Raw genomic sequence first — 230,686 nt, forward strand, 5'->3', positions numbered from 1 at the left:
AATATGCCCGGCTGAGCGCAGGGAGCAAGCTAGCTTATCGGCATTTAGTTGGCGTTAGCCGATCTACGGCAAGAACCACTGCACGATCAGCCAAAAGATGGCGACGGGCGTATTGGACTTCGGATCGTCAAATCGATCGACTCGCGGATCGCCATATAGCGCCGCTTCGACCCCGAGCACGATCGTGCTGCCGCCATGAAGGTCATCTTGCAGCACCACTTCATATTTCCGGTAGGTGGTCTCGCCAAACTCGGTTCCGGTTCGAGTGACGCTCAGCACGTGGCGCCCGACGCCTTCGTAGTCTCGCTTCAGTCGCGGAACGTCAGAAGCGGGGGAGTAATTGAGCCAAAGCAACCAGCCGCCAAAAAGCGCGACCCCGATCACGCCTGCGGTGACTACAGCAGTTACTGTAGGGTTCATGCTCGGACTGTCACTTCCTTGCCGATATCGGCGAGGCGGTCTTTCACATCACGGAGCGAGCGATCCTAGACCGCCGGCCGCAACCGGTAGTGACTCACGCCCCATTCCTCGCCGCCACGATGGCCGAACAGGCCGGCGGTGGCCAGGAAAAACAAGCGCCAGCGTTTGAACCAGACGCCGGCCTCGGCGTCGTAGACGCCGCGCAGGATCTGCATGATTTCAGCGCCGTGGGCGTCGAAGTTCGCCAGCCAGTCGAGGGCGGTGCGCTCGTAGTGGCGCCCGTTCCAGGTCCAGTCGGCCTCGACCTCGAACAGGTCGGGGAACCGCTTCATCAGCCCGTGGCTGGGCATGATGCCGCCGGTGAAGAAATAGCGGCCGATCCAGTCCGCCTCGTCGGTGTGGTCGAAGCGATAGGGCGTCGTGCGGTGGCTGAAGATATGGATGAACAGGCGCCCGTCCGGCTTCAGCCAGGTGCGCACCCGCTCCAGAAGGATGCGCCAGTTGCTCATGTGCTCGAACATTTCGACCGAAACCACGCGGTCGAAAGCCATTTCGGCCATGAAGTCGTTCATGTCGGCGGTGATTACGCGCAGGTTGTTGAGGCCAAGCTCGGCCGCCCGGGCCTCGATATGGCCGCGCTGGGAGCGGGAATTGGACACAGCGGTGATGCGGGCGCCCGGCAGGGTCTCGGCCATCCAGAGGCTCAGGGAGCCCCAGCCGCAGCCTAGCTCCAGAATTTCCTGCCCGTCCCTCAGATTGGCGTGGCGGCAGGTCTCCTCCAGCGCCATGACCTCGGCCTCAGCCAGGGTCTGGGCCGCGCCCGCGTAGAGACAGGATGAGTATTTTCGCCGAGGTCCCAGAACCCGCGCGAAAAACTCCGGCGGCAGCTCATAGTGCTGGGCGTTGGCGGCGTCGGCGTGCAGGGCCACCGGATGGTCGATCATCGCCTGGGCGAAGGCTTGTTCGGCCTCTGCAGGCTGGCCGCGCAATTGGCGTCGGGCATTGCCCACCAAGGCCCCGACCCCGAGCTTCAAGGCCGCATCCGGCAGGGGCGCGCGTTCGGCGAGATCGATGGTGGCTGAGAGCAGGCTCACGGCGACTCCAATGCGAACGATCGGTTGCAATGCGATCCTGGCATGACGGCGTAGGTTGAGGAACACCGCCGGCCCTGCCGCGTCTATTGCTACGGTCTGGCCGCAGGCCTGGATCAGTCCGCGGTCAGGGCCCGCTGCAGGGCTGCGAACTTGGCTTCGGTCTCTTGCAACTCGGCGGCCGGCTCGCTGTCGGCCACGATCCCGCCGCCGGCGCGGGCTTCGAAACGCCAGCCGCCCTCGGACTCGGTCAGGGCTACGGTGCGGATCAGCACGCTGGAATCCATCGAGCCGTCGAAACCCAAGAGCGCCATGGAGCCGAAGAATGGCCCCCGCGGCGGCTCCAGCCCCGCGATCACCCGCATGGCCTGGACCTTGGGCGCCCCGGTGATCGAGCCGGGCGGGAAGGCGGCGCGCAGGAGGTCGACCGCGGTCCGGCCCGCCGCCAGTTCGCCTTCCACGGCCGAGACAAGGTGATGCACGTTGGCGAAGGTCTCGACCTCGAACAGCTTCGGCGTCCTGACCGTGCCCGGCGCCGAGACCCGGGCGAGGTCGTTGCGCATCAGGTCGACGATCATCAGGTTCTCGGCCCGGTCCTTGGCCGAGGCGGCGAGTTCAGCGGCCAGGGCCGTGTCTTGCGCCGGCGTCGCGCCGCGGCGGATGGTGCCTTTGATCGGCCGGGTCTCCACCTTGAGGCTGCGGCCGTCCGCCGTCACCTGCACGAACCGCTCCGGCGAATTGGACACCAAGGCCAGGCCCGGCAGGCGCATATAGGCCGCGAAGGGCGCGGGGCTCTGGCCGATCAGCCGGGCCAGCAGATCGAACGGCCTGGAGCCCGCGGCCAGCCGGCCACGCCAGCGGCGGGCGATGTTGGCCTGGAAGATCTCACCCTGGGCGATGCGTTCCACGACCTCGGCCACGGCGGCTTGGTAGCGTTCGGGCGGTTCGCCCTCCATCTCGGCGGCGAGTGGGCCGGCGGCTGGCTGCGGCGCCGCCTGCGCCAGCCAGGCGGCCGCCTCCAAGGCGCGGGCTTCGGCCTTGGCGTCGTCGGCGCCTCGACCGATAGCGACGATCTGCTGCGCCTCGTGATCGAAGGCGAGGAGGGCGGGATAGCGGGCGCAGGCGAGGTCGGGCCAATCGCCCAGGCGTCCCAGGTCCAGTGGCTCCAGCCGATCGGCGAGGTCGTAGGCGCAGAGCGCCGCGACGCCGCCCTGGAAAGGCGGGCCGTCGGGAGCGGCCGGCAAGGGCTCGCCCAGAAGGCTCCGCAGGGCCTCGAACGGGTCGCGCCGATCGGTCGCACCCAGAATCAGAAACGCGTCGGGCGCGCGCGCCAGATAGCTCCAACGCCCGCGTGGGCCGCCGCCGCCGGATAGAAGGCCCAGGGCGAAGGGCTCGTCGGCGAAGGCGGCCAGCACGTCGGCCGGTTCCCGCCACGGCGCAGTGATGAAAAAATGGGCACGCATGGATGCGCCCTTAAACCCCCTCAATCAGCAATAAAAGATGATATGCGACATCGGCTTTGACATTTTTTTTCACCCAAAGTCGCATACGTGCATTCGCCTCCAAGCAGCGATCACAGACTGTCGTCCAAATCCGGGGCCCAAGTGACCTGAAGAGTCTCAAACTCTCGCGAGTTCGCGCGCCACGGCCTTGCATCCTTTGAGCTTTTACTGTTTCTACGCCGGCGCTCAGAATATCCGGCCGCCCTCGAACTTGCCAAAGGCGGACTGGCCGTCGACAAGCCATAAGGCGGTAGAGCGTGCGTCCCGGCGCGTCCGGCGGACGTTTCTTTTTCGAAAGGGTCGACCCGAATGGGTGAAGGATTGCAACAGGGTCTCTATGACCCGCGGAACGAACATGATGCGTGCGGCGTAGGTTTTGTGGCCAATATCAAAGGCCGCAAATCGCACGACATTATTCGCCGCGGACTGGAGATTCTGGTCAATCTGGACCATCGGGGCGCCGTGGGCGCCGACCCCTTGATGGGCGACGGCGCCGGTTGTTTGATCCAGATTCCGGATGCGCTGCTGCGTGATTGGGCAGGCAAGGCCAATGTCGTGCTGCCGCCGCCCGGCGACTACGCCGTGGCCATGTGCTTCCTGCCGCAGGATCCGGTGGCGCGCACCTTTGTCATCGGCCAGTTCGAGCACTTCATCGCGGTCGAGGGCCAGCACCTGATCGGCTGGCGCGACGTGCCGGTCGACACCACCGGCCTGGGCGCCAGCGTGCTGGAGCAGATGCCCCTGATCCGCCAGGCGATCATCGGCAAGGGCAAGCGGATCAAGGACCAGGACCATTTCGAGCGGAAGGTCCTGGCGATCCGTAAGCAGACCCAGAACCCGCTGGCGCAGCTGGCGAAGAAGCACAACCTGCCCGGCGTGACCGAGCTCTACATGCCGTCCTTCTCGACACGGACGGTGGTCTACAAGGGCCTCTTGCTCGCCGGCCAGGTCGGCACCTTCTACAAGGACCTGCAGGATCCCCTGTGCCAGTCGGCCCTGGCCATGGTGCACCAGCGCTTCTCCACCAACACCTTCCCGTCGTGGAAGCTGGCGCACCCGTACCGCTACATCGCCCACAACGGCGAGATCAACACGGTGCGGGGCAACGTCAACTGGATGAACGCGCGCCGGCGGACCATGGAATCGCCGCTGCTAGGCCCGGACCTCGACAAGATGTGGCCGCTGATCCCTCATGGGCAGTCGGACACCGCCTCGCTGGACAACGCGCTCGAACTGCTGGTCGCCGGCGGCTATCCGCTGGCCCAGGCGGTGATGATGCTGATCCCCGAGGCCTGGGCCGGCAACCCGCTGATGGACGAGAAGCGCCGCGCCTTCTACGAGTTCCACGCCGCCCTGATGGAGCCGTGGGACGGGCCGGCCGCGATCGCCTTCACCGACGGGCGCCAGATCGGCGCCACCCTGGACCGCAACGGCCTGCGCCCCGCGCGCTTTGTCGTCACCGACGACGAGCATGTGGTGATGGCCTCCGAGTCCGGCGTGCTGCCGATCCCGGAAGAGAACATCACCCGCAAGTGGCGCCTGCAGCCCGGCAAGATGCTGCTGATCGACCTGGAGCAGGGCCGCATCATCGAGGACGAGGAGATCAAGCGGGAAGCCGCCGAAACCGAGCCCTATGACGAGTGGCTGAAGCAGGCCCAGTTCAAGCTGGAAGAGCTGCCGGACCTGACCAACGCCGCTCCGCCGGAGCCGACCGAGGCTACGACCCTGCTCGATCGCCAGCAGGCCTTCGGCTACACCCAGGAGGACATCCAGTTCTTCCTGGAGCCGATGGCCGTCCAGGGCGACGATCCGGTGGGCTCGATGGGCCGCGACACGCCGATCGCGGTGCTGTCGAAGCGTCCGACCCTGCTCTACGAGTATTTCAAGCAGAACTTCGCCCAGGTCACCAACCCGCCGATCGACCCGATCCGCGAGGAACTGGTGATGTCGCTGGTGTCGATGATCGGGCCGCGGCCGAACCTGCTCAGCCGCGACGCGGGCACGCACAAGCGGCTGGAAGTCTCTCAGCCGGTGCTGACCAACGCCGACCTTGAAAAGATCCGGGCAATCTCGGAACTCCTGGACGGCGCCTTCCGCACCCAGACGCTCGACACCACTTGGTCGGCGTCCGAGGGCGAGATGGGCCTGCGCGCCGCGCTGGAGCGGCTCTGCAGCGCCGCCACCGAGGCGGTGCTGGCCGACAACAACATCCTGATCCTGTCGGACCGGGCGACCTCGGCGAACCGCATCCCGATCCCGGCGCTTCTGGCCACGGCGGCGGTGCACCACCACCTGATCCGTCAGGGCCTCAGAATGCAGACCGGCCTCGTCATCGAGACCGGCGAGGCGCGCGAGGTGCACCACTTCTGCGTCCTGGCCGGCTACGGCGCCGAGGCGATCAATCCCTACCTGGCGTTCGAGACCCTGGAGCAGATCCGCGTCCAGCAGAACCTGCCGCTGAAGCCCTATGAAGTTCAGAAGAACTACATCAAGGCGATCGGCAAGGGCGTGCTCAAGGTGATGTCCAAGATGGGCATCTCGACCTACCAGTCCTATTGCGGCGCCCAGATCTTCGACGCCGTGGGCCTGTCGAGCGAGTTCATCGAGAAGTACTTCACCGGCACTGCGACCACCATCGAGGGTTCCGGTCTGGCCGAGATCGCGGTCGAGACCGTGCGCCGGCACCGCGACGCCTATGGCGACGCGCCGATCTACCGCAACATGCTGGACGTGGGCGGCGCCTACGCCTACCGCATCCGCGGCGAGGAGCACGCCTGGACCCCGGCCTCGGTGTCCAACCTGCAGCACGCGGTGCGGGGCAATCAGCCGGACGCTTACAAGGCCTTCGCGGACTCGATCAACGAGCAGAGCCAGCGGCTGCTGACTATCCGTGGCCTGATGCGGCTGAAACCGGCCGACGCGCCGGTGTCGATCGACGAGGTCGAGCCGGCGGCCGAGATCGTCAAGCGGTTCGCGACCGGGGCGATGAGCTTCGGCTCGATCAGCCGCGAGGCGCACACCACGCTGGCCATCGCCATGAACCGCATCGGCGGTCGCTCCAACACCGGCGAAGGCGGCGAGGAGGCGGATCGCTTCAAGCCGCTGGCCAATGGCGATTCCATGCGCTCGGCGATCAAGCAGGTGGCCTCGGGGCGCTTCGGCGTCACCGCCGAGTACCTGGTCAACGCCGACGACATCCAGATCAAGATGGCCCAGGGCGCCAAGCCCGGCGAGGGCGGCCAACTGCCCGGCCACAAGGTCGACAAGAACATCGCCCGCGTACGCCATTCGACGCCGGGGGTCGGCCTGATCTCGCCGCCGCCGCACCACGACATCTATTCGATCGAGGATCTGGCCCAGCTGATCCACGACCTGAAGAACGTCAATCCGACCTCGCGGATCTCGGTCAAGCTGGTCTCGGAAGTGGGTGTGGGCACGGTCGCGGCGGGCGTCGCCAAGGCGCGCGCCGATCATGTGACCATCTCGGGCTTCGAGGGCGGCACGGGCGCCTCGCCCCTGACCTCGCTGACCCATGCCGGCTCGCCCTGGGAGATCGGCCTGGCCGAGACCCAGCAGACCCTGCTCCTCAACGGCCTCAGAGGCCGGATCGCGGTGCAGGCCGATGGCGGCCTGCGCACCGGCCGCGACGTTGCGGTGGCCGCGCTGCTGGGCGCCGACGAGTTCGGCTTTGCGACCGCACCTCTGATCGCGGCCGGCTGCATCATGATGCGCAAGTGCCACCTGAACACCTGCCCGGTGGGGGTGGCGACCCAGGACCCGGTGCTGCGCGCGCGCTTCACCGGCCAGCCCGAGCACGTCATCAACTACTTCTTCTTCGTCGCCGAAGAGCTGCGCCAGATCATGGCCGAGATGGGCTTCAAGACCGTCCGGGAGATGATCGGCCGGGTCGATCGGCTGGACGCCCGGCCGGCGGTCGATCACTGGAAGGCCAAGGGCGTCGACCTGTCCAAGCTGCTGTTCCAGGTCGATGTCGCCCCCACGATCAGCCGCTGGAACAGCGAGCGGCAGAACCACGGCCTGGAGCACGCCCTGGATCACCAGCTGATCGAGGCGGCCCAGCCGGCCCTGGAAAAGGGCCAGCCGGTGGTGATCGAGTCGCCGGTGCGCAACGTGAACCGCACGGTCGGGGCCATGCTGTCAGGCGAAGTGGCTCGCCGTTACGGCCATGTCGGCCTCGCCGACGGGACCATCGCGGTGCGCCTCAAGGGCGTGGCCGGCCAGAGCTTCGGCGCCTTCCTGGCCCATGGCGTCTCTTTGGAGCTCACCGGCGACGCCAACGACTATGTGGGCAAGGGCCTTTCGGGTGGCCGGGTGGTTGTGCGCCAGCCTGAGAGCGTCCAACGCGACCCGACCGCGAACATCATCGTCGGCAATACGGTGCTGTATGGCGCGATCGCGGGCGAGGCCTATTTCGAGGGCGTTGCAGGCGAGCGCTTCGCCGTGCGCAACTCCGGCGCCGTGGCGGTGGTCGAGGGCGTGGGCGACCACGGCTGCGAGTACATGACCGGGGGCGTGGTGGCGGTGCTGGGCGAGACCGGACGCAATTTCGCGGCCGGCATGTCGGGCGGCGTGGCCTATGTCTATGACCCGCATGGTCGCTTCGGCACCCTGTGCAACCTGGCCATGGTCGAACTCGAGCGGCTGGGCCCCACGGCGGCCAACGAGGCCGACGAAGGCGGGCGTCCGCGCCAGCGGGCCCTGGGCGCGCACGACAGCGGCATGGGCGACATGCTGCGCCACGACGGCGAGCGCCTGCGCATCCTGATCGAGCGGCACCTGCTGCACACCGGCAGCAAACGGGCGCGCGAGATTTTGGACAGCTGGGACACCTCGCTCGGCCTGTTCGTCAAGGTGATGCCGAAAGACTACCGGCGCGCCCTGATCGAGCTGGAGGCCGAACGCCTCAGGGCCAAGACCGTCGCCGCCGAGTAGCCTCGGCTGATGCTAAGCTGGGCCCCGCCTGGGACAGGCGGGGCCACCCCAGCAGACCTTCGATTGTCGGAGTTGAACCATGGGCAAGCCCACCGGCTTCCTGGAGATCGAGCGCCAAGACCGCGGCTATCAGAAGCCCGCAGAGCGCCTGAAGAACTGGAAGGAATTCGTCAAGCCGATGGCGCCGGCGGCCGTCAGCCAGCAGGCCGCGCGCTGCATGGATTGCGGCATTCCCTTCTGTCACAACGGCTGTCCGGTGAACAACCAGATCCCGGACTGGAACAACCTGGTCTATCGCGACCAGTGGCAGGTGGCGCTGGAAAACCTGCACACCACCAACAACTTCCCGGAGTTCACGGGCCGCATCTGCCCGGCGCCCTGCGAGGCGTCCTGCACTCTCAACATCGACGAGAATCCGGTCACCATCAAATCCATCGAGTGCGAGATCGTCGACCGCGGCTGGCGGGAAGGCTGGATCGCGCCGCTGGTTCCTGGCGCGAAGACCGGAAAGCGGGTCGCGGTGGTGGGCTCGGGGCCGGCGGGCCTGGCCTGCAGCCAGCAGCTGGCCCGCGCCGGCCACGAGGTGGTGCTGTTCGAGAAGAACGACCGCATCGGCGGGCTGCTGCGCTACGGCATCCCCGACTTCAAGATGGAGAAGCACCTGATCGATCGCCGCATCGAGCAGATGCAGGCCGAGGGGGTGGAGTTCCGCCCCGGGGTCGAGGTCGGCGTGGCGGTAAAGATCGACGAGTTGATGCGGGCCTTCGACGCGGTGGTTCTGTCAGGCGGGGCCGAGCAGCCGCGCGACCTGGACCTGCCGGAGCATGAGTTCGCGGGCATTCATTTCGCCATGGATTTCCTGACCCAGCAGAACAAGCGCGTGGCTGGGGACGACGAATGGAAGGCCGCGCCGGCCGGGGCGATCTCGGCCAAGGGCAAGCATGTGGTGGTGATCGGTGGCGGCGACACCGGCTCTGACTGCATCGGCACCTCGAACCGCCAGGGCGCCGCCTCGGTGACCCAGCTCGAGATTCTGCCCCAGCCGCCGGAGAAGGAGAACAAGGCCCTGACCTGGCCGGACTGGCCGCTGAAGCTTCGCACCTCGTCCTCGCAGGAAGAGGGCTGCGACCGCGACTTCGCCGTGCTGGCCAAGCGGGCGCTGGGTTCGGAGGGCCGGATCAACGCTCTGGAATGCGTGCGGGTCGAATGGACCAAGGCTGCCGATGGGCGCATGGCCATGGCCGAGGTCCCGGGCAGCGAATTCGAGCTCAAGGCCGACCTGGTGCTGCTCGCCATGGGCTTTTTGGGGCCGCGGCCCGAGCCCCTGCTGGCGCAGGCGGCTGTGGACCTCGATCCGCGCGGCAATGTGCGGGCGAACGTCAACGACTATCGCAGCTCGGTGCCGCGGATCTTCTCCTGCGGCGACATGCGCCGCGGCCAGTCGCTGGTGGTCTGGGCGATCCGCGAGGGCCGCCAGTGCGCCCGCTCGGTCGACGAGTTCCTGATGGGGACCAGCGACCTGCCGCGATAGGCCCGGTCTATTTCGGCGCCGCCGGCTTCTTGGCCGGCGGAAGCGGCGTGGTGGTGATCTTCTTGGTCGGCTGAGCCGCTGGCGCGCCAGGCTTGGCGGGCGGCGCGGCCGGCTTCGCCGCGGCCGCGGCGTGATGATGCGTGCGGCGGCGATGCGGCAGTTTCGGCAGGGGCGGCGGCGTGAACGGCTGAGCCACCGGCGTGCCCGGCGGATAGCCGACGTTCAGCTGGTCGAACAGAAACGCCAGTTCGTCGGTCTGCTGCTCGATCCGCTCGGCCTCCGCGCTGCCTATGCCGTGGCCCGAAGTGGCGCTGGTGCGCAGCAGCACCGGCAGGCCGGAGCCGGACTGGGCCTGCAGGATGGCGGCGAACTTGCGCGACTGCATCGGGTTGACCCGACCGTCATTGGCCCCGGCCATCAGCAGCACCGCCGGATAGCCGGTCCCCATCCTGACGTGCTGATAGGGCGAATAGGCGTAGAGCGCCTTGAACTGCTCGGGATCGGCGATCGAGCCGTATTCGCTGACGTTAAAGGCGCCGTTGGGGTCCTGCTCCAGCCGCAGCATGTCGTAGATGCCGACCGACGAGACCACGGCGTGGGCGAGGTCCGGCCGCTGGGTCAGGGTGGCGCCCATCAAGAGGCCGCCGTTGGAGCCGCCCATAATGGCCAGCTTGTCGTGGCTGGCGTAGCCGGCCTTCACCAGATAGTCGCCGGCGGCGGCGAAGTCGTTGAACACGTTCTGCTTGCGCGTCAGCATGCCGTCCTGATGCCAGCGCTCGCCGAACTCCGCCCCGCCGCGGATATTGGCCACGGCATAGACCCCGCCGGCGTCGAGCCAGATGCGGCGCATGGCGCCCAGGAAGGACGGGCTCTGGCTGAGGCCGAAGCCGCCATAGCCGTAGAGCAGCGCCGGGGCCTTGCCGTTCTGCGGCTGTCCCTTGCGCCGGATGATGCTCAACGGGACCTTGGTTCCGTCGGCCGAGGTCGCTTCGGCGCGGATCACCTCGATGTCGCTGAAGTCGATCGGGCTCGGGCCGGCCAGGCCCGCCTCAACCACCCGGCCGGTCGCCGGCGTCCAGCGCAGGAAGTAGCGGGGCCTCAGATAGGTCGAGACGTCGTACAGAACGTCGTGGTTCGCAAGAGGCTCGGCCTCGCCGTTGGCGGCCACCTCGGGCAGGGGCAGGGTGTAGAGCAGGCGGCCCTGGTGGTCGAACACGCGCAGGCGGTTCGGGCCGCCGATGATGTCGCGCACGATCAGGTGGCGGGCGTCGAGGGTCAGGTCCGGCCGGCCGAAGGCGGCGCCGTCGGTCAGGATGGCGGCGTCGCTCTCGGGCACGATCACCGGCGCCGTGGCGAGGCTTGCGCCCGGGCGCAAGGTCGAGACGCCACCCAGCTTGACCACCTTGCCGTTCAGCGCGCCGGCGCGGGAGACGGCGTAGAGCGCGTCATCCGGCCCGATTGTGGCGTAGACTATGCGGTCGGCGTAAGCCGAGACCTGCAGCGGCGGCTGGCCGGGCCGCAGCACATAGTGCGCCCACTGGCCGCCATCGCCGCGCTGCACCGAGGCCAGGGCCTCGCCTTGGGCATAGCGGTTGTCGAGGAACACCTCAGAGACCCGTTCCAGCCCGTCGCGAGCGCCGAGGGCCAGGGCGTCGCCCCGCCAATCGGCGCCCAGCAGGTGGAAATAGACCTGCATGTTGAAATGACGCTCGGCTGGCGGCGCCTCTTCGCCCGGATAGCGGGTGTACCAGAAGCCGCGGCCGTCGCGGGTCCAGGCCAGCGAGCCGCCGCCGGTCGGGTATTGCACGCGGGGTATCGGCTCGCCGGCCTCGGCGCCGGTGGCGGCGACATAGATGTGCAGGGTCCCGTCCTCGCTGCCGCCCTTGGACAACGAAACGGCCACATAACGCCCGTCCGGCGAGGCGACGAACCAGTCGATGGCGGTCAGGCCGGTGGGGTCGATCAAGTTGGGATCGAGCAGCGTGCGCCGGCTTGCTGGATCGGCGGCGGCGTTCAGCGTCACCAGCGAAGGCTGCTGGCGGGCCGGATCGTTGTAGAGGGCGAAGACATAAGAGCCGCGAGCCTGAAGATCGGACCAACTGGGCGAGGACGCGCCGATCAGGCGGGTCAATTCACGCTTGATCGGCTCGCGTGTCTTCAGCGCGTCCAGGGTAGCGCGGGTGCGGGCGTTCTCGGCGGCTGTCCAGTCGACAACCTGCTGGTCCTTGCCATCTTCCAGCCAGCGATAGGGATCGCTGACAGAGACCCCGTGATAGGTGTCGGTGACCGGGCGGACCGGGGTGTAGACGGCGACGGTGTCGGCAGGGTCGGCCAGGGCGGGGCCAGCGAACAGTGCGACGGCCAGGGTCAAGCGCAACAGTTTGCCGAGCACGCACGAACTCCAGGGCCAAGGCGACCCTTAGATTGCCGATCAATCGTGGCGCTTCAACGTCCGCAGTCGCAGTTTTCGCAGGACCCTGAGGCCTTGGCTGCGGGATTTGCCAGTGCGGGCCGTTTTCGAGGCCAGAACCGTCGCACGACCCAGACGGCGGCGACGGCGACGATCAGATAGGCGACGATGGCCTGGGCCATATGCTCAGCCCCCGCCGAGCGCCAGGGCGATATGATAGACGGCGAAGGCCGCCAAATAGGCCAGGGTGATCATGTAGGCGAACATGATTGTGGGCCACAGCCAGCTGTTGGTCTCGCGCTTGACCACGCCCAGGGTCGAGGCGCACTGCGGCGCGAAGATGTACCAGGCCAGGAAGGACAGGGCCGAGGCCATCGACCAATGGTGCGCGAGCATCGAACCGAGCACGCCGGTCGCATTCTCACCCCCGCCGACGGCATAGACCGTGGCCAGGGCGCCGACCGCGACCTCGCGCGCCGCCATGCCCGGGATCAGGGCCACGGCCATCTGCCAGGAGAAGCCCACGGGCTTCAGGACGGGCAGCATGGCGTGGCCGATCATGCCGGCCAGGCTGTAGTCGATCGCGGGGCCTGTCGCCCCGGGGGGCGGACCCGGGACCGACGACAGGAACCAGATCAGGACCATCATCGACAGGATGATGGTGCCGGCCCGCTGCAGGAAGATCTGGCCGCGCTGCAATACGTTGCGCGCCACATTCAGCGGGTCGGGCAGCTTGTAGGCCGGCAGCTCCATGATGAAGGGCTCGGCCACGCCGCGCCAAAAGATCTTGCGGATGACCACCGCCACCAGGAGCGCGCTGACGATGCCGGCGGCGTAGAGCCCGAACATGACGAGGCCCTGCAGACTGATCCAGCCCGCCAGCGTCCGGTTCGGAATGAAGGCCCCGATAATCAGGGTGTAGACCGGAATGCGCGCCGAACAGGTCATCAGGGGCGCGACCAGGATGGTGGTCAGCCGGTCCCGGCGATGGTCGATCACCCGGGTGGCCATGATGCCGGGAATGGCGCAGGCGAAGCTGGACAGCAGCGGGATGAAGGCCCGCCCGTGCAGGCCGGCGCCGCCCATGATCCGGTCCATCAGAAAAGCGGCCCGGGCCATGTAGCCGAAGTCTTCCAGAAGGATGATGAAGAAAAACAGGATCATGATCTGGGGCAGGAACTGCACCACATTGCCGACCCCGGCGATGATCCCGTCCACCAGCAGGCTCTCGAGCATACCGGGCGGCAGGAGATGCTGCACGAACACGCCAAGCTGGGCGAAACCGCCGCCGATCAGGTCCTTGGCCGGTTCGGCCCAGCTGAACACGGCCTGGAACATCAGGAACAGGATCGCCAGCAGGATCAGGATGCCGGCGACGGGGTGCAATAGCAGTCCGTCCAGCCGGCCGGTCCAGGTGTCCGGCCGCGCCGGCGGTTTGACACAGGCCTTAAGGATCGCCTCCGAGCGGCGGTGAGCATCGCGCAACTCGGCGGCGCTGGGCTCCTGCCAGACGGAGAGGGTCGTGGCCTGATGGCCGGTGGTTGTCAGGGCCTCGACCTTTTCCACCAGTTCGGCGATCCCGCGCCCGCGGGTGGCCACGGTGGTCACGATCGGCACGCCGAGTTCGGCCGACAGCTTGGCCAGGTCGATGTCCAGGCCCTGGCGCTGGGCGATGTCATACATGTTGAGCGCAAGCACGATCGGCAGGCCAACCTGAGTCAACTCCAGCACCAGGCGCAGGACCAGCCGAAGATTGGTGGCGTCGGCGACGCAGACGATGGCGTCGGGGCGCGCCTCACCCGCCAGGCGGCCCAGCACGGCGTCGCGGGTCACTTCCTCATCGGGGCTGCGGGCGCGCAGGGAATAGGTGCCGGGCAGGTCGAGGACGGCGATGCGCGCGCCACCCGGGGTGGTCAGCACCCCTTCCTTCCGCTCGACCGTGACGCCGGCGTAGTTGGCCACCTTCTGCCGGGAGCCGGTCAGGGCGTTGAACAGGGCGGTCTTGCCGGAATTGGGATTGCCGACCAGGGCGATCCGCGGCGGGGCGATGGCGGCGTCGGTCACGCCTTGGCCTCTGGTGTGGTGTCGATCCAGATGCCGCGGGCCTCGCGCCGGCGCAGGGCGATGCGCATATCGTCCAGGGCCACGGCGATGGGATCGCGGCCGATGAAGCCTTCGTGCAGCACGCGGATGCGCGCGCCTTCCACGAAGCCCATCTCCAGCAAACGCCGCTCCAGCTCTGCCGCGTCGATGGCGCCGTGCGCGTCTTCCTCGGCGGCCACCAGGGCGACCCTGCCCGCCAGACCGCGCCGCGCGTCGCTGAGCCGGACCAGGCTCAGCCGGGCCGGGTTGGCGTCGAGCGGGAGGATCAGGGGGCGCTGAGCGTTCAAAGGATGTTTCGCCATCAACAATCGAGAACGATTATCAATATCATCTAGGGTCCGGATAGGCCATAGGCCAGGAGCGACAATGCGAACAGGTCTCAGCTTCGCCGAGACAGCGCGCTGATCTGCATCAAGGCTGCGCAAGAAGCAAATATCGGCTTACGGCTCGCTGTCGGGCGCCGTGACCCGCAAATCGAGTTCAACCCGCCCATCCTGGGTAGGGGCGGCGGTCTTGGGGTCGAATTTCAGGCTCGGGGTCATGATCAGGGCGGTGGCGCCGACGCCAAGGCCAGCCGGCGTCTCCTTGACCACCCGGCAGTCGGCCAAGCGGTCGTCGCCGGTCCGGGCGCAGTCCAGCTTGGCGACCCCCGTCGCGCGGGCGGGCCTGGCGCCGGCCCTGGCGCGCGGTTCGATATTGAGCCGCCAGGCATGGTCGTCCACCAGATAGGTCCGGGCCATGCGCTGGACATCTTCGGCGCTGACATGCTGCAGGTCGGGAATGGTGGACCGCAGAACGTCAAGACGCCGCGCGTCTCGGCTGACGCCGGTCAGGGCGTTCAGCCAATAGCCGTTGTTCTGCTGCGCCTTGGCGAACAGCTCGACCCGCGGCTGGCGTGCGCGCTCGAGTTCGTCGGCCGAGATCGGGGTCTGGCGCAGGTCGGCGGCGATCTTGTCCAGCGTCTCGTAGAACAGGACGGCCTTGTCGGGCGGCGCCTCGGCATAGGCCAGGATATAGCCGTAACCGGGAAAAGTCTGGGAGGTCTCGAGATAGGTCTCGGCCTCGTAGGCGGCGCCGTCCTCGACCCGGAACTGGTTGAACAGCCGCGACTTGATGACCTGCTCCAGGATGCGCAGGTCGCGCGGGGTCTGCAGATCGCCGCGAGCGTCCGCCACCGGCCATCCCATCGCGAACAGGGCCTGGTCGTCGCGGCCGGCGTGGCGACGGACAAGGGGGGGCGCCGCGCTGTCGGGAAAGCGGACCAGCGTAGAGGCAGGCGGCGCGTCGGTCTCCTGGCGTGGCGGCAAGGCGCCGAACGTGGCGGCGACGGCGGCGATAACCCGGTCAACGGATGCGTCGCCGACGATTGTGACCTCGATCGGGCCGCCGCCAAGCAGGCCGGTCAACATCCGTTTCATTTCACCGGGCTGGGCGGTGGCCACATCGACCTGCGTAGGCGGCGCCCAGCGCGGATCGCCCGTGTGCAGCAGAAAGCCCAGCTGGCGCTGCATGACCCCGCCGGGTGAGGCGTTCTGGTTGTTGATTGTGGGTGCAGCCAGCTGGCGCACGCGCTCGAACGCCTCGGGCCGCATGCCCGGATCGATCAGGTAGGCGGTCAGCAGTTGGAGCTGAGTGTCCAGGTCCTGCTCACGAGTGACCCCGGACAATTCCGCATGGTCCTCGGCGACATTGAAGCCGACGGAATAGATGCGGCCAGCCAAAGCGCGCTGCATGGCGTCGAGGTCGAGCCGGCCGAGCCCGCCGGTGAGGAAGGCCCCCGAGTCCGCTGCCCAGCGCAGGCTGGAGCGGTCCATGGGCAGGTCCAGCAGGCCATGGCCGACGGCGACGCCGACCTGGACCTGGTCCGTGGCGAACTTCGTCGGCTTGATGGTCAAGTGGACGCCGTTCTTGAACACCACCTGCGTGACGTCGAGGTCGGCGATATGTCTTCGCTCGGCGACTTCGCCTGCGGTTCCAAATTGGGTGTATGGCCACACCGCCTTGGCCTGCTGCACGGGGGCGGCGAGGGGCTCGGAATCGATCCGGGCCCATTCGCTGCGCACAGCGCGCTCTCCGCCCTCGATCGCGGCCGGGCTGGAGATGAACACCAGGGGACCCGCGCCGGAAAAGGCGCTGCGGAGAGCCGCGGTGACGTCGGCGGCTGATAGGCCTTTGACGTCGGCGTTGAAGCGAGCCAGGCGCTCGACGGGGCCGAGGAACACCCGACCCTCGTCGACCGACCGCATGATCGCCTGGGCGAGAGAGGGCGAACTCAGAGTGTCGACGCCGGCGGCCAGGGTTTCGAGCCCGGCGCGCATCTGGCTCACCTGTAGATCGACCTCATCCTGAGTGACGCCATAGGTCATGGCCTGGCGGCGCACGGTGTCGGCGGCCTCCAGCGCGCTTTTCCAGCGGCGTGGAGAATCGTCGACCGCCAGTAAGGTCAGCCGGGCCGAGCGGCCTTGGTCATGGCTGGTCAGACCGGCGTCCATAAACGGCGGGGCCGCACCGTCGGAGAGCACTCGGAAACGGCGCCCAACGATGCCGAACGCGATGGTCTGCAGCGTTTCACGCCGCAGGTCAGCGCTCGTCAGCACGGGGCCGGCATAAGGGGCGACCCAGGCGACCTGGATCGAGCGCGACATCTTGCTGTCGACCACCACCTTGGCGTCCGGCCCTTGAGCGGCGGGCGCGCCGAGGTCGGGCTGGGGGCGGGCCGGAGCTGCCGCCTTCCAGTCGCCGAAATGGGCTTTGATGCGGGTCTCGACCGTCGTCGGGTCGATATCCCCGACCACGATCAGGGTTGCGCGTTCGGGACGATAGTATGCCCGGTAGAAGGCGCGGACCTGATCGGCGGAGGCATGGCTGACGATCTCGGTCTTTCCGATCGGCGCCCGCCTGGGCAGCAGCAGGCCCTGGTAGAAGAAGGCGCGCTGCTGCATCAGCGCCCGGAGATCGGGTGTGTCGCGCAGCCGCTCCTCCGACAGCACCGGGCCGCGCTCGGTCTCCAGGGCCTTGGGATCGATGGTCAGTTCGCTGGCCGTCTCGCGCATGCGCGCCAGGCCGAAGTCGAGCGTCTGGGGCCGGGCGTTAGGCAGTTCGATCAGATAGAAGGTCTGGGTTTCCTGAGTGTAGGCGCTGGCGTCGGCGCCGACCTGGACGCCAAGGCGCTGCAGGCTGGGCCAGACCTCGGCCTCGGGCACATGGGTCGAGCCACGGAAGCTCATATGCTCGAGCAGATGGGCGAGGCCCTGTTCGCTGTCGGCCTCGTTCAGCGAGCCGACGTCGAAGCGGAAGCGGATCGAGACCTGGCCCTTGGGGGTGGTGTTGCGCAGGATCGCGTAGCGCATGCCGTTGGCGAGGGCGCCGAAGCGGATCTGCGGATCGGCCGGCAGGTCGCTCTTCGCCTGCGGCCAGGCCGGCGCTGTGGCTGCGCGCGCCGCAGCAACCCCGCCGAAGAGGCCGAGGATCGCGCAGAAAGCGAGGAGCCGGCCAAGCCGCTCCAGGACGAAACGATGCAAACCAGATCCCCGAACAAGGACGCGGCGGCATCATCGGCCGCCGCGCCCCGTCGGGCAATCGCTATGGCGTCGCAGCGGTAGCCGGCGCCGGAGCGGGATGAGGAAAAGTGCGAAGCGGCTTTCCGCCCGCATCCCGCTCCAAACTTTGAGAATCGATCACGTTTTATGAAATCGGATCGATTCGATCCGATTTCATCGTGATCTAGCCTCAGCCGAGAATGCCGGGCAGGTCCAGGCCCTGCTCGCGGGCGCAGTCGATGGCGATCTGGTAGCCGGCGTCGGCGTGGCGCATGACGCCGGTGGCCGGGTCATTCCACAGCACCCGCTCGACGCGCTTGGCCGCGGCCTCGGTGCCGTCGCAGCAGATCACCATGCCGGAGTGCTGCGAGAAGCCCATGCCGACCCCGCCGCCATGATGCAGCGAGACCCAGGTGGCGCCCGAAGCGCAGTTGAGCAGGGCGTTCAGCAGCGGCCAGTCGGAAACGGCGTCCGAGCCGTCCATCATGGCCTCGGTCTCGCGGTTGGGCGAGGCGACCGAGCCGGAGTCGAGGTGGTCGCGGCCGATGACGATCGGGGCCTTCAGTTCGCCCCTGGCCACCATCTCGTTGAAGGCGAGTCCGAGGCGATGGCGGTCGCCGAGGCCCACCCAGCAGATCCGCGCCGGCAGGCCCTGGAAGTGGATCTTCTCCCGCGCCATGTCGAGCCAGTTGTGCAGGTGCTTGTTCCCGGGGGTCAGCTCCTTGACCTTCTGGTCGGTCCGATAGATGTCCTCCGGATCGCCGGACAAGGCCGCCCAGCGGAACGGGCCGATGCCGCGGCAGAACAGCGGGCGGATATAGGCCGGCACGAAGCCCGGGAAATCGAAGGCGTCGGCGACCCCTTCCTCAAGCGCCATCTGGCGGATGTTGTTGCCGTAGTCGACGGTGGGCACGCCCATCCTGTGGAAGTCGAGCATCGCCTTGACGTGCTCGGCCATGGACTTGCGCGAGGCGGTCTCGACCGCCTTGGGGTCGGTTTCGCGCAGGCGGGCCCACTGGTCCAGGCTCCAGCCCTTGGGCAGATAGCCGTTGATAGGGTCGTGGGCTGAGGTCTGGTCGGTGACCGCGTCCGGGCGCACGCCGCGGCGGACCAGTTCAGGGAAGATGTCGGCGGCGTTGCCCAGGAGGCCGACCGAGATCGCCTTCTTGGCCTTGCAGGCCTCGTCGATCATGGCCAGGGCCTCGTCGAGGGTCTGGGCCATGTGGTCGAGATAGCCGGTGCGCAGGCGCATCTCGATGCGCGAAGCTTGGCATTCCACGGCCAGGCACGAGGCGCCGGCCATCACCGCCGCCAGGGGCTGGGCGCCGCCCATGCCGCCGAGGCCCGCGGTCAGGATCCAGCGGCCGGCGAGGTCGCCGTTGTAGTGCTGGCGGCCCAGCTCCGCGAAGGTCTCGTAGGTGCCCTGAACGATGCCCTGGCTGCCGATGTAGATCCACGAGCCGGCGGTCATCTGGCCGTACATGGCCAGGCCCTTCTTATCCAGTTCGTTGAAATGGTCCCAGGTCGCCCAGCGCGGCACCAGGTTGGAATTGGCGATAAGGACCCGCGGCGCGTCGGCATGGGTGCGGAACACACCCACCGGCTTGCCGGACTGAACTAGCAGGGTCTGGTCGTCTTCCAGCCGCTTCAGGGTGGCGCAGATGGTGTCGAAGCTCTCCCAGTCGCGGGCGGCCCGGCCGATGCCGCCATAGACCACCAATTCCTCGGGGCGTTCGGCCACGTCAGGGTCCAGGTTGTTCATCAGCATGCGCAAGGGGGCTTCGGTCAGCCAGCTCTTGGTCTGCAGTTCGGCGCCGTGGGCGGCGCGGATCACGCGGGTATTGTCGAGGCGGGTCATTGTGGGCTCGCTTGGCGGTCAGGATTGGCGGGAACGGGCGAAGGACAGGCAGGCCTGAAGCACCTGAGTCAGGGCGGCGCGCATAGGGGCGGCGCGTTCCGGATCATAGGGCGTCGGCCAGTCGGCCTCAGTCGGCGGGGCCTGGGGGTCGACCATATAGCCGCGGCAGGCCAGCTCCATCTGGACAGCGTCCACGCCGGTCTCCGGGCGGCCGTAGTGGCGTGTGGTGTAGCCGCCCTTGAAGCGGCCGTTGGTGATGCGGGAAAAGCCGCTGTCGTCGCAGGCTTCCTCGACGGCGGTCGTCAGGGCGGCGTCGCAGCTGGCGCCGCTATTGGTTCCGATATTGAAGTTGGGCAGGGGACCGTCGAACAGGCGCGGGATCAGCGAGCGGATCGAGTGGGCTTCGTAGAGCACCACGACCGGGTGCTCGGCGCGCAGGCGGGCGATCTCGGCCGAGAGGGTGGCATGATAGGGATCGAACCAGGCTTGGCGACGGCGGGCGATCTCGGCTTCATCAGGCGCCTGGCCGTCCCGATAGAGCGGTTCGCCGTCGAAAGTGGTGGTGGGGCAAAGCTCGGTGGTCGCTTGGCCGGGATAGAGCGAGACGCCGCTGGGATCGCGGTTCACGTCGATCACCGTGCGCGAAATCGTTGTCCTGACCAGGGTCGCGCCGAGGCCGCCGGCGAAATCGTACAACCGGTCGATCCACCAGTCGGCGTCCTTTCGGCCCAGCCAGGGCGAGACGAGCTTTGCCTCGATCTCCGCCGGGATCTCGGTCCCGGTGTGCGGGAAGCTGACGATCAGCGGGGCGTCGCCCCGGGTGACCTGCAGCCAGTCGGGATGCGCGCTCATCAGGGGGTCAGCTCCGGCAAGGTCACGGCCGAGGCCGCCGCGATCACCCGGCCGTCGCGGACCATGGCCGTGGCCGCCTGCATGTCGGGATGCATGTGGCGATCGTCCTCCATGAAAGCGACCTCAGCGCGGAGGGCGGCGCGGACGGCTTCGAGGGGCGCGCTGGACTTGAGCGTGCGGTCCTTCTGCAGGTCGCAGCCCTGGGCGGCGACCAGGAGCTCGATGCCGACCACGGCGGAGGCGTTGTCGGCCATTTCCAGCAAGCGCCGGGCGCCGTGGGCGGCCATGGACACGTGGTCCTCCTGGTTGGCCGAGGTCGGGATGGAATCGACGCTGGCCGGATAGGCGCGCTGCTTGTTCTCCGAGACCAGGGCCGCGGCGGTGACCTGCGGGATCATGTAGCCGGAGTTGAGGCCGGGCTTGGGGGTCAGGAAGGCGGGCAGGCCGGACAGGGCCGGGTCTACCAGCATGGCGATGCGCCGCTCGGACAGGGAGCCGATCTCGCAGAGGGTGAGCGCGATCATGTCGGCGGCGAAAGCCACCGGCTCGGCGTGGAAGTTGCCGCCGGACAGGGCTTCGTCAGCCTCGGGGAAAATCAACGGATTGTCGGTGACGCCGTTGGCCTCGGTGGCCAGGGTGGCGGCGGCCTGGCGCAGCACGTCCAGGGCCGCGCCCATCACCTGCGGCTGGCAGCGCAGGCAATAGGGGTCCTGCACCCGATCATCGCCCTTCAGATGCGAGGCGCGGATCTGCGATCCGGCCATCAGCTCACGCAGGGCGCGGGCCGCATCGATCTGGCCCTTGTGCCGGCGCAGGGTGTGGATGCGCGGATCGAAGGGCGTGTCCGAGCCCCTGGCGGCTTCGGTGGACAGGGCGCCGGTGATCAGCGCGGAGCCGAACAGGCGCTCAGCCTCGAACAGGCCAGCCAGGGCGTTGGCGGTGGAGAACTGGGTGCCGTTCAGCAGGGCCAGGCCCTCCTTGGGGCCCAGGGTGACCGGCTCCAGGCCCGCGCCGGCCAGCGCCTCGGTGGCAGGCAGGCGGCGATCGCCAATCTGGATTTCGCCATGGCCGATCATGGTCGCCGCCATGTGCGACAGGGGCGCCAGATCACCCGAGGCGCCGACCGAGCCCTGGGCCGGTACGACGGGCGTCAGGCCCTTGGCCAGCATGGCTTCCAAAAGCCGCATGGTGGCCGGAGCCACGCCCGAGGCGCCCTGGGCCAGACTGCCGAGCTTCAGGGCCATCATCAGCCGGACGATCGGGGCGGGCGTGGCCGGGCCCGTTCCCGCGGCATGGGACAGGACGATGTTGCGCTGGAGCGTGGCGAGGTCCGCGTCGCCGATGCGCACGCTAGCCAGCTTCCCGAAGCCGGTGTTGATGCCATAGACCGGCTCTCCCTTGGCCAGGATACGGGTCACGGCGGCGGCGCTCTCGGCGATCACGGCGTTGGCGGCGGGGTCCAGCCGGACGCTTGCGCCGCGATAGATGGCGCGCCATTGCGCCAAGGAAACCTCGCCAGGGCGAAGGGTGATCTCGGTCAAGACAAAAGCTCCATTCAGCCTTGCGGCCAGACGATCGGAAACAGGGGGTGGTCCATGGGCGCGCCGGGCGGCAGCTCGGCCTCCAGGCCCGGGAAGTCCGGCGAGGTGGTCCAGGCGCGCGGAGCGTGGGTGATGTCGTCGCCCAGGAAGCGCACGGAAAAGACTCGGCGGCGGGCGTCGGCGCCGGCGGAATAGTGCAGGGTCAGCATGTGGAAGCAGACCACGTCCCCCGGCTGCAGCGGCCAGCCGAGGATGCGCCAGGCCGAGCGATCGGCCTCGATGTCGGGCAGGTCGGCCAGGCTGCCTTCCGGAAACCAGCGGGCCTGGTCGTCCATGAAGCTGCGCGGCATCAGCCAGGGGCCGAGGTGCGAGCCGGCGACGAACTGCAAGGTCGAGGCTTCGCTGACCGGATCGACCGGGATCCAGAAGCTGCAGTTCTGCCGGCCGTCGATGTTGTAGTAGGGCTGGTCCTGGTGCCACGGCGTCGGCTGGCGCGTGCCGGGCAGCTTGGTCAGCATGTGGTCGTGATAGAGGCGGGCCGAGTTGGATCCCATCAGGTCGGCTGCGATCTCGCCCAGGCGGGATTCGAAAATGAAGCGCCGGTAGGCGTCATTGTCCCGCCAGTTACAGAAATCCTCGACGAAATAGCCGGGATCGTCCGGGCGGCTGGCGACCTTGGCCCGTGGGCTAGGCTCGGCCAGGTTGGCGTCGATGCCCTCGCGCAGGAGGGCGATCAGGTCGGGCGGGATCACGCCCCTGAGGCAGACGGCGCCATCTCGGGCGAAATCTTCGGCAGGCGTGGTCACTGGCCCCTCCAGACACGGGTGTGAAGTGGGTTGAACCCCATCCGGTAGACCAGCTCGGCCGGCCGCTCGATGTCCCAAATGGCAAGATCGCAGGCCTTGCCGGCCTCCAGCGCGCCAGTCTCGGCCAGGAGGCCCAGGGCGCGGGCGGCTTCTCGGGTCACGCCGGCCAAGCACTCCTCGACGGTCATACGAAACAGGGTCGCGCCCATGTTCATGGTCAGCAGCAGGGAGGTCAGGGGCGAGGTGCCAGGGTTGCTGTCGGTGGCCAGGGCCATGGGCACGCCATGCCGCCGCAGGAGCGCGATCGGCGGCAGCCTGGTCTCGCGCACGAAGTAGTAGGCGCCCGGCAACATCACCGCGACGACGCCCGAAGCGGCCATGGCGGCGACCCCGGCCTCGTCGGTGTGCTCCAGATGGTCCGCCGAGAGGGCGCCGAATTTGGCCGCCAGGGCCGTGCCATGCAGGTTGGAGAGCTGGTCGGCGTGCAGCTTGACCGGCAGGCCGTGGGCGCGGGCGGCTTCGAACACCCGGCGGACCTGCTCTGGCGAAAAGGCGATGCCCTCGCAGAAGGCGTCGACGGCGTCGGCCAGGCCTTCGCGCGCGATGGCCGGCAGCATCTCGCTCGCGATCTTCTCGATATAGGCGTCCTTGTCGCCGGTGGCTTCGGCAGGCAGGGCGTGAGCGCCGAGGAACGTGGTGCGGATGGTGACCGGCCGGGCATCGCCCAGGCTGCGCGCGACCCTGAGCTGCTTGCGCTCGTGTTCGAGGGCCAGGCCGTAGCCGGACTTGACCTCGACCGTGGTGGCGCCCTCGGCGATCAGGGCGTCGAGGCGGGCGAGGGCGCTCGCGGCCAGCTCGGCCTCGCTGGCCGCACGCGTGGCCGCGACCGTGGAGACGATGCCGCCGCCGGCGCGGGCGATCTCTTCATACGAGGCGCCGGCCAGGCGCAGCTCGAACTCGTGCGCCCGGTCGCCGCCATAGACCAGATGGGTATGGCAGTCGATCAGGCCGGGGGTGATCCAGCGGCCGTCGCATTCGATGGTCTCGGCGGCGTCGATCGCAGGCGCTTCGGCCACTGGCCCCGCGTAAAGGATGCGGCCGCCCAAAGCGGCGACAAGGCCGTCCTCGACCACGCCGAGTCCCGGGCGATCCGCCGCCAGGGTCGCCAGTCTCGCGCCTTTCCAGAGTCGATCGCAGCGCATCCGCACCTCGTGATCCGATGGACTCATGCTGGGTCAAATCGCCAAATATGTCTAGACATAATATTCAAGTCTGGCACGATGGGCTCGAACAGAAGGAGACGCGCGTGACCGGCGCCTTGTGGTTCGAGACGGTGCTTCTGCCTGGCGGCTGGGCCGATCGGGTGCGGATGGCCGAGGCCGGCGGAAAGATCGCGGCGGTCGAAATCGGTGCTGAACCGCAGCAGGGCGACGAGCGCGTTCCGATCGGCCTGCCGGGCCTGCCCAACATCCACAGCCACGCCTTTCAGCGCGGCATGGCGGGTCTGGCCGAGGCGCGCGGGCATACCGACGACGATTTCTGGAGCTGGCGCGAGGTTATGTACCGCTTCGTCGACCGCCTGAACCCGGACGATGTGGAAGCCATCGCCGCCCAGGCCTTCGCCGAGATGCTCGAAGGCGGCTTCACCCGGGTGGGCGAGTTCCACTACCTGCACCACGACCTGGACGGCCACGCCTATGCCGACCCGGCCGAACTGTCCGCGCGGATCGCCGCGGCGGCCTCGGCCACGGGGATCGGCCTGACCCTGCTGCCGGTGTTTTATGCCCACAGCGGCTTCGGCGGCGCGCCGCCCAGCCACGGCCAGCGCCGCTTCATCAATGATCCGGATCGCTTTGCGAAGCTGGCTCAAGCGGCCAAGGCGGCCTGCGCCGGGCTGCCCGACGCTGTGGTGGGGGTCGCGCCGCATTCCCTGCGCGCCGTGACGCCGGATGAGCTGGCCTTGGTGTCTCAGGTCTTCCGCGATGCGCCGATGCATATCCACATCGCCGAGCAGGTGCGCGAGGTCGAGGATTGCCTGGCCTGGTCCGGCCGGCGGCCGGTGGCGTGGCTGCTGGACGAGGCCGGCGCCGACGCCCGCTGGTGCCTGGTGCACGCCACCCATGTGACAGAGGCCGAGACGGGGGCCCTGGCGCGGACCGGCGCTGTCGCCGGCATCTGTCCGGTGACCGAGGCCAATCTGGGCGACGGCGTGTTTCCGACCGATCGCTATCTGGCCGCCGGCGGGGCCTTCGCGGTCGGCAGCGACTCCAATATCCTGATCTCGGCCGCTGAGGAGCTTCGCACCCTGGAATATGCCCAAAGGCTGACGCGCAGAGCCCGTAACGTCCTGGCCGGCGGCGCGGGAACCTCGACGGGGCGGACCCTGTTCGACGGTGCGCTTGCGGGGGGCGCCCAGGCCCTGGGTGTCAGCGGGGAGGGGCTCGCCGTCGGTGCGCCGCTCGACGTTGTAAGTTTGAATGCAGAGAGCCCGTCGCTGATCGGCCGCAGGGGCGACGAGCTGCTGGATGCTTGGATCTTCGCCGCCCGGCCGGGCGCGGTCGACCGGGTCTGGCGTCGTGGCCGCAAGGTGGTCGAAGGCGGCCGGCACGTGGCGGCCGAGCCCATCGCCGCTCGCTATCGGCGGACCCTGGAAAAGGTGCTGGCGGATTGAACTCTGCAATCGACATCGCGGTGGGCGAGCGGGCGCTGCACCAGCGGATCACCGCCGATATCGAGGACAAGATCCGCTCGGGCGCCTGGCCGCCGGGCTTTCGCATCCCCTTCGAGCACGAACTGACCCAGCAGTATGGCTGCGCCCGCGCCACCGTGAACAAGGCGGTCTCCGCCTTGGCCTCCGCCGGGCTGATCGAGCGCCGCCGGCGCGCCGGCTCGTTCGTGGCCCGCCAGCACATCCAGTCGGCGGTGCTGGAGATCCTGGACATCGAGGCCGAGGTCACGCGCCGCGGCCAGGCTTATGGCTATGCCCTCCTGTCCAGCAACGTTCGCCGCATCGACCCGGCCGACAGCGACGAGTCGCGGCTGGGTGGGGGCCCGTGCCTGGAGATCCGCTGCCTGCATCTGGCCGACGGCCAGCCGCTGGCCCTGGAGCACCGGCTGCTGAGCCTGGATGTCGCGCCATCGGCGGCCGAGGTCGATTTCGCCAAGACCTCGCCCGGCGGCTGGCTCTTGCGCCACGTGCCCTGGACCGAGGCCGAGCATCGCATCTCGGCGGTCAACCCCGACCGCGCCGACGCGCGCCAGCTCAAAGTCCGCCCCTCCGACGCCTGCCTGTGCGTGCGCCGCTGGACCTGGCGGGTGGGCGAGGGTGTGACCTACGTGCGCCAGCTGTTCCCAGGCGACGCCTACGACCTCGTGGCCCGCTTCACGCCGGGAGCCGGCTAGGCGCGGAAGCTTGCGTGGTTGCCGCCGCCGCGGCCGGTCCCGCCGACCGCTTCGCGGTGCATCAATCGCCCGGGCCTGGCGCCCGTGTCCTCGCCTTCAGCCTGGATCACCTCGCCCTTGACCATGGTCATGACATAGCCGTCAGCCTTCTGCATCAGCCGCTCGGCCCCGCTGGGCAGGTCGTTGAGCATGCGGATCGGGCGATAGCCCAGGCGGTCGAAGTCGATCAGGTTGATGTCGGCGCGAAGCCCCGGCGCAATGCGCCCGCGGTCATTGATGCCGTAGAGCTTTGCGGCGTCCCAAGTCTGCTTGCGCACCATGTGCTCCAGCGTCAGGCGCGGGCCGCGGCTGCGGTCGCGCACCCAATGGGTCAGCAAGAAGGTCGGCGCTCCGGCGTCGCAGATGGTCGCCACATGGGCGCCGCCATCGCCGCCGCCCAGCACAGTGTATGGGCTGGCCAGGAGTTCGTAGGTCGGGTCCAGCGAGCCCTTGGCGTAGCCCATGATCGGCCGGTGCAGGAAGCCTTCGCCCTCGTTCTCCAAGAGAATGTCCAGGGCAACCTCGCGCGGGTCGCGCCCCTCGCGCTTGGCGATGGCCGAGATGGTGGTCGCGGGCTCCGGCTCGTAGTTGGGGTTGGTCCCCAGGGGATAGATGCCGTTCCACTGACTGAAGCCGCCCACGGCGCCCAGGATATTGTTCATGCCCTGGCCGGTCACGGCCGTGCGCAACGCCTCGTCGGTCTTCAGGCGGCGAACACGTTCCTCGTGCGGCAGGTCTGACAGGCTGAGCCAGGCTTCCGAATGAATGAAAGGGTGGTGGCGGCTTCGGAGGCAGACCACGATGCCGATCGAGCGGCAGAACACCTGGGGCGTCACCTGGGCGCCGCGCTCACGGCCCTCGATGCAGGCCTGCAACTGGTCGCGCCACCAGTTGGGCTGAACATGGTTTTGGCCGCACAGGAAGGTGATCGGGCAGCCCGTGGCGGCCGAGATCTGGTTCATCCAGGCCAGTTCGTGCGGCGGGGCGGTGATGTCCTCGCCCAGCAGCCCCGCGGTGACCGCCTCCATCACCCCGCCGCCGGTGTCGGTCAGGGCCCGGGCGAAGGCGGTCAGCTCCTCGACCGTGGCGTAGGTGCCGGGCACCGGCTCGCCGTCCGTGGCGCGGTGGATCACGGTTCGGGAAGTCGAAAAGCCGAAGGCGCCGGCCCGCTGGCCTTCGCGCACCAGGGCGGCCATGGCCTCGATGTCTTCCGGCGTCGCGGGCTCGTTCATGGCGCCGCGCTCGCCCATCACATAGGCGCGCAGGGCTCCGTGCGTGGTCTGGGCGCCCACATCGATGGCGAACGAGCGGGCGCGCAAGGCGTCGAGGTATTCCGGGAAGGTCTCCCATTCCCACTGGATGCCGTCGGACAGGGCCGTACCGGGAATGTCCTCGACGCCCTCCATCAGGCCGATCAGCCACTCGCGCCGATCCGGCTTGACCGGGGCGAAGCCGACGCCGCAATTGCCCATGATGGTGGTGGTGACGCCGTGCCAGAAGGACGGGGCAAGCTGGCTGTCCCAGGTGATCTGGCCGTCGTAGTGCGAGTGAATGTCCACCCAGCCGGGAGTCAGGAGCAGGCCGTCGGCGTTGATCGTTTCATGGGCGGCGGCCGAGATTTTGCCGACCTCGACGATCATGCCGTCGGCAATCGCCACATCGGCCGTGAACGGCTCGGCTCCCGTGCCGTCGACTACGGTGGCGGAGCGTATGATCCGATCGTACATGGCTGGCCTGAATCTTGCGTGGAGCGTAGGTCAAACTGTCGCCTTGTCTTGTTACGATAGACACAGGCTATAAAATTGAGGTTACCGCTTCGAGCGTGACGGCGCCAGAGGCGGTGGAGGGTGGACAAAGATAAATCGTTCGCCTTACGGCGGTGCGCATCAGTAAGTGGCGGCCGTGAGGTGGCAGTATTGTCAGTCGGTTGGCAAATATACTTAATGTGACACCGGTTACATCGGGTGGTTGGTATTGGCGTAGTTTGGCTTTGTCCGGTCTTCACTCCGCTCTTGGGTGGAACCGTAACTGGTTGTAGCTTGTTAGGGCAGTCGAGTGAGGCTGGGCAGGATTCGGTAGGGCTTTGCGGCCTTGGGTTCTCCCGTGAGAGTATGGGTTGAGAGTGAGACGGGCATGATTCCGATCGATCAGGTCTATGGCAAGCTGACCGATGTCTTCCGCGACGTGTTCGAGGACGACGAGCTCGAGCCCACGCCGGAAATGACCGCAGAGGACGTGGACGGGTGGACCAGCCTGGCGCACGTACGTCTCGTTTTGACCATCGAGGAAGCCTTCGGCATTCGCTTTTCGGCGGCTCAGGTCTCGTCCATGGCCAACGTGGGCGATCTCGCCACGACGATCCAGAAGAAGCTATCCTGACCCCAGCCACCGATGACGGGTGGCCCGGAACCGGACTATGAGCTTCACCGTTACGTTCACAGGGTTTGAGGGACGGGGGGATGATGGCTGACGATCTCTATCTGGGCTTGGCGTGGCTGCCGCCCGTAGAGGATTTTCGTGCAGCTTGCGCAGCCCTGCTGGATGGAGAGGGCGAGCAGGGCGCGGCCGTGCGTGGCCTGGCGCGCCGTCGTCTGAACGAGACCCAGCTGAACCGCCTGGCCAACACCATTTCGGCGCTGCGGGAGCAAGGCCGCTCGCTCGCGCCGCTGACCCCGTTCAAGCTGGGGATCGTCGGCAACGGCACGCTGGACCTGATCGGTCCGGCCCTGACGGCCAGCGCAGCTCGACACGGCCTGGATCTCAGCTACGTCACGGTTCCCTACGGTGCGGCGGTGCAGGAGGCTGTTTCCCCGGATTCGGCGCTGAATCGGGCGGGATGCGATGCGGTCTTGATCGCCCTTGACCATCGCGGCCTGCCGCTCCGGCCGAGCCAGGCCGATATCGACGGGGCCGAGCAATCGGTCGCCGACAGCGTCGCCCTCATCACAGCGATCCGTCAGGGCCTGCGCGCCGCCAGCGGCGCCCGGGCAATCGTCCAGACCCTGGCGGCTCCGCCGGAGGCCTTGTTCGGCAGCCTGGACCGCCAGGTCCCGGGCGCAATGCGCCGGCTGACGGACCGCTTCAACGAGGCGCTCGCGGCGAGCCTCGACGACGGCGATGTGCTGTTCGACGTGGCCGCCCTGGCCCAGACCGTGGGGCTGTCGACCTGGCATTCGCCGGTGCAGTGGAACATGGCCAAGCTGCCCTTCGCCGGCGCCTGCCTGCCGATCTACGCCGAGCACGCCGCGCGCCTGGCCGCCGCCATGCGCGGCAAGGGCGGGCGCTGCCTGATTCTCGACCTCGACAACACCTTGTGGGGCGGCGTCATCGGCGACGACGGGGTCGAGGGGATCGTGCTGGGCGAGGGGGACGCAACGGGCGAGGCCTTCCTCAGCGTGCAGCGCATGGCGCTCTCGCTGCGCGAGCGGGGCATCGTGCTGGCGGTCTCGTCCAAGAACGACGAGGCCAACGCCCGAAAGCCGTTCCGCGAGCATCCCGAGATGCTGCTGAAGGAAGACCATATCGCGGTGTTCCGCGCCAACTGGGACGACAAGGCAAGCAACATCCGCCAGATCGCCGAGGAGCTGAACCTGGGCCTGGACGCCATGGTGTTCCTGGACGACAACCCGGTCGAGCGCGGCCTGGTGCGCCGAGAATTGCCCCAGGTGATGGTTCCGGAACTGCCGGAAGACCCGGCGCTATACGCCCGCACCCTGGCCGCAGGCGGCTATTTCGAGGCGGTGACGGTTTCTGACGAGGACAGGAAGCGCGCCGAGTTCTACCAGACCAACGCCAAGCGAGCCCAGGCCAAGGTCGCGGCCACGGATATCGAGGGCTACCTCAAATCCTTAAACATGGAGATGACCGTCCAGCCGTTCGACCCGGTCGGGCGTGCGCGCATCGTCCAGCTGATCAACAAGTCCAACCAATTCAACCTGACCACCCGCCGCTACGACAACGCCGACATTGAAGCCTTCGAGCACGACTCCCAGGTCCTGACGCTGCAGGTCCGGCTCGCCGATATCTTCGGCGACAACGGCATGATCAGCGTGATCATCTGCCGTCCACGCGGCGCGGAGGTGTGGGAGATCGACACCTGGCTGATGAGCTGCCGAGTGCTGGGGCGCGGGGTCGAGCGGATGGTGCTGAACGAGATCCTGCTGCAGGCCCGCGAGCGGGGCGTCAAGACTCTGGTCGGGGTCTATCGGCCGACCGAACGCAACGGCATGGTCAAAGACCACTATCAGGGCCTCGGCTTCACTCAGCTTTCCGCCAGTGACAGCGGTGAGACCGAGTGGGTGCTGTCGGCCACCGCTGAAGTCCCGCTGGCCCCGATGACGGTGGTGCGGCAGGGCTTTCTCTCGGCGGCCGCCTGAACAGTCATGGATGTCCCGTCATTTCCGTTCCTGGCCTTCGCCGCGATCGGCGCGCTGGCCTACAACCTCTCCCGGGCCAGGTGGTGGCGGATATCGGTGCTGCTGGTTTGCAACCTGGCCTTTCTGGCCAGCTTCAGCCACCAGGTCACGGCCTTCATCCCCTATGCCGGCTTCGTGCTGCTGGGCTACGCCTTCGTCTTCGCCATTCAGAACGGCGCGCCGAAGCAGCTTCGACCCATAGCGATCCTCACCATCATCGGCCTGTTCTTCTGGCTGAAGAAGTACAGCTTCCTGCCCTCGGCGACCTATCTGACCTTTCCCTATCTGGCGATGGGGCTGTCCTATGTCTTCTTCCGCATCCTGCACCTGGTCATCGACGCGCATGACCAGGAGACCATCGGCCGGGTCGGGCCGCTCGCCTACCTGAACTACACCTTGAACTTTCACAGCATCGTTTCGGGACCGATCCAGCGCTACGAGGACTATGCGCGGATGACTGACGGCGAACCGGCGCCGCTGGACGTGGTCTCGGTCGGTATCGCCCTGGAGAGGATCGTACGCGGCCTGTTCAAGGTGATGGTGGTCTCGCACCTGCTGTCCATGGCGCAGAAGGCGGTGATGACCCAGCTGCTGTCGCCGGAGACGCTCCTGGAGCATATCCGCGACGGGGCGCTGATCACCGCGCTCTATCCGATCTATCTGTTCTTCAACTTCTCCGGCTACGTCGATTTCGTCATTGGGGTGGCGCGGTTCTTCCGCATCGAACTGCCGGAGAACTTCAATCTTCCATACTCGTCCGCCAGCTTCATCGAGTACTGGAGCCGGTGGCACATCACCCTGTCCAATTGGCTGAAGACCTATGTCTACAACCCGCTCCTGATGGTGCTGATGCGGCGGGTGCGCTCGAAGACCGTTGGCCCTTATCTCGGCGCCATATCGCTGTTCGTGACCTTCTTCCTGATTGGCGCCTGGCATGGTCGGACCTCGGAATTCATGGTCTTCGGCCTCCTCAACGGAGGCGGTGTCGCAGCCAACCAGGCCTATCGGATCTTCATGGCCGACCGGATGGGGCGCAAACCCTTCGCCCAGCTCGGCCGCAATCCGCTCTATATTTCGCTGTGCCGGGGCCTGACCTTTACCTGGGTCGGCGTCACCCTGCTGTGGTTCTGGTCCGACTGGGGCCTGCTCGCCCAGATGACCCGCGCGCTGGGGCCGGTCGGCGTGGTCGGCGCATTCCTCGCGATCTTTGTCTCGGCCACCCTGGTGCTGGAGGCGATGGTCCGAGGCCGCAAGGCGCTGCTCTCGATCGGACGGGCGGATGCGCCGGTGTTCACCTCGCGCTATTTGCGCACGGCCTGGGCGACGGCGCTGGTGGTGTTCGTGGTGGCGTTCCAGACGGTGATGGATTCCCCCGCGCCCGACATCGTCTATAAAGCTTTCTGAAGGGCGGGCGGGGGTGAAGACCGACGTGGATCCGGTTTCCGTCAGATCCGGCGCGCTGCCTGGGCGCGACTTGATCCTGTTGCCGTTGATCAGCCTGCTGACCATCGTGTTCCTCGTCGGCGCGGCCGAACTGGGGGCGCGCTGGGCCTGGCCTGAGGAGAAGGCGGATTCCTGCCTGGCCAAGCATGGCGAGCTGGGCTACCGCGCCCGGCCGAATTGCGTCTCGCGCACCAAGGCGGCGGAAGGGCCGTGGGTCGAGAACCGCTACAACGACTGCGGCCAGCTGTCGGCCAGGTCCTGCCATGCGCCCGCGAACGGCGCCCTGCGCATCGCCGCGGTCGGCTCCTCGATCGGATACACCTATCTCGTGCCCTGGAAGGATTCCTGGCAGGGGCTTATCGCCGAAAGCCTGGGCAAGGCCTGCGGGCGACCGATCGACTTCCAGAGCTTCGCCGGCCTCTACAACATGAACGAGGCGGCGATGCTGGCGCCTCAGGCCGCGGCGACCCATCCTGACGCGGCGGTGATGTTCATCGACGCCACCGACCTGTTCCAATCGCCGCCGCTGGACTTCGACCTGAACCTCGCGGCGCACAAGGACGTCGTCACCCCGCCGCCAGGCCACCTGCCGGGCTGGGAAGGGGTGAAGGACAATCTGCAGTTCAAGCGGCTGAAGGCCGACAGCCGCGCCGCCCTGATGGCCTCGCATTTCCTGTTCAAGAACGAGCGCACCTATCTCGACCTCTACCTGAAGAACGGGGACAAGGCCGATTTCCTGCGCCCGCCGCTGACCCCCGCCTGGCAGGCGCGGCTGAGGGTGCTGGACAAGGACCTGGGCTATATGGCTGACCAGCTGAAGGCCCAGAACGCACCCCTGCTCGTGGTGTTCGCCCCGCAGCAAGCCCAGGCCGAGATCGCCTCCGGCCTCGCCGCGCCAGGGACCGACGCCTATGCCCTCGACCGGGCGGTGCAGGCGATCGTCGAAAAGCACGGCGCCCGGTTCGTCGACGCCACGGCGCTGTTCAAGGGCGTCAAGGGCGTGGCGGCCTACTACTACCCGGTCGACGGCCATTTCAACGCCAAGGGCAATGCGCTCCTGGCCGGGGCGGTGCGCCAGGGCCTCGTCGGGGGACCTAAACCGCTCGTCACGGGTTGCGGCGGGGCGTAGCGGCTGGCGTTCGAAGCCAAAGCTGGGCTATCGATGCTGAAAATTTGCGCAGCCCTCGGGGAGACACGCGCCTTGTCCAGATCAATCCGCCTCATCGCCGCCGCCTTGACCTTCGCTATGGCTGCGGGCGCCGCCCAGGCCGCTCCGCGCGATCTCAAGGCCGGCGCGGTCGCCGCGTCCGACCAGTTCGGAGCCGCTGCGGCGCGAGAGGTGCTGAGGAAAGGCGGCAATGCGGTCGATGCGGCCGTGGCTACGGGCTTCGCCCTGTCGGTCACCTATCCCGAGGCCGGCAATATCGGGGGCGGGGGCTTCATGACCCTCTATGTCGACGGCAAGCCTTACTTCCTCGACTATCGCGAGACCGCGCCGGCGGCCGCCAGCGCCAACATGTATCTCGACGCCAAGGGCGAGGTGGTCCCCAACCTCAGCCTCACCGGCAACCTGGCGGCGGGTGTGCCGGGCACGGTCAAGGGCCTCTGGGAAGCCCATCACCGCTTCGGCAAGCTGAGCTGGGCCCAGGACCTGGCGCCGGCCATCCGCTTGGCCAGCCAGGGCTTCGCCCCCTCCAAGATCATGGTCGCGGTGCGCGACGGCGACCACAAGCAGTTCGAAGGCGAGACCAATTTCGCCACCTATTTCGGGAGCTTCAAGGCCGGCCAGGTGTTCCGCCAGCCCGAGTTGGCGGCCACCCTGCGTCGGATCGCCAAGGACGGCGACAAGGGCTTCTACGAGGGGCCTACGGCCGACCTGATCGTGGCCCAGATGGGGCGCGGCAAGGTCAAGGGCCTGATCACAAAGGATGACCTCAAGAGCTACAAGGTCGCCTGGCGCGAGCCGATCCAAGCCGAATGGCGCGGCTTCCACGTCATCACCGCACCGCCGCCCAGCTCAGGCGGGATCGCCCTCCTGCAACTCCTGGACATGAAGCAGGACGACAAGGCCCTGTTCAAAGGCGTGACCCTGAACTCGCCGCAGTACATGCATCTGGTCTCGGAGCTCGAAAAGCGGGTGTTCGCCGACCGGGCGGCCTATCTCGGCGACCCTGACTTCGTGAAGAACCCGGTCCAGGCCCTGATCGACCCCGCCTACGTTGCCCGTCGGGCGGCTGAGGTCGATCCGCAGAAGCCGTCGGCCCTGGCCGCCGTCAAGCCGGGCCTGGAAAAGCCGCAGACCACTCATTTCTCGATCGTCGACAAGTGGGGCAACGCGGTCTCGAACACCTATACGCTGAACGGCGACTACGGCGCGGGCGTGGTGGTCGAGGGCGCCGGCTTCCTGCTGAACGACGAGATGGACGACTTCTCATCCAAGCCGGGGGTGCCGAACCAGTTCGGGGTGGTGGGCTCGGACGCCAACGCCATCGGACCGAACAAGCGGCCGCTCAGCTCCATGACCCCGACCATCCTGACCAAGGATGGCAAGCTGGCCATGGTGATCGGCACGCCGGGCGGCTCGCGCATCTTCACCTCGGTGTTCCAGGTGCTGGCCGACGTCTATGACTACGATCTGCCTCTGCCCAAGGCCTTGGCCCAGCTGCGCTTCCACCATCAGCTGCTGCCCGAGAACACCATCTTCTCGGAACCTTACGCGCCGTTCGACGCCGGCCTGACCAAGGCCCTGGCCGAGCGCGGCTACAAGGTCGAGGACCAGGACTACAACGGCGATATCGAGGCGATCCGCATCGTCGGCGGCATGCCCCAGCCGGCCTCGGATCCCCGCCAGCGGGGCGTGTCGATGGTGGTGAAGTAAGGCCTATTCGAACTGGAAGTCGTAGATCGAGCCCAGGTCGAGAAGTTCAGTCAGCTGGTCCAGGGCTTCGAGGCTCTGGCGGTGCAGGGCTGGATCGCCCAGCATTTCGGGCGTGACCGCGTCGGGATAGGTCTTTTGGACCCAGGCCTCCAGAGCGGCCAGCTTGGCCTCGTCCAGCAGGAAGCGCTGATCGACGGCGGCGTGCTCCTCGGGCGTGACGGCGACGCGCAGGCGCAGGCAGGCTGGGCCGCCGCCGTTTCTCATGCTTTCGCGCACCTCGACCACATGGGCCTCGGCGATCGGGCCCCCCGAGGCCAGCAGGCGGTCGAGATAAGCCTTGGTCGAGGCGGTCTCCTGGGTCTCGGCCGGCAGGATCAGGGCCATCTTACCCGGTCGGCCCGGCAGGCTGACCAGCTGGCTGTTGAACAGGTAGGAGCGCACGGCGTCGGCCAGGGAAACCTCCTCAGCCGGGACCTCGACCAGCACTAGCTCTGGAAAGGCGCGGCGCAGGGCCGCGATAGTCCCGTCGCGGTCCTCGAAGGCCTGGGCATGGGCGAACAGGACGTGGCCATTGGCCACCGAGACCACGTCGTTGTGGAAGGCGCCGGCGTCGATCGCCTGGGCCGACTGCTGAACGAAGGCGGTGCGTTTCGGGGATAGACCGTGCACGCGAGCGATGCATTCCGAGGCGCGGCGGCGCTGGCGGGCCGGGAAGCCGCCCTCGGGCTTGTCGCCATAGACGAACAGTTCGACGCCGGCCTCGCCGTGGCTGCGGCACAGGCGGCCGTGATTGGCGGCGCCCTCGTCGCCGAGGTGCTGGCCGCCGGGCAGGGGATCGTGCACGGCGAAATGCTCTTCGTCGCCAAAGACCAGGCTCAGCTGCCGGTCGGTGAAGGTCGCCTCCAGGGAGCGGTGCAGGTTCGAGGCCAGGTTGGCCACGGTCAGATGCAGGCGGCCATCTTCGGTGTCGGCGCTGGGCGAGACGGTGGCGGCGTTGGCGGCCCACATAGAGGAGGCTGCGCAGGCGTTCTGGAACAGGGCCTGGTCGGTGCGGTAGGCGGCGGCGATGGCCAGTTCGGGCGAGCCCTTGAACCCCCAGGCATGCAGGGTCGGCAGGTGCGGGCGCTCCTGCGGCAGCAGGATGCCCTGCGGCAGGCCCAACTGCATCAGTCGGCGCATCTTGGAAAGACCCTGTAGCGCCGCCTGCTTCGGCCGGGCGACCTCGCCGGCGTTCTTCGCCGAGGCCAGGTTGCCGAGGCTCAGGCCGCCATAGTTGTGGGTCGGGCCGATCAGGCCGTCGAAATTGATCTCAACCGCTTCGGTCATGCGCGCAGGCCCTGGGTTATGTCGGCGCCGCCGAGGCCGGCCTGCTCGAGGCCCGCCACCGGATAGGCGCAATAGTCGGCCGCGTAGTAGGCGCTGGGCCGGTGGTTGCCGGAGAGGCCGATGCCGCCGAAGGGCGCCTTGCTGGAGGCGCCGGTCAGCGGCCGGTTCCAGTTGACGATGCCCGCCCGGGCCTCGGCCCAGAAGCGGCGGTAGAGGCTCTCGTCATCGCTGATCAGCCCGGCGGCCAGGCCATAGGCGGTGTGATTGGCCTCGGCGATGGCGGCGTCGAAGTCGCGAACGCGGACCAGTTGGAGCAAGGGGCCGAAATATTCTTCGTCCGGCCGGTCGGACACGTCGGTGACGTCGAGCAGGGCGGGAGTCAGGAACGGGCGCTCGGCGTCGGGCCGGGCCAGAGCGCGGATCGTGGGGGCGCCTTTGGCCGCCAGCTCGTCGGCAGCTCGCACGAGCCGATCTGCTGCGGCGTTGGCGATCACCGGGCCCATGAACGGCTGGGGCTCATCGAAGGGCGCGCCGACGATGATGCGGTCGATCAGGGCGGTCACGGCGTCCAGCATGGCGTCGCCCTGCGACCCGGTGGGGAGGATCAGGCGGCGGGCGCAGGTGCAGCGCTGGCCGGCGGAGAGGTAGGCGGATTGTACGATCAGCTGGGCGGCGGCGGCCGTGTCGGCGGCGTCCCAGACGATCAACGGATTGTCGCCGCCCATCTCCAGGGCCAGCATCTTGCCCGGCTGTCCGGCGAACTGGCGGTGCAGGGCGAGGCCGGTCGTGGCGCTGCCGGTGAAGAGCAGGCCGTTGAGGTCCGCATGGCCGGCGAGGGCGCGGCCGGTCTCGGCGGCGCCGACCACCACCTGCAGCACCCCCTCCGGCAGGCCGGCCTGGGCCCAGAGCTCGGCCATGTAGAGGCCCACGGCGGGGGTCAACTCGCTGGGCTTGAAGACGACCGCATTGCCGGCCAGCAGAGCCGGGACGATGTGGCCGTTGGGCAGGTGAGCCGGGAAATTGTAGGGACCCAGCACCGCCAGGACGCCATGCGGCTTGTGACGCAGGGCTTGGATCATGCCGCCAGCCTCCTGGGCGCTCTGGCCGGCGCGTTCGGCCTGGGCGGCGACCGAGATCTCGACCTTGCCGACCACCGAGGCGACCTCGGTCCTGGTCTCCCAGAACGGCTTGCCGGTCTCCTGGCTGATCAGTCGCGCCAGGGGTTCGGCGGCGGCCTTGACCCGCTCGGCATAGGTCCGGGCGATGGCGATGCGTTCGTCGAGGCTGGTCAGGGCCCAGGCCCCGGCGGCCTTGCGGGCGCGGGCCACGGCGGCGTCCACCTCAGCGGAGCCGGCGGACGGCCCAGACCAGAGCGTTTCGCCGGTGACAGGATTGATCGAGGCGATCTCAGAAAGCGACATGGCGGATCTCGTCTCCGGCATCGACGTGCAGGGCGTGGGCGAGCGATTTGGTCAGGCGGCAACCGCCGCCGGCGTCGAGGTGCAGTCGGCCGGTCGTGGCCCGAAAGTCGCCGCCGCGACCCGAGCTGATCAGGCTGAACGGGCTGTCGGCCGCTTCGTCCGCCTTGCCGCCGACGTCGGTGACGGTGGCGAGGCGGCTGTCCTTGACCGCCTTCAGCGTGTCGATATCGGCATGGACGGTTGGGCCCGCGTCGAAGATGTCGACATAGCCGTCGTCGCGGAAACCTTCTTCCATCAAGAGGCGATAGGCCGGCTCGCCCGCCGGATGGGTGCGTCCGATCACGGCCTGGGCCTCAGGCGGGAGGAGCTGGGTGTAGATCGGGTATTTCGGCATCAGGTCGGCGATGAACTGGTTGCCGGTGACGCTGTTCAGCCGGTCTGCTTCGTCGAAGGGCATGTCGAAGAAGTGGCGGCCGAGGGCGTCCCAGAAGGGCGACCTGCCGTGCTCGTCCTGATAGCCGCGCAGGTCGGCGACCACCCGTTCGGCGAAACGCTCGCGCATCTGGGCGATGAACAGGTAGCGGCTGCGGGCCAGCAGGCGTCCGGCCCCGCCCCGGCGCCAGGCGGCGTCGAGGAACAGGCCGCCGACCTCCGAGCAGCCGTCGAAGTCGTTGACCAGGTGCAGCACCTCGCTGCGCAAGGTCTTGCGCAGGCCCACGCTGGTCTGGCTGAGCCGGATCTTGCGATAGGAATAGAAGGGCCACTCGACCCCGATCTCACCGAACACGGTGGCCGTGCCGACGACCTTGCGACTGGCCAGGTCCTCCAGCACCAGGATGTAGGTGGCGCCGGCCTCGGGCGGGGTGCGGTCCTGGAAGCAGTCGTCCGAGCGCTCCAGGCGCTTGGCCAGGGCCTCGCGGTCGGGCGGCAGGTTGGTGAAGCCGCCGCCCGTTTGCAGGGCCAGGGCGTAGAGGGCGTCGAGGTCGGCGAGGCTTGCAGCGCGCACGCGGAAGGCGGATTCGGTCATGCGGCGGCTCCGATGCGGGGCGGGCAGGGGATGGTCCCGGCGGCGAGGCGCATAAGCAGCAGGGCCGAGAGCTGCGCCCGCTCGACCAGGCTTTCGGTGATCAGGAACTCGTCGCGGGAATGGATCAGGCCGCCGCGCACCCCCAGGGTGTCGACCACCGGCAGGCCGGCCTCGGCCAGGTTGTTGCCGTCGCAGCAGCCGCCGGTTGGCTTCCAACTGATGGGTTGGCCGAGTTGGGCGCCGCAGGCGGCCACGGCCTCGAAAAGGGCCTGGGTCGAGGCGTCGAGGGGCTTGGGCGGGCGGGTGAAGCGGCCGTTGAGTTCCAGGGTCAGGCGATGGTCGGCGCCCACGGCGGCGGCCAGACGGGCCAGTTCGGCCTCGACCCAGTGGCGATCCTCGTGCGTCGCCACCCGCGCCTCCAGGCGGCAGAGGGCCAGGTCCGGCACCACATTGGTCGGTCCGCCGCCTTCGATGCGGCCGACATTGATCGTCAGCCCCTCCCGCGCGCCGCTGAGGGCCGCGGCTCGGACGGCGAAGTCGGCGGCGGCCACCACGGCGTTGCGGCCCGAGGCGTGGTCGCGGCCGGCATGGGCCGATACGCCGCGGGCGACCAGGGTGAAGGCCGCGAGGCCCTTCCGGGCGCCGGCGAGGACGCCTTCGGGCGTGGTCGCCGGCTCGTAGACCAGGCCGACATGGGCGCGGGATGCGGCGTCTTGCAGAAGCGCGACGGAACCGATCGAGGAGACTTCCTCGTCGGAATTGATCACCACCTGATAGCCGAGCCGCTCGGCCCAGGGGCTCGCTTCCAGGGCCTTGAGGGCCTCCAGCATGACCTGGAGGCCACCCTTCATGTCGGCGACGCCCGGACCGTTGAGCACGCCCGGCTCGCGCCACGTCGCGGCTTGGAAGGCGTCGTCCTTGGGGAACACGGTGTCCATGTGGCCGGTCAGCAGCACCTGCACCGGGGCCTGGGTGCGGACGGAAAGGTGCAGGTTTCGGCCGCGGCGGATCGTGCGGACCTCGCCGGCGCCGTCGATGGTCTCGACCGGGACTGGGTCCAGCAGGGCTGGCTCGGCGCCCAAGGCGGAAAAGCTGGTCTTGAGGATGCCGGCCATGCGCTCCAGCCCGTCCAGATTGGCCGAGCCGGTGTTCATCGCCGACCAGTCGAGCACGGTCTCGGTCATGCGGCCTTGTGCGCCTTCCAGCGCCGAAAGCACGCTGCGCTCGGCGGCCGAAACGCCATCGCCAAAGAATTTTTCGCGTCCGGTCATGGGATGCTGCTATCGTCGCCCGCTCTCTTCCGCCTTGAAGCATCCTCCTTTTTGGGCCGCATGTCCGATCGAAGAACCGCCCTGCCGCGCAATGTGAACGCCCCGGCCCGCCACCAGGCCGCAGATTCTTTCGTGGACGATCGCGACCTGAAGATCCTGGCCCTTCTGCAGGCCCAGGGCCGTATCTCGAACCAGGATCTGGCGGGCGCGGTCAACCTCAGCCCCAGCGCGGCCCTGCAGCGGGTGCGGCGCCTGGAGGCCGCGGGCCTGATCCGGGGCTATCACGCCGAGATCGATGTGGAGCAACTGCGGCCGGTGCTGACGGTGTTCGCCGAGGTGACCCTGACCAGCCATTTCCCCGACGATTTCGCCCGTTTCGAGGCCGAACTGGCGGCGATCCCCGAGGTGGTCGCGGCGCACCAGATCAGCGGCGCCTACGACTACCTGCTGGAAGTAACCGTCAGCGATATCAACAGCTGGCGTCAGCTCGCCGACCAGCTCCTGGGCGCCGAACTGGGGGTGGCCAAGATCACCACCACGGTCAAGATGAAGACCGCCAAGCCGTTCCGGGGCTATCCGATCTGATGGGCAGGCTCTGGGACATCTCGCAGCCGATCCGGCCCGGTCTGCCGACCTGGCCGGGCGATACGCGCTTCCAGGCCGAGCGGACCTGGCGCATCGAGCCGGGCTGCCCGGTCAATGTCTCGCGTATCGTCCTTTCGACTCATACCGGCGCCCACGCCGACGCCCCCCTCCACTACGATCCCGATGGGGTGAGCGCCGAAGCGATGGACCTTGCGCGCTATATCGGCCCCTGCCGGCTGATCGACGCGCGCGGCGCGCGGGACGTGGTCCGATGGCGAGACGTGGAGGGCGCCATCGAAGGCGCGCCGCCGCGCGTCCTGTTTCGCACGTTCGAGGCTTTTCCCGTCGAGACCTGGACTTCGGACTTCACCGCCATCGACCCTGATCTGGTCGAAGCCCTGGCCGAGCAGGGCGTGGTGCTGATCGGGCTCGACTCGCCGTCGGTCGATCCGGAGGCCTCCAAGGACCTTTTGGCGCACAACGCCATCCGCCGGCGGGGGCTGTCGATCCTGGAGGGGTTGCTGCTCGATGAGCCGCCGCCGGGCGACTATGAGCTGATCGCCCTGCCGCTGCCGCTGGTCGGCCTTGACGCCTCCCCCGTACGGGCGGTCCTGCGGGAGCTGGGCTGAGCGCAGGCAAAGCCGGGCCGTCCACAGCATTTGCGCCCGGCAAGCAGGCTTCGCCGTGATTCGAACGAAATCGGGGACTAGACTGCCTGGCAAATGCGCAGAAAATGTCTGTGCTTGCTCTCGACCTGGCGGCGGACCGCCAAAGGAGGTCGCATGAGGTTTCCCCGGCGCAGCGCGAACGAGACGAACCGCCGCGCGTTCCAGACTGCGGCGACGCGACACATCCCCTGCGCCGGAATGGCACGTTTCGCTTCTATGATGAAAGCGCGAGGATGAAGAAAGCGAATCTGCTAGATTGAATGTCTGGAAGAATTCAAGGTGTTTGCGATCGGCTCAAATCGCGGTTGCGAACTGAAAAATAGGTCGTTGGGGTTCGGCCACACGAACACCCGCGGACTGATGTGTAGCGCCGGTGGTGGGCGCATTGGTTTCTTGTTGCGAAAACATGGCGGTGCTGTGTCCATGACCTCGGTCTGCACAAACAAAACGCAGTTTCGCAATTCGATACCCTTCGAAGAAGAAAGGGCGACTGGTTCCGCAATCCGGCGGGAGTAGGATTCTAATGTTTTCTCTGGCCCTGAACGGCTGAGCGAGGGAATAGCATGACCGACCAATCCGACGTCTTCGACCTCTACTCCTCCTTCTTTGAGAGCCGGAAGCAGACCGAGCTGTCGCTGCGCGACTATCTGAACCTGTGTCGCGAGACGCCGACGACCTACGCCAACGCCGCCGAGCGCATGATCGCCGCCATCGGCGAGCCCGAGGTGATCGACACCTCCACCGATCCGCGCCTCGGCCGGATCTTCATGAACCGCTCGATCAAGCGGTACCCGACCTTCTCCGACTTCTACGGCATGGAGGAGACGATCGAGCGCATTGTCGGCTTCTTCAAGCACGCCGCGCAGGGCCTCGAAGAGCGCAAGCAGATCCTCTACCTCCTCGGGCCCGTGGGCGGCGGCAAGTCGTCCCTGGCCGAGCGGCTGAAGACGCTGATGGAGCGCATGCCGGTCTACGTGCTCAAGGCCGGCGACCAGATCAGCCCGGTGTTTGAATCCCCCCTCGGCCTGTTCGATCCCGAGCGCCTTGGGCCAATGCTGGAAGAGCGCTACGGCATTCCGCGCCGCTATCTGACCGGGCTGATGTCGCCCTGGGCGGTGAAGCGGGTCGGCGAATTCGACGGAGACATCTCCAAGTTCACCGTGGTGCGGCTGATGCCCTCCAAGCTGAACCAGATCTGTGTGGCCAAGACCGAGCCCGGCGACGACAACAACCAGGACATTTCCTCCCTGGTCGGCAAGGTCGATATCCGCAAGCTGGAGTTCTTCGGCCAGAGCGACCCGGACGCCTATTCCTACTCCGGCGGCCTCAACCTCACGACCCAAGGCCTCTTGGAATTCGTCGAGATGTTCAAGGCGCCGATCAAGATCCTGCACCCGCTGCTGACGGCGACGCAGGAAGGCAACTATGTCGGCACCGAGAGCGTCGGCGCGATCCCCTTCCAGGGCATCGTGCTGGCCCACTCGAACGAGGCGGAATGGCAGAGCTTCCGCAACAACAAGAACAACGAGGCCATGATCGACCGCATCTGCGTGATCAACGTGCCCTACTGCCTGCGCACCAACGAAGAGTCGGCGATCTACAACAAGCTGCTTCAATCCAGCGATTTAAGCGAGGCGCCTTGCGCGCCGGCGACCCTGGAGATGCTGTCGCAGTTCTGCGTGCTGTCGCGCCTGAAGCCGCACGAGAACTCCAACCTGTTCTCCAAGATGCGGGTCTATAACGGCGAGAACCTCAAAGACGTGGACCCCAAGGCCAAGTCCATGCAGGAGTATCGCGACGTCGCCGGCGTCGACGAGGGCATGAACGGGGTCTCGACCCGCTTCGCCTTCAAGATCCTGGCCGAGACCTTCAACTTCGACAACGAGGAGGTCGCCGCCGACCCGGTGCACCTGATGTATGTGCTCGAGCAGTCGATCCGCCGAGCCCAGTACCCCGAGGCGGTCGAGAAGCAGTATATCGAGTTCATCAAGGGCGACCTGGCTCCGCGCTACGCCGAGTTCATCGGCAACGAAATCCAGAAGGCCTATCTGGAGAGCTACGGCGACTACGGCCAGAACCTGTTCGACCGCTACGTCGCCTATGCCGACGCCTGGGTCGAAGACCAGGACTTCAAGGACCCCGACACCGGCGAGCTGTTCGACCGCAAGATGCTCGATCAGGAGCTGTCCAAGATCGAGAAGCCCGCGGGGATCGCCAACCCCAAGGACTTCCGCAACGAGGTGGTCAAGTTCGCCCTGCGCGCCCGTGCGGCCAACAGCGGCAAGAACCCGTCCTGGACCTCGTACGAGAAGATCCGCGAGGTGATCGAGAAGCGGATGTTCACCCAGGTCGAGGACCTCTTGCCGGTGATCAGCTTCTCGACCAAGGGCGACAAGGAGACGGAAAAGAAGCACAATGACTTCGTCGCCCGGATGGTCGGCCGGGGCTACACCGCCCGCCAGACCCGCCGTCTGGTCGAGTGGTACATGCGCGTGGACAAGGCCGGATGAGGGCTTAGTCGATGAATGTCATTGATCGTCGACTGAATCCCAAGGGAAAGAGCCTACCGAACCGGCAGAGGTTCATCCGCCTGGCCAAGGAGACGATCAAGGAGGCGGTGGTCCGCTCGATCCGCGAACGCGCCCTGGGCGATGTGGAGAGCAAGGAGGTCGTCTCGATCCCGATGAAGCGGATCGCTGAGCCTCGGCTTCGGCACTCGTCCCAAGGCGGGGATCGCGACCAGGTGTTTCCCGGCAACAAGGAGTTCGTCCAGGGCGACACCCTGCCCAAGCCGAAATCCGGCCAGGGCGGGGGCGGCTCCAAGGGCTCGCCGGACGGGGAGGGGGAGGACGACTTCCGCTTCACCATCTCGTCGGAAGAGTACCTGAACATCCTGTTTGAAGAGCTGGAGCTGCCGGATCTGGCCAAGACCCAGCTGGCCGACTCCACGGCGATGAAGTTCGCCCGCGCCGGGCACAGTTCGTCGGGTTCGCCCACCAACCTCAATCTCGTGCGCACCATGCGCAACAGCCTGGCCCGCCGCATCTCCCTGGGCCGGCCGCGGCGCGAGGACGTGGAGGCGGTCGAGCGCGAGTTCGCCGAACTGGAGGCCAAGGAAGAGCGGACCAAGAAGGAGGAGGCGCGGTTCGCCGAGCTGACTGCGATCCGCGAGCGCCTGGCCGCGCGCAGCAAGCGCATCGCCTACATCGATCCGGTGGACCTTCGGTTCAACCGCTTTGAAGCCCGACCCTTGCCGACCGCCCAGGCGGTGATGTTCTGCCTGATGGACGTCTCCGGCTCGATGACCGAGGACATGAAGGACCTGGCCAAGCGGTTCTTCCTCCTGCTGCACATGTTCCTCAGCCGCAAGTACGAGCACGTGGAGATCGTGTTCATCCGTCACACCTCGGAGGCCAAGGAGGTGGATGAAGACACCTTCTTCCACAGCCGTGAGACCGGCGGCACGGTGGTCTCGACCGCCCTGGCCGAGATGAAGAGGGTGGTCGAGGATCGCTTCCCGCTGGACCAGTGGAACATCTATGCGGCCCAGGCTTCGGACGGCGACAACTATGCCAGCGACAGCCATACCTGCCTGGAGCTTCTGACCGGCGACATCCTGCCGATCTGTCAGTATTTCGCCTATGTCGAGGTCTATGACCGGCGCCAGGCCGAGATCTTCCACTCCAGCCTCAACGTCAGCGAGCTCTGGAAGGACTATCAGAGCGTCCAGGAAGCCCACCCGAACTTCGCCATGAAGCGGGTGTTCTCCAAGGCCGACGTGTTCCCCGTCTTCCACCAGCTGTTCGCCAAGAACCGCAAGGCGGCCTGAGCGCAGGGAGTGTTGGGTCGATGAGCAAGCTTCTGTACGATACCGGCGAGTGGAACTTCGACACCCTCAAGCGCACCTATGATGCGATCGAGGAGATCGCCATCGGCGAGATGGGGCTGGATCCCTATCCGAACCAGATCGAGATGATCAGTTCGGACCAGATGCTGGACGCCTATTCGTCGATCGGCATGCCGATCTTCTATAACCACTGGTCGTTCGGCAAACGCTTCGCCCGCGACGAAGCCATGTACCGCAAGGGCTATTCCGGTCTCGCCTACGAGATCGTGATCAATTCCAACCCCTGCATCTCGTACATCATGGAAGAGAACACCATGACCATGCAGACGCTGGTCATGGCCCACGCCGCCTTCGGTCACAACCACTTCTTCAAGAACAACTACCTGTTCAAGGAGCAGACCGACGCCAGCGGCATCCTCGACTATCTGAACTTCGCCAAGAGCTATGTGGCTCACTGCGAGGAGCGGCACGGCATTCCCGCCGTGGAGCGGATCCTGGACTGCGCCCACGCCCTGATGGATCAGGGGGTCAACCGCTATGGCCGCCGAGCGCGGCCGAGCCTGGCCGAGGAGAAGGCGCGGGCCGAGGCGCGGGCGGCGCACGAGGAAAGCAGCTTCAGCGACCTCTGGCGCACCCTGCCCAACGCCCAGAAGGATCGCAGGCGGGCGGGCGAGGGCAAGAAGGCCGAACCGCTGCAGGACATCCTCGGCCTGCCCGAGGAGAACTTGCTCTATTTCCTGGAGAAATTTTCGCCCCGGCTGAAGGACTGGGAGCGTGAGTTGCTGCGCATCGTGCGCAACATCGCCCAGTATTTCTTCCCGCAGCGCCAGACCAAGATGATGAACGAGGGCTGCGCGACCTACTGCCACTACAAGATCATGAACCGGCTGTTCGAAAAGGGGCTGATCAGCGAAGGCTCGATGCTGGAGTTTTTGACCAGCCACACGGCGGTGGTGTTCCAGCCGGACTTCGACGATCAGCGCTATTCCGGCATCAACCCCTACGCCCTCGGCTTCGAGATGATGTGCGACATCGAGCGCATCGTCACCGACCCGACCGAGGAGGATCGCCGGTACATGCCCGACATCGCCGGGACTGGCGACGCCATGGCGGTGTTGCGATCGGCCTGGGCCAATTTCCGCGACGACAGCTTCATCGCCCAGTATCTGAGCCCGCACCTGATGCGGAAGATGCGCATGTTCATGCTGCAGGACCTCGCCGCCGATCCAACCTACAAGGTCGCCGCCATCCATGACGAGCGCGGCTATCGCGAGGTGCGGCGGGCGCTGTCGCGGCAATACGATCCCGGCCTGCGCGATCCCAATATCCAGGTCACCGGCGCCGACCTGCCCGGCGACCGGCGGCTGACCCTGACCCACTTCATGCACAATGATGTGCCCCTGGCCGAGAACGACACCATGGCCGTGCTGGCCTATGTGGCGGACCTGTGGGGTTTCGACGTGGAACTGCGCGGCGTCGGTAAGGATGACGAGCAGCGCTATCGCTACGAGCACGTCAAGTCGGGACCTGCGCCAGCTCAGCCTGCGGAGCCGCTGGCGGCGTTGGTCTGAGCCTCTCTACTCCTCCAGCCACGCCCGCATGAATCGTTCGGCGATCTGGCCGGCCTCGTCGGGCGTGAAGGTGGTCGGGTCCAGGCAGAGCTCCAGCCACAGCCCGTCGATGGCGGCGCAGAGGCCGATGGCGGCGAGGCGGATGTCGAAGGTAGGCGACGAGCCCGCGCAGTCGAGCAGCAGGGCTTCGAGCCGGGCGCGATACTGGGCGTAGATCTCGCCGTGCAGCCGGCCGATCTCGGGCTGCAGGCGCACCAGGCTCCAGAAGGCGAGCCAGGTGGCGAGGACCGCGGGGTCCAGGATCGGTGGGCGGAAACTGGCCGTCAGATAGGCCCGCAGCCTGGCGCGCGGGTTCGGTCCAGCCGCCTCGACAGCCTCGTCCAGCGCGCTGCTGATGCGGACGCCCACGTCGTCGTAGGTGGCGGCGATCAGGTCGTCGACGCCCTCGAAATAGTGCCGCAGCAGGCCCGGCGAGACCCCCGCCGCGGCGCAGATCGTCCGCACCGAGGTCCCGGCCACTCCACGCTCGGCCAGGAGGCGGGCGGTGGCGGTGATCAGGTCCTGCCGGCGTACGTCGGCGGAGGCGCGGATGAACGGAGCGCGGCTCAAGGCGTTGGCGTCACCATCCTGCGGGCGGGCGGCGCAGCCGCGATTCCGGGATCAGGGCGCGCATCTTGCGGCCGAAGCTGCGCAGCGAGACCTCGGTTTCGCTCAAGGGACCGGGCTCGAAATTGCGCGAGGCCATGCCCTGCTGCACCCGCTCGACCAGCACCGTGTCCTCGGCGTTGACCTGGCGGTTGATGCGCCAGTTGAGGTAGCGCGCAGCCTTCATCTCGCGCCGGCTGTCGGGCAGGGCGTAGGCGATCTCGCGGATCAGGGTCTGGGTCGGCGAGATCGGGATGAACTGCATGAAGTCGACCTGGTCGGGATAGATGTCGAAGGCCACGTTCGGCCACATCTTGAAATAGGTCCAGAGCCGCTTGCGTTCGGGCGGCAGGTGCTCCACGTCCGGGAGGATCGCCTGGTAGGCGCGCTCGGAGGGATTGCCCGACGGCTCGTCCAGCAGTTGGCCCCACATCTTGTCGACCATCGGCCCCGCTTCCACGCCGTAGCCCTTGCCGAACAGGCGCGTCAGGCCGGGGTGGGCGACGACGATGTGCAGGCCGTCGGAATAGTTGTCGCCGATGTTCTTCCAGTTGACCGGGCGCGGGCGCAGGGTCACGCGGCCGAAGGGTTGCAACTCCTCGAAGCGGTAGGGCTCCAGTTCGTGGGCATAGGGCGCCATCATCTCGGCGACGCTGGGGCCGCCGCCTTCGAGCCGCACGAAGATGAAGCCCTTGAACACCTCCAGCTCGATCTCGGGCAGGCGGCGCTCGCCGATGCGCAGGTCCGGATAGGTCTCGCGCAGCGGCGCGCCGATCAGCCGGCCTTCCAGGTCGTAGGTCCAGGCGTGATAGGGGCAGACGATTCGCCCGCATTGGCCGCTGGAGCCGTCCAGAAGGCGGGCGGCGCGGTGCAGGCAGACATTGTTGAAGGCGCGCGGGGTCCCGTCCTTGCCGCGCACGACAACGATGCTTTCGCCGATGAAGTCGAAGGTGTGGTAGTCGCCGGCCTTGGGGATGTCGTTCAGGTGACAGACCACCTGCCAGGACGGGGCCAGCACCTTGTCTTTCTCGGCCTCGAAGAAGCGGGCGTTGGAATAGATCCAGCCTGGCAGGCCGCGGAATTCGTCCGGATCGGCGTTGGCGGCCTGGGGCGCGGCGAGGGCGGCGTCGGTCATGGCGGCGGTCTCCTCTCTCAGCGCCCTTGCAGGGCGAGGCTGATGGCGGTTCCGAGGTCCTTGTCGCGCAGGATCTCGCGGGCGGCGTTGCGGCCGGGATTGCCGGAGACGCCGCCGCCCGGATGAGTGCCGGCGCCGCACATGTAGAGGCCCTTGATCGGGGCCCGGTGGCTGGCATAGCCCAGCATCGGCCGGGCGGCCCACAGCTGATCAAGCGACATGTGGCCGTGCATGATGTCGCCGCCGATCAGGCCGAACTTCCGCTCCAGGTCCAGGGGCGAGAGGATCATGCGGCCCAGGACCGAGGCCTTGAAGTTGGGGGCCCAGTCGTTAACCGTGTCGATGATCAGGTCCGCGACCTCCTCGCGATGGTCGTCCCAGCTCTTGCCGTCGGGCAGCTCGGGCGCGAACTGCTGGCAGAACAGGCTGGCCACGTGCTGGCCGGGCGGGGCCAGGGTGTCGTCGAGGGTCGAGGGGATCAGCATCTCGACGATCGGCTTCTTCGACCAGCCGTAGGCCTTGGCGTCGCGATAGGCGGCGTCCATGTAGTCGAGGCTTGGCGCGATGACGATGCCGCTCTGGTGATGCTCGCCGACCTCCTTGCCCGGCAGGCAGGTGAAGCTGGGCAGCTCCGACAGGGCCACGTTCATACGGAAGGTGCCCGAGCCGTTGCGATAGCGGGCGATGCGCGAGCGGAACTCGGCCGGCAGGTCAGATGGCGCCACCAGACGGCTGTAGAGCAGGGACGGGTTGACGTTGGCCGAGACGATCGGCGCGGCGAAGGTGCGGCCGTCGACCAGCTCGACCCCGGCCGCCTTGCCGCCGCTGGTCAGCACCTGCTTGACCGGCGCGTCGGTCAGGATCTCGACGCCGAGGGCCTGGCAGGCCTTGGCCATGGCCTGGGTGATGGCGCCCATGCCGCCGACCGCGTGGCCCCAGGCGCCCTTCTTGCCGTTCACCTCGCCGAAGGTGTGGTGCAGCAGCACATAGGCCGAGCCGGGGGTGTCGGCGCTGGCGTAGTTGCCGACCACGGCGTCGAAGCCGAAGGCCGCCTTGACCGCGTCGCTCTCGAACCAGCCGTCGAGGAAGGCGCGGGCGCTTTCGGTGAAGAGGTCCAGAAGGTCGGTCTTGCGGCCCAGCGACAGACCGAGCATCCGGCCGCCCTGGCGCAAGCCGCGCAGCAGGCCCGGCAGACCGTCGGTGATGTTGGGCGGGGTCTCCTTGGCGAGGTCGCGCAGGATGTCGCCGATCTCGTCGAGGAGGTCGTAATAGGCGGGCAGGGCGTCGGCGTCGCGGTTGGAGAACTTGCGGAACTCTGCCTGGGTGCGCTCCAGGCCGCCACCGAGCTTCATGTAGCGGGTGTCGTCGATCGGCAGGAAGTTGGAGATCGGCCGCTCCAGGATCTTCAGGCCATGGCCATGCAGGTCCATGTCCTTGATCACCTGGGGATTGAGCAGACTGACCGTGTAGCTGGCCACCGAGTTCTTGAAACCCGGGTGGAACTCCTCGGTCACCGCCGCGCCGCCGACGACGCCGCGCGCCTCGCAGATCGTGACCTTCAGGCCCGCCTTGGCCAAATACCAGGCGCAGACGAGCCCGTTGTGGCCGCCGCCGACGATGACCACGTCGCGCTTTTCCGTTCCCGTCGCCATGCCGGCCCCTCCGTCTCGTTGTTATACGACTGTACAACAATGCGCCCCCTTGGCAAGCGGTAAGCGAGAACCAATCTCAACGGGTTGTGGAGGGCGTTGTCCGCTGTAGGGTGCGCCAGCAAAATCAAGGGAGGGCGCACATGGCCCGTAGACTGCTCCTCGCCGCGACCGCGGCTCTGGTCATCGGCGCGTCGGGCGCCGCCGCATTTGCGGCCGATGTCCCCGCCAACATCGCCGCCGCCGTCGCGGACGCCAGCCGCCCGGCCGACGACAAGGCGCGCGACGCCGACCGCAAGCCGGCCGAAATGCTGGCCTTCGCCGGGGTCAAGCCGGGCGATAAGGTGGTCGATTTCATCGCCGGCAAAGGCTACTTCACCAAGCTGTTCTCGGCGGCGGTGGGGCCGAAGGGCGTCGTCTACAAGTACGCGCCGACGGAGTTCGCCCAGTTCTCCAAGACGCCGCTGCCGGCCAACGGCGCGCCGGGCGACCCGGACCGCAAAAACGTGATCTTCCTGACCTCGCCGGCCAACAGCTTCACCACGCCCGAGCCGGTCGACATCGTCTGGACATCGCAGAACTATCACGACCTGCACGACAGCTTCGCCAAGCCGGCCGACCTGGCCCTGGTGAACAAGGCGATCTTCAACGCCCTGAAGCCGGGCGGGGTCTATGTGGTGCTCGACCACGCCGCCGCGCCAGGCTCGGGCCTTGCCGCCACCGAGACCCTGCACAGGATCGACCCCGCCGTGGTGAAGAGCGAGGTCGAGGCGGCGGGCTTCAAGTTCGAGGGCGAGAGCGACGTCCTGGCCAATCCGGCCGACGATCATACCAAGAAGGTGTTCGACCCCGCGATCCGCGGCAAGACCGATCAGTTCGTGTTCAAGTTCAGAAAGCCAGGCTAGGGCTTTGACCTGACGCGGTCATCGCCGGCTCATTGACGGCCGGCGATGACCATCTGCCTACCCTATTGCGGGGAGACCACCAGCACCTCGAAGGTTCCCGGAGTCGGCGCCGGACGCGAGCCCGGGGCCAGGGTGTACTTGGCGGTGGGCAGGTACAGCTTGCCGGTCTCGGGGTCGAGCGCGCCGGTTCGGGCGCCGGGCTGGGTCGTGACCTTGGCGACAACGGCGACGTCCTTTCGGCCCTTCACGGCGACCACGTCCAGCACGCCGTCCCGGCCGCAGGGGATGAAGGCCAGCTCACGTTTGGCGTCATAGATCACCGCGTCCGGACCCTTGCCGATGGCCAGGGTCGCGAGGTCGGCGCCGGTCTTGGCGTCGATCACCTTGGCCACGTTGTTGGCGCAGGCCGAAATCACCACGCCGGCCTTGTCGGCATAGGCCAGGCCCGTGGGCCCGTCGCATCCCTTCAGCGGATAGCGGCCCAGGACCTTGCGAGACTTGAGGTCCACGGCGACGAGTTCGTTCTTGTCTTCGACGTTCACGAACAGCTTGCCGCCGCCGACCGGGGCCATGAACTCAAGGCCGCCGCCGACGGCGATCGAACCTGTCGCCTTGCGCGTGGCCACGTCGATCAGGGTCAGGTCGCCGCTGGCGCCGTTGGCCACCACCGCCAGGCCCGTAGCCGGGTCCAGCACTGCGGCGTCCGGCTTCTTGCCGGTGGGAATATCGGCGATCGCCTTTCCAGTCGTGGCGTCGATCAGGTGGGCGCTATTCGAGGTGGAGTCGGTGACCAGCAGCTCGGCGCCGCCATTGACCACCAGGGGCTCATGGGTGCGGCCGGCGGCGGTGAGCTTGCCGGTCACGGCCTTGCTCTCGGCGTCGATGGCGGTGACGCCGTCGGCGCGGGCGACATAGACGCGGTGCTTGACCGGGTCGAAGCTGGCATAGTCGAAGCCGCCATCGGGAATGGAGATACGGTCGGTGACGGCGTAGCCCGGCGCGGCGTGGGCGACGGCGGCGAGACTGGTCGCGGCGAGGAGGCCGGCGGTCAGGGCGCCAAGGCGCGGGCTCGATTTCATTTCGCTTCCTCCTCGAGCGCTTCCCGCCAAGACGGGTCCGGTCCGGCGACCAGGAAGCGCACCATTGTTGAACACCCGCTTGAACCTGCGAGCGAGGCGGTCAGACTGCCGGACGAATCTGACGGCGCCCTGACACCATGCGAATCCTGCTGCTCGAAGACCACCAGGCGATGCGGAGCATGACCGCCGCCTATCTGACAGAACGCGGCTTCGTGGTCGACGCCGTGGGTACGATCGAGGCGGCGAAGGCGGCGCTGGACGGGGCGGCCTACGACGCCATGATCCTGGACCTGGGCTTGCCGGACGGGGAGGGGCTGAGCCTGCTGGGCGCGGCCGGTCGCGGGCGCACGCCGCCGCCGGCCCTGATCCTGACCGCCCGCGACAGCTTGGCCGATCGCATCGAGGGGCTGAACGCCGGGGCCGACGACTACATGGCCAAGCCGTTCGAGCTGGACGAACTGCATGCCCGGCTGAGGGCGATCCTGCGCCGGCCGGGCGTGCGGGCGCAGGTGGAGCTGGGCCTCGGCCGGCTGTCCTTCGACACCATTTCGCGGGAGGTCCGTATCGATGGCCGGCCGCTCGACCTGCGTCGGCGCGAAACCCTGGTGCTGGAAACCCTGTTGGCTGCGCGGGGACGGGTCGTGGTGCGGGACGTGCTGGAAGACCGGCTCTACGGCTATGACCAGGCGGTGACGCCCAATGCCCTGGAGGCGGCGGTCTCGCGGCTGAGGCGGGCGCTGGACGAGGCGGGCGCTGGCGTCCGGGTCGAAACCCGGCGGGGCATCGGCTACGCCTTGCGCGCCGAAACGGACCGCGCATGAGCGGGCTTAGGCTTCGCCTGCTGCTGGCCTTGCTTCTGGTCTGGGCGCTGGGAGCCCTGGCCATGACCGCTGAGCTGCGCCGCCAGGCGCGGCAGCCGGACGAGCTTTTGGAAGACGCCAGCCTGTCCACCCAGGCCAAGACCCTGATCGCCGCCATGACCTTCGACGCCCAGGGACGGCTGGTGTCGGTGCGCCTGCACAAGCCCTGGCGCAGAGCCTACGCCAGCGCCGGAGCGGCCTACTACACCGCCTTCGACCCGCAGGGGCATGTGGCGGCGGTTTCCCCCAACCTTGCCCAGCCTCTGGACCCGATCCCGCTCGCGCCCGGCGAGACCTTCACAGCCCTGCGCCTGGTCGGCCCGTATCAGGATCTGGCCGCCGGCGCCCGAGCGCCTCACGGCTACGTTCTGGTGGTGGCGCGCAGCAATCCGAGCAGGAGCGACCAGACCCAGATGCAGCGCTGGGTCGATTGGCTGCCCGGGGTGATGTTCGTGCTGTTCGCCAGCGCGGGGCTGATCGCTGTCTGGTTCGTGGCGGCCTGGAGCCTGAAGCCATTGTCCCTGGCCGCACATCAAGCTGCGCTGATCGGCCCGGACCGGCCCGAAGCGCGGCTGCCGGTCAAGGACCTGCCAACCGAAATCCGCCCCATGGCCGAGGCGGCCAACGAGGCCCTGGACCGGGTCGCGGCGGCCCTGGCCAACGAAAAGCGCTTCACCGCCGAGGCGGCCCATGCCCTGAGGACCCCTCTGGCGGTGCTTGATCTGAGGCTGCAGCGGGCGGAGCAGGGCGGGGCTGCGGACTGGGGTGCGATCCGGGGCGATCTCGGCGAGCTGTCGCGGCTGATCTCAGGGCTCCTGGCCCTTTCGCGGGCCGACCGGGGGCGACATCTGCGAGCCTCGGCGGAGGTCAACCTGAACCGCCTGATCCGAGAGGCCGCCGCCGCCTTCTCGCCGCGCCTCGAGGCCTTGGACCGCGCGATCGAGGTCGAGGCGCCGGATCAGCCGGTGATCGTGAGCGGCGACGCGGGCGAACTGCGTGAACTGGTCTTCGCCCTGATCGACAACGCCCTGAACCACGGGGTGGGCGCGGTGAGCCTGAGCCTCGCGGCCGAGGGCGGCTTTGCCTCGATGCGCGTCGCAGACCAGGGCTCCGGCGTACCGGCGGCGCAGCAGGAGGCCATGTTCGAGCGTTTTCACAAGGGCGAGGCGACATCGCCCGGCGCCGGCCTCGGCCTTGCCATAGTGCGGCAGATCGCCCGCAACCACGGGGGCGATGCGGTCTTCATCGCTCCGTCCACGGTGGAAGTGCGCCTGGCCGTGAACCCGCCGCCCGTCTGACCCCCGCCTGTCAGGCAGCGGTCAGCCTGGTGATCTACGGGAACATCACGAGGGAGATTTCGAGGGTGGTGCTTTGAGGTCGAAGGCAGGCTGGATGGCGCTGATCGCGGCGGGCGCATGCCTGGCCAGCTGCGCGACCTATCAGCCGGCGCCGCTGAAGGACGAGGCCGAGGCGGATCTGCGCCAACCCGATCTTTCGAGCGTCGCCGCCGAGGTCGCAAGCCATCCGCCGGCGCCGTTGAAGCCCGTGGTGATCGACCTTTCCCAACCCCTGACGCCGGAAGCCCTGGGCCTGATCGCAGTGGTCACCAACCCGGACCTGAAGGCGGCCCGCGCCAAGGCCAAGGTGGCCGACGCCCAGGTGTTCGACGCCGGGCTGCTGCCCGATCCCTCCATCACCCTGGGCGCCGACCAGCTGATCTCCGGCCCCGACACGACCAACGCCTTCACCGGCCAGGTGGCGGTGGAGCTGAACGCCCTGCGCGAGCGCGGGGTGTCGCTGAAGATCGCCCGACGCGCCCGCGACCAGGTGCGCTACGACCTGGCCTGGCAGGAATGGCAGACAGCGGGCCAAGCGCGGCTGCTGGCGGCGCGCATCGTGGGTCTTGGCCAGGCCCTGGCCCTCGACGAGCAGGCGCGCGACATCGCCCGCCAGACCCTGGCCCAGACCCTGGAGGCGGCGTCGCATGGCGACGTCAAGGCCGACGACATCGAGGCCCGCCGCATCGCCGCCGCCGAGGCGAATGACAAGGCGCTGCAGGCCGAGCGCGATTTCGGCGCGGCGCGGCAGGACCTGAACCGGCTCCTGGGCGTGCGCCCCGACACGGTGATCCGCATCTCTGCGCCCGCACCTGCTGAGGGGGCGCTGGACGCCGAGGCCCTGTTCGCCAAGGCCCGCGCCTCCCGGCTGGATCTGCGCGCGCTGGAGGCCGGTTACGACAGCCAGGAGGCGACCACCCGCAAGGCGGTCATGGACCAGTTCCCCAGCCTGCAACTGACCATCAGCCGGGCTCAGGACACCGCCAACAACCAGACCATCGGCCCACAGGTCAACTTCACCCTGCCGGTCTGGAACCGCAATGCGGGCGGGATCGCCATCGCCCGGGCGACACGCGAGCAGCTCCGCGCGGAATATGCGGCGCGCCTGTTCGCCACGCGGGCCGATATCGCCGATCTGGTGGAGGCCCTGAAGCTGGCGCGCCGTCAGCGCAGCGACATGGCCGCCCAGGTCGCGCCGCTGAAGACCATCGCCGCCGCGACCGAACAGGCCGTCGCGCGCGGTGACATCGCGAGGGCGACCGGCGACACGGCTCGTCAGAGCGTGGCCGACAAGGAACTGGCCCTCGCGGCCCTCGACCAATCCATCGCCGAGCAGACCGTGGCCCTTGAACTGGCCGTGGGCGCTCCCCTGACAGGCGACCAGAGCCGATGATGCGACGAACACCTCTGCTGGCCCTCCTGGCCCTGGCCGCCTGCTCCAAGGGCGAGGCCGACAAGGAGCCGACCCCGACCGCCCTGGTCACCACCGCCGTGGTCGCCAAGGCCTCGGTCGCCGACACCGTCACCGCCTATGGCGCAGCCGAGTTCAGTCCCAACGGCGAGCATAGCCTGACCGCGCCGGTCGAGGCGGTGGTGGACAAGGTGCTGGCGCCGCCAGGGACGCGCGTCACCGCCGGTCAGGCGGTGGTCGAGCTGAAGGCCAGCCCCACCAGCCAGCTCGACCTGAACAAGGCCAGGGCCGACGCCGACGCCGCCGCCAAGGCCTATGCCCGGGCCCAGCGGCTCAGGGCCGAGGGCCTGGACAGCGACGCCGACGTGGAGACCGCCAAGGCGACGGCGGAGGCTGCGGTGCAGAACGCCAAGTCCCTGGCGGCGCGGGGCGGCGCTGGCCTGGTGCTGCGCGCCCCGGCGGCCGGGGTGGTCGAACAACTGGCCCTGAGCGTCGGCGACCAGGCCGCCCAGGGCGCGACGGTGGCCAAGATCGGGACCCTGAGCAGCCTGCGCGTGCGCCTGGGCGTCGAACCTTCCGCCGCTGCGAACCTGCGTGCGGGCGCCGAGACGCAGCTCACACCTCTGGCGGGCGGTGAAGAACGGACTGCCAAGGTGGTCTCGGTGGACCCGCGCCTCGATGCGCAGACCAAGCTCGCCTCGGCCCTGGTCGAGGCCCCGGCCGGCGCCTTCGCCCCCGGTCAGCCGCTGAAGGGCGTGATCGCGCTTCGCCAGCAGGCGGGCGTGGTGGTGATCCCGCGCGCCGCGGTGCTGTACGACCAGGAACAGCCCTATGTGTTCGTCGAGCAGAAGTCGGCCGCGCACCGGCGCGATATCAAGCTGGGCGCCGAGAGCGGTGACGGCGTGGCGGTGCTGAACGGCCTCTCCGCCGGCGAGCGCATCGTGGTCGAGGGCGCTTCGGCGCTGGACGACGGCATGGCCGTCCGCGAAGGCAAGGCGGCCAAGCCCGCCGCGGACGACGACAAATGAAGGCCTGGCTCACCGGCCACGTGCGCTCTGTCGTCCTGGCCTTCATCCTTTTGACCGTCGCGGGGCTGGCGGCTGCGCTGAACCTGCCGGTCAGCCTGTTTCCGCATGTGGACTTCGCGCGGGTGGTGGTGTCGATCGACGCCGGCGACCGCGCGGCCGACCAGACCGAGATCCAGGTCACCCGGCCACTGGAGGAGGCCCTGCGGGGCGTGCCCGGGGTCAGCCATATCCGCTCCACCACCAGCCGCGGCGCGGCCGACATCGCCCTCAGCTTCGACTGGGGTCACGACATGGTGGCGGCCACCTTGCAGACCGAGGCGGCGGTCAATGCGGCCATGCCCGACCTGCCGCCTGGCGTGCGCTTCACGGTCAAGCGCATGGACCCGACCGTATTCCCGATCCTGGGCCTGGCGGTCAGTTCTCCAAGCCGCGATCCGGTCAAGGTGCGCCAGTTCGTCGACCTGCAGCTTCGCCCCCTGGTGGCCTCGGTCCCCGGCGTAGCGGCCGTCGACGTGCTGGGCGGCGGACAGGCGGAATACCAGGTGCTGATCGACCCGGCGCGGCTGCAGGCGCTGGGTCTTTCGGCCGACGACGTGGTCAAGGCGATCGCCGCCAACAACGTGGTCAATGCGGTCGGCAAGCTGGAGGATCGCCACCGGCTCTACCTGACCCTGGTGGACACGCGCCTTTCCAGCGCCGCCGACCTCGGCCAGATCGCCGTCAAGACCGGCGCCACGCCCGGCGCAGGGGTCGTGCCCCTGAGCGCCGTCGCCCAGATCCAGCTCGCCCCGGCGCCGATGTGGACCCGGATCACCGCCCAGGGGCGTGATGCAGTGCTGGTCAATATCCGCCAGAGCCCCGAGGCCGACAGCGTGGCCCTGGCCAAGGCCGTGCGGGCGCGTCTCGCCGAGCTCTCCAAGCACACTCCGTCCGACATCAATGTCGCCACCTTCTACGACCAGACCGAACTCGTCACCGGTGCGGCCGGCAGCGTGCGGGACGCGATCTTCCTGGGCGCGCTCCTGGCCGGGGCGGTGCTGTTCCTGTTCCTGCGCTCCTCGCGGCTCATGCTGATCACCGCGATCATGCTGCCGGCGGTGCTGGCCAGCGCGTGCCTGCTGCTGTTCGTGCTGCACATGAGCTTCAACATGATGACGCTCGGGGGTCTGGCCGCGGCTGTCGGCCTGGTGGTCGACGACGTGGTGGTGATGCTCGAGCACCTGATGCGCCGGCTGCAGGAGGCGCCGGAGGCCGAGGCCAAGAGCGGCATCCTAGCCGCCGCTGGCGAGATGGCCCGGCCGCTGATCGGCTCCAGCCTGTCGACCGTGGTGGTGTTTGCACCCCTGGCCTTCCTGACCGGGGTCACCGGCGGCTTCTTCAAGGCCCTGGCCGTGACCATGAGCGCGGCCCTGATCATCTCGCTGCTCTTCGCCCTGTTCGTGGCGCCTGTGCTGGCTCAGGCCTGGGTGCGCCGCCAGGACGTGGAGGCGGCCGACGCCGCCGACCGCATGACCCATCCGATCGCCGGCGGCTATCAACGGGCCATCGGCTGGACGCTGGGGCGGCCTTTGCTGGCGGTCGGCGTTATCGCGGCCATTTTCTTAGGGTTGGGCGGCCTGGCCTACAGCCAGCTCGGCACGGGCTTCATGCCCAAGATGGACGAGGGCGGCTTCGTCCTCGACTACAAGGCCAAGCCCGGCGCGGCGCTCAGCGACACCGACCGGCTGCTGCGCCAGGTTGAGGAGATCATCCGCTCGACCCCCGACGTGGACAGCTATTCCCGCCGCACCGGCGCCCAGCTGGGCGGGGGCCTGACCGAGGCCGACGAAGGCGACTTCTTCATCCACCTGAAGAAAGGCAAGCGCCGCGGGGTCGAGGAGGTGATGGCCGAGATCCGCCAGCGCGTTGGCGCCGAGGTCCCGGGCCTGGACGTCGAGATCGCCCAGCTGATGGAAGACCTGATCGGCGACCTGACCGCGGTGCCGCAGCCGATCGAGATCAAGCTGTTCGGCCCCAATCCCGACGCCCTGAAGACGGCGGCCAAGACCATCGCCCCGGCCATCGGCAAGATCGACGGCGTGGTCGAGGTCGTGGACGGCCTGCGGGTCGCCGGCGACGCCCTGGTGGTCAAGGTCAACCGTCCCGCAGCCGCGCTGGAGGGCCTGGATCCCGACGCCGTGTCGAAACAGCTCGAAGACCTCGTCGGCGGGCAGGTCGCGACCCAGGTGCAGAAGGGCGAGCTGCTCTATGGCGTGCGGGTCTGGACTGGCGCTTCGCTGAGGGACCGGGTCGGCGCCATCGCCAATCTGCGCCTTCATGCCCCCGATGGGCACGACCTGCCGCTGTCGCGCATCGCCACGGTAGTGGTCGAGCCCGGCCAGCAGCAGATCACCCGCGAGGACCTGCAGCCCTTCGTCGGCGTCACCGCGCGGCTCGAGCACCGCGACATGGGCTCGGCCATGGCCGAGGTGAAGAAGACCATCGCCGGCCTCGCCCTGCCGGCCGGGGTGCGCATCGAATATGGCGGCCTCTACGCCCAGCAGCAGAGTTCGTTCGTGGACCTGGCCGTGGTGTTCGCCGCCGCCCTGCTCCTGGTCTCGCTCCTGCTGCTCTACCTGTTCGAGCGCTGGCGGGTGGTCATCAGCGTCCTGGCGGTGGTGCTGATGGCGGCGGCGGCGGTGTTCGTCGGCCTTTGGGCCACAGGGACCGAGCTGAACATCTCAGCCCTGATGGGCCTGACCATGGTGGTGGGGATCATCACCGAGCTGGCCATCTTCTTTTTCGCCGAGGTCGAGCTGGACCAGCACGTGGACGCCAGCCACCTGACAACAGCGGGCCTGGCGCGGCTGAGGCCGATCCTGATGTCGGCTGTGATCGCGATCTTGGCCCTGTCGCCTCTGGCGCTGGGCCTCGGGCAAGGCTCGGCCATGCAGCGGCCCCTGGCCATCGCCATCATCTCCGGCCTCCTGGCCGGCGCGCCCCTGGTGCTGATGGTGCTGCCGGCCCTGTTCGAGGCGCTCAGTCGAAAACGAGCCTGATTGATCCGGGCGGGGTTTGGTGGCGTAGTCCGTTTCGCCATGGCCACGCTGCAACTGCTCGCCGAGAACCTTGGGGTCACCCTCGTCTGCTTCCTGATCCTCTGGCGGATCGGGGTGGCGATCCGCGACGTGACCTTTGTCGACAGCTGGTGGGCGTTCGGCATGGTGGTGCTGGCCTGGGCCAGCTTCTTCGAAACCGGGCCGGCGAGCCCGCGTAAGCTGGTGCTGGTCGCGCTCTGCACCGCCTGGGGCCTGAGGCTTGGAACCTATCTCCTGCTGCGCTGGCGCGGCCATGGGCCGGACCGGCGCTACAAGACCATGCTGGGCAAGGCCGAGGCCGAGCGAGGCTGGGGCTTCGCCAAGGCCTCGCTGCTCCTTGTGTTCGCTCTGCAGGCGCCGCTGCAGTTCGTGGTCTGCCTGCCGGTGCAGCTGGGCCAGCTCGATCCGGCGCCGGCGATGCTTGGGCCGCTGGGCTGGGCGGGCGCCGGGTTCGCGCTCATCGGCCTGATTTTCGAGAGCGTCGGCGACTGGCAGCTCAGCCGCTTCAAGGCCGACCCGACCAACCAGGGCAAGGTCATGGACCGGGGCCTCTGGCGCTACACCCGCCACCCCAACTATTTCGGGGACGCGTGCCTGTGGTGGGGCCTTTGGCTGATCGCCGCCGAGACTCGCGCCGGCCTCTGGGCCCTGCCAGGCCCGATCCTGATCACCTTCCTCCTAACCCGCTTCAGCGGCGTGCCCACGGTCGAAGGACGGATGCGCCGTAGCCGGCCCGACTATGAAGCCTATGTCCGCCGCACCTCCGGGTTCATTCCGTGGCCGCCAAAGAGACTTGTGGCGGAGCCCTGAGGTCGCTCACGGGAAATCACCGCACCGCGACGCCGTTCTCAACGAAAGCCCGGTCCGCCCAGCAGGAATGCGTTCCGCTACAGAGCTTGTGCGGCAGGGCGATGCGGCAGACGGGGCCATCCTCGATGCGGCGGGCGTCCAGCAGGATGCATTCGGAGCCGCCGGTATTCTCATCGGTCAGGAAGCTGACCAGATAGCCGTCGTCCTCTTGGGTGGACCCGATCCGCGGGACGAAGGGGGCTTCGCTGGCATAGACGCCTTCGGGCAGGTCGAACCGCCGGGTTTCGCCGGTCTTCAGGTCGTGCTTGACGAAGCCGGTGAACAGGAACCAGCCCGGCTTGCTCACGGTGGAATAGGCGTAGCGATAGGGGCGGCCGGCGAAGCGCTGGTTGAACATGCCGAACTCGACGATCTCGTCGCACAGCCGCTCTTCGCGGGTCCGGCCGATGGCGAGATCGAAGCGCCAGCGGTGCAGCTTGGGGCGGAAGCTGTGCTCGTCGAGATAGGCCATCATGTGCTCGAAGCCGGCGGGCGCGTCCTTGCGCGGGCGCGGCGTCGGCTCTTCCTGGAAATAGCCGTCCAGCACCACCTCGGTCCCATCCTCATAGGCGTTCAGCCAGTGCAGCACATAGGTCGGCTCGGCCTCGAACCAGCGCACCTCGCCGTCGCCGCGGCGCGGGACCAGGGCGAAGCGCGAGGGCAGGCCGGGATGCAGGCGCACGGCGTGGATGTTCCGCTGCAGGAGGTCTGCGTCCCAGAACACCGGCATATCGTTGAGGATCGCCCAGTTCTCGCTGAAGGCCATGTCATGCGGCAGGCGCGGGCCGGGCAGGGGGATCGGCTGGTAGCGGGCAAGGCGCCCCTCCCGGTCGACCACGCCGAAATGCAGGTGGGGGGCGTGCTTGGAATAGTTGAAGAACAGCAGTTCGCCCGTCGCCTCATCGACCTTGGTATGCGCCGAGACCCCGTCGAGCGGTCCCCAGGGGGCGACACCCAGGGTCTCCAGCGTGAACGGGTCGAGCTGATAGGCTTCGCCGCACTGGTAGAAGGTGGCGATGGCCTTGCCGGCGTGGACCACGATGTCGGTTGAGGCGTTGTCCTTCAGCGCGCCATGGGCGCCATAGCCGGGACGCTTGGCCAGGCTGGGCGGATCGGCGAGGCCGCCCCACAGCGAGCCTTCGGCCTCCTGTTCGGCCTGGAAACACCGTGTACGGACGAATCGATTGCGATAGCTGGCGCGACCGTTCTTGAAGCCGATCTGGTGAATCATCGCGTCGCCGTCGAAGGGGTGGTAGCGGCCGAGCGGCTGGTGGATCTGGTTTTCGGTGTTGCGCAGATAGACCCCGTCGATGTCGGCCGGGATCGCGCCTTGCAGCACCTCCAGGTCCTCGGCGTCGACCTCCTCGTGGAGCGGGGTCCAGGCGCCGTTGAGATAGGGATGGTTGCTGGGCTGCAGCGTGGTGCGGACCCTTGGCAAGCGGTCTAGCTTCATTGCGCTGTCTCCGGATCGGGGCCCGGAAGGGAGGTTAGGCCGGGCCGGCGGCGGCGCAAGGGCCTTGACGTCGGTGCGACGGATCATCGACGGTCCGGCCAAGCTCAAGGAGGCTCAATGGGCAAGTTCACGCCTAGTCGCTATACGGCCTTCGCCCTCTGCCTCGCCGGGGCGGTGCTGGGTTTTGCGGTCCTGCCCTGGTGGAGCAAGGGCGTCTATCTGGGGATCGCCGGCGCCGCCTTGAGCGTGCTGGGCGTGATCGACCTGATCCAGACCCGGCATTCGATCCAGCGCAACTATCCGGTGATCGGCCATATCCGCTGGATCGTCGAACTGGTGCGGCCGGAGCTGCGCCAATACCTGTTCGAGGCCGACCAAGAGGCTGCGCCCTTCACCCGCAGCCAACGCAGCCTGGTCTACGAGCGGGCCAAGGGGCTGCCGGCCGAGCAGCCCTTCGGCACCCTGCTGGAGGTCTATCGCAGCGGCTACGAGTTCATCGGCCATTCGACCTGCCCGGCGGCGCATGCGGACCCGGAAAGCTTTCGCGTGACCATCGGCGGCGAGCTGTGCGCCAAGCCCTATTCCGCCTCGCTGTTCAACATCTCGGCCATGAGCTTCGGCTCGCTGAGCGCCAACGCCATCCGCGCCCTGAATGCGGGGGCCAGGAAGGGCGGCTTCTATCACGACACCGGCGAGGGCAGCATCAGCCCCTATCATCGGGAGATGGGCGGGGACATCGTCTGGGAGGTGGCCAGCGGTTATTTCGGGTGCCGCACCGAGGACGGCCGCTTCGATCCGGAGAAGTTCCGCGCCCAGGCGACCACCGACCAGGTGAAGATGATCGAGATCAAGCTCAGCCAAGGGGCCAAGCCGGGTCACGGCGGCATCCTGCCCGCCAAGAAGGTCAGCCGGGAGATCTCCGAGACCCGCGGCGTGCCCATGGGCCGCGACTGCATCTCGCCGCCGCGCCACAGCGCCTTTTCCACGCCGCTGGAGATGATGGGCTTCATCGCCCAGCTGCGCGAGCTGTCCGGCGGCAAGCCAGTGGGTTTCAAGCTGTGCCTGGGCCACCCCTGGGAACTTATGGCCATCGTCAAGGCCATGCTGCAGACCGGCGTCCGACCGGACTTCATCGTCGTCGACGGCGGCGAGGGCGGCACCGGCGCCGCGCCGGAGGAGTTCAGCGACCATGTCGGCGCGCCGATGCGGGAAGGCCTGTTGTTCGTTCACAACACCCTGGTGGGCGCGGGCCTGCGCGGCCAGATCAAGATCGGCGCGGCCGGGCGGATCGTCAGCGCCTTTGACATCGCCTGCGTGCTGGCGATCGGCGCCGACTGGGCCAATGCGGCGCGGGGCTTCATGTTCGCCATCGGCTGCGTGCAGTCGCTGAGCTGCCACACCAACCACTGCCCGACCGGGGTGGCGACCCAGGACCCGGGGCGCCAGAAGGCGCTGGTGGTCACCGACAAGGCCGAGCGGGTCTACAACTTCCACCGCAACACCCTCAAAGCCCTGGCCGACATGCTGGCTGCGGCCGGGGTCGAGCGGCCGGAAAAGCTGGGGCCGCATCATCTGGTGCGCCGGGTCAGCGCCACCGAGGTCCGACAATTCGCCGATCTGCACACCTTCCTGCCGGCGCGGTCCCTGGTGGACGGCGCCTGTCAAGACAGCTTCTATCGCACCAACTGGGACCGGGCGTCGGCCGAGAGCTTCGACCCGGTGATGGCCTGAGCCCTGGCGCCGCAGGCCCGTCGGCCCAATATGCACGCAAACACAACAAGGGAAGGGCGCCCATGACCCTCGATCGACGCGGAATTCTTCTTGCCGGCGCAGCGCTCGCCGTGACGCCGGGCCTGGCCCTGGCGACGCCGGCCGATCCGATCCTGCACAAGGTGATCGAGACGGGGCCGCGGACCGATAAGGAAAAGGCTCGCGACAAATATCGCCACCCTGAGGAATCCCTGAATTTCTGGGGCTTGAGGCCCGGCCAGACTGTGATCGACGTCAATCCGGGCGGCGGCTGGTGGACCGACATCATCGCGCCCTTCCTGGCCCAGACCGGGGGCCACTACATCGCCGCCACCGCCGACCTGAACGATCCCAAGGTGAGCGAGGAGGACAAGCGCGAGCGGCGGTCCATCGAGGCCAAGTATGTGGCCAATCACGCGACCTTCGGCGACGTTGCGGTTGCGGGCTTTGGCCCGCATTCGGGAGCGTTGGCGCCGGCGGGCAGCGTCGACTTGGTGCTGGTCTCGCGCGAGACCCACAACTGGGTCGGGCCGTTCATCCAGAAGGCGTTCAAGGACTTCCACGCCGCCCTCAAGCCCGGCGGGGTGCTGGCCATCGAGGATCATCGTGCGCCAGAAGGCTCGGACCCGGCCAAGGGAAACGGCTACATCCCGGAAAGCTACGTCATCGACGAGGCCAAGAAGGCCGGCTTCAAGCTGGTCGCCCGCTCGGAGATCAACGCCAACCCCAAGGACACCAAGGACTATCCCTTCGGCGTCTGGACCCTGCCCCCGACCCGCCAATCGGCCCCGGACGGCAAGCCGCCGAACCCGAACTTCGACCACAGCAAGTACGACGCCATCGGCGAGAGCGACCGCATGACCCTGAAGTTCGAGAAGGTTGGCTGATCAAAAGCTTGGCGGGGTGCAGGCGCTGATGATGCGGCAGGGTTCTTCGCTGACGCATCGGAAGCGGTGGGGGCGGCGGCTGTCGAAATAGTAGGCCTCGCCGGGGCCGAGCACCCGCCGCTGATCGTCGACAGTGACCTCGATGCGGCCGGCGATCACCACCCCGCCTTCCTCGCCCTCGTGGGTCAGGGGTATGCGGCCGGTGTCGGCGCCCGGCTCGTAGCATTCGACCAGCATTTGCAGGGCGCGGCCGGAGAGGTTGCGGCCGACCTGGCGATAGGAGATCGACCCCTTGCCGATCTCCACCAGATCGCCGGCGCGGTAGAAGACCTGGCGGTCGCGGTCGGGCTCCAGGGCGAAGAAGTCGGCCAGGCCGATCGGCACCGCATCCAGGATCCGCTTCAGGGCCCCTACCGAGGGGTTGGTGCGGCCGGACTCGATCAACGAGACGGTGGAGTTGGTGATACCGGCCTTCTTCGCCAGCACCCGTTGGGACAGGCCCGCCCGTTCGCGCACATAGCGCAGCCGCTCGCCGACCTCGAACTCCACCCGCGCCTCCGACCCCGTGTTGTAGGTGTTGAATATATCGCAACACCTGGAAAATCGCCCGCGAAATTCAAGGCCTTGCAGACGCGAAGAAAACGCCTTGTGGCTGGCGGCGCATCGCGGTCTCCTTCACGCAACAGGAGACTTCCCCATGACCGCCTCGACCAACGCGCCCAAGCTCGATCGCTACTGGATGCCGTTCACCGCCAACCGGCAGTTCAAGGCCACCCCGCGCCTGCTCGCCGGAGCCGAGGGCATGTACTACACCAGCGACGATGGGCGTCGAATCCTGGACGGGACCGCGGGGCTTTGGTGCGTCAACGCCGGCCACGGTCGGCGCGAGATCGCCGACGCTGTGGGGCAGCAGCTGCGCGAGCTGGACTATGCGCCGTCGTTCCAGATGGGCCATCCGATCGCCTTCCGTTTCGCCGAGGAACTGGGCGATATCGCCCCGGGCGGGCTGGACCGGGTGTTCTTCACCAACTCCGGCTCTGAGTCGGTCGACACGGCGCTGAAGATCGCGCTCGCCTACCAGAAGGCCATCGGCCAGCCGGGGCGGACCCGGCTGATCGGTCGCGAGCGCGGCTATCATGGGGTCGGGTTCGGCGGGATCAGCGTCGGCGGCCTGGTCAACAATCGCCGCACCTTCGGGCCCCTGCTGCCTGGGACCGACCACCTGCGCCACACCCACGATCCTGCGAAGAACGCCTTCACCAAGGGCCTGCCGCAGCACGGCGCCGAACTGGCCGACGATCTGGAGCGGCTGGTGGCGCTGCACGGCGCCGACACCATCGCCGCGGTGATCGTCGAGCCGGTCGCGGGTTCGACCGGGGTTCTCCTGCCGCCGGTCGGCTATCTGGAGCGCCTGCGCGAGATCGCCACCCGCCACGGCATCCTGCTGATCTTCGACGAGGTGATCACCGGCTTCGGGCGCCTGGGGACGCCGTTCGCCACCGAATATTTCAGGGTCAAGCCGGACATCGTGACCACCGCCAAGGGCCTGACCAACGGCGCCATCCCCATGGGCGCGGTGTTCGCCAGCCGCGAGGTGCACGACGCCCTGGTGCAGGGGCCGGAGGGCATGATCGAGCTGTTCCACGGCTACACCTATTCCGGCCACCCGGCCGCCTGCGCCGCGGGCCTGGCGACCCTGGAGATCTATCGGCGCGAGGGCCTCCTGACCCGCGCCGCCAGCCTGGCCGCCCACTGGGAGGAGGCGGTGCATGGCCTGAAGAGCCTGCCCAACGTGATCGATATCCGCACCATCGGCCTTGTGGCCGGTGTAGAGCTGGCGCCGCGCGAAGGGGCGCCGGGCAAGCGCGGCTACGACGTGTTCGTCGACTGCTTCAACCATGGCCTGGGCGTTCGGGTCACCGGCGACATCATGGCCCTGTCGCCGCCCCTGATCGTCGAACCGGCTCAGATCGACGCCATGGTCAACATGCTGGGCGAGAGCATCGCGCGGGTGGCCTAGCTTCGCCCGGGGAAGCCGGTCTAAGCTCGGTTCCGCGACAGCGAGGGGCCGGGCTTGAAGAGCTTTAAGACCATCTACGACCGCGCCGCTGAGCGCAAAGGCGGCGAGGCGGTGCTGAAAAGCTTCCTGCCGCTGGAGAAAGCGCACGGGAATCCTGCGACTCTCACGGACGATCGGATCCTGGCGCAGATGACCCAGCGGATATTCTCCGCCGGCTTCGTCTGGAGCGTGATCGAGGCCAAGTGGCCGGGGTTCGAGGAGGCCTTCCTGGGCTTCGATCCGCCGGCCCTCCTGGGTCAGTTCGACGAGTTCTGGGAAAGGCTCTGCAGCGACAAGCGCATCGTACGCAATCCGCAGAAGATCATGTCGGTGCGTCATAACGCGGGTTTCGTCGTCGAGCTGGCGCGGCAGCACGGCTCGGCCGGCCGCTTCTTGGCCGAATGGCCGGCGGACGACCAGTTGGGCCTGTTGAAGGTGCTGGCGGATCGGGGATCGCGCCTTGGCGGGCGCACCGGCTTCTATTTCCTGCGCTTCGTCGGGCGCGACAGCTTCATTCCGTCCAAGGACGTGGTGGCGGCGCTGCGCGACGCCGGCCTCGACATCGCCGACGAACCGACGTCCAAAAAGGACATGGCCAAGGTCCAGGGCCAGTTCAACGCCTGGCATGACGAGACAGGGCTGCCCTTGACCCACATCTCACGCATCCTGGCGATGTCGATCGGCGACAACTATTCGCCGGAAACCCTGAGGGAGAGGGCTGGCCGCGATGAGTAGGGCGATCGCGGCGGCGGTCCGCGACTACCGTGAACTGGCGCGCCGGCGACTGCCGCACTTCCTGTTCGAATATATCGACGGCGGCGCCTATGACGAGATCACTCTGCGCCGCAACATCGAGGACCTGCAGGCCATCGCCCTGCGCCAACGGATTCTGTGCGACGTCTCGCGTATCGACCTGACGACCCGCCTGTTCGGCCAGGACATGGCCATGCCGATCGGGCTCGCGCCAGTGGGCCTGGCCGGCATGAACGCCCGCCGCGGCGAGGTGCAGGCGGCGCGGGCGGCCGAGGCGGCCAAGGTCCCGTTCTGCCTTTCGACCGTTTCGCTATGCGCCATGGACGAGGTGGCGGGGGCGCTGAAGCGGCCGTTCTGGTTCCAGCTCTACCTGATCAAGGACCGCGGCTTCGTGCGCGACATGCTGGCCAAGGCCAAGGCGCTGGGGTGTTCGGCCCTGGTGTTCACGGTCGACCTGCCGACGCCGGGCGCCCGCTATCGCGATGTGCGATCCGGCCTGACCGGCGCGCCCGGGCTGGCGGGGGAAGTTCGGCGGGCCTGGCAGATCGCGCACAAGCCGGGCTGGGCCTGGGACGTGGGCGTCAACGGCCGGCCGCATCAGCTGGGCAACATCGCCTCGGCCCTGGGGGCCAAGAGCAGCCTGCGCGATTTCCTGGGCTGGATCGGCCAGAACTTCGACGCCTCGGCCAATTGGCGCGACCTGGAACAGATTCGCCAAGCCTGGGATGGCCCGTTGATCGTCAAGGGAATCCTCGATCCTGGCGACGCCGTGCGGGCCGCAGATCTCGGAGCGGACGGGATCGTGGTCTCCAACCACGGCGGGCGGCAACTGGACGGGGTGCTCTCCAGCGCCCGGGCTTTGCCGCCAATCACCGAGGCGGTGGGCGGGCGGCTGACCATCCTGGCCGATGGCGGGGTGCGCTCGGGCCTCGATGTGGTTCGCCTCCTGGCCCTAGGCGCTCAGGGCGTCCTGATCGGCCGGGCCTGGGCCTATGCGCTGGCCGGAGCAGGGCAGGCCGGCGTATCCCATGTGCTGAGCCTGATGGCGGCCGAGATGCGCGTGGCCATGGCCCTGACCGGTGTGACCAAGATCAACGAGATTGACCGAAGCAGCCTGGCGGAGGGCTGATCCTCGCCTGGCGACCTATTGCTGCTGTTGCTGCTGTTGCTGCTGCTGAAGCTGCTGGTCGTAAAGCATGTCCTGGGTGCGCCGGCGTCGGTCGGCGGTGGTCAGCGACGGCCGGGTCAGCCGCATGTATTCGGGCTCGGCCATGGCGGCCCGGGCCCGCCTGACACTGACCGCGACCATCAGTTCGCTGTCGCAGTCGCCCTTGAACACTCCGCGCGAGGGCGGCACGTCGCCGTAGTCACGGCCGACGGCGACCGTCACGTGCCGCTCGCCGGCCACGACGTTGTTGGTGGGGTCGAAGCCGACCCAGCGCAGGGAGGGCAGGAACACCTCCACCCAAGCGTGGGTGGCGTCCGGGCTGGAGCGATCGCCGCCCTCCGATCGGTCGGTGAACAGGTAGCCGGAGACATAGCGCGCCGGCACGCCCCAGGCGCGGCAGACGGCGATCATGATGTGGGCGAAGTCCTGGCAGACGCCGCTGCCGGCCTCCAGCGCGTGATCGATGGGGCTGTCGGCGTCAGTGATCCCGGGCTCGTAATCGAAGGCCTCGTAGAGGGCGCGGCACAGGCCCTCTATCGCCGTCAGAGGGTCCTGGCCGCTTGGGTCCTCCAGACCATGGGCGCGCATGAACTCGGCCAGGGCCGGGGTCATCACGGCAAAGCCGGTCGGATGCAGGAAGTCGAAATATTCGCCCCGCACATGCTCGCTGCGCAGCCGGTCCCATTCACCCGGGTCCAGCTTGTCGGGCAGGGGCGGCGGCGGCTCGGTCTCGACGGTGGCCCGGGACTCGATCGCCAGGCGGTCGTGCGGCTGGGGCACGTCGAAGTGGTAGACGGCGTTGCCGAAGGCGTCGACATAGCTGAACAACTGGGCCGCTGGGTCGATCTCGAGCTCGAAACTGATCAGCCTCTGGCGGGCGCTCTTCTGCGGCTGGACCCACAGCTCCATGACGCTGGCGCGCACCGGCTCGGCGTAGTGGTACTGGGTCAGGTGACGGATTTCGAGCAGCATCAGGCCGGCAGCCTCTGTTCGAGCGGATAGTCGATGAAGGTCTCGTAGATGGCGTGGTGGATGCGCGAGCACTCCGCCACGACCGCGCCCAGTATGGCGCCGGCGCCCTGGCCCTCGTCCATGTCGGCGAATTCCAAGCGGGCGTTCAGGCGCCCGGCCAGGCGTTCCGGCGCGGCCTTGCCCTGGAAGGCCGACCGCGGCGCCAGGCGGTCGAGATAGTCCTGAATGCGCGCGGTCGAGAACCGGATCGAGCGCGGGAAGTCCTCGTCATAGAGCAGGAACTGCAGCACGTGCTGGGGGTCGATCTCGGCGGTGTAGACCTTGAGGTAGGGCTCCAGCGCGCAGGCCATGCGCAGCACCGCCATCTGGGCCATGTGCTCGGTGAGGCCCGGCCGGCCGGCGCCGTCGCCAAAGCAGACGTCCAGCAGGCGCGCGATCCTCTGGGCGCGCTCGAGGTGCACGCCCAACAGCAGGAAGCGCCAGCCCTCGCCATGGCTCATGGTGGCGTCGGCGGCGCCTTTGAACAGGTGCAGGTCGGCGATGATCCCGTGCAGATAGTCCGAGGATCCCTGGGCGAATTCGTGCTCGGCGGCGGGGTCGGTGATCCGCAGGTAGAGCAGGTTCAGCCGCTCCCAGGTCTCGGTGGTGATCTGGTCGCGCACCTGGCGGGCGTTTTCCCGCGCCCGGGCCAGGGAATTGACCACCGAACTCAGGTCTTCCCGGTCGAACAACAGGCTGCGCACGGCGCCGAGCGCGGTTTGGCTCTCGCCCAGGGGCTCGCGGTCCTCGATCGCGGCGAGGGCGATATGGGCGACGATGTCCGAAGCCTCGCTGTCGTCGAGGGTCGCGGTCAGCATCACTTCGCCGATGCGGCTGAGATGCTCGGCGCGCTCTACGTAGCGGCCGATCCAGTAGAGGCTGTCGGCCACGCGGGCGAGCATCATGCGCCATGGTCTCCGTCGGCCAGCACCCAGGTGTCCTTCGATCCTCCGCCCTGGCTCGAATTGACAACCAGCGAGCCACGCTTCAGCGCGACGCGGGTCAGAGCGCCGGGGGTGACCACCACCTTGTTTCCCGAGAGGATGAACGGCCGCAGGTCCACGTGGCGAGGCTCGATGTCGCCGTCCACCAGGCAGGGGGCGGTGGAGAGCTGGATGGTCGGCTGGGCGATGTAGTTGGACGGGTCGTGCTTCAGGCGCTGGGCGAACTCGTCGCGCTGGGCCTGGGTGGCGTGCGGTCCGATCAGCATGCCGTAGCCGCCCGAGGCGCCCACCTCCTTGACCACCAGCTTGTCCAGATTGGCCAGGACGTGGCTCAGCTGGGCCGGCTCGCGGCAGAGGTAGGTCTCGACATTGGGCAGGATGGCGTCCTCGGCGAGATAGTAGCGGATGATCTCGGGCACGTAAGCATAGACCGCCTTGTCGTCGGCGACCCCGGTCCCAGGGGCGTTGGCGATCACCACATTGCCGGCGCGGTAGGCGTTGAACAGGCCGGCTATGCCGAGGGAGGAGTCTCGACGGAATGTCAGGGGATCGATGAAGTCGTCGTCGACGCGGCGATAGATGACGTCGATGCGTTTCAGGCCCTCGGTCGTGCGCATGTAGACCATGTTCTCATGCACCACGAGGTCACGGCCCTCGATCAGGGGCGCGCCCATCAGGCGGGCCAGATAGGCGTGCTCGTAGTAGGCCGAGTTGTAGACCCCGGGGGTCATCACCACGACCTGGGGATTGGGCCGCCAGTCCGCAGCGAGGCTCTTCAGGGTGGCCAGGAGCAGGTCGGGGTAGCGCTCAACCGGGCGCACGCCGGCGGCCCTGTAGGCGTCGGCGAAGGTGCGCTTGGCCGCATCGCGATTGGCCAGCATGTAGCTGACTCCGGAGGGAACCCTGAGATTGTCCTCCAGGACCGCGAACTCGCCCTTGCCGTCGCGGATCAGGTCCGAGCCGCAGACATTGACATAGGCGTTGTGCGGCACGAACAGGCCGCGCATCTCGCGGCGATAGGACGGCGCGCCAAACACCAGTTCGCGCGGCACGATTCCGTCGGCCAGGATCTTCTGGTCGCCGTAGATGTCGGCCAGGAAGTGGTTCAGGGCCCGAACCCGCTGAATCAGGCCCGCCTCGATGCGCCGCCACTCGGCCGCCGGGATGATCCGAGGCAGAAGGTCGGTGGGGATGATCCGCTCGGTGGTGTTCTCAGCGCCATAGACGGTGAAGGTGATGCCTTGCAGCAGGAACGACTGCTCCAGGGTCTTCTGCCGCTCGGCCAGTTCGGCGGGGGTCAGGGTGGCGAGGCGGCTTTCCAGCGCTGCATAGTGTGGGCGGACCGCGCCGTCGGGGGCGAACATCTCGTCGTAGAAGCGGTCCGGGCGATAGCGCTCGGGTGTCAGCGAGCCTCGGGACGACCCGACGATCCTTAGTCTTTCCACCGCGTCCACGCTCCGCGTCGCTGGCATTCCGTACCCGTCGTCAGCTCATCTACTGATCCGGCAGGCTAGGCGTTCTCGGCACGAAATCATCAAATCGCGAGTGAAGACAATCGAGCTGATGAGCGGCGCCTAAAAAGTGAGCGGGCGGCGCCCGAAATCGATGGTTGTGGGCGTCAGAGGCGTGGTGACAGCCGCTCGTCGCCCGGCTAAATCCGGAGATAGGGGTGCGAAAACGGATTTGTTGAGGTCGCGGTCGCCCCTGACGTGTGATTCTTGCTCTAAATCAGACGATTAGAGCCTGATCCATGCCCTGTAAGGCGGTGCGGGCCGGCCGGCGGGGAGCTCGCCCGGAGGAGCAGGGTTTGGCGGCTGTGCGGATTGTCGGAGGCGCTTTGGGCGCGGGGCTGGGCCTGGTGGCCGTGCTCGCGGTCGTGCCGGCAGAGGCTGCGCCGAAGTTCGATGTGCGCGGGGTCGAGGACCGGAGCCTCCGCAATCTGATCCAGGAGGCGATCGGCTCGGCGGCTGCTCCGACCACGACGCGGCTGGAGGCGCGCCGGAGGGCGACCGAGGCGGGCGAGCGGGCGATCGCCGTGCTGCGTTCGGAAGGCTATTACGACTACGAGGTCACCCCCGATATCGGCGAGGGGGACACGCCCCAGCCCTTCATCAGGGTGACGCAAGGGCCGCGCAGCAAGATCGCCAACCCCCACATCGAATGGATCGACGCCCCGCCGGCCGCCGAGGTCCAGGCGGCGGCCGAGAAGGCGATGGCGCTTTCGCCCGGCGCGCCGGGACGGGCCGAGGACGTGATCGCCGCCGAGGGGCGCATCGTCGCCACCCTGCAGAAGAGCGGTTACGCCGACGCGGACGCCCGGCCTCGGCAGGTGATCGTCGACCACGCCGACCAGACCGTGCAGCCCGCCTATCGCATCGCTGCGGGTGGGCTGGTGCGCATGGACGGGGTGGAGTTGAAGGGGGCCAGCCGCACGCGCCTCGCCTGGATCCGCAGCCTGGCGCCCTGGAAGGCCGGCCAGGTCTATCGGCCCAGGGACGTGGCGGTGCTCGAGCGACGGCTGACCGACACCGGCGCCTATGACTCGGTGACTGTGGCGCTGGCGCCGTCTGCTGACGCAAAGGACGGGCGGCGACCGGTTGTGGTCAGTCTGGCCGATCGGCCCAAGGGCACGCTGGAACTGGGCGCCAGCTATTCGACCACCGAGGGCGCCGGCGTCGACAGCCGCTGGATCGTCTATAACCGCCTGGGCTTCGCCGACACCCTGACCACCAGCCTGGTGGTGGCGCAACTGGACAGCCGCGCACAGGTCGAGCTGGCCCTGCCGGACTGGCGACAGCCGGAGCGGACCTTGAAGCTTACCGCGGCGCTCTACCGGGACGACACCACCGCCTATCTGTCCCAGGGCGCGGTCATTTCCGCCGACCTGACGCGCAAGTACAGCAAGATTTCTTTCCTGACCTACGGCCTCTCGGTCGACGGCTCGGAGACCGACGAGAAGGAGGCGGCGAACCTCGTCACGCTCAACCGGCGACGGAACCTGGCCACCCTGGCCGGGCTGGTGGCCTTCAATCTCGACAAGTCCAACGATCCCTTGAACCCCACGGCGGGCTGGCGGATCAGCGCCAGCGCCCAGCCGACCTACGCCGTCGGTGACGGTCCGGTGGCGTTCCTGAAGGCCTGGGTGCAGGGCTCGGCCTACCTGCCCCTGGGCGGCGACAACACCGTGATCGCCAGCCGCGCCAAGATCGGCTCGATCTTCGGCGGGAATATCCCGCTGGTGCCGGCGCCGTCACGCTTCTATGCGGGCGGCGGCGGGTCGGTGCGCGGCTACGCCTATCAGGCGGTGGGTCCCCGCTATCCCGACAATACCCCGGAGGGCGGGCTGTCGATCGTCGAGGCCTCGGTCGAACTGCGCCAGCATATTAAGGGGCCCTGGGGCGTGGCGGCCTTTATCGATGCAGGCGCAGCGGGCAAGCAGGTCAATCCCGACTTCACCCACCCCGATATCGGGATCGGGCTCGGCCTCCGCTACAACCTGGGCTTCGGCCCGATCCGGGTGGACATCGGCACGCCCCTGGTGCGGCGGAACGGAGACTCTCCGGTCCAGCTGTATCTCAGCATCGGACAGAGCTTTTGAGCGGGCCAGCCGACCAGGAACCGACCGCGGCGTCCAAACCGCCGAGGCGTGGACCGAAACCGCACCACTATGCGGCGGCGGTGATGAGCCTGATCGCCTTCATCGCCCTGGCCGGGATGGCCCTGGTTCGCTTCGGCGTGCTGACCGACTGGGGTCGCGAGTATGTCGTGAGCCGATTGGATGGCCTCGATCTGGGCTCGCTCGGCAAGCTGAGGGTGTCGGGGTTGAAGGGCGACCTGTGGACCGCCTTCGACCTGCAGCGGTTGGCGGTCGTCGACAGCCAGGGGGCGTGGATCGAGGTCAATAACCTGCGTGTCGCCTGGAGCCCCTTGGAGCTGATCGACCGGCGGGCGCACATTGAATTTGCGGCCGCCGACCTGGTGAAGCTTTCCCACCGCCCGACCCTCGGCGGCGGTGGCGGAGGCGGCGGAAGGCCGCTGGTGGTGAGGATCGACCAGTTGCAGACGCGGCTCGAGACCCTGCCGGCGGTCAGCGTCGAACGGGGGCTGTTTCAGCTTGCGGGTGATCTGGTCCTCGAGCCGGACGGTGGCGTAGCCGGCGACGTGGCGGCCCAGAACCTGCTGCACCAAGGCGATGGGTTGACCGCCAGTTTCGACCTCGGCGTCGGACGCAAGGTTCGGTTGGACGCTCACGCCCACGAGGCGCGCGGCGGGGCCATGGCGGGGGCGCTGGGCCTGGCGACCGGCCTGCCGTTCAGGCTGGATGCTACCGCGGCGGGCGATGTCGACGTCGGCCAGCTGAAACTTGCGGCCCTGGTCGGAACCCAGCCGATCGCCGGGGGAGACGGGACCTGGACCCGCAAGGGCGGGGTGGCGCGAGGCTGGGTGTCGCTGACCGCCTCGCGCTGGACCGAAGGCTACCGGGCGGCGTTCGGCCCGCGGCTCGACTTCGTGGTGCAGCAGGCTCAGGTGAAGGGGTCGCTGAAGCAGATCGACGCCCGGCTCTTTGCGGACAACGCCAGCTTGTCGGCCAACGGCGTGATCGATGCGGTGAAGGTGCGCGCCAGCGACGGGATAAAGCTTCAGGCCCAGATCGCCGATCTGTCCAAGCTGGTCGCCCAGCCATCGGTCGGGCCGGCGCGGCTGTCCGGGGAGGTCAAGGGCGCCCTGGGCGACTGGGACTTGCACGGCCAGGTCAGCCTGAGTCGGGTCCAGGCGGCCGGGTATGGCCTGGAGCGGTTCGGCGGGCCGCTGACCCTGTCCAAGCATCATCGCGAGCTTCGCCTTGCGGTGGCCGGCGAGGGCTACGGCGGCGCAGGGGGCGGGGTATTGGGCGATCTGGCCGGCCCGCGGCCACGCGCTCAGCTCGATGCGTCCCGGTTGGCGGACGGCCGGCTGATGTTGCGGACGCTGAGCCTGGACGGCGCCGGGATCAAGCTCACGGCCAGCGGCGGCAAGGGCCTTTTGGGCGACCTCAGTCTGAAGGGCGTAGCGCAACTGCCGAACCTCGGCCTGGTGCGCAGCGGCGCCAAGGGGCGGGCGGACCTGACCTGGGCGGCGTCGCAGGGTCGCGCCGGGCAGGCCTGGAAAATCGGCTTTACCGGAGATGGCGCGCAGGTGACGCTCGGTCAGGAGCAACTGGATCACCTGCTGGGCGAAAAGCCGAAGCTGGCCGCTTCGGGGAACTGGTCCAACGGCGCCCTGGCCCTGGAGCAGGTGGAGCTGACCGGGGCGTCGGCGCGGGCCGGCGGCTCGGGCCAGATCGGCAAGGACGGGGCGATCCGGCTGGTCGGCGACTGGTCGGCTTCCGGGCCGCTGGGGTTCGGCCCCCTGGAGATCGACGGCAAGGCGCGCGGCTCGGCGATGATCGGCGGAACGCTCGCCGAACCCAGGGCGGATTTGGGCGCCGACCTGGAGCGGCTGGATCTGCCGCAGTTGGTGCTGACGGGGGTTCGGGCGACACTGAACCTGGGCAAGGGGCCTCAGGGTGTTGCGGGTGTCTTCAACCTGACGGCGGCCGAAGCCACCGGCCCGGCGCATGCGCGGGGCGGGTTCGAGCTCACCGGTGGCGGATTGTCATTCCACGACCTAGACGCTCAGGCCGGGGGAATCGCAGTCAAGGGCGCGGTCGGCTTGCATGGCGGCGAAGTCGTCAGCGCCGACCTTGCCGGCAGCGCAGGACCCGGCGCCTTCCTGGCCGCAGGCCACGCCGATGGCCGGATGACGCTGAGCGGCGGCCAGGCCGACGAGAGCCTGACAGCCCAGGACCTCACGCTGAAAGGTCAGGCGGGCGTGATCCATAGCCTGGCGCTCAAGGCCGCTGGACCGGTCGACCAGTTGCCCTACACGGTGGCGGCCGAGGTGCAGACCGACCAGGCGCCGTTCAAGATCAATGGCGGCGGCGTGGCGAACCGATCTGGGCGGGCCCTGGCGCTGAGCTTCAGCGGGACCGGCCAGCTGCGGCGCCTGACTTTCAAGACCGCCAGCCCGGCCCGGATCAGCCTGGACGGCGATCGCCGTTCGGCGGACCTGGACCTGGCGCTGAGCGGCGGCCACGCGATTATCCAGGCGCAACAGGATGGCGCGCGCCTCGACGCCAAGGCGGCCATGACGGGGGTGGATCTCGCAGCCCTGGGCGAGGATCTGGCCGGGCGGTTCGACGCCGATCTCGACCTGAGCGGCGAGGGGCCCCGGCTGGATGGCCGGCTCAAGGCGCACTTGAAGGGCGCGCGCAGCCGCGACGCGCCGGCCAAGCTGGCGATGAATGGCGAGATCGACGCCGCCTTGGTCGGACCGCAGTTGACCGTCGACGCCGCCGTCACCGGCTCCAGTTCAAACGACCAGGCCCAAGTGCATGCGGTGTTGCCGGCGGAGGCGGCGGCCCAGCCGTTCCGCTTCGGTGTCGTCGACTCCAAGCCGATCGCCGGCCAGTTTCAGGTCAATGGGGAGTTGCAGCCGGTCTGGGACCTCTTCTTCGGCGACGGTCGCGAGCTGGGTGGGCGACTGGCCGCCAGGGGCTCCCTGGCCGGCACGCTGAAATCGCCTCAGGTGAGCGGCGAGGGCAGCCTGGCCAACGGCCACTTCGAGGACGCCGCCACCGGGCTGAAGCTGCGAGCGATCAACGCCGAAGCTGTGTTGTCGGGCGAGACCCTGGACGTGCAGCGGTTCGCCGCCAACGACGCCCACGCCGGAACGCTTATCGGACAGGGGCGGCTGGAGATGGGCCCGGGCGGCTCCAGCACCCTGACCCTGACCGCGCACGGCTTCCAATTGCTGGACAACGAAACCGCCAAGGCCACGGCCAGCGGCCAGGTGACGGTGGTGCGGGACGCCAAGGGCCGGGCCAGACTGTCGGGCGGCCTGACGATCGACCGGGCCGACATCTCGGCGGAAACCTCTCGCGCGCCCCCCGGGGTGGTGACCATGGACGTGGTCGAGCGCAACCGGCCGTTCTCGATGAACCAGGGCCTGCAGGCGGCGCCTGTCAACGGGCCGTCTCTGGACCTCGATGTCAGCATCACGGCGCCCCGGCGGATCTATGTCAAAGGCCTGGGTCTGGACGCCGAACTGTCGCTGAATGCGAGGGTGGTGGGCTCGACCAGCAACCCGCAACTAGAGGGTACGGCCAGGATCGTGCGCGGCGACTACGATTTCGCCGGCAATCGCTTTGCGATCGACGACCGCGGGGTGGTCTATCTGGCCAGCAGCGCGGACAAGATGCGCCTGGACCTAACCGCAACCCGCGACAACCCGACGCTGACGGCGATCATCCGCATCCAGGGCACGGCGGCTAAGCCGCAGATAACCCTGACCTCGACTCCGACCCTGCCGGACGACGAGGTGCTGTCCCAGGTGTTGTTCGGCCAATCGGCGGCGCAGCTGTCGCCGGTGCAGGCGGCCCAGGTGGCGGCTGCGGTGACCACCCTGGCCACCGGCGGCGGCTTCGACGTCATGGGTGGGCTGAAGAACTTCGCTCGGCTGGACCGGCTGGCGCTCGGCGGCGGCGACGCGGCCAGCGGAGTCACCGTCTCGGGCGGCAAGTATATCGGCAGCCGGGTCTATCTCGAGGTGACCGGCGGCGGGCGGCAGGGCCCCTCGGCCCAGGTCGAAATCAAGGCGACCCGGTCGCTGTCATTGATCTCGCAGGTCGGCGGGGAATACGGCGCCAAGCTGACCGTTCGCTGGCGCCACGACTACGGGCGGCCCAAGGCCCAGAAATAGCCCGGGCGCCCGGAGATCAGTGCGTGATGCGCGGCCGCAGGTGGTAGTGGCCGTCTTCGAACCCGTCGAAGATCAGCGAGGTATGCGGGTGTGCGACCGGTTCGCCGGTGTCGTCGGGCAGCAGGTTCTGCTCGGACACATAGGCGGTGTAGGTGCCTTCGTCGTTCTCAGCCAGCAAGTGGTAGAACGGCTGGTCCTTCCGCGGACGGATGTCCTCGGGGATCGAGGACCACCATTCTTCGGTGTTGGCGAATTCGGGGTCCACGTCGAAGATCACGCCGCGGAAGGGAAAGACCCGGTGGCGGACGACTTGGCCCAGCGCATATTTGGCGAGTCGGGTGTTCATGACGGGGTAAACCATACACATTCCGCCTAACTGGAAAATGAACGGAAGCGACCATATCCCGTTTAGGTCACCGCCCTTCCTGCGACAGATTCGACTTGCTACAGTTTGGCCTAGCCCGTCTTGGCGCAGCCCCGCAGAGCCCGGATTTTGATTAATGTCTGACGCGACCGCGTCCAGAGAGCGTCGCCGGAGCCAGGATCAGAGCTCTTTCTCCCCGGCGGTGATTCGCCCGACAGGCGGGCTCTACGCCGCGCTGGATCTGGGCACCAACAACTGTCGCCTGCTGGTCGCGACGCCTGCGCGAGGCGGGTTTCGCGTCGTCGACGCCTATTCGCGAATCGTTCGCCTGGGGGAGGGGCTGTCGCAGACCGGTCGGCTGCAGCCCGCGGCGATGGAGCGGGCGATCGCCGCGCTCGCGGTCTGCGCCGAGCGGTTGAAACGGCGCGGCGCGCCGGAGCTGAGGGCTATCGCCACCCAGGCCTGCCGTTCCGCCGAGAACGGCGCCGAGTTCATCCAGCGCGTGGCGCGAGAGACCGGCATCGAGCTGCAGATCATCTCGCCGCGGGAAGAGGCCCGGCTGTCGGTGGCCGGTTGCCTGACCCTTTTGGACGCGACCGCCGATGCAGCCCTGGTGCTGGATGTCGGCGGCGGCTCGACGGAGCTGTCTTGGGTGGACCTTCGCGGCCTGAGTGGCGACGCCGGCGGGCGGTTGACCGGCATGCCGCCGATCAAGGCCTGGCTGTCCATTCCGATCGGCGTGGTCACCCTGGCCGAGCACTTTCCCGAGCAGCGCCCGGGCGAGCAGGGCTGGTATCGCCAGATGGTCGAGGAGGTGAAGGGGCGCATTCAGGATTTCCCCCATGCCGAGCCTCTGCGCCAGGTCTTTTCCGAGGGGCGAGCCCACCTCGTCGGCACCTCCGGGGCTATCACCAGTCTGGCCGGCATCCATCTTGGACTGGCGCGCTATGACCGCGCGCGCGTCGACGGCCTGTGGCTGACGCATGAGGAGTGCGAGGCCACCGCCGAACGCCTGCTGAGCCTGGATCCGGCCGAGCGCGCCGCTCAGCCCTGCATCGGGCCGGACCGCGCCGACCTGGTGCTGGCAGGGGCGGCGATCCTGCAGGCGGTGCAGGAACTGTGGCCCTGCGCACGGGTGCGCGTGGCGGACCGTGGCCTGCGCGAAGGCGTGCTCTTGTCGCTGATGGCCGAGGCTTCGGGCCGGCGTCGCCGCCGCCGTCGCCGGGGCAGCGCGGCGGCCAAGGCGCTTACATGAGCGAAGACCCGCCCAAGCGGCGCCTGGTGCGCCCTCCCAGCAGGGGAAACGAAGTCGGCCAGGCCCGCGCCGCCGTGCGCCTGAAGACGGCCAAGGACCGCACCCCCTCGTCGCAGGCCTGGCTGCAGAGGCAGCTCAACGATCCCTTCGTGGTCGAGGCCAAGGCCAAGGGCTATCGCTCGCGCGCGGCCTTCAAGCTGACCGAGATCGACGACCGCTTTCACCTGCTGAAAAAGGGCGTGCGGGTGATCGACCTCGGCTGCGCCCCCGGCGGCTGGGTGCAGGTTGCTCTGGAACGCGGAGCCGCGGCGGTGACGGGGGTGGACCTGCTGCCGGTCGAGCCCCTCCCGCCGGCGCAGCTGTTCGAGATGGACTTCACCGATCCCGCCTGCGGCCCGCGCCTGATCGAGGCCCTGGGGGGCGCGCCGGACCTAGTGCTCTCGGACATGGCCCCCAACACCATCGGCCATAAGCGCACCGACCATCTGCGGATCATCGGCCTGATCGAGGCCGCCGCCGAGTTCGCCGTCCAGGTCCTGAAGCCCGGCGGCGCCTTCGTCGCCAAGGCCTTCCAGGGCGGGGAGACGGAGGCTGTGCTGAAGCTGCTGAAGGCCCATTTCGACAGCGTGAAGCACGTCAAACCTAAGGCCAGCCGGGCGGAAAGCTCGGAGCTCTATCTGGTGGCGACCGGGTTCAAGCGATAGGGCCAACCAGCAGCTCGTGGGCGTCCTCGAAGCCCTAGTGACAATCACACCCTTTCCTTTGCGGCCGCCCCCGGTTATAGGCGGCCCGCAAAATGGAGAGTCTCATGGAGATTCGCGAAGGCCTGACCTTCGACGACGTTTTGCTCGAACCCGGCCCCTCCGAAGTCATGCCGGGCGATGTCAACACCGCGACGAAGTTCACACGCGAGATAAAACTGAACATCCCGATCGTGTCCGCCGCCATGGACACGGTGACGGAAAGCCGGCTGGCCATAGCCATGGCCCAGGCCGGCGGCCTCGGGATATTGCACCGCAACCTCTCGGTCGAAGAGCAGGCCGACCAGGTGCGCGAGGTCAAGCGCTACGAGAGCGGCATGGTCATCAATCCGGTGACCATCCATCCGGACACCACGCTGGGCGAGGTGCGGGCGATAACCGCCCGCCGGCGCATCTCCGGCTTTCCGGTGGTCGAGCCCGGCACCAACAAGCTGGTCGGCATCCTGACCAACCGGGACATGCGCTTCGAGACCAATCCGGACATGCCGGCCTCGGCGCTGATGACCAAGGACCATCTGGCGACCTTGCGCGAAGGCGCGAGCCTGGACGAGGCGAGGGTCTTGCTGCGTAGCCGCAAGATCGAGCGGCTGATCGTGGTCGACGACGAGGGCCGCGCGGTCGGCCTGATCACCGTGAAGGACATGGACAAGGCCCAGGCCCACCCCTCGGCGGCCAAGGACCTGCAAGGGCGCCTGCTGGTCGGTGCGGCCTCGACCGTCGGCGACGCCGGCTACGAGCGCTCCATGGCCCTGGTCGACGCCGGGGTCGACGTGGTGGTGATCGACACCGCCCACGGCCACTCGGTGCACGTCGCGCGCGCGGTCGAACGGGTCAAGCGCGAGAGCAACCGGGTTCAGGTGGTGGCTGGCAACGTCGCCACCTATGAGGCGGCCAAGGCCCTGATCGACGCCGGCGCCGACGCGGTCAAGGTCGGCATCGGCCCAGGCTCGATCTGCACCACGCGGATCGTGGCCGGAGTGGGCGTGCCCCAGTTGACGGCGATCCAGGATTCGGTCCGGGCGGCGGGGGCCTCCGGCGTGCCGGTGATCGCCGACGGCGGCATCAAGTATTCGGGCGACCTGGCCAAGGCCATCGCCGCCGGGGCCTCGACGGTGATGATGGGCTCGATGTTCGCCGGCACCGAGGAGGCTCCGGGCGAGGTGTTCCTGTACCAGGGCCGCTCGTACAAGGCCTATCGCGGCATGGGGTCTGTGGGCGCCATGGCCCGGGGCTCGGCCGACCGCTACTTCCAGAAGGAGGTCACGGACAGCCTGAAGCTGGTGCCGGAAGGCATCGAGGGTCAGGTGGCCTACAAGGGCCAGATCGGCGCGATCATCCATCAGATGGTTGGCGGCCTTCGCGCGGCCATGGGCTATGTGGGAGCGCCTGACGTGGAAAGCTTCCAGCAGCGCGCCCGCTTCATCCGCATCACTGGCGCGGGCCTGCGCGAAAGCCACGTGCATGACGTGCACATGGTGCGCGAGGCGCCGAACTATTCTGCGCCGACTTGAGTATCCGGGGCTCATCCGAGCCCCAAAAGCCGCTCATCCCCGCGAAGGCGGGGTCCAGTTTCATTCGCCAACCTGTGTGGGCTGGCCTCTGGATCCCGCTTTCGCGGGGACGAGCGCTATTCTTATCTCATCGCGCCGACCGGGCGCGGAAGGGGACTGAGGTTTGCGTGACGGCGGCAGGGTGGCGGCGGCGATCGCGGTCATCCAGGACATGGACGAACGCCACAAGCCAGTGAAACTGGCCCTGAAGGCCTGGGGCGACGCCAGCCGGTTTGCGGGCGCCAAGGACCGCGCCTTCGTCTCCGGCCTGGTGCTGGACGCCCTGCGCCGCCGTCGTTCCCTGAGCGCGCGGATGGGCGGGGAGGGGCCGCGGGCGGCTGTGCTGGGCGCCCTGGCCTTTTCGTGGAACTGGCCGACAGCGCGGATCGCAGAAGCCGCGGCCGAGGCCCCACATGGTCCGGGTGCGCTGACGCCGGAGGAAGTGGCGAGTCTGGGTGGAGCCCCGAGCGAGGTGGCGGCGACCGACTATCCCGACTGGCTGGAGCCGCATCTGGCCCGCGTGTTCGGCGAAAACAGGGCCGCCGAGGCCGCAGCCCTGTCGGCCCGCGCGCCGATCGACCTCAGGGTCAACCGGCTGAAGACCGATCCGGTGCGCGCACTGAAGGCGCTGGAGCCCCTTAGGGCGCGGCCCACGGGCCTGATGGCCGACGCCCTGCGCATCGAGGCGCCTGGCCCGGCCGACCGCGCCCCGCCGGTCGAGGCGATCCCTGAATTCGGCAAGGGCTGGTTTGAGGTGCAGGATCTGGGCTCGCAGGTCGCCGCTGCTGCTGCGGGAGAAATCCGCGGCCAGCAGGTGCTGGACCTCTGCGCTGGGGGCGGTGGCAAGACCCTGGCCCTGGCGGCGGCGATGGGAAACACCGGCCAGCTCTATGCTTATGACGCCGACGGCCGTCGCCTTGCCGACACGGTGCGGCGGGCCGAGCGCGCCGGCGTGCGTAACCTGCAGGTCCGCACTCCGTTGAGGCCCGATCCGCTCGCCGACTTGCCGGGCAAGATGGACCTGGTCTTCGTCGACGCCCCTTGCACCGGCTCGGGCACCTGGCGGCGCCATCCCGACGCCAAGTGGCGGCTGACCCCGGCGCAGCTGGAAAAGCGCATGGCCGAGCAGGACGCCGTGCTGGAAGAAGCGGCCAAGTACGTCAAGCCTGGCGGGCGGATCGTCTATGTCACCTGCTCGCTGCTGGCCGAGGAGGACGAGGATCGCGTCGCCGCTTTCCTGCAAGGCCATCCGGGATTTGTGACCATCGACGCTCTGGAGCAGATTGCGGCTTCCGGCCAAGCCGACATCGCCGCCCTGGCCGAACGCCGAACCGGCGGCCATTTCCTGCGCCTGACCCCACTTTCCGCCTCCACCGACGGGTTCTTCGTCGCGGTCCTGAGGCGCGCAGCGTGACGCCGGCGTATCCGCAGACTATGACCCCGCCCAACTCAGCCGACGAAGGACGCCCATGACCGAAGCCCCCCGCCACGACCGCGTCCTGATCGTCGATTTCGGCAGCCAGGTGACCCAGCTGATCGCCCGCCGGGTGCGCGAGAGCGGCGTCTATTGCGAGATCCACCCCTTCGACAAGGTCGGCGACGACTTCCTGAAGGCCTATGCGCCCAAGGCGGTGATCCTGTCCGGAGGGCCGGCCAGCGCCCATGAGGAGGACAGCCCGACCCCGAATCCGACCCTGTTCAAGCTGGGGGTGCCGGTGCTGGGCATCTGCTACGGCGAAATGGCCATCTGCGCGGCCATGGGCGGGACAGTGGAAGGCGGCCATCACCGCGAATTCGGCCGGGCCGACATCCGCATCGCCACCGAGACGCCGCTGCTGGCCGGTCTGGGCGATGTGGGCGACCTGGAGCCGGTCTGGATGAGCCACGGCGACGTGATCACCGCCATCCCCGAGGGCTTCCACGTGGTGGCCACCTCGGAGAACTCGCCCTACGCCGCCATCGCCGACGAGGGCCGGCGGATCTATGGCGTGCAGTTCCACCCCGAGGTGGCGCACACGCCCCGCGGCGCGCTCCTGCTGCGCAACTTCACCCACACCATCGCCGGCCTGTCCGGCGACTGGACCATGGCCGCCTTCCGCGCCGAGGCGGTGGCCCGCATCCGCGAACAGGTGGGCGAGGGGCGGGTGATCTGCGGCCTGTCCGGCGGGGTCGACAGCTCGGTGGCGGCGGTTCTGATCCACGAGGCGATCGGCGACCAGCTGACCTGCGTCTTCGTCGACACCGGCCTGTTGCGGATGAACGAGGCCGAACAGGTGGTGACCCTGTTCAGAGATCACTATAACATCCCGCTAATCCACGTTGATGCGTCAAAGGAATTCCTCGGCGAGCTGGAGGGCGTCTCCGAGCCGGAGGCCAAGCGCAAGATCATCGGCAGGGTGTTCGTCGAGACCTTCGACCGCGAGGCGGCCAAGATCGAGGGCGCGGGCTTCTTGGCCCAGGGCACCCTCTATCCCGACGTGATCGAAAGCGTCTCGGCCCGCGGCGGCCCTTCGGTGGTGATCAAGAGCCATCACAATGTCGGCGGGTTGCCCGAGCACATGAAGCTGAAGCTGGTCGAGCCCCTGCGTGAGCTGTTCAAGGACGAGGTCCGCGCCCTGGGCGTCGAACTCGGCCTGCCGCCCGCCTTCGTCGGGCGCCACCCGTTCCCTGGGCCGGGCCTCGCCATCCGCATCCCGGGCGAGATCACCCGCGAGAAGGTGGCGACCCTGCAGCAGGCCGACGCCATCTATCTCGACGAAATCCGCAAGGCCGGCCTCTATGACAGCATCTGGCAGGCCTTCGCCGTGTTGTTGCCGGTCAAGACCGTAGGCGTCATGGGCGATGCCCGCACCTACGAGGACGTGCTGGCCCTTCGCGCCGTCACCTCCACCGATGGCATGACCGCCGACTTCTTCGAATTCCCCTGGCCGGTCCTGGCCAGGACGGCGACCCGGATCATCAATGAAGTCAAAGGTGTGAACCGGGTGGTTTACGACGTCACTTCAAAGCCGCCCGGGACGATCGAGTGGGAGTAGGCAACTATTCGGCGTTTTCAAAATCGAGGCTTCGGTCGCGTACTCGGAGATCGTAGTCGCCTGGCGCCGTCTCGGTCACGAGGGCGGCTTTGCCTGGCCCGTCGAGTTTAAGCCACTCGAGTCCTTCCTCGAAGTTCAGCACTGCAGGTTGCCGATCATGCACTGCGGCGACCTCAGGTCCTGGCGGCCCGGTGATGAAGGCGAAGCTTTCGAGCGGCTCTGATTGATCTGACGGATGGCATACATCCCAGATCCCGGCGAGGTAGCGAACCTCGTCGAACGCCTCGTTCGCAGCCCATGTCGCCTCCCAGCGCCGTTTTGGCGTCCCTCTTTTCCAGCCCGGGGGTTCGTCGTATTCGATAAAGGACGTGATCGGGACAAGAACCCGTCGGCGGCGGTATGCTTCGCGAAAGGCTGGCGCGGTATCGACGGTCTCGATGCGGGCGTTGGTGCACATGTTCCGCCACGCTGAGACCGGCCCCTTGTGGAAGAAGGGAACTAGCCACCAGCGTCGCTCAATTGATTCGAGACCTTCGGCAGGATTTGCTGGATCGAGCGGCCTCAGGAGCGGCGCACGGTTTGTCGGCTTGATTGGCTGGTTGAGAGGCCGGTTGGATCTCGGTTCTCGGCGCACCACGGGTGTCCGGCCAGTTCCATGCAGCTTCCACCAATCGTCAACGTTGATCCTGATCTGGAATTCGTTGCACATGAGGATTCCCGGTTCAGAGGCCGATCCACGCGGGACTCTTCAATCCGTCCGATTTGCCCCAGAGCCGAACATAACGAGAGCGGCATCGCAAACAACGCAGGCGAGCTGCAATCCACCACAGGCTGTGGCCACGATGCTTCCAGAAGCGCTGGCTGAGATGTTCGGGGGGCCACGCCGCCTGATGTTGGCAGCTATCGCACTCGATCATAATCGTGACGCCGTGGTCGATGAGGACCCATAAAGGCCAACCCCGGATGTCCTCTGCAATCTGGTAGGGAGGTCGAGCGTTTGGTTCCGGCATGCCTCGCCTCCACGAATTCGGCCGCCCAATGTTCTCATAATGTTCTCTTGGGCCAAAGTAAAATCCGAGCCAGGGCGCGAGTGAAACACGCTAATGTCCTGCCGCCAGCGCGCCTCGACGGCTGATGGGATCTGCGGCATGTCGGAAAAATCGGCGTTTCCAATGGGGATGCGTTCCGAGCCGATGGCCGCCACCGGCCGACTATCGTTTGAAATATTGCCAGACAGCGCCGGCGTCGAGCAGATCGGGGACGCCGCGCGGCGGCTGAGGGCGGAGAACCGCCTGAGGGGCCGTGCGCTGGAGGCCGGTCGCTTTCACATCACCCTGCATCACGTCGACGACTATGTCGGCCTGCCGGCGGATGTGGTTGAAAAGATGTCCCGGGCTGCGGAGACGGTGACAGCGGCCCCGTTCGAGGTCGAGTTCGACTATGCGGCCAGCTTTTCAGGCCGGCCTGGAAACCGGCCGTTCGTATTAGGAGGCGGCGAGGGGCTGAAGGCCCTAATCGCCTTCCGTAACAATCTGGCCGACGCGATCCGGCGCACTGGCGTCGGGCGCAAGCCCTCGGCCCAGTTCGTTCCGCATGTCACGCTGCTCTACGATCAACTGGTCATTCAGCAACGGCCGGTCGAGCCGATCCGCTGGACCGTGCGCGAACTCGTCCTGGTGCACAGCCTCCTTGGCCGAACACAGCACCTCCCGCTCGCCCGGTGGCCATTGAAGGGCTGAGATCAGCCAGCGCCTTTGTCCGGCTCGCTGATGCGCGTGTCTTCGGCGATCCAGTTGTCTTCCCAGGTCTTGCCCCCGTCTGTGGAGAAGGACTGGGTGAAGCGGCAGAAGGTCGGGGTAATGTCTGACCAGACCCCGCGGACCAGGATCGCCCGGCCGTCATAGGTCTCCTGGTCATAGAACTCGCCGCGGCCGTTGCGAAACTCGCCGACGGAGGGCGCCCCGAAGCCGCCGCCGCGGCCGCTGGCGAAGTTCAGGCTCCACTGACGGGCGCTCGGATCGTACAGACGCACGCTGAGGCCCTCGATATGGCCGCCGGGTCCATCGGCTTCGAGTTCGACCAGATTGGCCCGCCCGCCCCAGATCGGCTTGACGGTCGAGACGCCCTCGTAGGTTTGCCAGGTCGCCGATCCGCTGAGGGGGTGCTCAAGCTTCTTCAGATGGGTCTTCCAGACCCCGATCTCGAAGTCGAAATCGTGGCTGCCGTCTCGCGGCGCAGGGGCTTCGGCGCGCGCGGGAAAGCCGCTGCAACCCAAGGCCAGAACAATGCTCATCGCCAAGCCTAACCGCGTCATGCCGTCCTCCCGGAAAGGCCGGAAGGGTTGCCGGATCGCCCTCGCGCTCAATGTCCAATCGCCGGAAATCGCGCCAGCCACTTGGCCGGAGGAGTGAGCTATTGCGGCAGGGCGAAGGCGACGACCTCGTCCGCCGTCTTCGTCCTCGACTTGCTGTGGCGGCCCGAGGCGATCAGCACGTACTGGCGGCCCTTCCAGACGTAGGTCATGGGCGTGGCCTGGCCGCCGCCGGGCAGGCGGCCTTTCCACAGTTCCCGGCCGCTGGCGGCGTCGTAGGCGCGAAGATAGTTGTCCAGGCTCGCGCCCAGAAAGACCAGGCCCGAGGCGGTGGCGAGAGGGCCGCCGAAATTGGGCGTGCCGACGCCGCGCAGCAGGAACTGGGTTCCAGGGGCCAGGTCCCGCGTCGTGCCGATCGGAACCTCCCACAGGATCTTGCCGGTGCGCATGTCGATGGCGTGCAACTGGCCCCAGGGCGGCGGGTTGCAGGGCAGGCCGATTTTCGACGTCACCAGAACCCGACGCATGCCGAAGGGCGCGCCGCGCATGGGGGAAATCTCCGCGTCAGGCTCAGCCGCCTTGGCCGCCGCCACCTTGTCGGCCGGGATCAGGGTGACCAGGTGCATGGCGCTGGAGGTGTTCACATAGGCGACCTGCCGCGCCTCGTCGAAGGCCAGGCCGCCCCAGTTGGAGCCGCCGCCGGTGAACGGGTATTCGATCGTCCCTTGCGTCGAGGGCGGCGTGAACAGGCCCTCGTGGCGGGCCGTCTCGATCTGACGGCGGCACTGGGCCTTCTCCCAGGGGAACAGGCCAAACGCATCGTCGGGCTTGATCGTGCTGGGCGACAGAGGCTTGGGCGCGACCGGGAAGGGCTGGGTTGGAGAGAGAACCTCGCCCGGCGCCGCGCCTTGCGGAACGGGCCTCTCTTCGACCGGGATCACCGGCCGGCCGTCCTCGCGACCGAGGGTGAACAGCAAACCCTGCTTGGTCGGCTGCAGCACGGCGGGGCGGGGCGCGCCGTTCCAGGCCACCATGGCCAGGGTCGGCTGGGCCGGATTGTCGTAGTCCCAGACGTCGTGATGCACGGTCTTGAACGCCCAGGCTTTGCGGCCGGTCTGGATGTCCAGGGCCACGACGGAATCGGCGTCGCCGTCGTCCCCCTTGCGCAGGCCGCCCCAGAAGTCGGGACTGGGGCTGGTGGTCGGCAGGAAGACCAGGCCGCGCGCTTCGTCGACCGACATCGGCGCCCAGACATTGGCCGCGCCCGCGACCACCTCCTTGGGCGCGCTGGCCAGCGGGTCCCAGGTCCAGAGCGGTGCGCCGGTGCGGGCGTCAAAGGCGCGCACCGCGCCCGAGACTTCCTGGACGCGCTGGTTGTCGTCGATCGACGAGCCGACCACCACCACGCCGCGGGCGACGACCGGTGGCGAGGTGATCTGCATCTCCCCGTCTCGGTTCAGCTTCACGCCCTTGGCCACATCGACGGCGCCGCCCTGGCCGAACCCGGGGCAGGCGCGTCCTGTGGCGGCGTCCAGGGCGACGAGGCGCCGGTCGTTGGTGTTCAGGAATATCCGCTCGGCGCAGGGCTCGCCCGTCCGCGGCTCCGGGTCGCGCCAGTAGGCGACACCCCGGCAGTTGGTCTCGTTGGGATAGTGGACCTTGGGGTCGATCCTGGGGTCATAGGCCCATATCCGCTGACCCGTGCCTGGATCGACGGCGAACACCTCGTTGAACGGCGAACAGACATAGACCCGCCCGCCGGCCATGATGGGCGTGTTCTCGAACGCGGAATGGCCGATGTCGGCGGCGTGCGAGACAAGATCGCCGGTGGAGAACCGCCAGGCGGGTTTCAGCGCTGCGACGTTCTGCGGCGTGATCTGGCGGGCGGGCGAGAACCGCTGGCCGCCCTGGTCGCCGCCATAGACGGGCCAATCGCGGTCGGGTTCAGGCGCAAGCCGCGCGGGCCTTGGCGTGCAGGCCGCGAGCGCAACCGCACCGGCCAAGACCATGGCCAATCGGGCGGATCGGCCCAGCGCTCTACGTCGCAAGTCCTCGAACGTCGCCATGGCCATCGCCCGCACCTTCGGATCCCTCGCCCATAGCGCGTGCGGGCGTCCAGCGCAAAGCCTCGACCACGGCGGCCGGCAACATGCCTGTCCCCAAGCTGACGAAGTTGTTACCAGCAATATGCGCCGCAAAACGGGGCAGTTGCGAGCTTCACTGGAGTTTTCGTGAAAAACGGCCCGGACAAATAGGAACCAAACAGGTCCCAGGCGCCCTTATCAACCGGCGCCTTTGAGATCAATTCATAAAGGGGTCGTGTTGTGTGTTCAGGAGGTTAGGTGATGCGCATAGCTCAGGTCGCGCCGTTGTATGAGTCTGTTCCGCCAAAGCTTTACGGCGGCACCGAACGCGTGGTCGCCTATCTCTGCGACGCCCTGGTTGATCTCGGGCACGAAGTGACCCTGTTCGCTGCGGCGGACGCCGATACCCGCGCCGTTCTTGCGCCCATGCGCGACCGGGCCATCCGTCTGGACCCGGCGCCTTGGAAATCGGATCTCGCAGCGCACATGTCGATGCTGGACCGGCTGCGCCAGGCGCAGGACCGGTTCGACATCATCCATTTCCACACCGAATTGCTGCACTTTCCGATGTTCGAGGAGGTAGCGGGGCGCACCCTGACCACGTTGCATCTGCGCATGGACGCCAAAGACCTGGGGGGCGCCTATCGCCGTTGGGCGAAGTTCCCCCTGGTGTCCATTTCCAACGCCCAGCGCACCTATATGCCCTTCGCCAACTGGGCCGGCACCGTCTATCACGGCCTGGCCCCTGACTGCTGCCGCTTCAGCCCCGAACCTAGGGGATATTTGGCTTTCCTCGGCCGCATGTCGCGCGAAAAGCGGCCCGATCGGGCGATCGAGATCGCCAAGGCGCTGGGCATGCCGCTGAAGATGGCCGCCAAGATCGGTGTGGATGACGAAATCTATTTCCGCACCGAGATCGAACCCTTGCTGGACCACCCCCTGATCGAGTTCGTGGGCGAAATCGACGAGGCGCAAAAGTCCGATTTCCTTGGCGGCGCGGAGGCGCTGCTGTTTCCGATCGACTGGCCCGAACCGTTCGGCCTGGTGATGATCGAGGCCATGGCCTGTGGCACGCCCGTGATCGCGTTCGATTGCGGCTCGGCGCCCGAGGTGGTCGATCATGGCGTCACGGGATTTGTGGTCCGTGACGTGCGCGGCGCCATGGAGGCGGTCCGCGCAGCCAGGCGGCTGGACCGGCGCGAAATTCGAAAGCGGTTCGACCGGCGTTTCTCGGCCGCGGCGATGGCGCGCGGATACCTCGATCTCTACGCCGAGCGGCTCGCGCGCCAGCCATTCGCCCCCGAGGCCAGCGCTCCCTCCGCCAAGGCCCCGCTCGTCAGGATTGCATAGACGACGCCCGATGGACGATCACTCCGGCCATGTCGGCACGGTCGAAGAGAGCGCGGTCACCACCAGCGCCGAACTGCTGTCGCTCAAGGACGGCGGTGTCTTTCTGGTGGCCGACAGCCAGGGGGACATTGTCGGCGCCGCCGACGGCATGTTCGACAACGACACGCGCATCCTCTCGCAATTCGTGTTCCTGGTGGGCGATGTGAAGCCGGCGCCGCTGTCGCACGGCCTGTCAAAGGACAACGCCGTCTTCACCTGTCACGGCGCCAACCGCACCCTGCCGCCGGTCGGGGAGCGCAACACGCCGCGCGGCGTGGTTCACATAGAGCGCAAGCGGACCCTTTGGCGGGGGCGGATGTTCGAGCGGATCCGCTGCACCAATTTCGGCCTGGACGAGGTCATGCTGCCGATCTCGTTCGACTATGCGGCCGACTTCGCCGACATGTTCGAGGTGCGCGGCGTCAAGCGTCCGGCGCGGGGGCAGCTATTCCCGACAGACACCGACGGCCGGCGGGCCGTGTTCGGCTACCAGGGCCTGGACGGTGAGACGCGGCGCAGCGCGTTGGTTTTTTCCGAGCCCCCATGGCGAATGACCACACATCGCGCGGACTTCATGTTCTCTCTGCCGTCCGAGGGGCGCCTGGACCTGCATATCGAGGCGGGCCAACTTGTCGACGAGGTTCCGTCGGCCGAGCGGTTCGCCGCAGCGGTTTCAGGCGCCAGACGCGCCATCGTCGAGCGGCGGAGGCGGGGCGCCGGCCTGGTTTGCTCCGACCACGCCTTCGCCGCCTGGATCGAGCAGTCCAGGGCCGACATCTCCCTCTTGACCACGGACCTGGAGACCGGGGCCTATCCCTTCGCCGGCATACCCTGGTTCTCGACCCCGTTCGGCCGTGACGGCATCCTGACCAGCTGGCAGATGCTTTGGCTGGATCCGTCCCTGGCCAAGGGCGTGCTGACCTATCTCGCCAAACGGCAGGCCACGGCCATGTCGCGCTTTCAGGACAGCGAGCCGGGCAAGATCATGCACGAGACCCGCAAGGGCGAGATGGCCGCCCTGGGCGAGGTGCCGTTCGGCCTCTACTACGGTGGGGTCGACACCACCCCGTTGTTCGTCGCCCTGGCCGGGGCCTATCTGCAGCGCACCGACGACGTGGCCCTGATCGATGCGATCTGGCCGGCGGTATGCAAGGCCATGGCCTGGATCGAGACCTATGGCGATTCCAACGGCGACGGCCTGATCGACTACCAGCGCGGGGCCGAATCCGGCCTGACCAACCAGGGCTGGAAGGACAGCGAGGATTCGGTTTTCCACGCCGATGGCCGGTTGCCGCAGGGGCCCGTGGCCCTGGTCGAGGTGCAGGGCTACGCCTATGCGGCCTACCGGGCCATGGCCCAGATGGCCGAACGCCTGGCCGAGGACGACCCGGAAGTGTGGAACCGCAAGGCCGAGGTGCTCCGAGAACGGGTCGAGGAGCGGTTCTGGATGGCGGAGCACGGCTACTACGGCATTGCGATCGACGGGGAGGGCGAGCTCTGCGCCACCGAAACCAGCAACGCCGGCCACCTGTTGTTCTCCGGCCTGCCGGACATGCACCGGGCGGGACAGGTGATCCGCCGCCTGCGCTCGCCTGATTTCGACAGCGGCTGGGGGTTGCGCACGGTGGCCGTCGGGGCGTCGCGCTACAATCCGATGAGCTATCACAACGGCTCGGTCTGGCCGCACGACACCAGCCTCTGCATCGCCGGCATGGCCCGCTATGGCGAGCGGCTGGGTCCGGTGAAGCTTCTGGACGACCTCCTGCAGGCGTCGCAGACCTTCAACCTGCGCATGCCCGAACTGTTCTGCGGTTTTGCGCGCGAGATGGGCGAGCCGCCGATCGCCTATCCCGTGGCCTGCGTACCCCAGGCCTGGGCGGCGGCCTCGGTGTTCCTGATCCTCCAGGCATGCCTCGGCATCAATATCAGTGCGGCGCGCCGCGAGGTGCGGCTGATCCGCCCCATGCTGCCCATGGGCGTCGAGGGGCTGACACTCCAGGGAATCGAAATCGGCGACGCCAGGGTCAGCCTCAGCCTGCGCCGGCACGAAGGCGGGGTGTCCGTCACGCCTGAGGCGGGCTCGGACCGCTCGATCGCCGTGGTGCTGCAGAGTTGACCCGCACGCTGCTCACGCCCCCGCCGCCCCTGGACGTCTCGCGCACGGCCCTGTTCGCGGATCTTGACGGCACGCTCGCCGAGATCAGGCCGCGGCCCGAAGACGTGGGTCCCGATCCCGCACGCGCCAAGATTCTGGCCGAGCTGGGCGAGCGCCTCGACGGAGCGCTTGCTATCGTCAGTGGCCGGTCGCTGGATGAGCTCGACCGGATACTGGGCGGCGTCCCGCCAGCCGTGTCTGCGACCCACGGCCTCGTCCGGCGCGGAGCCGATGGAGGCGTCGTATCGATCGAGACTGAGCCGATCCCCGATTGGGTGCTCGAGCGACTGAGGAAGGCCTGTCAGCAGCGCGCGGGGCTGCTTCTGGAGAACAAGCGGGTCTCCGCAGCGCTGCATTTTCGCGCCGCGCCGAATTTGGCCGAGTTCTGCGTCGAGCTGGCTGAAGTCCTGGCTCGAGAAAGCGGCATGACCGTGCAGCCTGGCGACATGGTGGTCGAGCTTCGTCCGCCAGGCGCGACCAAGGCCGAAGCCGTGACCGCCTTCATGGCCGAGGCGCCGTTCGCTGGCCGCAGGCCGATCTTCGTCGGCGACGATCTGACGGACGAGGATGGCTTCGCCGGCGCCGAGCGGCTGGGCGGGCACGGCGTGATTGTGGGGCCGCGCCGGCCGACCCGCGCCCGCTACGCCCTCGCGGACGTCGAGGCGGTGCTGGCGTGGCTATCGCCCGAAGCTTGAACCCCAAGCAATTTCCCGTGTTGGCCGCGTTGAGGCGGAACCTCTCCACCCGCGTGCGGCTTGTCTCAGCAGCGGCCAATTCAGGTCTTGGCGGGAGACTCAGCGATCAGCCGGCTCATTGTGGTGTCCAATCGGGTCAGTCCGCCGGACGGGAGCGACCAGGCGGGCGGGCTCGCAGTCGCTCTGGCGGCGGCCTTGCGGGAATATTCTGGCTTCTGGTTCGGTTGGAGTGGCGAGACCACGCCGACCTTCACCGGCGCGCTGAACCATCACTCGACGGATGGTGTCGCCACGGTCACCCTCGACCTGGAGGAGACCGACTATCAAGAATACTACAACGGTTACGCCAACGGCACGCTGTGGCCGCTGTTCCACTATCGCATCGACCTGACCGCCTATGACCGCTCGTTCGGCCAGGGCTACGAGCGGGTCAACCGGCGATTCGCCGCCGCCCTGGCGCCGCTAGTCAGGCCGGGTGACCTGATCTGGGTGCACGACTATCATCTCATCCCGCTCGGGCGCTGCCTGCGCGACCTGGGGATCAAGAACCGGATCGGCTTCTTCCTGCACATCCCCTGGCCGGCGCCGCAGCTCCTGACCACTCTGCCGCGGCATTGGGCGCTGGTGGAGTCGCTGTTCGCCTATGATCTGGTGGGTTTCCAGACCGACGAATGGCTGCGGGCGTTCGAAGCCTATGTGCTCGACGAACTTTCCGGCCTTCGTAAGGACGACGGCGTTCTCCACGCTTTCGGGCGCGACCTGCAGGCCAAGGCGTTCCCGATTGGGCTCGACCTGAAAGACTTCGTGGCGCTGTCGCGCTCCCCAGCGGCGGACCGCGCCTACGATCGCATGGCCGCGCACAGCGTGTTCCGCTCAATGATCGTCGGGGTCGAGCGGCTGGACTACGCCAAGGGGCTGGAAGAACGCCTGGCCGGCTTCGCCCAGTTTCTGGCCGACAATCCGGGCATGGCCCGCCAGGTGCTCTACCTGCAGATCGCGCCCACCTCGCGGGAAGGCGTCGAGGCCTATCAGGACCTGAGGGCCCGCATCTCGGCCATGGCTGGACGGATCAACGCCGATCATTCCGACATGGACTGGGCGCCGGTGCAGTACGTGAACCGCAACTTTTCGCGGGCCGAGTTGGCCGGGATCTATCGCGCGGCCAAGGTGGGATTGGTCACCCCGCTGCGCGACGGCATGAACCTGGTGGCCAAGGAATATGTCGCCGCCCAGGACCCGGACGATCCGGGCGTGCTGGTGCTGTCACGTTTCGCCGGCGCCGCACGGCAGATGACCGAGGCCCTGATCGTCAATCCCTTCAGCCGCGAGGAGCTGGCCGAGGCTCTCCGGCGCGCTCTGGGCATGGAGCAGGACGAGCGTCGCCGGCGCTGGGAGTCGCTGATGGACGGGTTGCGGCGTTCGGACATCGCGGCCTGGCGCGACAGTTTCGTTTCGGCCCTGGAGGCCCCTAGCCGCGAGGCGGCCTGAAGCGGGGCTAGGCGACTCCCGCGCAGGGCTCTACAGCCTACCTGGCCAGCCCAGGAGCCCGCCATGAGCAAGCCCGTCACCGTCTATGGCATCAAGGCCTGCGACACCATGAAGAAGGCCCGCGACTGGCTGGACGGCCATGGCGTGGCCTATGCCTTCCAAGACTACAAGGCGGTTGGCGTCGAGCGGGCGAAGCTGGAGGCCTGGGCTGACGCCGTCGGATGGGAGGTTCTGCTGAACCGGGCGGGCACGACTTTCCGCAAGCTGCCGGACGCTGACCGGCAGAACATCGATCGCAACAAGGCGATCGGCTTGATGCTGGCCCAGCCATCGATGATCAAGCGCCCGGTGATCGAGCGGGAAGGCGGCCTTCTGGTCGGGTTCAAGCCGGACCAGTACGCAAAGGCGTTCGGCGAGCGCTAGATATTCCTGCCGGCCGCCTTCGAGCGCGGGCCACCTGGGGATTACTAAGATTTCATGGGCTTTTCTGCATCCGAACGGGCATCACCAGGGCACTTCCCATCAGATGAAGCAGCGATCAGGCTGTGTTCGACTCGGGAATGAGGGGCAAGGGTGATGGGCGAATTGGCGAACGTGCTTGTGCCGCTGGCGGGCGTCGCGATGATCGTGGCGGTGATCGTCGGGCCGATCTGGATCATTTCCTATTTCAAGAGCCGCGAGCGACAGCGACTGCACGACACCCTGCGGCTGATGGTCGAGAAGGGACAGCCGGTGTCGTCCGAATTACTGGACACGCTGAACACCGGCCGGCCGCGCACGCCGCCGAACGACATGCGCCGTGGTGTCTGGCTGGTGGCCATCGCCCTGGCCCTTGGAGCCGCGGGCCTGATCGGTGGCCTGACCGGCGATGGCGACATGGTCGGCTTCCTCTGTGGTCTGGCGGCGTTCCCCGGCTTCATCGGCCTCGGCTATGTGGTCATGGCCATCCTCAATCGTGACAAACCCAAGGCCTGAATTGGCGCGCTGACAGGAGAGCGCCCATGAGCGGCGCACGAGCGCGGCCGACCATTCTGGCTTCGAGCCATGACGTGGAATTGGCGGCGCTGGCATCGGCAGGGGACAGACCCGCGTTCGGCGAGTTGGTGCGCCGGCACGGCTCGGCTGTGCGCGGCCTATTGCGCCGCATGGGCGCCGATTCCGGCCTGGCCGACGACGTGGCCCAGGACGCCTTCCTGGCCGCCTTCGAACAGATCTCCGAGTTCCGCGGGGAAGGCCCGTTCCAGATCTGGGTGAAGCGGATCGCGGCCCGCCAGTACGTCAAGCGCCGCCGGCGCGAGGCGCGAATCGACCTGATGGCGGAGACGCCGGAACCTGATGGCGAAGCCTTCGATGGTGGAGCCGGCGTGGCCAGCCGACTGGACCTGGACGAGGCATTGCAATGCCTGACCATGGCCGAGCGCCTCTGCGTCAGCCTCTGCTACGGCGGCGGACTTTCGCACGCCGAGGCGGCGGACGCCTTAAATGCGCCACTGGGAACGGTCAAATCCCATGTCAAACGTGGTCTGGATAAACTCCGTGCGCGCCTCAGCGCCGGCGAGGACGGGGCGGGGAGCCAGTTGCATGGCTGATCTGGAATTCGACGGCCGATTGGACCGGCTGTTCGCCGAGGCCCCGGCCTTCGGCGACGCGGAGGCCTTCGCCCGAAAGGTGCAGAACCGCCTGGATCGCGCCTGGGCGCTGCGGCGGCTGCTGATCGGCGGCCTCGGCGTGTTCGGCGGGCTGATCGCCGTGGTGCAGCTGGCCGCCTCGGGCGTGATCGGCCGCGCCCAGGTGCTGTCGACCCAGTCGGCGCGGGTGATGTCCCTGGCCATGGCCAACCACGTGCCGACCCACCTGTTCGGCGACAGCATGCCTTTCGGCCAGGACTTTATCTGGGTCGCCATCGGCCTGGCGGCGGTGGCGTTCGGCTTCGCCGTGCTGCGGACGATCGGCGACCTGTGAGCGGGCCTGTACGGATTGTCCAAGCGGCGCGTTGCGGCGGCGCGTCTCACGCTATAGGTTCCCGGCCTCTGAATCCTCACTGCCGGACCCGGAGTCCTTATTAGTGGTCGATGTGTTTGAAGAGGTCGAAGAGCAGCTTCGCTCCGACCGCTATAGATCTCTGGCGCGAACCTGGGTTCCGTGGGTCCTGGGCGGGCTGGGCCTCGCCCTTGCCCTGGCTCTTGCCTATTGGGGCTACACCTACTGGCGCGAGCAGGGGGCGCAGAAGGCCTCGACCGCCTATGCCGCGGGCCTGGAGGCCCTGCAGAAGGGCGATGAAAAGGGCGCCGCCGCCCAATTCGCGAAGGCAGGCGAGGGCGGTTCGGCGATCTATCGCACCCTTTCCCTGATGCAGCAGGCCGGCGTGAAAATGACCGACAACGACGCCAAGGGCGCCGTCGTCCTGTTCGACCAGGCCGCCCAGGTATCGCCCGACCCCATGCTGGCTGACGCCGCGCGGCTGAAGGCGGCCTACGCCCTGTTCGACACCGCCAGCGACGCGGACGTGCAAGCGCGGCTGACCCCTCTGGCCGAAAATGGGCGCCCCTTCCGGCCCCTGGCCTATGAAGCTCTGGCGATGCTGAAGCTGAAGGAGGGCAAGACCGCCGAAGCCCGCGCCGACTTCAAGGTCATCACCACCATGCTGGACGCGCCGCAGGATCTGCAGAAGCGCGCCCAAGCCGCCATCGTGCTGATCGACGGCGGAACCGCCTCGGCGATCCCGAATGCGGTCAAGGCTGCGAACGCGCTTCCGCCGGGCCTCGCCCTGCCACCTGCCGCCCCTGCCCAACAGTCTCCAGAGGCGGGAGCCGCCCAATGAAGATCGATCATCGCTTCGGCCTCGTCGCCCTTCTGGCGGCGGGCGTAGCCCTGTCCGGCTGCAGCCACTTCCACAATCCGTTCGCGGGCGGCGGGTCCAAGAGCAAGTATCACGGCAAGGGCGAGCGGATCCCGATCATCGCCTTCGATCAGTCGCTGAAGATCTCGGACACCTTGAAGGGCCAGGACTTCTACCTGCCGCCGCCGGCCGCCCAGCAGGCCTGGCCGGAACCGGGCGGCGTGGTCGACCAGGCGATCGAAAACGTCGACGCCGGCAAGGACTTCGCGGTCGCCTGGAAGGCCAAGATCGGCGCTGGCTCCGAGCGCAAGACCTACATCACCGCCCCGCCCGTCGCCGCCGACGGCAAGATCTTCGTCATGGATGGCGCGGCCCGGGTCTCGGCCTACGACGCCGCCAGCGGCCGTGAGGTCTGGCGCGCCGACATGGCCCGGCGCGGCAAGCGCAACAAGGAAGGCTTCGGCGGCGGCCTGGCCTATGCGGACGGACGGGTGTTCGTCAGCTCCGGCTATCGGTTCGTCGCCGCGGTCGACGCCGCGAGCGGCAAAGAGATCTGGCGCCAGGAGACCGAGGCGCCCGTGCATGCGGCCCCGACCGTTTCGGGCGGTCGCGTGATCGTGGAATCGGTAGACGACAACCTGCTGACCTTCGACGCTGCAACGGGCGCGACCGGCTGGACCTACCAGGCCCTCAGCGAACCGGCGAGGATCTTGGCGGCCACCAGCCCGGCGGTGTCGGGCGACGCAGTGGTGGCCTCTTTTGCGTCGGGCGAACTGGTGGCCCTGCAGGCCGCGAACGGCACCGGCCTGTGGAGCCTGGTGCTGTCCAAGTCGAACCGCAACAGCGCCCTGTCCGAAATCCGCGACATTCCCGGGCGGCCGGTGATCTATCGCGGCGACGTGTTCGCGGTCAGCCACTCGGGCGTGTTCACCGACGTCGAGCTGCGCACCGGCGCCCAGCGCTGGGAGCTGCCGGTGACCTCGGTCTCCACCCCCTGGCCGGCGGGCGACGTGGTCTACGTCACCGACACGGCGGGCGAGGTGATCTGCGCCTCGCGCGATTCCGGGCAGATCTACTGGATCGCCGACATGAACAAGGGCGCGAAAAAGAAGAAAGACCGCGGCCTGTGGTCGGGCCCGATCCTGGCCAACAATCGAGTTGTGGTGGTCTCGACCACCGGCGAGGCCGTCGCCCTGAACGCCAAGACCGGGGCCGCAGAGCGCAGGTTGAAGATCGGCTCGCCCGCCTTGCTCAATCCGATCGCGGTCGGCGGCAACCTCTATGTGGTCAGCCAGGCGGCTGAGCTGATCGCAATACGGTGAGGCAGGGAAGGATCAGGCCATGACGTTGAAGCTGGCCATCGTCGGCCGGCCTAACGTCGGCAAGTCGACGCTGTTCAACCGGCTGGCCGGCAAGAAGCTGGCCATTGTCGATGACCGGCCGGGCGTGACCCGCGACCGGCGCTACGGCGCAGGCCGGCTGGGCGACCTCGACCTGACCCTGATCGACACCGCCGGCTTCGAAGACGTCTCCGACGAGAGCCTGGAAGCGCGGATGCGCGCCCAGACCGAGCAGGCGCTGGACGAATGCGACCTGGCCCTGTTCGTCATGGACGCCCGCGAGGGCCTGACGCCGCTGGACCAGGTGTTCGTCGAACTGCTGCGCAAGCGCGACAAGCCGGTGATCGTCTGCGCCAACAAGGCCGAAGGCCGGGCCGGGGAGGCGGGAGCCAACGAGGCCTTTGCGCTGGGCCTGGGCGAGCCGATCCCGATCTCGGCCGAGCACGGCGAGGGCATGGCGGACCTGTACGCCGCCATCCTGGCCCTGGCGCCGTCGGACCTCGACGACATCGAGGAAGACGACGCCGGCAAGCCGATCAACATCGCCATCGTCGGACGCCCCAACGCCGGCAAGTCGACCCTGGTCAACCGGCTTGTCGGTGAAGACCGGCTGCTGACCGGACCGGAAGCCGGCATCACCCGCGACGCCATCCCGGTCGACTGGACCTGGGATGAGCGCAAGATCCGCCTGGTGGACACCGCGGGCCTGCGCCGCAAAGCCCGGGTGCAGGAGAAACTGGAAAAGCTCTCCACCCACGACTCCATCCGCGCCATCACCTTCGCCGAGGTGGTGATCCTGGTGATGGACGCCACCCATCCGTTCGAGATTCAGGACCTGCAGATCGCCGACCTGGTGGAGCGGGAAGGGCGGGCGCTGGTGTTCGTGCTGGCCAAGTGGGACCTGATCGAAGACCCGCAGGCCCGCCTGAAAGCCTTCATCGAGCATGCCGAACGCATGCTGCCCCAGGTGCGCGGCGCGCCCGTGGTGGCGCTGTCGGCCGAGACCGGCCGCGGCGTCGAGCGGCTGATGCCGGCGGTCTTGAAGGCCCACGCCGATTGGTCGACCAAGATCAAGACCCGCGACCTCAACGACTGGCTGGCCATGGCGGTGCAACGGCATCCGCCGCCGGCGGTGAATGGCCGCCGGATCAAGCCGAAATACATGGCCCAGACCAAGGCCCGCCCGCCGACCTTCGTCCTGTTCGCCTCCCGCGCCGACCAGCTGCCCGACAGCTATCGTCGCTACCTCATCAACTCCATGCGCGAGAGCTTCGACCTGCCAGGGGTGCCGATCCGGGTGACGGTGAAGTCGAACCGTAACCCCTATGCCGAGGGCGAGGACGGAGCGCCGGCGGCGCGTGCGGCGCCGGCCTTCGTGCGCAAGGCCATGGGCGAGCGGAAGTTGGAGGCCAAGGCTCCCCGGTCGGCCAAGCCCGCCAAGCCGACCAAGGCGTCCGGAAACCCAGGCGGCAGTTCGACCGGCGTCAAGCTGGGCGGCAAATCCAAGGCCAGCAAGTCTGCTGGGCGGCCTATGAAGACCAAGCCGGCGGGCCGGCCCGGCGTCAGGTCGCCGCGCGGGACGCCTTCCAAGCGCTGAACAGCACCGGCTCGCTCGGCAGGCCAGGCTCGCTCAGGGCCAGCTCCACCATCATCGGGCCGATCTCGGCCGGCCCGGGCAGGGTCTCGGGATCTTCGCCCGGGAAGGCTTCGGCGCGCATCTTGGTGCGCATGGCGCCCGGGTCGACCAGGATGGCGCGGATCTTGGTGTGCTCGATCTCGTCGGCCCAGCAGCGCACAAGAGTGACCATGCCGGCCTTGGTCGCTGCATAGGCGCCCCAGAAGGCGCGGGGGCGCGGAACCGCGCCGGTGGTCAGGAACAGGGCCCGGCCAGCCTCGGACTGGCGTAGCAAAGGCTCCATCGACCGGATCAGGCGATAGCTCGAGGTGAGGTTGACCGACACCACTCGGTCCCACTGTTGTGGGTCCAGGTGCGAGACCGGCCATAGCCCGCCCAGCATGGCGCCCGCGTGGACCAGCACGTCCAACCTGCCATGACGCTGGTGGATGGCCAGGCCCAGCTGGTCGATGCCGTCGCCGTCGATCAGGTCCAGTGGGACCAGGGTCGCCGGGGCGCCGCTCAGGGCGCGAATCTCGTCGTCCAGCTCTTCCAGGCCGCCCTGGGTGCGGGCGGTGGCGATGACGTGGGCGCCGGCGCCGGCCAGGGCCAGGGCGGTCGCTCGGCCGATGCCGCGGGTGGCGCCGGTGACGAGCGCGATGCGCCCGGCAAGGGGACGAGAGTCTTGGTCGGCCACAGGGTCTTCCTAATTCACGCTCAGAGCGCCGGATTCGCTGACCTCGGCGCGTTCGGCGTACTTCTGCGCCAGGAAGGCGCAGGCCATCAACTGAATCTGGTGAAAGATCATCAGCGGCAGCACGATCAGCCCTACCTGGCCGGCCGGAAACAGGATCGAGGCCATGGGCACGCCGCTGGCCAGGCTCTTCTTGGAGCCGCAGAAGACGATGGTGATCTGGTCGGGGCGGGAGAACCCCATGGCGCGTGATCCGAAGGCGGTAGCGGCCAGCACAACGCCCAGTATGACCAGGCAGGCCGCCGCCAGGACCGCGATCTCCAGCGTTGAAACCTGGCGCCAGATGCCGCGCGTCACCGCCTCGCTGAAGGCCGTATAGACGATCAGGACGATCGAGCCGCGGTCGAACAGGCCGAGCATGGCCTTGCGCCGGTCGACCCACTCTCCGATCCAGGGCCGCGCCAGTTGGCCGGCGACGAAAGGGGCCAACAGCTGGGCGACGATGGCCCAGACCGAGTCCAGCGAGAACCCGCCGTGCGAACGCAGCAGCAGACTGGCGAGAAGCGGGCTCAGCACGATGCCGAACAGGTTCGAGGCCGAGGCGGCGCAGACCGCGGCCGCGACATTGCCCCGGGCGATCGAGGTGAAGGCGATGGAAGACTGTACTGTCGAGGGCAGGCAGCAGAGGAAGGTCACACCAGCCAAGATCGGCGCGCTGAGCAGGCTCGGCGGGGCCAGGCCGGCGAGGAGGCCGAGGGCAGGAAACAGGACGAAGGTGGCCGCCAGGACGGTCAGGTGCAGCCGCCAGTGGGCCAGGCCAGCGATCACCGCGTTGCGCGACAACCGCGCGCCATGAAGAAAGAACAGCAGCCCGATGGCGACCTTGGTCACCCAGCCCAGCGCCAAGGCGGCCTCGCCGCGGACGGGCAAAAGGCTCGCCACCCCGACCGTCGCCATTAGCGCGAGGATGTAGCCGTCCAGCCTGAGCCGGCGCATCAGGCCGCGAACGGCCGCCACAGCGCCGGCCACGGTGTCAGGCGCTGACGAGGAAGGACAATTGCCGCTCGACCAGGTCGTTGCGGCCCTCGGCGATCTCGCGGTCCAAGAGGCGCGTCGGATAGTCGCCGGTGAAGTAGTGGTCGGTGAACTGGGGCCGCTCGGCGTCGCGCTGGCCGGCGTCCATCGCCCAGTAGAGGCCCTCGACCGACAGGAAGCCCAGGGAGTCGACCTCGAGGAAGCTGGCCATCTCCTCCAGCGAATGCCGCGCGGCCAGGAGCTTGTCGCGATCGGGCATGTCGATGCCGTAGAAGTCCGGATACATGATCGGCGGTGAAGCGGAGCGCAGATGCACCTCGGTCGCGCCCGCCTCGCGCACCATGCGCACGATCTTCAGCGAGGTGGTGCCCCGCACGATGGAGTCGTCGATCAGCACCACACGCTTGCCCTCGAGCACCGCTCGGTTGGGGCTGTGCTTCATGCGCACGCCAAGCTCGCGCACGCCCTGGGTCGGCTGGATGAAGGTGCGGCCCACATAGTGGTTGCGGATGATGCCCATCTCGAACGCCAGGCCGCTGGCCTGGGCGTAGCCCAGGGCCGCCGGCACGCCGGAATCCGGCACCGGCACCACCACGTCGGCCGGAGTCGGCTTCTCCTCAAACAGCCTTCGGCCCATGCGCTTGCGCACCTGATAGACCGAGCGGCCGTTCACCACGCTGTCGGGGCGGGCGAAATAGACATATTCGAACACGCAGGGGCGCGCCTGGGCGGCGGGGAAGGGGCGCATGCTCTGGATGCCCTTGTCGGAGCAGACCACCATCTCGCCATGCTCGATGTCGCGCACGAAGCGCGCGCCGATCATGTCGAGGGCGCAGGTCTCCGACGCCAGCACGGGCTTTCCGTCCAGTTCACCCAGCACCAGCGGGCGGATGCCCAGGGGATCGCGCACCCCGATCAGCTTCTTGTTGGTCAGGGCCACCAGGGCGTAACCGCCCTCGATCTGGGCCAGGGCGTCGATGAAGCGGTCGACCACCCGCGCTTTTCGGGATCGCGCAATCAGGTGGAGGATCACCTCGGAGTCGGAAGTCGACTGGAAGATGGCGCCTTCAGAGACCAGCCGCTCGCGCAGGGTCAGGAAGTTGGTCAGGTTGCCGTTGTGAGCCAGGGCGATGCCGCCAGCCTCCAGGTCGGCGAACATCGGCTGGACGTTGCGGATGAAGCTGCCGCCGGCGGTGGAGTAGCGCGTGTGGCCGATCGCCGAGGCGCCCGGCAGCCTGTCCACAAGGTCGGCCCCGGCGAAGGCGTCGCCCACATGGCCCATATGCTTTTCATAGTGGAACCGCTGGCCGTCGAACGAGGCGATACCGCAGGCCTCTTGCCCGCGGTGCTGCAGGGCGTGGAGGCCGAGGGCGGTGACGGCGCTGGCCTGTTCGACGCTGAACACGCCGAACACGCCGCATTCCAGCCGGGGCCGGTCATCGTCAGGATCGCGCCAGGGATGGGCGAGGGGCATGGAGGTCTCTTGGCTCAAGGGGATTTCTCCACCACGTCGTCTAGGCCCTTCCGAGCGGCGTGATGATAACCGGAATCGGAAGATTGTTCGCTGTCAGAGGTTTGCGACCCATCGCCGCCCTTCACCGCGCTGGTGATGGCGGGGGTCAGCTGATGGGCCATGGACAGGCCCTTGGGCGCCAGGGTCTTGAGCGCAGTGGCGCAGACCTCGGCCAGGGGATGCAGTTTGGCCTTGGAAATCCAGTCCGGCACCTGCTCGGGCGGGGTCGCAGCATGGAACAGCAGGGTCATCAGCCCGAGGGCGACCAGCCCCCGCACCAGGCCGAACGCGCCGCCCACCAGCCGGTCCGCGGTCCCCAGCACCTGGGTCTGGTGCACGCTGCGCGTCGCGGCCGCTGCGATCACCCGCAGCAGCAGGTAGGCGGCCAGGAACACCACCACCACGGCTACGGCGTTGCCGGCCCAGGCGGGATGGATTGCGGCCTTGGCCATGGGCGCGGTGAAGCGCAGGGCGAACAGGGCGATGAACACCGCCCCCACGAAGGCCACGACCGTCGTCACCTCGCGCAGGGCGCCGCGGATCAGGCCGACCAGGGTGGAGACGCCGAGGATCACCAGAGCGATGAAGTCGAACAGGGTCACGGCCGCACCTCGCCTGGGGAAATCCCTTCAGGCTGATCGGTCGGCAGGTTGCTCAATCCCAGACATCCTCGCCGATGCGGCGCACCGCATCGGCCAAACGGGCCACGCTCGTCATCGCGAAGGGCGAAGCCTCGGCAGGTCCAGCCGGCGCCAGGGCGCGGCCGAAGCCGAGTTTCGCCGCCTCCTTCAGCCGCGATTCCATGCGGCTGACCGGGCGAACCTCGCCCGAAAGGCTGACTTCGCCGAACACCACGCAGTCCTGCGGCAGGGCCACATCCAGGGCCGAAGAGGCCAGGGCGGCGGCGGCGGCGAGGTCCGCGGCCGGTTCGCTGATCCTCAGGCCGCCGGCGACGTTCAAATAAACGTCACGGGCGCCGAATCCAAGCCCGCATCGGGACTCCAGCACCGCCAGCACCATGGCCAGGCGGCCAGAATCCCATCCCACCACGGCCCGGCGGGGCGTCCCGTACGCGCTGGGCGCGACGAGAGCCTGGAACTCGACCAGGACGGGCCGGGATCCTTCGATGCCGGCGAACACCGCCGCGCCCGCGGCTCGCTCGCCGCCTTCGTTGAGAAACAGGGCCGAAGGGTTCTTGACCTCGCGCAGACCCGCATCGCCCATCTCGAACACGCCGATCTCGTCGGTGGCGCCGAACCGGTTCTTGGCCGCGCGCAGAATGCGGAAGGGATAGCCGCGCTCGCCTTCGAAACTCAGCACCGCATCGACCATGTGCTCGACCACCCGAGGGCCGGCGATCTGGCCGTCCTTGGTCACATGGCCGACCATGACAATGGCGATGCCTCGTTTCTTGGCCAGCCGCACCAGTTCGCCAGCGGCGGCGCGGACCTGGGTGACGGAGCCCGGCCCCGCCTCGTGCGCATCGCTCCACAGGGTCTGGATAGAATCGACCACTACAAGATCAAACGCCTCGCGCTTCAGGCCATCCAGAATGTCGCGGACAGCCGTCTCGGCCGCCAGCTTCACCGGCGCGTGGGCCAGACCCATGCGCGCCGCCCGGCCGCGGATCTGCTCGATCGCCTCCTCGCCGGAGATGTAGGCGCACCGGCTGCCATTGGCGGCCGCGGTGGCGCAGACCTGCAGGAGCAGGGTCGACTTGCCGACGCCTGGATCGCCGCTGAGCAGGATGGCCGAACCTGGCACCACCCCGCCGCCGCATACCCGGTCGAATTCCTCCACCCCCGTGGTGATGCGCGGCGGGGCGGGGGCTTCGCTGAGCAGGGTCTCGAAGGTCAGGCCGCGGGCCTTCGCGCCCTTGGCCGGGGCCAACGCCCCCGGGGGGCGGCTCTGCACTTCTTCAACCAGGCTGTTCCACGCGCCACAAGCCACGCACTGGCCAGCCCACTTGGCGTGGACCGCCCCGCAGGACTGACAGACATAGGTTGCGCCGTCGCGAGCCATGAAGGGGCGTCATGTGGGGTGAGAGGGACAGGGATGCAATCTGTCCTGAGTCGGACGCTCCAGCCCGGTTCAACTGACTTCGGATAACGTGAATCTTTCGGGTGTCAGCTGTCACAGGATGTGCCTAATCTTTGCCCTAGAGGGGGATCTCGAAAAGGGGGACAACCTATGAGCCTCACCCAACCCAGTTCGGTCGGGTCGTCCGACCTGGTCAGCCGCGTCAAAGGCATCCTGACCGATCCCAGAAACGAATGGGACAAGATCGCGGGCGAAACCGCCACGGTCGGCGGGCTATATGCCGGCTACGCCGTGATCCTGGCCGCCATCCCGCCGCTCGCCCGCCTGATCCACGGTGTGGTGTTCGGCTACGGCATGTTCGGCGTTTCCTACCGGCCGTCGATCTTCTTCATGGCGAGCCAGGCGGTGCTGACCTATGCGTTCAGCCTGGTCATGCTCTATCTGATCGCGCTGGTGATCGACGGTCTGGCCGGCAATTTCGGTGGTGAAAAGAACCCGATCCAAGCCTTCAAGGTGTCCGTCTACAGCTATACGGCCGCCTGGGTGAGCGGCGTGTTCTTGGCGTTGCCGTTCCTCGGCGTCGTCACATTGCTGGGCGGCCTCTACAGCCTCTACCTACTCTACCTCGGCTTGCCCAAGCTGATGAAGGCCCCGCAAGACCAGGCGCTGGGCTACACGGCGGTCTCGGTCGTGGTCGCCATCGTGCTCTACATCGTCGCCGGCGTCGTGGTCGGCATGGTGACCATGCCCTTCGCCCTGATGGGCGGCGGCCTGCCGCATGGCGGCCAACTGACCGGCTCCATGCACCTGCCGGGCGGCGCCTCGGTCGACATGGACAAGCTGAACGCCGCCGCCAAGCAGGCGGAGATCGCCAGCGCCGCCATCAAGGCGCAGGAGAACGGTCAACCGCCGCCCGCAGGCGCGATCAAGGCCGTGGCCCCGGACGCGCTGAAGGCCCTGTTGCCCGACAGCGTCGCCGGCTATCCACGGACCGACCTGTCCGCCGAGAGCAGCGCCGCCGGTGGCTTTTCCGCCTCCCATGCCGACGCCACCTATACGCAGGGCGACAGCCGCATCACGCTCAAGGTCTCCGACCTGGGGACCGCGGCGGGCCTGGCGGCCATGGGCGGCGCCTTCAACGTCGAAGCCTCGCACGAAACCGCGACCGGCTATGAGAAGACCGGCAAGGTCGATGGGCGCATGACCACCGAGAACTTCGACCGCTCCAGCAAGCATGGCAGCTACTCGGTGATCGTGGCCGACCGATTCGTGGTCGAGGCCGAGGGCGATCATGTCTCCATCGACCAGCTCAAGGGGGCCGTCTCGGCGGTAGGCTTCGGTCGCCTGGAAGGCATGGGCCACAGCGGCTGACCGGATCGCGCGAGAAGGTTCGACCGGGCGGGCCGTGACCGCTATGGCTTGACGCCATGGGGGACAGCGAGTCGACAACCGAACCCGAAGCGCGCGCCGGCGGGCGGCTCGCGGCCCTCCTGAAGCCGTTTCCGATCCTGCACGCCGGCAACGCCGGGGTGAACATGCTCTACACCCTGGGCCAGACCCTGGTGTTCGCCCGGGCCCTGGACGCGCGGCTGTTTTCGCAGACCATCTTCGTCGCCACGCTCAGCCTCTATCTCCTGCCGGTGAACCAGGCGGTCGCGCGGGCCAATTTCGTCGTCGTGCGGCGAGAGGTGGTCGGCGGGGCGGGCGCGCGGGGCTTGCCTCAGGTAGGCCTAGCCTTTCATGTCAGCCAGGCGCTGATGCTGGCGGCCGGCGTTCTTGGGCCGCTTCTGGCCGCGCCGCAGGGCCTCCAGGCCTATATGGCGCTGGCCGCCTTCTCGACCTTCAACACCCTGTCCAATCTGTGGTTCTTCGAGCTGCAGATGGCCATGCTGGCGGTGGAGCGGCCGATCGGCTTCGAGGTGGCGAGCCTGCTGCGCCGCATCGCCAACGCCGTCACCCTGGCCTGGCTATGGTTCAGCCACGACTTTCTGGCGTTCGCCGTCCTGATCCTGGCCCAGGCGGTGATCTCCCAGGCCTGGCTGATGCGAAGGGTCGGGCGCGACAGCGACTTGTTCGCCTGGCCGCGCGGGTTGTCCGCCGCGGTCCTGGCGGAACACCTGAGCCAGCTCTGGACCTCGGTGCAGGCGACCTTCGCCGAGTGGCTGACCCTCAATGGCCCCTACGCCCTGTTCACCCTGCGCTTCGGGGTCGGCCCGGCGCTGATCGCCCTGGATGCAGGCATGAAGCTCTTGCGCGTCGGCCTGACCGTCACCCGCAACTTCAGCGAAATCGCTCTGCCCAGCGTCTCGCGCGCTGTCCTGGAGCGACGAGGCCACGCCGCAGCACGGACAGTAGCGGTTGTGCTGGCCCTGAGCGCGGCGCCAGTGGCGGTGTTGGCCGCCGCCTTGGTGTTGCAGGAACATTGGCTGTTCTCAGCCCTTCTGGCCAAGAACAACGTCATGCCCGCGGGCGCCGGCCCCGCCTTCGCCCTGGCGCTGATCGCCGGGGTGGGATTTCAGGCCGGATCGCATCTCGTCGGTCATGTAGGCCGGGCGCGGGAAGTCCGGGTTTTCACGGTCTGCGCAGCGATCAGCTTCATTGGTCTCGCCGCGGACCTCCTCCTGGCTCGGCCGAACCTTCTGGGCGCACTCTGGGCCGTCGCGATCGGGGTGGCGGTCACAGCCTTGGCGGGCCTCTGGACGATCGTGCGGACCCTGCGATCGGCGCGCTAGGCGGTGAGGCGCGCGGCCCCCTCGGCCATGGTCACGACCTCCAGGCCCAGTTCGCGAACCTTGCCTACGACCGCCTCGAAGGCTGCGGGCGTGCAGCCGTAGGGGGAGGGGGCTTCGGCGACGTCGTGGGTGTAGAGGATCAGCCAGGCGCCCTCCGCCATCGCCCGCTCCAGCCAGGTGATCCCGGTCCGGGCAGCGGCCGCGCCTTCGATCGCCACAGCGGGGGCCTGGTTGAGGTCCGATCCCTTCGACATCAGGCCCGCGTGGGTGGCCCGGAGCAGGTTGAAATGCGGGGCCAGGGCCGCCTTGGCCCCCGCAGAAAGGTCGCCGAATGGATAGGCGAAGGTCGTCGGAGCCGACAGCCCATGCTGCTCGAAGGCTTCCCGATTGCGCGCGGTCTCGGCGACAGCCTCCGCCGGCCCGATCACCGCGCAGTTCCTGTGACCGTGTGTGTGGCAGGCGATCTCGTGCCCCTGGGCGGCCAGGGCCCGGACGGCGGACCAGTCGGCATAGGGTGCGAGGGGCCCATCCATGCCGTCCATGTAGCCGCCGCAGGCGAAATAGGTCCCGCGAAAGCCGGCGGCCTCCAGGCGTGCGCCGGCGAAGGTGGCGGCGGTGGCCGGCGCGTCGTCGAAGGTGAAGGACACCATCGCCCGAGGCGGCGCCTTGCAGGCTGGGCGCCGTGCAGCCAGGCGGGCCGTTTCGCGCCCTAGCTTGCCCACCAGGGTGTGGCGCCTTTCGAACTCGGCCGAATCTCGGGTCATGGCCCCCAGTCATAGTCGAGTTCCCCGCTCACCGCATTTGCCAGGGCGCGCCGGCGGTGAGATGGTTTCAGAAAAAGCGGTATGAGGGACGCGCCATGGCCTATGTGGAAGACCGGATCGTGCACGACGCCGACTCCCACCTGATGGAGCTGGACGACTGCCTGGACGATTTCTTCGATCCCAGGCTCAAGGGGCGCTATCACGATCTGCCCTACTACCGGCACAAGGTCGGCGACCTGCGCTGGGCGCAGAAGGCGAGGGCGGAACAAGCCGATCCAGGCTTCCGCGCCGATGCCGACGCCAACATCCTCTTGCGAAAGAACTACCAGGCCCTGGGCTCGTTTCTGCCCGAGGACCGGCCGCGGGCGCTGGACCTCCTGGGCTTCGCCAGCCAGCTGGTCTTCACCACCTTCTGCCTCGGCAATTTCGGCCTCGATCACAGCGATGACCTGGAGCTGGCCTATGCCGCCGCCCAGGCGCACAACCGGATGATGACCGCCTTCTGCTCGGTGGACCGGCGGCTTCTGCCCACGGCTTACGTCCCGCTGGAGGATTTCGGGCTGGCCCGCGCCTGCGCCGTCGAGGCCATCGCCCTGGGCGCCAAGGCGCTCATGGTCCCGTCGATCTGCCCGCGCCGGCATTCGCCTAGCCATGTCGGCCTGGATCCGGTCTGGGCCATGGCCCAGGAGGCCGGATTGCCGATCCTGTTCCATGTCGGCGGCGAGCAGAAGATCAACCCAGCCTATTTCGACAACGGCAAGCCGCGGGTGAAGGATTTCCACGGCGGCGAAGAAAACTTCACCTCGGTCAGCTTCATGCCGATCCCCTATTCGGTGATGCAGACCCTGGCCGCCCTGATCCTGGACGGCGTGCTGGACCGCTTCCCGAGGCTGAAGTTCGGCGCCATCGAGCTCGGCGCCTCCTGGGTCCCCGGCTGGATGCGGTTCATGGATTCCGCCGCCGCCGCATTTATCAAGAACGAGGACCGGCTGAAGGCCCTGTCGGCGCCGCCCAGCGAGATTGTCCGCCGCCAGGTGCGCGTCACGCCGTATCCGCACGAGGACGCCGCCTGGATCATCGCCAATGCCGGGGAGGAGGTGGCCCTGTTCTCCTCCGACTTCCCGCACGTCGAGGGCGGACGGAACCCCCTGAAGCGGTTCGACGACTCCCTGGCCGCGGCCTCCGAACGCGCTCGCCAGCGCTTTTATTGCGACAACTTCGTCGACCTGATGGGCGAGGGGCTGGCGGCCGATCTGCGCTATCCGGCCAAGGCCTCGGCCGCATGAGCCAGGATATCTCGGCCTGGATCGGTCGGCGCGAGACCACTGAGGCCGTGCTGGATCCCTGGCCGGCGAGGGCGCTGGAGGCCAGCCTCGACATAGCGCGGCCGGACCAGGCGATCGGCGAGGAACTGCCGCCGCTGTGGCACTGGCTCTATTTCCTCGAGGCCGCTCCGCGCAGCCAGATCGGGTCGGATGGCCACCCCAGGCGTGGCGGGTTCATGCCCCCGATCGAACTGCCCCGGCGCATGTTCGCCGGCGGCCGCTCGCGTTTCGAACGGCCTCTGACGCTCGGCCGGCCCGCCAGCCAGACCCGCGAGATCCTGAAGGTCGATCACAAGACCAGCGGCTCGGGCGAGCTGATCTTCGTCACCGTCGGGCACGACTATCGCCAAGACGGCGCCCTCTGCATCCACGAGGAACGGGATTTCGTCTATCTGGCGCCGCAGCCCGCCGCGCCGCCGCCTGTCGCCGAGCCGGCCCAGCCGGGCCGCTGGCGCATCGCCCTGACACCGGACCCGGTGCTGCTGTTTCGCTATTCGGCCCTGACCTTCAACGGCCACCGCATCCACTATGACGAGGCCTACGCGCAAGGTGAGGAGAACCTGGCCGAGCGGGTGGTGCATGGCCCCTTGACCGCGACTCTGCTCGCAGAACTGGTGCGGCTTGAGGCGCGCCGCCGGGTCCGCGCCTTCGAATTTCGCGCGCGCAGGCCCTTCTTCGTCGGCCAGGCCATGACTGTCGACGGCGATCTCGGCGACGACGGAACGGTCAGCCTGACGGCGCGCTCCGAAGGCGGTGGGCTGATGACCGCGAAGGCCGAGGTCGAATAGGCGTTCCGCAATCTGAAATCACAGAATCCATGACGTGAATGCGATTTCGGGTTCCGCAAATCAATGGTCTCTGCATCAATGCGTCCCGCTTGGGCAAGTGACCGCGGGAGGCGGAGATGACGCGCAAACGGGACCGTGAGCTGGGCTTGGGTCGGCCGATCGAACGGCGCGATTTTCTCCAAGGCGCTCTGATCGCTAGCGGCGCCGCCTTGACCGGCGGCCTTTCACCGGCCTTAGCCCGCGCCGCGGCGATGGAGGCGGCGCCTCAGGATGCCGTCGGCTACTATCCGCCCACGAAACTCGGTCTGCGCGGCAGCCATCCGGGGTCGTTCGAAGGCGCCCACGCCCTGCGTGACGGCGACTTCTGGGATCACAACAAGGACATCATCGATACCGATGAGACCTATGACCTCGTGGTGGTCGGCGGCGGCATCAGCGGGCTGTCGACGGCGCACTTCTTCCGCGAGGCGGCGCCTAAGGGCGCGAAGATCCTGATTCTGGAGAATCACGACGACTTCGGCGGCCACGCCAAGCGCAACGAGTTCCACCTGGGCGGCCGCATGCAACTGCTCAACGGCGGCACCTGGGCGATTGAAAGTCCGACCCCCTACCAGGGCGCGGCCGCCGACCTGATGAAGACCCTGGGCTGCGATCCCGAGGCCCTGATCAAGACCTGCAACGACAACAGCGTCTATCAGGGCCTCAAGCCCGCGGTGTTCTTCGACAAGGAGACCTTCGGCGCCGACAAGATGGTGGTCGGCCTCGGCCGCAGCGCCGCCCCGGCCAAGCTTGCTGAAGTCCTGGCCCAGGCCCCTCTCTCGGACGCGGTCAAGGCCGACATCGTCCGCATCGAGACCGGGACCGACGATCCCATGCCGGGCCTGACCTCCGACGAGAAGAAGGACCGCCTCTCGCGCATGTCCTATCAGGACTATCTGGTGAACGTGCTGAAGGCCGACCCTGGCGTCGTGCCCTACTACCGCCACCAGACCGACGGCCTGTGGGGCTGTGGCATCGACGCGATCTCGGCCATCGACTGCTGGGGCGTCGGCATGTCCGGCTTTGCGGGGCTGAAGCTGGCGCCGGGCGCGATGCGGCGCATGGGCTACACCCCGGCTGGCTTCGTCACCACGGGTGGGTCGCCCGATTTCCACTATCCGGACGGCAACGCTTCGGTCGCGCGGATGCTGGTGCGCCACCTGATCCCGGCGGCTCTGAGCGGTAGCGACGCCCAGGACATCGTCACCGCCAAGGCCGACTATTCCCAACTCGACCGGCCGGGAGCGCCGGTGCGCATCCGTCTCTCCAGCATCGTCGTGCGCGCTCGCAATATCGGCGATCCGGCCAACTCCAAGGGAGTCGAGGTCGCCTATTTCCGGGGCGGCAAGGTCTGGCGGGTCCGCGGCAAGCACTGTGTGCTGGCCAGCTGGAACATGATGATCCCCTATCTGTGCCCCGAATTGCCCGAGGGGCAGAAGGCCGCCCTGCACAAGCTGATCAAGACGCCGCTGGTCTACACCAGCGTCGGCCTGCGCAATTGGACCGCCTTTCAGGCCCTGGGGGTGCAGCACGTCTATTCGCCGGGCTGCTACCACTCATCCTTCAGCCTGAACCCGGTCGTGAATATCGGCGGCTACCAGTGCCCGCGCTCGCCCGACGAGCCGATTCTGGTGCGGATGGAGCGGACCCCGGCCATGCCGGGCCTGAACGAGCGCGAGCAGCACCAGGCCGGACGCGGCGAACTTCTGGCCACACCGTTCGAGACCTTCGAGCGCAACATCCGCGAGCAGCTCGGCCGGGCCCTGGGGCCCGGCGGATTTGATCCCGCGCGGGATATTGAGGCGATCATCGTCAACCGCTGGCCGCACGGCTATGCGCCTGAATACAACGCCCTTGTCGATGGCGACACGCCGCCCGACCAGATGCCCAACGTCCTGGGCCGCGCCCGCTTCGGCCGCATAGCCATCGCCAATTCCGACTCCGGCATGGCCGCCTATACCGACGTGGCCATGAACCAGGGCTATCGAGCGGTGCACGAGCTCCTGAGCTGACACCCAAGCAAAAGGGCCTTCCTCCGTCGGGAGGAAGGCCCATCTGCTCGGCGGCTGGCGCCTCGGTTCAGAACTTGCGGTTCAGCTCGATGCCGAAGGTGCGCGGGCGCAGGGTGGTGGCTTCATAGAGCGCCGTTGTGTTGTCCTGGTGCTGCAGATTAAGCTGTGGGTGGTCGTTGAACAGATTGTTGACGTAGAAAGCCAGGTCCCACTTGTCGACCGTCATGCCCGCGCGCGCCGACATTTGGCTATAGGCGGGATTGGGAACCAGTCCGGAATCATAGAAGTCGGGATTGGCCGGGTCTTCCGTCGGGATCGGCTTGTTGCGGTGGCTGTTGTATTCGTAATCCGCCCGCACGAAGGCGTCGTGGTCGTTGATCGTCAGGTTGTACTGGGCGCCAAGGGTGACGGTCCACGGGACGACATCCAGCACGTCGCCCTTGGCCGCGAGTTGGGACCCGGACACGTGCTCGATCGCATTGCCGGTATAGTGGGCGTCGGTATAGCCCACGCTCAGTTCCAGGTCGAAATCCGGCGTAACCTGCCACTGTCCCTGCAGGTCAAAGCCCTGGCTGACGGCGTTGCCGGCGTTGGCGGTGAACTGGATGCCACAGGTCGGGACATAGATGGCCTGCTGAATGTTCTTCCACTCGATGTAGTAGACGCTGCCTGAGACCTGCAGCTTGCGATCGAAGAAACGGTCCTTGGACCCGATCTCGTAGTTTGTGACCGTGTCGGAATTATATTCGGTCGGGAAGGTGCCTCCGCACGCCGCCGCGGGGAGGGGCGGCGTTGCGCCGCCGATCCGGTACCCCTTTGAGAAAGTCGCATAGGCCATGTCGTCCGAGTTGAACTGGTAGGACAGGCTTACCTTCGGAGTGAACGGCGTCTCGTCCTTTCCGCCTTTGACAGAGTTGAAGGGGTGCCCGTTGATGACCACGATTCCGTCGGAGCAGTTGTCGGGGATCGAAACACCACCGGCGCCGCAAAGCAGGTCCTGAGAGCCGCCGTTGATGTTATGGTAGTCGAAGTGGGTCCAGGCATAGCGCAGGCCCACATTCAGCTTCAGCGCGTCGGTGATCTTGTAGGTGGCGTCGGCAAACAGGGCCACCTGACGATCGTGAGCCTTGGTGTCGTTGATGTAGTCGTCGCCATTGGGCAGCAGGGTGTCGCCCCAGGCGGTCAGAATGTCTTCGCCCCACAGGTACTCGGAGAGAGCGTTCAACTGCTGATCGCGGATCTCTTCAGTGCTGCGCTGGCTGTTGTGGGCGTAGAACACACCGGCGGTCCAGGTCAGGCGCGCGCCCGGAGTATTCGACTGCAGGCGGACTTCCTGGGTGAAGTTCTCCTGGGTGTTGGTGATCCAGTTGGTCGAAACATAGGGCCCGAAACCCGGCAGGTTGAGGCCGTTAGCGTTGAGCAGATTGCCCGTAATGCAGCCCACCTGGCCGTAGTTGGAACCGGTGCAACCGGCAGGCGTGGCGCCCTGAGGATCGGTGGGAGCGGGAATGGTGTTTCCGCCCTCGTCGGTCGTGGTGGCCGTGGTGAAGTGCTCGAAATAGGAGAGGTTGTACAGCGTACCGCTGTAGCCATTCACCCGTTCGCGGCGGTTGTAGTACGAGGTGTTGGCGATCAGCTTCACCGGGCCGAGGTCCCAGTCGATCTTCACAGCCGGCAGATAGAACCGGTCCTTGTCGGCCATCCGGTCCGGCGTGCCGCTGTTGTACTGGCCATTCCCCGGATTGGAGGTCGAAACCCAGTATTCGTCGTGATTGTGCTGGTCACGCTTCTCGTAGTTCATCGAGGGCGTGATCGACAGGTTCGGCGTCACCGCCCAGGTCAGGGCGCCGCGCAGCACATAGGTGTCTGTGCGGTTAGCGTTCTTGTCGACGCCGCCGACATTGTTGTTGTCGGTGCGATCGACCCAGCCGCCGTCATGGCGGCCCCAGGCGCTCAGACGGAAGCCCAGCTTGTCCTGTACGATCGGGCCGCCATAGGCGCCGCCGAACTCGTAGCTGGGTGCGCCGGTCTCGGTCTGCGCGCCCTCGGCGTGGATCATGCCGCTGAAGTCGCTCAGGCTCGGCTGGGTGGTGATGTAGCGGACCGTGCCGCCTTCCGAGCCGGCGCCGAACAGGGTGCCCTGAGGCCCCCGCAGCACCTCGACGCGCTGCAGGTCGAACACGGCGGGCAGGGTGTTGTTGGCGTTCAGGCCCAGGGCGCGCATCTGGATCGGGGTGTCGTCGATATAGATGCCGGTGGTGCCCGAACCTGCGGTGGACTCGATGCCCCGGATCGAAACGTCGTGGCGGTCTTCGTTGAAGGTGACGCCGGGGGTGAATTTGGCGAGGTCGGCGAAAGATTTGACCCCCTGGATGTCCATCTTGGCCGCCGTGAACGCGCTGACGCTCAGGGGGACCTTGCTCAGCGCCTGGGATTGACGCGTGGCGGTGACGATAATTTCCGTGGTGTCTTGAGGCTTGGCCTTGGCAGGCGCCGGTGCGGCGGTCTGGGCGAAGGCCGCGGCGCCGCAGACCATCGGGGCGGCGAAGGCGGTGGTCGCCAGCAACAGGCGGCGTAGGGCGGAATTTCGAGGCATGCGTGGAGTCCCCTCCTTATGGCGGGGTGACGTTGGTATGGCTCCGGCCATCGGTCAAGTCTCTGTGATCACATATTTTGCGACTGTGATCTCTGCGCCAACTGGCGCCGGGCTGCTGTTCAGGCTATGATGCATTTCTCCGCAGGCTGAACAGGATCTCCGGGGCCGGCCGTCAACGCCGCCCCTTGCATGCGCCAAGACGCACCATCGAGACGCTCCGCACGCGCGCCGCTCAAGGCGGTGGCCCGTCAGGCGTCGTCAGCTTCGGATTTCGCAACAGTCGGCTCGATATGTCGAATCTGGCGGCGCCAGCACCGCTGCGCGCCCGACGATTAGCGCCCAAAATCCACTTCAGCATACCGCTCGCGACGCTCCTTGCGTTGCAAAAACAAATAAATTCAGTGAATTGAAAATGGCCAAGAAAAAGAACCGCGTCGCCGAAGAGACGACGCCCATCACCAATGTCGCGGAAGCTAAGGCTTGGGCCTACGCCCGCGGGGTGACCGAAGTCGAGTGCCTTGTCCCGGACCTCGCCGGCGTCGCCCGCGGCAAGATCATGCCCGCCTCCAAGTTCTTCGAGGACACGGCGATGGCGCTGCCCTCGTCGATCTTCATGCAGACTATCTCGGGGGAATATCCCGAAGAAAACGGCGACTTCCGCTTCGATCCCTCAGACGGCGATCTGGAGCTGAGGCCCGACTTCTCCAGCCTGTGCGACGTGCCCTGGGCGCCGGAGCCGACCGCGCAGGTGATCCACGACGCCTACTACCGCGATGGCCGACCGGTCGAGATCGCGCCGCGCCAGGTGCTGAGGCGGGTGCTGGATCTATACCGCAACAAGGGCTGGGAGCCGGTGGTGGCGCCCGAGCTGGAATTCTACCTGGTCAAGCGCAACACCGACCCCGACTATCCGCTGGAGCCGCCGATCGGCCGCTCCGGGCGGGCGGAGGCCGGCCGCCGCTCCTATTCGATCTCGGCGGTCAACGAGTTCGACGCCATCTTCGAAGACATCTACGCCTTCGCCGAGGCCCAGGCGCTGGAGGTCGACACCCTGATCCATGAGGAAGGCGCAGCGCAGATGGAGATCAACCTGCGCCACGGCGATCCGCTGGTGCTGGCCGACCAGGTGTTCCTGCTCAAGCGCACGATCCGGGAAGCCGCCCTAGCGCACGACATCTACGCCACCTTCATGGCCAAGCCGATCGCACACGAGCCGGGCTCGGCCATGCACGTTCACCAGTCGGTGCTGTCGCAGGAGACCGGCAAGAACATCTTCAGTGACGAGGAGGGGAGGCCGACCCAGGCTTTCTTCAACTTCCTGGGCGGGCACCAGCGCTATGTCCCGGCGGTGACCTGCATCCTGGCGCCCTACGTCAATTCCTATCGGCGCCTGGTCAAGGGCGCCTCGGCGCCGGTGAACGTGCAGTGGGGCTATGACAATCGCACCACAGGCCTGCGAATCCCGCCGTCGTCGCCGTCCAACCGGCGGATTGAGAACCGGGTGCCGTCGTCGGACGCCAATCCCTACCTGGCTCTGGCGGCCTCCCTGGCCTGCGGCTATCTGGGTCTGGTCGAGGCGCTGTCGCCCAGCGAACCGGTGAACGGCATGGCCGAAACCGACGAATTCGACCTGCCGGCCGGCTTGCTGGAAGCGGTCAACCTGTTCGAAGAGACCGAGGAACTGGGCGAGATATTCGGCCGCACCTTCGTCACCACCTATGCGGCGGTCAAACGGGCCGAATTCGCGACCTTCATGCGCGTGATCAGCCCCTGGGAGCGGGAATTCCTGTTGCTGAACGTCTAGGCCAGCGCCGAACGCTCGGTATTTGTGATCACAGAAAGCCGGTCGCGCTATGCGACCGGCCGCCATGCCGATCGAAGGCCTTTGAAGCAACGTGGTGAATCGCTGTTGAGGTTACCGGCCGCCCAAATCCGACAGGAAGTGGTATTCTGGCGCCGAATACTTGTTGGGTCGCCATAATTGCGATCGGGATCAACCTTCGGTGTATGCTTAATTCCAATTAGTGACGTCGATACACGTCTGCTTTAACCAAAATTGCTGGAATTCCGGGCGTCCCGTCGGAGGCCCTGATGTCGGCTGTGTACCTGAATTTCAACGGCCAAGCCGTCGCCACCAGCGCCGCCGCCCATGCCTGGCTCGACACGACCGGTTACGGGCAGACGCTGACGGCGACCGCCACCCCGACCCAGTTCGGCGACCAGTACGGCGGCGGGACCATGATCGGCGGGACCGGCGACGACACCTTCTACATCATGGACAGCACTGAAAATATCAGTGTGGCGTCCAGCACCGGCGTTGACACGGTGTACGCCTGGGCGAACTACACGCTGGTCGCGAACGTCAACAACATCACGCTGGAAAAGGCCGACCTGACCGCGGTCGGCAACAGCGGCGACGACCTGATGATTTCAGGCGGGACCCAGGACACCCTGATTGCGGGGTCGGGTTCGAACGTGCTGGTGGATGCCGGTTCAGGCGGCGTCTTCTTCCAGTTCAACGCGAACATGACCACCGACGTGATCTATGGATTCCAGGCCAGCGGAACCAATCACGACATCATCAATCTGAACGGGACGGGCTACAGCAACTTCACCCAGTTGCAATCACACCTGACTCAGCAGGGCTCGGACGCCCTGCTGACCCTGTCCCCGACACAGGCGATCCTGATCCGCAACACCCTGGCCTCGTCGCTGACGGCGTCCGACTTCGGGTTCAGCGTGAGCCTGGCCAACGTCACCCCGACCTTCGACGACGAATTCAACAGCCTGAGCCTGTGGAATTCCGCCACCGGGACGGGGACCTGGAAGACCAGCTTCATATCCGGCAACCAGACCGGCGCGCTGTCCTGGATGAGCCGGACCCTGGCGCCCAACAACGAGCAGGAAATCTACGTCGACCCGAGCTACGCCGGCAGCGGCGCGACGGCGCTTGGGCTGAACCCGTTTTCGATCAACAACGGCGTGCTGGACATCACCGCCAGCAAGACCCCGACTGCGGACCTCAGCGTCCTGAACAATTTCAAATATACCTCCGGCCTGATCACGACGGAAAAGTCGTTCTCGCAGACCTACGGCTATTTCGAAATGAAGGCCGAACTGCCGTCTGGGCAGGGCGTGTGGCCTGCTTTCTGGATGCTGCCGGCGGACGGCAGCTGGCCTCCGGAACTGGACGTGATGGAGCAGATCGGGGGCGGGCAGGTCTTTCAGACCGCCCACTCGGTCAATTCGAGCGGAACGGCGATCGCCAACGGCTTTTCGTCCTTCGTGCCCGGCAACAGCACCGGCTTCCATACCTACGGGGTGCTTTGGACGCCGACGACGCTCGCCTGGTATGTCGATGGCGTCGAGGTCGCCAGCATGGCGACGCCCGCCGACATGAACAAGCCGATGTACATGCTGGTGAACCTGGCCGTCGGCGGCAACTGGCCGGGCTCGCCGTCGGCCGACTTCACATCGGCGCAGATGCAGGTGGACTATGTCCGCGCCTATAGCCTGGCCAGCTTGAACCTCGCCGACGGCGCCCCGCCATCCTCGATCCAGAGCTCGACGCCGTCCTCCGCGCCGCAATCGGCGCCGTCAGCGCCTTCCACGCCCACCGCGACCCCGCCCACCTCGGCGGCTGACAGCTATCAGGCCTCGGCGGGTCACGCCCTGACGGTCAGCGCCGCCCAGGGCGTGCTGGCCAACGACACCGACAACAACGGCCAGACCATGACGGCGGCCCTGGCCGCCAATGGCGGGCCGCAGCACGGAACGTTGACGCTCAACGCGGACGGCTCCTTCACCTATGCCCCGACCGCGGGCTACGCGGGGACGGACAGCTTCACCTACATCGCCAAGGACAGCTCGAGCACTGGAACTGCGACCACCGTCACCTTGACGGTGGGCGCGACAGCGCCATCTGCGGTCACCGAAACCTATTCCGCCAAGGCGGGCGCGGCGCTCACGGTAAGCGCGGCCCAGGGTGTGCTCGCCAACGACGCCGACAACAACGGTCTCGCCCTGACGGCGAGCCTGGCGACCAATGGCGGCCCGCAGCACGGGACCTTGACGCTCAACGCCGACGGCTCCTTCACCTACACCCCGACCGCCGGCTACAGCGGAACCGACAGCTTCACCTACGTCGCCAAGGACAGCCTTGGCTCCAGCGCGGCGACCACCGTGACGCTGAACGTGGGCTCGACCGCCCCGACCAGCCATGCCGACGCCTACGGCGTGAAGACCGGCGCCTCGATCACCGAATCGGCGGCCCAGGGCGTGCTGGCCAATGATGTCGACAATAACGGGCTCACCCTGACGGCGAGCCTGGCGGCCAACGGGGGCCCGCAGCACGGATCCCTGACGCTGAACGCGGACGGGTCGTTCACCTACACCCCGACTGCGGGTTATGCCGGCACGGACAGCTTCACCTACATCGCCAGCGACGGCCTTTCCGCCGGGACCGCCACCACCGTGACGCTGAACGTGGCCGCGACGCCGATCGTCACCCATACGGCGGCCTACTCCGTGCGTCAGGGCTCCTCGCTCACGACCACCACGACCAATGGCGTCCTGTCGTTCGACACCGACAGCAACGGGTTGACGATGACGGCCTCGCTTGTGGCCAACGGCGGGCCGGCTCACGGGACCTTGACCCTGAACGCGGACGGGACCTTCACCTACACGCCGACCGCCGGCTACATCGGCACGGACAGCTTCACCTATGTCGCCAGCGACGGCGCCACCACCTCCGCGCCGGTGACCATCGGCCTCAAGGTGACGGCTGCGCCGCCGCTTTCGCATACCGACTACTATACCGCGCAAGCGGGCTCTGCCCTGACCGAGTCCGCCTCCGCAGGCGTTCTGGCCAACGACACGGATCCCAACGGCCTGACACTTAGCGCGTCGCTGTCCGGAAGCGGCCCAGCCCACGGGACCCTGACGCTGAATGCGAACGGTTCGTTCGTCTATACGCCGAACGCCGGCTATGTCGGGGCCGACAGCTTCAAGTATGTCGCCAGCGACGGCCAAGCCTCGGGCCAGGTGACGACCGTCAATCTGACCGTCGCCTCCAGCGCGCCGGCGGGCGCGGCCGACACCTACTCGGCGACCACCGGCAAGACCCTGAACATCTCGGCGATCCAGGGGGTGCTGGCCAATGACGTCGACCACAATGGCTTGCGGCTCGACGCGGCGCTGACCGTCGGGCCGACCCACGGGACGTTGACCCTGGATGCGAACGGGTCGTTCATCTACACGCCCAATGCCGGCTTCACCGGCGTCGACACGTTCAAATACACGCCGAGCGATTCACTCGGCAGCGGCTCGGGCACGCTGGTGACGATCAATGTCGGCTCAGGGACCAGCACTGCGACGGTCGGCGCCACTTCGTCCTCGACCGGGGCGCCGATGGAGTCCCAGGCCGCCAGCTCCGTCCATGTCGCGACCAGTTCCAGCGACCACAATATCGGCTCGGCCCAGACCGTGGACTCGGCGTTCAGCTATTCGCTGGTCGGCCTGGGCGCCAAGACCCTGGTGCTGACCGGCAGCGCCAACGTGACGGGCACGGCCAACGCCTATGGCGACCACATCACCGCCAATAGCGGCAACGATGTCCTGGTCGCGGGGGGCGGCAACGACACCCTCACCGGCGGCTCGGGCACGGACACCTTCGTGTTCAAGCCCGGGACCGGCCACGACACTGTGGTCGGCTTCCGTGGCCACGACGTCATCGACCTCTCGGCCTATCTGGACCACGGCTATACGCCGACCCTGACCAATGTCGGCTACAACACCGAGATCAGCTTCTCGAACGGCGACCAGATCACGCTCCTGGGCATCAACAAGTCAATGCTGATCCACAGCACGGTCGGCTTCACCCACTGAGGTCGGCGGCGGTCTTCACACCTTGATCTTCGGTCCGATCGGCAGGTCGCGGATGCGCTTGCCGGTCGCGGCGAAGATGGCGTTGGTCAGGGCCGGCGCCACAGGCGGCAGGCAGGGCTCGCCGACGCCTCCCAGCGGCTGATCGAACGAGCCGCCCAGGATATGCACGCGGATATCCTTGGGCGCGCCGTCGATACGCGTCACCGGGAAGCTGTCGAAATTGCCCTGCTGGGCGCGGCCGTCCTTGAAGCTGACCTCGCCGCCCTGGGCCAGGCTGACGCCCATGATCACCGAGCCCTCGGCCTGGGAGCGAACCCGGTCGGGATTGACCACCGCGCCGCAATCCACGGCCACGTCTGCCCGGATCACCTGCAGCGTCCCGTCCGGCGCCACCTCGACCTCCATGGCGCAGGCCGTGTAGGTGACGAAGCTGTAGTGACCGGCGATGCCCAGGCCGCGGCCCTTGGGCAGGGTCCGGCCCCAGCCGATCTCCTTGGCCGCCCGCTCGATCACGGCGCGCAGCCGCCCGGTGTCGATCGGATAGAGGGCGGGGTCTTCGCCATAGTTGAAGGTGTCGTTCAGGCCCTTGGGGTCGACCTTGCGCGGCGCGCCGATCACCTCCAGCAGGAAGTCCTTCGGGTCCCGGCCGGTTTCGTGCGCCAACTCGGCGATGAAGGACTGCACGGCGAAGGCGTGCGGGACGTTGGAGACCGAGCGGAACCAGCCGATCCGAGCGTGTGAGGCTGCTTGCGGGTTCTCCAGCCGCATCACCGGAATATCCAGCGGCAGGTTGGTCGCGCCCATGCCGAGTTCGTCGTCGGACTCTTGCTTGGGGTCGGGGCCGAAGGTCGAGCTGATGGTCGAGGCGCAGGTGCGGTGCCGCCAGGCGGCGACCTTGCCCTTGGCGTCCAGCCCGGCCTCGAGGCGCTCCAACGAGACCGTGTGGTAGTAGTCGTGCTGGATGTCGTCCTCGCGGGTCCAGGTCACCTTGACCGGCGCGCCATCCATGGCCTTGGACAGCAGCGCCGCCTCGACCACGAAGTCGGGCTTGGACTTGCGGCCGAAGGCGCCGCCCAGGAGGGTGACGTGGACCGTGATGTCCTCGGCCTTGCCTCCCAGGGCGAAGGCGACCACTTCGCGGGTCACCTGCGGCGCCTGCACAGGGGCCCAGGCCTCCCAGCCGCCGCCCGGCCTGGCCCGGACCGTGGCGGTGGGGGTCTCCATCGAGGCATGGGCTAGGTGCGGCAGGTAGTATTCCGCCGTCACCCGCTTGGCCGCGCCGGCTAGGCCCTTGTCGATGTCGCCGACATCGCGGATCACCTTGCCGGGCTTGCGGGCCGAGGCCTCGAGTTCGGAGCGGAAGGCCTTGCTTTCATAGGTGGCGTTGGCGCCGTCGTTCCAGGTGACCTTCAGCGCCTTGCGGCCTTTGATCGCCGCCCAGGTGTTCTTCGCCACCACGGCTACCCCGCCCAGCGGCTGGAAGGGCGGGCCCTCGCGCGGCGGGGCGATGGTCACCACCTTCAGCACGCCCGGCACCTTCATGGTCTCGGCGGCGTCGTAACTGGCCACGGTCCCACCGACCACGGGGGGACGGGCGACCACGGCATAGACGCAGCCCTCGGGGCGCACATCGCCCCCATAGACCGCCTTGCCGGTGACGATGTCGGCCCGGTCGACGCCCGAGATCACGTCCTTGCCGACATAGCGGAAGGCCGCCGGAGACTTCAGCTTCAGGCTCTCGCGCGCAGGAATCGGATACTGCGCCGCGGCCTTGGCCAGTTCGCCATAGCCCAGGCGGCGGCCGGTCGGTGAGTGGACGACGGCATGGTTCTCGGCTCGGACCTCGATCGCGGGCACGCCCCATTTGGTGGCGGCGGCCTGCTCAAGCATGGTCCGCGCGGCGGCGCCGGCGCGGCGCATGGGGCCGAAATAGTGGCGCATGCTGCGCGAGCCGTCGGTGTCCTGGTTGCCGTACTTCGCTTCGTCGCCGTCGGCCTGGACCACCTTCACGCGGGCGAAGTCGGCCTCCAGTTCGTCGGCCAGCACCAGGGCGAGGCTGGTCTTGATGCCCTGGCCCATCTCCTGGCGGTGAGTGGTCAGGGTGACCTGGCCGTCTTCGCCGATAGCGATGAACAGCCGCGGATCGTCGCGCCAACCATTGTCGTCGCCGTCGGCGCCGTATTTCGGCGGATCGTCGGCGAAGGCGCGCCCCTTCAGGCCCACAGCCAGCACCAGGCCGCCGCCAAGGCCCATCAGGACGCCACGGCGGCTCAGGTTCTCCAGGTCGGGCAGTGCCCGGGACGAGACCAGCTTGTTCATGCCTTGACCCCCGCCGCCTGCTTGATCGCCGCTCGGATGCGCGGATAGGTCCCGCAACGGCAGATATTGCCGGCCATGGTCCCGTCGATGTCCGCATCGGTCGGATGCGGCACGTCCTTCAAGAGCGCCGCCGCCTGCATGATCTGGCCGGCCTGGCAGAAGCCGCACTGCGGCACGCCCAGATCCTGCCAGGCGATCTGCAAGGGGTGATCGCCCTTGGCCGACAGCCCCTCGATCGTGGTGACGTGAAGCCCGTCGGCGGCGCTCACCGGGGTCTGGCAGGCCCTGACCGCAGCCCCCTCCAGATGCACCGTACAGGCCCCGCAGAGCGACTCGCCGCAGCCGAATTTGGTCCCCATCAGGCCGAGTTCGTCACGCAGCCACCAGAGCAGAGGCATGTCGGCTTCGCCTTCGAAGACCCGCGTCTCTCCGTTCACGATCACCTTGGTCATGGCTATTTCTTCAGCGTCTGGAGATAGGCGATCAGGTCGGCCCGGTCCGGGGCCGCCGGCACGCTGATCACCATGCGCGTGCCGGGCACCTTCTTGTTCGGAGCGGTGATGAAACTGTCGATATTGGCCGGAGTCCAGGTCAGGCCCGAGGCTTTCAGGGCGTCCGAATAGTTGAAGCTGGTCGAGGCCGCCTTGCGCCCCACCACCCCGAACAGGTTGGGGGCGGCTGTCGGCGTAGCCCCAGCCGTGTTCACATGGCACATGCCGCAGCGCTGCTTGAACAGGGTCGCGCCCTTGGCGGGATCGCCGGCGGCCTGGGCCACTGCCGGCAGGGCGAAGGCTATGGCCAGGATGGCGAGGGTGGTTCGGCGAAGCACGGCGATTCCTCCAGAGGGTAAGCTGGGACGTAGGGGCGAGTGTTGTCGCAGGCGGTCCGGTCGGGCGAGTCTTTTTATTGCGTGGTGGCGGGACGTTCGAACACCTTGCGCCCCATGAACCAGGTCTGCAGCACCTTGGTCTGGCCGACCTTGTCGATCGGGACGCCGAGAATGTCCTGGTCGAGCACGATGAAGTCGGCCGACTTGCCGAGGCTGAGCGAACCGAACTCATCTTGACGGCCCAAGGCGCGGGCGCCGCCCAGGGTATAGGCTTCGATCGCCTCGGGCAGGGTGATGGACTCCTTGGGGTTCAGGGCCGGCAGGCCGGGCTGCGCCCGGGTCACAGCCATCTGCATGTTTATGAAGGGGCGTGGATCCCGGGTGTCGACCGGGGCGTCCGAGCCTGCCGCCAGGACCCCGCCCGCCGCCTTGATCGACCGAACGGGATAGGCATCACGCTCGTAGTCGTTCGCCGGGTCGTGCAGGGCGGCGTAGGAGCCGTCTTTGACCCGGTCGACGAACGGGATCACCGAGAGGTCGTATTCCGGGTCGGTATAGGCCCAGGCATAGGTGAAGGCCACGAACAGGTGGTCCTTGCCGATGCGGGCGATATCCTCGGGCGCGGGCAGTTGCAGGTGAGCGATGGTGTCGGGCCGGCTGGCGTTCCCGTCAGCGGCGCGCGCGGCCTCGATGGCGTCGATGGTCGTTTTGATCGCCCGGTCGCCAATGGCGTGGACGTGCAGGGTGAAGCCGGCCAGGTGCATCCGCTTCAGGTATTCGGCGATCACCTCGGGATCGTGTTGCAGCTTTCCGCTGGTCGCGAAGCATTGGGCCGGGTGGAAGCCGTTGGCCTTGAGGAAGTCGCTGGCCGCAGAGGCGTCGTCATAACGCTGTGGCGCGGCCTGAACCGCATGGCAGGCGGGGCTGTCCAGGTCGACATAGCCCTTCACGGTCATCTCGCCCTTGGCGTCCTTGCCGAAAATCGGCTGCAGATAGGGCTTCAGAGACGGGGATTCTGGCGCGGTCGGGGGCACGGCATTGGGATCGCCCTCCAGCACGCCGTCGGCGAACAGCTTGACCGCGTCGGCGCGGATCAAGGGGTTGGCGGAATATTTCGCCTTCACCTTCAGCGCCTCGGCCACCAGACCGTCATAGTCGACGCGGCCGTCGGCCAGCCGGTGGGCGTCGGGGTCATAGTATTGCGCCAGGGTTGCGCGCACGGTCAGCGTCCCCCGCGCCTGCAGCTTGTCGTAGAAGGCGTACATGCTGGGGGTGACCATGGCGTCCTGGACAGCAGTGATGCCGTCGCCGTTCAGGACCTGCATCACCTTTTCCGGTTCGGCGATCACGGCCTGGACATTGCCGACCGCCACGTCGGCCAGGCCCATGGCCGAGCGAGCATCCTCGTTAACGCCGCCATTGGGCTCGCCGGCGGCGTCGACCCCGATCAGCTTGCCATAGGCGGCGAAGTCCCCGGCCAGAGTCGCCTTGCTGAAGCCCACGGTCTGGCCTTTGGCGTTACGCGCCAGGGCCAGGGCCGCGCTGTTGAAGCCGCCGTGATGCCCGTCGTTGCCCTTCAGCTGGATCGGCCGGTCGCCCGCCGCCTGGTCCAGGGCCGCGCGCAGGGTAGGGTGGGCCGGGTCCGGCTGGTTGCCGTTGGAAAAGTTCCACTGCTCGACGTTCAGCCATTGCCCCGGAGCGATGTGGTAGCGGCTGACGCAGTCCTTCACGAAGGCGGAGAGCTCGGCCAGGCTCATCGCCTGGCTTTTCAGGTCGCAGGTGTCGAACTGCACGGTGTCCAAGGGATGGATATGGGCGTCGACCAACCCTGGCAGCACCCGCCGGCCGTGCAGGTCCTCGATCTGCGTCTTGGGGCCGGCGAAAGCCGCCGCCCCGGCCTCGTCGCCGACATAGACGATCTTGCCGCCGCTGACCGCCAGGGCCTGGGCCTCCGGCCGAGCCGGATCGACCGTATGGATTCGGCCGTTCTTGACGATCAGGTCGGCCGGGGCGGCCGAAGCGGCGCCGGCCAGGAGTAGGGCGGCGAGGGCGGTCGTGCAGCGAAGAGGCAGCATGGGGCTCCGCATCAAAGGGCCAGAAGCTCGCCGACCGCCCGGTGGGCCTGGTCGATGGCGATGTCGGTATAGGCGCCGCGTCCGGAGTCGGAATTGGCGATGACGATGCGGCCGAAACGGGCGCGGCCGATCACATTGGGCTGCCGTTCGGTGGGCAGGTCCTCATCGAACAGCGGGTTGAATTCGGGCGCATAACCGTGCGGCCAGCGGTTGACCGTGATTCCCAGGATGTCGCGCGCCGGATCGAATCCAGCCGGCCTCAGGACGCGCGCCAGCTGGTCGCGGGTATTGCGCTCGAAGGTCTCGAACGAGGTCCCCAGGATCTCGGCCCGCCCGGCGCGGTTCTGGTCCATTTCCGGCAGGCCGGGGACGCAGGGGGTGCGCGTCAGGTGGACCAGGATCGGCCGCTCGGGCGAGCGCTCGGCCTTGTACGCGCCGATGTCGACCGCCGCATTCAGGCCCACCGAGCAGTAGTAGGCCCCGGGGGCGTAGGCGCGGCGAAAGCCGAGCTTGTGGAAAGCGGTCCAGTTGCGCAGCGCCACGGTGGTGTAGATCAGCGGCGTCTTGACCAGCTCGTGCAGCGCCGCCTTCTGCGTCTCGGGAAGTTCCGGGCAGATATAGGGGATCATCATGTTCCACGAAGCCATGACGCAGGCCCCGGCGCGCACGCTGTAGAGCTTGCCGCCCCGGACATAGGCCAGCTCGACTCCGGTGGACGTGGCCGGTTCACCGACATTGCGGGCCCGAACCACGATGCTGGAGAGGCGGATGCGCACCGGATTGTCCGGCTTGTCGAGCTGGGCGTAGTCGCACCTGGCGGTGACAATGTCCTGGGCGTCCTGGCCGGGCAGGGCGGCGGGGACCAGCTTGCGCGCCAGCAGCCTGGCGATGCTGGCGTTGCCGTCCGGGAAGTGGAACTTGTAGGAGCCGCCGTCGGCATAGCCGGCCGGCGTGAAGCCCATGTGCGGCGCCGAGCCTGGCTTCAGCCCCAGGCCCTGGAACCCCGCCAGGCCGAAGGCCCAGCAGTCCAGCGCCGACAGGGCGTCGATACCCACGCCCTGCTCGTCATTGGTGCGGGCCTGATAGAACGGAATGACGCTGGGATCGGCCTTGACGATGGCCAGCAGGAAGTCGCGGTAGCTGAGGCGCGACAGCCGAGCCTTCTTCTCGTCCGACGACAGGCCCGGCAGGTAGTCGGTCTCGGCCGTCTCGATGCGCAGGATCTCGCTCTGCGCGGTCGGCGACAGCGGGCAGCGGGCCAGGAAGGCGCGCCAGGTCTCGGCGCTGGCCGACTCGTCGTCCTCGCTGGGGTCGCCGGCCACCAGCCGGTCCTCGCCGAAGGTCTCCTTGTCGAAGAAAATCGCCCGCTTCAGGCCCAGGCTTTCATAGACTTGCGGCCGGTCGCAGGCCTTGGCCAGAGCCTCGGGCTCGACGCCGAGGGATTTCAGCAGGCCGTCGGCGACCGGGCTGTAGGGGCGGGGGCTGTCGATCTCCAGCGTGCCGCCGTTCATCAGGTGCAGCTTGCCGTCCAGGCGGTATTCATTGCGCTTGGCGTGGCCGCCGAAGTCGTCGTGATTGTCCAGGATCAGGATGCGCGCCGACGGCCTGGCCTGGCGATAGAACCAGGCGGCCGAAAGTCCGCTGATGCCGCCGCCGACGATGACCAGGTCATAGCGTTCGGTAGTGTCCTGCGGCGCGCCCTGGCCCTGCCAGAAGGCGCCGTCGCGCAGGGCGTGGGCGGGCTCGAAGCTGCCTGGATGGCTGCCGCGCAGGCCGGTCAGGTTCGGCGGGTAGTAGCCCAGTTGGTCCTGTGGCCAGGCTATCCCGGCCTGGGCCAAGGCCGGGCCGCCGGCGAGGGCGCCGGTCCCGAGCGCGCCGACCGCGACCGCGACCCCGTTCAGGAAATCGCGGCGGTCGATAGGGCGGTCCATGCCCAGCGCCTTGTCTCGCTCCCGGCCGCCGCCCATGGCTCCTCCTCTGCGCGTCACAGCCGGTCTCGCAGGGCGTACCAGAGCATGCCCAGCACGTGCAGCGGCCCGCGCAGGGCCATGCCGCCCGGGAAAGCCATGGGCTCGACCCCGGCGAAGAGGTCGAAGCGGCTGGCGTTGCCGCCGATCGCCTCGACCATCAGCTTGCCGCCCAGAGTCGAGAGGATGGCGCCCATGCCGGAATAGCCATGGGCGAACAGCACCTCGCCCTGGCGGCCGACATGCGGCAGACGGCTGGTGGTGACCGAAACCAGCCCGCCCCAGGCGTAGTCGATCTTGACGCCTTTCAGCTGGGGGAAGGTCCCCTCCAGGTGCGGACGGGTGAAGGCGGCCATGTCTCGCGGCGGATCGGGGGTGTAGCGCTCGCCGCCGCCGAACAGGATCCGGCCGTCGGCGGTGCGCCGGTAGTAGTTGACCACGAAGCGGGTGTCGGACACGGCCACATTGGTCGGGATCAGCGTCTCGATCTCGGCCAGTGGCTCGGTCGCCACCACATAGTTGGCCACCGGCATGATGCGGCTGTTCACCCGACCCATCAGGCCGGTCAGGAGGGCGTCGCCGGCCAGGATGGCGTGCCGGGCGGTGACACCGCCCTGGGCCGTGCCGATCCGCACCTTGCCGTCCTGCTTCAGGCTCGTCGCCACCGATCGCTCGAAGATGCGCACGCCGGCGCTCGTGGCCGCCCGCGCTAGGCCGAGGGTGAAGTTCAGGGTGTGGAAATGGCCGCCGCGCCTGTCCAGCAGGCCTGCGGCATAGGGGGTGTCGACGTGGGCGCGGGCCTGGTCGGCGGTCAGGAATTCGGCGTCGCGATAGCCCATCACCTCGGCCAGGCAGCGCACCTCGTCCTCGAGATGGCCGATGTCGCCGGCCTTGACCGCGCCCAGGAGATGCCCGGCCTCGACCAGATCGCAGTCGATCGCGTGCTTGCGGATCAAATCGCCCACCAGATCGCGGGCTTCCAGGGCGGTGTGGAACAGGGCCTGGGCCCGCTCGCGGCCGTAGGCCTGAATCAGTTCCAGCGCGCCCTTGCGCAGCCCGGGGATCATCTGGCCGCCGTTGCGGCCCGAGGCGCCCCAGCCGATTCGGCCGCCTTCCAGCAGCACAACGCTAAGCCCGGCCTCGGCCGCATGCAGGGCGGCCGACAGGCCCGTGGCCCCGCCGCCGACCACCACCAGATCGGCCTCGGTCTCGCCCGTCAGCTGCGGGTGGCTTGGGGCGTCGTGGGCGGTCGCCACATAGTACGACCGGTCCATGTTCAGGGACTGGTTGAAGCCCATGGTCAGACCTTGAGCAGCAGGTGGTCGCGTTCCCACGAACTGATCACGCCCTGGAACGCCTCCAGCTCGGCCTGCTTGATGGTGGTGAACGCGCGGAAGAAGTACTGGCCAAGCAGTTCCTTGACCGGCTCGCAGGCGTTGAACCGCTCCAGCGCCTCTTCCAGCGTCTTGGGCAGGGTGCGGGCGTAGTGGTAGGCGTTGCCGGTCGCCTGGGCGCTGGGCTCGATCTGTTGCTCCATGCCCAGATAGCCGGCGATCAGGGCCGCGGCGATGGCCAGGTAGGGATTGGCGTCCGCGCCCGGCAGGCGGTTTTCGATCCGCCGGTTCTCCCGGTCCGAGATCGGCACGCGCAGGCCGCAAGAGCGGTTGTCATAGCCCCACTGCACGTTGATCGGCGCCGAGTGGCTGGGCCGCATGCGGCGGAACGAGTTCACATTGGGCGCGAACAGGGGCGAGATCTCGGGCAGGTATTTCTGCAGCCCGCCGACGAAGTGGCGGAACATCTGGCTGTCGGCGCCGGCGTCGTCGGCGAACAGGTTCACGCCGCTGGCGGTGCTGTTCATCGAGATGTGCAGGTGCATGGCGCTGCCGGGCTGGTTCTCCATCGGCTTGGCCATGAAGGTCGCGTAGACGCCGTGCTTGAGGGCCACCTGGCGCACAATGCGCTTGAACACCAGGACCTGGTCGGACAGGCGCACCGGCTCGCCGTGCAGGAAATTGACCTCCAGCTGGGCGGTGCCGCTCTCGTGGATCATGGTGTCCACGTCGAGCTGGGCGGCCTCGGAATATTCGTAGATGGTCTCGATCAGGTCCTCGTACTCGGTGATGGCTTCCAGGCCATAGGGCTGCGGCGAGGTCTCGGCCCGACCCGAACGGCCGGTGGGCGGGGTCAGGGGCAGGTCGGGATCGGGATTGAGGGCGGTGAGGTAGAATTCCAGCTCCGGCGCCACGATCGGCTTCCACCCCCGCTCGGCATAGAGCTTCATCACCTGCTGCAGCACCTGACGAGGCGAAGAGGCCCAGGGCGAGCCGTCGCTGTGATGCGCGTCGGCGAACACGTAGGCCGTCGGGGTCTTGAAGCCCGGGGCTACGCGCAGGGTGTCTGCATTCGGGTGCAGGACCATGTCCGGGTCGGAATAGGCCTCGTCCTCATCGTCGGTGTCGGCATATTCGCCGGTCACGGTGACGGCGAACACGCTGGAGGGCAGGCGCAGCGAGGCGTCGGTCTCAGCCTGCACCAGCTTGGCGGCCGGCAGCACCTTGCCGCGCAGCACCCCGTTCATGTCGGGAATCAGGCATTCGACTTCGCTGATCCCCCGCTGCTCGATCCACTTCTTCAACTCGGACATGGGGGAGGCGCTCGGTGATTTGTGATAGCAGTAAGATCGCCTGTCCCCCGGGGGTGCGTCAAGCGGGGTCGAGTCATCGCCCGCAAGGGCTCTATCCGCCAAATTCCGGGCCGCGATGCGAATTGAGGGGCGGCGAGGCCCTGACCTCAGGCCGGCTAGAATTTCCGGTCACAGGCGGCCTGTGATCGCAAACCCACTGCGAAGCTTGAGCGAAAAGCGCGATCCCCGTGTGAGATCATGCGCCGCATAAGCCGCGCTACCGAAAATGTGGGATCGCAGTTATATGTCGTTTCCAGCCCGCAATCCGCGGACGGAGCAAGCTGAGCGACAGGGGTGCCGATGGCGAACGCCTCGACGGGGAAGAGCAAGGCGCAATCGGTCGCCGAGGTCGAGGACTTGGAGCCGGCAGTCGAGCCGGTGCTGCACGCCAGCATCTACGACGACCTTCGCCGGCGCATGATCACAGGCAAGATCGTCCCGGGCGTCGGCCTCTCGACCCGCGGCCTGGCGCTCGAGCTGGGCGTCAGCCAGATGCCGGTCCGCGACGCGCTGAGCCGCCTGGCGGCGGAAGGGGCGGTGGCGATCCGCTCCAAGCGCAAGATCGAAGTGCCGCCGATGAACCCAGAGCGGTTCACGGACCTGCTGGACTGCCGCCTGCTGCTGGAGCCGGAGGCCGCGGTCCAGGCCCTGCCGCACATCACGCCGGCCAAGATGAAGCAGCTGCGCGAGATCGACGCCGCCTTGGACACCGCCATGGAGAATGGCGACGTCATCGGCTACATGGAGAAGAACTTCGAGTTCCACTTCGCCCTGTACCGCGCCAACAACCGGCCGACCCTGAATCGGCTGATCGAGACGCTGTGGCTGCAGTTCGGCCCGTTCATGCGGGTGGTCTATGGCCGCTATGGCACCGCCAACCTGGTCGACCAGCACCGGGTGGCGCTGGACGCCATCGAGGCCGGCGACGCCGATAGCCTGCGCCGCGCCATCGCCGGCGACATCGCCGACGGCATGGGCCTGATCGGGCGGACGAGCTGGAGTTAGAGCCCTTCCCCCTCGATGAGGGAAGGGCTCTATCCACCTAGAACTTCGACTTCACCGCTACGCCCCAGGTGATCGGGTCGTTGACCATGCCGGTCAGGTTGTTGAAGTCGATCGCGCTTTCGGCGCGGATCTGGTTGGTGATGTTGCGCACGAACACCGCGAACTCGGTCTTGCGCGGGGTCAGGTAGCCCACGCGCAGGCCGCCCTGCAGTTCCGGCCGGCTGGTGAACTCCTTGGCCGTGTAGAGGAAGTAGTTCAGCTCGCTGCGATAGGACCAGTCGGTATAGGCGAACACCTCGCCGCCGTTCGCCATCGGAATGCCGTAGCGGGCGGTCCAGTTGGCCACCCATTGCGGCGCCTGGGGCAGGGGATTGCCGTTCAGGATCGCGTTGCCCTGGGCGTTCAGCGGATCGGTGACGGTGCAATTGCCGGCGCCGCAGGGGGCGACCGAGATGGTCCCGTCCTCGATCTTGGTGAAGTTGTGGCTGACGCCGGCGGTCAGGGTCAGGTTGTCGATCGGCCGGGCCTGGATGTCGGTCTCGACGCCGTTCCCGACCACCTTCTTGGCGTTCAGCAGCGCCGCCGAATTGACCGCGCCGCCGACGGCGGTCAGCTGCAGGTCCTTGGTTTCGTTGGCGTAGATGTCGAAGTCGATGTGCACGCGGCGATCGAACAGTTGGGCCTTGACCCCGATTTCGCCCGAGGTGGTGGTCTCATTGCGCGCCGTGTCCGGCACCGAGCCGAAATTGACCCGGTCCTGGATCGCCGGGCCGAGATAGCCGGTGGCGACGCGGGCGTAGAGGTTGACGTGCGGGGTGACCACATAGGTCGCGCTGAGGTCGCCCGAGACATTGTCGCCGCTGACCTTGGTGGTGACCGGCACGATATTGCCGTTGGCCTGCACGGGCACGGCGGGGAACAGGGCGTTGCCCCAGATCTTGTCGTTCTTGTCGTCGTTGGAATAGCGCAGCCCGCCGCGGACGGTCAGGGCGTCGGTGGCCTTGTACTCGACCGAGGCGAAGGCGCCGAAGTTCTCGTTGTGGTTCAGGTGGCCGACGGTGCTGTCGATCACCAGGCGCGGATTGGCCAGGGTCGGCTGGGCGTAGTCGATCTCGTCATAGGTCAGGCGCTGGTTGAAATAGTAGAGGCCGACCTGGCCGCGCCACTTGCCGAACTGCTCGGTCTCGAAGCGCAGCTCCTGGCTGAACTCCTTGGGCGTGGCCTTGTCGCCGGTCGCGTCCCAGAACAGGGCGTTGTTCAGCCCGGTCGCCGGAAAGCCCACATAGTTGGCGCCGCCGTCGATGTCGCCGACGCTGCGCACCTTGGCCGCTTCGAAGGCGGTGATCGAGTGCAGCACGCCAAGGCCCGCGAACTTGTAGTTCAGGTGCAGGTCGATGCCGCCCGAGCGCAGGGTCTGGGCCGACGGGCCGTCGAGGGCCACCTTGTAGACGTCGAAGCCGGGGGCGAAGTTGTTGCTGCCAGGCTGGAAGGCGCCGGCGCGGAACACCCGCGGCGTGCCGTCCAGGTCGCGGCCGTGGATGTTGAGCAGGGCCGTGAACGGGCCGCCATTGTCATAGGCGATCTGCAGCCGGGCGGCGATGTCGGTATAGCCTTCCAGCTTGTGCGGCGTGAACACCAGCGGGCCAGTGGCGGTGTTGTGCACCCAGTTGTCGCGATGCTCGACCAGGGCCGACAGGCGGGCGCTGAAACCATCGCCCAGCGGCTGGTTGACCGCGCCCTCGGCGTTGACCGTGTTGAAGCTGCCGTAGGACAGCGAGCCATAGCCGCCGAAGCTGTCGGTCGGCTTGGCCGAGTCCAGCTTGACCACGCCGGCCGGGGTGTTGCGGCCGAACAGGGTGCCTTGCGGGCCGCGCAGCACGTCGACGCCCGAGAGGTCGAACACCGGGAACGCCTTCAGGAGCGGGCTTTCCAGCGCCACGTCGTCATAGACGACCGACACCGGCTGGGCGGCGTTGATGTCGAAATCGGTGTTGCCCAGGCCCCGGATATAGAAGCGCGGATAGGTGCGGCCGAACGAGGACTCCACGATCAGGCTGGGGGTCTTGGCCGACAGGAAGCGGATGTCGAGGCCGGAGGAGTTCAAGACGTCTAGCTTCTGGCCGGAGACCGCGCTCACCGCCACCGGCACGTCCATGTCGCGCTCTTCGCGGCGGGAGGCGGTGACGACGACTTCGTCGGTCGCTGGAGCGGCGCTGGCCTGGGCGGCAGGCGCGGTCTGGGCCAGGGCGGCGCCGGCGGCGAAGGTCACGGCCAGGCTGGAGACGCCGGCCAATAGCAGATGCGCCCCACGGCGCGAGCGGAGGGTCGATGCGATCACGGATTGTCCCCTGAAATGTTTGGGGGCTTGTGACGCTCACGTGACGCTTGTGTCAACCAAGCCACGGACAAGAACGCGGGTCATGGCTTTGGCGCCACAGGGGCGAGAATCGCTGTGCTCGAAATAGCTTGGCCAATTTTCCACCGATGACGTTTTCAACCGGCGAGGTTGGCCGGGTCTACATTCTCCTAGCGTAGCAGTTGCGGCTTTCTACTATCTGTGGTGAGTTTGCTCGATGGAAGCCATCAAGAGAATTGTTGACTGGGTCGACAAAGATATCTCCGAGACAATGCTCTCGCGATACTCCAATTCCCTGACGGTAGGGATTCTACTTGGCTTAGTGTTCGTGATTCCCGCCAGCCTGCTTCCAGACCCTTGGCGAATTGGCGGTATGGTTTTTGGGGGCGGGTTGTCCCTGGCATGGGTCGTTTGGTGGCTTTGGCGTTGTATTCTTTACGTCAACCGCAACGACGATTGGCCAAGATCTCGTCGCGAACGCCCGTGAGGCGGATAGCGCGGGCCGCTCACGCCCGATAAACCTCCCGCCCGCCTACCAGCGTCCTCTGCACGCGCCCCTGCAATTTCCGCCCATCGAACGGCGAGTTCTTCGACTTCGACAGCAGGTGGTCGGAGTCGATCACCACAGGCGCGTTCAGGTCGCACAGCACCAGGTCCGCCGGCTTGCCCTTGGCGATGCGGCCGGCTTCGAGGCCGAGGAGGTCCGCGGGTTTCGAGGTGACGGCGGCCACGAGGTCGATCAGGGGGGCTCGGTCGTCGTGATGCAGGGCGAGGAGGGCGGGGAGCAGGGTCTCAAGGCCTACGGCGCCGGGCGCGGCTTCTTCGAAGGGCAGGCGCTTGTCCTCGGCGGGGGCGGGGGCGTGGGCCGAGACGATCACGTCGATCAGGCCGCTGGCCAGGGCTTCGATCAGGGCCTGGCGGTCGTCCTCGCCGCGCAGGGGCGGGCTGAGCTTGTAGAAGGTGCGGTAATCGCCGACGTCCAGCTCGTTGAAGGTCAGGTGGTTGATCGAGGCCGTGGCCCAGACCTTGACCCCCTTGTCCTTGGCCCGCTTCAGGCTCTCCAGCCCCTCGGTGCAGCTGATCTGGTCGACCAGCAGCGGCGCGCCGGTCAGCTCGGCCAGGGCCAGGTCGCGTTCCAGCATGATCCGCTCGGCCATCACCGAGACGCCCGGCAGGCCCATGCGGGCGGCGAAGTCGCCCTCGGTGGCCGCGGCGCCGTCGGACAGGTAGGGGTCGGCCGGGCGGTGGGCGACCAGGGCGCCGAAGCCCTTGGCGTAGGTCATCACCCGGCGCATTACCAGGCTGTTGGCGATCACCCGGTCGGCGTCGGTGATGTAGAGGGCGCCCGCCTCGCGCATCAGGCCAATCTCGGCCATTTTGGAGCCTTCCAGGCCCTTGGTCGCGGCGCCGGCCACGTGCACATGCACCAGGCCAATGTCACGCGCGCGGCGCTGGATGAAGTCGACCATGGCCGGCTCGTCGATCACCGGATCGGTGTCGGGCTGCAGCACCACGGTGGTGACGCCCCCGGCGGCGGCGGCCCGGGCGGCGGACTTCAGCGTCTCCTTGGGCTCCGAGCCCGGCTCACCTGTCTTGACGCGGATGTCGACCAGGCCGGGGATCAGGAGGGCGCCCTGGCAGTCGATCGCGGCGATGTCCTGGGCGACAGCGCCGGGCGAAGGGGCGCGGACCACATCGGCCACCAGGCCGTTCTCGATCAGGACCGAGCCTGGGCCGTCATAGCCGCTGGCGGGATCGACCAGGCGCGCATTGACGAGCGCGAGAGGGGGGGCGAGGGGCGGGGCGGGTTGCTGCGAGGTCATCAGGCGTTGTCCAGGCGCGCGGCCAGCGAGGCCAGCACGGCCATGCGCGCGGCCACGCCCATCTCGACCTGGTTCTGGATCAGGCTGACCGTCAGGTCGTCGGCGATGTCGGAATCGATCTCGACCCCGCGGTTCATCGGCCCCGGGTGCATCACCTTCACGCCCGGCTTGGCGCAGGCCAGCTTTTCGCGGTCGAGGCCATAGAAGCGGAAATATTCGCGGGTCGAAGGGACCAGGGCCCCGGTCATGCGCTCGAGCTGCAGGCGCAGCATCATCACCACGTCGACACCGGTGATGCCCTCGCGCATGTCGTGGAACACCTCCACGCCCCAGTTCTTGGCCGCGCCCGGGATCAGGGTCGGCGGGCCGACCAGGCGCACATGGGCGCCCAGCATCTGCAGCATGATCAGGTTCGAACGGGCGACCCGGCTGTGGGCGACGTCGCCGCAGATGGCGACGGAGAGGCCCGAGATGTCGCCGAAGGCATGGCGCAGCGACAGGGCGTCTAGCAGGGCCTGGGTCGGGTGCTCGTGCTTGCCGTCGCCGGCGTTGATCACGCTGCAGTCGACCTTTTGCGCCAGCAGCGAGGCGGCGCCCGAGGAGGCGTGGCGCACGACCAGGAGGTCCGGCTGCATGGCGTTGAGCGTCACGGCCGTGTCGATCAGGGTCTCGCCCTTGGCCATGGACGAGGAGCGCGGGCTCATGTTGACCACGTCCGCCCCCAGCCGCTTGCCGGCCAGCTCGAACGAGCTCTGGGTGCGGGTCGAGTTCTCGAAGAAGAGGTTCATCAGCGTTCGACCCTTAAGCAGGTCGAGCTTCTTGGCCTTCTGGCGGTTCAGGGCGACGAAGCTGTCGGCCAGGTCGAGAAGGCTGAGCACCTCGAGCCGCTCGAGGTCGGTGGCGGAAGTGAAATGGCGTTTGGGAAACGGGAAGGTCCGAGCGCGGACGTCGTCCAAACCTGGGGCCGGCGGGGTCATGAGCCCCGCTTCTAGGCGGGTTCGCATCCCGCGCCAAGAGGGCGCCGGTTCGCCTCGCCAGCCCCGGTCGCGCCGTGCTAAGCTTCGCCCTATCGTCGAGTCGAGCGCGCAGTGACGTCTAAGTCCACCAACGGTCTTGTGCTCCGCATCGTGGTCGAGCTGGTCGCAGCGGCGGTGCTCGCCTTTGCGCTGGCGGCCTTCGCCGCGCCGATGCTGATGAACATCCGCAGCAACCTGGCCTTCTGGACCGGTGTGGCCTGCTGGCCGCTGGCCGGGGCCGTGATCCTGGTCGCCGCGGCCCTGGCGATACGCGATATCAGGACCTTGCGCCGCGAGCGCGAGATCAAGGCGCGGCTGTACGGGCCGCAATGACGCTCGCAGCTGGCCTTGTGCGTGGTTCGAGACGCGCTGCTTCGCACCGCTCCTCACCATGACTATTATTTTTATGATCCAATATCTTAGTCATCCTGAGGAGGCCGCAAAGCGGCCGTCTCGAAGGACGCAGGGCCGCTCTGCAAAGCGCCTCAAGGGAGCTCAGCCGTGAAAATCTTCGCAAGATACGCTCTGGTGGCCTTAGCCGCCATCGGGCTCGCCGCCTGCGGCCAGGTGCGCCCCGGCCACGTGGGCATCAAGGTCAACAACTTCGGCTCCAACGCCGGGGTGCAGCAGGAGACCCTGGGGGTCGGCTGGTATTTCACCCCCTTCGGCACGCATATCGAGGAATATCCGATCTTCACCAACACCTATACCTACTCGGCCTCGGCGACCGAGGGTAAGGCCGAGGATCAGGCGTTCGTGTTCCAGGACAAGTCGGGCCTGGGCCTCTCGGCCGACATCGCCGTCAGCTATTCGGTGGACGCGGCCAAGGCGGCGATCCTCTATCAGAAGTACCGCACCGACACAGACGGCCTGATCAGCGGCCCGATGCGCAACGCTATCCGCGACAGCCTGGTCACCCGCGCCTCGCAGTTGAACGTCGACGAGATCTATGGGCCGCGAAAGGCCGAACTCTTGAACAACGTGCAGCACGACGTGCAGAGCTTCTTCGCCCCCTATGGCCTGAGGGTCGAGCGGCTGTTCTGGGCCGGCAATGTGCGCGTGCCCGACACGGTGCTGGCCCAGATCAACGCCCGCATCGCCAACGAGCAGGAGGCCCTGGCCGCCCAGGCCAAGGTCGCCACCGTCCAGGCCCAGGCGCAGCAGGCCATCGCCGAGGCTCAAGGCAAGGCCCAGGCCCTCAACATCGAAGGCGCCGCCATCCGCGCCAACCCCGAGGTGCTGAGGATCCGCGCCATCGAAAAATGGGACGGCAAGCTGCCCCAGGTGACCTCGGGTGGGGTGCCGTTCATCAATATCGAGAAGTAGGTGCGTGGTTCGAGACGCGTCCCTTCGGGCCGCTCCTGACCATGACGAGGTTTGTTGAAGCTTCACTATCGTAGTCATGGTGAGGAGCCCGCGTCAGCGGGCGTCTCGAACCACGCACAAACCTATGACCCCAGCCGATCCAGCGCGCCCTGCAGGATGTACGCAGCCGCCGCCTTGTCGACCAAGTCGGCCCTCCGAGCCCTCGTCACATCGGCCTCGTCGATCAGCATGCGGTTCACCGCGGCGCTCGACAGTCGCTCGTCCCAGAAGGCGACCACCAGATCCTCGCGCAGGCGCAGAAGGTTGCGGCCGAAAGCGCGGCTGGACTGGCAGCGCGGCCCCTCGGTCCCGTCCATGTTCACCGGCAGGCCGATCACCACCGCCTTGGCCCCGCGCTCGTCCATCAGCTTGAGCAGCCGACCCGCGTCGTCGGTGAATTTGCCCTTGCGGATCAGCTCCAGGGGGCTGGCGATCATGCGGGTGACGTCGCTGACGGCGACGCCGATGGTCTTTTCGCCGAGATCCAGGCCGAACAGTGGGGTCATGGCGGGGAGGGCGGCAGGCAGGTCGGTCAGGTCGAGCACGGGCATGGACGAGGCTCATCCTCCTTGAGACGGGCCTTGTCAAAGCAAGGCCTCCTTCCTTCTTGTAGACGGGCCTTGTCAAAACAAGGCCCGGGCGAGTAACCCGTGCGCGGAACAAACCCCAGCGTGAGACCCGCCCCATGGCCATCGACGCGGCGACCGTCAAAAAGGTCGCCAGCCTCGCCCGCATCCGCGAACCGGAAGACCGGCTCGAGCCCCTGGCGCGCGAGCTGTCCGGTATCCTGCAGTGGATCGAGCAACTGGCCGAGGTCGACACCGAAGGCGTCGAGCCGATGACCTCGGTGGTCAAGGCCGCCCTGCCGATGCGCGAGGACGTGGTCACCGACGGCGGCGATCCCGCCCGGGTGCTGGCCAACGCCCCGCGTTCGGACCGGAACTTCTTCGTCGTGCCCAAGGTGGTCGAATAATGAGCGAGCTCACCCGGCTGACCCTGAAGGCCGCCACGGTCGGCCTTCGCGCCAAGACCTTCTCATCGCGCGAACTGACCCAGGCGCATGTCGAAGCGGTCGCCGCCGCGCGGCCGCTGAACGCCTATCTGGTCGAGACTCCCGACCAGGCTCTGGCCATGGCCGAAGCCTCCGACGCCCGTATCGCGAAGGGCGAGGGCGGCCCGCTGGAGGGGATTCCGCTCGGCATCAAGGACCTGTTCTGCACCGAGGGTGTGCGCACCACCGCCGGCTCGAAGATCCTGGGCGACTTCAAGCCGACCTACGAATCCACCGTCACCGCCAACCTGTGGCGCGACGGGGCGGTGATGCTGGGCAAGCTGAACATGGACGAGTTCGCCATGGGCTCCTCCAACGAGACCTCGGCTTTCGGCCCGGTGACCAATCCCTGGCGCTCGGGCGCCTCGAACAAGCCGCTGACGCCGGGCGGTTCCTCGGGCGGCTCGGCCGCAGCGGTGGCGGCGGACCTGTGTCTGGGCGCCACGGCCACCGACACCGGCGGCTCTATCCGCCAGCCGGCGGCCTTCACCGGCACCGTGGGCATCAAGCCGACCTATGGCCGCTGCTCGCGCTGGGGCGTGGTGGCGTTCGCCTCCTCGCTCGACCAGGCCGGCCCGATCGCCAAGACGGTCGAGGACGCGGCCATGCTACTGACCTCGATGAGCGGCCACGACCCCAAGGACTCCACAAGCCTGAACGTGGATGTCCCGGATTTCGCCAGCTTCGTCGGCAAGCCGGTCAAGGGCCTGCGCATCGGCGTGCCCCGGGAATACAGGGTCGACAACATGCCGGCCGAGATCGACGCGCTGTGGCAAAAGGGCGTCGAGTGGCTGAAGGAGGCCGGCTGCGAGATCGTCGATGTCTCCCTGCCGCACACCAAATACGCCCTTCCAGCCTATTATATCGTGGCCCCGGCCGAGGCCTCCTCGAACCTCGCCCGCTACGACGGCATGCGCTATGGCCTGCGCGCCGATGCCAAGTCGCTGACCGACGTCTATGAAGAGACCCGCGCCCAGGGATTTGGGACCGAGGTCAAGCGGCGGATCCTGATCGGCACCTATGTGCTGAGCCACGGCTACTACGACGCCTACTACCTGAAGGCGCAGAAGGTGCGCCGGCGCATCGCCGACGACTTCGACCGGGCCTGGGAGACCTGCGACGCGCTCCTGACGCCGACGGCGCCCTCGGCCGCGTTCGGCCTCGGCGAAAACAGCGCCGATCCCGTGGCGATGTACCTGAACGACATCTTCACCGTCACCGTGAACCTGGCCGGCCTGCCGGGGATCAGCGTTCCGGCCGGGCTGGACGCCAATGGCCTGCCGCTGGGCCTGCAGCTGATCGGCCGGCCGCTGGACGAGGGGACCCTGTTTTCCCTGGCCGGCGCGGTGGAAAAGGCCGCCGCCTTCAAGGCCAAGCCGGAAAAGTGGTGGTAGGCGCCACTTTATTACCTGGCGCGTAATCGCCCGCCGCCCACGCTTCCGCGATGGTCGTCTCAACCGCTGAGGAGAGACGATCATGCAAAGTGACAGCGCCACCCTGGCCAAGGCAGTCGAAATCCGCACCCGCGACGGGATGCGCCTGTTCCATCGCGACTGGGGCCAGGGCCGGCCGATGGTGTTCGTTCACAGCTGGGCCATGTCCAGCGCCATGTGGGCCTATCAGGTCGCCCATCTGAGCGAGCAGGGTTTCCGCTGCATCGCCTATGACCGCCGCGGCCATGGCCGGTCGGACCCCACCTCGCGCGGCTTCGACATCGACACCCTGGCCGACGACCTGGCGGCGGTGATCGACCAGCTGGGGCTGGAGGACGTGACCCTGGTCGGTCACTCCATGGGCTGCGGCGAGATCGTTCGTTACCTGACGCGGCACGGCTCAAGGCGGGTGGCCAAGGTGGTGCTGCTGGCGCCGGTGACCCCCTGCGTCCTGGCCAAGGAAGACAACCCCTTCGGCGCCCCCATGACCTATTTCGAAGAGTTGCGCGAAGCCTGGCGAACCGATTTTCCCAAGTGGATCGACGACAACAAGGCGCCCTTCGTTACGTCGGAGACGTCACCCCAGATGGTCGAATGGCTGGTGGATCAGCTGCGCGAAACGCCGGTTCCGGTGGCTATCGCGGCCAATAAGGCGATGGTGAACGCCGATCTGCGCGCGGATTTGGGTGAAATCGACCGACCGATGCTGATCCTGCACGGGGACAAGGACGCCTCTGCGCCGCTGGACCTCACCGGACGCATCACCGCCCAGGGTGTCACGGGCTCGGTGCTCAAGGTCTATGACGGCGCGCCGCACGGCCTGTTCGTGACCCACATGGACGAGGTCAACCGGGACATCCTGGCCTTCGCCGCCTGAGGCGCGCAGGGCCCAAAAAGGTCATCGCCAGATCCGATGGTCAGGCGATGACCTTGCTTTGCGAGGCGCCTACTTGGCCGACGCGGCCGCGTTCAGGTCGGTCTGGATCGCATTGAGCTTGGTGTCGTCCAGTTCGGCCTGCGGATATTGCGAGATCTGGCGCAGGCTCATCGACTTGATCATGTCCAGCTGGTCGTAGGCCAGGAGCTTGGGCATGTCCTTGGCCAGCACCGCCTTGGCGCCGGCGTTGTTCAGCAGGTCCTCGATCGGCGAATCGATGGTCAGGGCCCCAGCGGCTGGCGCGGCTGGCGCGGTCGCCGCCGGCGCAGCGGGAGCGGGGGTGTTCTGGGCCGCGGCGACGCCTGCGAAGGCAAGGCTGAACGCGGCGCCGGCCAGGGCGAGGATAGTCGTCTTCCGCATGGGTTTCTCCCGTTTGAATGGTGTTAAGATGCGCGCGCGGCAGGTAAGCGGCAAATCGAGGCGCTGGCAAGGCGCGCATCGGTCTTCCCCTTCGGCGCGAAGGTGCTAGGAAGGCGCCATGACCGACACCAGCAAAGTTATAGAAGGCCGCACCGGTCCCTGGGAGATCGTCCTGGGCCTCGAGGTGCACGCGCAGGTCGCCTCGAGGGCCAAGCTGTTCTCGGGCGCCGCCGTGGGTTTCGGCGCCGGGCCGAACGAGCAGGTCAGCCTGGTGGACGCCGCCATGCCCGGCATGTTGCCGGTGATCAACCGCCATTGCGTCGAGCAAGCCGTGCGCACGGGCCTGGGCCTGAAGGCGCAGATCCACGCCTGGTCACGCTTCGACCGGAAGAACTATTTCTATCCCGACCTGCCGCAAGGCTATCAGATCAGCCAGTTCGCCCATCCGATCGTAGGCGAGGGCGAGATCCTGGTCGAACGGGATGATGGCTCGACCTTCACCGTGCGCATCGAACGGCTGCACCTGGAGCAGGACGCCGGCAAGTCGATCCACGACCAGGATCCCGACTGGACCTATGTCGACCTGAACCGCGCCGGCACCGCCCTGATGGAGATCGTGTCCCGGCCGGACATGCGCTCGTCTGAAGAGGCCGCCGCCTATGTGAAGAAGCTTCGGACCATCCTGCGCTATCTGGGCACCTGCGACGGCGACATGGAGAAGGGCAATCTGCGCGCCGATGTGAACGTCTCGGTCTGCCGCCCCGGCGCTTATGAGAAGTATCGCGAGAGCGGAAGCTTCAGCCACCTCGGCACGCGTTGCGAGATCAAGAACGTCAACTCCTACCGCTTCATCCAGCAGGCGATCGAGTACGAGGCGCGCCGTCAGATCGAGATCCTCGAAGACGGCGGTTCGATCGTGCAGGAGACTCGCCTGTTCGACCCCACAAAGGGCGAGACCCGCTCGATGCGGTCCAAGGAAGAGGCGCACGACTACCGCTACTTCCCGGACCCCGACCTTCTGCCGCTGGAGCTCGAGCAGAGCTGGATCGAAGGGATCAAGGCCGGCCTGCCGGAATTGCCCGACGCCAAGAAGGCGCGGCTGCAAAGCGAGTATGGCCTGTCGGCCTACGACGCCGGGGTGCTGGTGACCGAGAGCGTGCGCGCGGACTTCTTCGAAAAGGCCGCCCGGGGCCGCGACGCCAAGCTGACCGCCAACTGGATCACCAACGGCCTCCTGGCCAAACTGTCCGAAGGCGGCCACGACATCGACGACAGCCCGATCAAGCCCGAGGCGATCGCCGGCCTGGTCAAGCTCATCGAGGAGGGCGTGGTCTCCTCCAAGATCGCGCGTACCGTGTTCGAACACATGTGGGCGGGCGAGGGCGACCCGGCGGCGATCGTCGAGAAGCATGGCCTGGTCCAGGTCAGCGACACCGGCGCGCTGGAGGCCGCGATCGACAAGCTGATCGCCGCCAATCCGGACAAGGCTGCGGCCGTCAAGGACAAGCCCCAGGCGATCGGCTGGTTCGTCGGCCAGGTGATGCGCGAGACCGGCGGCAAGGCTAATCCGGGCGTGGTCAACGACCTGCTGAAGGCCAAGCTCGGCATCGCCTGAGCACCTGCAGCCCCAGGCGAATACGTATTCAGGCGTCCGTTGTCACAGCCCGTGACGCGGACGCCTTTTTTCTGGTCGCCGACGAAAAAAATTCATGCGGGACTGACCGTTGATAAGTTTAGCCCGGCCGAACCCGATAAGCTTGGCTTAACCTTGTTCAGGAATGCTCTATCATCGCGGTATCGCTGCTTGAGTCGCCCGTCATGTTCGCGCAACTGCGCACCTTCCTGCCGACCACCATCCTCGCGCTCTTGATCATTTATTTTGGATATCAAGCGCTTACGGGGGATCGCGGACTGCTGACCCAGCCCGAGCGGAACGCCACGCTGCAGGAAAAGTCGGTCGAATTGGCCAAGCTCGAAGCCGAACGCAAGGACCTGGAGCTGCGTGCGCGGCTTCTGCGCGATTCCAGCCTTTCCGCCGATCTTCTGGAGGAACGCAGCAGAAGGCAGCTAGGCTTGGTTGACCCTAGGGACTATGTGATCCGCACGAAACCCTGATCGGGTCCGGCGATTCCAAAGCCGGTCCCGATGCGTTGATGTGTCCAGCGCTAGGGATCGGTGAGGAGAGGCGGATGGCGAGAGCTGCCAAGGCGGCGAAAGCCCCGGCGAAAGCTGTGGGCGCGGTTGATGTCCCGAGCAAGGACGACCTGCTCAAATACTATCGCGAGATGCTGCTGATCCGGCGCTTCGAGGAGCGTGCGGGCCAGCTTTATGGCATGGGTCTGATCGGCGGCTTCTGCCACCTCTATATCGGCCAGGAAGCCATCGCCGTCGGCATGCAAAGCATCATGAAGCCGGGCGACCAGGTGATCACCGGCTATCGCGACCACGGCCACATGCTGACCTGCGGCATGGACCCCAAGGAAGTCATGGCCGAGTTGACCGGTCGCGCCGCGGGCGCGTCGAAGGGCAAGGGTGGCTCGATGCACATGTTCTCGACCAGCGCCCATTTCTACGGCGGCCACGGCATCGTCGGCGCCCAGGTGTCCTTGGGCACCGGGCTCGGCATGGCCAATCGCTATCGTGACAACGGTAACGTAGCCTTCACCTACTTCGGCGACGGCGCGGCCAACCAGGGCCAGGTCTATGAGAGCTTCAACATGGCCGAGCTCTGGTCGCTGCCGGTGGTCTACGTCATCGAGAACAATCAGTACGCCATGGGCACCAGCGTCGAGCGCTCCTCGTCCGAGACGCACCTGTTCAAGCGCGGGAACAGCTTCAATATCCAGGGCGCCGAGGTCGACGGCATGGACGTGCTGGCGGTGCGCGAGGCCGGGGCCATGGCCGCCGAGCACGCGCGTTCAGGCAAAGGCCCCTTCATCCTGGAGATGAAGACCTACCGCTACCGCGGCCACTCCATGTCGGACCCGGCCAAGTATCGCACGCGCGAAGAGGTCGACGCGGTGCGCAAGACTCGCGACCCGATCGATCACTTGCAGGAGCGGCTGGAGAGCCTGGGCATGGCCGACGAAGCCGCGCTGAAGGCCATCGACGCCGACGTCAAGCGCATCGTCGCCGAGGCCGCCGAGTTCGCCCGCACCGCCCCCGAGCCGGACCCCTCCGAGCTTTACACCGATGTCTATCTGGAGACGGCCGCCCAATGAGCGTGGACGTATTGATGCCCGCCCTCTCGCCGACCATGGAAGAGGGCACCCTGGCCAAGTGGCTTATCAAGGCCGGGGACACGGTCTCCTCAGGCGACGTGATCGCCGAGATCGAGACCGACAAGGCGACCATGGAGGTCGAGGCCGTCGATGAAGGGGTGGTCGAGGCCATCCTGGTTCCTGAAGGGACCGAAGGGGTCAAGGTCAACGCCCCGATCGCCCGCCTGGCCGGCGGCAATGGCGCCGCGGCGACACCGGCGCCCGCGCCCGAACCTGCGCCCGCTCCGGCGGCGCCCAGGGCGGCGCCGACGCCCAGCGTGAAGCTGCTCGATCCTGAAATCCCGGCCGACGCCAAGCTGGCCAAGGTCACGGTCCGCGACGCCCTGCGCGACGCTATGGCCGAAGAGATGCGTCGCGACCCGGACGTGTTCCTGATGGGCGAGGAAGTCGCCCAGTATCAGGGCGCCTACAAGGTCAGCCGCGACCTTCTGCAGGAGTTCGGCGACAAGCGGGTGATCGACACCCCGATCACCGAGCATGGCTTCGCCGGCCTCGGCGTTGGCGCGGCCATGGCCGGCCTGAAGCCGATCGTCGAGTTCATGACCTTCAACTTCGCCATGCAGGCGATCGACCACCTGATCAACTCGGCGGCCAAGACCCTCTACATGTCGGGCGGCCAGATCCGCTGCTCGATCGTGTTCCGTGGCCCGAACGGCGCCGCCTCCCGCGTGGCGGCACAGCACAGCCAGGACTATTCGGCCTGGTACGCCAATGTGCCGGGCCTGAAGGTGATCGCGCCCTATGACTCGGCCGACGCCAAGGCCCTGCTCAAGGCCGCGATCCGCGACCCGAACCCGGTCATCTTCCTCGAGCACGAGATGATGTATGGCCACGAGTTCGACGTGCCGGAGGGCGACTTCGTGGCCCCGATCGGCAAGTGCAAGATCCGCCGCGTCGGCGCCGACGTCACCCTGACCGCCCACTCGCGGATGGTCGGCCTGGCGCTCGAGGCCGCCGAGGTCCTGGCCAAGGACGGCATCGAGGCCGAGGTGATCGATCTGCGCACCCTGCGCCCGTTGGACCACGAGACCATCGTCGAAAGCGTCAAGAAGACCAACCGCATCGTCACTTGCGAGGAGGGCTGGGGCCCCATGGGCGTCGGCGCCGAGGTGGTGGCGCGTGTGATCGAGCACGCCTTCGACTATCTCGACGCCCCGCCGGCCCGCGTCCACCAGGAGGACGTGCCCATGCCCTATGCCGCCAACCTGGAGGCCCTGGCCCTGCCGACGGTCGACAAGATCGTCCAGGCGGCCAAGGCGGTCAGCTACAGGTGAGCACGGCCGACCTGGTCTGGCGTTCGGGCGGCTGCCATTGCGGCGCCGTGCGTTTCGAGGCGGCCCTGCCGGGCCGCGTCGAGGCGCAGGCCTGCAATTGCTTCATGTGCGAGAAAGTGGGTTTCATCCACATTATCGTGCCCGAGAGCCGGTTCCGTCTGACCCAGGGCGGCGAAGCGATCACCCATTACCGGTTCAACACCGGCGTCGCCGATCACAGCTTCTGCAAGGTCTGCGGCGTGAAGAGCTTCTATCGCCCGCGCTCCAATCCGGACGGCTGGTCGGTCAACGCGCGCTGTCTCGACGATCCGGACAGCCTGGCGATCGTGGTCGAGCCTTTCGACGGCCGCAACTGGGAGGTCCACGCCGCCGCCTTGGCCCATCTGAGCCGGGAGCCCGGCTGATGGCGCGGTTTGATGGCGCCTGCCACTGCGGCCGGTTGAAGGTCGCCTTCGAGACGCCGTCGCCGGCGGCGCTCAGCCTTCGCGCTTGCCAATGCTCGTTCTGCCGCCGGCATGGTGCGCGCAATGTCAGCGATCCGGCCGGGAGCCTGGCGATTTCAGCCGAGGCGGCGTCGCTGCATCGCTACCGCTTCGGCCGCAAGGGCATCGACATGCTGATCTGCGGCGAGTGCGGAACCTATGTGGCGGCGCTGTGCGAGATCGACGGCGCGCTCTACGCCACCTTGAACATCACCGGCGCCGACATCCAGGGCCTGACCCTGGGCGCGGCCGAGCCGGTGGACTACGAAGAAGAAACCGATGCGGCGCGCCTGGCGCGGCGGCGAGCGAAATGGACGCCCGCCTCCCTGACCCTGGCCGCCTAGCTAGAGGCCCGAGGAGAAGACCCCTTGTCCATCGACGTTCTGATGCCCGCCCTGTCTCCGACCATGGAGGAGGGCACCCTCGCCAAATGGCACGTGAAGCCTGGCGACAAGGTCAGCTCCGGTGACGTGATCGCCGAGATCGAGACCGACAAGGCGACCATGGAGGTGGAAGCCGTCGACGAGGGCGTGGTCGAGTCCATCCTGGTGCCGGAAGGCACCGAAGGGGTGAAGGTCAACGCCCCGATTGCCCGCCTGGCCGGGGAGGGCGAAGCGCCTGCGCCTGCGCCGGCTCCTGCCGCCGCGCCGGCGCCCAAGGCGGCTGAACCCGCACCCCAGCCCGCCAAGGCGCCCGAACCGGCGCCAACACCTGCACCTGCTGCGCCAATGCCAGCGGCGCAGGCCCCGGCCAAGGCTGACGGCGACCGCGTGCTGGCCTCGCCCCTTGCCCTGCGCCTCGCCGCCCAGGCCGGGCTGGACATCCGCTCGATCCAGGGCTCGGGCCCGCATGGCCGGGTGATCCGCCGTGACGTCGAGGCGGCCCAGGGCGAGGCGCCTGCAGCAGCAGCGGCGCCCGCTGCGGCGCCCAGCGCGGCGCCGGCCATCTCCGCCGCCCCGGCCCGTCAGGTCCAGAGCCTGGAGCAGATGGGCATCCCGGCCGGCTCCTACACGCTCGTCCCCCTGGACGGCATGAGGAAGACCATCGCCCGGCGGATGACCGAAAGCTTCCGCGACGTGCCGCATTTCCCGCTGACCATCGACATCGAGATCGATCGCCTGCTGGAAGCCCGCGCGCGCTTGAACGGCCTTCTGGAAAAGAACGGGGTCAAGGCCAGCGTCAACGATCTGGTGCTGAAGGCCGTGGCCACCGTGCTGCGCCAGATCCCGGAAGCCAACGCCAGCTACACCCCCGAAGGCATCGCGATGCACCACCATGCGGACGTGGCCATGGCGGTGGCGGTCGACGGCGGCCTGATCACCCCGATCATTCGCGCCTGCGAGACCAAGGGCCTGGCCCAGATCGCCACCGAGACCAAGGATTTGGCCGAGCGCGCCCGGACCAAGAAGCTGAAGCCGGAAGAGTTCCAGGGCGGCACCTTCACCGTCTCCAACCTGGGCATGATGGGCATCAAGTCCTTCGCCTCGATCATCAACGAGCCGCAGGGGGCGATCCTCAGCGTCGGCGCCGGCGAGAAGCGGCCAGTGGTGCGCTCGGGCAAGAACGGTGACGAGCTGGCCATCGCCACGGTGATGACCGTCACCTTGACCTGCGATCACCGGGTGATCGACGGCGCCATCGGCTCGCGCTTCCTCCAGGCCTTCAAGGCCATGGTCGAAGACCCCATCGTGATGCTGGCTTGAGGACTGAGACCCGTCATGGATTTTGACCTGATCGTCATCGGCGCCGGTCCCGGGGGCTATGTCGCCGCGATCCGCGCCGGCCAACTGGGCCTGAAGACCGCCATCGTCGAGCGCGAGAACCTGGGGGGCATCTGCCTGAACTGGGGCTGCATCCCGACCAAAGCCCTGCTCAAGTCCGGCGAGGTCTACGAACAGCTGGGCCACCTGGCCGACTATGGCCTGGCCGCAGAGGGCCGCTCGTATGACTTCACCAAGATCGTCGAGCGTTCGCGCGGGGTCTCCAAGCAGCTGTCGTCGGGCGTCGCCTTCCTGATGAAGAAAAACAAGGTCGAGGTGATCGACGGGACCGCCAAACTGGAAAAAGGCTCGCCCGCGCCCAAGGTGGTGGTGGCCCTGAAGGCCGGCGGCTCGCGGACCCTGCAGGCCAAGGCGGTGATCCTGGCCACGGGCGCCAGAGCCCGCACCATCCCGGCGATCGGCCTGGAGCCGGACGGGGACGCCATCTGGACCTATCGCGAGGCCATGGTCCCCAAGGCCTGCCCCAAGTCGCTGATCGTGGTGGGCTCGGGCGCCATCGGCATCGAATTCGCCAGCTTCTATCGCGCCCTGGGCGCCGAGGTGACGGTGGTCGAGGCGGTGGACCGCATCTTGCCTGTGGAGGATGAGGAGGTCTCGGCCGCCGCCCAGAAGGCCTTCGCCAAACGAGGGATCAAGTTCAAGGTCGGGGCCAAGGTCACCAAGCTGTCCAAGACCAAGGCCGGTGTATCCATCGCGCTCGAGGCTGGCGGCAAGGCCGAGACCCTGGAGGCGGAAAAGGCCATCGTCGCCGTCGGCATCGCCGGCAATGTCGAGAATCTCGGCTTGGAAGCGCTTGGGGTGAAGCTGGACCGCGACCACATCGTCATCGACGGCCATGGCGCAACCAATGTCCCCGGCCTCTACGCCATCGGCGACGTCGCCGGCGCGCCCTGGCTGGCGCACAAGGCCAGCCACGAGGGCGTGCATTGCGTCGAGCACATCGCCGGCAAGAACCCGGTCAAGATCGACGCCCCGATCCCCGGCTGCACCTACGCCCAGCCGCAGGTCGCCTCAGTCGGCCTGACCGAGGCCCAAGCCAAGGCCAAGGGCCTGGAGGTCAAGGTCGGCCGGTTCCCGTTCCGGGTGAACGGCAAGGCCATCGCCGCCGGCGAGACCGAGGGCTTCGTCAAGACCGTGTTCGACGCAAAGACCGGCGCGCTCCTGGGCGCGCACATGATCGGCGGCGAGGTCACCGAGATGATCCAGGGCTTCGCGCTCGCCATGACCCTGGAAGCCACCGAGGCCGAACTGATGGCAACGGTGTTCCCGCACCCGACCATGAGCGAAGCCATGCACGAGGCCAGCCTTGACGCCTACGGCCAGGTTCTGCACCTGTAGGACGTGAGCCCCGTCCGCGTCCTGGGCCTGGGCGGGGCTAAAACCGCCGGCTGGCCCTCAGCTTGGCCAGAACCGGCGCCGTGAGCTGGTTTCCGTTGACGTGCTGATAGAGGGGAACCTCGACGTCGGCATAGAGCCCCCACTTGTCGGTGGTGAGCTCGATCCCGGGCGACAGCAGCATCCGCGTATAGCCGGTGTCGGCCGGGTTAGCGGCCCGTCCGCCGTCTCGGGCGTGGGTGGAGGCGAGAACCTGCAGCAGCGGGATCACGTGCACCGGCGCCGTCATGAAGCGCGGCATGTCGTAGGAGACTCCGGCGGCCGCCGTCACCTCCTGGCCCGGCAGATAGCCGCCCTGGCCGGCCAGCGGCTTGTCCCACAGAACGCGCGCATAGTAGCCCCAGGCGCCGTCGCGGCTAAGCATGCCGGAATGAAAGCCGCCCAGCAAAAGGTTGGTGCTGCCGGTCCCGATCTCGGTGTCGCGATCGAAGCCGGCGTGCTTCCAGTCTCCGGTCGCCAGCTTCAGCCCAACGATCAGGCCGCTGGACTGGTCCTTTGACAGGCCCGTATAGGTCGCCACCACGCGCATGTCGCCGAGCGCGGTGTCGCTGAAGCGGTCGACGCCGGTCCCCGCGTCGGTCTCGGTGCGGAAGGTGCGGCTCCAGATCGGCGCCTCGACAAGGACGCCCCAATCCTGGCTCAGCTTGGACTTGAGTCCGGCGGTGACGAAGTGGGTGCGGATCTCCTTGTCGGCGTTCTGTGAGGCCGGGGCGGAGCGGTCGCCGGACCAGTTCTGGCTCTGGTCCGCATAGTCGTATTCCAGGAAGGCCTCGCCGCCACGGCCGGCCGGGTTCATGTCCGGGCCGCCGACGTCGAACTGGTCGCATCCGCAGGCGCAGGCCTGCGCCATTGCCGGAACCAGACTCAGGGCGAGGAGGGCCGCTGTAGCCGCCGCGTATTTGGAATGCATGGATCGGGACTCCGAGGGGCGGCCCAGGTGGCCGGCGAGCCCTCGCGAAAAGGATCGGGGACGAACGGCGGGCGTACGCGGGCCGAGCCGCGCGCCCTGCCTGGCGGCGATGGATCAGATCGCGGCAGGTGGTCCCAGGGCCGGTGGCGGCGGCGCAGCGAGGCCGCGGCCGGGAGCCAGGTCAGCGAAAATGGCGTTCAGCGCCGGCGCATAGCTCACTGGGCTCGGGGCCAGGGTGGCTGTAACGGTCGGCGGCGCCAGGGCCCCGTGACCGGCGAAGGCGCAAGGGGCGTCAGGGCGCGAGGCCGGGGCCTTGCCGGGGTGTCCGAGATCGCCCGCGGCGAGCAGGGGGCCGTGGCCGGTGCAGACGACGATGGCGGGGCCTTGCTGGCCGTCCGCCACCATGTATCCGGCCGGGACCAGAACCTGCAGCAGCAGGGCGACGAGGCTGAGGGCTAGGCCCCGCCTGTCCGTCAGCCATGTCCGCAAGGCCCCGCGCATGGGGCCGCTTTAGGACGCGCCGCCCGGCCTGTCGACCCCGCCTTAGGTCGTATTCCCGCTTTTCAGGCCGCGCGGGCCTCGGTTTCGGCCATGCGTTGGATGGCGACATAGTCGGTCTTCCCCGTGCCCAGCACCGGGATTTCGGGCACCCGCACGATCTTGCGCGGCACCGCCAGTTCCGGCGCGCCGACGGTCTGAGCGTGGCTGACCAGGGGCGCGACTGCGGCGTCCAGGCGATCGGTGACCAGCACCAGTCGTTCGCCTTTCTTGGGATCGGGCAGGGAGATCACCGCATGACGGGCGTCGGGCCATACCCCCGCGGCCAGTTCCTCGGCGGCGGTCAGGGAGACCATTTCGCCGCCGATCTTGGCGAAGCGCTTGACCCGGCCCTTGATGCGGACATGGCCGTCATCGTCGATCTCGACCACGTCGCCGGTGTCGTGCCAGCCGCCAGGCGGAGCATCGACGCCGCCAGCCTCGTTCAGATAGCCGGCCATCACGTTCGGCCCATGCACATGCATAAGCCCGCCGCCCGAGATGCCTTCGACGGGCTCGATGCGAACGGTGATGCCCGGCAGCAGCGGTCCGACCGTGCCGCGGCGGTTGTCGCCCGGCCTGTTGACCGCGATCACCGGCGAGGCCTCGGTCGCGCCATAGCCTTCCAGCAGCGGCACGCCGCCGAAGCGCTGGGCCACCAGGTCATGGGTCTCGTCGCGCACCCGCTCGGCGCCGCAGACCACGAATTTCAGGCCCGTGAGGTCCCCGGCGTCGGCCGACCGCGCGTACTGGTTCACGAAGGTGTCGGTGGCCAAAAGGATCGAGGCCTTGGAGTCGCGGATCAGCGGAGGGATCTGCTTCACGTGCAGGGGCGAGGGATATTCGAACGCCTTCATGCCGGTGAGAAGCGGCAGGAGCACGCCCGCCGTCAGGCCGAAGCAGTGGAAGGTCGGCAGGGGATTGAACATCACCCAATCGGGGTCGAGGTCGATATGCGCCGCGATCTGCTCGGCGTTGGCCGCCAGGTTGCCCTGGCTCAGCATCACCCCGCGCGGGGCCCCGAAACTGCCCGAGGTGAACAGGATTACGCCGGGGTCGGACGGCTTGGCGGGGGTGCGGAAGCGGCGCGGCGCGGCGCCGGCGACGGCGGCGAAGGCCTTGTCGGCCAGGCTGAGCTTGGCTCGGACGTCTTCCAGATAGACGATCTTGCGGCCGTCCTCGAGCGCGTCGATCAGATCGTCCAGCTTGCCCTGGTCGACGAACCGCCGCGAGGTCAGGATGGTCTTCACATGGGCCGTCTTGCAGGCGGATTTCAGGTTGCGGATGCCGGCGGTGAAGTTGAGCATGGCCGGGGTGCGACCAAAGGCGTGCAGGGCGAAAAAGGTCACCACCACCGCCGAGCTCGAGGGCAGCATCACGCCGACGCGCTCGCCTTTTTCCGTAAAGCTCGCGATCTTGCGGCCGAGTGCGAACGCGGCCCGCACGAGATCGGTATAGGTCAGCGGGTTGCGCTCCTGGTCTTCCAGGATCTCTTTCTTAGCGCCGTACTGGTCCCGGGCGTCGAGCAAGGCGTCGAACACGGCTCGTGCGCCGGCTCGCGCGTCATAGGCTCTCGGCATGAAGGTCGAACTCCCTACGAGGTCCGGGTCTGTTGTCACGGACTTGTTGCAGTCAGGCTAGCCCCGGGGCGCGGGCTTGGGAAGACTATGGCTGACGGGCGTCACCATCCCCTGAACGGCCAAGGTTTCCGCAAAGCTTACGACCTGCTGGTCGGCCTGGTCCTGGCCGTCGAATCGCTGCTGCACGCAGCGGGGCAGGGCGCGGCAAAGATGGTCGCGCAGGTCGGCAGAGGCCTTGGAGCTTTGCGCAGGCCCCAGCACCAGGCTCACGATCCCGACGCCGCCCAGGCCCTGGGCCTGCACCTGGGCGTTCAGGGCGTGATAGGCGGCCAGCCAGTCATAGCTCGGCCCGCCCATGCGCAGGTCCGGGTTGGCGGCGCGCCAGGCCCTGTGCGTCGCGGGGGCGAGAGCTGCGCCGATCTCGGGCGCATCGCCACGCCAGGGCGCGCCGCCAGACGCGCGCAGGTGGCCGAGCCCGACCCGCCGCGCCCAGGCGATCGCCTGGTCACTCGGCGGCGGGCCGGCGATCGGGTCGGATTGGCCGGGGTCCAGCAGGACGACCCCGGTCGCGGCGGCGCTGAGCTGCAGGCGGCGCAGAGCGATGGGCGCCGCTTCACCTTGCGCCACCAGGATCAGAGGGCCGGGGGTGTCATTGGGGACAACCCGCTCGATCATGGCCTTGAGCGCCGCCAAGTCCGGGTTGAAGTCGCTGACCTGGCCGAGGTCGCGCGTCCCGGAGCTGCGGCCCGAGCCGCCCTGACCGGCGCCGTCCAGCACCCAGACCACGAACCGCTCGGCGATCAGGGCGCGGGCCAGGCGGTACTGGTCCTCGGCGGCCTGGCCATAGCCCGGCAGGATTAGCACCTGGCCGCGGGCGACGTCATCCGGCGCCGCCACGCCATAGCGCTGCGGCGGCCCGCCGCCTGCCTGAACCAGGCCCCAGGTCCAGCCCACCGGCGGCCAGTCGGCGGGGCCGAGGCTCGGAGGAATGCGACTGTCGCTGAAGGGCGCGCGCGCCTCGTCCGCGCGGCAAGCGGCGAGCAGCAGCAGAAGGCCCAGAATCGCGCCGCGTGTCCCCATCGGCGGCAAGGCTTGCCGCGACGCCGCATCGCGCGCAACAGAACTTGATCCTTGGACCAGGAAAGACGATCTAGGCGTCATGGCCACGGTGATCGACACCCGCAACGGACGCGCTCTGCGTCACCCCGAAAAGCAGGCGCGCCCCGACACGCCCATCCTGCGCAAGCCGGACTGGCTGCGCGTCAAGGCGCCCGGCTCGGCCGGCTACAACGAGACCCGGCGGATCGTGAAGGAACACGGCCTGACCACGGTCTGCGAGGAGGCCGCCTGCCCCAACATCGGCGAATGCTGGACCCAGTCGCACGCCACCATGATGATCATGGGCGAGGTCTGCACCCGGGCCTGCGCCTTCTGCAACGTCTCCACCGGCCTGCCGTCGCCGCTTGAAGCCACCGAGCCGGAGCGCGTCGCCGACGCCGTGCGCCAGATGCGGCTGAAGCACGTGGTGATCACCTCGGTCGATCGCGATGACCTGGCCGACGGCGGCGCTGACCATTTCGCTCAGGTCGTGCGCGCCATCCGCGCCGCCAATCCCGGCACTACGATCGAAATTCTGACGCCGGATTTCCTGCGCAAGGGCGATGCGGCCAACCAAGTGATCGACGCCAAGCCGGATGTGTTCAACCACAACCTCGAGACCGTGCCGCGGCTCTATCTCTCGATCCGGCCCGGCGCCCGCTACTATCACTCCCTGCGCCTCTTGGAGCGAGTCAAGGAGCGAGATCCCTCCATGTTCACCAAGTCCGGCCTGATGGTCGGCCTGGGCGAAAGCAAGGAGGAGGTGATGCAGGTGATGGACGACATGCGATCCGCCGGCATCGATTTCCTGACCATCGGCCAGTACCTGCAGCCGACCCGCAAGCATGCCGCCGTCGATCGCTTCGTCGATCCGGAAGAGTTTGCGGCCTACGAGGCGATCGCCCGGGCCAAGGGCTTCCTGATGGTCTCGGCCAGCCCGCTGACCCGTTCCTCACACCATGCCGGCGAGGATTTCGCCCGCCTGAAGGCCGCCCGCGAGGCGTTGTCGGCCGGACGCTAGGCTTGCGCCACACCCTGGTCCGCATCCTGCCCTACGAGCCCGACCAGCTGTTCACGCTGGTGGGTGACGTCGAGCGTTATCCAGAGTTCGTGCCCTGGATCACCAGCATGCGGGTGTGGAACAGGCGCGAGGAGGAGGGCGGGTCGAGCCAGCTGGACGCCGAGGCGGGCGTGGGCTTCTCCTTCCTGAAAGAGCGCTTTTCCACCCGCGTGCGCCGCGACGCCGGCCGCCGGGAGATCACCGTCAGCCTGATCAGCGGGCCCTTCAAGCACTTGACAAACCGCTGGAGGTTTTCGCCGCATCCCTCTGGAACCCAGATCGATTTCCTGATCGATTTCGATTTCAAGTCGCGCCTGCTGCAGACCCTCCTGGCAGCCAACATGCAGCACGCCATCGACCGCTTGATCGGCTGCTTCGAGGACCGGGCGAGGGTGCTCTACGGCTAGGCGAGGTCAACTGATCCTGTCGCGCAGCATTTCCAGCGCGATCTGGGTCGCCGCCAGCTGGATCTCATGCCGGCCCATGTCGCCGAAGCGCTCGACGCGATGGTGCACAGACTGGTTGGTGCGGGCGGTGGCGAAGTGCACCAGGCCCACGGGCTTCAGTTCGGTCCCGCCGCCGGGCCCCGCAACGCCTGTAATGGCGACGCTGATATGGGCGTTGGAGTTTTCCAGCGCGCCCTCGGCCATCATCCGCACCACCGGCTCTGACACCGCGCCGTAGTCGGCCACCAAGTCGCCGGCTATGCCCAGCATCTCCTGCTTGGCGCGGTTGGAATAGGTGATCATGCCCCGCTCGAACACCGCCGACGAGCCCGGGATCGCGGTGATCGCGGCGGAGACGAGGCCGCCGGTGCAGCTCTCGGCCGCGACGACACGCAGCCGCCGCTCGGCGCATTCGTCGATCAACAGCCGCGCCAGGGTTTCAATTTCGAGAGGAAACATGCAGCGCCCTTCCGCGTCTTGCCGCCCAGGCTTTGGTTTGCCAAACCCGCGCCGCTCAGACCAACATCGGTCCGTGTTCCCGATCAAGACGATTCGCTGCGCCCCATGAAGCCAAATCCCGACGCGAACGTCGCCAGCAGCGCTTCCCCCGCGGTCGCGCCGGCTCTGTTCGGTTTCGCCGCCTTCCTGAGCGCGAGCCTGGTTTTCATGGTCGAGCCCATGGTCGCCAAGCTGATCCTGCCGCTGCTGGGCGGCTCGGCGGCCGTCTGGGCGGTCAGCCTGGCCTTCTTCCAGCTCGCGCTGCTGATCGGCTACGGTTATGCCCACGCCCTGCAACGGATCGCTTCGGTGCGCGTGCAGACCCTGCTGCACGGGGCGGTGCTGCTGGCTGGGCTGGCGGTCCTGCCGCTGCACGTGACCGGGCTGCTGGGCGATCCGTCGAGCAGCCAGCCGGCGCTTTGGCTTCTGGGCGTTCTGACCGTGTCGATCGGTCTGCCGTTCGCGGCCCTCTCGGCCACGGCGCCACTGATCCAGGCCTGGTACGCCAGCGCCCGCGCCGCCTGGGGCGGGGGCAACCCCTATGGCCTCTATGTGGCCAGCAACCTCGGCAGCCTGCTGGCGCTTCTGGCCTACCCCGTAGCGATCGAGCCTTTTGTCCGCGTCAGCCGCCAGACGCTCGGATGGAGCGCCGGCTATGCCGGTTTCATCCTGGTGATGGTCATCGTCGCCGCAGCGGTGTGGCGGGCGGGGGCAGGGCGGATCGAGATCCTGCCGGTCAAGCCGCCCGCCAATCGTCTGGCTGCCCTGGCCCGCTGGTGGCGCCGGCTGCTGTGGGTGGCCCTGGCGGCGGCGCCGGCCAGCCTGATGCTGGGCGTGACCACCTACATCGCCACCGACATCGCCTCGGCGCCGTTCCTGTGGGTCGCGCCGCTGGCTCTCTATCTCCTGACCTTCGTCATCGCCTTCCAGACCCATCCGGTGATTCCGCAGAGCCTGGCGCTGGTGCTGCAGACCGCGGCCCTCCTGGCGGCCCTGGTCAGCTGGGGGATGCCGATCCCCTATTTCTGGCTGCAGATCGGCCTGCAGTTGGTGAGCTTCTTCCTGACCGCCCTGGTCTGCCACCAAGCCCTGGCGATCCGCAGGCCGCCGCCGGAGCGGCTGACCGAGTTCTATCTTCTGATGTCGCTGGGCGGCGTCATCGGGGGCGCGTTCAACGCCTTCCTGGCCCCCGTGATCTTCAACAGCGTGATCGAGTATCCGCTGGTGATGTTGGCGGCGGGCCTGGCCAGGCCCTGGGGCAAGGGCTGGCTGAGCCTGCCGCAAACAGCGATCTGGATCCTCGGCGTGCTCGGCGCGGCGGGTGCGATCGCCGCCAATCACTGGCTGGGCGCCGGCCTTGTGATGAAGCTCATGTTCGTCCTGCCGCTGGTCGCCGCCTTCCTGCTTCGGGATCGGGCCGTCGCCTTCGTCAGCATGGCGCTGGCCATGGTCCTGGCCACGCAGGTGGTGGCCCCGAACCTGAACGTCATCGAAAGCGATCGCAGCTTCTTCGGCGTGGTTCGCCTCACCTTTCGGGACGTAAAGGGCTTGGGCCGCGCCAAGTTGATGGCCCATGGCACCACCCTGCACGGCGCCCAGGCGCAGAACCCCGACATCGCCTGTCGCCCGCTGGTCTACTACGCGCCCACGACCCCGATCGGCCAAGTGTTCCGCTGGGTTCAATCCCAGCACCAGACCGTCAGCATCGGCGCGGTCGGCATGGGGGCGGGGACCGTCGCCACCTATACCCGGCCGGGCGACGCCTTGCGTTTCTTCGAAATCGACCCGCTGGTGGTGCGGCTTTCGACCGATCCGAAGAACTTCAGCTATATCAAGGGCTGCGCCAAGGGCCAGGTCGACTGGGTGCTGGGCGATGCGCGCCTCACCCTGGCGCGCCAGCCGGCGGGCGGGTTCGACATCCTGCTGGTGGACGCGTTCTCGTCCGACAGTGTGCCCGCGCACCTGCTGACCGTCGAGGCGATGAAAGGCTATCTGCAGAAGATCAAGCCGGACGGTGTGGTCATCATGCACCTGTCCAACCGGAACCTGGAGCTGACCCAGCCGGTCGGGGCGGTCGCCAAGGCCGCCGGCGCCACAGCCCTTCGCCAATTCTACCGCCCGCCGCCGGGCTCAATGGACCTGAACGACAGCGCCGAGGACGTGGTGCTGATCGCTCGGGATCCCGCGGCGCTCAAGGCTTTCACTATCGACCCGCGCTGGAAGCCGGCTGATCCCAAGGGCGTCGAACCCTGGACCGACGACTATACCGACCTTCTGGGTGCTCTGATCCGCGGCGTCGATCACAACGCGCGCGAGACCAAGATCAGCGCCGACGAGGCCGCGGAGGCGGCGAAAGCTAAGCCGGCAAGCTGACGGCGCAGATGGCCTGGGCCGCCAGGCCCTCCTCGCGGCCGGTGAATCCCATCTGCTCGGTGGTGGTCGCCTTGACGCTGACCCGCGCCTCGGGAAGGCCGAGAAGCTCGGCCAGCTTGGCGCGCATGGCGGCGCGGTGCGGTTTGATCTTGGGCCGCTCGCAGATCAGGGTCACGTCGACATTGTCGATCCGCCCGCCCTTGGCCCGGACCAGCCTCGCGGCGTGCTCGAGAAACAGGGCGGAGGCCGCGCCCTTCCATTTGGGGTCGGTCGGCGGGAAGTGGTCGCCGATGTCGCCTTCGCCGATGGCGCCCAGCAGGGCGTCGGTCAGGGCGTGCAGGCCGGCGTCGGCGTCGGAATGGCCGATCAGCCGCTGGGTGTGGGCGATCTTCACCCCGCACAGCCAGACCTCGTCGCCGGGGCCGAAACGGTGGGCGTCGAAGCCCTGGCCGATCACGGTGACGCGGGTCTCGGCGGCGAAGGCCTCGGCCATGGCGAAATCCTCAGGGTAGGTCAGTTTCATCAGGCGCTGGTCGCCGGGGGTCAGGGCTACGCGGCCGCCCGCCTGCTCGACCACGCCCGCCTCGTCGGTGGGCTCGCCGCGGTCCGCGGGCCAGGCTGCGTAGGCGGCCAGCAGCCGGCTCCGGCGGAAGGCCTGGGGTGTCTGGGCGCGCCAAAGCCCTTCGCGAGAAACCGTGATCAGGGTTCCGTCATCGCCGCGCCGCTTCAGCGTGTCGGCCACCGCCAGGGCGGGCAGGGCGCCATCAGCGGTCTCCAGGGCGGCCAGCAAGTCCCGGACGTGGTGCGCGGTCACGAAGGGTCGGGCGGCGTCATGCACCAGCACCGGCTCATCCGCCGGACGATCCGCCAATGCGTTCAGCCCGGAGAGCACCGATTGCGCCCGCACCGCGCCGCCCTGCGCTGTGGTCCAACCCTTGAGGCCGGCCAAGGCTTCGACGGCCAGGGGCTCGTCACCCGACGGAATCACCACCACCAGCCTGGCAGCCCCGGCGGTCAGCAAAGCCTCGGCCGACCACCTCAGGATGGGCTTGCCGCCCAGGCTCAACCACTGTTTCGGCCGCCCCTGGCCGGCTCGCGAGCCAGACCCGGCGGCTACGATCACCGCTGAAAAATCCATGGCCCTGTTTGTTCGGGCTGAGCCGGAAAGTCCAGACATCAAGCGAAATGCTGCACTGCGGGAAAAGCTGGACTCTGAAGGTTTTGTTGCCTAAAACTTAGCCGCAGGGGATGATCAAATAATGAGCAGAGGCATTCAGCTCGGTGCGGCGCGCACGCCTGGGCGTGTTTGGATCGCGCCCATGACCGGGGTCACCGACCTGCCGTTCCGGCGGGCGGCGGCGCGGCGTGGGGCGGCCTATGTCGCCACCGAGATGGTCGCCTGTGCGGAATTGGCCAAGGGCCGCCCTGATGTGGTCCGCCGCGCCGCGGTCGGCGACGGCCTGCCGCTGATGGTGGTGCAACTCGTCGGTCGCGACCCGCGCTGGATCGGCGAGGGTGCGAAGCTGGCCGCGGCGGCCGGCGCCCAGGTGATCGACCTCAACATGGGCTGTCCCGCCCGCGAGGTGACCGGCGCCGCCTGCGGCTCGGCCCTGATGCGCGACCTGGACCTGGCCGAGCGGCTGATCGAGGCGGCGCTGGAGCCTGGTCTGCCTGTGACGGTCAAAATGCGGCTGGGCTGGGATCACGCCAGCCTGAACGCGCCGGAACTGGCCCAGCGCGCCGAACGGCTCGGGGTCAGCGGCGTGACGGTGCACGGCCGCACCCGAAACCAATTCTATGCCGGCGAGGCCGATTGGTCAGCGGTGCGCGCGGTCAAGGGGGCCGTGTCCATTCCGGTGGTGGTCAATGGCGACGTGATCGATCTGGCCTCCGCTCGCAAAGCCCTGACCCAGTCGGGCGCCGACGGGGTGATGATCGGCCGCGGCGCCTATGGCCGCCCGTGGATCGCGCGCCAGGTGGAGCAGGGCCTGGCTGGCGAGCCGGCCGACGAACCGGCGGTTCAAGAGCGGCTCGAGGTGGTGCTGGAGCATTTCGGCGAGACCCTGGCCTTCTATGGCGACCGGCTGGGCGTGCGTATCTTCCGCAAGCATCTCGGCTGGTATGTCGAACGGGCGCCCTGGCCGACAGATCCGGCCGAGCGGCGCGCGGCCAAGGGGCGGCTCTGCCGACTGGAGGACCCGGCGATGATCGAACGTGAACTGACCAGCCTGTGGACTCTGGACAGCAGCGAAAGACGAGCCGCATGAACACCAGACCGCGCGCGCAGTTGATCGACATGGACCTGGCCACACGAGTCGCCGCCTTCGACATGGCGCCCGACCCGGCCCTGATCCTGGGGCCCGAAGGCAATCTGACGGCGGTCAACGAGGCGGCGGAAGCCTTGTTCGGCCAGGGCCTGGCGCTGCTCAGCCGAGGTCGGTTCCACGACGCCCTGCCGCCCGGCTCCACCCTGACCGCGCTGGTGGATCTTGCGGTCTCGACCAAGCTTCAGGTGCGCGAGCGGGGGCTGGAGATCACCCTGTTCGGCCATCCGCCCTTCGAAGCCGACGCCGCGGCGACGCCGCTGGGCGACGGTTCGATCCTTCTGACCCTGCAAGTGCGCGGCGGGGCCCTCGGGGTGGAGCGCGGGGAGAGGGCGGGCCTTCGGACCGTGGTCGGCATGGGGCGCATGTTGGCGCATGAGATTAAGAACCCCCTGGCCGGTATCCGCGGCGCCGCGCAGCTGCTGAAGGGCTCGGTCCCGGCCGAGGACGCCGCCTTGGCGCAGCTGATCGTCGACGAGACCGACCGCATCCATCGCCTGGTCGACCGCATGGAGGCCTTCTCCGAGGCGGTCAAACCTGACCTGGAGCCGGTCAATATTCACGTGGTGCTGGACCGGGTCCGGGCCCTGGCCGCCAATGGCGTGGCCGATGGACTGGCGCTCAGCGAGCACTACGACCCGTCCCTGCCGCCGACCCTGGGCGATGAGGATCTGCTGATCCAGATCTTCCTCAACCTGGTGAAGAATGCGGCGGAGGCGGCCCATTCCCGGGGCGACGGAAGAGGTTCCGTGCGCATCCAGACCGCGTACCGCCACGGCGTGCGCATGCGGGCGCCCAATGGCGAGCGGATGCGCACCGCGCCGCTAGAGGTCAAGGTGATCGACAACGGACCCGGCGTGCCGGCTCACCTGCGCGATCATCTGTTCGAACCGTTTGTCACCTCGAAGAGCTTCGGCGCCGGACTGGGGCTGGCCCTTGTTGCAAAATTGGTCGCTGCGCATGGCGGTCTGATCGATTTCGAGTCAGAGCCCGGCCGAACAGCCTTCAGGGTGCTGCTTCCAATCGCGACAGACGTCCATGATGATTAAGCCTTAGGCATGAGCACGCATCACAAGATCCTGATCGCCGACGACGACGCCTCGATCCGGCTGGTTTTAAGTCAGGCGTTCAGCAGGTTAGGCTACCAGGTCCGCGCCACGGGCAACGCCACGACTCTGCTCAAATGGGTGTCGGAGGGTGAGGGAGATTTGGTCATCACCGACGTGGTGATGCCCGACGAGAACGTCTTCGACGTGCTGCCCCGCATCCGCAAGGACCGGCCCAAGCTGCCGGTGATCGTGATGAGCGCGCAAAATACGCTGCTCACCGCCGTCAACGCTGCTGAGATCGGCGCCTTCGAATACGTGCCCAAGCCTTTCGACCTGGACGACATGACCGCCGCGGCCAAGCGCGCCCTGGCGCGGCCGACGGATTCCGAGGCGACCAAAGCCCAGGCGCGGGCGCTGCGCGACGAGCGCCTGCCGCTGATCGGCCGCTCGGCGCCGATGCAGGAGGTCTATCGCACCATCGCCCGCCTGGTGGGCGCCGACCTGACCGTGCTGATCCTGGGCGAGTCCGGCGCTGGCAAGGAACTGGTGGCGCGGGCCCTGCACGACCTCGGCCCGCGCAAGGATGGCCGCTTTTCGGTGATCAACCTGGCCGCCGTGCCGCGTGAGCGGGTCGAGACCGAGCTGTTCGGCAAGGGCGACGGCGATCTGGGAAAGCTGATCGAGGCCGATGGCGGCACCCTGTTCCTGGACGAGATCGGCGACATGCCGCTGGACGCCCAGACCCGGCTCCTGCGCGTGATCGACGGCTCGGAGACCACCATCAACCCCAAGACCGGCCGCCGGCCGAACGTGCGGGTGATCGCCGCCACCAACCGCGACCTGCGCGCCCTGATCCAGCAGGGCCTGTTCCGCGAAGACCTGTTCTTCCGCCTGAACGTGGCCCGCATCCGCCTGCCGCCCCTGCGCGACCGCACCGACGACATCCCGGACCTGGCCCGCTCGTTCCTGTTGCGCGCCCATCGCGAGGGCCTGCCGGCCAAGGCGATCGACGCCGGAGCGCTGGAGCGGCTCAAGGCCTACGAGTGGCCGGGCAATGTGCGCGAGCTGGAAAACCTGATCCGCCGCATCTGCGCCCTCTATGCCGAAGACCTGATCACCGCCCGGATCGTCGAGCGCGAGTTGCAGGATCAGAGCCCGGCGCCCGCCGACCCGAGCGGCCCAGTGACCCTGGCCACCCTGGTGGAGCGGCACCTGGCCGGCTATTTCGCCGATCAGCCCGAAGGCGGCCCGCCGCCGGGCCTTTACGATCGCGTGCTGCACGAGATCGAGCGCCCGCTGATTCGCCTGACACTGTCGGCCACCCGCGGCAACCAGGTCCGCGCCGCGGAGATCCTCGGCTTGAACCGCAACACCCTGCGCAAGAAGATCCAGGATCTCGGCGTGGAGACGGCGCGCGCCAAGCGGTGAGGGATTAGGGCCACATTACTGTTGAAAATGGGGCACAGCCTTGCCAAGCTCCCGGCATGGCCGACACGGCTCCTCAGGTCGAAAGCGCTGATCTGTCCCCGGCCGTTTCGGCGGCCGACGGTGACGTGCGGCGCACGGGCGTCTTGATCTCCAACTCCCGGCTGGCGGCCGGACTCGCGGTTTCCGCCTCGCTGACCCTGGCCTCGGTGTGGATGGCCTCGTCGGCGCCGGTCAGCGGGCCCGTGGGCCCGCCCAGCAAGACCATCCTGACGCTGCTGGCGCTTAACCTGATCCTGATCGCGCTCCTGGCGGCCGGCGTCGGCTGGCGGGTGCTGAAGCTGGTCATCGACCAGCGGCGGGATGCGGGGGCCCGGCTGCACCTGCGCTTTGTCGCCCTGTTCGCCGCCGCCGCCGTGGCGCCGGCGCTGATGGTCGCCCTGGTGTTCGGCGTGCTGGTGACCCAGGGGGTCGACAGCTGGTTCAGCCAGCGGGTCGGCACGGTAGTGGAGAACTCGGCCAAGGTGGCCACCTCCTACTACAAGGCCGAGACCAACGGGGTGTTCGACGACATGCAGGGCATGTCCGGCGACCTCGATCGCGCCGTGCGTGGCTTGAAGGAGAACCCGGTCACCTTCAACCGCTTCCTGGCGGAGGAAGCGTCCTATCGCAAGTTCATGGCCGCCTATCTGATCGACCGCGATGGCCGCATCCTGGCCCGCGCCGAGGTGGACAACCCGCCGCGCTACCTGGCGCCGCCCAGCGAGACCATCCAATCCGCCGACGCCGGCGAGGTGCCGGTGCATGCTTTCGTCGGCTCGGATCTTCTCCGCGCCGTACAGAAGCTGAAGGCCTATGACGACGCCTATCTCTACGTGGTGCGCCAGGTCGACAAAGGCATTCTTGCGCATCTCAGCGAGGCCTCGGACGCCGTCACGGCGTATCGCGACGCTGAGGCGAACCGGGCCCGCATCAAGGCCGCCTTCGCCCTCAGCTATCTCGAGACCGCGCTCCTGGTGCTGGTGGGAGCCGTATGGCTGGGCATCAACGCCGCCAACAGCATCGCCGCCCCGGTGGCCAGCCTGGTGCAGGCCGCCGACCAGGTGGCGGCCGGCGACCTGACCGCGCGGGTCACGGTGGAGCATGCGCCAAAGGAAATCGCGGACCTGGCCGGCTCGTTCAATCGCATGACCGGCGACCTGCAGGCGCAGCAGGCGGCCCTGCGCGCCGCCGGCGACGAGGCGGAATCCCGCCGCCAGTTCATCGAGACCGTGCTGGCCGGGGTCAGCGCCGGGGTCATCGGCCTGGACAAGGACGGGACCGTCTCGGCCGCCAATCGACAGGCCCTGGTGCTCCTGGGGCTCACGCCCCACGGCGCGGCGGGCGCGGCCCTGGCCGGGATCGCGCCGGAGCTTACCGAGGTCGCCGCCCTGGCTCTGGAGTCGGGTGACGACGCGGAGGCCGAGGTCGACGTGGTGCGCGGCGGCGACACCCGGCGCTTGCGCGTGCGCGCCAGCGGTCACCCGGACGGCGGCCTGGTGCTGACCTTCGACGACATCACCCGCCTGGTCGCCGCCCAGCGCAACGCCGCCTGGAAGGACGTGGCGCGTCGTATCGCCCACGAGATCAAGAACCCGCTGACGCCGATCCAGCTGTCGGCCGAACGCATCCGCCGCAAGTACCGCAAGGACATCCAGGGGGACCTGGAGACCTTCGACCGCTGCACCGACACCATCATCCGCCAGGTCGGCGATATCGGCCGCATGGTCGACGAGTTCTCGGCTTTCGCCCGCATGCCGGCGCCCAAGTTCGCCGAGGCTGACCTGGCCGAGCTTCTGCGTCAGGGCGTGTTCGCCCAGCGGGTGGCCGATCCGGCCACCGAGATCGAGTTGGAAGAGCCGGACGAGGTGATGGTCCTGTGCGACGCGCGCATGGTCGGCCAGGCCCTGACCAATGTGCTGAAGAACGCTGGCGAAGCGATCGCGGCGCGGCGCGCCGTCGAGCCCGGGCTGAAGGGGCGCATAAGGGCGCGTTTGTTGATCGACGACAAGGACCAGACCATCGAGATCGAGGACAACGGGATCGGCCTGCCGGCCAAGAACCGCGACCGGTTGACCGAGCCTTATGTGACGACGCGCGAGAAGGGCACGGGCCTGGGCCTGGCCATCGTCAAGCGCATCATGGAAGACCATGGCGGCGAGCTGATGTTGCTCGACGCCAGCGAGCCGCCTGGGGCTCGCGCGGTGCTCCGGCTTCCCCGGGCGAACGCAGCGGCCGCGCCGGTGCATGAAGGCGTTGCGGTGGCATGAGGGTTGTGATGGCGGCCGATATCTTGGTGGTCGACGACGAAGCGGACATCCGCGACCAGGTCGCCGGCATATTGGAAGACGAGGGCTATCAGGTGCGCACCGCCGCCGACTCCGAGTCGGCGTTGGCCAGCCTGAAGGCGAGAAAGCCGGCTCTGATCGTGCTCGACATCTGGATGCAGGGCGGGGGCATGGATGGCCTCGAGCTGCTGGACATGGTCAAGAGTTTGGATGCCGACCTGCCGATCGTAATGATCAGCGGCCACGGCAATATCGAGACTGCAGTCAGCGCCATCAAGCGCGGCGCCTACGACTTCCTGGAAAAGCCGTTCAAGTCCGACCGCCTGCTCTTGGTGATCGAGCGGGCGCTGGAGCAGGCTTCGCTGAAGCGCGAGAACCGGCGCCTGCGCCAGCAGACCCTGGCGCCCGAGGGCTTCCTCGGCCGCTCGCACGCCGCCCAGCAATTGCGCCAGCTGATCGCCAAGGTGGCGCCGGCCAACAGCCGGCTGCTGGTCACAGGCCCGCCGGGTTCGGGCAAGGAACTGGTGGCGCGGCTGATCCATGCCGCCAGCCCACGTGCCAAGGGCGAGTTCGTGGCCATCGGCGCCGCCGGCATGACGCCCGAGCGGATGGACGTGGAGCTGTTCGGCGAGGAAGGCGAGGGCGGGCGGCCGCGCAAGATCGGCGTGTTCGAGCGCGCCCATGGCGGCACCCTGTTCCTGGACGAAATCGCCGACATGCCGCGCGAGACGCAAGGCCGCCTGCTGAGGGTCTTGGTCGAGCCGCGTTTCCGCAGGGTCGGCGGTGACCAGGACGTGCAGGTCGACGTGCGGGTGGTGTCGTCCTCCTCGCGCGACATGCGCCAGGAGATCGCCGCCGGACGCTTCCGCGAGGACCTGTTCCACCGCCTGAACGTGGTGCCGGTGCACGTGCCGGGCCTGGCCGAGCGTCGCGAGGACATCGCCGAACTGGTCGAGTTCTATATCGACCGCATCAGCGAGGCGACCGGGCTGCCGCGCCGCCGCCTGGCCGAGGACGCCATCGCCACCCTGCAGGTGCACGACTGGCCCGGCAATGTCCGCCAGCTGCGCAACAACATCGAGCGGATGCTGATCCTGGCCACGGGCGACCCGTCCGAGGCCATCACCAGTGACCGCCTGCCGGCCGAGGTCGCGGTGGCCGGAGCCGTGGGCTCGATGGGCACGGAACGGATCATCGCCCTGCCGTTGCGCGACGCCCGGGAGGTGTTCGAGCGGGAATATCTCAACGCCCAGATCGTCCGTTTCGGCGGCAATATTTCGCGCACAGCCAATTTCATCGGCATGGAGCGCTCGGCCTTGCACCGCAAGCTCAAGTCCCTAGGTGTGTCGCCGTCCCGCATGGGTGAGGAAGACGATCTCTGATGCCGCGTATCGCCTATGTCGACGGCCGCTATGTCCCACACGCCGAAGCCGGCGTGCATATCGAGGACCGGGGCTTCCAGTTCGCCGATGGAGTCTATGAGTATTTCGCCGTGTTCGGCGGCAAGCTGGCCGACCTGGAAGGCCATATGGAACGCCTCTGGCGCAGCCTGTCCGAGCTGCGCATCGACCGGCCGATGTCGCAACAGGCGCTGGTCATGGTCATGCACGAGACCATTCGCCGCAACCGCTTCCGGGACGGGGCGGTCTATCTGCAGGTCACCCGCGGCGTCGCCCTGCGCGATCACCCAATCCCCAATCCGGCGCCCAGGCCGACCGTGGTGGTCACCGCCAAGCCGGTAGACTTCGCCGCCGTAGAGGTGCGGGCGCGAAAGGGGATCAAGGTGCTGACCCAGCCGGACATCCGCTGGGGCCGCTGCGACATCAAGACCGTGGGCCTCCTCCCCAACTGTCTAGCCAAGACGGCGGCGCGCGAGGCCGGGGCCTACGAGGCCTGGCTGGTGGACGAACTCGGCTTCGTCACCGAGGGCTCCTCGACCAACGCCTGGATCGTCGATGCGGACGGCGTGCTGCGCACCCGCGACACCAACGCCAACATTTTGCGTGGCGTGACGCGCAAGACCCTGATCACCCTCGCCGCGGAGGCCGGGATCGAGGTCTCGCAGCGGCCGTTCACGGTGGCGGAGGCCAAGGCGGCGAAAGAGGCTTTCATCACCGCCGCCTCGACCTTCGTCATGCCCGTTGTGGGCATAGACGAGGCGATTGTCGGGAATGGGCGCCCAGGCCCTATCAGCGAACGGCTTCGCGTCCTATATGTGGAAAACGCCCGCGCCACCGCCCGGTGATCGCGCGCTCGTCGCTGTGACAGTCCTCGGCGGCGCAAACCAACCTGTGTGTGGAAGCGTTTGGCTTCCGACGATCGCTGACCAAAGGAGCGCTAGAGCGCCATGTCGACAGACAAGAAGCAGAACCTGCAAGACACCTTCCTGAACTCCGTCCGCCGGTCCAAGACTCCGCTGACCATCTTCCTGGTCAACGGGGTGAAGCTGCAGGGCGTGGTCAGCTGGTTTGACAATTTCTGCGTGTTGCTGCGTCGCGATGGCCAGTCGCAACTGGTCTACAAGCACGCTATCTCCACCATCATGCCTTCACAGCCGGTCCAGCTCTATGAGCCCGGCTCCGAACAGGACGACGATTGACCGAAAAACTGATCGACCATCGCCCGCCGGCCCAGACGGCGCTCGTCATCCATCCGAACCGCTCTCAAGCGTCGGATCTGCGCGCGCCGGAGGCTCGGCTCGAAGAGGCGATGGGACTCGCCATCGCCCTGGATCTGGAGATCCGGGGCGGCGAGATCGCGCCCCTGCGCGCGGCCACGCCCGCGACCCTGTTCGGCAAGGGCAAGGTGGTCGAGATCGGCGAACAGGTCGCCGAACTGGGCGTCGACGTGGTGGTCGTCGACGACGCCCTGACGCCGGTGCAGCAGCGCAATCTGGAGAAGGCCTGGCAGGTCAAGGTGATCGACCGCACGGGCCTGATCCTCGAAATCTTCGCCCGCAGGGCCCGCACCCGCGAGGGCCGGTTGCAGGTCGAGTTGGCGCGGCTGGCCTATGAGCGCTCGCGCCTGGTGCGCACCTGGACCCACCTGGAGCGCCAGCGCGGCGGCTTCGGCGTCATGGGCGGTCCGGGCGAAACCCAGATCGAAACCGACCGGCGTCTGCTGGCCGGCAAGATCGGCCGGCTGAAGAAGGAGCTGGAGGAGGTGCGCCGCACCCGCGGCCTGCAGCGCTCGGCCCGCAAGCGCGCGCCGTTCCCGACCATCGCCCTGGTGGGCTACACCAACGCGGGCAAGTCGACCCTGTTCAATCGCCTGACCGACGCCAAGGTCATGGCCAAGGATATGCTGTTTGCCACCCTGGACCCGACCTTGCGCACCCTGAAGCTGCCCGATGGGCGGCCGGCCATGCTGTCGGACACGGTGGGCTTCATTTCGGACCTGCCGCACGAACTGATCGAGGCCTTCCGCGCCACACTGGAGGAGGTCGCCTCGGCCGACGTGGTCCTGCATGTGCGCGACATCGCCAATCCCGACACGGCCGCCCAGGCGGCCGATGTTATGGAGGTCCTGGCCCAGATCGGCGTCGAGCCGGAGGGGCCGCGGCCGATCGTGGAAGTCTGGAATAAGATCGACCTGCTTGATGAGCACGACCTCGGCGCCGCCAAGGCCCGCGCCCTGCGCGGCGAGCGTGATGGCGTCGGCCCGGTGCCGGTCTCGGCCGTCACCGGCGAGGGCGTCGAACGCCTGCTGAGCATCCTGGCCGGCCTGATCGACCAGGGCGGGGCGGTCGAAGCCGACCTGCCGCCCGGGCAGGGCCGCGCCCTGGCCTGGCTCTACCGCCACGGCCGCATCGTCGATCGCCTGGACGAGGAGGACGGTCGGGTGCGCCTGTCGGTGCGACTCGACCCCAAGGCCCTCGGGCAGTTCGAGCAGATGTTCCCGGATGCGCTGCTGAAGCACGCGGCGGAGTAGCTATTCGGCCGCGGCCTTCTCCGCCGCCTTCGCCGCATTCCAAAGTCCATCCATCTCCGCCAGGTCCGACTGATGCGGCGAGCGGCCGTCGCCGGCCAGGGCGGCTTCGATGAAGTTGAAGCGGCGGATGAACTTGGCGTTGGCGGCGCGCAGGGCGTCTTCCGGCTCGACGTCCAGCTTGCGGGCCAGGTTGGCGCAGACGAACAGCAGGTCGCCCAGTTCCTCGCGGGCCTTTTCCTGGTCGCCGGCTTCGATCTCGGCTTCCAGCTCGGCCAACTCCTCGCGTAGCTTATCGATCACCTCTGTGGTGCTGGGCCAATCGAAGCCCACCCGGGCGGCTCTACCGGTGATCTTGGCGGCGCGGGTCAGGGCGGGCAGGGCGGGGGCCACCCCGTCGAGCACGCTCTCATGCTTGGGCTTGGCGGCGCGTTCGGCGGCCTTGATCGCCTCCCAGGCCCGGGTCTGCTCGGCGCTGTCGCGATGGCCGGCGTCGCCGAATACATGCGGGTGGCGGCGGATCATCTTTTCGCAGATGGCGTCGGCGACGGCGGCGAAATCGAAGGCGCCTTCCTCCTCGGCCATGCGCGAGTGGAACACCACCTGCAAGAGGAGGTCGCCCAGTTCCTCCTTCAGCTCCGGCAGGTCGTTACGCTGGATGGCGTCGGCCACCTCGTAGGCCTCCTCGATGGTGTAGGGGGCGATGGTGGCGAAGGTCTGCTCCAGGTCCCAGGCGCAGCCGCCGTCCGGGTTGCGCAGCTGGGCCATGATGGCGATCAGCCGCGCCATCGGGTCAGCGTGATCGGGGATCGCAGGCATGGCTTCCTCGGCGGGCGAGTCTATGGGCCCCGCCAGACTGGCCGAGCGCACGGGTTCACCGCAAGGGCGCCTGGCCGGCGATCCACCGGAAATCGGGTCGTCAGCCGGCCGCCCGTTGCGGCGCGCCTTCCGCCGCCGCCAGCCATTCCTCGACGAGGCCCCAGGCGGTCGTCGAAGCCTGGCGGATCTCGCCGGCGAGGCGCGGGGCCTCGGCGTCGTCCCGGGCCAGGCAAGCGCGCTCCAGTTGCTCGGCCATGGCCTGCAGCCTGAGTGCCCCGAAGTTGCCGGAGGTGCCTTTCAGGTCGTGAGCCTCGCGCGCCAGGGACGCGAGGTCGCCGGAGCTGACCAGGTCCTCGATGCGGATCAGCCGCGCCTTGGAGCCGTCGAGATAGGAGTCCACGACCTTGCGCAGGCGATCGACCGGCAGCATGCGGGCCAGGGCGTCCAGCTTGTCGTGGTCGATGTCGGGAACCTTCTTGGAGGCGGAAGGCGCGGCTTCCTCCTCGTCATCGCCCCAGAGCTCGGCGCCCATGTAGCGTTCGATCACGGCCAGGAAGGCGACCGGATCAATCGGCTTGGAGATGAAGTCGTTCATCCCTGCGCCCAGGCAGGCGTCCTGATCCTTGCGCATGGCGTTGGCGGTCATGGCGATGATCGGCGTCTGGCCGACGGGCGAGGGCAGGTCGCGGATGGTCCGGGTGGCCTGCAGGCCGTCCATCACCGGCATCTGCATGTCCATCAGGATCAGGTCGTAGGCGCACTGCTTCACCGCTTCGACCGCCTCGGCGCCATTGACGGCGCAATCGACCGTGTAACCGGCTTCCTCCATGACCGTCTGGGCCAGAAGGGTGTTGATCTCGTTGTCCTCGGCCAGGAGGATCCTGCCGCGGCTCGAGCGGGCGCGGGGCGCAGGCGAAGCGGCCGCCGGAGCGTCGTCGTCCAGGAAGAAGTCGCTCACATCGACCGGCGGCTCGACACAAATTTCCGGCGCGACTTCGGCCGAGGAGTCCAGCGTCTCGGCCGCTCCAGCAGGAGCGCTCAGTAGCTCCGCCAGGCGCGACAGCAGGATGCTGTGGCGGACCGGCTTGGTCAGGACAGCGTCGAACAGACTGGCCGAGCCCCCGACCATCGAGCCGATCGAAGATGCGAGCACCAGGCGCGGCTGCTCCAGGGCCACATTGGCGCGGACCTTGGCGGCGACGCCCTCGCCGGAGAGGCCGGGCATCATGTGGTCCAGCAGCACGAGGTCGAAAGGCTCGCCCCGGGCGTCGGCCATGACGATGGCGGCCAGGCCGCTCGGGCCGTCGACCGCCTCGCTGACGACCGCGCCCTCAGCCTCCAGCTGGCGCTGGAAGATGGTGCGGTTGATCTCGATGTCGTCGATCACCAGGATCCGTCGCCCATGCAGGGCGTCGGCCGCTGCGGTGCCGGACAGGGTGGAGAGGTCGGCGGCGGCGGGCGGCAGGTCGATCTCGAACCAGAAGATGCTGCCGCCGCCGGGGCGATCGGCTACGCCGATCTGGCCATCCATGAGTTCGACGAGCTGGCGGCTGATTGAGAGGCCGAGGCCCGTACCGCCATAGCGGCGGGTCACCGAGCCGTCGGCCTGCTGGAACTTCTTGAACAGTTTGGCCTTGGCCTCTTCCGACAGGCCGATTCCGGTGTCCTGCACCTCGATCCGAAGGCGCGAGCGTTGGCGGTCGACCGTCAGGGTGCGCGCCTCGACGGCCACAAAACCCTTTTCGGTAAATTTGATGGCGTTGGACAACAGGTTGAGGATCACCTGGCGCAGCCGCGTCGGGTCGCCGGCGAAGCCCTTGCGCGCGCCGTCGTCCAGGAAGCAGACGACGTCCAGTCCCTTTTCCGCGCCCTTGGTGGAGAGCAGTTCGACCACGTCCTCGACCACTGACTCCAGGGTGAAGTCGATCCGTTCCAGGTCGACCTTGCCGGCCTCCAGCTTGGAGATGTCGAGGATGTCGTTGATCAGGTTCAGAAGGCAGTCAGCCGAAACGCGCACAGCCTCGGCGAACTTGCGCTGCTCAGGGGTGAGTTCGGTCCGAAGCAGAAGCGCGTTCATGCCGATCACGCCATTCATGGGCGTGCGGATTTCGTGGCTCATATTGGCCAGGAATTCGCTCTTGGCCGTATTGGCGGCGTCGGCTTCGTCGCGGGCCCGGATCAGGGCGGCCTCGGTGCGCTGGTGCGCCTCGATCATGTCGCTGAAGTCGTGGCCATAGAGCAGGAGGCCCGGCGCCCTGTCGCCGGCCGGGGCTATGTCCAGACGCACGACCGCGTCTGCGGCGTCGCCACGGGCTGGAACAGTGACCTGCTCAACCCTGCTCTTTCCCGCGGAAAGGCTCTTCTGCAGGCTCTTGAGCCGCCGATCCTCGATGGTCGGCATGATTGCGCCGAGCGGCTGGCCCGTGACATCGTCTTTGACTTGGAACAGCTGGCGCCAGGCCGGGCTGACCTGCACGACCGAGCCCTGGGAATCGAGATAGGCGATCGGCAAAAGGGCGCCGGCGACAAAGTCCGCAATCCCACGCTCGACCACTGTCCGGGGGGGAGCGCCCGCTTGCGCCCCCGGAATCCGGTCCATGCTACGCCTCCCAGAACACATGCCCCGAGAGCACCTTAGCGGCGGCGCCTTAACGTTAAGTGGAGAGCGAAAAGCGGCCTGAAGGACCCCATCGCGCCAGCCTGCCTTGTGACCGACCGACCGGGTAGCTAGTTTAGCGCACCGTATTTGGTTCTGGTCAGAGACAGTAAAAATGCCCACTCGTCGCCAATTCGCCCGCTTGCTGGTCCTGGGCGGAGGCGCCTTCGGCCTTGCGGGCTCTGTCCTGGCGCAGGACGCCGATCTCAGCGCCATGCTGAATGTCTTCATCAGTCCTGCGGGCAAACCTTTCCGAGCGCCGGCCGGCGCACCCTATCCTGTGGTGGACTGGTTCAAGGAGGCGGACCGCAACGGGGACGGAAAGCTGGACCACGCAGAGTTCATGGCCGACGCGGAAGCCTTCTTCCGCGTTCTGGATGCGCACCACACGGGGGTCCTGGGCGCCTATGAAGTGGCGGTCTACGAGCGTCAGATCGCCCCGGAGATCCTGGGCTATCAGTTCAAGCCGACCGCCCTCTTGAACCCGGTTGGGCTGTTCGGGGGGCGGATCTGGCGCGCGCAATACGGTCAGGGCATGGGCTCGATGGGCCAGAACGTTCCGATGACGGTCGACCCCGCAGGCGGCGCGTCCCAGCCGGACCTGCCCAAGATCCAGCACGACCTGGACGAAACCCAGCAGGGGGCATCGCCCTTCAGCCTGTTCGACGAACCAGAGCCGGTGACGGCCGCCGACTTCGACTTCAACGGCAAGATCAAGAAGGCCAACTTCATGCGCCTTGCCGACATGCACTTCACGCGGCTGGACGCCGACAACGAGGGCTTCCTGACCCTGGCCAAGCTGCCCAAGACCAGCGTGCAGAAGCGGCTGGAGAAGATGCGCCACAAGAAGCGGTAGGCGCGCCGCTTCAGTCGCCGCGGGGCTGGATCAGGTCCCAGCGATTTCCGTAGAGATCCTCGAACACCGCCACCATGCCGTAAGGTTCCTCGACCGGTTCGCGAACGAAACGCACGCCGCGCGCGGTGAAGGCTGCGTAGTCTCGGGCGAAGTCGTCGGTGTTGAGGAACAGGAACACCCGCCCGCCCGTCTGGGCGCCGACCGTAGCCGACTGTCGGGCGTCCGCGGCCTTCGCCAGCAAAAGGCTGGTTTCCGCTGCGCCCATCGGCCGAACCACCACCCAGCGCTTGCCGCCGCCCATGTCGGTGTCTTCGACGAGTTCGAAACCAAGCTGGTCGCGATAGAAGCCGATCGCCTCGTCATAGTCATGTACGACGAGGGCGATCAGGCCGATGTGCTGGCGCATGGGATAGGTCAGCAGGGGATCCAGTCGTACTTCGCCCGGGCCTCATCCCAGGACCAGGAGCCGCAGGCCCGCTGCGGCTGGGGTTGCTCGGCCGGCGGCGTTGGAGCGTCAGCGGATTGCGTCGCGCTACTCGCTGGCGGGGGCGCTGCGGCGGGCGGAGCCGACGAGCCATAGTCGTAGGCCCACGGGTCGCGGTAGCCAGGCGGCGGCGCGGCGTCCGTCACGTCATAGTCCCCGTAGTAGCCGTAGTACGGGTAGGCATAAGCCGGTCCATAGTACCATGGATCGTACCAGGGATAGCCAAGCGCCAGGCCCAGACCGAAGCCGCCCCAGAAATACGGATGATGGCCCCAGCCATGATAGCCGTGGTAGCCCCCGCCGCCGTGTCCCGATCCTCCGCGAAAGGCCGGCGAACCGTGGAAATTGCCGCCGCCGTGAAAACCTCCCGTCGCGTGACCACCGCCGGAGGCGCCATGATGCGACTGCGCCGCAGCCAGACCAGGCGCAGCGGTCAGTATGGCGACCACTGCGGCCGCGCCAGCAAGGGCTGAGAGCTTCATTCTCACGGGGACCTCCTTCAGAGGCCGATGGCGCAGGCGGGCGCGAAATGCGCCTGAACTAAAGCCTGTGGGACATGGGCGATCCACGAACGAATACAACAGCACCTTGACCTTGGCCGTGGCTTTTTTGCGTCCTGCTTTGTTTCTGCGCTGTAGCCGGTGATGTTTCCCGGCTAGTCGACCTTGACCTGCAGGGCCCGCGCAGCAGCGCGCTCCAGAGCCTTGGCCCCGCTTTCCCCAGGTTCGACCTCGGCGACGCCGATCTCGAACTCGACCACGAAGGGCGGGCGGTCGTCACCGGAGTCGAAGGCGGTGCAGGCGATCACCGCGGCGATGCGCTCGCCCGCGGCGCGGGCGGCGGCCTGGTTGGTTGCAGGCAGGGCCAGGGCGAAAACCTCGGGACCCAGGCGGGCTGCGGTGTCCTCCGCCCGGATCAGGCGGCCGATCATCGAGCCGATCTGGGGAATGGCCCGGTCGAGCCAGCCGCCCGCCCGGATGGTCTTCAGCTCTGGCCGGTCGGAAACGCGCAGGACACAAAGCGAAAGAGCGCGGTTCCGGAGGCGCGACGCCTGCACCAGGCGCGCCAGATGGGCGGCGAACAGGTCGCGCGTGAAGAGGCCGGTCGGGGCGTCCATCAGGCCGGAGCGCCGCGCCTTGTCCAGGGCCTCGCGGATGGCGTTCTGCCGGCGATAGGCCCTGGCCAGCTCTATGATCCGCGTCGCTGTCTCGCTGGGGGCGACGTCCGGCGCGGCGAGGTCGGAGACCCCGCGGTGATAGGCTTCAGCCAGACCGATCTGGGCCGGGCTCTGCAGATAAAGCAGGGCGGGGACGTGATAGAGGCGGGTATTGCGCCGCATGCCGGCGGCGATCGAGAGCGCCTCGGCCTGGTTCTCGCCGGCCCACAGCACCACGGCGTCGAAATGCTGTTCGTGCAGGTAGTCGAAGGCGGTGTAGGCGGTAAAGGCGCCCACCACTTCCGCCCCGCCTTCAGCGAGGGCGTTGGATAGGGCTAGGAACTGGGGCGCCGGCTCGCCAATCGCCAGAACGCGATAGGGCGCCACCGATTCTGCGGGCAGTTCCAGCTTGCGCCCGCGCTCGCCGAAGGTTTCGAGCCGGAGCGCGAATTCCTCCTCGGCGATCGTCATGCGGGTCAGGCTCTCCAGCCTCAGCGCCGCCTGGGCGGGGTGCAGGGGCGGGGCCAGGACCAGATCGAAGGCAGCGGCCTCCAGTTGTTCGCTCGGCAGGCCGATGGCGATCACCGGCAGGCGGCGCGGCGCGCAGGCCGCCTTCATGCGGCGGGCCAGGGCGACCGCGTCTTCGGCGCTGCGGGCCGCATCGATGATCGCCACTTCGATTTCGAGATCACCCAGGGCCGCCAGCGCCGCATAGGGACCCCGAGCGGTGATGGTGCGCCAGCCCAGCCGGTCGAGACCTTCCGCGAGCGGGCCGGCGAGGGCGTCATCCTTGGCCACGATCAGGACCCGCGGTCGCAGCGTCACCCAATTTCCTTTCCGGCTTGACGCGACGTCGCCGTTTCCGCCGCCCGTCGTGGTCGCTAGTCTAGATTCGATCGCTCGCAACATACCAGAGGCCGGCCCCGAATATAGCAACTCGGAGCGGCCTCGGACCAAAGCCCAGGCGGCTGCGCCGACCTGGCGAGAACGGGATGAAAGCCATGGCTCACGGGCCCTTGTCTGGACTTAAGGTCGTCGAGTTCGCCGGCATCGGGCCGGGGCCGTTCTGCGGCATGCTGCTGTCGGACCTCGGCGCCGACGTGGTCAGGATCGACCGCAAGGGCGCCGGACGCGGCTCCAAGACCGATGTCACCGCTCGCGGTCGGCGCAGCGTGGCCCTGGACCTGAAGGCGCCCCAGGCCATCGAGGCCTGCCTGAAACTGTTCGAATCCGCCGACGCGATCCTGGAAGGCTTCCGCCCCGGGGTGATGGAGCGTCTGGGTCTCGGGCCCGACGTGGCGCTGAAGCGTAACCCGAAGCTCGTCTATGGCCGCATGACCGGCTGGGGTCAGACCGGCCCCTACGCCAAGGCCGCCGGCCACGACATGAACTATATCGCCATCACCGGCGCGCTTGAGGCGATCGGCACCAAGGACAAGCCGGTGCCGCCCCTGAACCTGGTGGGCGATTTCGGCGGCGGGGCGCTCTATCTGGCCTTCGGCCTCCTGGCCGGGGTGATCCACGCCCGCGCCGCCGGCCAGGGCCAGGTGATCGACTGCGCGATGAGCGACGGCGCCGCCTCCCTGATGTCGATGTTCTACGGCATGAAGGCGGCGGGGATGTGGAGCAACGACCGGCGCGCCAACCTGCTCGACGGCGGCGCCCACTTCTATGACACCTACCAGTGCGCCGACGGCCGCTGGATCGCCATCGGCTCGATCGAGCCGCAATTCTACGCCCTGCTGCTGGAGAAGACCGGCATCACCGATCCGGACTTCCAGCAGCAGATGAACCGCGACCTGTGGCCTTCTCTGAAGGAGCGCCTGGCCTCGGTGATCCGCCAGAAGAGTCGGGACGAGTGGTGCGCGATCATGGACGCTACCGACGTCTGTTTCGCGCCTGTGCTCGACATGGACGAGGCGCCGAGCCATCCGCACAATGCCGCCCGCCAGACCTTCGTCACGGTGGAGGGTGTGGTCCAGCCCGCGCCCGCGCCGCGCTTCTCCGCCACGCCCGGCCAGATTCAGGGACCGCCGCCGGCGATTGGCCAACACAGCGAGGCCGCCCTGGCGGACTGGGGCTTTTCGACCGGCGACCTCGACGCGCTGAAGGCCGCCGGCGCCCTGTAGGCGGAAATTCTCGAAGCCAACGAGACCTGTCAGCCTCGTTCAGGTTGGGTTCAGGCGGGCAGGGGCATTGATGACGCGCTCGTCGTCGTCGTCTCCCCCCGCCCCCCTGTCGGCGATTTGCGAGCTTGAGCGGCGCGCCATCCCTGATGTCGCGCCGCTCTGCATTTGACGTTTCGATAGATCACGGATCGCGTTTATCTGACGCATGGACTCGCGTGCGCCCCGACTCACTCCGCCCCCGCCCTATCGGTGGGCTAGGGAGGCTCTGCGCGTGACAGCCAGGGCCCTGTCACGACTGTGGGGCCGGGACGTGATGCTCTATACCGGCGGCGTTTCGTTCTACGCACTGTTGGCGGCGTTCCCGACCCTTGCCATCGTGATCGGGGTCTACAGCCTGTTCCTGACGCCGGAGCACGCCATCGCCCAGGCCGACGCCATGGCGCGCCTGCTGCCCCAGGGCGCGGCGGACCTCTTCACCAGCGAACTGCTCCGCCTCTCGCACGCGCCGATCCGCATCGTCTCGGCCCAGAGCGGCGTGGCGCTGCTGATCAGCCTTTACGCCGCTCATCGGGGCTTCAAGGCCATGATCGCGGGCCTGTCGCTGATCCACGAGGAGGACGATCCGCACGGCTTCGTCCGCTTCAACCTGATGGCCCTGGTCGCCCTGATCGCCGCGATCGCCCTGGTGGGGGTGCTTTCAGCCACCTTCCTTACGGTGCGGATCCTGGCGACCACCATTCAGGCCAGCCCTTTGAAAGGCGTGCACTGGTTCTACAGCGAGTGGACCTGGGCCTCGCTGGGGGTCAGCCTGGGCATGACCCTGATCTATCGTTTCGCCATGTCGACCAAGCCGGTGGATTGGCGCGGCGCCATAGCCGGCGGGGCGGCGGCGGCGCTGCTTACCCTGTTCGCCTCCTGGGCCAGCGCGGTCTACGCCACCCAGTTCGCTCATTTCGGCGCCACCTACGGCTCGATCGCCGCGGTGGTGGTGCTGCTGGTCTGGCTGTCGTGGAGCGTCAATGCGGTCTTTTTCGGCGGAGCTCTGGCGACGGAGATCGAGCTGATGCTCGAACGCCAACGGCAACGGCTCAAACGGGCTCCGACCACGCCGCCTTCCTCACAACAAACCGCAGCACGCCGCCCTCGGACTCCTGCTTGAGCAAGGGATAGCCAAGGGTCGAGAGCAGATGGGGTATGTCGATCCGCGCCAGAGGATCGTCGGCCAGAAGCTCGACCACGGCGCTCTCCGCAGCAAGCTCCAGCGCGCGGCGCAGGCGCAGGGACGGCACGGGGCAGCGGTGCCCGCGCGCATCGACGACCAGATCGGGCTTTGGCGTCTCGTTCATGCCGGGTCAGCGCGCGCCGAAAGCTTCCGGACCAGTTGCAGGCCGCCGAGCAACCCGCTCATCACAACCAGCGGCCCCAGGCTGTAGATCACGCGGTAGAGGATCAAGGCGGTGGCGGTCTCGTTGGCGCGAGCCATCAGGGCGGAGAGGCCCAGGACGACCGCCTCGAACACCCCGACCCCGCCCGGCACGCCGGTCGCCGCGCTGACCAGCGAGCCCATCACGAACACGGCCAGGAACTCAGGAAAGCCGGCGAGGGTAGGGTGGGGCAGCAGCACGTAGAGCGCCGCGCCGGAGAGCGCCCAGTCGGCCACGCCCGCCAACAGGGCGAAGGCCCGTCCCTCGGCGCTGTGGGCGATGGGCGGGGCGTCGGGCTCGCCGCGCTTCAGCACTACGAACCACAAGACGCCCGGCGCGATCAGGGCAAGGCCGATGACCTCCGTAGTCCAACGCGGCCAGTGGAAAACCTCGGCAAAGGGGCCGGGTCTGGCCATCAGGGCGAGGCCGGCCGTGACTACGCCGCTGAGGCTGACTGCGGCGCCGGCCAGAAGGGCGACGGCGGTGATCGCCTTGGGGCTGAGGCCCCAGGGCGCATAGAGCCGGAGCCGAGTCGCCGTGCCGGTCGCCAGGCTGAAGCCCAGGCTGTTGGAGACGGCGTAGGAAGCGAAGGCGACGCGCCCCGCCCGGTGCCAGGTCAGCCGGTGGCCCAGGCTCTGCAGGGCGAACCATTCAGTGATCGCGAGACAGACATAGCTGGCCGGGGTGAGAACTGCGGCCGTCCAGATCGCGCTGGCCGGCGTGGCGCGCAGGGCCGTCAGAAACAGGGGCCAGGAAAAGTCTTTCAGCACGTGGCGGATCAGCCAGGCGGCGCCAACCAAGGCCGTGATCGAGACCATCGCCTTGCGGACCGGCGATTCCCAGGCGCGGCGGATCAGGCTTTGGCGGTGCGGCTGGCTCACAGCTGGCTGGACGTCCCGAAGCAGGTGAGGTGCGTTCAAGGCAAGCGCGGTCGCAGGATCATCATCGTCCACAGTCGATATCCCAAGCCGTCGCCCCTCGCCATAACGGAAGCCGGCGCCCGAAACGCCGCCGCCGCGCTATAGGAGAGTCGTTTGAAGGCTCTGCGAAGGCGACGATGAGCGATCAAGGACTGATATCCCCGGAAAGTTCCGCCGCCGAACCCCGTCAGGCCGCCCACCCGGCGCCGGTGGCCGGGTCGGTGGCGCTAAGAAACGCCGGCGTTTTCCTGGCCATCGTGGTCGGCGGTTTCACGGTCAAGGTGCTGAACGGCATCCTGACCCCGCTGATCGTCGCGATCTTCATGCTGCTGCTGATCGACGGGGTTTCGCGGGCCATGGAGCGGCGCTTCCCCGCCTGGCCGAACTGGCTGCGCTCGGCGCTGGGGGCGGGTTTCACTGTTGCGGGCTTCACCGGCGTAGTGGCGGTCTGCGTGCACAACGGCGGAGCCTTCGCTACGCAGGTCAAGGTGATGCAGCCCCGCATCGACGCACTTCTGCTCGAGGCGACCGCCAGCTTGCAGATTCCGCCCATGACCGTCACCGACCTGTTCCGCGGCGACAATCCGGCCTCTGCCGTGTCCAAGGTGTTCGGCGCCGCCCGGGGCGTGGTCTCGGAGGCGGTTCTGGTGATGATCTATCTCGGCTTTTTGTCCGCCTCGCGCAGCACCTTTGGCCGCAAGGCCGAGCGGCTGTTCCCCGGCCGGCAGGATCGCGCCCACGCCGAGCGAGTGTTCGGGCGGGTCCGCTATGCCTCGGAGCAGTACATCCTGCTGCAGACGGTCAAGGCCGCGCTGGTGGCGGTCACGGCCTGGGGCCTGATGATGGTGCTGGGGGTCGCAAATCCGCTCTTTATCGCGTTCGTTCTTTTCCTAGCCGCCTTCGTCCCGATCGTCGGCAGCGTAGCGGGATCCATGCTGCCCGCCCTGATGGCGCTTGCCCAGTTCGAATCGCCGGTGCGCCCTCTGATCCTGATGGCGAGCCTGGGCGGGACCATGTTCCTGATCGAGAACGTGCTCCTGCCCAAACTGCAGAGCGACCGTCTGAACCTCGACCCGGTGTTCATCCTGCTGTCGTTGGGATTCTGGGGAATAATGCTGGGCTTGCCGGGCGCGCTGCTCTCGACGCCCCTGACCGTGGTGGTGATGTCGATCGCCGCCGAGTTCAAGGGTACGCGCTGGCTGGCGGTGCTGCTGTCCAAGGACGGCGACCTGGGCCAGCGACTGTAGCCGCGCCTTCGCCCAGGCGGAACGAAGCAGTCGAGCCTTCAGGAGGGGTCGTCGAGGCTGAAGCGGTCGCCGGCCTCGTGATAGGCGAACAGCTCGGCGTAGCGGCCCCAGGTGACCACCGCGGCCAGGGTCTCCTCGGCGTAGTCCTCGGACATGTTGTCCTCCAGCTCATCGCGAAAGCGGCTGGCGGGGGCCTGGTGGCTGGCGCGGTCGTCGAGCACCCGGCGGATGTGGGCGACGAGCGGCACATAGGCCAGCAGGTGCTGGGCGAACAGCTGCTTGCGCTCGTCGACATCGGCGTGTGCGTAGCGGCGGCCATCGGGTGTGAGGCGGATCATGCGCCCGTCGATCTCGGCGAAGCGCATCAATTGCAAGGTTTCGGCGATGGGCAGCAGCTCATCGGCCTCCATGTGGGTGGTCTCTGCCAGGTGGCGCAGGTCGCCCCGGCCTTCGTTCGGCGCGGCCGCGATCGCCTCCATCAGGCCGGCCAGGGTATTGGTCGAGATGTTGGTCAGGGCCATGCTGATGCCCATGCCCGGGAAGTTGCCGTCGCGGATCGGCTGGGCCGGGCTGCGCACGGTCATGCGCGCGTAGATGTCATCCACCAGGGCGCGGAAGGCAGGGTCCAAACGCTTGCGCGGCTGGGGCATGTCGACCTTGATCTCGGCGATCACCCGGCCCGGATTGGACGAGAACACCAGGATGCGGTCGCACATCAGGACCGCCTCCTCGATGTTGTGGGTGACGATCAGGATCGAGCGGATCGGCATCCGCCCTTCGCACCAGAGATCCAGGAGGTCGGTGCGCAGGGTCTCGGCGGTGAGGACGTCGAGGGCTGAGAACGGCTCGTCCATCAGCAGGACCGAGGGCTGCACCACCAGCGCCCGGGCCAAGCCCACCCGCTGGCGCATGCCGCCGGACAACTCCTTGGGATAGGCGTTCTCGAAGCCGTCGAGGCCGATCAGGTCGATGGCCGCCAGGGCGCGCTTGCGCCGCTCCTCGGGCGAGACGCCCTGGGCCTCCAGGCCCAGCTCCACGTTCTGCTGCACGGTCAGCCAGGGGAACAGAGCGAAGCTCTGGAACACCATGGCTACGCCGTGGGCGGAATCTTCGCCGGGCATGTCCTTGATCGTGACCTTGCCCTCCGTGGGACGGATCAGGCCGGCGATGGTGCGCAGCAGCGTCGACTTGCCGGAGCCGGAGCGGCCCAGGAGGCCCACGATCTCGTTGGGGCGCAGGGTCAGGTCGACATCGTCGAGCACCAGAAGGCCCGCGCTGTCGCGCTTGCCGTAGAAGTGCTTTACGCCGCGCACCTCCACCAGGTTGGCTTCGGCCCGTTCGGGAGCGATGAGGGTCATGAGCGAACTCTCAGGTCAGGCGAAGACGGCGCTCGGCATAGCCGTACATCGGCCGCCAAAGCGTGCGGTTCAGAAGGATGACGAAGACGGACATGACGACGATGCCGAGGGCGACCTTCGGATAGTCTCCCGCCGCGGTCGCCTTGGCGATATAGGCGCCGAGGCCGGCCGCTTCCAGGTGGTGGTCGCCCCAGCTGGCGACCTCGGCGACGATGCTGGCGTTCCAGGAGCCGCCCGAGGCGGTGAGGGCGCCGGTGACGTAGTAGGGGAACACCGCAGGCAGCACCACGTCGCGCCACCACTGCCAACGCTTGACGTGGAACATGGCCGCCGCCTCCTTCAGGTCGTTGGGGATTGCGGCCGCGCCGGCGATGACGTTGAACAGGATGTACCACTGGGTGCCGAGGATCATCAGCGGCGAGAGCCAGATGTTCGGATCCAGGCGCCAGGCGACGATCAGGCCGACGGCGATGGGAAACAGCACATTGGCCGGGAAGGCGGCCAGGAACTGAGCGATGGGCTGCACCTTTTCCGACCAGGCGGGACGCAGGCCGATCCAGACGGCGATCGGCACCCAGATCACACTGGCTATGGCGATCAGGATAACTACGCGCAGCAGAGTCAGCACGGCCAGGCCGACCACCACCAAGGCGTCGTGCAGGCTGATGGTCTGGCGCACATAGCCGATCACGCTCCAGGCGCCCCAGAGGGTGACCGCGATGACCAGGCCAACCCAGAGGATGTCGAAGGCGCTGGCCAGGCGCGGGTCCAGCGGGGTGGTCGCCGGAAGCCGTGGCCCGGGAATTCGGGGGAGGGCGCGTACTGGCCAGCGGATCGATATCCGGCGCAGCAGGCGCGTACGGTTCAAGAGATCATAGAACCAGGATTCAGGCCGGTCCTGAGAGGCGGTCTGCTCGAAGCGGAACTTGTCGGCCCAGGCGACGACCGGGCGGAACAGCAGCTGGTCGTAGAGCAGGATCACGACGCCCATGGCCAGGACCGCCCAGATCACGGCCCGGGTGTTCTGCACGCTGATCGCTAGCGCCAGGTAGGAACCGATGCCCGGCAGGGCGACCGTGGTCTTCCCGACCGTGATGGCCTCGGACGCCACCACGAAGAACCAGCCGCCGGACATGGACATCATGGTGTTCCAGACCAGCGCTGGAATGGCGAAGGGCAGCTCAAGCCGCAGGAACTTCTGCCAGCTGGAGAGGCCGAAGCCCTTGGCCACCTCGTCCAGATCCCCCGGCAGGGTGCGCAGCGATTGATAGAAGGAAAAGGCCATGTTCCAGGCCTGGCTGGTGAAGATCGCGAAGATGGCCGCACCCTCGACCCCCAGCTCGCTGCCGGGGAACAGGCCCATGAAGAAGGTCACGGTGAAGGTCAAAAAGCCCAGGATCGGCACCGACTGCAGGATATCCAGCGCCGGGGCGATGATCATCTCGGCCTTGCGGCTGCGGGCGGCGATCGTGCCGGTGACGAAGGTGAACAGCAGCGAGGCGAACAGGGCCGCGAACATGCGCAGTGTGGTGCGCAGGGCGTATTCCGGCAGGCGCGCGGGATCGAGCACAACCGGCTGGACATTGAGCTGGCTCAGCGGCGCATTCATCTGCTGAGCGCCATGCGCCGCCAGCGCCACCACGGCGATCATCAACAGGATCGCGAACACGTCGGCGCGGTTAGGGGCGAACCTGCGGCGCGCATAGCGGGCCAGCAGGGCCGGGTTCAGCCGGTCGGGCGTCAGGAACACCATGCTTTGTCTCGCCGTTCGCCCCAAACGCCTGAACCCGACCGTTCAGCCAAGCTTGGGCCTTCTTTCGCTCGGATGGCGCCGGATGGAGCATTTGTCCATGACGCGGCCATGACAGAGTTGGAAAAACGTCGAGCGCGGAGCAAATTTCCCTGACAGCGCGAGTTTGAGCCCAGGCGCGTCCAGTTCACGCGGCGCTGACTTGCCCCCGCTGCGCCGATGGCCTAGCTGCGACCGCAGGCGACTGGTTTGCGAGGGGCGAGATGGCGGACAGCGGAGAACTGAACCAGGTCCTCGACCTTGAGACCATCGAACTCGACATGTTCCGTGGCCGGACGCCCGATCGCGGAGGGCCGCGCATCTTCGGCGGCCAGGTGGTGGCCCAAGCCCTGGCGGCGGCCTATCGCACGGTGGAAGGCCGGATTTGCCACTCGCTGCACAGCTACTTCATCCGCGCGGGCGACCCCAGTATCCCGATCCTCTACAAGGTCGAGCGCGCCCGCGACGGGGCCAGCTTCACCACCCGCCGCGTGACCGCCATCCAGCACGGCCGGCAAATCTTCAACCTCTCGGCCTCGTTCCAGGTCCCCGAGGCCGGCTTCGAGCACCAGTCGACCATGCCGGGCGCGCCGGACCCGGGCGGCCTGTTGAACGATGAGCAGCTTCGCGCCCTGGAGCCCGAGCCGGGCGACGAGGCGCGCAAGCCCTGGCCGGTGGAAATGCGCCCGATCGATCCCGGTCCGCGCCGCCAGATCGAACCGCGGGAACCGACCTTCCGCTGCTGGTTCCGCGCCCGCGAGGACGTGGGCGACGATGTGGCGACCAACCAGTGCGTCCTGGCCTACGCCTCGGACATGAGCCTTATGGACTCGTCCGTGCGTCCCCACGTGATCGACTGGAACGACCCGAAGTTCCAGGGCGCGAGCCTCGACCATGCCCTCTGGTTCCATCGCCCGTGCCGGTTCAGCGAATGGCACCTCTATGTGCAGGACAGCCCCAGCGCGTCCGGGGCCCGCGGCTTCAATCGTGGCGAGATATACAGCCGCGACGGCGTCCTGGTCGCCTCGGCCACGCAGGAGGCCCTGATCCGCTACCGGAGTTGACGGCGGCCAGGGCCTCGTTGACGCCCTACGATTTCAGCAGCGCCGTCGCCTCGTCCAGGCGCTTGCTGCAGGTGTCCAGAGCATCGGCGGTGCGGCCGATATAGTCTGCGGCCTCGGACCAGCGGCGCCCCTCGATCGCCTCGCGCACCCCGGGCAAGGTCTTGGCGCCGTAGCCGGTCAGGACGCCTGGCGCCGAGATCAGGTTCTTGTACCAGGGCCGGCCGGGCAGGCCGCGCTCGTCCGACAGGCTCTGCTCAAGGCTCTGCAGCATGGCGTTGGCCTTGGCCAGGGCTTCGGGCTTGACGTGGGCGACATCGGCCGCCGCGGCGTCGAAAGCCTTGGCGCTGGCCTTCAGCCGCGCTGTCGCTGCATCAAGTTTGGCGAAGTCGATGGCCGGCACGGGGTCCTCGGCGGCCGGGGCGGCCCAGTGATGGGTCGGGTCATACGCCAGGTCGAAGGCCTTGCTTTCGACCGCGGCGTCCAGCGCCTGGCTACGCTGGCGCATATTGTCCGCCAGCTTGTGCAACTGCTCCAGATTGCCTGCGATCAGGTCCGCCGCTTCGGCATAGCGCAGCGGGTTCAGGTCGGCGTCGGCCGCCCGCATCACCATCCGCCCGCCGGTCTTGGCCATGACCACCCCATAGGCGAAGCCCGGATCGCCGAAGCGCTCGTAGTGTTCGAAGGTGTCATAGAGCGAGTGATAGACCCCGCCCTGGTCGTCTTCGTCGCCATAGGCGATGTCGATCGAGGCTATGCCCAGGTGCTGGACGAAGGGGGTGTAATCCGAGCCTGAGCCCATCGGGCCGATCGCGATCTCGCCGGTCTTGGATTCGTCCTTGGCCGCCTCGCGGATCATCTCGTCGGCGCGGGGGTCGAGGGCGTCGACCTGGATCTTGGCGAACTCCCGGGCCAGGACGCTCTTGCCGGTCTCCGGGTCAGTGACATCGGCGGCGACGCCGGTGGCCAGTTTCCGAGCGGCGTAGCTGGCGTCGAAGTTTACGAAGCCGCGGCCATTGGTGTCGGAATTGATGTAGAGCACCGCCTTGGCCTTCAGCTCGGCGGCGTGCTGCTCGGCCCACTCGGTCGAGCCCAGCAGGCCCGGTTCCTCGCCGTCCCAGCTGGCGTAGACGATGGTCCGCTTGGGCCGCCAGCCGGTCTTGGCCAAGGCGCCCAGCGACTTGGCCTCCTCCATCATGGCGGTCTGGCCGGACAGCGGATCCCAGGCGCCGTAGACCCAGCCGTCGCGGTGGTTGGCGCGGATCACCCACTGGTCGGGAGCCTGGCTGCCCTTCATCACCGCAATCACGTCATAGAGCGGCTTCAGGCTCCAGTCCGCCTCGGTCTTCAGGTGAACCTGAACCCCGTTTCCGCCGACGTGATAGGTGATCGGCAGGGCTCCGCGCCACGCCTTGGGCGCCACCTCGCCGCCCAGGGCCGCCAGGAAGTGCTGGGCGTCGCCATAGGAGATCGGCAGGGCGGGGATCTTCAGGATGGTCTCGGCCTGGCTGATCGGGATGCGCTTGGCGTCCTTGGTCGCGCCTTCGTTCGGGGTCAGCGGGTCGCCGGCGCGGATCGGCATGTCCAGCACCGAGCCGCGCTGGAAGCCTTGGGGCGGGCGCCAGCCGCCCTTGGGATAGGTCTCGCCCGGGCCATAGCCGTCGTCGGCGGGGTCGGAATAGATGATGCAGCCGATCGCCCCGTGCTCCTGGGCCAGCTTCGGCTTCAGGCCGCGCCAGCCGCCGCCGTAGCGGGTGATGACGATCTTGCCCTTGACGCTGACGCCCATGCGCTCCAGCGCCTTGTAGTCCTCGGGCATGCCGTAGTTGGCGTAGACCAGGTCGCCGGTCACGTCGCCGTCGCCCTCGAAGGCCAGCCAGGCGGGCAGGGCGCCCTTCATGTCGACGCTGGAGGTGTCGCCCGGGATCGGGGTTTCCTGCAGGGTCGCGCTGAACGGGTTGGGGCCCAAGAGCTCGAGCGCCTCGCTCTTGGGGGTCGGATAAAGGACCTGGAACTCTTCGATATGGGCGTCCCAGCCCCAGGCCTTGAACTGGGCGAGGGTATATTCCGCGTTGGCCTTGTTGTGGGGCGCGCCGACCTGATTAGGGGCTGCGGCCATCAGCTTCAGGCGCTCGCGGATGGCGTCCGCGGACAGGGCCTGGTCGAACCGGCCCTCCAGCGCGCGCTCAGCCTCGCTCGACTTGTCGGTGAAACCAACCAGAGGCTCGGCCGAGGTCGCCGCTCCGAAAGCCAAGGCCGACAGCGCCGCCGCGCTCACGCCCGCCAATCCACGCATTCCCAACTCCCCGGGCTCTTCGCCCTTTCAACCGTGACTGTTGATCATGTTATCGGTTCCAGCAGCGGGCGAAAGGGGAGATGCGATAGGCTCGCAGGCCCGCCCGCGGCGCGGCGAGCGGGGTTGATGCAGGTCAAGGCGCCACCGGGTGACAGGTTTAGTTTTCGATCGTGGCCGCGAGTTCCGGGCGCCAGTAGGTCGAACCCGCGTCATGCCGCAGTTTGCGGCTTTCCTGTCTTCTCCAACGCGACCCGACAGCATCCCCCCTCGCCGACGGTCGCAAACCTCTAGGCCCGGCCGCCCAGCCGGGCCTCTTCTTTTCAATCAGAACGACGCCGCGCCAGGTCTGCGAACAGCCAGATTGGCCTGAGGCTGGCCGCGGTTGGCTTCGGCGCTGACCACGGTCGTCGAAGCGCTCTCGCGCGTCGCATTCAGCCAAGCCAGCAAGGCGCTCGCGGCCAGGCGGCGGCTGAGGTTGCAGGCGAGGCCGTGGTCGAGGTGGGGGATGATCTGGACCACGGTATTGGGCATGCGCCGAAGGCGGGCGCCGCCCGAGCCGTAATAGGTTCCCAACTCTTCCAGCGATGCATCATTGACCCCCATGATGAAGCAGGACCGTCCGCCGCGGCGGCTGTACAGCTCCATCTGGCGCAGAGGCGCCTGGGGGCCATGCCGCGTGGCCCAGCCGGCGATGCGGCTGCGCAGTCGGCCGAGCAGGGTCAAAAGCACCGCCGGCAGATCCACTCTGTCGACAAAGGCCTGCCTCCAGGCGGACGGGTCGGCCAGGGCCTTCAGATAGGCGCCGGTCGGACGCCCGTTCTTGTAGCGGCCGAAGGTCAAGGTGTCGCCCGCGCGCCAGACCAGCTTGACCGGGCTGACGGCGAAAACGCCGGCTACGTCTGGGTTGCGCCATGCGGCCCGCAGAGCGTGATAGGCGCCGGCGCAGACCCCGAACAGCGTGATATCGGCGTAGCCGCGGGCCTTGAGGAAAGCGACCGCCTTGTCCATCTCCACCTCCCGCGGGGTCTCGAACACATGGCAGCGCAGGTCGGCGCCGAGCGCCGGGCTGTCGCCGAGGCCGGAATAATCGAAGCGAAGCGAAGCCATCCCCTGCCGGGCCAAAGCCAGCGCCGTCCGGGTGGCGAAGCCGCCCACGCCGCTGCGAGGATCGCCTCCGGTGCTGCAGAACACGAGGATCGGGGTGCGGCGCTCCGGCCGCTCGGGCTCGCACAGCACCCCCCAAAGGCCCTCGGCGACCTCGATGACCTGCTCGATCGCGCCGGGCGGCCGGACCTCCGCATTCAGCTGAAGGCCGTCCAGGTCGATCGGCGCTAGGCGATCCCCAGCGAACGTCTCCCCCAACCAGGCGCAGACCCGATCGAACATCGCGATCGGCGGCAGATTGCTGTGGGACTCGGCGAACAGCGCCTTGAAGCCCGGAAAGGGCTCAGCGCGGACGACAGCGCCCGCGGCGTCGAGTTTGGCTGCGTAGCGCCCGACCAGATTGTTCTGGGCGGCGACGAACACCGGGACCTTCGGTGTCGGCAAGGCGGCGAGATCGATTTCTCCGATATGGGCGACAGCCTGAGCCGGAAGGCACAGTTCCCCCGCATCGAACACGCATTCGTCGGGGTCGGAGCGTTCGCCCAGGACCGCTGTGCTGAAGCGCAGCCGGCGCAGCCAAGACCGCCCGTTCAGGACCGGCGCCAGCAGCATCAGCCCGTCGGCTTCCCCAGCGCTCAGGGCGGCCAGCGAAGCGCCCAGCCGCACGCCGCCCAGCACCACCCGGCGGACTCCGGTCAGCCGGCGCAGTTCGGCGACGGCGTGCTTCACGTCCTCGATCCAGGCGGCATAGGCGTCGGCGTCATCCGGAACGTCCAGGGAGTCGCCACAACCCCGGTGGTCGTAGCGCAGCACCGGAAAGCCGGCGTCGGCGACGGCTTCGGCCATCAGCCGCATCGGCATGTAGGCGCAGCGCGCATCGCGGCCGATCGGCGAAATGACGACCAGTCCTGTGTCGCGCGGCGCACCCAAGGGAACGTGGAGCCAGCCCTGGAGTCCCGCAAAGGCGAGGGGCCGCGATCGCCTTCCGGCGCCGCCGACGGCCAAGCTCGTGCGATCATCGCCCAATGTGATCGCCTCCCATCCAGGCCGGCGCCCCAAACAAGCAGCAAAGCTCACAGTCGCAACGCGACGCTGATCGCGGACTGTGAACCTGTCCGTAAACAATGTTAAGCCACCCGCTGGCTACTTGTCCCAACATCAATCGCCGTAGATCAGCGCCCTAAGTCACTGCAAAGCGCCGATCAACGCGAGCGAGTTGCAGGCGCCCTCGTCGAAGTTCCGGAACGGTACAGCTTGTTTATGAGGCGCTTGTCGACGGTATCGCTCGAATACTTGGCCTGAGGACGGGCCGCGGCCCTGACGTCTCTGGATCGCGCGGCGAACTCGCGCGTTAGTCGATTGGCGCCCGTCGCGCCCGGCGGCCCTGTCGACCCCGGCCGGCGATCCGAACACAGGAAAGCCCGATGCAGCTCACGAGACGATTCCTGACGGCGAGCATCGCCGCCGCCGCCGCCGCTCCAGCCGGCCTGACCGCTTTCGCCGGCGTCGCCCAGGCCGCCAGCGCAGAGGATCTCGACCGGCAGAGCCACGAGGCCCTGGAGGCGCTCTACCGCTCGCACCCCTCGGCCGAACAGCTGTCGCGCGCGGCCAAGGGGGTCCTGATCTTCCCGAACATCGTCAAGGCGGGCCTCGTCTTCGGCGGCAGCTACGGCGAGGGCGAGCTGATCGAGGGCGGCCATGTGGCCGGCTATTTCAACTCTGTGACCGGGTCGTGGGGCCTGCAGGCCGGCGCCCAGTCCTATGGCTACGCGGTGTTCCTGATGTCCGAGAAGGCCATCCGCTACATCCACCAGACCCACGGCTGGGAGATCGGCGTCGGGCCGACGGTGGTGGTGGTGGACGAGGGCGCAGCCAAGAACCTCTCGACCTCGACGCTCAAGGACGACGCCTACGCCTTCATCTTCAACCAGCAGGGCCTGATGGGCGGGGTCAGCATCGAGGGCACCAAGATCAGCCGCATCAAGCAGCACTAAAACGCAAAAAGCCCCGGCGGCCGCTCGGCGCGCCGGGGCTCGCCAAGCGTCCCGAAGGTCAGCCCGGCTGCTTGGTGGTGCGCAGGTAGGGCTTGTGCTCGGTCCAGCCCTGCGGGAACAGGCCCTTGGCCTCTTCGTTGCTGACCGCGGGCACGATGATCACGTCCTCGCCCTGCTTCCAGTTCACCGGCGTCGCCACCCTGTGCTTGGCGGTCAGCTGCATGGAGTCGATCACCCGCAGCACCTCGTCGAAATTGCGCCCCGTGGTCATCGGATAGACGATGATCAGCTTGATCCGCTTGTCGGGGCCGATCACGAACACATTGCGCACGGTGGCGTTGGTGGCGGCGGTGCGGCCCTCGGAGCCGCCCTCGGTGTCGGCGGGCAGCATGCCGTAGAGCTTGGAGACCTTCAGGTCGGTGTCGCCGATCATCGGGAAGTTGGGCGCCATGCCTTGCGTCTCGGCGATGTCCTGGGCCCAGCGGGCGTGGTTGTCGACGGGATCGACCGACAGCCCAATCACCTTGACGCCCCGCTTGTCGAATTCCGGCTTCAGCTTGGCCACCGCGCCCAGCTCGGTCGTGCAGACCGGGGTGAAGTCCTTGGGATGCGAGAACAAGACGCCCCAGCTGTCGCCCAGCCAGTCATGAAAGCGTATTTCGCCCTCGGTCGTGTTCTGCGTGAAGTCGGGCGCAATATCGTTCAGTTGCAGGGTCATGCTGCTGTCCTCGCTCAATCGCCTCTTTTGGCGGCGGGACATTACGCCGCACCTGGCGGCTCTTCCAGCCTTGGCCACAACGCCTGCGCGATTCGTCCTATCGACACGCTCGGGACCTGCCGTGATAGGCTTGACGATCCCGCGTTTCGCGGGCGATTCCGCGGGAGAAGGAATGCTATCGCAGCGCGGCCGCTACGCTCTGAAGGCGATGATCAATCTGGCGCGGGGCGGGCCGGGGTCGAGGCAGGTGGCGCTGATCGCCGCCGACGAGGCCATTCCGCGCAAGTTCCTCGAAGCGATCATGGCCGACCTGCGCCGGGCCAACCTGGTGGAGAGCACCCGCGGCAAGCTGGGCGGCTATCGCCTGGCCCGGCCGGCGGACCTGATCACCTTCGGCGAGATCATCCGCGTCACCGACGGGCCGCTGGCCCTGATCCCCTGCGCCAGCCGCAACTTCTACCGCCGCTGCGACGACTGCCGCGACGAGGCCCTGTGCATCCTGCGCCGGATCATGACCCGGGTGCGCAACGAGGTCTCCGAGGTGCTGGACCGCACCACCCTCTCCGACGCCCTGGCCGCCCCCCAGACCCTGGCGGGGCTGGAGCTGGAGGATGGGCCGGACGATGTGGGCTGAGACGCCGTTGCGTGGTTCGAGACGCGCCCCTGACGGGCCGCGCCTCACCATGACGAAGTTTTTTGCAGCCCACCCAATCCAGTCATGGTGAGGGCTCGCGCCAGCGAGCGTCTCGAACCACGCAAACCAGATCGAGCGCTCCCCTTTAAGCAAGGCTGAGAACCCTCAGTTCTCTTCGTCGTCGACCTCGTCGTCGCTCGCATAAGGCCGGCCGCCGGCCAGCCGGTCCGAGCCCGACTTGATCACTATGGTCACCCGGCGGTTGGCCGGCTCGCGCGCGCCGTCGGGGGTCCTGACCGCCTGGTCGCGCTCGCCGCGCCAGGCCGCATCGACGCTCTCGCCGGCGACGCCGTCGGCCTGCAGCGCCTCGCGCACCACCTGCGAGCGGCGCTCGGACAGGGCCTGGTTGTAGCTCTCGGAGCCGGCCGCGTCGGTATAGCCGACGATGGTCGCCCGCGAGCCCGGGCGCGCAGCCGAATAGCGGGCCGCGTCATCGACGATATGCCTGGCCTCCGCCGTCAGCTCGCTCGAGTCGAAGGGAAAGTAGAGCACGAACGACTTGGTCTCCGCCGCGGCGGCCCTGGGCGGGGCGCGTTCGGGCGCCGGCTGGGCGGGCGGGGGAGGGGGAGGCGGCTCGGCGCCGTAGTCGACCTCCGGCGCATAGTCTTCGTAGTCGTCGTACCAGCCGTAATAGCCGTAATAGGGCGCCGGCGCGTACCAGGCCCAGGGCGCATAGCCGTACCAGCCATAGCCATAGGGCCAGCCATAGCCCCGCCAGCCCGGATACCCGCCATGGAAGCGATAGCCGCCGCCATAGTAGCCGCCTCTATAGCCGCCCTGATAACCGCCCCGATAACCGCCATGAGGCGCATAGGCCCCGCCGCCATGAGGGCCGCCGAAATGCCCGCCATGCCGGTCTTGAGCGGCCGCGGGCTGCGCAGCCGCCGCGGCGGCGCCGAGGGCCAGGGCCGCCAGGGTGAGGTTGATTGTCCTGCTCATCTCGAACATCCAGGTCCAGGCGCAGCACGCGACCGTCCCGTCCGGCCACGGGCGCCTGACAAGACCTGTGATCCTTTCAAGGTGAACGGCGTGTGAACCATGTTTTGGGGGCCGTCGGGCCAGAAAAGCCTAAGGCGGCCCCCGGGCCGCCCGAGCTCGGAAAGCCGGAACCGGCGGCCACTCAGGCGGCGACACGGCCCGGCGCTCACTAGTCCCAATTGACCTGGCTTCAGGCGATTTCGCCACTGCCCCGGCCGTACCCAAACCCTTTCGCAACACCGCCGCCGTCTCGGCCGCCTGCCGCCGAACCGCGGCGGTCAGGGCTTCGACCCCCGCCTCCAGGTCCAGGCCGGCGAACAGATCCTCGTCCGGATCGCCCAGCCATTCGCGTTCTTCCCGCAGATCCTCATCGTCCGGCTCGTCATCCAGCCGGTCGTCATCACCTGATCGCGCCGCAACCCCCGCCCGAGGCGCCCGCGCCTGACGCCAGCCCCCGCGCGGCGGCGCCCCTTCGGCCAGCCTAGCCTCCAGCGCCAGGGTCTGGCGCACCGCCCGCGCCACCCGGGCGAAGCCTGAGGCCGCCTGAGCCGCCTCGGCCGGCGAAACCTCGGCCTCCTCCGCCGCCACCGCCGTCCGCTCGCCCATGGCCCGCGCCACCCGCATCCCGATTTCGCCCAGCTCCCGCAGTATAGCCCCATGCCGCAACGCCCGATCGCTGGCGCTTTCGGGGGGCTGGGGAGAGGGGCTGGGCGGCGACGTTGACATGGAACAAAATAAGAACATTTTTGTGGTCGACTGTCAAGGTGGAGCTCGCGCGCGAACACCGGGTGGGGCGTGGGCGCCAGGGGCTTTCCGAAGGGCGGCCTGGCCTCGCCCTCCGGCGCAAACCGCTTCGGGGCCTGTTGCGCAGGCCGCCAACCTGCGAGACCGGAGAACTACTTACGGGCCAAGCGGTGAAGGTTTTGCCCCTATTTTGAGGGGGAGCTCTTTTCATTGCAGGGGAACGCTTCGTTCAAGGATCCAAGTATCAACGAAGCGGCAGAGTATTGCCGCTTCGTCGGATTGTCCTTGATATAGCTAATTGCAATTTCGACTTCTTGCGGATTGTTGATATTGTTCGGCGGACAGTATATGGGGATTCTCAGCGTTGATCTGAGCATGTGCAAAGCATTTATTGATCCACCAATATATCCAATGCGGAGTGAATGATTTGCGCTTTGCTCCGGCGTATCGCAATAGGTCCAGAGATCTTTGCCGGACAAGCCGGAAGTCTCGTTAGCTGACGAGGGGCTCCCAACGAGCGCTGCAAAGGCCGCAATTGTAGCTATGAGCTTTGCGCGTTGCATGGTTCGCCCCCCGCCGGTGAAATCGGCCGGCCGGCCGTATCTACCGCGGCCCGCCGAAGAGGTGAAGCGGGCCCCAGAACGGTCCCAACCGCGGCCACGCCTCATGGGTTGGGGGGGACAGGATACCAAGTGTCAGGAGATGGCGGACGGGGTGGGATTCGAACCCACGGTGGGCGTGAACCCACGGCGGTTTTCAAGACCGCTGCCTTAAACCACTCGGCCACCCGTCCGGCGCTCTGGGAGCGTGGTTGCAGGGGACCGATTGCCACGGCGGCGCGCGGTTCACAAGGGCTGGACCGCCAGGCCTTGCCTCGGGCGCGGGGATGCGGGATCAGCGTTCCAGACCAAGAGAGAAGGAATGGGGCGATGAGCACGATCGGGCTGGGACTGGCTTTGGCGGCAGCGGCCGCTGTCGGCGGCGGGGCGATCGCGTTCGCACAATCTGCTCCGCAATCCGCCCCGCCGGCCATGGCGCCGCCGTCCGGCTTCCTGCCCGGCTATCTGCCCAAGGGGGCGACGCCGAACAGCCTGGCCATCCTGCCGCCGGCGCCCGCCGCCGATTCGGCGACCCAGGCGCGCGACGAGGCCGAGGCCAAGGCGGTGGCGGCGCTGAAGGGCGGCCCGCGCTGGGACCTGGCGCGGCAGGACGCCGAGCTGCGCTTTCCCGCGGCGGCCGACACCTTTTCCTGCGCGCTGGGGGTGAAGATCAGCCCCGAAACCACGCCGCACCTCTACACCCTCTTGCGCCGCACCCTGAGCGATGCGGGGCTGTCCACCTATCCGACCAAGAACAAGTACCGCCGGGCGCGGCCGTTCATGGCCCGGGGCGGAGACATCTGCACCCCCGAGGAGGCTGACCACCTGCGCGCCGACGGCTCCTATCCCTCCGGCCACGCCGCGTTGGGCTGGGCCTGGGCGCTGGTGCTGGCCGAGGCGGCGCCGGACCACGAGAACGAGCTTCTGGCCCGCGGCCGGGCCTTCATGCGGAGCCGGGTGATCTGCAACGTGCATTGGCTGAGCGACACCGAGGCCGGCTCGGTCATGGGCGCGGCCACGGTCGCGCGCCTGCACGACGAGCCGGCCTTCCGCGCCGAGCTAGAGGCGGCCCGGGCCGAGATCGCCGCCGCTCGCGCCGCCGGCGAGGCTCCCTCCCGCGACTGCAAAGCCGAGGCCGCCGCCCTGGCCCTGACGCCCGACGCTCAGCCCTGAGCTGGGGGAGGGACTGGTTAACCCATTCCTAAACGGGGTGGGGCAACTTGAGGGGGAAACTGAGTCCGGCCATCGGGGCCGCGGCGGGAGCTTGACCCATGGCCACAGTTTGGCGCGTACGGGACGGGGGATCGGCGCGACTGGCCAGGGTCAGCCTGGTGCTGGGCCTGGGCGGCCTCGGCCTTGCCGCCTGCGCCACCGCGCCCGAGCGTCCGGGCCTGGGCGTGACGCCTGGCCCCCAGGCCAGCGCCCGGCCGCCGGCGGGGCAGGGGAGCCAAGGCCAAGGCGGCCAAGGACCAGGCGGCTTCGGCGGCCAGGGCCTGCACGGGACCGACAAACCCTATCAGATCAATGGGATCTGGTACTATCCCCATGCCGAGCCGAACTATGACGAGACGGGCTACGCCTCGTGGTACGGCCAGGCCTTTCACAACAAGCACACCGCCGACGGCGAGATCTTCGACCAGTACGCCCTGTCGGCGGCGCACAAGACACTGCCGCTGCCGTCGATCGTCGAGGTGACCAACCTGGACAACGGGAAGAGCCTCAGACTGCGGCTGAACGACCGCGGGCCGTTCGTGGGCGAGCGCCTGCTGGACGTCAGCAAGGCCGCTGCGGATGAGCTGGGCTTTGGCCGCCAGGGCCTGGCCCGGGTCCGGGTGCGCTATGTCGGCCCGGCGCCGGCTTTCTCCATCACGCCGATGATGTACGCCTCGACCGATCCGAAGCTGATCTCGGACCACCGGGTGGCCTACCGGTCCAGCGACAAGGACGCCGACGACGCGCTGCCCACCGTGGCCAAGGCCCCCACGGGCAAGGTGCAGGCCCAGAGCCTGACGCCGGTCGGCGCGCCCCCGGCCGCGCCGCCGCCCGAAATGGCGGCCATGACCAACAACAGCCGCGAGCGCTTCGCCGAGCCCTCGGTCTCGCTGAGCGGCGCCGCCCTGGCGCCCGTCACCGCCGCCGCCCAGGCGCCGGGCCTGGTCGCTGTGAGTGCGCCGCCGCCCCAGCCCGTCGAAATGGCCTCGCTGACGCCGCCGCCCGCGCCTCGGGTGGTTTCGCCCGCGCCAGTTCCGCCGCCATCTCCCCTGGCCCGCGACGGCTATGTGGTCCAGGCCGGCGCCTTCGCCAGCAGGGCCAACGCCGATCGCGCCGCGGCCCAGCTGGGCTCAGGCGTGGCGATCCGGCCGATCGACCGCAACGGCGTCACCCTCTACCGGGTGGTGATGACCGGCTATGCAGACGCCGCCTCTGCCGAGGCCGCAAGGGCCAGAGCCGCCGCGGCGGGCTTCCCGGCCGCCCGGATCATCGCCAGCAACTAGGGCCCGGCTGGACCTCAAAAATCCGCTCATCCCGGCGAATGCCGGGACCCAGATCACAAAACTCAGTCCGTCGGATTTGTTTCAGGCTCAACATCCACTGACCCAGCCTTACGATCTGGGTCCCGGCATTCGCCGGGATGAGCGGCTGAGAAGAGCGATCGAAAGACGGGGCGATACGATCTAGCCGCCAGCGCCCAGCTTGCGCGCCAGGAACTCGGCGGTGGCCTGGTCGGCCTTCAGCCAGTCGGCGTAGCGCAGGAAGCCGTGGATCTCGTCCGGCAGCACCAGCTCCTCGTAAGGCGCGCCCCGCGCATCCAGCCGCCGGGCCAGGTCGATGGTCTGGTTGAAGCGGACATTGCGGTCGTCGTCGCCCTGGATCAGCAGCACCGGCGAGGTCCAATGGTCCACGTCGGCGTCGGGTGACGACTTGAAGGCCAGGGCGATGGCCTCGGCCCGATCGCCCTGCTCGTAGCGGCCCAGCGGCGGCCCCAGTTCCTCGGCCACGTCGCGCGACCAGTCGTGCACCCCGTGCAGGTCGACCCCGGCCTTGAACAGGTCGGAATTGCGGGCCAGGGCCAGGCCCGTCAGATAGCCGCCGTACGAGCCGCCCCAGATGCCGATTTTCGCCGGATCGACCTCGCCGCGCGCCTGCAGGAACCGGGCGCCGGCCACCACGTCCTGGTACTCGGCCGCCCCGGTCGGGCCCCAGCCCTCCGGATGCTGGAAGTCGTAGCCATAGCCGATGCCCAGCCGGTAGTTGACCGACAGCACCACAAAGCCGTGCGCGGCCAGGTACTGGTTCACGGCATAGGCGTTGGAATAGTAGTCCATATAGGACCAGCCCAGCATCATCTGCCGCGGCGGCCCGCCGTGGACGAAGATCACGCCCGGCTTCTTCGCCGCGCCGCCGGGGGCCTCGAACAGTTGGCCGTGGATGGTCAGGCCGTCGGGCGCGGTGAAGCTGACCTGGCGCGGAACCACGAACGCCGGGCCGGCGAAATCGGCGGGCGCGGCCTGGCTGTCCAGCAGCCGGCGGCCCGATCCCTTGTCGTCGACGACCTCGACCGCCGGCGCCTGGCGCGGGCCGGCGCTGATGAAGGCAGCGCCGGCGGAGGTCGCGACCGGCCTCCACTCCAGGCCCTCGCCCGAGGTCAGCGCCGTCGGCGCGCCGCCCGCGACGGACACGCGGAACAGGTGGCGGCGGTCGTCGTCGTCCTTCGCGGAGCCCGTATTGGCCGAATAGACCAGCGCCTTGCCGTCCTGACTCAGCGCCACATGCTCGACCATGAACGCGCCGGGCGTCAGAAGCCGCGCCGCGCCGCCGGCCGCAGGCACGGCGTAGAGGTGGGGCCAGTTGTCCTGCAGCGACAGGAAGGTTAGCTGGCCCTCCGCCGCCCAGTGTAGGTTGGCTTCGCCCGCGACGTCGGGATAGGAGGCGCGCAGCGTCTTGTCGCTGCGCCAGAGCGCGCGGCCCTGGCCGGTGGCGAGGTCCGCGGTCCAGATCGACCAGGGATGCGGGCTGTTCTTCAGCAGCGGCTGGGGCGCGCCGCCATCGCCGGGCTGGCGGGTGAAGGCGATGTGCTGGCCGTCGGGCGACCAGACCGGCGCGCCGTCGGCGCCGGTGGAGGGCGCCATCCAGGCGATCGGATGGTCATTGTCGGCATAGACGCCGATGAACGCATGATCCTCGCGGTTCGACACGAAGGCCAGGCGCGACCCGTCCGGCGACCAGGCCAGCGCCCCGTCCTTGCCGCGATCGAAGAACAGCCGGTGGCCGTCCTTGCCGTCCAGGGCCGCGGTCCAGACCTGGCCGTCCTTGACATAGGCCAGCACCCCCTTGGGCGAGATGGCCGGGGCGTCGCCCTCGACCAGCTTCTGCGCCGGCTTGGCGCCGGTCGGGTCGGCGGCCCACAGGGTGATCTTGGGCTCGGTCGGGCTGGAGTTCGGGTTCGGCTGCAGGTCGCCCTTTGCTGGCCAGTTCTCGTCATGGTCGCCGCCGCGGACGAACACCAGCAGCTTGCCATCGGGCGAGAAGGTCAGCTGGGTCAGCTCCTGGCCGTCGTCTTCGGTGAACTGGGACACCTGGCGCGGCGCATAGGCGGGCCCCTCGGCGACCCAGACATTGCGCACGCCCTTCACATTGCGCACCCAGGCGATGCGGTCGGCCTTGGCCGCGGCGGCCAGCTCGTTCACGAACGGATAGGACAGGGCCTGGGGCATGGTGAAATCGGCCGCGCTCGCCGCGCCCGATCCGGCCGCCAGGGCAAGGGCCGCCGCCGCGCAGGTCGCCATCAATGTCCGCATGTCCGCCCCCAATTGGCCGCCTTCAAAGGCGTCTGGCGCGCCTCGTGTGAGCTTCGGATACGTGCGGTTGCAGGAGCGGTCAACGGCCGCGGCCGAGCGGGCCTTGCGCCGAGGCGCGAACCGGACAATGTGAGAGCCGTGAGGCGCGGTCTGTTCATAAGCTTGGAAGGCGGGGAGGGGGCCGGCAAGTCCACCCAGCTGAAACGCCTGGCCGACCGGCTGAAGCCGCGCGGCGAGGTGGTGGTGACGCGCGAGCCCGGCGGCTCGCCCGGCGCCGAGGCGATCCGCGCGCTGCTGGTCACCGGCGCGGTCGATCGCTGGAGCCCGATCAGCGAGACTCTTCTGATGTACGCCGCCCGCCGCGACCACATCGAGCGGACCATAGAGCCGGCCCTGGCGCGCGGCGCGATCGTGCTGTGCGACCGCTTCTTCGATTCCACGCGCGCCTATCAGGGCGCGGGCGGCTCGGCCCCGGCCGCGCTGATCGCCGCGCTCGAGCGCGATGTGGTCGGCGATGTCCGCCCCGACCTGACCCTGATCCTGGACATGCCGGTGGAGACGGGCCTGGCCCGCGCCGCCGCCCGAGGCGAGGGCGAGGCGCGCTTTGAGGCCAAGGGCTTGGCCTTTCACCAGCGCCTGCGCGCAGCCTTCCTGGCCATAGCCGAGGCTGAGCCGGCGCGCTGCGTGCTGATCGACGCCGACGCCGGCATTGACGAGGTCGAGGCGCGCATCTGGCGCGCGGTCGAGGCGCGGCTGGCATGAGCGACGACATCGATATCGCCCATCCCCGCGACGTGTTCGATTTCCACGGCGGTCAGGCGGTAGAGGAAGCCTTCCTCGGCGCGCTGGAGCGCGGGCGGCTGCACCACGCCTGGCTGCTCTGCGGGCCGGAAGGCGTCGGCAAGGCCACCTTCGCCTACCGCGCCGCCCGCCGGCTGATGGGGGCCCGGCCCGACCCCGCCTATGGCCTGCTAGGCGCCGCGCCCGAGGATTTCGTCAGCCGGCAGATTTCGGCGCGCTCGCACCCCGACCTGATGGTGCTGGAGCGGGTGGGGGAGGACGGCAAGCCGCGCAAGGTGATTCCGGTGGACGACGCCCGCCGCCTGCCCGAGTTCTTCTCCAAGGCCCCGGCGGCCTCGCCCTATCGCGTGGCGATCATCGACGCCGTCGATGACATGAACACCAACGCCGCCAACGCCTTATTGAAAACTCTTGAGGAACCGCCTGAACGTGGCGTGTTGTTCCTGGTGTCGCATTCGCCGGGCGGGCTCCTGCCCACCATCCGCTCCCGTTGCCGGCGACTGCGCTTCGAAGCCTGGGCGGAGGACGACGCGGCCGACTTCCTCCAACAGCGGCTGGATGTAACCACGGACGACGCGCGCCGGCTGGCGGCCATAGCCCATGGGGCGCCGGGCCGGGCGCTGCAACTCGCCGGCGCCTCGGCGGTCGAGGTCGACCGGCTGGCGGCCGAGATCCTGCAGCGCCTGCCGGAGGTCGATCCGGTTCCCATGCTCACCGTCACCGACGGCTTCCGTGGCCCCGAGGGTGCGGCCCGCTTCGAGCTACTGTTCGAGCGCCTGGCCGAGCGGGTGCGCGAGCGGGCCCTGGCCAGCGCGGAGCAGGGGGCCACGCCCTCGGACCGCTGGTACCAGGTCTGGGATCGGCTGATTCGCATCCCGCGCGAGGTCGAGGCGGTAAACCTAGACAGAACCGACGCTTTCTGGACCGCCATGGCCGAGCTTCGCGCCGCCGCGCGGGCCAGTTTCTGACGGATTTCGACATGCTGATCGACAGCCACGTCAACCTGCATGCCCCGCAGTTCGCCGAGGACCAGGCCGAGGTGATCGCCCGGGCGCGCGCCGCCGGCGTCGGCCTGATGGTCACCATCAGCGACAAGGTCTCGTCGTTTCCCGCGGTCAAGGCCATCGCCGAGGCCCACGCCGACATCTGGTGCACGGTCGGAACCCATCCGCACGAAGCCAAGGAAGATCCGGATCTTAAGGCCGAAACCCTGATCCAGCTCGCCAGCCATCCCCGCGTGGTCGGGATCGGCGAGACCGGGCTCGACTTCTACTACGACCTCAGCCCGCGCGATGTGCAGGCCCAAGTGTTCCGGGCCCATATCGCAGCGGCGCGCGAGACCGGCCTGCCGCTGGTGGTGCACAGCCGCGACGCCGACGAGGTCATGGCCGACATCCTGGAAGCCGAACACGCCCGTGGGCCGTTCAAGCTCCTGCTGCATTGCTACACCAGCGGGCCTGAGCTGGCCCGCCGCGCGGCGGCCCTGGGCGCCTGGTTCTCGGTGTCCGGCATCGCCACCTTCAAGGCGGCCGAGGAGGTCCGCGCCGTGATCCGCGACATGCCCGCCGACCGCATCATCGTCGAGACCGATTGCCCGTACCTGGCTCCGGTTCCCATGCGCGGCCGGCGCAACGAGCCAGCCTATCTGCCGCATATCCTGGCCAAGCTGGCGGAATTGCGCGGCTGGAGCCTCAACGAAGCCGAGGCGCGCACCGAGGCGGCGTTCTTTGCGCTGTTCGACCGGATTCCGACGCCGGCGGAGGCGCGCCCATGAGCGGCCCCCTGGAATTCACCATCCTCGGCTGCGGCTCGTCCGGCGGCGTGCCGCGGGCCGACGGCGACTGGGGCGCCTGCGATCCCACCGATCCGCGCAACCAGCGTTCGCGCTGCTCGATGCTGGTGCGCCGGCGCTCGGCCGAGGGGCCGGAGCATTGGACCACGGCGCTGGTGGACACTTCGCCGGACCTGCGCAGCCAGACAGCGGCCGCCGGGGCCAAGCGCATGGACGCGGTGCTGCTGACCCACGACCACGCCGACCAGAGCCACGGCATAGACGACGTGCGCGCCTTTGCGCTCAGGGCCATGCGGCGGATCCCGGTGCACATGGACCAGGCCACCAGCGACACCATGATCAGCCGGTTCCGCTATGTGTTCCGCGGCGACGCCGGCTATCCGGCGATATGCGACGACAGGCTGATACCGCCGCACGGCGAGGCCTGGAGCATAGGCGGGCCGTCGGGCGCCATTCCGGTGGTCACGTTCGACCAGGACCACGGCGGCATGCGCTCGGTGGGCTACCGGTTCGGCGACGTGGCGTATTCCAGCGACGTGGTCGGTCTGCCGCCCAGCGCGTTCGAGGCCTTGGCCGGCGTGAGGGTCTGGATCGTCGACGCCTTGCGCTACAGGCCGCACCCGACGCACGCGCATCTGGAGATGACGCTGGAATGGATCGCCAAGGTCCGACCCGAAAGGGCGATCCTGACCAACATGCATATCGACCTGGATTTCAAAGCCTTGAACGCAATTTTGCCCAAAGGGGTCGAACCGGCGTTCGACGGCATGGTGATAATTTCTGATAATCTATCTTAGACGATATTTTTGTGTAGCCATTTAGTGCGGACGCTGTCGCAGTCGCTCACCCTCCAGTACGACAACATCCTTTTCATGATCGAACCGTCCGAGTTCGCCCAGGCCGCGATCGGCCGGCGGGTCGAGGTCGTGGATTTCCCCGATGGCCGGCTGGAGGTCCGCTAAAAGGGCCGCAGCATGCCCTACCGCACCTCCGACAAGCTGAGGCGCGTCACCGAGACGGCCGTGCTCAAGAACAAGCGCCTCGGCGGCCTGCTCACGCTGATCCGCGAGAATCAGCAAACCCGGCGCCCGGAATGCGCACCAGCAAGGGTCCGAAGCGGCGCGATCAGACCAAGCACATGTTCAGCGTCGGCTGATCTTTCGCGCCGACGGAAAGCTACGCTCCCTGGTAAACTGCCCCGTAGTCGGCCCCGGTAGGTTCTGGCAACGTGCACCACTCAGGGGTGCGCGATGTTTTCAAAGCTTTTCGGTCGGCGACCAGCGGCAAGAGAAGAAGCTGCCACGCATGGCTCACTGGATGACGCGGGGCCTGTAGCCGGAAATATCTATGCCTTTCATACTATGCCGACGAACGAGTTTGGTGCGCCGGAGACTGGAAGATGGGCAGCTGTTAAGGTCCTCGGGAAGAACGAAGCATTGGTCGTTGTGGCTGTATCGGACGGCATCTGGAACAGCTTGCCATCGCTCCAAGAGGTCGGAAGGTCATCGATCCTCAGAGAGCACCGCTTTGCATTCACCGGGCGATTGGCAGTTTTCGGCATTATTGCCGATGGTTGGTCACCATCAGGCCTCGATCAACTCACCCTTCTGGGAGCGATAAAAGTTTCATCCGAGCACAAGTCACTCGCGGAGCAGATTTTGGGCCGTGCCGTTGGGAGCCGAACCGCCGGCATGTGGGCAGCGAACCATGCTGCTGAAGGTGAATGGCGTTGGACACACGACCGGGAGGCATTCTCGGAAGAAATTGAGCGTCAGCAAGCCAAGGCGGCCGAACAACGCGCGGCCCAGGAGAAGCGATATCGGGAGCGATTGAGTAAGCTTACTTGGGACCAGCTGCTGGCTGAAACGCCTTTCCAACGATGGACCCCGTCGCCACCTTTCCCACCAGCCGAATTCACCGCTGAAGCTCGCGAAGTTATACACGCGACCTGCAAGAAGCTCGAAGCTCTTGGCGCGAAACCCAAAAAGGCTGACGTGCGCGCGGCGCTGAAGAGCTGCGTCGAATGGTTCAACGCGGCGGACGAAAGTGCTGGCGGTGTCATCGAGACGGAAGAGCGAGAGGACATCTTTGCTGTTCTGGAAGAGATGGCCCATGTTGCCCGCCAGAAGAACCTCGTCGAAGAGATCGACGCTTGGCGCGATTGGTAGGCGTCACCGACGTCACCCGAGGTCCTACGTGCCTCGCGCGCCTGACGGCGCACTCGGAAAACAAAGGACGCAGTTGAACGGCTGGTGCGGAGGGCAGCGGTCGGGCTCTGCGCGGTTGAAGGGCTCCGCGCCCGCTCCCCTCACCTACCCGCTGGTGACATTTCTATCTGGCGCCCAGCGCGACATCTCTAACCGGCGTAGACATTATTTGTAGCGACGCACCCGCCCTTGCGCTTTGACTATGGCGGTTGCAGGTAACCCGCCCTCAGCGCCCCTTGAACGCCGGCTCGCGCTTTTCGAGGAAAGCGGCAACGCCCTCTTTATGGTCCTCGGTCTGCATAAGCCGGCGGATGGTCTCGATCGCCCAGGCGCCGATCTCGCGCGGGTCGCCATAGGTCGCGCGGCGCAGCCCCTCCTTCATATAGCGCAGGGCCAGCGGCGGATTGGCGGCGATCTTGGCCGCCATGGCCCGGGCGCGGTCCATCAGGGCCTCGTGCGGCGTGACCTCGGTGACCAGACCGATGCGCAGGGCCTCGGCGGCGTCGATCACCTCGCCGCTGAACAGCAGCTCCGCCGCCTTGGCCGGCCCGACGATCTGCGGAAGGCGATAGAAGCCGCCCACATCGCAGACCAGGCCGCGCTTGATGAACAGCTCGGCGAAACGAGCGCGGTCGGAGGCGATGCGGATGTCGGCATAGAGGGCAAGCTCCATGCCCCAGCCGACCGCTGCGCCATTGATCGCGGCGATCACCGGCTTGTCGCATTCCAGCGCCGCCATGGCGGCCGGCGTCGGCCGATGGCGCACCACCGGGGCCGTCGTGGCCGCGAAGGCCTTGGGGCCCGCCATGATCTCGCGCACGTCGTCGCCTGAGCAGAACGCCGGGTCGGCGCCGGTGACGATCACGCAGCGCGCCTCGGGATCGGCCACAACCCGCCGGAAGGCCGCCTCCAGCGCGTCATAGGCCTGGTACGTCAGGGCGTTGCGCCGATCCGGCCGGTTCAGGGTGATGGTCGCGACGTGATCGCGAACCTCGTAGAGGACGGTGTCTTCGGTGCTCATCGGAGCTTTTTCCTGCCCTGCGCCCGCTTTCGGACAATCCGTCGGCCGCCTTTGACTTCTTGATCTGGCATTATAGCTTATCGCCAATAACCAAGCCGGCAAGCGATCGCAGGGAAGGACGCCCGGCCGTGCGGTGACGCCCCTGCCCCGCCTCTGACCAACTCCGGGAGCCCCCAGATGGAATTTTTCGAGATCCTCTATGTGGTCGATGGCCCCGTGGCGATGATCACCCTCAATCGGCCGGAGAAGCTGAACGCCTACACCGCCCGCATGGGCGCGGAACTGGCCCAGGCCGTCAACCAGGCCAGCCGGGACGATGCGGTGCGCGCCGTGATCCTGACCGGCGCCGGCCGCGGCTTCTGCGCTGGGGCCGACATTTCGGCGGGGGCGGACAGCTTCGACACCACCGCAGGCGGGGCCGGCGGCAAGAACTTCGGCGCGGGGGGCGATCGGGCGCCCGGCGGCGGCTTCGTCCAGGCGCTGTTCGAGTGCGAGAAGCCGATCATCGCAGCCTTCAACGGCCCGGCGGTCGGGGTCGGCGTGACCCTGGCCCTGCCCACCGACATCAAGATCGCCTCGTCCAGCGCCCGCTTCGGCTTCATCTTCGCCCGGCGCGGCCTTGTGCCCGAGGCTGGCAGCGCCTGGTTCCTGCCCCAGCTCGTCGGCCTGTCCCAGGCCCTGCGCTGGTGCCTGACCGGGCGGATCTTCGACGCCCAGGAAGCGTTGGCCGGCGGCCTGGTCAGCGAAGTCGTCGAGCCTGAGGCCTTGCTGCCCCGCGCCAAGGCGATCGCCCTCGAGATCGCCGAAAACTGCGCGCCGGTCTCCCTGGCCCTGACGCGGCAGATGCTGTGGCGCTTCGGCCCCGCCACCTCCCCCGCCGAACTCCTGAAGCTGGACGGCGGCTTCGCCATGACCCTGGGCCAGGGCGGCGACGTGCGCGAGGGCGTCAGCGCCTTTCTGGAAAAGCGCCCGCCCCAGTTTCCGGGGCGGGTCTCCACGGACATGCCGTCCGCCTACCCGTGGTGGTGAGGCCGCTCGCCGCCGGCTGATCCCGCTCAGGCGACGATGCGGCGCGCATCCCGCTGCAACACATCTTCCGCCTGGCGCATGATGTTCTTCACCAGCTCGGCGCAGGTCGGGATGTCGTGGATCAGGCCCTGGCTCTGGCCGACGGTCCAGATGCCGCCGTCCAGGTCGCCCGCCTCCAGCACATTGGTGCGACCGCGCACGCCGGCCACCAGATGGCGCACGTCCTCGATGGTCTTGGTCACATCCTGCTGGATGCGGACCACCTCCTCCGAGATGGCGTTCTTGGCCACCCGGGCGGTGTTGCGCAGGGTGCGATTGGTCAGCAGCGTGTCCCGCTCGGTGTTCTCGACGATGCGGCGCTTCACGTTCTCATGGATGCCGGCTTCCTGGGTGGCCATGAAGCGGGTGCCCATGTTGACGCCCTCGGCCCCCAGCGCCAGGGCGGCGGCCAGGCTCCGCCCGTCGGCCATGCCGCCCGAGGCGATCACCGGAATCGAGACCTTGTCCACCGTGGCCGGCAACAGGACGATCAGGCCGATGTCGTCCTCGCCCGGGTGGCCGGCGCACTCGAAGCCGTCGATGCTGATCACGTCCACGCCCAGATTGGCGGCGCTGACCGAGTGGCGGACCGAGGTGCATTTGTGGATCACCCTGACCCCATTGGCCTTGAAGTCAGGCAGATGGTCGACCGGGTTGCGGCCGGCGGTCTCGACGATCTTGATCCCGCTTTCGATGATCGCCCGGCGGTATTCGTCGTAGGGGATCGGGTTCAGCGACGGCAGGATGGTCAAGTTGACGCCGAACGGCTTGTCGGTGGCGTCGCGCGTGCGCTTGATCTCCGCCTCGAGCGCCTCGGCCGAGGGGAACATGTGGGCGGTGATGAAGCCCAGGGCGCCGGCGTTGGCCACGGCGGCGACCAGCGGGCCCACGCCCACGCCCGTCATACCGCCCATCACCAGCGGGGTCTCGACGCCGAACATCTCGGTGATGCGAGTCTTGATCATGGCCTGCCGTCCCCTGTTCGCCCCGCCACACTCGGTGGTCTTGGGCCGTTCGCCGTCCCCTGCCCGCCGGCCGCCTTTGGCCGATGGCTGAAAAGCCATATCTCGGCGGATCAGAACCACGCAAGCCGACGCCCCTAGGGCAACCGGACCTCACCGGCGCAATCTCCGTTAGACAGCGCTGTCATTTGTTGTCATTCTTGCGCCTGAGCAGGCGAAGCCCTGCGCCCTGAATGGAGGATGGTTCTGCGGTGAATGGCGCGGCCTCAACGCACGCTGCGAATGGGCGCCACCATCACGGCCCCGCCGACACAGACCGCGGCGGCCAGCAGAAACAAGGTGCGAAAATCCGCATGGGCCGCGCCCAGAAGGCCGACGGCCAGCACGGGGGCCAGAATCTGCGGCACGGTGTTGGACAGATTGACGATGCCCAGGTCCTTGCCCGCGTCCCTGGCCGAGGGCAGCACCTGGGTCACCAGGGCGATGTCGACCGCGAAGTAGACTCCGGTGCCAACGCCGTGGAAGGCGTAGGCGATCATCAGGGCCGGCCAGCTCGGGGCCAGGGCGAAGCTTGCGGTGGCCCCGGCCAAGACCAGGGCCCCCAGGATGACGAACGGCTTCCGCCGCCGGACCTTGTCGGACAGAAGGCCGCCGATCAGGGCGAAGATGACATTGAACACCGCCGCGATCGCCGTCAGCACGGCCAGCCCCTGCTCCGCCCGCGCGCCCGGAAACAGGGTCGGATAGCGAACCACGTCCAGCAGATAATAGAGCATGTAGCTCTGCACCAGGCTGAAGCCGGTCAGCACCAGGAACCGTCCGCCCCAGGCGAAACCGAAGTCCGGATGTTTGCGCGGATCGACCCAGAAATCGGGCGAGAAGATCGGCAGGCGCCCCCTGGGCTTTTGCGCCGCTGTGATCGGGACATCGCGCAGGGCCAGGGCGAACGGCGCGACCGCGGCCAGCACGATGAGGCCGAGCGCGAGATAGCGGGCCGCCTCGCTGCCGATCAGGCCGCCGATCAGGGTTACGCCGCCGACGTTCCCCAGCGGATATCCCAAGCCCAGCAACGCCGAGACTACGCCCCGCTGCTGGTTCGGCACCCGGTCGACGACCAGGGCCAGGAGGGCCGCAAACAGGAAGTTGAACACGATCTGGAAAAACACGATCCCGATCAGCAATCCCGCCACCGAGCCGGCCAGGCGGATCATCACATAGGACAGCAAGGTGCCCGCCACCCCCGCCAGCAGCCAGGGGCGGCGGCGGCCGAACCGGGATGTGGTCCGGTCGCTGATCGCGCCGGCGATCAGGTTGGCGAAACCGGCCGCGACCGCGCCCCACAGGGTGATGTTGGCCAAGGTGACGGCCTTGTGCGCCGGATCGATCATCGCCGCCTTCAGCGGCAACAGCACCTGCAGCAGCGGTACGAAGCTGATGTAGGCGCCGATCTGGGCCAGGGTCAGGCCCGCGATGAAGCCCGCGCCAACCGGCGCCGGCTCGCGCACCTCGTGCACAACGGCCATGCCCCCTCCCCTCACAAGGCCCGGCTCCGGCGGCGGCGTTTTCGCCTGCCCCCTGGGTCGCAATGGCCTGCAGTGATCCTAGAGGGCCGCGGGGCGACTCGTAACCGGGATCTTGCGCCCGGAGGGGCCACGTTCCTGAAAATCTGCCCGAAGACGATCGTAATGTGCTCGACTACCGGCCGACGCAGCGTCGAAGCGGGCGATTCGAACCTGGAAAGGCCGTGACGTCTCTATGGCTTCCGTGACGATCTATGACGTGGCCAACCGCGCAGGCGTGTCGATCAAGACGGTCTCACGGGTGATGAACGCCGAGCCCAATGTCCGTCCTGCGACGCGCGAGAAGGTCGAGGCGGCGGCCGAGGCGTTGGGCTATAGCCCCAACCTTTCGGCCCGCAGCCTGGCCGGCTCCAAATCGTTCGTCCTGACCGTGTTCGTCGACGCGTCGCTGACCCTGGAGCACTGGGCGGGCGAGCGCGGCGCCGACTATCTGAGCCGCGTGCAGTACGGCTCGACCCTATCGTGCCGCGAGGGCGGCTATCACTTGATGCTGGAACTGATCGACCATGACGCGCCGCGGGTGCGCCAGGAGGTCAACGGGCTTCTGGCCGCGCTGAAGCCGGACGGGGTGATCCTGACCCCTCCGAGCTCCGACAACGAGATCGTGCTCGACATCCTCAAGAAATCCGGCACGCCGTTCGTGCGCCTGGGCCCCGAGCAGGACCTTCCGGGCGGCCTGTGCATGCGGCTGGACGATCGCGGCGCGGCCAGGGAGATGACCCGTCTTCTGATCGGCCTGGGCCACACCCGCATCGGCTTCGTCATGGGCGACCCCCTGTGGGGGTCGAGCCGGGCTCGGCGGGCGGGTTTCATGGCCGCCATGGCGGAGGCAGGACTGAAGGTCGACCCCGCGCTGATCCAGGTGGGCGCTTATACCTACGAGTCCGGGCAGCAGGCCGGGAAGGCCCTGCTCGCCCTGCCCGAGCGGCCCACGGCCATCTTCGCCAGCAGCGACGACATGGCCCTGGGTTGCCTGGCGGCGGCTGACGAAGCGGGGCTTTCAGTGCCGGGCGACGTCTCGGTCGCGGGTTTCGACGACAGTACGGCCTCGCGCTTCAGCCGTCCCAGCCTGACCACAGTGCGTCAGCCGCTGGTCGAAATGGCGACCTCCGCCGCCAAGGCGCTGATCTCGGGCCAGGTTCCCGCCGATTGCGACCGAGACGCCAGCCTGGACCATGTCGACGCCTTCAAGCTGATCGAGCGCCAATCCACGGCGCCGCCCGCCAAGGCCAAGGTTCGCCGAGGCGGGCGCTAGGGCGAAGCGATCGCCGGCCGCACGTTCCAGCCGCGTAGCTCTATCCGCGGCGCGCCAGAATGGCTCTTGGGATAGCGGATCTCGACATCTCGCGCCTCGCCCGGCATCAGCGAGACGTAGTTGTCGCTGTAATAGGTGGGCAGGATCCGCTGGCCGCGTTCGTCAACCAGAGTCAGCTTGGCCGCCAGCGCGGGGATGACGCCCTGGTTCTTCAACCGCGCATGCAGCACCGCCTCGTCGCCGTCCGCGCCAGCCGATACCGTCATCGACAAGGCCTGAGGCGCGAGCCCGTTCAGGGCCTGCAGGCTGGCCTCGTCACGCCCTTGCCAATAGAGGTTGCGCGAGCGGATCACGCCCTTGGCGTCGCGCAGTTCCAGGCTGACCAGCAGCACCCGCGCCTTGGCGAACAGGCGGGCGAGATCCAGCGGCGCCAGCGTCGTGACCTGGTTGGCGGCGGCGTCCAGCCGATCCTGCCGGGTCGCCAGCACCTTGCCGTCCAGCCCCAGGACCCGGCTCGTCAGAACGAGGCCGTTCACAGGTTCGCGGGTCGTGTTGGTCACCGCCAAGGCGTAGTCGGGCAGGTTCATCTGCGCATGCAGCGGCTCAGCCGCCTTCATCGCCCCGTAGTAGGAGGCCTGGGTGTCGTAGTCGGCGCTGTAGATCTGCCAATGGTTGCTGGGCCAGGCCGGGTGGGTCATCCACAGGAGCCGACCGCTGTTCTGGCTCCAGAGATGGGCCGAGAACCCCTCGAATATGGCCCGGTAGTCCACATAGTTCAGCATCTGCGCCTTGCGCTCGAAGTCCTCCAGGCTGGTCGGCGCGCCGAACTCGCGGCTGATGGCATCCATGAAGCTCTTGACGTCGCCGTTCCCGCCGAAATGCCAGTCGTGATAGGCCAGGGTGTCGCTGATCGGCCAGCGGTCGGCCTCGGGAACCATCGCCTTCACCGCCTCCAGCGTCGCCAGCGACGGCGTGCCAACCTCGACCGCGAACCCCTTGGACAGGCTGGTGAAATACTGCTCGGGCGGGCGCCAGGCATAGGGCCCGCTGTCCTGCAGGTTCACCCGGTTCGAGCTGCCGGTATAGAGCCGGGTCCCGTCGAGCGAGGCCACGAGGTCGCCCAGCCCCTCGTTGATGATCGGCTGCGGCACGCCCTCGTTACGCCCGAACCAGACCGCGATCGAGGGATGGTGGCGGTCGCGCAGGATCACATCCCGCGCATTGGCCAGGAACAGGGCCGGGTCCTGCGCCTCGAGCTGAAAGTTCTGGGTGGACTCCCAGAAATCGTTCAGCACCAGCATGCCGTACTGGTCGGCCAGGTCGTAGAAGCTCTCCTCGGTGTCCTGGCCCATCCAGTTGCGGATGATGTTGAGATGGGCGTCGCGGTGCAGGCGGAAATAGGGCTCCAGCCGCTCGCGCGAGACCCGCTTGCGGGAATCGTCCATGCCCCAGCTGCCGCCGCGCGCGGCGATGGCGGTTCCGTTGACCTTGAGCACCAGGTATGGCGCCAGGGGCGATGGCGGCAGGTCCTTCACAGCTGGCGACGCCTCGCCGGCCGCGGTCAAGGACTGCGCCCAGCCGTTCGGCGTCTGGCTGATGGCCTCGTGCCGGGTGTCGACCAGCCGCTCGCCGCGCAGGAAGCCGCCGGTCGGATCGACCTCGACCCGCCTGAGCCGACCGGCATGGTCGAACAGCGACAGCTCGTAGGTCAGCTCGCGCATGCCAAAGCGGATCGTCCGTGCGTCGGAAGCCCCCTGCCCGTCCCGCACCGTGACCGTCAGGTCGTGCAGCGCCGGGTCACCATAGCCGTTCGGCCACCAGAGCCGGGGATGGGCGACCCGCAGGGCCGGAAATTCGGCCGGATCGAAACGCACCTCAGAGCGCCCCGGCCCCGCCGTCACCGCCTTGCGCACGACGACGCCGTCGAAGGCGGCCTCGACCGTCACCGCCCGGGGCGTCGGATCGGCGTTGTCGATCGGCGCCAGGATGACGAGATCGGCCTCGTCGGTGCGCGGCAGCGGCAGATGGGTGATCACATCGGGATCGAGAACGCGCACCGGCCCTGAGGCCGACAGCTCCACCCCCTGCCAAAGGCCGGTGTCGCGATCGCGTATGCCTGGGATCCAGTCCCAGCCCTCGGTGGCGAAGAAGGTCGGCCCGTCGATCGCCATCGAGCCGCCGTTCTCGCCCGGGCCGTAGGCTATCGACTCCTCCGATGGGATGCCGGGATGCGGCGGAGGCGAAACCCGCACGGCCAGGGCGTTGGCCTGGCCCGGCTTCAGCTTGCCGGTGACGTCGAACACCCCGCGGATGAACGCGCCCTTCACATCGCCCAGGCGCTGGCCGTTCAGCCACACCTCGGCCGCATAGTTGATCCCTTGGAACGTCAGGGTCAGGCGCCGGTCCGCCGTTGCCGGCGACGGGGTGAACTCGGTGCGGTACCAGTAGGCCTGCCGCGCCAGGCTTTCGGGGATGGCCATGTTGTTCAGGCCGTGGTCCGGGTCCGGATAGACGCCGCGGTCGATCAGGGTGGTCAGGACGGTTCCCGGCACGGTCGCCGCGAGCCAGGCGTGGTCGTCAAAGCCAACGGTGGAGAGCGCCGCGCTGCTTCCCGTCACCCTGGGGGCAGCCGACAGCCTCCAGTCGCCCAGCGACCAGACGCCGGCGCCGTTCGGCTGCAGCGCCACGCGAACGCCGAGCGGCTTTGCGGCCGGCGCCTCGGCCGCCGTCTTGGCCTCGGGCAGGGTCCAGGGATCCTGCGGCTTCTGCAGCCCGATCCAAGCGGTCACCTGCACCGGCCAATGGGCGCCGACCGTGTCAAAGCTGATCAGGTCGAAGCGCGGCGCCGCCGTCGCCGCAGCCTTCACAGCGCCAGCCGGCAGCGCGCGTGGATCCAGCCTGAAGCCGGCCAGGGAGCCGCCGAAATGGCGCACCTCGGGCGATGCGCCCAGCACCGGACCCAGCGAGAACAAGGCTTTCACGGCCTCGGTCCGCGCCGGGGCGCGCGCGACCTCGGCGCCGTCGAGGAACAGGCGCGCGGTGGTCCCGTCAAAGGTCACCGCCACGAAGCGCCAGGCGCCAGCCTGCAAGGCCTCCGAGCTTTCCAACCGCGCCCCGCCAGCCAGGGTGAAGGCCAGGCGGCCGTCGCGCAGCAGCAGGCAGTCGCAAGCCGGCGTCGCCGGATCGCCCAGGCCCGCAACGACGACTTCGCCAGCCTGTGGCGCGTCCACCCGCACCCAGCCGGACATCGACCACGCGGCGCCGGCGGCATAGAGGCTGGCGGCCTCGGGCAGTTCGCGGGTCATTCCGACCCCGCCCTGCAGCAGGGTCACGTCATAGGGCCCTAGCGCGCCAGGCCTGGCGACTTCTGCGCGGGTGACGCCAAATCCGACCGCCAGGGCGATGCCTGCAGTGGCGCACATGCGGAAAGGATGGATCAACGCGGCGACCTCGCAGCAGCCAGGGCGTCCGCGGCCACGGCGAGCGCGCCCAGCGGGCCGGCCATGTCGCCGAGGCCGGGCGGGCGGATGAAATCTTCCATCTCCGGCAGGGCCAGATAGCCGGCCAGGCTACGGGTCAGCTCGCGCCGGATGCGGGGGAACAGGTGCGGCTGGGCGTTCATCACCCCACCCCCCATCAGGATGCGCCGCGGCGCGGCGGTGACCGCCAGGTTGTGCGCCATGCCGGCCAAGACGTGGGCAACCAGATCCCAGACGGGGTCTTCCTCATCGAGCCGCGCCGGGCTGCCGCCGAGCCGCGCCTTGATCGCCGAGCCGGAGGCCAGGCCCTCCACACAGTCGCCGTGAAACGGGCAGCTTCCCGGCCAGTCATCGCCCTCCCGCCGGGCCACGCGCATGTGGCCGATCTCCGGGTGGCTGAAACCCCCGATCGGCCGCCCACCGGCGATCAGGCCCGCGCCGACCCCCGTGCCGACTGTGACATACGCGAAATCGGCAAGTCCTTGCGCCGCGCCCCAGCGCCCTTCGGCCAGGGCCGCGCCATTGACGTCGGTGTCGAAGCCGGTCGGCCTATCCAGGGCGCGCGCCAGCCGCCGGCCGACATCGACCTGGCTCCAGCCTGGCTTGGGCGTGGAGGTGATATGGCCCCAGGTCGGCGAGCGCGGATCGAGATCGACCGGCCCGAACGAGGCCACGCCCAGGGCCGCGATCGGTCCCATGGCGCGGTCCAAGTCACGCAGGATCGCCTCGATCTGGCCAAGGGTCGCCTCGGCGTCGTCGCCGGTGGCGACGGAGATCTGGGTGGCCACGTCGTCCGGGCCGGTCCCCACGATGCAGACACACTTGGTGCCGCCGAGCTCGACGCCGGCCAGCAATTCACCGCTTCGGCTCATCGCGCGGCGCCCGCAAGGGTCGGCGCATCGAACCAGGCGTCGTGCGGCCGCGCAGTCCTGGCCGCCGCAGCCGTGGCCTGGGCGAGGCTGTTCAATATGCCGGCCAACTGCACGCGACCGACCACGTCCATCAGCGGATCGTGGCTGCGCGGCGTGATCCCCAGCCCCTCGAAGATGTAGAACCAGCTGAGATCGGTGAAGAGTTCGCCCGCCTTGACCGATATTCGCCCCGTCGCTCGATAGAGTTCGATACGCTCGGCCAGGCTGTCGGGCAGCGCCATGGACCGGCAATAGCGCCAGAGCGGGGTGTCCTCGCGCTGGACCGCGCAATAGTGCAGCACGATGAAGTCGCGCACGTGCTCCAACTCCTCGATCAGCATCCGGTTGTAGGAGGCGATGTTGGCGGGAGCGAAATCCTTGTCCGGGAAGTGGTCGAGCAGATTGTAGACCCCGCTCATCACCAGATGGATGCTGGTCGACTCCAGCGGCTCGAGAAAGCCGGACGCCAGGCCGAGGGCGATACAGTTGCGGTTCCAGAACTCTCGGCGGCGCCCGGCGGTGAAGCGCAGCAGGCGCGGTTCGGCCAGGGGCGTTTCTCCGACGACGGACAAAAGATCGTCGGTCGCTTCGGCGTCGCTGATGTGGCTGCTGCAATAGACGTAGCCGTTGCCGACCCGGTGCTGCAGCGGAATGCGCCATTGCCAGCCGGCATCCCGCGCCCGCGACTGGGTGTAAGGCGCGCGAGACCCCTTGCGCTCGGTCGGAACCGCCACCGCCCTGTCGCAGGGCAGGACATCGCTCCAGTCCAGATAGCCGGTCTTCAAGGTCTGCTCGATCAGCACGCCGCGAAAGCCGCTGCAGTCGATGAACAGGTCCGCCGCCAGCTCTTCGCCACTGTCGAAGACCAGCGCCTCGATGAAGCCATCCTCGCGTTGTCTCGCGCCCTTCACGGTCCGCTCCAGCCGCGACACGCCCAGCCGTTCGGCATAGGCGCGCAGGTAGCGCCCGACCAGTCCGGCGTCGAAATGGAGGGCGTAGCGTAACCCCCCGGCGGGTCCCGGATCGGATGGATCGGGATGGCGAAACCGATGCTCATCGCCCAGAGCCGCGCAGAGGCTGAAGTCGTTGAACCGAGGCGAAAGGCCGTCCGCCTGCGCCTTATGCCAGGCGTGGAAAAACGGGCGCCGGTTGATCGAGGTCCCGAAAGTTCCGAACGGATGCCAATAGCTGTGGCCGACCGTCCGCCAGTCCAGGAACTTGATGCCGAGCTTGTAGGTCGCCTGCGTGTGGCGGACGAAGTCGGCCTCGTCGATGCCCAGGAAACGCAGGAGGTCGATGATCGGCGGGATAGTCGCCTCGCCCACCCCCACCGTGCCGATCTCGGGCGACTCGATGACGGTGATGGCCAGGCCCATGTTGGGCGTGGCCCGGGCCAGGATCGCCGCCGCCATCCATCCGGCCGTGCCGCCGCCCAGGATGGCGATACGGCGAATGCGCCTATCCGGGACTTGCGCCTCGGCGGCTGAAGCTGGCTGATCGGGCATCGCCGTCCACCTTGCAAAACGAGAGCGGGGCGAGGAGCCTCGGCCCCCCGCCCCGTCCGGCGCAAGCCCTTCTTAGAGCTTGAATTTCACGCCCAGGAAGTAGCGGCGGCCGCTGTCGTCATAAGTGAACGGCAGGTTGGGCCATTGCAGATAGGTATGCTGCACCTCGTCGGTCAGGTTCTGGACCGAGAAGACGACGCCGATACGCTTGTTGATGTCATATGAGATCTGGCCGTCCAGCTGGCCGTAGGCCGCCGAGAACACCTGGTAGACCTTGGTCTTGCCGTTCTGGTCGGGGAAGGCGAAGGTCGCGCCGACCAGGCTGTCGTTCACCGCCGTATCGCGCCAGGAATAGGACAGCCGCGCGGCGAACCCGCCCCGCTCGTAATAGCCCTGGACCGTGACCGCGTTCTTGGCCACGCCCGGGATCGGCCCCTGCTCGGAGAACGAAGTCGCCTGGTCCGAGAAGGACATCGAGCGGGTGTAGTTGCCGGCGACGCCGAAGCCCTGCAGCCAGGGCATCCAGTCGCCGTTGAAGGCGTACTGCCCGCCGATCTCGACGCCATAGATGCTGCCCTTGCCGGCGTTGACCGGCTGGGTGACATCGGCGGTGGTGCCGCCGAAGTCGTCGTTGACCTTGGTCGGGATGTTCTCGGTTTCGACGAAGTTGTCGACCTGCTTGTAGAAGCCGGCCACGCTGATCAGGGCGCCCTTGGCGAAGTAGTCTTCCCAAGAAACGTTGAACTGCGAGGCGCGATAGGGATCCAGGTTCGGGTTGCCGGAGCTGCCGCCCGCGAACTGGAACCGGGCGTTGCCGGTCACCGGGTCGTTGGCGCCGCGCGTGAAGTTGTAGGAATTGCCCAGGCCCAGCGCGAACAGGTCCTGCGGCGCGACCACCCGAGCAGCGCCAAAGCGCACGATCTGGTTGTCGGTCACGTCCAGGGTGAAGTTGAACGAGGGCAGGACGTCGATGTAGTTGCGCTTGTGCTGGACCGGCACGTTGTTGCTGTTGACCCCGTTCCACGACGCTGTGCCGTAGTAGGTCGGCGAGGCGGCGGTCTGGGCGTTGTCGATGGTCAGGTCGGTGTCGACCAGGCGCAGGCCGAAGTTGACGTGATAGCGGGCGCCCTTGCCGCCCAGATCGGCCATGACATAGCCGGCGCTGGTGGTTTCCTTGACCTTGAACGAACTCAGGGTGTCGACGAAGAAGGCTTCGGTGTTGTTGGTCACCCCGCCGCCGGCCCAGACCTTTTCCAGATAGGTCGATGGATCGGTCATGGTGGCGGTGTTCTTCACGATCATCGGCCCGGCGCCGAAATTGTTCACCACCTTGACCAGGCCCGGATTGGAGACGGCGGTCGAGAACGGGATCGCCGCGTAGCCGGGGTCCTGGTAGTAGAGATAGGTGCCGCTGCCGGCGCCGATGCAGCAGTTGCCGGTGGTGTTGCCGTTGTAGTCGCCATTGATCAGATAACGGCCGAAGGTCTGGTCGACGTCGCGCGTGGCGACCCGCACCCCGCCACTGAGGGTCGCGCCGACCTCGCTGAGGAACGGCACGTCATAGGAAACATCGCCCTTGCCCGCGAATTGCTTCTCCTTGGCGTAGTTGGCCCAGGCCCAGTTCGACTTGAAGGTCGTGTAGTTGGGATTGCTGAGGATGTCGGCGAAGGGCGCCAGGTACTTGACCGAAGGCAGGCCTGAATCGCCTCCATTGGTCCACGCGAACTCATAGCCATGGCTGGCCGCGGGATCGCTGCCGCAGGTCGCCCCGCCGTTGTTGCAGCCTGGCGCCGCCGGCGAGGTCGGCGCGTTGTTGGGATAGGATTCGTAGAGCCCGTGCTCGACGTCGGCCTGATCGGCCTGCAGGTTCGACTGGGCGCGGGCGTAGGAAAGATCCAGAGCTCCGCGCAGCGGGCCGCCGTTGTCGTAAGTGGTGACCCACTGGAAGTTGTTGGCCTCGGCGAGGGCATGCTGCCAGAGCGTCGCCGTCTCGGCTCCATTGGCCTGGAAGGTGCCGCTCTGCACCACGCCGTGGCTGTCGATCGAGAACGGCTGGGTCGAGTCTATCCCCGGCAGCAGGCTGCCAGGGCTTTGGCCCTCGCCGTTGAACCAGACCTTGTCCGAATAGGTGCTCGTGGTGTCGTCTTCCTTGGAATAGAACCACAGGAGGCTGGTGGTGATGGCGTCGTTCAGCCGGAACTTCAGCCCCACCGACGCGCCCAAAGTCTTCCGCTGGTCGTAGATGTCGGACATGTAGGCCAGCTGCGGGTCGATATAGAAGGTGCCCGAGTGGGCCAGGTCCGCCGCCGTTGTCGGGCCGGTATAGGAGCCCTGCATCGAATCGGTGATCAGCCACTGGTTGCGGTTCTGGTCTTCGAACTCGCGAGTGTGGGTATTCTCCTCGTCATAGGAAATGCTGCCCGTGACCGCGAAGCGGTCGCTGAACTTATAGGTGCCGACCAGGGTTCCGACCGGCGTCCAGCCGCCATATTGGGCGCTGGCGCCCTGGGTGTCGTTATAGGCCGCCCGCACGTTGCCGCCGATCGACAGGCCCGTCGGGCCGGCCAGGGGATCGCGGGTCTTCAGGTCGATGGTGCCGCCGAGGCCGCCCTCGGTCATCGACGCCTTGGGGTTCTTGTAGACGTCGATGCCGCCGATCTCTTCGCTAGGGATGCCTTCCAGCGAGCTGTACTGGTTGTTGCCGCCGGCGCCGCCGCCGGAACCTTCGCCCGAGACGTAGAACTCCTTGCCGGTCAGGAACACATCGCCGTTCAGGGTGGTCAGGTTCTGGCGCAGCCCGTCGATCAGCACCGCCGTGCCTTCGCCCTGCGGCCCGCGGTCGATCTGTACGCCCGGCAGGCGTTGCAGCGATTCCGAGACGTTCTGGTCCGGCATCTTGCCGATGTCTTCCGGCGCCACCGACTCGATCGGCAGGATCGCCGTGCGCTTGGCGTTCAGGGCCGATTGCAGCGAAGCCCGAAAGCCCGTGACCACGATCTCGTTCATGGTGTCCGCCGACTTGGACTTGGCGTCGGCCGACTGGGACTGTTGGGCGTGGGCCGTCGAATAGGCGGCCAGCGCCAGGATCGACGCGCTACCGAGCGCCGCGGCCCTGGAGTATCGTGCGAAAGCGTTCATCAGGATATGCTCCCCCCAATTTCTCTTGGTTGATGGCAGTTGGCCATGCCTGCTTACGGCGTGCGCAAGACCTCCATCGCCGATGATTTCTCAATCGGTGACGACTGAACTGCTCACTCGCAAACAAACATAAGTTTTTTCGATCGGAATCGCCTGAGCGATCCGGCTGTTCTGAAGCGATGCGCTCTACTGCGCCGGTTCCCTACTTCTATTGTGCGCCTATCCAGGCTGCGATTTGTTTTGACGTTACGAGCATGCCCAACGCCGACAGCGCTGTCAATGCGAATTTGAAAGTTTTGTCGCCCGCCGCTCGCAAACCCTTGTTTTTCGGGGAATTAGCGTGATGGTGGCGACATTCCGACAAAAGCGTCATTTGACAGCGCTGCCATTTCTTGCTTCTGTCGATTCATGCCCTTGCGGGCGACCAAACCAGCCTGAACGGGGTCCCGGCCGAATCGCCGAGCCGCCTGCGCCAGACGAAGCCGGGAACCGGAACTTCCCGCATCGCGTGGCGTCTTGGCGCCGGCGAACAAATACGGCTGCACCCTGAACGAAAAATAGTAATCACCGGGGGAGAGGTGTGGCGAGATCTTCGTCCAATTCATCCAGCAATGTTCTTGGTCGGGCGATGCTGACGACAGCGTTGACGACCGCGATATTCGCCGCTTCCATCGCCTCTTGTGCGTCCGCCGCCGAGCCGCCCGCGACCGCGCGACCGGCCGCTTGGCCTGTTGGGCCAAAGGGTGTGCTGATCGATCCAAAGAACGAGCGGTTCATCGACAGGGTTCTGGCCGGCATGACCGTCGAGGAAAAGGTCGGCCAGTTGGTCCAGGCCGACATCGCCTCGGTCACGCCAGAAGAGGCGCAACGCTATCATCTGGGGTCGATTCTGGCGGGCGGCAACGCGGCGCCCGGGGGCGACATCCGCACTGGGCCCAAGGCCTGGCTGGATCTGGTTGACGCGTTCCAGAAGGCCGCCCTCTCCGCCCCCGCCGACCGCCATCCGCCGATCCCGATCATCTTCGGCATAGACGCCGTGCATGGCGACGCCAAGGTGCGCGGCGCGACCATCTTCCCGCACAATGTCGGCCTCGGGGCCACGCACGACCCGGCCCTGCTGCAGCAGATCGGCCGGGCGACCGCCCAGGAAGTCTCGGCTACCGGCGTCGACTGGACCTTCGCCCCGACCGTCGCCGTGGCCCGCGACGTCCGCTGGGGCCGCAGCTACGAGAGCTATGCCGACGACCCGGCCTTGGTCGCACAATATTCGGCGGCCATGGTCACCGGCGTCCAAGGCCGGTTGGGCTCGGCCGATTTCCTTGCGCCTGGCCACACGCTCTCGTCGGTGAAGCACTTCCTGGGCGACGGCGGCACGCTGGACGGCCGAGACCAGGGCGACAACCGCTCCAGCGAGACCGTGCTGCGGGATGTCCACGCCGCCGGCTACCCGCCCGCCATCCAGGCCGGCGCCGCCATCGTCATGGCCTCGTACAACGGCTGGCAGGGCGCCAAGATGCACGGCAACCACAGCCTGCTCACCGATGTGCTGAAGGGCCGGATGGGCTTCAACGGCTTCGTGGTCGGCGACTGGAACGCCCAGGAGGAGATCCCCGGCTGCACCAAGTTCTCCTGCCCCCAGGCGATCAACGCCGGGATCGACATGATCATGGCCCCGGACAGCTGGCGCCAGTTCTATGACAACACCCTGGACCAGGTGCGCCGCGGCGTAATTTCCGAGAGCCGGCTGGACGACGCCGTTCGCCGCATCCTGCGGGTCAAGGCCCTGGCCGGCCTGTTCGACCGCCCGTCGGCGGAGGCCCGGCCCGGCGCCGGCGACTTCAGCGCCTTCGGCGGCGCCGAACATCGCGGCCTGGCCCGCCAGGCGGTGCGGGAATCCCTGGTCCTGCTCAAGAACCAGGGCGGGCTTCTGCCCTTGAAGCCTCAGGCCAGGATCCTGGTCGCCGGGGCGGCTGCGGATGACATCGGCCAGCAGGCCGGCGGCTGGACCGTCGACTGGCAGGGCGCGCACAACACCAACGCCGACCTCCCGGGCGCGACCTCGATCTGGAGCGGGATCAAGGCGGCGGTCGAATCGGCCGGCGGATCGGCGAGCCTCAGCCCTGACGGACATTTCACGCAGCGCCCCGACGCCGCGATCGTCGTATTCGGCGAAAGGCCCTACGCAGAGTTCGTTGGCGACCGTGAGACGGTCGAATTTTCGCCGAACGACAAGAGCGCCCTCGTCCTTCTCCGCCGCTTGAAGGCGCAGAAGATCCCGGTGATCGCGGTGTTCCTCTCAGGGCGCCCCCTATGGGTCAATCCCGAGCTGAACGCCGCCGACGCCTTCGTCGCCGCCTGGCTTCCGGGCAGCGAAGGTGAAGGCGTGGCCGATGTGCTTTTCCGCCGGCCGGATGGGCAGGTCGATCATGACTTCAAGGGGCGCCTGTCGTTCAACTGGCCCGCCACCGGCATGCCGGTGCGCTATCCGCAGAGCAAACAACCAACCGGCGTTCTGTTTCCGCGCGGCTATGGCCTGGACTACGAATCGCATCACGCCATGGCCCATCTCAGCGAGGACGCCAAAGTCCCGCCGGAGCGTCGGGCGCGCGACACCTTCTTCCACGCCGGCCACGTCACCGCGCCCTGGTCGATCTATGTCGCCGATCCCGACGCCGAGGTGCGTCTGACCATGATCGACCAGCCGAGTCCTGATGGCGACCTCGACACGCGTCACGACGGCTCGGCGATCCGGGCGGCCTGGAGCGGCGGCAAGCCGGCCGTCTGGCGAATCGGGGGCGGCGGGCGAACCGTAGACCTCGCCGAGGCCGCGAAGGTGGGCCAGGGACTGCAGCTCAGCTTCCGCGTAGTCGGTGCGCCGACGGGCCCCGTCACGCTCGGCCAAGCCTGCGGCGCAGGATGCGCCGGATCGGTCGACCTCACCAAAGCTCTGTCGGCCAAAACGGCCGGCTGGGCCAGCCTCACCATTCCCCTCGCCTGCTTCGCCAAGGCTGGGGCCGACCTCAGCCGGATCGAGGACCCGGTGGTGCTGAAGACTGCCGGCAAGCTCGATCTTTTGATCCGCGAGGCGCGGCTGGCGCCGGCGTCCAAGGCCGTCTGTCCGGGCGGTTGACCGGCGGCGGCGCCTCGTCCAACCTGCCGCTCTTCGGAGAGTTTATGTCAGAGTCTGCCGTCGCCTGAGGTTCGCGCCTGCGCGAACCCGATGATCCGCCCGCCGCCCGCGCGCCTCTCGGACGCGGCGGCGTCATCCTGCGCGACGACCAGAGACATCTCCTTGAACATCTCCAAACCCGAACAGCGCGTGCTGCACGCGCTGGCCCAGGGCGGGTGCATCCGCCTTATTCGTGACGAGCGCGGCCGCATCGAGCAGATCGACTGCATCACCCGCGAAGGCTATCGCCTGGCCACCTGCGGCCGAGACATGTTTTCGCGGCTGAAGCGCCGACGGCTGATCGCTTCCAGAGACGGGCAGCCCTATCGCATCAGCCGCGAGGGCCTAGCCGCCGTCCGCGCCCAGCTCGACAACCGCTGACGATTCTCAGCCGGGCGGAGCCCGAAGCGGCCGGCTTTCGGAGGCAGGCGCCGCGGTTTGATTGTCGAAGATCCGCTGCTGGGCCGGGCTGAGCAGGTCGTAGAAATGCACCACCGCCAAGCCCTGCAGGCGGAAATCGGCCTGATCGGCGGCCATGGTGGCCTCGATCAGGGCGATACGCCGCGGCGTCGGCAGGCGCGGCATCAACTCGGCCGCCTGCTGGTGTCGCGCCTGGGCCGCGGCCGATGGCGTGATGGCGGCGGCGTAGGTGCGCCAGGCCGGCTCCTGGTCTGGCGTCAGCCCCAGGGCGTCGTGCAGGCGAATAAGCGCCGCCGGCGGCGCAGGCTGAGCGGACTCGGATTGGGCGGCGGCCGGACCGGCCAGCAGAAGCAGAAGGCCGAGGCCCGAAATCAGGCGCTGCAAGATCATGCCTTTCATGAAACGTGCTCCGGTGGTGTGCCGGAGGCTTCACCAAGCCCGCCGCGACCCGTGATAGGCCGCTGTGACGCTGGCTGCAACCGAGCGGTTCTGCCGCCGGCGGCGCGCCGGATTGACAGTCGGCGCCATTTGCATAATACATCGTATTAATGGAGATCGCGATGAGCGCGGCCGTCGAAAACAGCGAATACGCCCCCACCGGCACGGTCGAAGAGTTGCTGCAGGTGGCCGAGCGGATGTTCGCCCAGCAGGGCGTCGAGAACGTCGCCCTGACCCAGATCGTCGCCCAGGCCGGTCAGCGCAATCGCTCGGCCCTGCACTATCATTTCGGCTCGCGCGACGGGGTGCTGACCGCGGTGATGAACCGGCGCCTGGCGCCCTTGAACGCCCGCCGCGAGGCCCTGGTCGATGCGCTGCCGGCCGACTGCTCCGTGCCCCAAATCCTCCATGCCTACGCCGCGCCCCTGGCCATGGTGGCCATCGAGGAGCCCTGGGGTCCCGACTATCTGAGCCTGCTGGCCCAGCTCACCTTCCACCCCCAGCTCCTGGGGTCGAGTTCGGTCGAGGACCAGCACCTGACCGGCCTGCGCCGGTGCCGCCGCCTGCTGGCGGGCGCCCTGCCCGATGTCGCGCCGGAGCTTCTCGACCAGCGGCTAGGCTGGCTTCGGGACAGCCTCGTCTTCGCCCTGGCCCGCTGGGTGCGCGATACGCCGGCGGAGGCCCGTAGCGCCGCCGCCCTGAGCGCCCTGCTGGACCAGATCATCATCTACGGCGCAGCCGGCCTCGCCGCGCCCGTTCGACCCCATCCCTGACCTGAAAAGGACGCGCCATGAGCCGCAAGCCCCCCTCCGGCGAAGATTTTCATGGCGTGATCGGCCGCACCTACGCCGAGTCCAAGCCCTGGTGGCCGCCTGCCAAGTTCAAGGATGGGGCGCCCAATGTCGTGATGGTGGTGCTGGACGACACCGGCTTCTCCCATTTCGGCTGCTATGGCTCCAGCATCGAGACGCCGAATATAGACGCCCTGGCCGCGGGCGGCCTGCGCTTCACCAGCTTTCACACCACGGCCCTGTGCTCGCCGACCCGGGCCTGCCTGCTCACAGGCCGCAACCACCACGCGGTCGGCATGCGGGCCATCTCCAACTTCGACACCGGCTTTCCCAATATGCGCGGCGCCATTCCGCGCTCGGCCGCGACCCTGGCCGAGATCCTGCGCGACAACGGCTATGCCACATTCGCCACCGGCAAGTGGCACCTGGCGCCCATGGCCGAGTGCTCGGCCGCCGGCCCCTACGCCAACTGGCCGCTGCAGAAAGGCTTCGACCGCTATTACGGCTTCCTGCAGGGCGAGACCGACCAGTTCTTCCCCGAACTGACCAGCGACAACCATTTCGTCGATCCGCCGGGCGGGCCGGAGGACGGCTATCACGTCTCGGAGGACATCGTCGACAAGTCGGCCGGCATGGTCCGCGACCTGACCTCGCTGGTGCCCGAGCGGCCGTTCTTCCTCTATCTCGCCTTCGGCGCCATGCACTCGCCGCACCAGGCGCCTCAGGCCTATCTGGACAAGTATCGCGGCAAGTTCGACGCCGGCTGGGACGTGGTGCGCGAAGAATGGTTCGCGCGGCAACAGGAGCTGGGCGTGATCCCGCCCGGAACCCGGCTTGCGCCGCGCAATCCGGGCGTTCGTCCGTGGACGGAGCTGTCGACCAACGAGCAGCGCTTCGCCTGCCGCCTGCAGGAAGCCTTCGCCGCGATGCTTGAGCACACCGACCACCAGATCGGCCGCCTGGTCGAGTTCCTGAAGTCGGTGAACCAATGGGACAACACCCTGTTCATCGTCATGTCCGACAACGGCGCCAGCCAGGAGGGCGGCGCCAGCGGCGTGCTCGACGAGATGAAGTGGTTCAACGGCATCCGCGAGAGCGTCGACGAGGCGGTCGAGCGGCTGGACGACATCGGCGGCCCCAACAGCCACTGCAACATCCCGTGGGGCTGGGCCCAGGCCGGCAACACGCCGCTGAAATGGTACAAGCAGAACACCCACGGCGGCGGCGTGCGCGACCCCCTGGTGATGCATTGGCCCAAGGGCATCGCCGCCCGCGGCGAGATCCGCGACCAGTTCTGCCACGTGATCGACATCGCCCCGACCCTGCTCGACGTGCTCGGCCTGGGGCAGCCCGAAGTGGTCGCCGGCGTGCCGCAAATGCCGGTGCACGGCGTCAGCCTGAAGCCGAGCTTCGCCGATGGCGCGGCAAGGATCGAACGCGGCGCGCAGTATTTCGAAATGCTCGGCCACCGCGGGATCTGGAAGGACAGCTGGAAGGCGGTCACCCATCATGAGCCGGGGACACCGTTCGAGGAGGACAAGTGGGAGCTCTACCACCTGGCCGCCGATTTCTCGGAGTTCGAGGACCTGGCCGAGCGGGAGCCCGAACGGCTGAAGGCCCTGATCGACCTGTGGTGGGAGGAAGCCGACCGACACGGCGCCCTGCCGCTGGACGACCGCGGCCCCTTCGCCCTGTTCGCCGCCTCGCGGCGGCCCGGCCTGCCGACCTCGCGCAGCCGGTTCGTCTATCACCCGCCGATCTCGCACATCGTCACCGACGCCTGCCCGCCGGTGGCCCGCGGCTGGACCACGCGCCTGTCGCTGGAGCACCCAGAGGGCGCCGCAGATGGGGCCCTGGTCGCCCGCGGCAGCATCAACAGCGGCTGGGCCCTGCTGGTGAAAGACGGCCGGCTGGTGTTCGACTACAACGAGTTCCACCATCACGCGCGCCTGGAGGCGTCCGCGCCGCTGGCGCCGGGTGCGCGGGAGATCGTGCTGGAAGTGGTCCGACGGCCTGACGGCGGCGGCGACGTGCGGCTGAGCGTCGATGGGGAGACGGCGGCGACCGGCGCCCTGCCCCGGCTCCTGTTCATGATCTCCTCCACCGGCATGGATATCGGCCGCAGCCTTTCGCCGGTGACAGCCGACTATGCGGCGCCCTTCACCTATCCCGGGCGCATCCGTCAGGTGGTCTTTGAGATCCCCGATCTCGCCGCCATGGGCGAGGTCAAGGCGTTCGTTCGTGCGGAGATGACGCGCCAATAGCCGAGGGCCGACTTGACAGCATAGCCGGGGGGCGGCACGCGCAGATCAGGCCGCCAGAGGACGTTCGCGCATGCTGTTGGGACTGTTCCTGGTCGCCGCCTGGGCCGGAACCCAGAACGCCTTGGCCGGCGGCGGCTCGTTCGTGACCCTGCCGGCACTGATGCTGAGCGGGCTCGACGCGCGCGCCGCCAATATCGCCTCGACCCTGGCCCTGTTTCCCGGGCAATGCGCCACCGGCTGGGTGGGCCGCAAGATGGTCAGCGGCGTCAATGGCCTGTCGTTCAAGGCCCTGTCGCTGATAAGCCTGGCGGGAGGCGCGGTCGGAGCCGTGCTCCTGCTGTCGACACCTTCACCCTTCTTCGCCCGCCTCGTACCCTGGCTGGTGCTGATGGCCACGGGCCTGTTCGCCTATGGCAGCTTCGGGCCGCGGCGCCACGCCGCCGAGGGCGGCCTGGACCCGCGGCTAGCCGGGGGCATCCAGTTCCTGATCGCCATCTATGGCGGCTATTTCGGCGGCGGCATCGGCTTTCTGATGCTGGCCGCCCTCACCGCGGCGGGCCTCGCGGTCCGCACGGCGGGCGCCACCAAGAACGTCCTGGCCAGCGTGATGAACGCCGCCGCCGTGGCGGTTTTCCTGTTCACGCCAGGCGTGCCGTGGCTCAGGGTCGGGGTGGTCTCGGCCGGCGCCATCGCCGGCGGCTATGGCGGGGCGCTCTTGCTGCAAAAGGTCGACGAGCGGCTGATCCGCGGCTTTGTCGTCGTGCTGGGCCTCGCCCTGACCGTGGGCCTGTTCCTGCGCCAGCCGCACGGATGAACCGGCGTGTGCTCCTGGCGGCGGTGCTGGCGGCCGGCTTGGCCGCGTGCCTGTGGCTGAGCTGGCCCGGCCAGTTCTCGCCGGATTCGATCTGGCAGCTGATGCAGGGGCGCACAGGCGTCTACAACAACTGGCACCCGCCGGTGATGGCGTGGCTGCTCGGCCTGTTCGACCGCGTTTCGCCGGGCGCCGCGGGCTTCATCGTCTTCGACGCCGGCCTGGGCTATGGCGCGCTCCTGGCTTTTGCAGCCTTGAGCCCACGTCCGCGCTGGAGCGCCATCCTCGCCGCGGCGGCGTTCTGCGCCTCGCCATTGCTGCTGATCTACCAGGGCGATGTCTGGAAGGATGTGCTGTTCGCCGACGCCGGCGTGGCCGGATTCGCCGCCCTGGCCTGGGCGGATCGGCGATGGCATGAGCGGCCCTGGCGCTACGGCCTGATCGCGCTCGCGCTCGTCCTGTTCGCCCTGGCGGTGCTGGCGCGGCAGAACGGCGCGCTGGTCGCGCTATGGGCCGCGGTCGGGCTGGCGGCTCTCGCCTGGCGGCATGCGCATAGCGGTCCCCGGCGCCCGGCGATCGCAGTGCTGCACGGCGCCCTTGCCCTGGCCGGTTGCCTGGTCCTGGCCGGCGCCGGCGCGACCTTCCTGGCGGCGCACGGAGACGGCGACCCGGCCCAGGCGCAACAGGTCGAGTGGGTGCAGGCCTGGGACCTGGCCGGCGCCTTGCGCGCCGATCCGAAATTCGACCTTCGCGCACTGCAAGCGACGTCGCCCGACGCTGCCTCGCTGGTTCGCGGCGCCGCGCCCGTCTGGAAGCCGAGCCGGATCGACAGCCTGATCCTCTATCCCGGCGCCGACGAGGCCCTCGACGGAGCCGGCCCAGCCGTGGCCAGCCAGTGGCGTAGCCTGATCCTGACCCGCCCCCTGCTCTACGCCCGGGTCCGCCTGGCCGTGCTGGGTCAGATCCTGGCCACGCCCAACCTCGGCGACTGCCGCCCCCTGTTCATCGGCCTGGATGGCGACAAGGCCACCCTGGACAGGCTGAAGTTGCCGCCCCGGAACCGCGACCGTGACGCCCAACTCAGGGCCTATGGCGTAGCCTTTGTCGGAACACCTGTCCTCTCGCATCTGGTCTATGTGGGGCTGGGACTGGTCGCCGCCGCCTTCGCCGTCAGGGACATGCGCCGACGCAGAGACATCGGCGACAACCTGATCATCCTGGCCATGCTGGGCGCGGCCGCCAGCTTCGCCCTCAGCTTCGCCGTCGTCGGCCTGTCCTGCGACTATCGGTATCTGTACCTGCTGGACCTCGCCGCCATGGCGGCCGTCCTGCACCGGCTCGCCAAAGCCTAGATCACCGCGCTTTCGCGCAGGATCTGCTCCAGCCGGTCGATGTCGATCGGCTTCTGCAGCACCGGCGCGCCTTGCAGGTCCTTGCGAACGCCCGCCTTGCCGTAGCCGGTGATGAAGGCGAAGGGCACGCCGCGTTCGGCCAGGATGTCGGCCACGCCAAAAGAGTCGCCCCGGCCCAGGTTCACGTCCAGAACCGCGAACTGCAGGGCCTCGCTGCGCGCCAGCTTCTCCCCTTGTTCCACCGTCATGGCCGGCCCGACGATGGCGCAGCCCAGCCCCTCGAGTACATCCTCGAGCAGCATGCAGATCAGGGCTTCGTCCTCGAT

The 230,686-nt window shown here is 67.8% G+C and carries 180 protein-coding genes, 1 tRNA gene and 1 pseudogene (1 of these 182 running past the window's edge); 100 read left to right on the forward strand and 82 right to left on the reverse strand.

Annotated elements, in window-relative coordinates; translation table 11 throughout:
- Positions 1-63 precede the first annotated feature (63 nt).
- The 3 genes from KCG34_RS02400 to KCG34_RS02410 all read right to left on the reverse strand — a co-directional run bounded on the left by KCG34_RS02400 (position 64) and on the right by KCG34_RS02410 (position 2,974).
- A complete protein-coding gene (locus KCG34_RS02400) occupies positions 64-420 on the reverse strand; it encodes a hypothetical protein (protein WP_211938808.1) in 357 nt (118 codons plus the stop codon).
- A gap of 65 nt (positions 421-485) precedes the next feature.
- Positions 486-1,514: an SAM-dependent methyltransferase gene (locus KCG34_RS02405; RefSeq protein ID WP_211938809.1), complete on the reverse strand. Its 1,029-nt coding sequence runs from the start codon at positions 1,512-1,514 to the stop codon at positions 486-488.
- Between the two features lie 113 nt (positions 1,515-1,627).
- Positions 1,628-2,974: an anthranilate synthase component I family protein gene (locus tag KCG34_RS02410; protein WP_211938810.1), complete on the reverse strand. Its 1,347-nt coding sequence runs from the start codon at positions 2,972-2,974 to the stop codon at positions 1,628-1,630.
- Positions 2,975-3,391: 417 nt separating this feature from the next.
- Here KCG34_RS02410 and gltB point away from each other — a divergent pair, with 417 nt between their 5' ends.
- A complete protein-coding gene (gene gltB / locus KCG34_RS02415; protein WP_249138187.1) occupies positions 3,392-7,966 on the forward strand; it encodes a glutamate synthase large subunit in 4,575 nt (1,524 codons plus the stop codon).
- 79 nt (positions 7,967-8,045) lie between these two features.
- On the forward strand, positions 8,046-9,497 hold the full coding sequence (locus tag KCG34_RS02420; protein ID WP_211938812.1) for a glutamate synthase subunit beta: 1,452 nt from the start codon (positions 8,046-8,048) through the stop codon (positions 9,495-9,497).
- Between the two features lie 7 nt (positions 9,498-9,504).
- Here KCG34_RS02420 and KCG34_RS02425 read toward each other — a convergent pair whose 3' ends face one another.
- The 9 genes from KCG34_RS02425 to hutI all read right to left on the reverse strand — a co-directional run bounded on the left by KCG34_RS02425 (position 9,505) and on the right by hutI (position 23,808).
- Positions 9,505-11,889, reverse strand: a complete 2,385-nt coding sequence (locus KCG34_RS02425) for a prolyl oligopeptidase family serine peptidase (protein ID WP_211938813.1) — start codon at positions 11,887-11,889, stop codon at positions 9,505-9,507.
- Between the two features lie 204 nt (positions 11,890-12,093).
- The gene (gene feoB / locus KCG34_RS02430) at positions 12,094-13,971 is read right to left on the reverse strand and encodes a ferrous iron transporter B (RefSeq protein ID WP_211938814.1); all 1,878 of its coding nucleotides are present in this window, start codon (positions 13,969-13,971) and stop codon (positions 12,094-12,096) included.
- Positions 13,968-14,297 (reverse strand): FeoA family protein, encoded by a 330-nt coding sequence (locus KCG34_RS02435; protein ID WP_376788209.1) that lies wholly within the window; start codon positions 14,295-14,297, stop codon positions 13,968-13,970. Before KCG34_RS02435 ends, feoB begins: the two co-directional genes overlap by 4 nt.
- A gap of 153 nt (positions 14,298-14,450) precedes the next feature.
- Positions 14,451-17,531, reverse strand: a complete 3,081-nt coding sequence (locus KCG34_RS02440; protein WP_211938816.1) for a M16 family metallopeptidase — start codon at positions 17,529-17,531, stop codon at positions 14,451-14,453.
- Between the two features lie 208 nt (positions 17,532-17,739).
- Positions 17,740-19,407, reverse strand: a complete 1,668-nt coding sequence (gene hutU / locus KCG34_RS02445) for a urocanate hydratase (RefSeq protein WP_211938817.1) — start codon at positions 19,405-19,407, stop codon at positions 17,740-17,742.
- 18 nt (positions 19,408-19,425) lie between these two features.
- Positions 19,426-20,259, reverse strand: a complete 834-nt coding sequence (gene hutG / locus KCG34_RS02450; RefSeq protein WP_211938818.1) for an N-formylglutamate deformylase — start codon at positions 20,257-20,259, stop codon at positions 19,426-19,428.
- Positions 20,259-21,800, reverse strand: coding sequence for a histidine ammonia-lyase (hutH, locus tag KCG34_RS02455; protein WP_211938819.1), 1,542 nt, complete (start codon positions 21,798-21,800; stop codon positions 20,259-20,261). The genes hutG and hutH overlap by 1 nt, the downstream gene beginning before the upstream one ends.
- Before the next feature lie 14 nt (positions 21,801-21,814).
- A complete protein-coding gene (locus tag KCG34_RS02460) occupies positions 21,815-22,606 on the reverse strand; it encodes a phytanoyl-CoA dioxygenase family protein (protein WP_211938820.1) in 792 nt (263 codons plus the stop codon).
- Positions 22,603-23,808, reverse strand: coding sequence for an imidazolonepropionase (gene hutI, locus KCG34_RS02465; protein WP_211938821.1), 1,206 nt, complete (start codon positions 23,806-23,808; stop codon positions 22,603-22,605). The genes KCG34_RS02460 and hutI overlap by 4 nt, the downstream gene beginning before the upstream one ends.
- Before the next feature lie 104 nt (positions 23,809-23,912).
- On the opposite strand from hutI, the gene KCG34_RS02470 reads away from it, so the two are divergent.
- Both KCG34_RS02470 and hutC read left to right on the forward strand, forming a co-directional pair.
- Positions 23,913-25,277 (forward strand): formimidoylglutamate deiminase, encoded by a 1,365-nt coding sequence (locus KCG34_RS02470; protein ID WP_249138188.1) that lies wholly within the window; start codon positions 23,913-23,915, stop codon positions 25,275-25,277.
- Complete coding sequence (gene hutC, locus KCG34_RS02475) at positions 25,274-26,008, forward strand: histidine utilization transcriptional repressor HutC (RefSeq protein WP_249138189.1); 735 nt, start codon at positions 25,274-25,276, stop codon at positions 26,006-26,008. Before KCG34_RS02470 ends, hutC begins: the two co-directional genes overlap by 4 nt.
- Here hutC and KCG34_RS02480 read toward each other — a convergent pair.
- Positions 26,005-27,774 (reverse strand): N-acyl-D-amino-acid deacylase family protein, encoded by a 1,770-nt coding sequence (locus KCG34_RS02480; protein WP_211938823.1) that lies wholly within the window; start codon positions 27,772-27,774, stop codon positions 26,005-26,007. The genes hutC and KCG34_RS02480 overlap by 4 nt on opposite strands.
- A gap of 406 nt (positions 27,775-28,180) precedes the next feature.
- Between KCG34_RS02480 and KCG34_RS02485 the strand changes: the two genes are divergently transcribed.
- From KCG34_RS02485 to ggt, 5 genes are all read left to right on the forward strand, one after another.
- Entirely contained in the window at positions 28,181-28,426 is a 246-nt protein-coding gene (locus tag KCG34_RS02485) for an acyl carrier protein (protein WP_211938824.1), read from the forward strand.
- 80 nt (positions 28,427-28,506) lie between these two features.
- Positions 28,507-30,423, forward strand: a complete 1,917-nt coding sequence (locus KCG34_RS02490) for an HAD-IIIC family phosphatase (RefSeq protein WP_211938825.1) — start codon at positions 28,507-28,509, stop codon at positions 30,421-30,423.
- A gap of 6 nt (positions 30,424-30,429) precedes the next feature.
- Positions 30,430-31,866, forward strand: coding sequence for an MBOAT family O-acyltransferase (locus KCG34_RS02495; RefSeq protein WP_211938826.1), 1,437 nt, complete (start codon positions 30,430-30,432; stop codon positions 31,864-31,866).
- A gap of 13 nt (positions 31,867-31,879) precedes the next feature.
- Positions 31,880-33,034, forward strand: coding sequence for an SGNH/GDSL hydrolase family protein (locus KCG34_RS02500; protein WP_211938827.1), 1,155 nt, complete (start codon positions 31,880-31,882; stop codon positions 33,032-33,034).
- A 72-nt stretch (positions 33,035-33,106) separates the two neighbouring features.
- The gene (gene ggt / locus KCG34_RS02505; protein ID WP_249138190.1) at positions 33,107-34,783 is read left to right on the forward strand and encodes a gamma-glutamyltransferase; all 1,677 of its coding nucleotides are present in this window, start codon (positions 33,107-33,109) and stop codon (positions 34,781-34,783) included.
- A 3-nt stretch (positions 34,784-34,786) separates the two neighbouring features.
- Here ggt and astB read toward each other — a convergent pair whose 3' ends face one another.
- Genes astB through KCG34_RS02525 form a run of 4 tightly spaced genes read right to left on the reverse strand, consistent with a single transcriptional unit; the run spans position 34,787 to position 39,828 of the window.
- Positions 34,787-36,109 (reverse strand): N-succinylarginine dihydrolase, encoded by a 1,323-nt coding sequence (gene astB / locus KCG34_RS02510; RefSeq protein WP_211938829.1) that lies wholly within the window; start codon positions 36,107-36,109, stop codon positions 34,787-34,789.
- Positions 36,106-37,530, reverse strand: a complete 1,425-nt coding sequence (astD, locus tag KCG34_RS02515) for a succinylglutamate-semialdehyde dehydrogenase (RefSeq protein WP_211938830.1) — start codon at positions 37,528-37,530, stop codon at positions 36,106-36,108. The genes astB and astD overlap by 4 nt, the downstream gene beginning before the upstream one ends.
- On the reverse strand, positions 37,517-38,557 hold the full coding sequence (gene astA / locus KCG34_RS02520) for an arginine N-succinyltransferase (protein ID WP_211938831.1): 1,041 nt from the start codon (positions 38,555-38,557) through the stop codon (positions 37,517-37,519). The genes astD and astA overlap by 14 nt, the downstream gene beginning before the upstream one ends.
- Positions 38,554-39,828, reverse strand: a complete 1,275-nt coding sequence (locus KCG34_RS02525; RefSeq protein ID WP_211938832.1) for a hydrolase — start codon at positions 39,826-39,828, stop codon at positions 38,554-38,556. The genes astA and KCG34_RS02525 overlap by 4 nt, the downstream gene beginning before the upstream one ends.
- A 60-nt stretch (positions 39,829-39,888) precedes the next feature.
- Between KCG34_RS02525 and KCG34_RS02530 the strand changes: the two genes are divergently transcribed.
- The 5 genes from KCG34_RS02530 to KCG34_RS02550 all read left to right on the forward strand — a co-directional run bounded on the left by KCG34_RS02530 (position 39,889) and on the right by KCG34_RS02550 (position 46,499).
- Complete coding sequence (locus KCG34_RS02530) at positions 39,889-40,413, forward strand: Lrp/AsnC family transcriptional regulator (protein WP_211938833.1); 525 nt, start codon at positions 39,889-39,891, stop codon at positions 40,411-40,413.
- Positions 40,413-41,042 (forward strand): arylformamidase, encoded by a 630-nt coding sequence (gene kynB / locus KCG34_RS02535; RefSeq protein WP_211938834.1) that lies wholly within the window; start codon positions 40,413-40,415, stop codon positions 41,040-41,042. The genes KCG34_RS02530 and kynB overlap by 1 nt, the downstream gene beginning before the upstream one ends.
- A 602-nt stretch (positions 41,043-41,644) precedes the next feature.
- Positions 41,645-43,591, forward strand: coding sequence for a PrkA family serine protein kinase (locus KCG34_RS02540; protein WP_211938835.1), 1,947 nt, complete (start codon positions 41,645-41,647; stop codon positions 43,589-43,591).
- A gap of 11 nt (positions 43,592-43,602) precedes the next feature.
- Positions 43,603-44,910 carry a YeaH/YhbH family protein gene (locus tag KCG34_RS02545; protein ID WP_211938836.1) on the forward strand — a complete coding sequence of 436 codons (1,308 nt, stop codon included), beginning with the start codon at positions 43,603-43,605 and terminating at the stop codon, positions 44,908-44,910.
- 20 nt (positions 44,911-44,930) lie between these two features.
- Positions 44,931-46,499, forward strand: coding sequence for a SpoVR family protein (locus KCG34_RS02550; protein WP_211938837.1), 1,569 nt, complete (start codon positions 44,931-44,933; stop codon positions 46,497-46,499).
- Between the two features lie 6 nt (positions 46,500-46,505).
- Here the strand turns inward: KCG34_RS02550 and betI are convergent, their stop codons facing one another.
- The 3 genes from betI to KCG34_RS02565 are packed head-to-tail and all read right to left on the reverse strand — an operon-like array spanning position 46,506 to position 49,931.
- Entirely contained in the window at positions 46,506-47,108 is a 603-nt protein-coding gene (gene betI / locus KCG34_RS02555; RefSeq protein ID WP_211938838.1) for a transcriptional regulator BetI, read from the reverse strand.
- 10 nt (positions 47,109-47,118) lie between these two features.
- On the reverse strand, positions 47,119-48,279 hold the full coding sequence (locus tag KCG34_RS02560; RefSeq protein ID WP_211938839.1) for an aromatic ring-hydroxylating oxygenase subunit alpha: 1,161 nt from the start codon (positions 48,277-48,279) through the stop codon (positions 47,119-47,121).
- Between the two features lie 17 nt (positions 48,280-48,296).
- A complete protein-coding gene (locus tag KCG34_RS02565) occupies positions 48,297-49,931 on the reverse strand; it encodes a phytoene desaturase family protein (RefSeq protein ID WP_211938840.1) in 1,635 nt (544 codons plus the stop codon).
- Positions 49,932-50,071: 140 nt separating this feature from the next.
- Between KCG34_RS02565 and KCG34_RS02570 the strand changes: the two genes are divergently transcribed.
- Complete coding sequence (locus KCG34_RS02570) at positions 50,072-50,833, forward strand: class I SAM-dependent methyltransferase (RefSeq protein ID WP_211938841.1); 762 nt, start codon at positions 50,072-50,074, stop codon at positions 50,831-50,833.
- Positions 50,834-50,895: 62 nt separating this feature from the next.
- Here the strand turns inward: KCG34_RS02570 and KCG34_RS02575 are convergent, their stop codons facing one another.
- The gene (locus KCG34_RS02575; RefSeq protein WP_211938842.1) at positions 50,896-51,912 is read right to left on the reverse strand and encodes a YncE family protein; all 1,017 of its coding nucleotides are present in this window, start codon (positions 51,910-51,912) and stop codon (positions 50,896-50,898) included.
- Positions 51,913-52,049: 137 nt separating this feature from the next.
- Here KCG34_RS02575 and KCG34_RS02580 point away from each other — a divergent pair, with 137 nt between their 5' ends.
- From KCG34_RS02580 to KCG34_RS02605, 6 genes are all read left to right on the forward strand, one after another.
- A complete protein-coding gene (locus tag KCG34_RS02580) occupies positions 52,050-52,733 on the forward strand; it encodes a response regulator (RefSeq protein ID WP_211938843.1) in 684 nt (227 codons plus the stop codon).
- A complete protein-coding gene (locus KCG34_RS02585) occupies positions 52,730-54,070 on the forward strand; it encodes a sensor histidine kinase (RefSeq protein WP_211938844.1) in 1,341 nt (446 codons plus the stop codon). Before KCG34_RS02580 ends, KCG34_RS02585 begins: the two co-directional genes overlap by 4 nt.
- A gap of 94 nt (positions 54,071-54,164) precedes the next feature.
- Positions 54,165-55,502 (forward strand): TolC family protein, encoded by a 1,338-nt coding sequence (locus KCG34_RS02590; protein ID WP_211938845.1) that lies wholly within the window; start codon positions 54,165-54,167, stop codon positions 55,500-55,502.
- Positions 55,502-56,548 carry an efflux RND transporter periplasmic adaptor subunit gene (locus tag KCG34_RS02595; protein ID WP_211938846.1) on the forward strand — a complete coding sequence of 349 codons (1,047 nt, stop codon included), beginning with the start codon at positions 55,502-55,504 and terminating at the stop codon, positions 56,546-56,548. Before KCG34_RS02590 ends, KCG34_RS02595 begins: the two co-directional genes overlap by 1 nt.
- A complete protein-coding gene (locus tag KCG34_RS02600; RefSeq protein WP_211938847.1) occupies positions 56,545-59,586 on the forward strand; it encodes an efflux RND transporter permease subunit in 3,042 nt (1,013 codons plus the stop codon). The genes KCG34_RS02595 and KCG34_RS02600 overlap by 4 nt, the downstream gene beginning before the upstream one ends.
- A gap of 39 nt (positions 59,587-59,625) precedes the next feature.
- Complete coding sequence (locus KCG34_RS02605) at positions 59,626-60,435, forward strand: DUF1295 domain-containing protein (protein WP_211938848.1); 810 nt, start codon at positions 59,626-59,628, stop codon at positions 60,433-60,435.
- Between the two features lie 16 nt (positions 60,436-60,451).
- On the opposite strand, the gene KCG34_RS02610 is transcribed toward KCG34_RS02605, so the two are convergent.
- Positions 60,452-61,927 carry a carotenoid oxygenase family protein gene (locus KCG34_RS02610; protein ID WP_211938849.1) on the reverse strand — a complete coding sequence of 492 codons (1,476 nt, stop codon included), beginning with the start codon at positions 61,925-61,927 and terminating at the stop codon, positions 60,452-60,454.
- Positions 61,928-62,044: 117 nt separating this feature from the next.
- Between KCG34_RS02610 and KCG34_RS02615 the strand changes: the two genes are divergently transcribed.
- Both KCG34_RS02615 and KCG34_RS02620 read left to right on the forward strand, forming a co-directional pair.
- The gene (locus KCG34_RS02615) at positions 62,045-63,658 is read left to right on the forward strand and encodes an FMN-binding glutamate synthase family protein (protein WP_211938850.1); all 1,614 of its coding nucleotides are present in this window, start codon (positions 62,045-62,047) and stop codon (positions 63,656-63,658) included.
- 62 nt (positions 63,659-63,720) lie between these two features.
- Positions 63,721-64,563, forward strand: a complete 843-nt coding sequence (locus tag KCG34_RS02620; RefSeq protein ID WP_211938851.1) for a class I SAM-dependent methyltransferase — start codon at positions 63,721-63,723, stop codon at positions 64,561-64,563.
- Here the strand turns inward: KCG34_RS02620 and KCG34_RS02625 are convergent, their stop codons facing one another.
- Complete coding sequence (locus tag KCG34_RS02625) at positions 64,564-65,112, reverse strand: type II toxin-antitoxin system RelB family anti-toxin (protein ID WP_211938852.1); 549 nt, start codon at positions 65,110-65,112, stop codon at positions 64,564-64,566.
- A 148-nt stretch (positions 65,113-65,260) separates the two neighbouring features.
- Between KCG34_RS02625 and aptA the strand changes: the two genes are divergently transcribed.
- Genes aptA through lldD form a run of 3 tightly spaced genes read left to right on the forward strand, consistent with a single transcriptional unit; the run spans position 65,261 to position 68,504 of the window.
- The gene (aptA, locus tag KCG34_RS02630; protein WP_211938853.1) at positions 65,261-66,583 is read left to right on the forward strand and encodes an omega-aminotransferase AptA; all 1,323 of its coding nucleotides are present in this window, start codon (positions 65,261-65,263) and stop codon (positions 66,581-66,583) included.
- Between the two features lie 54 nt (positions 66,584-66,637).
- A complete protein-coding gene (locus KCG34_RS02635; RefSeq protein ID WP_211938854.1) occupies positions 66,638-67,357 on the forward strand; it encodes a DNA-3-methyladenine glycosylase I in 720 nt (239 codons plus the stop codon).
- Positions 67,350-68,504 (forward strand): FMN-dependent L-lactate dehydrogenase LldD, encoded by a 1,155-nt coding sequence (lldD, locus tag KCG34_RS02640; RefSeq protein WP_211938855.1) that lies wholly within the window; start codon positions 67,350-67,352, stop codon positions 68,502-68,504. Before KCG34_RS02635 ends, lldD begins: the two co-directional genes overlap by 8 nt.
- 15 nt (positions 68,505-68,519) lie before the next feature.
- Here the strand turns inward: lldD and KCG34_RS02645 are convergent, their stop codons facing one another.
- The 3 genes from KCG34_RS02645 to KCG34_RS02655 are packed head-to-tail and all read right to left on the reverse strand — an operon-like array spanning position 68,520 to position 71,862.
- Positions 68,520-69,515, reverse strand: a complete 996-nt coding sequence (locus KCG34_RS02645; RefSeq protein WP_211938856.1) for a transglutaminase family protein — start codon at positions 69,513-69,515, stop codon at positions 68,520-68,522.
- Entirely contained in the window at positions 69,515-70,459 is a 945-nt protein-coding gene (locus KCG34_RS02650; protein ID WP_211938857.1) for an alpha-E domain-containing protein, read from the reverse strand. The genes KCG34_RS02645 and KCG34_RS02650 overlap by 1 nt, the downstream gene beginning before the upstream one ends.
- The gene (locus KCG34_RS02655) at positions 70,456-71,862 is read right to left on the reverse strand and encodes a circularly permuted type 2 ATP-grasp protein (RefSeq protein WP_249138379.1); all 1,407 of its coding nucleotides are present in this window, start codon (positions 71,860-71,862) and stop codon (positions 70,456-70,458) included. Before KCG34_RS02655 ends, KCG34_RS02650 begins: the two co-directional genes overlap by 4 nt.
- Before the next feature lie 452 nt (positions 71,863-72,314).
- Between KCG34_RS02655 and KCG34_RS02660 the strand changes: the two genes are divergently transcribed.
- Both KCG34_RS02660 and KCG34_RS02665 read left to right on the forward strand, forming a co-directional pair.
- Complete coding sequence (locus tag KCG34_RS02660) at positions 72,315-74,096, forward strand: autotransporter assembly complex protein TamA (RefSeq protein WP_249138380.1); 1,782 nt, start codon at positions 72,315-72,317, stop codon at positions 74,094-74,096.
- Positions 74,097-74,179: 83 nt separating this feature from the next.
- Entirely contained in the window at positions 74,180-78,277 is a 4,098-nt protein-coding gene (locus KCG34_RS02665) for a translocation/assembly module TamB domain-containing protein (RefSeq protein ID WP_211938860.1), read from the forward strand.
- Between the two features lie 16 nt (positions 78,278-78,293).
- Here KCG34_RS02665 and hspQ read toward each other — a convergent pair whose 3' ends face one another.
- Positions 78,294-78,623 (reverse strand): heat shock protein HspQ, encoded by a 330-nt coding sequence (gene hspQ / locus KCG34_RS02670; protein ID WP_211938861.1) that lies wholly within the window; start codon positions 78,621-78,623, stop codon positions 78,294-78,296.
- 154 nt (positions 78,624-78,777) lie between these two features.
- Here hspQ and KCG34_RS02675 point away from each other — a divergent pair, with 154 nt between their 5' ends.
- The 5 genes from KCG34_RS02675 to guaA all read left to right on the forward strand — a co-directional run bounded on the left by KCG34_RS02675 (position 78,778) and on the right by guaA (position 85,242).
- The gene (locus tag KCG34_RS02675) at positions 78,778-79,896 is read left to right on the forward strand and encodes a Ppx/GppA phosphatase family protein (RefSeq protein ID WP_211938862.1); all 1,119 of its coding nucleotides are present in this window, start codon (positions 78,778-78,780) and stop codon (positions 79,894-79,896) included.
- Positions 79,893-80,600: an RlmE family RNA methyltransferase gene (locus KCG34_RS02680; RefSeq protein ID WP_211938863.1), complete on the forward strand. Its 708-nt coding sequence runs from the start codon at positions 79,893-79,895 to the stop codon at positions 80,598-80,600. Before KCG34_RS02675 ends, KCG34_RS02680 begins: the two co-directional genes overlap by 4 nt.
- Positions 80,601-80,704: 104 nt before the next feature.
- Entirely contained in the window at positions 80,705-82,168 is a 1,464-nt protein-coding gene (guaB, locus tag KCG34_RS02685; protein ID WP_211938864.1) for an IMP dehydrogenase, read from the forward strand.
- A 163-nt stretch (positions 82,169-82,331) separates the two neighbouring features.
- Positions 82,332-83,621 (forward strand): RsmB/NOP family class I SAM-dependent RNA methyltransferase, encoded by a 1,290-nt coding sequence (locus KCG34_RS02690; protein WP_211938865.1) that lies wholly within the window; start codon positions 82,332-82,334, stop codon positions 83,619-83,621.
- A gap of 55 nt (positions 83,622-83,676) precedes the next feature.
- The gene (gene guaA / locus KCG34_RS02695) at positions 83,677-85,242 is read left to right on the forward strand and encodes a glutamine-hydrolyzing GMP synthase (RefSeq protein ID WP_211938866.1); all 1,566 of its coding nucleotides are present in this window, start codon (positions 83,677-83,679) and stop codon (positions 85,240-85,242) included.
- A 4-nt stretch (positions 85,243-85,246) separates the two neighbouring features.
- Here the strand turns inward: guaA and KCG34_RS02700 are convergent, their stop codons facing one another.
- Positions 85,247-85,951, reverse strand: a complete 705-nt coding sequence (locus KCG34_RS02700) for an SOS response-associated peptidase (RefSeq protein ID WP_211938867.1) — start codon at positions 85,949-85,951, stop codon at positions 85,247-85,249.
- A 517-nt stretch (positions 85,952-86,468) separates the two neighbouring features.
- Here KCG34_RS02700 and KCG34_RS02705 point away from each other — a divergent pair.
- Positions 86,469-86,981, forward strand: a complete 513-nt coding sequence (locus KCG34_RS02705; protein ID WP_249138191.1) for a 2'-5' RNA ligase family protein — start codon at positions 86,469-86,471, stop codon at positions 86,979-86,981.
- Positions 86,982-86,983: 2 nt separating this feature from the next.
- Here KCG34_RS02705 and KCG34_RS02710 read toward each other — a convergent pair whose 3' ends face one another.
- Positions 86,984-87,535, reverse strand: coding sequence for a hypothetical protein (locus KCG34_RS02710; protein WP_249138192.1), 552 nt, complete (start codon positions 87,533-87,535; stop codon positions 86,984-86,986).
- Between the two features lie 119 nt (positions 87,536-87,654).
- Positions 87,655-89,619 (reverse strand): pyrroloquinoline quinone-dependent dehydrogenase, encoded by a 1,965-nt coding sequence (locus KCG34_RS02715; protein WP_211938870.1) that lies wholly within the window; start codon positions 89,617-89,619, stop codon positions 87,655-87,657.
- A 279-nt stretch (positions 89,620-89,898) separates the two neighbouring features.
- Between KCG34_RS02715 and KCG34_RS02720 the strand changes: the two genes are divergently transcribed.
- The 11 genes from KCG34_RS02720 to der all read left to right on the forward strand — a co-directional run bounded on the left by KCG34_RS02720 (position 89,899) and on the right by der (position 101,140).
- Positions 89,899-90,987 (forward strand): glycosyltransferase family 4 protein, encoded by a 1,089-nt coding sequence (locus KCG34_RS02720; RefSeq protein ID WP_211938871.1) that lies wholly within the window; start codon positions 89,899-89,901, stop codon positions 90,985-90,987.
- Positions 90,988-90,997: 10 nt separating this feature from the next.
- Positions 90,998-93,142 carry an amylo-alpha-1,6-glucosidase gene (locus KCG34_RS02725; protein ID WP_211938872.1) on the forward strand — a complete coding sequence of 715 codons (2,145 nt, stop codon included), beginning with the start codon at positions 90,998-91,000 and terminating at the stop codon, positions 93,140-93,142.
- Positions 93,139-93,876, forward strand: a complete 738-nt coding sequence (gene otsB / locus KCG34_RS02730; protein WP_211938873.1) for a trehalose-phosphatase — start codon at positions 93,139-93,141, stop codon at positions 93,874-93,876. The genes KCG34_RS02725 and otsB overlap by 4 nt, the downstream gene beginning before the upstream one ends.
- A gap of 105 nt (positions 93,877-93,981) precedes the next feature.
- The gene (locus KCG34_RS02735) at positions 93,982-95,364 is read left to right on the forward strand and encodes an alpha,alpha-trehalose-phosphate synthase (UDP-forming) (RefSeq protein WP_211940694.1); all 1,383 of its coding nucleotides are present in this window, start codon (positions 93,982-93,984) and stop codon (positions 95,362-95,364) included.
- A 63-nt stretch (positions 95,365-95,427) separates the two neighbouring features.
- Positions 95,428-95,787, forward strand: a complete 360-nt coding sequence (locus KCG34_RS02740) for an ArsC family reductase (RefSeq protein WP_211938874.1) — start codon at positions 95,428-95,430, stop codon at positions 95,785-95,787.
- Positions 95,788-95,940: 153 nt separating this feature from the next.
- A complete protein-coding gene (locus tag KCG34_RS02745; protein WP_211938875.1) occupies positions 95,941-96,339 on the forward strand; it encodes a DUF6249 domain-containing protein in 399 nt (132 codons plus the stop codon).
- Between the two features lie 26 nt (positions 96,340-96,365).
- Positions 96,366-96,953 (forward strand): RNA polymerase sigma factor, encoded by a 588-nt coding sequence (locus KCG34_RS02750; RefSeq protein WP_211938876.1) that lies wholly within the window; start codon positions 96,366-96,368, stop codon positions 96,951-96,953.
- Positions 96,946-97,326 (forward strand): hypothetical protein, encoded by a 381-nt coding sequence (locus KCG34_RS02755; protein WP_211938877.1) that lies wholly within the window; start codon positions 96,946-96,948, stop codon positions 97,324-97,326. The genes KCG34_RS02750 and KCG34_RS02755 overlap by 8 nt, the downstream gene beginning before the upstream one ends.
- A 103-nt stretch (positions 97,327-97,429) precedes the next feature.
- The gene (locus tag KCG34_RS02760; protein WP_211938878.1) at positions 97,430-98,185 is read left to right on the forward strand and encodes a tetratricopeptide repeat protein; all 756 of its coding nucleotides are present in this window, start codon (positions 97,430-97,432) and stop codon (positions 98,183-98,185) included.
- The gene (locus tag KCG34_RS02765; RefSeq protein ID WP_211938879.1) at positions 98,182-99,525 is read left to right on the forward strand and encodes a PQQ-like beta-propeller repeat protein; all 1,344 of its coding nucleotides are present in this window, start codon (positions 98,182-98,184) and stop codon (positions 99,523-99,525) included. The genes KCG34_RS02760 and KCG34_RS02765 overlap by 4 nt, the downstream gene beginning before the upstream one ends.
- A gap of 19 nt (positions 99,526-99,544) precedes the next feature.
- The gene (gene der, locus KCG34_RS02770; protein ID WP_211938880.1) at positions 99,545-101,140 is read left to right on the forward strand and encodes a ribosome biogenesis GTPase Der; all 1,596 of its coding nucleotides are present in this window, start codon (positions 99,545-99,547) and stop codon (positions 101,138-101,140) included.
- Here the strand turns inward: der and KCG34_RS02775 are convergent.
- The 5 genes from KCG34_RS02775 to radA are packed head-to-tail and all read right to left on the reverse strand — an operon-like array spanning position 101,106 to position 106,422.
- Complete coding sequence (locus KCG34_RS02775; RefSeq protein WP_211938881.1) at positions 101,106-101,855, reverse strand: SDR family NAD(P)-dependent oxidoreductase; 750 nt, start codon at positions 101,853-101,855, stop codon at positions 101,106-101,108. The genes der and KCG34_RS02775 overlap by 35 nt on opposite strands.
- Before the next feature lie 9 nt (positions 101,856-101,864).
- The gene (locus tag KCG34_RS02780) at positions 101,865-102,848 is read right to left on the reverse strand and encodes a bile acid:sodium symporter family protein (protein WP_211940695.1); all 984 of its coding nucleotides are present in this window, start codon (positions 102,846-102,848) and stop codon (positions 101,865-101,867) included.
- 37 nt (positions 102,849-102,885) lie between these two features.
- Positions 102,886-104,361: an amidophosphoribosyltransferase gene (gene purF, locus KCG34_RS02785; protein WP_211940696.1), complete on the reverse strand. Its 1,476-nt coding sequence runs from the start codon at positions 104,359-104,361 to the stop codon at positions 102,886-102,888.
- 14 nt (positions 104,362-104,375) lie between these two features.
- On the reverse strand, positions 104,376-105,002 hold the full coding sequence (locus tag KCG34_RS02790) for a CvpA family protein (RefSeq protein WP_211938882.1): 627 nt from the start codon (positions 105,000-105,002) through the stop codon (positions 104,376-104,378).
- Between the two features lie 52 nt (positions 105,003-105,054).
- Positions 105,055-106,422, reverse strand: coding sequence for a DNA repair protein RadA (radA, locus tag KCG34_RS02795; protein ID WP_211938883.1), 1,368 nt, complete (start codon positions 106,420-106,422; stop codon positions 105,055-105,057).
- A 168-nt stretch (positions 106,423-106,590) separates the two neighbouring features.
- On the opposite strand from radA, the gene KCG34_RS02800 reads away from it, so the two are divergent.
- A complete protein-coding gene (locus KCG34_RS02800) occupies positions 106,591-107,811 on the forward strand; it encodes a Yip1 family protein (RefSeq protein WP_211938884.1) in 1,221 nt (406 codons plus the stop codon).
- Between the two features lie 56 nt (positions 107,812-107,867).
- Entirely contained in the window at positions 107,868-109,172 is a 1,305-nt protein-coding gene (locus KCG34_RS02805) for a hypothetical protein (protein WP_211938885.1), read from the forward strand.
- On the opposite strand, the gene KCG34_RS02810 is transcribed toward KCG34_RS02805, so the two are convergent.
- Positions 109,169-109,936 carry a polysaccharide deacetylase family protein gene (locus KCG34_RS02810; protein ID WP_211938886.1) on the reverse strand — a complete coding sequence of 256 codons (768 nt, stop codon included), beginning with the start codon at positions 109,934-109,936 and terminating at the stop codon, positions 109,169-109,171. The two genes, KCG34_RS02805 and KCG34_RS02810, sit on opposite strands and share 4 nt — an antisense overlap.
- Positions 109,937-110,031: 95 nt before the next feature.
- Here KCG34_RS02810 and KCG34_RS02815 point away from each other — a divergent pair, with 95 nt between their 5' ends.
- The 3 genes from KCG34_RS02815 to KCG34_RS02825 all read left to right on the forward strand — a co-directional run bounded on the left by KCG34_RS02815 (position 110,032) and on the right by KCG34_RS02825 (position 114,100).
- Entirely contained in the window at positions 110,032-111,222 is a 1,191-nt protein-coding gene (locus KCG34_RS02815) for an amidohydrolase family protein (protein ID WP_211938887.1), read from the forward strand.
- Positions 111,219-112,049, forward strand: coding sequence for an HTD2 family dehydratase (locus tag KCG34_RS02820; RefSeq protein WP_211938888.1), 831 nt, complete (start codon positions 111,219-111,221; stop codon positions 112,047-112,049). Before KCG34_RS02815 ends, KCG34_RS02820 begins: the two co-directional genes overlap by 4 nt.
- A 116-nt stretch (positions 112,050-112,165) precedes the next feature.
- Positions 112,166-114,100, forward strand: a complete 1,935-nt coding sequence (locus KCG34_RS02825; protein WP_211938889.1) for an FAD-dependent oxidoreductase — start codon at positions 112,166-112,168, stop codon at positions 114,098-114,100.
- 67 nt (positions 114,101-114,167) lie between these two features.
- Here the strand turns inward: KCG34_RS02825 and KCG34_RS02830 are convergent, their stop codons facing one another.
- The gene (locus tag KCG34_RS02830) at positions 114,168-116,696 is read right to left on the reverse strand and encodes a TonB-dependent receptor (protein ID WP_211938890.1); all 2,529 of its coding nucleotides are present in this window, start codon (positions 116,694-116,696) and stop codon (positions 114,168-114,170) included.
- A 412-nt stretch (positions 116,697-117,108) separates the two neighbouring features.
- On the opposite strand from KCG34_RS02830, the gene KCG34_RS02835 reads away from it, so the two are divergent.
- Positions 117,109-118,500, forward strand: a complete 1,392-nt coding sequence (locus KCG34_RS02835) for a glutamine synthetase family protein (protein ID WP_211938891.1) — start codon at positions 117,109-117,111, stop codon at positions 118,498-118,500.
- Positions 118,501-118,787: 287 nt separating this feature from the next.
- A complete protein-coding gene (locus KCG34_RS02840; RefSeq protein ID WP_211938892.1) occupies positions 118,788-122,582 on the forward strand; it encodes a cadherin-like domain-containing protein in 3,795 nt (1,264 codons plus the stop codon).
- A gap of 15 nt (positions 122,583-122,597) precedes the next feature.
- On the opposite strand, the gene KCG34_RS02845 is transcribed toward KCG34_RS02840, so the two are convergent.
- From KCG34_RS02845 to KCG34_RS02875, 7 genes are all read right to left on the reverse strand, one after another.
- Complete coding sequence (locus tag KCG34_RS02845) at positions 122,598-124,901, reverse strand: xanthine dehydrogenase family protein molybdopterin-binding subunit (protein WP_211938893.1); 2,304 nt, start codon at positions 124,899-124,901, stop codon at positions 122,598-122,600.
- On the reverse strand, positions 124,898-125,353 hold the full coding sequence (locus KCG34_RS02850; protein WP_211938894.1) for a (2Fe-2S)-binding protein: 456 nt from the start codon (positions 125,351-125,353) through the stop codon (positions 124,898-124,900). The genes KCG34_RS02845 and KCG34_RS02850 overlap by 4 nt, the downstream gene beginning before the upstream one ends.
- Positions 125,354-125,355: 2 nt before the next feature.
- Complete coding sequence (locus KCG34_RS02855) at positions 125,356-125,730, reverse strand: c-type cytochrome (RefSeq protein ID WP_249138193.1); 375 nt, start codon at positions 125,728-125,730, stop codon at positions 125,356-125,358.
- Positions 125,731-125,804: 74 nt separating this feature from the next.
- Complete coding sequence (locus tag KCG34_RS02860) at positions 125,805-127,805, reverse strand: amidohydrolase (protein WP_211938895.1); 2,001 nt, start codon at positions 127,803-127,805, stop codon at positions 125,805-125,807.
- Between the two features lie 11 nt (positions 127,806-127,816).
- Complete coding sequence (locus tag KCG34_RS02865) at positions 127,817-129,772, reverse strand: NAD(P)-binding protein (protein ID WP_211938896.1); 1,956 nt, start codon at positions 129,770-129,772, stop codon at positions 127,817-127,819.
- Positions 129,773-129,789: 17 nt separating this feature from the next.
- Positions 129,790-131,070: an NAD(P)/FAD-dependent oxidoreductase gene (locus KCG34_RS02870; RefSeq protein WP_211938897.1), complete on the reverse strand. Its 1,281-nt coding sequence runs from the start codon at positions 131,068-131,070 to the stop codon at positions 129,790-129,792.
- Between the two features lie 2 nt (positions 131,071-131,072).
- Positions 131,073-132,419: a glutamine synthetase family protein gene (locus tag KCG34_RS02875; protein WP_211938898.1), complete on the reverse strand. Its 1,347-nt coding sequence runs from the start codon at positions 132,417-132,419 to the stop codon at positions 131,073-131,075.
- 339 nt (positions 132,420-132,758) lie between these two features.
- Between KCG34_RS02875 and KCG34_RS02880 the strand changes: the two genes are divergently transcribed.
- A complete protein-coding gene (locus KCG34_RS02880) occupies positions 132,759-133,463 on the forward strand; it encodes a GntR family transcriptional regulator (RefSeq protein WP_211938899.1) in 705 nt (234 codons plus the stop codon).
- Positions 133,464-133,500: 37 nt separating this feature from the next.
- Here the strand turns inward: KCG34_RS02880 and KCG34_RS02885 are convergent, their stop codons facing one another.
- From KCG34_RS02885 to KCG34_RS02895, 3 genes and pseudogenes are all read right to left on the reverse strand, one after another.
- On the reverse strand, positions 133,501-135,801 hold the full coding sequence (locus KCG34_RS02885) for a TonB-dependent receptor (protein WP_211938900.1): 2,301 nt from the start codon (positions 135,799-135,801) through the stop codon (positions 133,501-133,503).
- 524 nt (positions 135,802-136,325) lie between these two features.
- Positions 136,326-137,642 (reverse strand): dihydroorotase, encoded by a 1,317-nt coding sequence (pyrC, locus tag KCG34_RS02890; protein WP_211938901.1) that lies wholly within the window; start codon positions 137,640-137,642, stop codon positions 136,326-136,328.
- A pseudogene (locus KCG34_RS02895) lies at positions 137,642-138,656 on the reverse strand (aspartate carbamoyltransferase catalytic subunit). The gene pyrC and the pseudogene KCG34_RS02895 overlap by 1 nt, the downstream one beginning before the upstream one ends.
- A 74-nt stretch (positions 138,657-138,730) precedes the next feature.
- Here KCG34_RS02895 and KCG34_RS02900 point away from each other — a divergent pair.
- Positions 138,731-138,991 carry a hypothetical protein gene (locus KCG34_RS02900; protein WP_211938903.1) on the forward strand — a complete coding sequence of 87 codons (261 nt, stop codon included), beginning with the start codon at positions 138,731-138,733 and terminating at the stop codon, positions 138,989-138,991.
- 168 nt (positions 138,992-139,159) lie between these two features.
- Entirely contained in the window at positions 139,160-139,984 is an 825-nt protein-coding gene (locus KCG34_RS02905) for an SPFH domain-containing protein (protein WP_211938904.1), read from the forward strand.
- Between the two features lie 122 nt (positions 139,985-140,106).
- On the opposite strand, the gene ruvX is transcribed toward KCG34_RS02905, so the two are convergent.
- Complete coding sequence (ruvX, locus tag KCG34_RS02910) at positions 140,107-140,574, reverse strand: Holliday junction resolvase RuvX (protein ID WP_211938905.1); 468 nt, start codon at positions 140,572-140,574, stop codon at positions 140,107-140,109.
- A gap of 134 nt (positions 140,575-140,708) precedes the next feature.
- Here ruvX and gatC point away from each other — a divergent pair, with 134 nt between their 5' ends.
- From gatC to KCG34_RS02925, 3 genes are all read left to right on the forward strand, one after another.
- Complete coding sequence (gene gatC / locus KCG34_RS02915) at positions 140,709-140,996, forward strand: Asp-tRNA(Asn)/Glu-tRNA(Gln) amidotransferase subunit GatC (protein ID WP_211938906.1); 288 nt, start codon at positions 140,709-140,711, stop codon at positions 140,994-140,996.
- Positions 140,996-142,468, forward strand: a complete 1,473-nt coding sequence (gene gatA / locus KCG34_RS02920; protein ID WP_211938907.1) for an Asp-tRNA(Asn)/Glu-tRNA(Gln) amidotransferase subunit GatA — start codon at positions 140,996-140,998, stop codon at positions 142,466-142,468. The genes gatC and gatA overlap by 1 nt, the downstream gene beginning before the upstream one ends.
- Before the next feature lie 82 nt (positions 142,469-142,550).
- Entirely contained in the window at positions 142,551-143,384 is an 834-nt protein-coding gene (locus KCG34_RS02925; RefSeq protein ID WP_211938908.1) for an alpha/beta fold hydrolase, read from the forward strand.
- 69 nt (positions 143,385-143,453) lie between these two features.
- Here the strand turns inward: KCG34_RS02925 and KCG34_RS02930 are convergent, their stop codons facing one another.
- Positions 143,454-143,804, reverse strand: a complete 351-nt coding sequence (locus KCG34_RS02930) for a hypothetical protein (protein WP_211938909.1) — start codon at positions 143,802-143,804, stop codon at positions 143,454-143,456.
- Between the two features lie 118 nt (positions 143,805-143,922).
- Between KCG34_RS02930 and gatB the strand changes: the two genes are divergently transcribed.
- From gatB to lpdA, 8 genes are all read left to right on the forward strand, one after another.
- Positions 143,923-145,419 (forward strand): Asp-tRNA(Asn)/Glu-tRNA(Gln) amidotransferase subunit GatB, encoded by a 1,497-nt coding sequence (gene gatB, locus KCG34_RS02935; protein WP_211938910.1) that lies wholly within the window; start codon positions 143,923-143,925, stop codon positions 145,417-145,419.
- Positions 145,420-145,622: 203 nt separating this feature from the next.
- Positions 145,623-145,919: an FtsB family cell division protein gene (locus KCG34_RS02940; RefSeq protein ID WP_211938911.1), complete on the forward strand. Its 297-nt coding sequence runs from the start codon at positions 145,623-145,625 to the stop codon at positions 145,917-145,919.
- 74 nt (positions 145,920-145,993) lie between these two features.
- Entirely contained in the window at positions 145,994-147,025 is a 1,032-nt protein-coding gene (gene pdhA, locus KCG34_RS02945) for a pyruvate dehydrogenase (acetyl-transferring) E1 component subunit alpha (RefSeq protein ID WP_211938912.1), read from the forward strand.
- Complete coding sequence (locus tag KCG34_RS02950; protein ID WP_211938913.1) at positions 147,022-148,359, forward strand: pyruvate dehydrogenase complex E1 component subunit beta; 1,338 nt, start codon at positions 147,022-147,024, stop codon at positions 148,357-148,359. The genes pdhA and KCG34_RS02950 overlap by 4 nt, the downstream gene beginning before the upstream one ends.
- Positions 148,356-148,763 carry a GFA family protein gene (locus tag KCG34_RS02955; protein ID WP_249138194.1) on the forward strand — a complete coding sequence of 136 codons (408 nt, stop codon included), beginning with the start codon at positions 148,356-148,358 and terminating at the stop codon, positions 148,761-148,763. The genes KCG34_RS02950 and KCG34_RS02955 overlap by 4 nt, the downstream gene beginning before the upstream one ends.
- Entirely contained in the window at positions 148,763-149,185 is a 423-nt protein-coding gene (locus KCG34_RS02960; RefSeq protein WP_211938914.1) for a GFA family protein, read from the forward strand. Before KCG34_RS02955 ends, KCG34_RS02960 begins: the two co-directional genes overlap by 1 nt.
- Before the next feature lie 24 nt (positions 149,186-149,209).
- Complete coding sequence (locus KCG34_RS02965) at positions 149,210-150,544, forward strand: pyruvate dehydrogenase complex dihydrolipoamide acetyltransferase (protein ID WP_211938915.1); 1,335 nt, start codon at positions 149,210-149,212, stop codon at positions 150,542-150,544.
- Positions 150,545-150,559: 15 nt separating this feature from the next.
- Complete coding sequence (lpdA, locus tag KCG34_RS02970; RefSeq protein ID WP_211938916.1) at positions 150,560-151,960, forward strand: dihydrolipoyl dehydrogenase; 1,401 nt, start codon at positions 150,560-150,562, stop codon at positions 151,958-151,960.
- Positions 151,961-151,997: 37 nt separating this feature from the next.
- Here the strand turns inward: lpdA and KCG34_RS02975 are convergent, their stop codons facing one another.
- From KCG34_RS02975 to KCG34_RS02990, 4 genes are all read right to left on the reverse strand, one after another.
- Complete coding sequence (locus KCG34_RS02975; protein ID WP_211938917.1) at positions 151,998-152,927, reverse strand: hypothetical protein; 930 nt, start codon at positions 152,925-152,927, stop codon at positions 151,998-152,000.
- Positions 152,928-153,041: 114 nt separating this feature from the next.
- Positions 153,042-153,428 (reverse strand): hypothetical protein, encoded by a 387-nt coding sequence (locus KCG34_RS02980; protein WP_211938918.1) that lies wholly within the window; start codon positions 153,426-153,428, stop codon positions 153,042-153,044.
- Between the two features lie 62 nt (positions 153,429-153,490).
- Positions 153,491-155,044 (reverse strand): AMP-binding protein, encoded by a 1,554-nt coding sequence (locus KCG34_RS02985; RefSeq protein WP_211938919.1) that lies wholly within the window; start codon positions 155,042-155,044, stop codon positions 153,491-153,493.
- A gap of 57 nt (positions 155,045-155,101) precedes the next feature.
- Positions 155,102-156,124, reverse strand: coding sequence for a serine aminopeptidase domain-containing protein (locus KCG34_RS02990; protein ID WP_211938920.1), 1,023 nt, complete (start codon positions 156,122-156,124; stop codon positions 155,102-155,104).
- Positions 156,125-156,203: 79 nt separating this feature from the next.
- On the opposite strand from KCG34_RS02990, the gene lipA reads away from it, so the two are divergent.
- Entirely contained in the window at positions 156,204-157,163 is a 960-nt protein-coding gene (gene lipA / locus KCG34_RS02995; RefSeq protein ID WP_211938921.1) for a lipoyl synthase, read from the forward strand.
- Between the two features lie 2 nt (positions 157,164-157,165).
- Positions 157,166-157,609 carry a type II toxin-antitoxin system RatA family toxin gene (locus KCG34_RS03000; protein ID WP_211938922.1) on the forward strand — a complete coding sequence of 148 codons (444 nt, stop codon included), beginning with the start codon at positions 157,166-157,168 and terminating at the stop codon, positions 157,607-157,609.
- 6 nt (positions 157,610-157,615) lie between these two features.
- Here the strand turns inward: KCG34_RS03000 and KCG34_RS03005 are convergent, their stop codons facing one another.
- Complete coding sequence (locus KCG34_RS03005; RefSeq protein ID WP_211938923.1) at positions 157,616-158,107, reverse strand: CinA family protein; 492 nt, start codon at positions 158,105-158,107, stop codon at positions 157,616-157,618.
- A gap of 105 nt (positions 158,108-158,212) precedes the next feature.
- Between KCG34_RS03005 and KCG34_RS03010 the strand changes: the two genes are divergently transcribed.
- On the forward strand, positions 158,213-160,519 hold the full coding sequence (locus KCG34_RS03010; protein ID WP_211938924.1) for a fused MFS/spermidine synthase: 2,307 nt from the start codon (positions 158,213-158,215) through the stop codon (positions 160,517-160,519).
- Here the strand turns inward: KCG34_RS03010 and KCG34_RS03015 are convergent.
- Complete coding sequence (locus tag KCG34_RS03015) at positions 160,503-161,657, reverse strand: bifunctional 2-C-methyl-D-erythritol 4-phosphate cytidylyltransferase/2-C-methyl-D-erythritol 2,4-cyclodiphosphate synthase (protein ID WP_211938925.1); 1,155 nt, start codon at positions 161,655-161,657, stop codon at positions 160,503-160,505. The two genes, KCG34_RS03010 and KCG34_RS03015, sit on opposite strands and share 17 nt — an antisense overlap.
- A gap of 121 nt (positions 161,658-161,778) precedes the next feature.
- Here KCG34_RS03015 and dusB point away from each other — a divergent pair, with 121 nt between their 5' ends.
- From dusB to hflX, 8 genes are all read left to right on the forward strand, one after another.
- Positions 161,779-162,786 carry a tRNA dihydrouridine synthase DusB gene (gene dusB, locus KCG34_RS03020; protein WP_211938926.1) on the forward strand — a complete coding sequence of 336 codons (1,008 nt, stop codon included), beginning with the start codon at positions 161,779-161,781 and terminating at the stop codon, positions 162,784-162,786.
- Positions 162,783-163,892, forward strand: coding sequence for a two-component system sensor histidine kinase NtrB (locus tag KCG34_RS03025; RefSeq protein WP_211938927.1), 1,110 nt, complete (start codon positions 162,783-162,785; stop codon positions 163,890-163,892). The genes dusB and KCG34_RS03025 overlap by 4 nt, the downstream gene beginning before the upstream one ends.
- 9 nt (positions 163,893-163,901) lie before the next feature.
- Positions 163,902-165,320, forward strand: coding sequence for a sigma 54-interacting transcriptional regulator (locus tag KCG34_RS03030; protein ID WP_211938928.1), 1,419 nt, complete (start codon positions 163,902-163,904; stop codon positions 165,318-165,320).
- 56 nt (positions 165,321-165,376) lie between these two features.
- Positions 165,377-167,626 (forward strand): sensor histidine kinase NtrY-like, encoded by a 2,250-nt coding sequence (locus tag KCG34_RS03035; RefSeq protein ID WP_211938929.1) that lies wholly within the window; start codon positions 165,377-165,379, stop codon positions 167,624-167,626.
- Between the two features lie 8 nt (positions 167,627-167,634).
- Positions 167,635-169,026: a nitrogen assimilation response regulator NtrX gene (gene ntrX, locus KCG34_RS03040; RefSeq protein WP_211938930.1), complete on the forward strand. Its 1,392-nt coding sequence runs from the start codon at positions 167,635-167,637 to the stop codon at positions 169,024-169,026.
- On the forward strand, positions 169,026-169,889 hold the full coding sequence (locus KCG34_RS03045) for a D-amino-acid transaminase (RefSeq protein ID WP_211938931.1): 864 nt from the start codon (positions 169,026-169,028) through the stop codon (positions 169,887-169,889). The genes ntrX and KCG34_RS03045 overlap by 1 nt, the downstream gene beginning before the upstream one ends.
- Before the next feature lie 102 nt (positions 169,890-169,991).
- Positions 169,992-170,243 (forward strand): RNA chaperone Hfq, encoded by a 252-nt coding sequence (hfq, locus tag KCG34_RS03050; RefSeq protein WP_211938932.1) that lies wholly within the window; start codon positions 169,992-169,994, stop codon positions 170,241-170,243.
- On the forward strand, positions 170,240-171,574 hold the full coding sequence (gene hflX, locus KCG34_RS03055) for a GTPase HflX (protein ID WP_211938933.1): 1,335 nt from the start codon (positions 170,240-170,242) through the stop codon (positions 171,572-171,574). Before hfq ends, hflX begins: the two co-directional genes overlap by 4 nt.
- Here the strand turns inward: hflX and mazG are convergent, their stop codons facing one another.
- Positions 171,575-172,390 (reverse strand): nucleoside triphosphate pyrophosphohydrolase, encoded by an 816-nt coding sequence (gene mazG, locus KCG34_RS03060; protein WP_211938934.1) that lies wholly within the window; start codon positions 172,388-172,390, stop codon positions 171,575-171,577. It lies immediately after the preceding gene.
- A 100-nt stretch (positions 172,391-172,490) separates the two neighbouring features.
- On the reverse strand, positions 172,491-174,989 hold the full coding sequence (locus tag KCG34_RS03065) for a response regulator (protein ID WP_211938935.1): 2,499 nt from the start codon (positions 174,987-174,989) through the stop codon (positions 172,491-172,493).
- A gap of 172 nt (positions 174,990-175,161) precedes the next feature.
- Here KCG34_RS03065 and KCG34_RS03070 point away from each other — a divergent pair, with 172 nt between their 5' ends.
- Positions 175,162-175,902, forward strand: a complete 741-nt coding sequence (locus KCG34_RS03070; RefSeq protein WP_211938936.1) for an EF-hand domain-containing protein — start codon at positions 175,162-175,164, stop codon at positions 175,900-175,902.
- A gap of 10 nt (positions 175,903-175,912) precedes the next feature.
- Here KCG34_RS03070 and KCG34_RS03075 read toward each other — a convergent pair whose 3' ends face one another.
- The 3 genes from KCG34_RS03075 to KCG34_RS03085 all read right to left on the reverse strand — a co-directional run bounded on the left by KCG34_RS03075 (position 175,913) and on the right by KCG34_RS03085 (position 178,367).
- Positions 175,913-176,308 carry a VOC family protein gene (locus KCG34_RS03075; protein ID WP_211938937.1) on the reverse strand — a complete coding sequence of 132 codons (396 nt, stop codon included), beginning with the start codon at positions 176,306-176,308 and terminating at the stop codon, positions 175,913-175,915.
- Between the two features lie 8 nt (positions 176,309-176,316).
- A complete protein-coding gene (locus KCG34_RS03080) occupies positions 176,317-176,868 on the reverse strand; it encodes a hypothetical protein (protein ID WP_211938938.1) in 552 nt (183 codons plus the stop codon).
- A gap of 173 nt (positions 176,869-177,041) precedes the next feature.
- Entirely contained in the window at positions 177,042-178,367 is a 1,326-nt protein-coding gene (locus KCG34_RS03085) for a diguanylate cyclase domain-containing protein (protein WP_211938939.1), read from the reverse strand.
- A 176-nt stretch (positions 178,368-178,543) separates the two neighbouring features.
- On the opposite strand from KCG34_RS03085, the gene KCG34_RS03090 reads away from it, so the two are divergent.
- On the forward strand, positions 178,544-179,671 hold the full coding sequence (locus tag KCG34_RS03090) for a CaiB/BaiF CoA transferase family protein (RefSeq protein WP_211938940.1): 1,128 nt from the start codon (positions 178,544-178,546) through the stop codon (positions 179,669-179,671).
- Between the two features lie 271 nt (positions 179,672-179,942).
- A complete protein-coding gene (locus tag KCG34_RS03095) occupies positions 179,943-180,830 on the forward strand; it encodes a YihY/virulence factor BrkB family protein (protein WP_249138195.1) in 888 nt (295 codons plus the stop codon).
- On the opposite strand, the gene KCG34_RS03100 is transcribed toward KCG34_RS03095, so the two are convergent.
- Both KCG34_RS03100 and KCG34_RS03105 read right to left on the reverse strand, forming a co-directional pair.
- Positions 180,760-181,017 (reverse strand): sulfurtransferase TusA family protein, encoded by a 258-nt coding sequence (locus tag KCG34_RS03100; protein WP_211938942.1) that lies wholly within the window; start codon positions 181,015-181,017, stop codon positions 180,760-180,762. The two genes, KCG34_RS03095 and KCG34_RS03100, sit on opposite strands and share 71 nt — an antisense overlap.
- Positions 181,014-181,976, reverse strand: a complete 963-nt coding sequence (locus KCG34_RS03105) for a lysylphosphatidylglycerol synthase domain-containing protein (RefSeq protein ID WP_211938943.1) — start codon at positions 181,974-181,976, stop codon at positions 181,014-181,016. Before KCG34_RS03105 ends, KCG34_RS03100 begins: the two co-directional genes overlap by 4 nt.
- Positions 181,977-182,152: 176 nt before the next feature.
- Between KCG34_RS03105 and KCG34_RS03110 the strand changes: the two genes are divergently transcribed.
- Complete coding sequence (locus tag KCG34_RS03110) at positions 182,153-183,262, forward strand: AI-2E family transporter (RefSeq protein ID WP_211938944.1); 1,110 nt, start codon at positions 182,153-182,155, stop codon at positions 183,260-183,262.
- 38 nt (positions 183,263-183,300) lie between these two features.
- Here the strand turns inward: KCG34_RS03110 and KCG34_RS03115 are convergent, their stop codons facing one another.
- Together KCG34_RS03115 and KCG34_RS03120 are read right to left on the reverse strand one after the other, a co-directional pair.
- Positions 183,301-184,620, reverse strand: a complete 1,320-nt coding sequence (locus KCG34_RS03115; protein WP_211938945.1) for an ABC transporter ATP-binding protein — start codon at positions 184,618-184,620, stop codon at positions 183,301-183,303.
- 10 nt (positions 184,621-184,630) lie between these two features.
- Entirely contained in the window at positions 184,631-186,373 is a 1,743-nt protein-coding gene (locus KCG34_RS03120) for an ABC transporter permease (RefSeq protein WP_249138196.1), read from the reverse strand.
- A 260-nt stretch (positions 186,374-186,633) separates the two neighbouring features.
- Between KCG34_RS03120 and KCG34_RS03125 the strand changes: the two genes are divergently transcribed.
- Positions 186,634-187,473 (forward strand): acyl-CoA thioesterase, encoded by an 840-nt coding sequence (locus tag KCG34_RS03125; protein ID WP_211938946.1) that lies wholly within the window; start codon positions 186,634-186,636, stop codon positions 187,471-187,473.
- 25 nt (positions 187,474-187,498) lie between these two features.
- Here the strand turns inward: KCG34_RS03125 and KCG34_RS03130 are convergent, their stop codons facing one another.
- On the reverse strand, positions 187,499-189,766 hold the full coding sequence (locus tag KCG34_RS03130; protein WP_211938947.1) for a transferrin receptor-like dimerization domain-containing protein: 2,268 nt from the start codon (positions 189,764-189,766) through the stop codon (positions 187,499-187,501).
- A gap of 324 nt (positions 189,767-190,090) precedes the next feature.
- Positions 190,091-191,800, reverse strand: coding sequence for a serine aminopeptidase domain-containing protein (locus KCG34_RS03135; protein WP_211938948.1), 1,710 nt, complete (start codon positions 191,798-191,800; stop codon positions 190,091-190,093).
- 494 nt (positions 191,801-192,294) lie between these two features.
- On the opposite strand from KCG34_RS03135, the gene KCG34_RS03140 reads away from it, so the two are divergent.
- Positions 192,295-192,864 carry a lipid-binding SYLF domain-containing protein gene (locus KCG34_RS03140; protein WP_211938949.1) on the forward strand — a complete coding sequence of 190 codons (570 nt, stop codon included), beginning with the start codon at positions 192,295-192,297 and terminating at the stop codon, positions 192,862-192,864.
- Positions 192,865-192,922: 58 nt separating this feature from the next.
- Here KCG34_RS03140 and KCG34_RS03145 read toward each other — a convergent pair whose 3' ends face one another.
- Positions 192,923-193,582 (reverse strand): peroxiredoxin, encoded by a 660-nt coding sequence (locus KCG34_RS03145; protein ID WP_211938950.1) that lies wholly within the window; start codon positions 193,580-193,582, stop codon positions 192,923-192,925.
- 172 nt (positions 193,583-193,754) lie between these two features.
- Between KCG34_RS03145 and KCG34_RS03150 the strand changes: the two genes are divergently transcribed.
- Entirely contained in the window at positions 193,755-194,216 is a 462-nt protein-coding gene (locus tag KCG34_RS03150; RefSeq protein WP_211938951.1) for an RrF2 family transcriptional regulator, read from the forward strand.
- A gap of 165 nt (positions 194,217-194,381) precedes the next feature.
- Here the strand turns inward: KCG34_RS03150 and KCG34_RS03155 are convergent, their stop codons facing one another.
- The 4 genes from KCG34_RS03155 to KCG34_RS03170 form a co-directional block, all read right to left on the reverse strand.
- Positions 194,382-195,215, reverse strand: coding sequence for an OmpA family protein (locus KCG34_RS03155; RefSeq protein ID WP_211938952.1), 834 nt, complete (start codon positions 195,213-195,215; stop codon positions 194,382-194,384).
- Positions 195,216-195,344: 129 nt separating this feature from the next.
- Positions 195,345-195,878, reverse strand: coding sequence for a hypothetical protein (locus KCG34_RS03160; protein WP_211938953.1), 534 nt, complete (start codon positions 195,876-195,878; stop codon positions 195,345-195,347).
- Positions 195,879-196,183: 305 nt separating this feature from the next.
- Positions 196,184-196,561, reverse strand: a complete 378-nt coding sequence (locus KCG34_RS03165) for a Rap1a/Tai family immunity protein (RefSeq protein WP_211938954.1) — start codon at positions 196,559-196,561, stop codon at positions 196,184-196,186.
- Positions 196,562-196,701: 140 nt separating this feature from the next.
- Positions 196,702-196,791, reverse strand: a tRNA-Ser gene (locus tag KCG34_RS03170).
- Between the two features lie 136 nt (positions 196,792-196,927).
- Between KCG34_RS03170 and KCG34_RS03175 the strand changes: the two genes are divergently transcribed.
- Together KCG34_RS03175 and KCG34_RS03180 are read left to right on the forward strand one after the other, a co-directional pair.
- Positions 196,928-197,770, forward strand: coding sequence for an acid phosphatase (locus tag KCG34_RS03175; protein ID WP_211938955.1), 843 nt, complete (start codon positions 196,928-196,930; stop codon positions 197,768-197,770).
- Between the two features lie 98 nt (positions 197,771-197,868).
- The gene (locus KCG34_RS03180) at positions 197,869-199,092 is read left to right on the forward strand and encodes a septal ring lytic transglycosylase RlpA family protein (protein WP_211938956.1); all 1,224 of its coding nucleotides are present in this window, start codon (positions 197,869-197,871) and stop codon (positions 199,090-199,092) included.
- A 180-nt stretch (positions 199,093-199,272) separates the two neighbouring features.
- On the opposite strand, the gene KCG34_RS03185 is transcribed toward KCG34_RS03180, so the two are convergent.
- Positions 199,273-201,396 carry a S9 family peptidase gene (locus KCG34_RS03185; RefSeq protein ID WP_211938957.1) on the reverse strand — a complete coding sequence of 708 codons (2,124 nt, stop codon included), beginning with the start codon at positions 201,394-201,396 and terminating at the stop codon, positions 199,273-199,275.
- A gap of 138 nt (positions 201,397-201,534) precedes the next feature.
- Here KCG34_RS03185 and tmk point away from each other — a divergent pair, with 138 nt between their 5' ends.
- From tmk to KCG34_RS03215, 6 genes are all read left to right on the forward strand, one after another.
- Positions 201,535-202,158 (forward strand): dTMP kinase, encoded by a 624-nt coding sequence (tmk, locus tag KCG34_RS03190; protein WP_211938958.1) that lies wholly within the window; start codon positions 201,535-201,537, stop codon positions 202,156-202,158.
- Complete coding sequence (locus tag KCG34_RS03195; RefSeq protein ID WP_211938959.1) at positions 202,155-203,165, forward strand: DNA polymerase III subunit delta'; 1,011 nt, start codon at positions 202,155-202,157, stop codon at positions 203,163-203,165. Before tmk ends, KCG34_RS03195 begins: the two co-directional genes overlap by 4 nt.
- 11 nt (positions 203,166-203,176) lie before the next feature.
- Positions 203,177-203,971, forward strand: coding sequence for a TatD family hydrolase (locus KCG34_RS03200; RefSeq protein ID WP_211938960.1), 795 nt, complete (start codon positions 203,177-203,179; stop codon positions 203,969-203,971).
- Positions 203,968-204,786: an MBL fold metallo-hydrolase gene (locus tag KCG34_RS03205; protein ID WP_211938961.1), complete on the forward strand. Its 819-nt coding sequence runs from the start codon at positions 203,968-203,970 to the stop codon at positions 204,784-204,786. The genes KCG34_RS03200 and KCG34_RS03205 overlap by 4 nt, the downstream gene beginning before the upstream one ends.
- Before the next feature lie 24 nt (positions 204,787-204,810).
- Positions 204,811-204,951, forward strand: a complete 141-nt coding sequence (locus tag KCG34_RS25770) for a hypothetical protein (RefSeq protein ID WP_249138197.1) — start codon at positions 204,811-204,813, stop codon at positions 204,949-204,951.
- A gap of 288 nt (positions 204,952-205,239) precedes the next feature.
- On the forward strand, positions 205,240-206,157 hold the full coding sequence (locus KCG34_RS03215) for a hypothetical protein (RefSeq protein ID WP_211938962.1): 918 nt from the start codon (positions 205,240-205,242) through the stop codon (positions 206,155-206,157).
- Between the two features lie 265 nt (positions 206,158-206,422).
- Here KCG34_RS03215 and KCG34_RS03220 read toward each other — a convergent pair whose 3' ends face one another.
- Positions 206,423-207,217 (reverse strand): enoyl-CoA hydratase/isomerase family protein, encoded by a 795-nt coding sequence (locus KCG34_RS03220; protein WP_211938963.1) that lies wholly within the window; start codon positions 207,215-207,217, stop codon positions 206,423-206,425.
- Between the two features lie 177 nt (positions 207,218-207,394).
- Between KCG34_RS03220 and KCG34_RS03225 the strand changes: the two genes are divergently transcribed.
- Positions 207,395-208,246, forward strand: coding sequence for an enoyl-CoA hydratase-related protein (locus KCG34_RS03225; RefSeq protein WP_211938964.1), 852 nt, complete (start codon positions 207,395-207,397; stop codon positions 208,244-208,246).
- A 26-nt stretch (positions 208,247-208,272) separates the two neighbouring features.
- Here the strand turns inward: KCG34_RS03225 and KCG34_RS03230 are convergent, their stop codons facing one another.
- Positions 208,273-209,250, reverse strand: coding sequence for an NAD(P)H-dependent flavin oxidoreductase (locus KCG34_RS03230; RefSeq protein WP_211938965.1), 978 nt, complete (start codon positions 209,248-209,250; stop codon positions 208,273-208,275).
- Positions 209,251-209,513: 263 nt separating this feature from the next.
- Positions 209,514-210,770, reverse strand: coding sequence for an MFS transporter (locus KCG34_RS03235; RefSeq protein ID WP_211938966.1), 1,257 nt, complete (start codon positions 210,768-210,770; stop codon positions 209,514-209,516).
- A gap of 232 nt (positions 210,771-211,002) precedes the next feature.
- Between KCG34_RS03235 and KCG34_RS03240 the strand changes: the two genes are divergently transcribed.
- Positions 211,003-212,082, forward strand: a complete 1,080-nt coding sequence (locus tag KCG34_RS03240) for a LacI family DNA-binding transcriptional regulator (RefSeq protein ID WP_211938967.1) — start codon at positions 211,003-211,005, stop codon at positions 212,080-212,082.
- Here the strand turns inward: KCG34_RS03240 and KCG34_RS03245 are convergent.
- From KCG34_RS03245 to KCG34_RS25775, 5 genes are all read right to left on the reverse strand, one after another.
- Positions 212,079-215,522, reverse strand: a complete 3,444-nt coding sequence (locus KCG34_RS03245) for a glycosyl hydrolase 2 galactose-binding domain-containing protein (RefSeq protein ID WP_211938968.1) — start codon at positions 215,520-215,522, stop codon at positions 212,079-212,081. The two genes, KCG34_RS03240 and KCG34_RS03245, sit on opposite strands and share 4 nt — an antisense overlap.
- Entirely contained in the window at positions 215,519-216,433 is a 915-nt protein-coding gene (locus KCG34_RS03250; RefSeq protein WP_211938969.1) for an ROK family protein, read from the reverse strand. The genes KCG34_RS03245 and KCG34_RS03250 overlap by 4 nt, the downstream gene beginning before the upstream one ends.
- Positions 216,430-217,977, reverse strand: coding sequence for a tryptophan halogenase family protein (locus KCG34_RS03255; protein WP_211938970.1), 1,548 nt, complete (start codon positions 217,975-217,977; stop codon positions 216,430-216,432). Before KCG34_RS03255 ends, KCG34_RS03250 begins: the two co-directional genes overlap by 4 nt.
- A 72-nt stretch (positions 217,978-218,049) precedes the next feature.
- The gene (locus KCG34_RS03260; protein ID WP_211938971.1) at positions 218,050-221,115 is read right to left on the reverse strand and encodes a TonB-dependent receptor; all 3,066 of its coding nucleotides are present in this window, start codon (positions 221,113-221,115) and stop codon (positions 218,050-218,052) included.
- A 564-nt stretch (positions 221,116-221,679) separates the two neighbouring features.
- The gene (locus KCG34_RS25775) at positions 221,680-221,892 is read right to left on the reverse strand and encodes a hypothetical protein (protein WP_249138198.1); all 213 of its coding nucleotides are present in this window, start codon (positions 221,890-221,892) and stop codon (positions 221,680-221,682) included.
- Here KCG34_RS25775 and KCG34_RS03265 point away from each other — a divergent pair.
- Positions 221,861-224,245 carry a glycoside hydrolase family 3 protein gene (locus KCG34_RS03265; RefSeq protein WP_249138199.1) on the forward strand — a complete coding sequence of 795 codons (2,385 nt, stop codon included), beginning with the start codon at positions 221,861-221,863 and terminating at the stop codon, positions 224,243-224,245. The genes KCG34_RS25775 and KCG34_RS03265 overlap by 32 nt on opposite strands.
- A gap of 162 nt (positions 224,246-224,407) precedes the next feature.
- Positions 224,408-224,665, forward strand: coding sequence for a YjhX family toxin (locus KCG34_RS03270; protein ID WP_211938973.1), 258 nt, complete (start codon positions 224,408-224,410; stop codon positions 224,663-224,665).
- 6 nt (positions 224,666-224,671) lie between these two features.
- On the opposite strand, the gene KCG34_RS03275 is transcribed toward KCG34_RS03270, so the two are convergent.
- Positions 224,672-225,103, reverse strand: coding sequence for a Spy/CpxP family protein refolding chaperone (locus KCG34_RS03275; protein ID WP_211938974.1), 432 nt, complete (start codon positions 225,101-225,103; stop codon positions 224,672-224,674).
- Between the two features lie 161 nt (positions 225,104-225,264).
- On the opposite strand from KCG34_RS03275, the gene KCG34_RS03280 reads away from it, so the two are divergent.
- The 4 genes from KCG34_RS03280 (at position 225,265) to KCG34_RS03295 (ending at position 230,360) form a co-directional block, all read left to right on the forward strand.
- On the forward strand, positions 225,265-225,915 hold the full coding sequence (locus KCG34_RS03280) for a TetR/AcrR family transcriptional regulator (RefSeq protein ID WP_211938975.1): 651 nt from the start codon (positions 225,265-225,267) through the stop codon (positions 225,913-225,915).
- 17 nt (positions 225,916-225,932) lie between these two features.
- The gene (locus KCG34_RS03285) at positions 225,933-228,197 is read left to right on the forward strand and encodes an arylsulfatase (RefSeq protein ID WP_211938976.1); all 2,265 of its coding nucleotides are present in this window, start codon (positions 225,933-225,935) and stop codon (positions 228,195-228,197) included.
- Positions 228,198-228,267: 70 nt separating this feature from the next.
- Positions 228,268-229,011 (forward strand): sulfite exporter TauE/SafE family protein, encoded by a 744-nt coding sequence (locus KCG34_RS03290; RefSeq protein WP_211938977.1) that lies wholly within the window; start codon positions 228,268-228,270, stop codon positions 229,009-229,011.
- Positions 229,008-230,360 (forward strand): hypothetical protein, encoded by a 1,353-nt coding sequence (locus tag KCG34_RS03295; RefSeq protein WP_211938978.1) that lies wholly within the window; start codon positions 229,008-229,010, stop codon positions 230,358-230,360. The genes KCG34_RS03290 and KCG34_RS03295 overlap by 4 nt, the downstream gene beginning before the upstream one ends.
- Here the strand turns inward: KCG34_RS03295 and KCG34_RS03300 are convergent.
- A protein-coding gene (locus KCG34_RS03300) for a response regulator (protein WP_211938979.1) crosses the window boundary here: on the reverse strand, positions 230,357-230,686 show its 3' portion. Its footprint extends 30 nt past the window's final position; 330 of the gene's 360 nt are visible here — the last part of the coding sequence; its start codon lies beyond the right edge, outside the window — the gene reads right to left on this strand; it ends in the stop codon at positions 230,357-230,359. The genes KCG34_RS03295 and KCG34_RS03300 overlap by 4 nt on opposite strands.

The sequence above is a fragment of the Phenylobacterium montanum genome, assembly GCF_018135625.1.
GTDB lineage: Bacteria > Pseudomonadota > Alphaproteobacteria > Caulobacterales > Caulobacteraceae > Poindextera > Poindextera montana.

Bases quoted from the DNA above. Each gene is read 5' to 3' on its own strand.
- KCG34_RS03255 (WP_211938970.1), bottom strand. From the start codon at position 217,977: ATGCCCGATCAGCCAGCTTCAGCCGCCGAGGCGCAAGTCCCGGATAGG.
- KCG34_RS02575 (WP_211938842.1), bottom strand. From the start codon at position 51,912: ATGAAATCGAGCCCGCGCCTTGGCGCCCTGACCGCCGGCCTCCTCGCC.
- KCG34_RS03090 (WP_211938940.1), top strand. From the start codon at position 178,544: ATGGCTCACGGGCCCTTGTCTGGACTTAAGGTCGTCGAGTTCGCCGGC.
- purF (WP_211940696.1), bottom strand. From the start codon at position 104,361: ATGCCCCTCGCCCATCCCTGGCGCGATCCTGACGATGACCGGCCCCGG.
- KCG34_RS03005 (WP_211938923.1), bottom strand. From the start codon at position 158,107: ATGTTTCCTCTCGAAATTGAAACCCTGGCGCGGCTGTTGATCGACGAA.
- mazG (WP_211938934.1), bottom strand. From the start codon at position 172,390: ATGCCTGCGATCCCCGATCACGCTGACCCGATGGCGCGGCTGATCGCC.
- ntrX (WP_211938930.1), top strand. From the start codon at position 167,635: ATGGCGGCCGATATCTTGGTGGTCGACGACGAAGCGGACATCCGCGAC.
- KCG34_RS02765 (WP_211938879.1), top strand. From the start codon at position 98,182: ATGAAGATCGATCATCGCTTCGGCCTCGTCGCCCTTCTGGCGGCGGGC.
- der (WP_211938880.1), top strand. From the start codon at position 99,545: ATGACGTTGAAGCTGGCCATCGTCGGCCGGCCTAACGTCGGCAAGTCG.
- hspQ (WP_211938861.1), bottom strand. From the start codon at position 78,623: ATGAACACCCGACTCGCCAAATATGCGCTGGGCCAAGTCGTCCGCCAC.
- KCG34_RS02490 (WP_211938825.1), top strand. From the start codon at position 28,507: ATGATGGCTGACGATCTCTATCTGGGCTTGGCGTGGCTGCCGCCCGTA.
- KCG34_RS02600 (WP_211938847.1), top strand. From the start codon at position 56,545: ATGAAGGCCTGGCTCACCGGCCACGTGCGCTCTGTCGTCCTGGCCTTC.
- KCG34_RS03030 (WP_211938928.1), top strand. From the start codon at position 163,902: ATGAGCACGCATCACAAGATCCTGATCGCCGACGACGACGCCTCGATC.
- KCG34_RS03110 (WP_211938944.1), top strand. From the start codon at position 182,153: ATGAGCGATCAAGGACTGATATCCCCGGAAAGTTCCGCCGCCGAACCC.
- gatC (WP_211938906.1), top strand. From the start codon at position 140,709: ATGGCCATCGACGCGGCGACCGTCAAAAAGGTCGCCAGCCTCGCCCGC.
- KCG34_RS02980 (WP_211938918.1), bottom strand. From the start codon at position 153,428: ATGCGCGGGGCCTTGCGGACATGGCTGACGGACAGGCGGGGCCTAGCC.
- KCG34_RS02650 (WP_211938857.1), bottom strand. From the start codon at position 70,459: ATGATGCTCGCCCGCGTGGCCGACAGCCTCTACTGGATCGGCCGCTAC.
- KCG34_RS02710 (WP_249138192.1), bottom strand. From the start codon at position 87,535: ATGAGCATTGTTCTGGCCTTGGGTTGCAGCGGCTTTCCCGCGCGCGCC.
- KCG34_RS03230 (WP_211938965.1), bottom strand. From the start codon at position 209,250: ATGATCAAGACTCGCATCACCGAGATGTTCGGCGTCGAGACCCCGCTG.
- KCG34_RS03070 (WP_211938936.1), top strand. From the start codon at position 175,162: ATGCCCACTCGTCGCCAATTCGCCCGCTTGCTGGTCCTGGGCGGAGGC.
- KCG34_RS03165 (WP_211938954.1), bottom strand. From the start codon at position 196,561: ATGCAACGCGCAAAGCTCATAGCTACAATTGCGGCCTTTGCAGCGCTC.
- KCG34_RS02420 (WP_211938812.1), top strand. From the start codon at position 8,046: ATGGGCAAGCCCACCGGCTTCCTGGAGATCGAGCGCCAAGACCGCGGC.
- KCG34_RS02870 (WP_211938897.1), bottom strand. From the start codon at position 131,070: ATGGGCTTCAACCAGTCCCTGAACATGGACCGGTCGTACTATGTGGCG.
- KCG34_RS02570 (WP_211938841.1), top strand. From the start codon at position 50,072: ATGGCCCGTAGACTGCTCCTCGCCGCGACCGCGGCTCTGGTCATCGGC.
- KCG34_RS03275 (WP_211938974.1), bottom strand. From the start codon at position 225,103: ATGAAAGGCATGATCTTGCAGCGCCTGATTTCGGGCCTCGGCCTTCTG.
- KCG34_RS02560 (WP_211938839.1), bottom strand. From the start codon at position 48,279: ATGACCGACGCCGCCCTCGCCGCGCCCCAGGCCGCCAACGCCGATCCG.
- hutG (WP_211938818.1), bottom strand. From the start codon at position 20,259: ATGAGCGCGCATCCCGACTGGCTGCAGGTCACCCGGGGCGACGCCCCG.
- KCG34_RS02845 (WP_211938893.1), bottom strand. From the start codon at position 124,901: ATGAACAAGCTGGTCTCGTCCCGGGCACTGCCCGACCTGGAGAACCTG.
- lipA (WP_211938921.1), top strand. From the start codon at position 156,204: ATGGCCACGGTGATCGACACCCGCAACGGACGCGCTCTGCGTCACCCC.
- KCG34_RS02875 (WP_211938898.1), bottom strand. From the start codon at position 132,419: ATGTCCGAGTTGAAGAAGTGGATCGAGCAGCGGGGGATCAGCGAAGTC.
- KCG34_RS02880 (WP_211938899.1), top strand. From the start codon at position 132,759: ATGGCGAACGCCTCGACGGGGAAGAGCAAGGCGCAATCGGTCGCCGAG.
- KCG34_RS03160 (WP_211938953.1), bottom strand. From the start codon at position 195,878: ATGCGGGTGGCGCGGGCCATGGGCGAGCGGACGGCGGTGGCGGCGGAG.
- KCG34_RS02740 (WP_211938874.1), top strand. From the start codon at position 95,428: ATGAGCAAGCCCGTCACCGTCTATGGCATCAAGGCCTGCGACACCATG.
- KCG34_RS03220 (WP_211938963.1), bottom strand. From the start codon at position 207,217: ATGAGCACCGAAGACACCGTCCTCTACGAGGTTCGCGATCACGTCGCG.
- KCG34_RS02525 (WP_211938832.1), bottom strand. From the start codon at position 39,828: ATGACCGGACGCGAAAAATTCTTTGGCGATGGCGTTTCGGCCGCCGAG.
- pdhA (WP_211938912.1), top strand. From the start codon at position 145,994: ATGGCGAGAGCTGCCAAGGCGGCGAAAGCCCCGGCGAAAGCTGTGGGC.
- KCG34_RS02990 (WP_211938920.1), bottom strand. From the start codon at position 156,124: ATGGGGACACGCGGCGCGATTCTGGGCCTTCTGCTGCTGCTCGCCGCT.
- KCG34_RS03285 (WP_211938976.1), top strand. From the start codon at position 225,933: ATGAGCCGCAAGCCCCCCTCCGGCGAAGATTTTCATGGCGTGATCGGC.
- astB (WP_211938829.1), bottom strand. From the start codon at position 36,109: ATGACCGAAGCGGTTGAGATCAATTTCGACGGCCTGATCGGCCCGACC.
- KCG34_RS03180 (WP_211938956.1), top strand. From the start codon at position 197,869: ATGGCCACAGTTTGGCGCGTACGGGACGGGGGATCGGCGCGACTGGCC.
- KCG34_RS02725 (WP_211938872.1), top strand. From the start codon at position 90,998: ATGGACGATCACTCCGGCCATGTCGGCACGGTCGAAGAGAGCGCGGTC.
- KCG34_RS02700 (WP_211938867.1), bottom strand. From the start codon at position 85,951: ATGTGCAACGAATTCCAGATCAGGATCAACGTTGACGATTGGTGGAAG.
- astD (WP_211938830.1), bottom strand. From the start codon at position 37,530: ATGTCGCTTTCTGAGATCGCCTCGATCAATCCTGTCACCGGCGAAACG.
- KCG34_RS02590 (WP_211938845.1), top strand. From the start codon at position 54,165: ATGGCGCTGATCGCGGCGGGCGCATGCCTGGCCAGCTGCGCGACCTAT.
- KCG34_RS03130 (WP_211938947.1), bottom strand. From the start codon at position 189,766: ATGCGTGGATTGGCGGGCGTGAGCGCGGCGGCGCTGTCGGCCTTGGCT.
- KCG34_RS03125 (WP_211938946.1), top strand. From the start codon at position 186,634: ATGGCGGACAGCGGAGAACTGAACCAGGTCCTCGACCTTGAGACCATC.
- dusB (WP_211938926.1), top strand. From the start codon at position 161,779: ATGAGCAGAGGCATTCAGCTCGGTGCGGCGCGCACGCCTGGGCGTGTT.
- KCG34_RS02675 (WP_211938862.1), top strand. From the start codon at position 78,778: ATGTCTGACGCGACCGCGTCCAGAGAGCGTCGCCGGAGCCAGGATCAG.
- ruvX (WP_211938905.1), bottom strand. From the start codon at position 140,574: ATGCCCGTGCTCGACCTGACCGACCTGCCTGCCGCCCTCCCCGCCATG.
- KCG34_RS02755 (WP_211938877.1), top strand. From the start codon at position 96,946: ATGGCTGATCTGGAATTCGACGGCCGATTGGACCGGCTGTTCGCCGAG.
- KCG34_RS02960 (WP_211938914.1), top strand. From the start codon at position 148,763: ATGGCGCGGTTTGATGGCGCCTGCCACTGCGGCCGGTTGAAGGTCGCC.
- KCG34_RS02985 (WP_211938919.1), bottom strand. From the start codon at position 155,044: ATGCCGAGAGCCTATGACGCGCGAGCCGGCGCACGAGCCGTGTTCGAC.
- astA (WP_211938831.1), bottom strand. From the start codon at position 38,557: ATGACCGAATCCGCCTTCCGCGTGCGCGCTGCAAGCCTCGCCGACCTC.
- KCG34_RS03075 (WP_211938937.1), bottom strand. From the start codon at position 176,308: ATGCGCCAGCACATCGGCCTGATCGCCCTCGTCGTACATGACTATGAC.
- KCG34_RS02550 (WP_211938837.1), top strand. From the start codon at position 44,931: ATGAGCAAGCTTCTGTACGATACCGGCGAGTGGAACTTCGACACCCTC.
- KCG34_RS03115 (WP_211938945.1), bottom strand. From the start codon at position 184,620: ATGACCCTCATCGCTCCCGAACGGGCCGAAGCCAACCTGGTGGAGGTG.
- KCG34_RS03185 (WP_211938957.1), bottom strand. From the start codon at position 201,396: ATGCGGACATTGATGGCGACCTGCGCGGCGGCGGCCCTTGCCCTGGCG.
- KCG34_RS02645 (WP_211938856.1), bottom strand. From the start codon at position 69,515: ATGCTGCTCGAAATCCGTCACCTGACCCAGTACCACTACGCCGAGCCG.
- KCG34_RS03295 (WP_211938978.1), top strand. From the start codon at position 229,008: ATGAACCGGCGTGTGCTCCTGGCGGCGGTGCTGGCGGCCGGCTTGGCC.
- KCG34_RS02925 (WP_211938908.1), top strand. From the start codon at position 142,551: ATGCAAAGTGACAGCGCCACCCTGGCCAAGGCAGTCGAAATCCGCACC.
- KCG34_RS03140 (WP_211938949.1), top strand. From the start codon at position 192,295: ATGCAGCTCACGAGACGATTCCTGACGGCGAGCATCGCCGCCGCCGCC.
- guaB (WP_211938864.1), top strand. From the start codon at position 80,705: ATGGAGATTCGCGAAGGCCTGACCTTCGACGACGTTTTGCTCGAACCC.
- KCG34_RS02805 (WP_211938885.1), top strand. From the start codon at position 107,868: ATGGGGGACAGCGAGTCGACAACCGAACCCGAAGCGCGCGCCGGCGGG.
- KCG34_RS03240 (WP_211938967.1), top strand. From the start codon at position 211,003: ATGGCTTCCGTGACGATCTATGACGTGGCCAACCGCGCAGGCGTGTCG.
- KCG34_RS03150 (WP_211938951.1), top strand. From the start codon at position 193,755: ATGCTATCGCAGCGCGGCCGCTACGCTCTGAAGGCGATGATCAATCTG.
- KCG34_RS03010 (WP_211938924.1), top strand. From the start codon at position 158,213: ATGAAGCCAAATCCCGACGCGAACGTCGCCAGCAGCGCTTCCCCCGCG.
- KCG34_RS03205 (WP_211938961.1), top strand. From the start codon at position 203,968: ATGAGCGGCCCCCTGGAATTCACCATCCTCGGCTGCGGCTCGTCCGGC.
- KCG34_RS02400 (WP_211938808.1), bottom strand. From the start codon at position 420: ATGAACCCTACAGTAACTGCTGTAGTCACCGCAGGCGTGATCGGGGTC.
- KCG34_RS02540 (WP_211938835.1), top strand. From the start codon at position 41,645: ATGACCGACCAATCCGACGTCTTCGACCTCTACTCCTCCTTCTTTGAG.
- KCG34_RS02715 (WP_211938870.1), bottom strand. From the start codon at position 89,619: ATGGCGACGTTCGAGGACTTGCGACGTAGAGCGCTGGGCCGATCCGCC.
- KCG34_RS02655 (WP_249138379.1), bottom strand. From the start codon at position 71,862: ATGTTCGCCCCCGACGGCGCGGTCCGCCCACACTATGCAGCGCTGGAA.
- KCG34_RS02580 (WP_211938843.1), top strand. From the start codon at position 52,050: ATGCGAATCCTGCTGCTCGAAGACCACCAGGCGATGCGGAGCATGACC.
- KCG34_RS02930 (WP_211938909.1), bottom strand. From the start codon at position 143,804: ATGCGGAAGACGACTATCCTCGCCCTGGCCGGCGCCGCGTTCAGCCTT.
- KCG34_RS02530 (WP_211938833.1), top strand. From the start codon at position 39,889: ATGTCCGATCGAAGAACCGCCCTGCCGCGCAATGTGAACGCCCCGGCC.
- KCG34_RS03235 (WP_211938966.1), bottom strand. From the start codon at position 210,770: ATGGCCGTTGTGCACGAGGTGCGCGAGCCGGCGCCGGTTGGCGCGGGC.
- KCG34_RS02750 (WP_211938876.1), top strand. From the start codon at position 96,366: ATGAGCGGCGCACGAGCGCGGCCGACCATTCTGGCTTCGAGCCATGAC.
- KCG34_RS03100 (WP_211938942.1), bottom strand. From the start codon at position 181,017: ATGAACGAGACGCCAAAGCCCGATCTGGTCGTCGATGCGCGCGGGCAC.
- KCG34_RS03065 (WP_211938935.1), bottom strand. From the start codon at position 174,989: ATGGACCGGATTCCGGGGGCGCAAGCGGGCGCTCCCCCCCGGACAGTG.
- KCG34_RS02975 (WP_211938917.1), bottom strand. From the start codon at position 152,927: ATGCATTCCAAATACGCGGCGGCTACAGCGGCCCTCCTCGCCCTGAGT.
- KCG34_RS02410 (WP_211938810.1), bottom strand. From the start codon at position 2,974: ATGCGTGCCCATTTTTTCATCACTGCGCCGTGGCGGGAACCGGCCGAC.
- KCG34_RS02610 (WP_211938849.1), bottom strand. From the start codon at position 61,927: ATGAAGCTAGACCGCTTGCCAAGGGTCCGCACCACGCTGCAGCCCAGC.
- hfq (WP_211938932.1), top strand. From the start codon at position 169,992: ATGTCGACAGACAAGAAGCAGAACCTGCAAGACACCTTCCTGAACTCC.
- radA (WP_211938883.1), bottom strand. From the start codon at position 106,422: ATGGCTCGCGACGGCGCAACCTATGTCTGTCAGTCCTGCGGGGCGGTC.
- KCG34_RS02480 (WP_211938823.1), bottom strand. From the start codon at position 27,774: ATGTACGATCGGATCATACGCTCCGCCACCGTAGTCGACGGCACGGGA.
- KCG34_RS02940 (WP_211938911.1), top strand. From the start codon at position 145,623: ATGTTCGCGCAACTGCGCACCTTCCTGCCGACCACCATCCTCGCGCTC.
- kynB (WP_211938834.1), top strand. From the start codon at position 40,413: ATGGGCAGGCTCTGGGACATCTCGCAGCCGATCCGGCCCGGTCTGCCG.
- KCG34_RS02820 (WP_211938888.1), top strand. From the start codon at position 111,219: ATGAGCCAGGATATCTCGGCCTGGATCGGTCGGCGCGAGACCACTGAG.
- KCG34_RS02745 (WP_211938875.1), top strand. From the start codon at position 95,941: ATGGGCGAATTGGCGAACGTGCTTGTGCCGCTGGCGGGCGTCGCGATG.
- KCG34_RS03015 (WP_211938925.1), bottom strand. From the start codon at position 161,657: ATGGATTTTTCAGCGGTGATCGTAGCCGCCGGGTCTGGCTCGCGAGCC.
- hutI (WP_211938821.1), bottom strand. From the start codon at position 23,808: ATGCGCTGCGATCGACTCTGGAAAGGCGCGAGACTGGCGACCCTGGCG.
- KCG34_RS02950 (WP_211938913.1), top strand. From the start codon at position 147,022: ATGAGCGTGGACGTATTGATGCCCGCCCTCTCGCCGACCATGGAAGAG.
- KCG34_RS25775 (WP_249138198.1), bottom strand. From the start codon at position 221,892: ATGAACCGCTCGTTCTTTGGATCGATCAGCACACCCTTTGGCCCAACA.
- KCG34_RS02865 (WP_211938896.1), bottom strand. From the start codon at position 129,772: ATGGGCGGCGGCCGGGAGCGAGACAAGGCGCTGGGCATGGACCGCCCT.
- guaA (WP_211938866.1), top strand. From the start codon at position 83,677: ATGACCGAAGCCCCCCGCCACGACCGCGTCCTGATCGTCGATTTCGGC.
- KCG34_RS03175 (WP_211938955.1), top strand. From the start codon at position 196,928: ATGAGCACGATCGGGCTGGGACTGGCTTTGGCGGCAGCGGCCGCTGTC.
- KCG34_RS03120 (WP_249138196.1), bottom strand. From the start codon at position 186,373: ATGGTGTTCCTGACGCCCGACCGGCTGAACCCGGCCCTGCTGGCCCGC.
- KCG34_RS02835 (WP_211938891.1), top strand. From the start codon at position 117,109: ATGGCCAAGAAAAAGAACCGCGTCGCCGAAGAGACGACGCCCATCACC.
- KCG34_RS02850 (WP_211938894.1), bottom strand. From the start codon at position 125,353: ATGACCAAGGTGATCGTGAACGGAGAGACGCGGGTCTTCGAAGGCGAA.
- KCG34_RS03200 (WP_211938960.1), top strand. From the start codon at position 203,177: ATGCTGATCGACAGCCACGTCAACCTGCATGCCCCGCAGTTCGCCGAG.
- KCG34_RS02545 (WP_211938836.1), top strand. From the start codon at position 43,603: ATGAATGTCATTGATCGTCGACTGAATCCCAAGGGAAAGAGCCTACCG.
- KCG34_RS02840 (WP_211938892.1), top strand. From the start codon at position 118,788: ATGTCGGCTGTGTACCTGAATTTCAACGGCCAAGCCGTCGCCACCAGC.
- KCG34_RS03080 (WP_211938938.1), bottom strand. From the start codon at position 176,868: ATGAAGCTCTCAGCCCTTGCTGGCGCGGCCGCAGTGGTCGCCATACTG.
- KCG34_RS02680 (WP_211938863.1), top strand. From the start codon at position 79,893: ATGAGCGAAGACCCGCCCAAGCGGCGCCTGGTGCGCCCTCCCAGCAGG.
- KCG34_RS03045 (WP_211938931.1), top strand. From the start codon at position 169,026: ATGCCGCGTATCGCCTATGTCGACGGCCGCTATGTCCCACACGCCGAA.
- KCG34_RS02810 (WP_211938886.1), bottom strand. From the start codon at position 109,936: ATGACCCGAGATTCGGCCGAGTTCGAAAGGCGCCACACCCTGGTGGGC.
- KCG34_RS03145 (WP_211938950.1), bottom strand. From the start codon at position 193,582: ATGACCCTGCAACTGAACGATATTGCGCCCGACTTCACGCAGAACACG.
- KCG34_RS02860 (WP_211938895.1), bottom strand. From the start codon at position 127,805: ATGCTGCCTCTTCGCTGCACGACCGCCCTCGCCGCCCTACTCCTGGCC.
- KCG34_RS02605 (WP_211938848.1), top strand. From the start codon at position 59,626: ATGGCCACGCTGCAACTGCTCGCCGAGAACCTTGGGGTCACCCTCGTC.
- KCG34_RS02815 (WP_211938887.1), top strand. From the start codon at position 110,032: ATGGCCTATGTGGAAGACCGGATCGTGCACGACGCCGACTCCCACCTG.
- KCG34_RS02830 (WP_211938890.1), bottom strand. From the start codon at position 116,696: ATGCCTCGAAATTCCGCCCTACGCCGCCTGTTGCTGGCGACCACCGCC.
- gatA (WP_211938907.1), top strand. From the start codon at position 140,996: ATGAGCGAGCTCACCCGGCTGACCCTGAAGGCCGCCACGGTCGGCCTT.
- KCG34_RS02595 (WP_211938846.1), top strand. From the start codon at position 55,502: ATGCGACGAACACCTCTGCTGGCCCTCCTGGCCCTGGCCGCCTGCTCC.
- KCG34_RS03035 (WP_211938929.1), top strand. From the start codon at position 165,377: ATGGCCGACACGGCTCCTCAGGTCGAAAGCGCTGATCTGTCCCCGGCC.
- KCG34_RS03250 (WP_211938969.1), bottom strand. From the start codon at position 216,433: ATGAGCCGAAGCGGTGAATTGCTGGCCGGCGTCGAGCTCGGCGGCACC.
- gatB (WP_211938910.1), top strand. From the start codon at position 143,923: ATGACCGACACCAGCAAAGTTATAGAAGGCCGCACCGGTCCCTGGGAG.
- KCG34_RS03280 (WP_211938975.1), top strand. From the start codon at position 225,265: ATGAGCGCGGCCGTCGAAAACAGCGAATACGCCCCCACCGGCACGGTC.
- KCG34_RS02615 (WP_211938850.1), top strand. From the start codon at position 62,045: ATGGGCAAGTTCACGCCTAGTCGCTATACGGCCTTCGCCCTCTGCCTC.
- KCG34_RS02495 (WP_211938826.1), top strand. From the start codon at position 30,430: ATGGATGTCCCGTCATTTCCGTTCCTGGCCTTCGCCGCGATCGGCGCG.
- KCG34_RS02485 (WP_211938824.1), top strand. From the start codon at position 28,181: ATGATTCCGATCGATCAGGTCTATGGCAAGCTGACCGATGTCTTCCGC.
- KCG34_RS03025 (WP_211938927.1), top strand. From the start codon at position 162,783: ATGAACACCAGACCGCGCGCGCAGTTGATCGACATGGACCTGGCCACA.
- KCG34_RS03215 (WP_211938962.1), top strand. From the start codon at position 205,240: ATGTTTTCAAAGCTTTTCGGTCGGCGACCAGCGGCAAGAGAAGAAGCT.
- KCG34_RS03195 (WP_211938959.1), top strand. From the start codon at position 202,155: ATGAGCGACGACATCGATATCGCCCATCCCCGCGACGTGTTCGATTTC.
- KCG34_RS02620 (WP_211938851.1), top strand. From the start codon at position 63,721: ATGACCCTCGATCGACGCGGAATTCTTCTTGCCGGCGCAGCGCTCGCC.
- pyrC (WP_211938901.1), bottom strand. From the start codon at position 137,642: ATGACCTCGCAGCAACCCGCCCCGCCCCTCGCCCCCCCTCTCGCGCTC.
- KCG34_RS03225 (WP_211938964.1), top strand. From the start codon at position 207,395: ATGGAATTTTTCGAGATCCTCTATGTGGTCGATGGCCCCGTGGCGATG.
- KCG34_RS02720 (WP_211938871.1), top strand. From the start codon at position 89,899: ATGCGCATAGCTCAGGTCGCGCCGTTGTATGAGTCTGTTCCGCCAAAG.
- KCG34_RS02780 (WP_211940695.1), bottom strand. From the start codon at position 102,848: ATGCGCCGGCTCAGGCTGGACGGCTACATCCTCGCGCTAATGGCGACG.
- hutU (WP_211938817.1), bottom strand. From the start codon at position 19,407: ATGACCCGCCTCGACAATACCCGCGTGATCCGCGCCGCCCACGGCGCC.
- aptA (WP_211938853.1), top strand. From the start codon at position 65,261: ATGACCGCCTCGACCAACGCGCCCAAGCTCGATCGCTACTGGATGCCG.
- lpdA (WP_211938916.1), top strand. From the start codon at position 150,560: ATGGATTTTGACCTGATCGTCATCGGCGCCGGTCCCGGGGGCTATGTC.
- KCG34_RS03155 (WP_211938952.1), bottom strand. From the start codon at position 195,215: ATGAGCAGGACAATCAACCTCACCCTGGCGGCCCTGGCCCTCGGCGCC.
- KCG34_RS02800 (WP_211938884.1), top strand. From the start codon at position 106,591: ATGAGCCTCACCCAACCCAGTTCGGTCGGGTCGTCCGACCTGGTCAGC.
- KCG34_RS02565 (WP_211938840.1), bottom strand. From the start codon at position 49,931: ATGGCGACGGGAACGGAAAAGCGCGACGTGGTCATCGTCGGCGGCGGC.
- KCG34_RS02585 (WP_211938844.1), top strand. From the start codon at position 52,730: ATGAGCGGGCTTAGGCTTCGCCTGCTGCTGGCCTTGCTTCTGGTCTGG.
- KCG34_RS02825 (WP_211938889.1), top strand. From the start codon at position 112,166: ATGACGCGCAAACGGGACCGTGAGCTGGGCTTGGGTCGGCCGATCGAA.
- lldD (WP_211938855.1), top strand. From the start codon at position 67,350: ATGAGTAGGGCGATCGCGGCGGCGGTCCGCGACTACCGTGAACTGGCG.
- KCG34_RS03260 (WP_211938971.1), bottom strand. From the start codon at position 221,115: ATGAACGCTTTCGCACGATACTCCAGGGCCGCGGCGCTCGGTAGCGCG.
- KCG34_RS02665 (WP_211938860.1), top strand. From the start codon at position 74,180: ATGAGCCTGATCGCCTTCATCGCCCTGGCCGGGATGGCCCTGGTTCGC.
- KCG34_RS03290 (WP_211938977.1), top strand. From the start codon at position 228,268: ATGCTGTTGGGACTGTTCCTGGTCGCCGCCTGGGCCGGAACCCAGAAC.